Raw genomic sequence first — 222034 nt, 5'->3', positions numbered from 1 at the left:
CAAAAGCATACGCGGTCCCAAAATCGCCAAGCCCAAGGAATGGTTGGAGGGAAAGGCTGCGAATGCTCATGTGTCGACCGATCGGGTGCTGAAGGCCCATAAAGGGAAAACACCTTGAAAGGGCTGGCTGTTAGAGCGAAAAGTTGGACAAGTAACACCAGAGCGCCAATCAGAAACAGGTTTAAAGAACTGTAAAAGTTACTATGGCGCGCTCGCCAGACTGGCTAACTCATCGTATTTGCCTCAATACAACTGAACTGCGCTGATCGCCTCCAGCTGAGCTATCATCGCGGTTTTTCGTTGGAGTTCTGATGGCCAAGGCAAAGCGCATGTACGGCTGCACCGAGTGCGGCGCAACTTTTCCCAAGTGGGGTGGCCAATGCGGCGAGTGCGGCGCCTGGAACACGCTGACCGAAACCATGGTGGAAAGCGGTGGTGCAGCGGCCCCTAGCGGTCGTACCGGCTGGACCGGCCAGCAGGCTCAGATCAAGACGCTGGCCGAAGTCAGCGTTGAAGAAATTCCGCGCTTTTCCACAGCGTCCGGTGAACTGGACCGAGTGCTCGGCGGCGGTCTGGTAGACGGATCGGTGGTGCTGATCGGTGGTGACCCGGGCATCGGCAAGTCGACGATCCTCTTGCAGACCTTGTGCAGCCTCGCGGCACGCATGCCGGCGCTGTATGTCACGGGTGAGGAATCCCAGCAGCAAGTGGCCATGCGCGCCCGTCGCCTGGGGTTGCCTCAGGACAAACTGCGGGTGATGACCGAAACCTGCATCGAAACCATCATTGCTACGGCTCGGGTAGAAAAGCCGAAAGTCATGGTGATCGACTCCATTCAGACGATTTTTACCGAGCAACTGCAATCCGCACCGGGTGGTGTGTCCCAGGTGCGCGAAAGTGCGGCGCTGCTGGTGCGTTATGCGAAACAGAGCGGTACTGCGATTTTTCTGGTTGGCCACGTCACTAAAGAGGGCGCACTGGCCGGACCGCGGGTGCTGGAGCACATGGTCGATACCGTGCTGTATTTCGAAGGCGAGTCGGACGGTCGTCTGCGTCTGCTGCGCGCGGTGAAAAACCGCTTCGGCGCAGTCAACGAACTGGGCGTGTTCGGCATGACCGACAAAGGCCTGAAAGAAGTCTCCAACCCTTCGGCGATTTTCCTGACACGTGCTCAGGAAGAAGTGCCGGGCAGTGTGGTGATGGCAACCTGGGAAGGCACGCGGCCAATGCTCGTGGAAGTCCAGGCATTGGTGGACGACAGTCACCTGGCCAACCCGCGTCGGGTGACCCTGGGCCTGGATCAGAATCGGCTGGCTATGCTGTTGGCAGTCCTGCATCGGCACGGCGGCATTCCGACCCATGATCAGGATGTGTTCCTTAACGTGGTGGGCGGGGTCAAAGTGTTGGAAACCGCTTCCGATCTCGCCTTGATGGCGGCGGTGATGTCCAGTCTGCGCAACCGCCCCTTGCCTCATGACCTGCTGGTGTTTGGCGAAGTGGGTTTGTCCGGCGAGGTACGGCCGGTGCCCAGCGGTCAGGAGCGTCTCAAAGAAGCCGCCAAACACGGCTTTAAGCGGGCCATCGTACCCAAGGGCAATGCGCCGAAAGAGGCGCCGCCAGGGTTACAGATTATTGCCGTGACACGTCTTGAGCAGGCATTGGACGCGTTGTTCGAATAAACACGACCGTAGGAGGGGAGCGCGAAGTCACCACGGGGCTCGCGGTCACCATGATCAAACGTCGATCAGCGCTCCCAGCTCCCGCTCCAACTCGTTTTCATCCCCCAGATTCAGCTCGATCAGCCGTCGCAGGTGTTCGATCGATTCCAGGTCGATATCCAGGCAGACGAAGCCAAGCTGGCCGTAATCCTTGTGGCTCAACTTCACGTCCATTCTGACGTCGATATCGTCGCTCAAATGAATGTCGACTGCGAAAGGCTGTGTCTCGTCACCCTGCCAGGGCTCGGGGCGCTGAATCAGCAGACCTTTGAGTGATAGATCAATCAACTGCACCGGCCAACGATTTTGCCCCTGGCTGATTTCGGTTTTGGCGTCGAAGGCAATACGTTTGAAGCGGCGGCGATCTGCAGGGTGGTCGCTCATGGCGCAGTCCTCTTGATGTTCGCTGACTATAGACCCGCATCTGTGAGAACCGCCACCGGTGCTGCGTACCCTCGACCAATGTCGGGGTATGGCCTTTGGTGTAATCGGGGCTAAACTCGGGGTGGCTTTATCTCAAGTCCACTGGCTGGAATAAAAAAGATGAAAAACAATAATAGCCTGCTACGCCACTTACCCTGGCTACTGCTGGCAATCGTAGGAGCGTGCGCCCTGGGCGTAGTGGCCTTGCGCCGCGGCGAGGCGATCAACGCCTTGTGGATTGTGGTCGCTGCAGTGGCCATTTACCTGGTTGCTTATCGTTACTACAGCCTGTTCATCGCCAACAATGTGATGCAACTCGATCCACTTCGGGCCACCCCCGCAGTGCTCAACAACGACGGTCTGGACTATGTGCCGACCAACAAACATGTGCTTTTCGGTCACCACTTCGCGGCCATCGCTGGCGCGGGGCCACTGGTCGGTCCGGTGCTGGCCGCGCAGATGGGCTACCTGCCCGGCACGCTCTGGCTGATTGCAGGCGTAGTGCTGGCCGGCGCCGTGCAGGACTTCATGGTCCTGTTCATGTCGACCCGCCGCAACGGCCGTTCCCTGGGTGACATGGTCCGTGAAGAAATGGGCCGTATCCCCGGCACCATCGCGCTGTTTGGCTGCTTCCTGATCATGATCATCATCCTCGCGGTGCTGGCGCTGATCGTGGTCAAGGCCTTGGCCGAGAGCCCGTGGGGCATTTTCACGGTGATGGCGACCATCCCGATCGCGATGTTCATGGGCATTTACATGCGCTACATCCGCCCGGGCCGCATCGGTGAAATCTCCGTGGTCGGGGTACTCCTGCTGCTGGGTTCGATCTGGTTGGGCGGGCAGATTGCCGCTGATCCGGTCTGGGCCAAGGCCTTCACCTTCACTGGACTCCAGATCACCTGGATGCTGATCGGTTACGGTTTCGTGGCCGCGGTACTGCCGGTGTGGCTGATTCTGGCACCGCGCGACTACCTCTCGACCTTCCTCAAGATCGGCACCATCATCGCCTTGGCGATCGGCATCCTGATCACCATGCCCGAGCTGAAAATGCCGGCGCTGACCCAGTTCACCGACGGTACCGGTCCGGTGTGGAAGGGCGGGTTGTTCCCGTTCCTGTTCATCACTATTGCCTGCGGGGCGGTGTCCGGTTTCCACGCGCTGATTGCCTCCGGGACTACCCCCAAGCTGCTGGCCAGCGAAGGCCATGCCCGTTACATCGGTTACGGCGGCATGTTGATGGAGTCCTTCGTGGCCATCATGGCGATGGTGGCGGCCTCGGTGATCGAACCGGGTGTCTACTTCGCGATGAACAGCCCGGCGGCCATCGTCGGCGGCGACGTGGCTTCGGTTGCTCAGATGGTCAGCAGCTGGGGCTTCGCGATTACCCCAGAAGCCCTGCAAGCCGTGGCCAGGGACATTGGTGAAACCACCGTTCTGGCCCGCGCTGGCGGTGCGCCGACCCTGGCGGTCGGTATTGCGCAGATCCTGCACCATGTCCTGCCGGGTGAAAACACCATGGCATTCTGGTACCACTTCGCGATTCTGTTCGAGGCGCTGTTCATCCTGACCGCCGTCGACGCCGGTACCCGTGCCGGGCGTTTCATGCTGCAGGACTTGCTCGGTTCCTTCGTTCCGGCGCTAAGGCGTACTGAATCCTGGACCGCCAACCTGATTGCAACTGCCGGTTGCGTGGCAATGTGGGGTTACCTGCTGTACCAAGGCGTGATCGATCCATTGGGCGGCATCAACACCTTGTGGCCGCTGTTCGGTATCTCCAACCAGATGCTGGCCGGTATTGCGCTGATGCTGGCGACCGTCGTACTGATCAAAATGAAACGCCAGCGCTACGTCTGGGTCACCATGCTGCCTGCCGTGTGGCTGCTGATCTGCACCACCACGGCCGGCTTCATCAAACTGTTCGACGCCAACCCGGCGATCGGTTTCCTGTCCCTGGCCAGGAAGTACAGTGATGCGCTGGCCAACGGTCAGATCCTGGCGCCGGCCAAGGACATCACCCAGATGCAGCACGTGATTTACAACGCCTACACCAACGCGACCCTGACAGCGCTGTTCCTGTTCGTGGTGTTCAGCATCCTGTTCTATGCGCTCAAGGTCGGTATCGCCGCCTGGGGCACCAAAGAACGCACGGATAAAGAATCGCCCTTCCAGGCTCTGCCGGACGCGTAATCGAGGATTGCAGACATGTTCAATGACCTGAGTCGCCTCGGTAAATACCTCGGTCAGGCCGCACGCCTGATGGTCGGCATGCCCGACTACGACAACTACGTCGAGCATATGCACACCAAACACCCGGACAAGCCGGTGATGACCTACGAGGCGTTCTTTCGCGAACGCCAGGAGGCTCGTTACGGCGGCAAGGGTGGTCCCAAGTGCTGTTGATCCGCTAGCGGCGGGTTGTCAGATGTAATGTGGAGCGGGCTTTTGTGGGAGCGAGCAAGCTCGCTCCCACAGAACCGCTCCTATTTTTTTTGTGTATTAAAAGGAGATCCAGTTTGTCCTCTCCCATCCCCGTCACGGTCCTCAGCGGCTTTCTCGGCGCCGGTAAAACCACGCTGTTGCGCCATCTGCTCAAGGCCGAACACGGCTTGAAAATCGCAGTGATTGAAAACGAATTCAGCGACGCCGGTATCGATACTCAGCTGTTGGGTGATGAGCCGGTGCAAGTCATGACGCTGTCCAACGGCTGCGTCTGCTGCACCATCCACACCGACCTGACCAAGGCGCTGTACCTGCTACTGGAGCGCCTGGACAGCGGCGAAATCGCCTTCGACCGGCTGGTGATCGAATGCACCGGGCTGGCCGATCCCGCACCCGTGGCACAGACGTTTTTTATCGATGAAGAACTGCGTGAGCGTTACATCCTCGACGGCATCATCACCCTGGTCGACGCCGCTCATGCCGAGCACCATCTGACCCAGACCATCGCCCAGGCGCAGATCGGCTTTGCCGACCGTTTGCTGGTGAGCAAGCGGGACTTGGTGGATGAGCAAACCTTTACTGCACTCAGCGAACGGCTGACGCGTATCAATCGCCGAGCACCGATCCGCGTGGTCGAACACGGCAAGATCGATCTGGCCGAGTTGCTCGACGTGCGTGGTTTCAATCTCAATGCCGACCTGGGCGGTGGCTTGAACCTGCGACCGGTGAGTAAGGCACCGACCATCGACCGCATCTCCAGCCTGGTGTTGCGCACCGACAAGCCGCTGGATATCGACAAACTCAGCGAGTTCATGAACGAGCTGCTGGAAGATCACGGCAAGCAATTGCTGCGCTACAAAGGCGTGCTGAACATCGTCGACGAGCCACGGCGGATGGTGTTTCAGGGCGTGCTGAAACTCTATGGTTTCGACTGGGATACCGAGTGGGCGAGAGGCGAGGCGCGTGAAAGCGTGATCGTGTTTATTGCCGACGATTTGCCGGAAGAGAAAATTCGCGCGGGGTTTGCGCGGGTTGCGGCTGAATAAGGTCAGGAGTTTTCAGCGTGTTCAAGGCCGTCATCGCGAGCAATCGAGCGTCGACCGGCAATGCGATCGCGGCCAGATCCTAATCCTGAGTTCAGCAGTTTCTCTTCCAGATGATCCAAATGCTCGGTCATCAGGCGAACGGCTGTCACGACGTCGCCGCTCTCCACTGCATCGACAATCGCCGCATGTTCCTGCCAGGCGCAATAGCTGCAGGCCTGCTCTTCATATTGGGCGATCGCCAATGAGGTCAGCGGCACCAGGCTGCCGAGGAACTGCGCCAGCGGCGCATTGCCAGCCATTTCGGCCAATTGCAGGTGGAACTCTCCGGAGAGGCGAATGGCCGTTCCGCGCTGGTCGCGTTCTATGCATTCGCGTTCTGCGGCGATTAACTCGCGCAGGCGTTTGAGTTGCTCAGGGGTGGAATTCTGGCTGGCCAGTTTGACCAACGTGGTTTCGGTGAGACGTCGGGCATGCAGTATCTGTTGGGTGTGTTCTGCATCAGGAGCGGCCACCTGAGGGCGGTGATTGGGGCGCAGGATAATCACCTGTTGATGGGACAAGCGCGCCAGCACATGACGAATGATACTGCGGCTGACGCCGAACACTTGTCCGAGGCTTTCCTCAGTGAAACGGCTGGCCGGGGCGATACGTTGTTCGAGGATGGCATCGAAAATCTGTGGGTAGATATCGTCGACCGAAAGCCTTTTTTTGCCTGGGCGGCACACGGGCAGGGCATAAGGAACTTGTTTCTGTGAGGCGCAGGTAGTCATGGCCTGTCTCCAGTCCGGTTGCCGATACGAAATTTTCTACAGCGTTTAACTGCCCAGATTGTCTTCTGGAATATTCAGCTCTATGCCCATGCGCTGTCCTTCCTGAAGAATGTGCCGCCGCATTTCGGCGCTGGCCAAGGCGCTGTTTTTACTGCGGATGGCGCGTACCACCGCTTCGTTTTCCTGCAGGCGCTCGGCCAGGTGTTCGGGGGAATTGCGCAGCACCTCGGCACTTTGCTTGAGGGCGTTGCTGGTCTGTTGCACCACGCTCTGGAAAATCGGGTTCGAGGTCAGGGTGAACAACTCTTCGTGGAAGGCGATATAGGCATTCACGCCAGCTTCACTGTCGTTGGCCTCCAGGGCTTCACGCATGTCCATCAGGGTCAGGCGCAATTGCCCGACTTCCTTGCTGCTGATGGACTGCGCGACCAGGCCGACGATGAAGGGTTCAAGGGTGTAGCGCAGTTGCAGCACGTCTTCCAGGCTCGCCCCGGCCACCGCTCTGTCGTGGCTTTGGCGGTCGCTGAGATGGGCGTCCAGCACCACCACTCCTTTGCCCGGCATGGAGCGCACCAGCCCGAGAGTTTCCAGAACGATCACCGCTTCGCGCAGGCTTGGGCGACTGATGCCCAGTTGTTCAGCCAGTTCGCGCTGTCCTGGCAACATCTCGCCGCTACGCCACTGGCCGCGAGCGAGTGCGGCGCGCAGCTTTTCTACCACTGAATTTACAACCGTCGACGAGCTGATCACTGTTCGCTCCGTGAGTTTCGGTAAAAGCGCCATTTGCAGGCGCTGATTGTTGTGCCTGAAACGAGCAGGCACAAGGTGCGGTCAAAATTCCTGCTGATGGGCCTGGGGGACAGGTTTTCTAGGCTGGAAGGTATAACCCTGCTGGCCGGAGAGAACTTTGTTTGCCCGTTGAATATCAATGTCCTTTTCCCAGCGGGCGATGGCCACGGTGGCGACGCAGTTACCTATCAGATTGGTCAGCGCCCGGCCGATGCCCATGAACCAGTCCACTGCCAGCACCAATACCAGGCCAACCACCGGAATCGCCGGGATCGCGGTCAAGGTCGCCGCCAGAATCACCAGCGCCGACCCCGGAATCCCGTGAGCGCCTTTGGAGGTGATCAGCGAGACCAGCAAAATGGTCAGCAGGTCCGACATGGCCAACGGCGTGCCGGTGGCATTGGCGATGAACACGATGGCCAGGGTCAGGTAGATCGAGAAACCGTCCAGGTTGAACGAGTAACCGGTGGGGATCACCAGCCCGACGGTTGAACTGCCGATGCCTAGATGTTCAAGCTTGCGCATGATTTGCGGTAGCACGGCATCTGAAGAGGCGGTGCCCAACACAATCAGCAGCTCTTCGCGCAGGTACTTGAGAAACGGCAGCATGCGCAAGCCAGAAAGGCGCATCACCAGGCCGAGGATCAGCATCACGAACGCTGTGCAGGTCAGGTAAAACAGCCCCACCAGACTGCCCAGGTGTTGCAGCGAATCCAGGCCGTATTTGCTGGTGGTGAAGGCGATCGCGCCGAATACGCCGATTGGTGCCAGGCGCACGATCATGCCCATGATGCGGAAGATCACGTGGCTGAGTTCGTTGATCAGTCGCGAGATGCCGGATGCCGCTTCGCCCACCAGGTTCAAGGCGCTGCCGAACAACACCGAAAACACCAGCACTTGCAGGATGTTGTTGTCAGCAAACGCACCGATCACCGACGTCGGGATCAGGTCCATCAAGAATTGAGTGGTGGTGTGCATGTGTTGGCCGCGCTGGGCAATGTCGCCCATGTCTGCGGTGGAGAGCTGATCCAGATGAATATTAGCGCCGCTGCCGATCCCGGTACTGAAGGCGAAAACCAGGCCGATCAACAGCGCGATGGTGGTCAGCACTTCGAAGTAGATCACCGACTTGAGACCGATGCGTCCGACTTTTTTCAGGTCGCCGGCGCCGGAAATGCCGCTGACGACCACGCAGAACACGATCAGGCCGATCAGCATTTTGATCAGCTTGATAAAGCCGTCGCCGAGGGGTTTGAGCTGGGAGGAGTATTCGGGGAGTGTGAGCCCGCAGACGATGCCGAGCACCAATCCGAGGACAACCTGAAGGAAAATCGAACGCGAGCACCATCTGAGCATGGGGAGGATCCTGTTCGGTGTCCTGTCTTACGTGCGCTGTGCGCATCAGATACAGGACTTAATTATTGTGGTCTTACCGGTATGTCCAGTGCGAGTGCAGTTTAGGCTCGATTTTCTGAAGGAATCAAGGGGAAATTGATGTGTTGGCTTTACCGGTCTTACCAGTTGAGCGTAAAGCTGCGACCTTGAACGGTTTCATCAGACGAAAAAAAGCCCGACCATCACTGGCCGGGCTTTTCTTTGCTGCGGTTTACGGGCTGATTAAGCGCCGTATACCGGCAGCTTGGCGCAGATGGCCTTGACCTTCTCGCGAACGGCGTCAATGACGGCGTCGTTGTTCAGGTCCGCCAGGATGTCGCAGATCCAGCCGGCCAGCTCTTTGCACTCAGCCTCTTTGAAGCCACGAGTGGTGACTGCCGGAGTACCGAAGCGCAGGCCAGAGGTGACAAACGGGGAGCGTGGATCGTTCGGTACCGAGTTCTTGTTCACGGTGATGAACGCCTTGCCCAGAGCGGCGTCAGCATCTTTACCGGAGATTTCCTGCTTGATCAGGGACAGCAGGAACAGGTGGTTTTCAGTACCGCCGGAAACCACGTCGAAACCGCGCTCGATGAACACACCGGCCATGGCCTGGGCGTTCTTGACCACTTGTTGCTGGTAGATCTTGAACTCAGGCTGCAGCGCCTCTTTGAAGCAGATGGCCTTGGCCGCGATCACGTGTTCCAGTGGGCCGCCCTGGGCGCCAGGGAAGACTGCGGAGTTCAGCTTCTTCTCGATGTCGGCGTTGGCGCGAGCCAGGATCAGGCCGCCACGTGGACCGCGCAGGGTCTTGTGAGTGGTGGTGGTCACGACGTCAGCGAATGGCACCGGGTTCGGGTAGACGCCAGCGGCGACCAGACCGGCTACGTGAGCCATGTCGACGAACAGGTAGGCACCGACCTTGTCAGCGATCTCGCGAAAGCGCGGGAAGTCGAGGATTTGCGAGTAAGCGGAGAAGCCCGCAACGATCATTTTTGGCTTGTGTTCTACCGCCAAGCGCTCGACTTCGTCGTAGTCGATAAGGCCGTTGCTGTCGATGCCGTACTGTACGGCGTTGTACAGCTTGCCGGAGGAGGAGACGCTGGCACCGTGAGTCAGGTGACCGCCGTGGGCCAGGCTCATGCCCAGAATGGTGTCGCCGGCTTGCAGCAGCGCCAGGTAAACCGCGCTGTTGGCTTGGGAGCCGGCGTGCGGTTGAACGTTGGCGTAATCAGCGCCGAACAGCTCTTTGGCGCGATCGATGGCCAGTTGCTCGACCACGTCGACGAACTCGCAACCACCGTAGTAGCGCTTGCCTGGGTAGCCTTCGGCGTACTTGTTGGTCAGTACCGAGCCTTGAGCTTCCATCACCGCTGGGCTGGTGTAGTTTTCCGAAGCGATCAGCTCGATGTGTTCTTCCTGGCGCTGAGCTTCTTGCTCCATGGCGGCAAAAAGGTCGGCGTCGTACTTGGCAATAGTCAAATCACGGCTGAACATGGCGGTCCTCAAGGATCGGGGGCGGAAAAGGAGGGCATTCTAACTCAATGGGTTTTGTCTGGCATATGAAAGGACATCATGTCGCAGACAAGTGGTGTTCATGAGGGGATTTGCGGTGTCCGGGCGGGCCTCATCGCGAGCAAGCCCGCTCCCACACTGGACCCGGCTCAACCGACAGATTTTCCAACAACACAAATCAAATGTGGGAGCGGCGGTGCGGCGATCCGACTTGCTCGCGATGGCGCCCGCCCGCATCACCACAAAACCTCAATCAAACATAAACAACGCATCATTGCTGAACTGCGCTTCGAAGCGATTAGCCGGCATCGGGCGGCCGAACAGGTAGCCTTGCACCTCGTCACAGCCATGCTCGCGCAGGAAGTCCAGTTGCTCCTGGGTTTCCACGCCTTCGGCGATCACCGCCAGGTTCAGGCTGTGGGCCATGGCAATGATTGCCCGGGCAATCTGCGCGTCCTGTTCGCCGGACGGCAAACCATCAACGAAAGTGCGGTCGATTTTCAGCACATCGATCGGGAACTGCTTGAGGTAGTTCAGCGATGAATAACCGGTGCCAAAGTCATCGACCGCTATGCTCAGGCCGAGGTTTTTCAAGCCGGCGAGTATCTGCATTGCCTCACTGACTTCACGCATCAGAATACTTTCGGTCAGTTCCAGTTCCAGGCAGGCCGGCGGCAAGCCGGTTTCCTTGAGGATGGTCGCGATCCGCGTGCCGAGCTGGCCGTCGGAGAACTGCCGGGCCGAGATGTTCACCGAGACTTTTGGCACCCGCACCTTGGCTTGATGCCAGATCTTGAGCTGACGGCAGGCCTCGCTGATCACCCAGTCGCCAACATCCACCACCAACCCCAGTTCTTCGAGCACCGGAATGAAGTCTCCCGGCGGCACCAGTCCGCGACGCGGGTGACGCCAGCGCAGCAGGGCTTCGGCACCGGTCAGGCGTTTGCCGTCGCCGCTGAATTGCGGTTGGTAGTAGAGAACGAATTCATTTTGCTCAAGGGCATGGCGCAGGTCGCTTTCCAGCTCCAGACGCTCTAGAGCGCTGGCGTTCATATCGGCTTGGTAGAACTGGAAATTGTTCTTGCCGCGTTCTTTGGCGTGGTACATCGCGGTGTCGGCGTTTTTCATCAATTGGCTCAGTTCGTTGCCATCCTGCGGACTCAAGGCAATACCGATACTGGCGGTGACAAAGAACTCCCGGCCTTCGAGCACGAACGGCTTGACCAGGCTGGCGAGGATTTGTTCGGCGACATGAATGGCCCGATTCAGCGCCATTTCACGGCTGGCCCGCGGTTGCAGGAGCAGGGTGAATTCGTCACCGCCCATACGTGCCACGGTGTCGTCATCGTCGACGCAGCCGAGCAGACGTATGGCCATTTCCTTGAGCATGCGATCGCCGGCGGCATGACCGAGGGAGTCGTTGATGGGTTTGAAGCGGTCGAGGTCTAGGAACATCAGCACCACCCAGGACTTCTGCCGCTCGGCCGATTGCAGCGCGGTATGCAGGCGATCCTGGAACAGCGTGCGATTGGGCAGATGGGTCAGGGCGTCGTAATACGCCAGACGGTGGATGCGTTGCTCACTGGCCTTGCGCTCGCTGATGTCGCTAAAGAAGCAGACGTAGCTGGCAAGATCGCCTTCGTCGTCGAGCACCGCAGTGATCCCGACCCAGGCCGGGTAATGTTCACCGTTGCGCCGCTTGAGCCAGACTTCGCCTTCCCAGGTGCTGTGCTGATGAAGCTGTTTGAGCACATAACGCAGATGGGCTTCTTGCTGATCATCGACCGTCAGCATGTTCGGCAACTGATCGAGGACCTGTGCCACCGCATAACCGCTGACACGACTGAAGGCTTCGTTGGCCTGAACGATGTAGCCGGCCGGGTCGGTGATCAGAATCGCCGAGGTCGAGTGCTCGAATACGGTGGCCGCCATGCGCAGGTCTTTTTCCGCGCGGCGTTGTTGGCTGATGTCACGACCGACACCGAGCACGCCCTCGAAGGCACCGTGTTCGTCCCACACCAGGACCAGCCGCAGTTCGATCGGAATCTTGCGTCCGTCGGCCCGCAGGCAGTCGAACAGGAACAGTTGGGTCTGCACCTGGCTGCGCAATTGAGCCAGATGTTCGGGTTTGTCCAGGGCTTTGCTGACCCGTTCCATCAGCGTGTAGATGCCGGTCAGCTGTTGCGGGTTGGCGATGATCGATTGCCAGCCGTTCTGGAAGATCCAGTCGGCGTCATAGCCGAGCACCGCCTGCACCGAAGGGCTGACGTAGTTGAGCGCCAGCTTGCTGTCAGTGGAGAAAATGACATCGCTGATGCTTTCGGCGAGCATGCGGTAGCGCTGCTCACTGTCACGCAGGGATTCGCTGGCTTCGATCTGGTCGGTGATGTCCTTGGCCACGCCGATGATGCGCGTGACTTGATCGTGCCTGTCGCGGGCCAGCGCTTGTTCGCGGATATCGAAACGGCGCCATTGATTGTTGCGATGGCGGAAGCGCAGTTGGCATTGCATGAGCTGCGCGTAGCCGGATTGACGCTGTTCCTGACGCAAGCGGTGATAGTGATCGGCGTCTTCAGGGTGCAGCAGGATTTCCCAAAAATACTCGCCCATCTGATGCAGTTCGGTCTTGTTGTAGCCCAGTGTCTGGCCCAGGTGATGGTTGCTGTAAATCATCCGTTGGCTGATCACATCCTGCACATACAGATGATCAGGCACGGTGCGCACCACATCCGACCAGAAACCTTCACGCTCCAGCAGGGACAATTCGACGAGCTTGCGACTGGTGATATCGCTGATGCTGAGAATTACCGCCTGATAGTCGTGCTGTTCTTCCGGCAGCCGCAGTACCAGCCACAAATGCTGGTCATGGCCTTGGGCGTCCTTGTGCTTGATTTCCAGTTCCAGCTGTTTTTGTTGGTTGATCACGGCCTCGAGCAACTGGTTGCCGATGGCTGTGTTTTCCCGCGGGCTGCCGTCGATCAAGGTTTTCCAGGCCTGCTCGCAGGAGTCGACGTTAAGCAGGCGCAAGGCGACCTGGTTGACTTCGGTGATGCGCAGCTCTTGCAGCAGTTGCTGGCGTTGCTCCGGGTTGTTTTCCAGCCAAAGCCGCAGTTGTTCACTGGTGTGCAGTTCAGCCTTGTGGAAGAACGCCTGGAGACCGGAAAGATCGAGCACACACAAGGCAACGCCTGTGCCTTCGAAAATATCTTGATAACGGCGACGCCCTTCATGCAATTGCCGCTGTCGGCGCCGCATGTTCAGTAGTGCGATCACCGGCACAAGGGAGAAAACCAGCCCCAGCAGGCATTTGCCGATAAAAGCCGGCAACAGATCTTCGATTGCGGCTTGTTCATCAAACAAGCCACGCAGTTGCCAGTCGCTTTTGCTCAGGGGCGCGACCAGGACGCTATTGCTCAAGTCGTCCGGGGTCAATGCATCGGTTTTGGTTGTCGGTAGGCCTACGTCGCGACTGATGATGTGATGACTGAGCTGGTTTTCCACGACCCACATCGGCGGTAACGGTTGAGAGGCCGGCCTGGTCAGGGACTGGAAAAACGTCGGGGCCAGTCGCAACGCCCAATAGCCTTTGATCGCGCCGCTGGATTGGTGCAGCAATAGATGCACTACCGAACCATCGGCGGCGTTGCTATAGAAGTAGCGTTGGGAACGGCTACGTTTGACCAGTTCAGCAAGCCAGGCGTCGTCCTGGCTGTCCGTGGCGCTGTCACTCAGCACTTCACCGGTCGGGCCCAACAATGCCACGCTGCGCAGATCCGGGAGTGACAGTTGTAGTTTTTTCAGCAACGCCTGCTGTTGGTCGGTATTTTGCGGTTGTTCGACGATCGGTAGCAGGTTAAGGGCGATTTGCGCATTCAACGCCATGTTCAGGCTGACGTGATCGGCCAGATCAGCGGTGTAATCGATGGTGTACTGGAGCTGATGCTTTTGGGTTTGCTTGAGCTGATCAAGCAATTGCCAGAATAGTAGGGCGAGCAGCAGCAAGACCAGCGTCGCCAACCCGCCTTTGAGCGTGCCGCGCAGGGGCGAGCCGGGCGCAGGGCTCGCTACGCGCACGGAAAATGGCAGAGTGACATTCGACAAGCTGTGATCCTGCGGTTTGGCTGGATTGACGCGACGTGCACTATAAGCCGGACGCCCGGAGGGCGGATAGCATGCCTTGAGTTGTGGCAAAGTGCCAGCCCCTGCTGGCTGGACTGACAACTCTCATTAAGGTAGCTTTGCCGGTTACGCGGGGCGTTCCAGCTCCTAAACTCAGGTCTTTTCCGCGCGCAGGTATTGATCGCGATCAATCGCTGGCGCTGCGCATGGCCTGGCCCGAGCTCCGCTCGCGCTTTATTCATCAGTCACTGACCCTAGGTTCTCCATGGCTCAATACGTCTTCACCATGCATCGGCTGAGCAAAGTTGTTCCGCCGAAGCGGGAAATCCTGAAAAACATTTCTCTGTCGTTCTTCCCCGGCGCCAAGATCGGCGTGCTCGGCCTCAACGGTTCGGGTAAGTCCACGCTGTTGAAAATCATGGCAGGCGTCGACACCGAGTTCGACGGCGAAGCCCGGCCAATGCCCGAGCTGAACGTCGGCTATCTGCCGCAAGAACCCCTGCTGGATCCGACCAAGACCGTTCGTGAAGTGGTCGAGGAAGCGGTTAGCGTGATCAAGGACGCCCAAGCGCGTCTGGATCAGGTCTACGCCGAATACGCCGACCCGGATGCCGACTTCGACAAGCTGGCCGCCGAACAAGCCAAGCTCGAGGCCATCCTGCAAGCAGGCGACGGTCATAACCTTGATCGTCAACTGGAAGTCGCCGCCGATGCGCTGCGTCTACCGGCCTGGGACGCGAAGATAGAATTCCTGTCCGGTGGCGAAAAGCGTCGTGTGGCCCTGTGCCGTCTGCTGCTGTCTGCTCCAGACATGCTGCTGCTCGACGAACCGACGAACCACCTGGACGCCGATTCCGTGGCCTGGCTGGAGCATTTCCTCCACGACTTCCCGGGCACCGTGGTTGCGATCACGCACGACCGGTACTTCCTGGACAACGTCGCCGGCTGGATTCTCGAACTCGACCGCGGTGCCGGTATTCCTTACGAGGGCAACTATTCGGGTTGGCTGGAAGCCAAGTCCAATCGTCTGGCCCAGGAATCCAAGCAGCAGTCGGCCCACGAAAAGGCCATGAAGGACGAGCTGGAATGGGTGCGCCAAGGCGCCAAGGCCCGTCAGTCGAAATCCAAGGCTCGTCTGCAACGCTTCGAAGAAATGCAATCGCAGGAATTCCAGAAGCGCAGCGAAACCAACGAGATCTACATCCCGGCCGGTCCGCGTCTGGGCGACAAGGTCATCGAATTCAAGAACGTTTCCAAGGGTTATGGCGATCGTGTGCTGATCGACAACCTGTCGTTCTCCATGCCTAAAGGCGCGATCGTCGGCGTGATCGGCGGTAACGGTGCCGGTAAGTCGACGCTGTTCCGCATGCTGATGGGCAAGGAACAACCGGACTCCGGCACTATTGAAGTCGGTGAAACCGTGCAACTGGCTTGCGTGGATCAGAGCCGCGAAGACTTGGACGGCAGCAAATCGGTGTTCCAGGCGGTTTCCGATGGTTCCGATGTGATCCGTATTGGCAACTATGAAATCCCGTCGCGCACCTACGTCGGTCGTTTCAACTTCAAGGGCGGCGATCAGCAGAAGTTCGTCAAGGACCTGTCCGGTGGTGAGCGTGGTCGCTTGCACCTGGCGCTGACCCTGAAAGAGGGCGCCAACGTCCTGCTGCTCGACGAACCGTCCAACGACCTCGACGTCGAAACCTTGCGTTCACTGGAAGAAGCCTTGCTCGACTTCCCGGGCGCCGCCATTGTGATCTCTCACGATCGGTGGTTCCTTGACCGTGTGGCCACCCACATCCTGGCGTACGAAGACGACTCGCAAGCAGTGTTCTTCGAAGGCAACTACACCGAGTACGAAGCCGACCGCAAAAAACGCCTCGGCGAAGCCGCCGCCCAGCCACATCGGGTACGGCACAAAAAGCTGGCCTGATCAGCCATAAAAAATGCCCCGACGAGTCGGGGCATTTTTTTTGCCTTGGCAAACCGGGGTTCACCCGGTCTGCTTTCAGCAGCTGCTGCGGATAACCCTTAATCCGGCAGCTTGTACGCCAGAACATAGTCGCCCTGTTTGGTACCCAACGAGCCGTGACCGCCAGCCACGACCAGCACGTATTGCTTGCCGTCCTTGCCGGTGTAGGTCATCGGTGTGGTTTGGGCGCCTGCTGGCAGACGACCTTCCCACAGCTGCTTGCCGTTTTTTACGTCGTAGGCGCGCAGGTACTGGTCGAGGGTGCCGCTGAGGAAGGCGACGCCACCGGCAGTGGTGAAGGTCCCGCCCAGGCTTGGCACGCCCATGCTCAGAGGGATCGGAACCGGCGCGCTGTCACGCACGGTGCCGTTCTTGTGTTTCCAGATGGTTTTTTGCGTGGTCAAGTCCACTGCGGCCACATAACCCCATGACGGAGCCTGGCAAGGCAAGCCCATCGGCGACAGAAGCGCTTCTAGGATCACGCCATAAGGCGCGCCTTTGTTTGGCTGCACGCCTTGGGTTTCGCTTTTGCGTGGGCCTTGGGCGGCGATTTCCGCAGCCGGGATCAGCTTCGACTTGAACGCCATATAGCTTGGGTTCACGAAGGCGATCTGACGAACCGGGTCGACAGACATACCACCCCAGTCGAACACGCCGAAGTTGCCGGGATAGATGATCGAACCTTGCAGCGATGGCGGAGTGAACGGACCGTCATAGCGCATGGATTTGAAGTCGATCCGGCAGAGCATCTGATCGAATGGCGTCACGCCCCACATGTCGCGCTCTCTGAGGGGCGGCGGCATGAAGTTGAGGGCAGACTTGGGCTGGGTCGGCGACGTGTGATCGCCAGCAACCGCGCCCTGCGGAACCGGTACTTCACTGATCGGAACGATCGGTTTGCCGGTGCTGCGGTCCAGCACGTAAATGCTGCCCTGCTTGGTTGACGCCAGGACTGCCGGTTTCACACCGTCATCGGTTTTCAAGTCCATGAGCGTCGGCTGACCACCGACGTCCATGTCCCACAGGTCATGGTGAGTGAACTGGAAATACCAGCGTACGCGACCGGTGTCGATGTCCAGTGCGGTGAGGCCGGCGCTGTATTTCTCTGATTCAGGGGTACGGTCGCCGCCGAACTGGTCAGGTGTCTGGTTACCCATCGGCAGGTAAAGCATGCCGAGTTTTTCGTCGACGCTGAACATAGACCACATGTTTGGCGAATTGCGGGTGTACGTCTGACCTTCAATAATCGGGGTGGTGTTCTCCGGATTGCCACTGTCCCAGTTCCACACCAGGCGACCGGTGTGCACGTCGAACGCGCGGATCACGCCACTCGGTTCGTCGGTGGAGACGTTGTCGGTCACGTGACCGCCGATGACCACCAGATTCCGGGTCACGGCAGGGGGTGAGGTGGAGTAGTAGCCGCCTGGAGCGAAGGTGCCGATATTGGCGCGCAGGTCGACCTGACCCTTGTCGCCGAAGTCCTCGCACATCTTGCCGGTGTCGGCGTTCAGGGCGATCAGACGAGTGTCGGCGGTTGGCAGGAATATACGACGCGGGCACACGTTGCTGGCAGTCGCAACGGCCGGGGTGGCAGCTGGCGTAGCAGCCGGCTTGGCAACTGGTTTGGTCGTTGGTTTGGCAGCAGGCTTGGCCGGGATTTGCGCGGTGGCAGTGGGAGTGGCAGCGGCGGCGTAAGCGGCGTCATCGTGATACGACACGCCACGGCAGGTCATGTGCGCCCAACCCTTGAAGTTCGCCGCATTCTGCGTGCTCAGCTTCGGATCGAAACGCCAGATTTCCTTGCCAGTGTCCGGGTCCAGCGCAATCACCTGGCTGTGCGGCGTGCAGACGTAGAGCATGCCGTTGGCTTTGAGCGGGGTGTTTTCGGCGGTGGTTTCACCAGGATCGCCAGGGCCCGGGAGGTCACCGGTGCGATAAGTCCAGGCCGGCACCAGTTTGCTGACGTTTTGCGGGGTGATCTGCGCCAGTGGCGAGTACCGGTCACCGTGAGCGCTGCGGCCATAGGAATTCCAGTCACCGTCGGGCATGGCCGGGGCGGTGTTGGTCATGCCGGGAACGGCGTCGCGATCCAGCTGGCCTTTGATTTCACCCGGGTTGGTGAACTGGCTGGCCAGCGCGGCAACACCGGCGATGAACACGGCAGCGCTCAGCGTGCCAGTGCCAATCGGGTTGAACTGACCGCGATGTAACGGGCGGCGAATCCACGGCAGCAGCAGGACGATGCCGATGGCAAAGAACAGCGCCAGACGCGGCACCAATTGCCACCAGTCCAGGCCGACTTCCCACAGTGCCCATACCGTACTGGCGAACAGCACCAATGCGTACAGGCCCAGTGCGGCGCGGCGTGCAGCTATCAGTAACACCCCGGTCACGACCAGGCCGATACCGACCAGCAGGTAATACAGCGAGCCGCCGAGCATGCTCAGCTTGATCCCCCCGGCCAACAAGGCCAGGCCCATTAGCAGAAGCACGATACCGAGCAGGCTCGGCAACCGGCGGCTTCGACTCAAAGCACCATCAGTGCTCATAGTGTGGTTCTCCGTGACGTTAAAGGTATACCCACGCATGTTCACTGTAGATGATGATCAGGCGCGGGCTTGTTTCAGGTAAAACAGGTGGGTTCCGATTGATCAGGGACAAGGCCGTTAGAACGAGCTTTGCACCTTGATCCCGCCAATCAGCGCGTCATCGACCCTATCCACGCCACCGGGGTGACGGATGTACTGCAGGTTCGGGCGTACGGTCAGCCAGTTGGTCAGGTGCACGCCGTAATAGAGTTCGGCGCTGTATTCGGTGTCTTGTGGCGGCAGGTAGGCCGGGTCGTCAAAGTCGAAAACGGCATGGGCCTGATTGATCGCTTGGGCATTCTTGCGGTAGGCCGGGTTGACGTGGACCCGAGCCATGGCGAAACCAATATCGTCTTTGGTCCGCGCATCAAACAGACCCTTGTAGACGACGCCGGCCTGGACGTAGTTGTCGATCGCGTTGGTTTTCTTGTCGTGCATCGTGGCATTGGCGAACACACTCAACCCCCGGGAGTTGTCACTGGCCCGGCTGGTCAGCTGCTGCTGCGCTCCCAGCCAGACGCCGTGCTTGCTCGAACTGCTGCGATAGGCCTCACCGCTCAAGGCGGCGGGCTGGCCGTTGTGGTCTTTGTAAACGTCAGTGGCGTTGGCACTACTGTAGTAGTAACCGGCGCGATATTCCCCTGGCAGGCCGTTGATCTTCGGTGTCCAGACCAGCTCTACCGGCAGGATTGCGCCCTGGGTGCCGCTGCCGCTGAGTTTGAAACCATTGCCGCGATCAAGGTTTGACGGGTTTTGTTCATAAGCACCGACCTGCGCGTAGAGTTCAGGTGTCAGGTGATATTTGACCCGCAGCGCCCATTGGCTGACCGGCCAGTTGTACCAAATGCCGCCGACCCAGTTGCCGACTTGCGAGCCGCAGAACGCCAGGTTCTGGAAGTCGCAGGGGAAGCTGTTGAAGTCTTCGCCTTCACCGAAACGGCCGGCCTTGATGTCGAGTTTCTGGTCGAAGAATTTCTGCTGATACCACATCTGCGTCAGCCGCCAGGTCTGGCCGCGACCCCAGACTTCCTGAGCCGAGGTGAAGCCACCGACCCGTGGATCATTGATCCGGTCGTTGCTGATGTTGTTGCCGTTGCGCTCGGTGACGGTCAGCTGAAACTCGGCATCGTCCCAGCCGAGGATCTTCTGCAGGTCCAGATGGGTGCCGAGGGCGAACTGGTCGCTGTAGCGCGCGGTGCGGTCGTGGTCATAGCCGCCATGCAGATTGGAGCCCATTTCGCCGGTGTAATCGACTTTGAAGTCGTAGCCTTTTTCGGCCAGCTCGGTTCGCGTGCCGTTCCAGTCACCGAGCATCCAGGGGGAATCGCTATCGAAAGCTGGCGCTGCCTGAGTGCAGGTGGCAAGACCAAACGCGGTCAAGCCGCCAATCAGGGTCAGGGCTTTTGGGCCGGTAACAGGGCGTGAGACAGCGCTGTCTTTTGGTTTTTGGACGTCGGGCATGGAGGCAGTCTTGGGTCTTTTTCTGGGAATGGGCAGAAACAGAGGCCGCTCGCGCTCGATTCAACAGTCGTCAAGAACGGCGTGCCGCAAATGTTAAGGGAAGATGAAGCGATTCAGCTTTTAATGCTGAAAGGATAAAGCTCTGCCTTCAAGAGAGAAAGCGCTTTTATTGACATGGATCATTTCGGATTTGGTAATAGTCTGGATGCAGCACGCGATTGTTCTGAACCTGCGCCACAGGGATAAATGTCTGCCTCAGGTTTGTGCTGATCTCTCCTACAGTTAATCAGTACCCGCGCATCCGGTGCTTCCACCCGACGAAGCCCTCGGCTAAGGTGCGCGGCTTCCTTTTCTTTCTTCGCTCAAAGGCCTGGCATGACCGCACCCAATAACAACCCGCTGCACGGCGTGACCCTGGAACAGATCCTCACCGCGCTGGTTGAACACTACGAATGGTCGGGGCTGGCCGAGCGCATTGATATTCGCTGCTTCAAGAGCGATCCGAGCATCAAATCGAGCCTGACCTTCCTGCGCAAAACCCCTTGGGCCCGCGAGAAAGTAGAAGGTTTGTATGTGAAGTTGCAGCGCACCAAACGACCGATCTAAGGAAGCCCGATGCACGCCGAACAGGCTCCTTACTCAGACCGGATGCGCGCTTTTATCGCCGTGGCCGCGCTGCTGGGTTGGTCGGGATTGACCATTCAGATGTACCTGATTCTGGGCATGCGCTGGGCTGTCGAAGCGAGTTTGCTGGGCGGGTTGGTGAGTTTCTTCAGCTTCTTTACCGTGCTTACCAACACGCTGGTGGCAGTGGTGCTGACCTATGAGCTGAACACGCGAGCATCGAAGGGCCGGGATTTCTTTCTGCAGCCATGGGTCAGCAGTGGGATCGCGGTGAGCATTACGGTGGTCTGCCTGGCGTACAGTTTATTGCTGCGACACTTGTGGCAACCGCAAGGTTGGCAGTTTCTGGCAGACGAGTTGTTGCACGACGTCATGCCGGTGCTGTTTCTGCTCTATTGGTGGTTGTGTGTGCCGAAAGGGATGTTGCGCCTGAAGCACATTGGGTTGTGGGTGATCTACCCGCTGGTGTATTTCGCTTACGCCCTGCTGCGCGGGCATTCGCTGGGGCAGTACCAGTACCCATTTATCGATGTAGCCCGGTTGGGTTATCCACAGGTGTTTATCAATGCCAGCGGGATATTGATGGGGTTTGTGCTGGTTTCGCTGGTGTTGGTTGGGTTGGATCGGTGGCTGGGAAGGGCGGACGGGTTTTGAGATGTGTGTCGACCGTGCGACAGCCTTCGCGGGCAAGCCCGCTCCCACAGGTACAGTGGCGTTTCTGTGGGAGCGGGCTTGCCCGCGAAAGCGAAGTTAGAGTTTCGGGGATTCTCAGGCTGGTGTGAAAGTCGCAGTCACTCCTCCTCACCGCCCTCCAACCGCCAATACCCAACCGCTTTCACCGACGCTTCATTGAGTCGATGTTCATCGAGCAGCACCCGGCGAATCTGTCGGGACAGCTTGGTTTCAGTTGCCACCCACGCATACAACTCGCCGGTCGGTATGTGCAGTTGCTGCACGGTGCTCAACACATCCTGCTGACCACCCTCGCGCAGGACCCAAATCACCTCGATCTGCGCAGCGCTTTCCAGCGTTTGCTGTTCGGCAGCGTTTTCCACTTCTACCACCACCAGCGCGCGGCGATTGGCAGCCAGCCCTTCAAGGCGACGGGCGATGGCGGGTAGGGCGGTTTCGTCGCCGATTAGCAGGTAGCTGTCGAAGATGTCCGGCACGACCATCGAACCGCGCGGTCCACCAATGTGCAGGTATTGCCCCGGTTTGGCCTGTTCGGCCCAGGTCGACGCAGGTCCGTCGCCGTGCAGGACGAAGTCGATGTCCAGCTCAAGGGATTCCAGGTCATAGCGCCGTGGCGTGTAGTCGCGCATGGCGGGCATTGGGCCGCCGTCTTTGCCAGCACCGAGCACCAGGGTTTCCAGCGCGGCGTGTTCTTCAGCCGTCTGCGGGAATAGCAACTTCACATGGTCATCGGTGCCCAGGCTGACGAACCCTGTCAGCTCCGGTCCACCGAGCGTGATTCGACGCATGCGCGGGGTCAGGTCAACCACCCGCAGCACTTCCAGACGACGACGTTTGATCTCATGGCTGACACGGTGAATCGTTTGCACGTTGACTGCAGTCATTCGGCTTTCTCCGGTGCAGGTTGAACAGCAGGGCCGTCGACGATGGATTTGGCGGTATTGTTCAGCAGATCACGAACCCGCAGGATTTCTTCCGGACTCCAGCGTCCGTGATGCAGTTGCAGCGCATGACGCAGGTTGTGCACGGCTTCGTGGATCTCTGCCGGGCGGTCATGCCCACACAACGAGCGTTTGCTGACGTCGATACGCATGCGCACCCCGTCCAGTGCAATCGCTTGCTCGCTAAGTGAAAGACGACCGGCGTCGGTCACGCTGTAACGTTTTTTTCCGCCTTCGGCGTCGCCAAGAATCAGCTCGCTTTCTTCAAGGAAGGTCAACGTCGGGTAAATCACGCCCGGGCTGGGGCTGTAGGCACCGTCGAACATGCCTTCGATCTGGCGGATAAGGTCATAGCCGTGGCACGGCTGTTCGGCGATTAGGGCCAACAGCAGCAATTTCAAATCGCCAGGGGCGAACACCCGCGGTCCACGGCTGCCGCGTAAACGTCCCGGGCGATTTTCGAAGCCGTCGTGGCCGTCACCGTGCTCGCGATGAGGGTGATGCTCTCTCATTTTCTCGTTCTCCTTTCGGGTTTAGATATAACTTAAGATATATCTTATAAAGAAAGCAAGAGGGGTAAGACCAGCGGTGCAGGGCGAGGGCAACCCCCCCCCGGTGGATGGATTGAGCTGATAAATCGAATTCGATTTTTGTCGGATTGTTAAACAATTTTAAAGTAACAATACTGCGAGCTTTCGTTTCTATTTATAACCGAAATTTAGTATTAGTGCTCTAATAGTCTGTTGTTAGCCTTTGTTTATTGGGTGGGTGGTACTAGTCTTACAGGCGTTACAGAGCGCTAAGGCTGTATGGGGTTTTTAGTTAATCTGTTTGTAGTTAAATGCTTACATCCAGCAATGTCATTTGTTGATTTAACTTGTTTTTTCGCGATGCTTGTACTTCGATCGAGCTACAGGTGCTAGTGAAATGTCCTACTTACTTTTGTTGGGGATTGGTTGAATATGCCTCGGCGTTGAAAGTTCAAGAAAATAGCCATTTTGGTTCTAATAATATGTATTGGCTTTTCAGCGCCTTTCGTTAAATGAAAGGAAGTCCTCGGCTTTTCGAGATTTTAATTGTCCGACTCTTTGACATGACAGGTATTTAACAATGTTCAAAAAAATCGTAATCGCTGCTCCAATGGCTGTTCTGGCGTTGAGCTCTTCCATTGCTTTTGCTGCTGAAAACATGAGCAGCATTATTAATATCAAAGCAACCATCCCAACCAGCGTCTTCCACGCTCAGCCTCGAGATCCGAACTTCGGTAAAGATGAAACGCTGAACTACAATGTCGTCAGCGGTGAACTGAGTTCTCTGCGCGCGGTTTATGATCTTAAGCACAGTGATGCAAAGGGTTCGATCAATGCGTTTATTGAAGGCGGCGCGACGAAAGCGGCTCTGTACAACGGTTCGAATGCAATCCCGCTGACCGTTGCCATGGGTAGCACTGTGTTGGACGGGACGTCTAAAGAAATCGTGAACGCAGCTGATGCTACACCGGGTACGCAGCTGGATATGATCATCACTGCGGCGAAACCTACCGCCACTCAAGTCGGTGACTACACCGGTGACTTTACCGTGGTTTTCGAGCCTAAGCTCGCTATTTGATCTGCTTGTTATTAAATAGGCTCGCCTTATTTAATAACACTAACCGGTCGACTGACCGTTTTTGACAGTCGGCCGGGCTTTAATGTGTTCACGTAATTAGAGTATTTCGTTCATGTTCCCGATGACCCCCATCGCGGCTGCGCTCGCACTTTTTATCTGCACAAGTGCACTGGCAGTCCCCTCTGCTATCGGCACCACTCCACGAAGTTTGCTCGCTCAAGCCAAAGGTTTACCGGCGGAGTTCGAAGAGCATTTTTTCGATGTGCCATTGGCGGTTCGGGTGGAACTTGATCAACAATTTCTCGGTGAGGCGATGATCGTATTATCCCGCGATGATCGCATCACTCTGCTTGAGTTTGCTGATGTCGGCGACAGCAACATCCCCGCCAGCGAGCGTGAAACCTGGACCTCTTACTTACAAAAAAGCGTGGCCCTTGGCGCCTGCGAAGGCAGTTGTCCGGAGCAGATGCTTGCTATTCATTACAACCTCGAAAATTCATTAGTGTCGATCCTCACTGAACATGCTGAGCGCGACACTGAAACCAAGCGCTATTACGAGCTGCCCGAGGGCGGCAGCAGCGGTTTGATCGTGCGCAACCAGCTAAACCTCAACGGTGGGCAGGATCAGGATCTGGGCGGGCGTTATGGTCTGGAGGCCAGCAGCAGTCTGGGCAACTGGACCCAGAGCCTGAATATGCAACTGGCCCGTTTGGGCGGTCCGGATGACAAGCTCTATCACGCGATACACGAGCTCTACAGCCAGCGTGAGTTGGAAGGCCGCTTTCTGCGCCTGGGCTATTTCACCCCCAACTCCGAAGGCCTGAGCCGTCAGCCGCGCTCGTTCGGTGCCAGCCCCGACACGGCGGTGGGCCTCATGTACGGCAGCTCCGACAGCCTGGCGATCAACAGCCCCAAGCCCAGCGTCTACCCGATCTATGTCACCGCCAACCGTCAGGCCTCGGTGGAGATCTTTCGCAATGGCTTGCTGATAAACACCCAACCGGTCGATGCCGGCTTGCACACCCTGGATACCCGGCCCTTGCCCGGCGGGATCTACGAAGTGGAAGTGCGCTTGATCGAAGACGGTCAAATCACCTCCACTACTCAAGAGCTGGTGTACAAACCGAACAACTGGCGCAATCACGATGAACGCTGGCGCTACAACCTGTTCGCCGGGCAGGAAAGCAAGTTGTTGAGCAACTGGAATGAGCAGGCATACGGCGACATGACGGCCGGCGCTGCCTTCAACTACCTGTTGCATCCACGGATCATTCTCGGGGTCTCGGGTCGCCAGGTTCGGGACACGCTGCAATATGGCTCGTCGGTCGACTGGACACTGGCCGACAACACCAGCCTTTACGCCAACCTTTTTCAGACCCAGGACCATGGCACCGGTCTCGATCTGCAAGCGATGTACAACTATGGCTCCGGAAGCGTGTTCGCCACCCATAACCGCAGTTGGCTGGACACCACCAATACCTACCAAACCCTACCCGACGGCACACGCGTGCGGCAGCGCAATGTGTTTATCGGCCAGACCAGCAACTCGTCGTTGTCGGTGAATCATCGGGTCAGCAGCAAAAGCTCATTCAATGCACGGGTGTCCCACAGTGATGGCAATACCGAAGGCGTGGGCCTCGATCTGGGCTGGACTCAACGCGATATCCTGTTCGGCAGTGACGCCAACTGGCGCTTCTCGGTTTTTGATCGGCCCGGCTCCTTCAGCAGCGGCGACGCACGCAATCGCGGTGTCGATCTGACCGTCAGCCTGGCCCTCGGCGGGCCGGGTGAACAGTGGTCCGGCAGTATCGGTACACGAACCTCCCGTGACGGCGGGCGCGACAACAATGCATCGCTCACCTATCGCAAAGACCTTCAAGGTCATGTCTTGCAGAGCGTTTCGGCCACCGCGATTACTGACACTTACGGCATCGGCCTTTCCGGAACGACGAGCTTCAATAACGAGACAATCAATGGCGATGCCTTTGTCCAGCGCTCTTCCTTCAACGGCAACTTCACTGGTGGCTTGAACCTGGACAGCACGATTGCCGTGGGCGGTCAGCAAATCGTCATGACCAGCCAGCATCAGGGCAGTGGTGCCGGGATGATCATCGACGTCGAATCCGACCTCGATGAAATCGCCCTGCGCGCCGACGACTTGAGCGGTGGCAGCGCCAGCTTGCGACCGGGGCGCAATTTTATCCCGATCACCGCCTATAAAAGCAGTTCGGTGAGCTTTGACTTCGAAGGCAACCACCCTCCGGCGGCGACCATTCAACCGGCGCGCACCAGCTATCACCTGAACAAGGGCGGCGTGGACTACCGCAAGATCACCGTCAGCAAAACCCTTACCGTGCTCGGCCGCCTGGTCGACTCCCAGGGCAAGCCGCTCAAGGGCCATCACATCATCAACCATGCCAGCCGCGGGGTCAGTGAAGTCGACGGCTTCTTCTCCATGGAAATGAAAGCCGGCTCGCCGACCCTGGAAGTGCGTCATGGCGATCAGTTGCTGTGCCAGTTCCGCCTCGATCCGGGAAGTGCGCGCAATGAGAACGATGTGTTGATGATCGGGGACTTGCGTTGTACGCCGGATACCTTGGCGGATGCGAACTATAAAGCTGAGAGTGCGGGTTAAGGCATTAGCGTCCTGAATGGGATTAAAGAAGACGTGGAGCAAATGTTGAAGTTTGCCGGCCACACTTTTCGGGTGAGATCCCAATTAATTGGGACTCGCAAATTTGATTGGCGTACTTGCAGCGGAGGCGCGTCCGACTGCTCTTGAGATATGAGGTACAGAAATATGAAACGCCTGTTGGCATTGTTTGGCTTTTGTTTATTCACCCAGACCGCTCATGCGGGACCGAGTATCAATGTCGGGACGGTGTATGACTATCTGGATGGCGATAAAAGTACCTACCTCAAACGCGTCTTCAATGGCGGCGACAGCACCGCCTTCGTCAAGGTCAATATCCTTGAAATCGTCTATGACGCCGATGGCACATCGCGGGAAATCCCGCTGATGTCTCAGGCCGACGCCAGCGCCCGTGATGGCCTGATGGCCAGCCCCGCCCGGCTGATCGTGCCGGCCAATGGCATGCAGGGTACGCGTTTGTTGTACATGGGCGAGCGTGAGAAAGAACGCTACTTCCGAGTGCGTTTCGTGCCGGTAGTGCCAGAGAAAGAGGATGAGTTCACCGTCACGGCCGAAGAACGCGAAGACTACAAAAAAGGCCTGTCGGCCGGGGTTAACGTGTTGGCTGGCTACGGCACAGTGTTTTTCGTGCGGCCCAAGGAGACACGCTTCGACAGCGTGATCGATAACGGCACGGGTCAATATCAGATCCGCAACAACGGCAACACCGTGGTGGTGATCGATGAGTTCAAGGATTGTTCAGTGAAAAACGAACAAGAGTGCCAACCCACCACCAAACATCACATTCTGGCCGGTCGGACTTTCCAGTTCGAGAAGCAGGCCGGTCGTGAATACCGTTTCACCCTGGTCGAAGGTGAGAAAAGCAAAAAACTGGAAGTGAAGGGATAACCACGCAACCGCTTTCTGGCAACTGGCCTTGAAGTAACAGGTGATGAAAATGTTCAAGAAACTGACCATCGTGCTTTCACTGGCAGGTGTAATGCTGGGAAGCACTGTGGCTTTTGCAGCCATAGAGAGACACACGTTCGAGGTGTCGGTGAGCATTCCAACCTCGGCGTTTTATGTGCTTCCGGCAGACCCCGGCTGGATTCATCGCGAGCAGATACTGCCCTGGAATCTGGTGACGTCCACGCTGGGCAGTTTGCGCAAGTCGTTCGATGTCAAGAATGAAGCGGGTTCGATCGAAGCACGGCTTGAAGGCCGGCCTTATCTGTCGAATGGCACCAATGCCCATGATATTGCTCTGCGGGTTATGTTTAACGGCAGGTTGTTGAGTGAACTGGAGTCCAGTGAAGTTGTTTCTTTAGGTGACGCGGCTTTGGGTAAGCGTGTGTTACTGGAAATCGTGCCAGTTCCGCCCTCCGACGGTGTTTATAAGTCGGGCGATTATTTTGGTAACGTCAATATGATTTTCAATGCAGTGCTGCCGGGGTCTTGATGTTATGAATGTTGCAGTTATTGTTTTGACGCTATGTGTTGTCGGGTTCTCTGTAACTTCAGTTCATGCGATAGAAGAAGAAGTTACAGCGGTATTCAAGCCGGATCCAGCAAACCCGCAGGTTAACAAGTTTGAAAATACGACGCCAGTAAGTAGCATCTGTGAGGTGCATATCCCCACGCAATGCCAAGCACTGAATATTTTCAGTCTGCGAAACACGGGGTTCCGTGCTTACTCCAATTCACCGATCCCGGCGAATCATGCGTTGATGGTGGGGGAGCGGAACCCTCGGCAAGGCGCAATGTTCAAGGTGCCGTCGCAATGGCGCGCTTTTCAAGTGACACACGAAAAGAGCGGAGAAGTCGAGACGGTGGAAATGCGAATGGCGGGTATCGGAAGCCACTGGCGTACTCCTCGGCCCCCGGGCGTCAGTGCCTGGGCTTTGCCGGGAAGGAGCTGGAGCGAGCAGTGGCGGTATCCATCAAGCCCATGTGTAGCGACTGGTTTTTTCACGGCCGATTCGGCTAACGCGAATTTTTTCTGGATCGTGTCTGAGGACGCCGGGGCTTGCGTCGCATTCCCTGGTATCGAACTTTCATCGCTTGAATATCGCACGCTTGAATATGCCTACGAGCTCAGAACTCCCAAACCATTGGAGATGTCCACGGGTCAATACCGTGGCAGCCTTACCTATTCGATGGGGCCAGGGGGTGATTTCGATTTTGGCGACATTATGATTCCCACTGACACTCAAATGACCTTCAACTTCACCCTGGATGTGCAGCACACCCTCAAGGTTGAAGTTCCGCCGGGTGGCAACAATATCCAACTGGTTCCACAGGGAGGCTGGCAGGCCTGGCTGAATCAGGGGCGTAAACCGACGCGGCTGTTTCGTGATCAGACTTTCAATATTTCTGCTTCTTCGCGGTTCAAGATGGGGCTTGAATGTCAATACTGGGCGGGCGGCAACACGTGCAATGTCTACGACTCCGTTTCGGGCCATTCGGTACCTGTGAATGTCAGCGTGAGTTTACCCAGTGGTCTGGTTGATGAGACCGGGAGTTCCGTTAGCCGTCGACCGTTACGTCGTGACGGCGTCGGAACTGAGTTATTCCAGCCAGTTTTTTATGTGGATCGCAAGCCAGGGATCTTGCACTTCGAGATTCCCGCGGGTGAAGTGGCCGAGATGATCCACCCGGGAACGGCCCGGCAGTACTCCGGCAATGTGACCGTTATTTGGGATTCGGAGGTGGGGTGAACTCGGTTGCAGGTTTCAGGGACGCTTCGCACCCAGCGGGAGCAAGCTCCCTTGCCAAAAATATCCTCCAGAGGACCAGGCTCTGAGTTATCAGAGCCTCGATAGTGCTACCGGCAGGCACTGGGTATTACTCCCCGGCTTTAAGTAAGGCGTGAGAATCGGCGCCATGCCCTTGAGCACTTGCACCGGCAACGCCGAGGTGAATTTGTAGGTTTGCGCCGAGGCACCGGGAACGAACGCGGTGAGGGTGCCAAAGTGATGCTCGCCGATGTAGAACACAAAGGTTGCGGTGCGGTTGATCGATTTGGAGCTGAGAATCCGTCCGCCGGACCCGATGGCTTCGATGCGGTTGTCACCGGTACCGGTCTTGCCGCCCATGGCCAGTGGGGTGCCGTCAGGCAGTTTGAAACTACCGGCGACCCGCTTGGCGGTGCCCGCATCCACCACTTGCGACAACACTTCGCGCATCGCCGTCGCCACCTCGGAAGGCATCACTCGTTTGCCTTTGTCCGGGTCGTTGATCAGCCTGGTTTCATAGGGCGTGTTGGCGGCGAAGTGCAGGCTGTCGATGCGCAGGGTTGGCATACGCACGCCATCGTTGAGGATGGTGCCGATCAGTTCCGCCAGAGCCGCCGGGCGATCGCCGGAGCTGCCGATGGCGGTGGCCAGTGACGGAACCAGGTGGTCGAACGGGTAGCCGACTTTCTGCCAGCGCTGGTGAATGTCGAGGAACGCCTCGATCTCCAGCATGGTGCGGATCCTGCTGTCGCGAGCGCTCTTGTGTTTGCTCTTGAACAGCCAGCTATAGACTTCCTGACGCTCGAACTCACTGGCCTTCACGATCTGGCTGAACTTGGCGTCGGGGTTGTTCAGCAAATATCCCATCAGCCACAAATCTAAAGGGTGAACTTTGGCAATGAAGCCCTGATCCGGTAGGTCAAAGGCACCGGGGCCGTAGCTTTTATAGAGCCTTTCCAGACGCTCATCGGTGAGCTTCTCGGTGACTTTTCCGGTGGTTTTTTCGGTGGTCTTGGCGGTTTTCAGATGCGAGCGTACGAAGCGGTTGAAGCTCTCCTGACTGGCTTCCGGCAACAGGTAGCGGTGCACTGCGGCGAGACGGATGGCTGTCGGGTGCATACCGTCGAGGAAGGTTTCGAGGCGGGCCTGAGTATCCTTTTTCTGGTACTTCTTCCAGAAGCGCAGCAGGAACGAAGTGCCCTCACGGTCGGCGAATTGGGCCAGATACTCCTGACGCCGTGGGTCACCGTCGTCCTTGAGTAATAGGGCGCTGTTATTGGGCCCTGAGTAAGTGCTGTAGCGCACCAGGTCGCGCATCAACCGAATGAACGGCAGGTTGATCGACTCGCGTATGGCATCGCGCAAGGTCGGGCTGCGGCCGTTGTCTTCGCTGCGGAAGTTGTGGAACGTGTGTAGCCCGCCGCCGGTGAAAAAGGATTCGCCGGGGCTCGCCGAGTATTTGCGATCGAGGGCTTCACCGAGCATTTTTGGCAGGCTGCGGTCGGTGTTCTGGATCAGGTAATCGACCGCCCAACGGGTGATTCGATCCTGGTCGGCGACCTCGGTTTTTTTCAGCTCTGCCGGGGTTTTTGCCCCATAGCGATCATGCAGTTCGGAGATGATTTGCAGGTAAGTGGTCAGCACCCGCATCTTGGCGGTGGAGCCCAGCTCCAGCTTGCTGCCTTCGTTGATGTCAAACGGCTGATCGGTGCTGTCGGTCTGTACCCGAACCCGCGAACCGTCGGGGGCGCGTTCGAACAGGGTGAAGCTGTAGCGCACTTGTGTGGTGCTGGTGGGCGTCAGCAGGTGCTCGCCAAACAGACCCATTTGCGCGGCGAACGCCGGGTCGGCCAGATGCTTGAGGTACTCGGTGGCCTTGGTTTGCAGCTCGCTCTGCAGCGTACTGGTGGCCGACAGGTCAAGGCGATCGAGGTCATACAGCGGGCGGTTGAGCAGGGCCGCCAGGCGGCTACGGGCAACGCTGATGCCTTTGGTGGTTTCGATGGGCTGGATGGTCGGTTGCTGCTGCCAGTCACGGTAAGTCACCTTGCTGGCCAAGGCTGCGTCCGACAGCGGCGCATCGATCACACCGTTTTGCGCGAGCAGGCGGATATGGCTGTCGGTGAGGTCCGTCAATTCATTGCGGCCCTTGGACAAGTAATGCGAAGGCCGGCGCTGGGCAATCATCAACGACAACACCTGACGTAAGGCCAGACCTTTTTTCGCCAGACTCTGTGGATCCTTGGCGTTGCTGGCCAGGTCCTTGTTGACCTGATTGAAATCCGCGCCATACCAGACCCTCAGGCCCTCAGCCATGCCATGCACTTCACCATGCCCGGGCACCGCTGACAGTGGCACGCTGTTGAGATAGTCGCGGACGATGTTTTTCCGCGCATCCACGGTTTGCGGGCCATCTTGATAGGCGCGCACGCTGGCAGAGATCATCTGGCGGATTTTTTCGCCGCCGGACACCGTCAGACCGTCCGGAGAGTGCCGATATTTTTCGAGCTGTGTGGCCAGGGTGCTACCGCCAGCCGTCTGGCCGGGCAAATGAAGCAGTTTCGCCACTTGCGACCAAGCGGCAATACCGAAACGTGGCCAGTCCACGGCAGGGTTGGCCAAGGGCTGTTGAGGATCGAGCAGATCGCGGTTTTCGATAAACAGCAGGCTGTTTATCACCAACGGTGGAATCGCTGCAAAGCTTGAATAGAGTTGCTGCGGATAGTTGTACTGGTACAGCGGCGTAGCGCGGCAATCAGTGATCGACAGCCCTGCCTGAATTTTTTCCGTATAGGGAACGAAGAAGCCTTTTTCGCTGTAATTGAACAATGCCGGGGAAAAGCGGGTCTGCGACTGGATCATATAGTCGCGCTTGAGCAGTCGCGGCAGGAATTCACCCAGGGAGCTGTAGCCCAGGCGTTTGTCGAACGGGCCGGCGCCCGGATAGAAAATCGAATCGCTGGCGCCAGGCTCCACGGAGTAGCTCAACGAGGCTGCGAATTTGCTGAACTCGTGAGCCTGCACTTTCGATGTGCGCATCTCCTTGGCGGCGGCGAAGCCCAGAACAATCAGGGCAATCAGCAGCAGCAACCAGAACAGCCGCCACCAGTACCGGCTACGCCGAGGTTTTTTGGGTAAAGGCGCTTCATCCACGCTATCAGTTGGCTCCATAGCTTTACTCGAATCGGATTGCCACAAAGCGCCCATAGTCGACTGATCCATTCACGCAGATTGATCTGACTTGTTTGAAGCTTAGACCGTGGTTGGAACCGGTGAAAAATTTGTGAAGGGAAGTCTGCGGTCTTTTTATGACGGCTGCGGGTTGGCACGAATTCTGGGGGGATGGTCATTTGTGGCGAGGGAGCTTGCTCCCGCCGGCCGGTCCGCGCTCGGGCGCAGCAGTCGTAAATCCAGCACCTGGGTTTCACCTGAAGATACCCGGTGGCTGAATTCAGGGCCGCTGCGCGCCCCAGCGGGAGCAGGCTCCCTCGCCACAAGGATTAGCGTGTCTTTCATATGAAAGCATTGATATAGAGCCATCGAACAAGAAAATGCGCCGTAGGCAGGGGCATGACGATGCACCATTGCTGTGCAATACTCCGCGCCGTTTGCAGGCGGGATGACGCACAAAATCCAGGTAATGCCCCTCCGTCCAAGGCGATTTTGCCGCGACTTCTCGCTGAATCTAGTCGTTTATATAGTGAAAAGCCCTGTTAAGAGCTTTTTATACTGCACGTCCGCTGATCTCGTAGGTTTTGTCCTACAAGACAGGCCTGTCCACAAGGTGGGCCCGGTTGAGCAAGTACAGGCTACCCGCCCGTATTTCGAATACTCGGTGGTTCATATCCAATAACAAGACGAGGTTGTACCCCTATGCCAGTTGGCAATCATCTGCCCCATGGCGAGACCGCTCAGGGCGGCCCGCTGAAACGCGAACTCGGCGAACGGCATATTCGCTTGATGGCGCTCGGCGCCTGTATCGGTGTCGGGCTGTTCCTCGGCTCGGCCAAAGCCATCGAAATGGCCGGCCCGGCAATCATGCTGTCCTACATCATTGGCGGCCTGGCGATTCTGGTGATCATGCGCGCCCTCGGCGAAATGGCCGTGCATAACCCGGTAGCCGGTTCCTTCAGCCGCTACGCACAAGACTACCTGGGCCCATTGGCGGGTTTTCTCACTGGCTGGAACTATTGGTTTCTGTGGCTGGTGACCTGCGTCGCGGAAATCACCGCGGTGGCGGTGTACATGGGCGTCTGGTTCCCCGATGTGCCGCGCTGGATCTGGGCGCTGGCGGCGTTGATAAGCATGGGGTCGATCAACCTGATCGCGGTCAAGGCGTTCGGTGAGTTCGAGTTCTGGTTCGCGCTGATCAAGATCGTCACCATCATCGCGATGGTCGTCGGCGGCATCGGCGTGATTGCGTTCGGCTTTGGCAACGACGGTGTTGCGCTGGGGATTTCCAACCTGTGGAGCCATGGCGGTTTCATGCCGAATGGCATCCAGGGTGTGTTGATGTCTCTGCAAATGGTGATGTTCGCCTACCTGGGCGTCGAGATGATCGGCCTGACTGCCGGTGAAGCGAAGAACCCGCAGAAGACCATTCCGAATGCAATTGGCTCGGTGTTCTGGCGCATCCTGCTGTTCTACGTCGGCGCGCTGTTCGTGATTCTGTCGATCTACCCGTGGAACGAAATCGGTACTCAAGGCAGTCCGTTTGTGATGACCTTCGAGCGTCTGGGCATCAAGACCGCTGCCGGCATCATCAACTTCGTGGTGGTCACCGCGGCGCTGTCGTCCTGCAACGGCGGCATCTTCAGTACCGGTCGCATGCTCTACAGTCTGGCGCAAAACGGCCAGGCCCCGGCGGGTTTTGCCAAGACCTCGAGCAACGGCGTGCCGCGTCGTGCATTGTTGCTGTCGATCGGTGCTTTGCTGTTGGGCGTGTTGCTCAACTATCTGGTGCCGGAAAAAGTCTTCGTTTGGGTCACCGCTATCGCCACCTTCGGCGCGATCTGGACCTGGGTGATGATCCTGCTGGCCCAGCTCAAGTTCCGCAAAGGCCTGAGCCCGGCTGAACGTGCGGGGCTCAAGTACCGCATGTGGCTGTACCCGGTGAGCTCGTATCTGGCGCTGGCATTCCTGGTGCTGGTAGTCGGACTGATGGCTTACTTCCCGGACACTCGTATCGCCCTGTATGTCGGCCCGGCGTTCCTGGTGCTGCTGACGGTGGTGTTCTACGTGTTCAAGCTGCAACCGACCAATGCCGTGCAAGGCGCGGTGCGTTCAGCTTCGTAATTAGCAGCGCTGAAAAAGCAAAAGCCCCGGTCGGATGATCGGGGCTTTTTAGTGTGTGAATTCAAATCGCCGCCACAGGCACCGGCCGATTCAACCGCTTGTTGAAGTCCAGCCACGCACCCAGCAATGCCATCAATCCCACCCCCAGCACGGCGCTGAAGATCTGGATCGCCAAAGCATCCCCGGCCAGCGAATTGAGCATGTCCGCCAACGGCGCCAACAGCACACCGAAGCAAAACACCTCCAGCGAATAACGACCCATGCGGCAGCTTTGCTGTGCCAGCCAGTTTTGCGTCCAGTCGCTGCTTGGCAACAGCTTTGCGGTGACGTAGGCGAGGGCGAGGAAGTGCAGCAAACGTGTCGGCGAGAGGTTGGTCTTGCTGATCGGGTAGAGCCATTCGCCGAGCATTTTTGGCATGAAAGCGTCATGTACTGCCGGCCATTTCCACGAGAGGGCAATCAGCCCGGTGATCAGCAAATAGACCGTCGCTGCGACAAACATCGGCTGGCGCGTCAGCTGGCGAGATTCCGGCACGCGTGGCAGTTGCCCATGAATCGCCGCTGCACCGCCGAGAATAAACAGCAGTTGCCAGGCCATCGGATTGAAGAACCACACACCGCCATCTGTAGCCGCCAGGTTCCATTGAAACCACGGCGCCAGTAAGTACAGCACCACCGACAGCCCTACCACGTACTCGGCCTTGCGCAACAGCATCGGCAAGACCAGCGGCAAACCGAGCAACAACAGGATGTACAGCGGCAGCGGGTCCATCAGGTTCGGTTTGAAGCGCAACAACAACTGGTCGACCAAGGCTTGCTGCGGGTTGCTCAGAAAATACTGCAGACCCATCTCCTGCACCAAGTCGCGGGTTTCCACATGGCTGTTGGCGAAAAATACGATGCCCATCAGCAGCGCCAACAGGAAGATATGCACCACATACAACACCCAGGCGCGCCGCAAGATTTTCACACAGGCGATCAGGTAACCGTCGCGCTGGGCGATCTTGCCGTAGGCCAGCACCGCCGCATACCCGGCCAGAAACACGAAGATCTCCGCCGCGTCGCTGAAACCGACATTGCGCACGGTGAAATGGGCGAGTGGATTTTGCGGCACGTGATCCCAGAAGATGAAGATCAGCGCAAGACCGCGAAAGAAATCGATACGAGGGTCGCGTCCGTTAAGCATGACAGCGGGCTCTTGAGCGAGGGTTCAATAATGAGTGGCGGGCGCAGCAAAAGGTTGCGCGCCGCACATCGGCGGCGCGCAGGGTGGCGGGATTTTCCGGTAATTGCAAAAGCTGGGTATTACTGGATGTCTCCGCGCAGGATGCAAAGGACGGGGCACGTACCCGCGAATTAAAGCGAGTCGTGCCCACTGGTCTGTTCGCAGAGCTGAAAGTAGACAAGTGGGCCAAGGGTGCCAAGCTTCATATGTACCCGCCCCGGTCTGAAAGCCGCAGTGTTCGCAAAGAACGGTGCGTCAGTAATGTCTTCTTCGAACAGGAAAGTGACGTTCGCAGAGTCATGGATGGATAACGGTATTCAATTGAATAGCTGCTAGCAACCAGGCCGGAAGTAAGCACCATGGATATAAAGCCAACGTTTCACGGTTTTCCCCGATTCGTATCCGTCGGCTTTCTTAATACGTTGATTCACTGGACGACGTTTTTTGTTCTGCACGCGGTCATGGGCATTCGTCAGTCGCCCAGTAACGTCGCGGCCTTTTGTCTGGCGGTTTCATTTTCCTTTTATGCCAATGCGCGATACACCTTCAAACGTAAAGCTACAGCGTCGCGTTATCTGCTGTTTGTCGGGTTCATGGGCATGATGAGCCTTGGTGTGGGTTATGCGGGGGACCGATTACAACTGCCAGGGCTGATCACCCTGGTTGTTTTCTCAGCCATCAGTCTGGTCTGTGGTTTCTTCTATTCAAAGGGCTTCATTTTTCGGGAGCGTGAGACGTGAAAGTCTCGCTGATCGTTCCGGTGTTCAATGAGGATCAGGCCATTAACCTGTTTTATCAGGCTGTCCGCCAAGAATTGTCGCTCTGTGAGTTCGAGGTCGAGATTGTTTTCGTTAATGACGGTAGTTCAGACCAGACCGCTGAGCAGGCTAAAGCCCTCGCATTGGCCGATGACGAGGTGCTGGTGGTCAATTTCTCGCGCAACTTTGGCAAGGAGCCAGCATTATTTGCCGGGCTAGAGTACGCCAGCGGTGACGTTGTGATTCCGATGGATGTTGATCTGCAGGACCCGATCAGCGTGATTCCTCTGTTGGTCCAGGAGTGGATGAACGGGGCTGATGTGGTTCTCGCCAAACGCCGTGCTCGCGCCGCCGACGGTTACCTGAAGCGGCATAGCGCGGCACTGTTCTACCACTTGATAAACAGGATCGCCTACACCAGGATCGAAGAAAATGTGGGTGATTTCCGGTTGATGGACCGCAAGGTCGTGAATGTCATCCGGGCGCTTCCGGAGCATCAGTTATTTATGAAGGGCGTCCTGTCGTGGGCGGGCTTCAATACGGTGGTCATCGAATACGAACGGGGCGAGCGAGTGGCGGGAACCACCAAATTCAACGGCTGGAAGCTATGGAACCTGGCACTGGAAGGTATTACGTCTTTCAGTACCGTGCCGTTGCGGTTGTGGACTTATATAGGCAGCGGGATTTCCTTGTTTGCAGTCTTTTACGCTGTGTATATGGTGTTCGACAAAATATTCTTTGGCAACTCTGTGCCGGGTTACCCGTCGTTGATGACGGCCATTCTCTTTTTGGGCGGTGTTCAGCTTATTGGCATTGGCATACTAGGGGAGTATATCGGTCGAATTTATATCGAATCAAAACACCGGCCGAGGTACGTGGTGAAAGATGTTATAGGTGGCAAAAGCAGGCTTGGAGTATAAAAAGTTTTGTGAGGTTCAGGGCTGAGAAAAGGGGCGCTGAAATGAGGGTGACCAGTTTTTTGGATAAGAAACTGTTGGGTCGTGAAGTATTGATGTTTTTTTTGATTGCTGCTTTTGTTTATATATTCCCTCTGATGTTGGCGGACTACTATTATATTGACGATAACTGGCGGTCATTGGCTGCCGGAACAGCCTGGGCGGGCCAGGGGCGGTTATTCACCGAGCTGTTTTACAATGCCCTGACGTTTTCATCGGGTGCCCCGAATATTTTCCCACTGCCTCTTTTAATTGCCACGTTCGCCATGGCCCACGCCTTGACGAGCCTGACGATGCATTACTACAAAGCACCCACTGTTTCATGTTGCTTTGTGCTGTTGCCCCTCTGGTATACCCCGTTTTTTCTGCAAAATCTGTCCTATCAATACGATGGACCTGCCACGACGTTAAGCCTGGTGGCCGTTATTTATGCAATCACCTTCCATGCGAAGTCTGCGCTGCTGCAAATCGTGGTGCCTGGCCTGTTAATAGCAATGGGGGTGGGACTTTATCAATTGAGCATTAATGTTTTTTTGGGGCTTTGCTGTGTCGAACTGGTCAGGGTAGTCAATGAACAGGCGTCATGGGAGGCGTTACGTTCGCTGGTTAAGTGGAAACTTGCACAGCTGATAGTCGGCGGCGTTATTTATTATTTAGCGGCTTATCCACTCATTATTCAGGAACGCTTACCTCTGCTGGAGTGGAGTGTGAATGGGCTGATCCAGGTTGAAACCAATATCGGCGTCCTGAAAAGCAAAATTGCGCTGCTTTTTCAGGGAGGGAATTTTTGGTTGCTGTGGGCTGTGTTGCTGTGCGCCGGGGCTGGGGCCGTGCGGATCGGGCTCAATTTATTTAAACGAAAAGAGAGTGCGCTGAAAAAAATAACGCTGAGTTTGATGTGTCTTCTGACCCTGCCCGCGCTGTTGCTGCTCGTTTCGGGCGCTGCTCTGATTTTCAGGGATTTCAATGAAGGCGCAAGAACCTTGATGGGGTTTTCGGTGTTGTTGGTGTTTTTGTTTTATTTGAGTCATCTGTTGCTGGAGGCCATTCATCCGCGACTGGGTGTTCTGCTGGCGGTACCTCTGCTGAGCATGCTTTCCCTGTCCTATGCCTATGGGCGCGTTCTGAATGTGCAGAAAGAATTCGCAACCAGTGCGCTGTTTTCGCTTGAACACGACATCGCCTCCCATCAGCAACTACGAGAAGCCAAGCGAATATATATGTCGGTTACTTATTCCGATCACTGGCTGTCGGGCGCTGCAGGCTCTTTCGAGTTGATGCCGGTACTGGCTTATATTTTGAATGTGGACTTTTTCATGTTGTCCGAAAATTTGCCCCGGGTGGGTATCACGAATGTGGTCACCGAAAAAGAGCGGCGAAATGCGACGCGGGTAGGGTATAGAGGCTATCCACCGGTGGTGGATAGCAAGTTCTATAACATCTACCTGGTGGGTGACTATGGTTTTATTGTCATGAAAGAGCCGCCACGAGTGCGATGACGGTCTTTCAATTGAGTATTACTTCCCGTCCAGAAAACTCAGCACCGAAGCATTGAAAAGCGCCGGGTCCTGGATAAAGGCGAAGTGGCTGGCATTGGGCAGGATCAACAGACCGGCACCGGGGATGGCCGCCGCGATGTATTCGGTGTGTTCGCGTTTGATCGCTTCGTCATGGTCACCGTCGACAATCAATACCGGAGTTTTGATTTTCGCCAGATCTTCCGGAGTCCAGTTTGGCTGGCTCGCCCACATATGGCCGATTTGCTCGACGAAGGCATCGTATTCCTTGGGCGTTGGCGACAGCTTCACGTATTCCTTGCCAGCGCGTTCGATGTAGGCGGCGAAGGTTGGGTTCTTCTCGATTCCTTCCTTGACGCCCGAGGTTTGGGTATTGGCGGCGTAGGCGAAAACCTTGCCGACACGCTGTGGATAACGCATTGCCATATCAAGCCCCAAAATCGCCCCGTCACTCCAGCCAACGAAGTCGGCGCGGTCGATTTTCAGCTTGTCGAGCACTGCAATGACGTCGTCCGCCATCAGGTCATAACCGTAAGGTCGCGCATCCCGTGAGCTGCGGCCGTGGCCACGGCTGTCGAGGGTGATGACAGTGTGCTTCGCTGCCAGGGCTTTAACCTGATTCCCCCAGTAATCGGAATTGGCCAGACCTCCGTGAAGGAGCACGACCGGCGACCCGTGGCCGATTTTCGAGTAGTAAATTTTGATGCCGTCGACATCGGCATAACCGGTTTTTGCACCGGCTATCGGAACGGGTGTAGCGGGCAGTGTTTCCCAACGCTCTGTGGCATGAGCAACGTTGAATGACATCAGCAAACAGAGAGCAGCAAGCAAGCGACGAGGCATAGGTATCTCCGGTGGAAAGACCAGATCAAAGCGACCCGGAATTCTTGTTTTAGAGCAGAACCAAGCCGTCAGGCGATCGGGCTTCAGATCAAAACCGGACGTTTAAGCACACGATTACTCCAGCGAGATGCTGGGTGCGAGAAGCTGGCAGGGATGTTTTTGCTGAGGACTGTGGTCAAGGAGTGAGAAGTTGGACGGCCCATAAGGTGAGCTCTCGTATTATTTTGTTGCCCATATATTCCTACCGTTCGTCGCGTGTCAATACGCCGCCTTCATTATCAGGCCGGATTCCCACAATGGTTTGTCTCACCACAATGCTTGGAAGTGTCAGGCACTTTGCGCCTGGAGAAATATCGAGAACAGTTCGGACTGGGACTTGATTCCCAGCTTGCTGTACATGTGTTTTTTATGGACTTTCACGGTTTCGACGGAAATTTCCAGCTTGCGGGCGATTTCCTTGCTTGAGCAACCGCTGAGCATCAAACGCCCGACATCCAGCTCGCGGGCGGTCAATTGCGCGCCCTTGAGCTGTTGCACGGAAGCTTCCAGCTGAATACGCCAGTCGCCGTGTGCGGTGGCCTGCGGTGCCGCCAGCACTTCGTTGATTTCATAGGGCAAGCGCTGGCGCAACAGGCCGAGCACCCAAGGCTGGATCAGTGACAGCAGGGCAATCTGCTCGCGGCTGAAGCGTTGTCGGGAACCCAGCGACAGGCACAACGTCCGGTCGCCATCGAGCTGGCAATTGAACTGGATTTCATCGGCCACCACATTCAGACGAAAGTAACGCTGGTAATACTCGGTGAGCTCAAAGTGCTCCGGCGCGACTTCGGCCAGGCGATAGAGACCGGTATGGGGCTGCTCGCGGCTGGCAATGTAGAACGGGTCGAACAGGTACAAACCCTTGAGGTAATCCTGAAACAATTGATCGGGGCTGCCGTCTTCAGCTGGAGATTCAGCGAACACTTGCGGGCGCTGATCGCTGCTGAAAAGCAGCACGACCCAGCTGTCGAAGGCCACGTACTGATCCAGCAGGCGCACCAGTTGCGTCCAGAAATTGGGCCTGTCGAGGGCGTCGATCATTTGCCCGACCGAGCGGTGCCAGGCGATGTCTTCTAACGAGAGTGTCATACGTCTACCCCTATCGAGTTACCCCAGTCGCGTAATTCCCCAGGCTGTTCGCAGCTGCGCATACTGAGCGCAGATCCAGTGGCCGGGCAATCCCGGCGTAAAGAACAAGGAAAACCCATGAAGGTCGAATTAGCCCAATTGGCGGGCCGCGATAACGGCACAGCTTACAACCTTGAGCGGACCTTGGCGGCGATTGCTGCCTGCGCTGCCGATACGCAGTTGATCGTGTTTCCGGAAACTCACTTGATGGGCTTTCCGTCTGCCGAAACCGTAGCCCAGGTTGCTGAACCACTGGACGGCCCGACCGTCACCGCCGTGCTGAACGCTGTCCGTGAACGCAACATTGCCGTGGTGGTCGGCGTCGCCGAGAACGATCACGGACATTTCTATAACACCACGCTGCTGATCACCCCTGAGGGCATCGCCCTGAAGTATCGCAAGACGCACCTGTGGGCCTCGGATCGCGGGGTGTTCAGCGCCGGTGATCGTTATGCGACCTGTGAGTGGAACGGTGTGCGGGTCGGTTTGCTGATCTGCTACGACATCGAGTTTCCGGAGACTGCCCGTGCGTTAGCGCAACTGGGCGCCGAATTGCTGATCGTCACCAACGGCAACATGGACCCTTACGGTCCGACTCATCGCACCGCGATCATGGCCCGTGCGCAGGAAAACCAGGCGTTTGCGCTGATGGTCAACCGGGTGGAGGACGGTGATGGCGAGTTGTTGTTTGCCGGAGGCAGTGCGCTGGTGGATCCGTTCGGCAGCCTGGTGTTCGAGGCTGGACGGGATGAAGGGACCTTCAGTGTTGAGCTGGATTTGAATCAGCTAACGGCCGCGCGGCGCGATTATCGGTATCTGGACGATCAGCGACTGCGGTTGCCGGGTGAGGTGATTGAGCATGCTGATGGGCTAAGGGAGTTGATGATTCCTGCAACATAGATCGTTCCCACGCTCCGCGTGGGAATGCCTCACTGGACGCTCCGCGTCCGCTTCGGCAGTGACGCGGAGCGTCACGGGCTGCATTCCCACGCGGAGCGTGGGAACGATCAACGGTTCCTTTGCTGCGCGTGGGAGCGATCACAACCAATAACAACAACGCAACACCTGCTATTTCCGCCGAACTCGGCTCTGCCATAAATCTAATAAATTCGGAGTAGTCGCTCATGGCTCGTTTACAACGCACCTTGTCGTTAGGGTCGGTGGTGCTGTTTGGCATCGCTTATATGACGCCGATCATCGTTCTCGGCACCTTTGGCATCCTCGCGCAATCCACCTCCGGCATGGTCCCAGCGGCGTATCTGGCGGCGCTGGTGGCAATGTTCTTTACCGCCATGAGCTACGGACGAATGGCCGCGGCGTTCCCGGTCGCGGGTTCCGCTTACAGCTATGTGCGCAAAGCCATCAGCCCGAAACTGGGGTTCATCGCCGGCTGGGCGGTGTTGCTCGATTACCTGTTTCTGCCAATGGCGATCTGGCTGATCGGCGCGGCGTATCTGCATTCGGCATTCCCGGCTGTGCCGCAGTGGATTTGGGTCCTGGCGTTTATCGGCGTCACCAGTGCGATCAACATCATTGGCCTGAAACTGGCCAACGGCATCAACGCTTTGCTGATGCTGGTGCAGTTTCTGGTGTTGGTGGCGTTCGTCGCGCTGTGCATCCATTACATCGGCGGCGACGCCAGCAAACCGTTGTGGACGGTTGCACCGTTCTTGCGCGGCGACATGCAGATGCCGCTGATCATGAGTGGGGCGGCCATCGCCTGCTATTCGTTCCTCGGCTTCGATGCGGTCAGCACGCTCACTGAAGAAACTCGCGACCCGCGTCGCACTATCCCACGGGCGATCATGTTGATCACCCTGATCGGCGGGCTGATTTTTGTCGGCGTGTCGTACTTCGTGCAGGTGGCGCATCCGTCGTTCCAGTTCGACAACGTCGACTCGGCGGCCTATGAAATTGCCCGCAACGTGGGCGGTGACCTGTTCGTCTCGATCTTTATGATCGGCCTGATCGTCGGTCAATTCGCCTCGGGTCTGGCGGCGCAGGCCAGTGGTTCGCGGCTGCTGTACGCCATGGGGCGTGACGGTGTGTTGCCAAAATCTTTCTTCGGTGCCTTGCATGAACGCTTCGGCACACCGGTCAACAGCATCTTGCTCTGTGCAGTGGTGGCCTTGCTGGCGCTGGAACTGGACGTGACCACCTCCACCTCATTCATCAACTTCGGTGCGTTCCTGGCGTTCAGTCTGGTGAATCTGTCGGTGATCTTTCACTACTGGATCGGCGGCGACAAACGCGGTCCGCGGGAGCTGCTGCTGTTTCTGATTTTCCCGTTGATCGGGCTGGTGGCGGACTTGTGGCTGATGATCAGCCTCGATCATCTGGCGATTTATCTGGGCTTGAGTTGGTTGGCGATTGGCAGCGTGTACCTGGGCGTGTTGACCGGCGGTTTCCGTCGCCAGCCACCGGAGATGGATTTTCAGGAAGCGGGTTGATTTAGCGGGGCGGTGAGGGCTTTTGTGGCGAGGGAGCTTGCGCCCTCGCCACAGAGGAGCGCGTTTTACTTCCTGGCGACAATCACCGCGCGCATTGGCGCTGGCAAGCCTTCAATGGTCTTGCTGTGATCGTCCGGATCAAGGAAATCGCTCAGCGACTGGAACTTCATCCACTCAGTCCCGCGCTGTTCCTCGACACTGGTCACGCTGACATCCACACAGCGCACATCGCTGAACCCGGCACGGCGCAGCCATAGCATCAGTGCCGGCACCGACGGCAGGAACCAGACGTTGCGCATTTGCGCATAGCGGTCTTCCGGCACCAGCACTTGATGCACATCGCCTTCCACCACCAGCGTTTCCAGTACCAGTTCGCCGCCCTTGACCAGGCAATCTTTGAGCGCCAGCAAATGCTCGATCGGCGAGCGACGGTGGTAGAACACGCCCATGGAGAACACGGTGTCGAAGCCTTCCAGGTTCGGCGGCAAGTCTTCGAAAGGGAATGGCAGATGCCACGCGGACGGTTCCGACAGATAACGCTGTACGGCCTGGAACTGGCAGAAGAACAGCCAGTTCGGATCGACGCCGATCACGCTGTCGGCCCCGGCGCCGAGCATGCGCCACATGTAGTAGCCGTTGCCGCAACCGACATCCAGCACTCGCTTGCCCTTGAGGTCCAGATGCGGGGCGACCCGTGACCACTTCCAATCCGAGCGCCATTCGGTGTCGACGTGCACCCCGAACAGATCGAACGGCCCTTTGCGCCACGGCGACAGGCCCATCAGCGCGGTGCGCATCTGTGCTCGGGTTTCATCGTCGCAGTCGGTGTCCAGGGTCAAGCCGTCCAGTAGATCAATGCGGCTCGGCATGATCTTCGGCAGGGCATCCAGCGCACTCTGCCAGCGCTCCAGGTCGCCGTGACCCTTTTCCATTTTGGTATCGAGTTGCGCTTGCAGGCCGTTGGCCCATTCAGCCAACGGTGTGCCGGCCAGACGACGGGCGAGGGGTGACAGATCAATCATGGCAAGGCAATCAACGAGGCAAAGTTAAGACACTGGAACCACGGCACGACTTTCGAGAACCCGGCCGCCAGCAGGCGTTCGCGGTGTTCTTCAAGGCTGTCGGGTTTCATTACGTTTTCGATGGCGCTGCGCTTCTGGGCAATTTCCAGTTCGCTATAGCCGTTGGCGCGTTTGAAGGCGATGTGCAGGTCGGTGAGGAGCGCGTGCTCCTCAGCGTCAACGAAGCGCAACTTCTCCGAGAGAATCAGCGCGCCGCCCGGCAACAGGGACTGATGAATGCGGCTCAGCAGCGTCAGGCGCTGGTCCGGGGCGATGAATTGCAGGGTGAAGTTCAGCGCCACCACTGAGGCTGGCTGGAAGTCGAGGGCGAGAATGTCACCTTCGATCACTTCCACCGGCAACAACTCCTGGAACATCGAGTCCTGACCGTTGAGGTATTCGCGGCAACGCTCGACCATCGCTGCCGAGTTATCCACAGCGATCACCCGGCAACCGTCGGTGCGCACGTGGCGGCGCAAGGCCTGAGTCACGGCACCGAGGGAAGAGCCCAGGTCGTACAGCACACTGCCCCGTTGGGCGAACTGCGCTGCGAGTACACCCAGGTTCTCGACAATGGTCGGATAGCCCGGCACTGAGCGCTTGATCATGTCCGGGAACACCCGCACCACGTCCTCATTAAAGGCGAAGTCTGGCACCTGAGGCAGGGGCTGGGCGAAAAGGCGATCGGGTTCTTTGCTCACGGCGGTTCCAGCGGCGTAGGTGGAAAAGGTCGGCATTTTAGCCAACTTGGCGGGGGGATGCGCGGTCTGTCTGATAAAGCGCTGGGTTCACACGATGATCGTTCCCACGCTCTGCGTGGGAATGCCGCCATGGACGCTCCGCGTCCGCCGTTGATGTGACGCGGAGCGTCACGGGATGCATTCCTTTGCTGCGCGTGGGAACGATCTATCGGCGGGTTTTTTGTGCAAACGCCGACGCTGCAATCCCCCATTGCCCCAACCAGTAACTGAGGATGATCACGTACGGCGCAGCCTCAAACGCCACCACAAAGCGACTGATGCCAATCACGCTGTCGGAAAATACAAACGCCACGGCACCGCCTGCCGCCAGCAAAGCCGAACGCTCGGGCACATCGCTGCCCAACCGGGCCAACGCACGCCAGAGCATGGCGCTGATGGCCAGGCCGTAAACAATCACTGGAATCAGCAACGGGCCAAGGCCATGGGCGATCAGGATTCCCAGCAATACCGCGCCGACACCGAGCGCCAGTAACAGCGGAAACAGCGCCAGCCGACGGCAATCACTCACATACGCTTTCAGATAGGCCAGGTGCGCGATCAAAAACGCTCCGAGACCAAACACAAACAAATCCCCTGGCCACGCCAGCAGCACATCACCGAGCAGGGAAAACAGCAGACCCAGGCTGATCCAGCGCCGATAGTCGCTGGGTGGCGCATCGTGCAACCAGCCAAGCAACGCCAGAACCGGCAACGGCTTGACCAGCAGGCACAACAGTTCGGCATGAACACTCAGCCCATAGAGAAAGGTCACCGCGCCCATCAGCGCGAGGATTAGCCAACCCATATCAGTTGACCGAAATCACACAGTCGAAGGTTTCTACCGCCGGCACTTCTGGCGCCCATGGTTGTGAATACGTCAGACGCAAGCGCCCCTTACCGGCCGCGAAGGTCTGAAAGCGCCAGGTCGATTGGCCGGCACTGCCCACCAGCCCGGCGTCTTCCGGGTTGCTGTAAACCTCAGGGCTGAGTCTGCGCAGCACGCCCCCGGCCGAATCCTGAATCGCCCAGCGATAACCCGTGGTCGGGTTGCTTGGCAGCGTCAGGATCAGGTTCTGCCCGGTCTTCAGCTGCATCGGGCAGTCGCTCTGTTTATCCACAGTGACATTCTGCCTGGGTTGGCTGGCGCAGGCGGCGAGCAGGGTGAGAGCGAGGGGGGCAAACAGGCGGGTGGGGGACATAGGCTCAGCGGCTCCGGCGTTCACGACGAACGGCGAGCATAACTGAAGTCAGGCGGAATGCTAAATGAGTTTACGGATTCAAAAGACACTTGTGCCCGACCAAGTGCCTTTGAAAATACAGCACGCAGGGACGTCAGCTCGCCTTGCTATTCAATGGTTATGTAAATATCAAAGTCGGCCTTTATACTCAGGGTTTTGCCACTGTTCGTGTTGACAACTATATCGAACCGCTTTGACTTGATGTGTTGTCCGTCTGGTGATACTTCAAGTTCAAGCGTGGCTTCGGTGGCAGTCTTAGGAATCAGGTTGTAGTTGTCTCCAGTTTTGGCGTACTCACCGTAACTCAGGTTTTTGATTTCCTCCGTTGATGAAGGGAATGTATAAGTGCCGGATTTGATGCCGTCCTTTAAAAGGAAACTGAGTGTTCGATGGTCGCTAGTGATTAATGGAGAGTTAGTGCTACTGCCGGAAGACGTATTGACTTCAGTGTACCCCAAGGCGACAAAGCCCCCCGTGCTTCGGATTCGCTCACTCTGATACGGAGCCCTTGAGAAAGGGTTGACGCCTGGAGAAGGACTGTTAGGGAAGGTCGCACTAAGCTGCCCCGTGATGTTTTGGAATTCTCCGGCCAGCGTTTCAAATGTGTTGGATATTTTCATGATGTGCCCTCATTGAATGAACGTCTAGTGAATAGTATTGATCAACAGGTTTTTAAGTCGAGAGGACTCCTTCCATCCCTTTGAATTTCAGTACGTCGTCGTGAATTTTGTTAAATGAGTGGGTGCCGGATTGAGTATTCAGGTCGAGGCCGATACTTATGAAGGTTTTGAATGCCTCAAGTAAAATTCTGTGCTGCTCCTTATATTATGTCCACTGTCAGAACTGACAGTTTTTTAGTGTTAATTTGAATAGCGATTAGAAATTATTGGGGCTTTGGTTATGAGTAACACTGCCCCCAGGATCTGATAGGTGTGCGAATAACAGGTGAATACGCGTGGCCTGTGTGTTTTTTGGACTGACATCATCACAGCCTGCGCCTACAGGGATTGTCATAGACCTGTAAGCGCAAGTTCGTCGTGATAAGGGAGAGGAAAGTGCTAGCGCATATTCAGAACAATACCTTCGCCACATCTGCAAAGCGCTTGGCAAAATGCACGGTAATCCCTTCCTTAAGGTAGTCCGGCAGTTCCTCAAAGTTGCCGCGGTTAGGCTCCGGCAGGATCAATTCGTAGATCTTCTGCCGACGGGCCGCGATGACTTTCTCGCGCACGCCGCCAATGGGCAGCACATGGCCGGTCAGGGTCAGTTCGCCGGTCATGGCCACGCCTTTTTTCGGTGGCTGGTTGCGCGCCAGAGAGAGCAGCGCGCTGGCCATGGTCACCCCGGCGCTCGGACCGTCTTTCGGTGTGGCACCTTCAGGCACATGCAGGTGTACGAACGCCTCGTCGAAGAACTTCGCATCACCGCCAAACTGCTTGAGATGAGAGCTGACATAGCTGTAGGCGATTTCGGCGGATTCCTTCATCACGTCACCCAATTGTCCGGTGAGTTTAAAGCCGCGATTGAGCGTGTGAATCCGCGTTGCTTCGATCGGCAGGGTGGCGCCGCCCATGCTGGTCCAGGCCAGCCCGGTGATTACTCCGGTGCCGGACAGCACTTGTTCATTGCGGAACACCGGCATACCGAGGGAGGCTTCCAGGTCCTTGTTGCCGATCTTGATCACCGCGTTCGGCTCGTCGATCAGCTTCATCACTGATTTGCGCACCAGTTTGCCCAGTTGCTTTTCCAGTTGCCGCACTCCGGCCTCGCGGGCATACCCGTCGATCACTGCGCGCAGAGCGCCGTCGCTGATGGACAGGCTGCCTTTGGAAACGCCAGCCTTCTCCAGCTGTTTGGGCCACAAGTGACGCTTGGCGATGGCTATTTTTTCTTCAGTGATATAACCGGACAGGCGAATCACTTCCATCCGGTCCAGCAGCGGGCCGGGGATTGAGTCCAGGGTATTGGCGGTGCAGACGAACAGCACTTTCGACAGGTCCAGACGCAAGTCCAGGTAATGGTCGAGGAATTCGACGTTCTGTTCCGGATCGAGGGTTTCCAGCAGCGCCGAGGCCGGATCGCCCTGGTAGCTCTGGCCCATTTTGTCGATCTCGTCGAGCATGATCACCGGGTTCATCACTTCGACGTCTTTAAGAGCCTGCACCAGTTTGCCCGGTTGGGCGCCGATGTAGGTCCGGCGGTGGCCCTTGATCTCTGCTTCATCACGCATGCCGCCGACGCTGAAACGATAGAACGGCCGCCCGAGGGATTCGGCGATGGACCTGCCGACGCTGGTCTTGCCCACGCCCGGCGGGCCCACCAGCAGCACGATGGAACCGCTGATCTCGCCTTTATAGGCACCCACTGCGAGGAATTCGAGAATCCGGGTCTTGATGTCACCAAGCCCGGCGTGGTGCTGATCGAGCACTTTGCGCGCGTGTTTGAGGTCGAGATTGTCCTTGCCATACACGCCCCACGGTACTGCCGTTGCCCACTCCAGGTAATTGCGGGTCACTGCGTATTCCGGCGAGCCGGTTTCAAGGATCGACAGCTTGTTCATTTCCTCTTCGACGCGCTTTTGCGCCTGAGGCGGCAGGACTTTGCCCACCAGACGCTGTTCGAACTGTTCGATGTCGGCGCTGCGGTCGTCCTTCGTAAGACCCAGCTCCTGCTGGATAACCTTGAGCTGTTCCTTGAGGAAGAACTCACGTTGATGCTCGCCGATCTTGCGGTTCACTTCAGCGGAGATTTCTTTCTGCAAGCGCGCGACTTCGACTTCCTTGCGCAGCATCGGCAGAACTTTTTCCATGCGCTTGAGCATTGGCACGCAATCGAGCACTTCTTGCAGCTCACCGCCTGTCGCCGAAGTGAGGGCGGCGGCGAAGTCGGTCAGGGGCGACGGGTCGTTGGGGCTGAAGCGGTTGAGGTAATTCTTCAGCTCTTCGCTGTACAGCGGGTTGAGCGGCAGCAATTCCTTGATCGCGTTGATCAGCGCCATGCCGTAAGCCTTGACCTCGTCGGTCGGATCGCTCGGCTGGTGCGGGTATTCGACTTCCACCAGGTACGGCGGGCGATGGTGCTTGAGCCAGGTGCGAATGCGCACGCGGGTCAGGCCCTGGGCGACGAATTGCAGTTTGCCGCCTTCGCGGCTGGCGTGGTGGACCTTCACCAGCGTGCCGTAGAGCGGCAGGCTCGAGGTGTCGAAATGTCGAGGGTCTTCCTGCGGCGTGTCCATGTAGAACAGCGCCAGGGAGTGATGATCGGATTTGCTGACCAGCTCCAGGGTTTCGGCCCAGGGCTCTTCGTTGACGATGACCGGCAATACTTGCGCCGGAAAGAACGGCCGATTGTGGATCGGAATGATGTAGACCTTGTCCGGCAGATTCTGCCCGGGAAGGGCCAGGCCAGTGCTCTCGGTGTGGTGTTCGGCGTTTTCTGGGTCGGCGTAGTCGTTGGGGTCTTCCGGGAATTCTTGCTGGTCGCTCATGGGGCACCTGCGCATAGGGTATGGAGGTTAGATGGGGCAGGTCGGCGGCGGTTTCAATGGTGAGAAGTTGTTAACGGTTATTTCATGAGCAGCATTCAGGGTGCAGACAGGTCAGCCGGTTCGCCTCACATTGATTCGCCCGGAATTTTAATCGTTTGACTGTACGCCTTCGCGGGCAAGTCGGATCGCCGCACCGCCGCTCCCACAGGGGATGTGATCTAAGGTGGGAGCGTGGCTTGCCCGCGATCGACTGCGCAGCGGTCGTAAAACCTGAGAGCACATTCGGTTTGACACACCGCATGCACCGATTTTACGACTGCTCCGCAGCCGAACGTAGCCTTCGGCAACTGCTACGAAAACGCATTCCAATCGAAGCTGACTATATTGATCGCAAGCCTTGCGCGGTCACCGTAGGGGCTGGCGGAGCCTGCGATCTTTTGATCTTCTGCCCGCTTACAGCGCCTGCTTCTGCAACCGCCGCCCGATCACATCCAGCAAATCACACCCATCGCGCAGCGGAATGGCACAGAGCCGCGCAAAGTCGTGCAGGATCACTGGCGTACCTCTGCGCCTACAAGCCGTTGCTGCGCAATGGTGCAGACCAGCGAATGCCACTCCCAGAACCAGAGCGCAAAAATCGTCCTGCTCCATCGAAGTGATATTGAATTAATCGATTTTAAGTTTGGGATTACGCACCTCACTAGCAACTTGGGCTACGGATGAAGTGGGTGTCGAGTTTGGAGCGTCCGCCCTGACTATTTGGCCAGGATTGAACTGATTGGGTACAACGACCACTTCGGTCAGTAGGATTTCAGAAGGTGGTTTGTTGCCGGAAAAATAGGAAATTCTGTTTCTGAAGGATTTTAAAAGGTCACCATTTTTGATCACTTTAGACACTTTGTGCGTCGTTTTGAGGACTGCGCTCATGGTCAAAGCAGTTTTGCCTATATTCAGTAAAGTGTCCGCTAATGGCAGGTCTGCGACTTTCATCGAATGTCCCACAATCGTGCCTGCAGAACCAATTTGGGCGAATACTGTGGCGGCCCCGAGTAGACCAGGCGGGCGTGGGCGCAGACCCAAGACATATGTCTTCCACGTGCCCTTCAAGACTGTTTTAGTGAGCTTGAGAGCTGTACCCAACATCTCGACGAACTGCCCCGTCGGATCCCCAAAGTTAACCGGGTCTCCATGGCAATACGCATACGGATTGATCCCGCCCTTTCCAAACGGACTCAGACGGTCCGGGCTGTTAAACCGCATCAACACTGGATTGAACGCTCGATGGCCATTGCCCAACAAATAATGTCCGGTCACCGAATCCGGGCGTTCGCCATTGAAACCCAACACACTCAGCAATCCACTGTCGGCGGGGCGATAACCGTAGGGCAAATAAGCGATGGCGTGGGGCTGAACACCACGCGTGAGTAACACTGAACGTTGCTGATCAGTCGCCAGTAAAGTCGTTTCGACCGCGTCACCCTGTCGCTGCCGTTGTGCCAAAAGCTGATCACCTTGTTGAAATATCGAGCACTCCACCTGTCCCTGAATCTCGGTAGTCAGCCGGCTTTTGCAGTAAAAGCGCTGGAGGGCGACCTGTTCCAGCAGCGAAATACTGACGAGGTGGTCCAGCGGGTTGTAGTGGTAGCGGCAGAGTACGGTCTCTTCTTGGGAAGGCATGGAACGAACTCCTGCTGGTCTGCTATGCAGGGAGTTAGATTCGATGTTTGTACGCAGACCGTCTACTAGCAGAACTGCTAGGTAGACGCTGTTTGATAAGCGTGAATACGTCAGGGTGGTTGTCGGCCAGAAAGCAGTACTTAGGGGGAAGGGAAGGATGGGAATTAACAGCCTCCTCCTGATTCGATCCTGCGAAATAAGTCTCGTGACTGATAAGCTGTCGCAGAACCGCCCTACGCTTTTCCAGTCTTATGGATAGGCCCTGAACCGCAGTGAGGAATAGCATGAAGTCGCGCATCTGGCGTTTGGCAGGTGTTGGTTTGTTGTGCATGAGTGTCAGCGCGCAATTGCTGGCTGGGGAAGGGGATGATCAGCAGCATCCTCATGGTCAAAATGGCGGGGGACAGCGTGAGCATGGTTCCGAAGGGCGCTCGGGAAATAATCAACAGCGTCCGGAGAACAATCAGCCGCGCCCGCAAAACAATCAAGCGCGTCCAGAGAACAATCAGCCACGTCCAGAGAACAATCAGCCGCGCCCGCAAAACAATCAAGCGCGTCCAGAGAACAATCAGCCACGTCCAGAGAGCAATCAACAACGTCCGCAAAATAATCAGCCTCGCCCGCAGAACGAGATTATTCGCGGCGAGAACAGCCGACAGTTTGAACACAACGGCCAGAATCAGGGCGGCCAGTGGCAAAACCGTCCACAGCATGATCCCAACGAGCAGGGCCGGCCGATGCAGCAGCAACCGAGCAACAACCGGCCGGTGCAACAGCAACCGAGCAACAACCTGCCGGTGCAGCAGCAACCGAGCAACAACCGGCCGGTGCAACAGCAACCGAGCAACAGCCTGCCAATGCAGCAGCAACCCAGTAACAACCGGCCGGTGCAGCAGCAACCAAGCAACAACCTGCCGATTCAAAGCCGGCCGGATACCGTCCGCCAGACCCAGGAGCCACAGCGTGGCACCTATCAGGACGTGCCTCGGCGCAATGACCACGATCAGCACTGGCAGGCCGGTGGCGCCGGTTCGCGTCAGGGCGATGACGGTCGCCGCAATGACGATCATCGCTGGCCGGGTCGACCGGAGGGGCATGGCAATGGCTGGGGCCCTGGGCCGCAATACCGGCCGGGTTATGTGATCGATCGGTTCCCGGATCGCAATTACCGCGTACCGTATCGCGGTCAGGATTACTTCTACTCCGGCGGTTACTGGTATCGCCCGCATGGCCCGCGTTATGTGGTGGTCAGGCCGCCTCGTGGCATCCGCGTGAGTTACCTGCCCGATTACTCACAGGAAGTCTGGATCGGCGGCGCACTGCTCTTCCTCGCCGCTGGCGCTTATTACATGTATGAAGAGAGCACCCAGGAGTATGTGGTTGTCGATCCACCGGTTGCCAGCCCACAACCGGTCAGCAACGGCTATGACGTGATCTCTTACCCGGCCAATGGGCAAACACCTGAGCAGGTCAATCAGGATCGCTATGACTGCTATCGCTGGGCAGTCGAGCAAAGCGGCTTCGATCCGGCTGCCGTCACCTATCAACCGGCGCCTGCGATAGTGCAGGCCTACCATCAAGCGCAGGGCAACTGCCTGAGCAATCGCGGTTATCAGGTGGCCTACTGAGTTAAACCTTCTCGGCGGTCACTACTTCTTGCGGGTCGGCGTGCACCAGCACCTCGGCCCGCGGGTAAGCGGCGTTGATCGCCTCGGCGGCACGATCACTGATGCCGTGAGCGACGGATAACGTCAGCTCACCCGGTAACTCCAGATGCAATTGTACGAACCAGTGGCTGCCGGAGATCCGTGTGCGCAGGTCATGGGCGCCGAGTACGCCGGGTACGCTGCAGGCCAGCTCAAGCATGTGCTGGCTGACGTCCGGCGGCAGTTCTTCATCCATCAATACTGAAACGCTTTCCCGCGCGATTTGCACGGCGCTCCAGAGGATGTACACCGCAATCGCCAGACCAAACCAGGCATCCAGTTGCTGCCAGCCAAAACTGGCCAGCACCAGTGCCACCAGAATGCTGGCGTTGAGCAGCAAATCGGAACGGTAATGCAGCGAGTCAGCGCGAACCGCAGTCGAGCCGGTTTCGCGGATCACCCGATGTTGCACCATTAATAGCGCGACCGTCAGCGCCAGCGATAACAGCATCACGCCAATACCGATCCACGGAGCGCCCAGCGGTTCCGGGTGTTTCAGACGCTCGATCGCTTGCACGGCAATCAACACCGCACTCACCGCGATAAACAACGCCTGGGCAATGCCCGACAGAGACTCGGCTTTGCCGTGCCCGTAACGATGGTCATCGTCCGCAGGACGCAATGCGTAATGCACCGCCAGCAGGTTGAGAAACGAGGCGGCGCCGTCGAGCAGAGAGTCGGTGAGACCGGCCAGCAGACTGACCGAGCCGCTTAACCACCAGGCGATGGCCTTGGCTACGATCAGAATGCTCGCGACCGCCAGCGAGGCGCGTGTCGCCAGACGTAACAGGCGAACGTGTTCCGGGCTACTGGTCATGGGTGTTTGCGTTCCTTCGAGTACGCGATATCACGCGGCGGGTTGCAGACCGTACAGGGCCAGTTGCTGAACACTGCCTTTGTGCTGGATCAGACGCGGATCATCCAGCGGAAAGCTGCGGCCCAGTTCGCGTTCGAGAATAGCCTGCAACTTGCTGTTATCAACCTTGCCGTCAGCATCGATGGCCTGCTGGAGTTTTTCCGGCGCAACTTGTGCGGTCTTGCCAGGTTCCAGGTAAATGGCACCGGTGGCGAAGTCCACGCCGAAAGCGATCAGTCCCGGAATGATGTAGAACAACAGACCCACTGCGTCGAGGGCCGCCACCACCGGGTCGATTTTGCCTTCGATCTGGCCGCGGCGGTCCGGGAAGAAGATCGAACCGCAAGCGGTCATTTGGGTCAGCAGGGTAGCGAGCAGAACGCCGCCAATAACACGTGAAGGAATACGCATGTGGATCTCCTGAGCAAACTCGAAACGAAACGGTGAAAGAGCGTTGTCGCTATCAGTTCAGACCATGATTAATGCTTGGCAGTTCGCCGTTATACTCGCGCTCGGCAGGGCGTGCTCACAGTAAATTGAGGTCGCGCCATCACCCCGGAAGACGCAAGAGTACATGAGGAGTGAGGTTTGGTTTTCCCCAATCAAAGACGAGTAACGGCGGATACCGCTTTCCGGGGTTCTGCCCTTCGGGTTGAAACTGTGAACGCGCCATGCGGCGTTGCGGGACTTGGTAAGGAAACGACCCTTACCAGCGTCCCGCGCCTTGCCTGGCACGCTCACAGTTCCAACGCGATCCGCAATTTACTGTGAACACGCCCTGTGGAGCCAGCATGATTTCTCTGCCGATTGATGAAGTTTTACCCGCGCTGCGTGAAGCCTTGGCGACACGCCACGAAGCCGTGCTCGAAGCACCGCCCGGCGCCGGTAAAACCACCCGCGTGCCGTTGGCATTATTGAATGAGCCATGGCTGGCGGGGCAAACCATTCTGATGCTCGAACCGCGTCGCCTCGCCGCTCGCGCGGCCGCCGAACGGCTGGCCAGTGAGTTGGGAGAAAAAGTCGGCGAAACCGTGGGCTATCGGATTCGCCTCGACAGCAAAGTAGGGCCGAATACTCGCATCGAAGTGGTTACCGAGGGGATTCTCACCCGCCGTCTGCAAGATGATCCGGCGCTGGAAGGCGTCGGTTTGCTGATCTTCGATGAATTCCACGAGCGTAGTCTCGATGCTGATCTAGCGCTGGCATTGAGTCTCAATGGCCGCGATTTGTTTCGTGACGATCAACCGCTGAAGATTCTCTTGATGTCGGCGACCCTCGAAGGCGAGCGCCTCGCAGGCTTGCTCGATGACGCGCCGATATTGCGCAGCGAAGGACGCATGTACCCGGTAGAGATGCGCTGGGGCCGGGCGTTTCAGCCGGGGGAATTCATCGAACCGCGGCTGGTGCAGACCATCCTCGAAGCCTTGAACGACGAAAGCGGCAGCCTGCTGGTGTTTCTGCCGGGGCAAGCGGAGATCCGCCGGGTCCATCAACAACTGGCCGACGCGCTGGGCGAACGCAGTGAAGTGCTGCTCTGCCCGCTACATGGTGAGCTGGATCTGGCCGCACAACGCGCCGCCATCGACCCGGCACCGCCCGGCCAGCGCAAAGTCGTGTTGGCCACCAACATCGCTGAAACCAGCCTGACCATCGACGGTGTGCGGGTGGTGATCGATGCCGGGTTGGCGCGGGTGCCGCGTTTCGACCCGGGCAGTGGCATGACGCGTCTCGATACACAACGGATCTCTCGCGCCAGTGCCACCCAACGTGCCGGGCGAGCGGGGCGTCTGGAACCGGGCGTGTGTTATCGCCTGTGGTCACAGGACCAGCACGAGCAATTGGCGGCTTATGCCAGTGCGGAAATTCTTTCGGCCGACCTTGCCGGCCTGGCCTTGCAACTGGGACGTTGGGGCGTGACGCCCGGGCAATTGATCTGGCTCGATGTGCCACCGGCGGCGGCTTATGCACAGGCTCAGGATTTGCTCGAGCGTTTGGGCGCATTGGAAGGCAAGACCGCTGAGGACTGGAAACTGACCCGTCACGGTCAGGCAATGGCCGAACTGCCGGCCCATCCGCGCATCGCGCATCTGTTGTTGCGTGGGCAGGCGCTGGGGCTGGCGGACATGGCCTGCGACGTGGCCGCATTGCTCGGTGAACGGGACATTCTGCGTGGCGCCGGTGCGGATCTGCACAGCCGGCTGGTGCTGTTGTCCGGCGAAGAGCGAGCGGCTCGCGGTGCTCAAGGTGGCGTTCAGCGGGCTCGGCAATTGGCGCGGCAATACCGGGGTTATCTGCGAGGTAAAGCTTCGGAGTCGGTCAGCGATCCTGATCATCCGCGCTGGCTGGGCGCACTGCTGGCCTTGGCCTACCCGGATCGTGTCGCACAGCAGCGGCGTGCCGGTGGCGCCGAGTATCGCTTGGCCAACGGTCGCGCCGCGCTGTTCGCCGAGGCCGATAGTTTGATGAAACAACCCTGGCTGGTGATCGCCGATTTGGGCAGCCGTCAGGGGCAGCGTGAAGAACGGATTTATCTGGCGGCGGATTTTGATCCGGCGCTGTTTGACTCGGTGCTGGCTGAACAGGTGCGCAATGTCGATCAACTGGACTGGGACGAGCGCGAAGGCGTGCTGCGGGCCGAGCGTCAGCGCAAGGTTGGCGAACTGGTACTCAGCCGCGAGCCGCTGACTGGTCTGGATGAAGCGGCACGCAGCCAGGCACTGGTGAGTCTGGTACGGCGCAAAGGGTTGGAATTGCTGCCGTGGACGCCGGAGTTGCGCCAGTGGCAGGCGCGGGTGGCTTTGTTGCGTCAGCTGGATATGGAGGGGAAAGGGCAGAGCGAATGGCCGGATGTCAGCGATGCAGCGCTGCTGGCTAATCTGGAAAACTGGTTGCAACCCTATCTGAGCAAGGTCTCGCGGCTTAGCCATTTCGCCAATCTGGAACTGGCCAGCATTGTCCATAACCTGCTGCCGTGGCCCTTGCCGCAACGCCTGGATGAACTGGCTCCGCATCATCTGAGCGTACCTTCCGGGTCGTCAATTCGTCTGGACTACAGCGAGCAGCCGCCGATTCTGGCGGTGCGTTTGCAAGAATTGTTCGGTTTGGCCGAAACCCCACGCATTGCCGGTGGCCGGCAAGTGGTCAAGCTGCACCTGCTGTCACCGGCGCGCCGGCCGGTGCAGGTGACGCAGGATCTGGCGAACTTTTGGCGCAGCACTTATGCCGAAGTGAAGAAGGATCTGAAGGGCCGTTACCCGAAACACTACTGGCCGGATGACCCATTGGTGGCTGAAGCGACAGCGCGGATCAAACCAAGGAAGTAATGGTTAGGATGTTCGTTCCCACACTCCCGCGTGGGAATGCCTCACTGGACGCACTTCGATAGAGCCCGGTGGCAATAAATTATTGGATGTCTTTTATGGGAAGTATTTGCAAATACGCCTAAAACTTTAGTCAAATTATTGACTAACATACGCACCGCCTAGCGCAACCTGCCACCCAAACGCTTTCGGCGCATTCGTAACTGCTTTCCTTGCAGCCTTCACATAGCCCATCAGGATCACCGGCGCCTGCGCCCTTGTCACAGCGGTGTAGATGAAGGCATGAGCCAGCGCCTGTGATTTGCGCAATGGCACGATCACTCGCCTAACGCTGGTTGCTCAGGGCACCGTCCAGTGGCCTCAGTTCAAGGCCTGGAGGTGTCTACCGTTCAGGGGGTAGTCCAACCTGCCTTCAAAGGTGTCTACGAAACTAGAGGCGATTCATTTCGCCTTGAATGAATCGCTTCATTAAGACAGGCCTTGCGATGAACTCGATGGGATCATCGCAAGGCAAATGGCCGCGTTCTGTACAGGTACTGGGTCGGCCTGAGCCACTCATTGCCGCGATGACAGCCGCTGATGCAACACACCCTGTGGACTGAACAATGTCAGCTGATCGTCATCCACAGCCAGCAGCGCAGAAAGGTTCAAGCGGTCTTCACGAATCGCGGTACTGAAATGCTTTAGGTCAGCATCCGAGACGCTCACCAGCCCACCATTACCAACCACCACCACGCGGCCATCGGCCAACTGGGTCACGGCGGTGATCGCCTCCTGGCTGCCGCTGTCCAGCTCGCGCCAGGAATCGCCGCGGTCTTCGCTGAGCAGCACCCGCCCGCTCATGCCAGCCAGTAGTACGCGGCCGTCGCGCAATGTGATGCCGCTCCATAACGAGCCACTGACGCCGGTATCCAACGCCTCCCATGTCACACCGTTGTCGCGCGAGCGGTAGGCGTTGCCGCCCTCCGCGGCGATGAACAGGCTGCCATCCGGTGCGCAGAAGATGTGATTGAGGTGATAGTCATCATCGTTCGCGCCCAGGCTCAGGCGTTGCCAGCTCTGGCCACCATCCTGGGTCTCGCTTGCGTAGCCATAGGCGCCGGTGACTATGCCGTGGCGGGTGTTCTCGAACCAGACGGAAAGCAGTACGGGTTTGTCTTCCAGGTGCTGCTGCAGAGTCCAGTTCTCGCCAGCATCGCTGGTGTGCAACAGCACGCCGCCATGACCGACCGCCCAACCATTTTGCGCGTCGGCGAAACTAACCGCGGTCAGCAGCGTATCGACAGGAACCGCCCTGGCTTGCCGCCAGCCCTGCCCCCCCTCGGAGAGCGCCACGACGCCATAATCGCCCACCGCGACCAGGCGCTCACCGGCCTGGCTCACCGCCACCAGCGGGGCGTGTTGTGCTTGGGTCTGGCGCATGGCGGGAGTCAGTTCAGCGGCACGGCTGTGGAGGACCATGTTGGCGCCTGCCAGCAAGGCGCAAACCAGCAGCAAACGCACGGGAGTGAAGTCTCTCTTGGGCATTTCGTGTCCTCCAATCAGTGCGCAACCAGAGGCGCGCAAACCGGCCCCCGACGCGGAATCAGCACATCCAGCATCACTGCGATGGCCGGTAACAGGGTGATCGCCATCAGCATGTTGACCATGAACATGAAGGTCAGCAGTAGCCCCATGTCAGCCTGGAACTTCAGCGCCGAGAACGACCAGGTGGCCACACCGATGGACAGGGTGATGGCCGTGAAGATGGTCGCCACGCCGACCTCGCGCAGCGCGAGCTTGAAGGCGCTGGCGATGTCCAGCCCCTCGGCCAGGTGCAACTGCAGGCGGTTATAGATGTAGAAGGCGTAATCCACGCCGATGCCGACCGCGAGCACCATCACCGGCAAAGTGGCGACAGTCAGGCCGATATCCAGCGCCTTCATGAAGCAGTAACCGAGAAAGGTGGCCAAGGTCAGCGGCAGGCAGCAGGCGACCATCGCTCGCCAGTCGCGGTAAACCAGAAAGACCAGCAGCACGATGGTCAGGTAGATGTAGAGCATCATCGGCAGCTCGGAGCTTTCGACGATCTCGTTGGTGGCCGCCTGCACCCCGGCATTGCCACTGGCGAGGCGCACGTTCACCCCCACCATTGGGTGCTCGGCGCGGTATTGCTGCACGGCCGCCACCAGGGTTTTCAGGGTGCTGGCCTTGTGGTCGGCCAGATACAGGTTGACCGGCAGCAAGCTGCAGTCTGCGTTGTACAGCCGCAGCCCCTCGGGTACCTGGCGCACCGCTTCACCGAGTGACAACTTATCCGCCGGTAGCGCCGCCCATTTCGGATTGCCCTCGTTGACTCCGGAGGCCGAGAGCTTGGTCAGTACAGGCAACGACTGCGCCGAGAGCACACCCGGCACATTGGCCAGGTACCAGGTCAGGCGGTCGATGTAGGCCATCACCTCGTGCTGATAGCAGCTGTTCTGCGGCGTTTCCACCGCGACTGTGAATAGATCCAGGCCGAGACCGAAATGGCTGACCACGCTTTCCACGTCTTTGTTATAGCGCGAGTCGATATGCAGCTCCGGCGCGCCCGGCAGGACATGGCCAACATGCCGACCCTGGCTCTGCCACACGGCGGCGACCAGCAGCACCAGACACAGCACCGCCCCGATTGCCGCATTACGCGTCTCGGCGATGCGCCCGAGCTTGAGCATGGCGCCGTCACGCCCGCGGCGAAGTCGATCGACGCGTGTCACATAGGCCTGATCGAAGCGGAAATAGCTGGCCAGCACCGGCAGCATGATCAAGTTGGTGACTATCTTGTAGGCCACCCCAACCGAGGCGGTGATCGCCAGTTCGCGAATCATTGGGATTGGCACCAGCACCAGCGTAGCGAAGCCGACGAAGGCGGTGATCAGCGCCAGCGTGCCGGGAATCAGCAAGCCGGAGAAGCTGCGGCGCGCGGCGGTCATGCCATCGGCGCCGGCGCAGATCTCCTTGGAGATGAAGTTGACCTGCTGCACGCCATGGGACACGCCGATGGCGAACACCAGGAAAGGCACCAGGATCGCCAGCGGGTCAAGGCCGAAGCCGAGCAGCGTGATGGTGCCGAACTGCCAGACCACCGACACCAGCGAACAGCACAGCGGCAGGAAGGTCAACGCCCAAGAGCGGGTGTACCAATAGACCGCCAGCACGGTGAGCAGGAACGCCAGGGCGAAGAAACCCATCACCGACGTGGCGCCAGCGCTGATGTCGCCCATCTGCTTGGCGAAACCGATGATCTGCACCTCGTACTTGTCGTCGCCGTACTTGGCCCGCACTTCGTCCTCCAGGCGCTGGCTGAACTCCAGGTAGTTCAGGCGTTGACCGGTCTGTGGGTCAGGATCGGCCAGCTCGGCCAGCACCATGGCCCCGGAGTAGTCGTTGGCCACCAGGCTACCGACGAAGCCGCCGACCAGGGTGCGCTCACGAATGCCGACTATGGCCTGGTCGCTCAGAGTGGCAACGGTGACGTCGCCCCCCACCACATCCTCGGCCTTCATGCCCTCTTCGGTAATCTGTACCGCGCGGGTGTTCGGGGTCCACAGCGAGGTCACCGTGCGGCGGTCGATGCCGGGCATGAAGAACAGGCTCTGGGTCAGGTCGTTGAGCTTGGTCAGCGCCTCCTTGTTCCAGATATCGCCGTCCTTGGCGTGCAGCACCACGATGATGCGATTGGCGCCGAACAGCACGTCGCGGTACTGGTTGAAGGTCTTGATGAACTCGTGCTGTTGCGGCAGTTGCTTATCGAAGCCGGCAGACATGCGCAGCTGCGCGGCGAAGCCGCCCATCACCAGGGTCACCAGGGCCAGCACGCCGAGGGTGGCAAGACGATTACGGAAGAAAAAGCGCTCGAGGCCGAGCACCAGGGAAGTCAGCATAGTTATGCCTTCCTGAAATTACCAAGCGAACGGAGCAGGGCGGGACTGGCCCACCTTACGCCGGCGGTCAGAACGAGTAGGAAATGTTGCCGCTGATGAAATCGCGGTCAGTCATCAGGTTGTTGCCGCCACCGCCCCAGTACTGCACCCACTGCAGGCCACCCTTCCAACGGTCGCGGTAGTTGAACAGCAGGGAGCTGGTCAGCGACTTGCGGCCCTCGACGAAAGGCAGCGCGTTCGGCGTGGTGCCGTTGACGTCGTGGTAGAAGTCCAGCTGCGGAGTGAGGGTGATACCGCTACCGAACGCATTCGGGTAGTTGATGCCCATCTCGGCGACGTAGCCCCAGGAGGTTTTGTCCGGCAGCGAATAGTCCGGGAGGAGGTACGGCGTCTCGCCCGAGGTATCCAGATCCGGATAGTGGGTGACGACCGCCTCGGCCAGCAGGAAGCCATCGGAGGCACCCAGGCTGCTGGGAATGAAGCCCAGCGGGTCGCTGGCCGAGAAGCTGTAGACGGCATTCACATGCGCCTGCCATTTCTTCTCTTCGACATAGCCCTTGCTGACGCCGTTGTCGTACACGCTGAATTCATTGAACTGGCCGGTGAAGGCCGCGCCAAAGGGGACCAGGGGGTCGATGCCGACGCTGTCGTTGGGCCGGTAGGACAGCTCCGCGCCGACCGCCACCGGTCCCACCATGGTGTTCATCGACAGGCCGAACAGATTCTTGTCTTCGCCGTAGTTGATGAAGTAGTTGTCGACCAACAGGGTATCGGGGGCGCTGGTAGCTGTGTAGCCGACGAAGGGCAACTTGTCATGGTAGCGCTGGTAGAACAAGCCGAACTCGGTCTTGATCTCCTCCACCGTCCAGCGCAGGGCGATGCCGTACTGGCCACTGTTTTTCGCTTTATGCTCGCCGGCGTAGGGAATCGCCAGCCCCATGGCGAACATCTCCTCGTCGCTCAGGCCGCTGATGCTTGGCGCGCCGCAGCGTCCCGTGGGCGTCAGGCCAGCGCAGGTCAGGCCGAGCAAGGGGCTAAAGATATTGTTGACGAAGCTGGTCGAGAGGTAGATCGGCAGATTGCCCGCACCCACCACATCGGTCCCCGAGTAGTAGGTGCCTACTGGGTCGATGCCGTAGGCGTTCCACTTGAACTGGTAGTAGACCTCGAGGCTGAGGGTCTCGGTCAGCCCGAGGTTGAACGAAGCCATAGGTGCCGGGATGAACACCTCCTTCAGTTGGGTGCCGGGGGTGTGGTAGTTCGGAAGGTTGATGGCGTTGATCTGGTTGATGCCACCGGTCACGAAGATTTCCTCGCCCCAGCTGATCACCTGGTTGCCGACCTTGACCTTGGCCGGCATCTCGCCCAGGTCGAAACTCTTCGCCACCCAGAGGTCGAGCAACTGCAGGCGCTCGGTGGCTTCCCGCTTGGCGTCGTCATCCAGTTCGGTGTCTCGGGTGTTATCCATCTTGAAGTCTTTCGCCCAGGCGACCCGGCCGAGTGCGCTCCAACCCTCACCGAGTTTCAGGCTCAACTCATGGTTGCCCTTGACCACTTGCGAGAAGACATCGTGCTTGTTGTAGTTGAGGTTGCCATCGTCAGCATTGCTGTAGCTGATATCGGCGTTGGCGTAGCCATTACCTTTGCTCAGATTGTAGAAACGCCCGGTCTCGGTGTGGGTGCCGTTGTTACAGCCACCGCTGTCACCGCCGAGGCTATGGCAGTTCTGCGACTCCAGGCGCTGAGCGAAGCCATAGGACAGACTCGAATCCAGGCTGCCGGATATCCCCGCTTCGGAGCCGAAGCGAAACGCATGGCTCGGCGCCATCCAGACCAGGCCGCAGGCCGCCATCATCACCAGGGTCAGGCTGTTTTTCACACGCGGGAAGCCCGGCGCGGCAAGGGCCGCGCCTTTGTTTTTGTTATGCATGAGCTTTTCCTCTGAGCGGACTTAACGTTCGCCGCGGCGACGCAGTTCGTCGGAGTTGAACATCTTGTCGTTGACCCGACCCTCGAGGCCTGCGGTCAGATCGAGCACCTTGCCTTCCTGGGTAAAGCCGTCGGCAATGTAACGACGGGCGATCAGGTCATAGCTGACGTACTCGATGGAGGTGCATGCCTGGATCTGTGGATTAGCCCAGACGCTGCCTTCCTGGGCACGCCAAAGGTTGCCCTTGGCGTCGAACATATCGATGTGCAGCAATGCCCAGCTGTCCTCGTCGAAGTAGAACACCCGCTTGGCTAAGGAGTGGCGCTTGTCAGCTTTCACGCTTGCCTCCACCACCCAGACCCGGTGCTGCTCGTAACGCTGCACGTCACGATTGAGGTAGTCCTGACCGATCAACTGCTCATAGCTGTTCGACTTATCGACCAATTTGTAAGAGTTGTACGCAACAATCATTTCCTTTTTGCCGACCAGCTTGTAGTCGTAGCGATCCAGCGCACCGGTGTACATGTTGATCTGGTCAACGTAGTAGAGGCTGTCGGAGCCAGCAATCGGGTTGTCGTAGGCAAAGGATGGCGCACGCCGAACGCGGCGTTGGCCAGGGAAGTAGATCCAGGCATCCTGCGGCTTATCCAATTGCGCATGCACCAGGTACATCTCGCCCGCCCGGGACGAGGGTGTAAGCAGGTCATACATCAGCTTGGCTTCGACATTGCCGGTATCTGTCGGCGCTTTTACGGCCGGGTCGTTATAAGGGTAGAACTCATAGGATTTTTGCTCGATTCGCGTCAGCGCCCCGCCCTTTTCCCGCATCAGAAACGCGGCATCGAATTGCCGACCCTTGGCTATATAGCGCAATTTGTAGTTCCACATCGCCTCGACACCGCTGGCCGGTAGCGGAAACGGAATCGCCTCGCCGGCCGCGGCTTCCAACTGCCAACCGTCAGCGCCAACCCTGCTCTGTGCGGCGAATTTTTTGGTGCGCTGCGCCACGGCGTCTGGAAAGGTGCAGCTACGATGGGTCGGATAAACGTCCACACGGTAGCCGGGATAGGCCTTGATCAGTTCAATCTGGCCGGCGGGCAACTTTGACTGATGTTGACCGAGATTCTTTGCATCGATGCTGAAAAGCACCTTGTCAGCCCCATAGGGGTCACCATGGCCTGGCTCCCAGCCAGCCGGGGCATGGGTCAGGCCACCCTCCCAGGCCGGAATGCTGCCATCAACATTGCCAGCCTGTTCCGCGCCGAAGGGGGTGAGTTGTTTGCCGAGTTGCTCCAGTTCAGCTGAAGTGGCCGCCTGTGCCGTGCTCATGCCCCAGCATGCAAGCATGGCGCTAAAAAGCAAAGTCCGTTTGAACATGCTATTCACGAGGTGTCTCCTATTATTTTTAGAGGTCGGAGTGCAGGGCTGGGCGGCGTTCGCACAGCCTTCTAGCGGCGCCAGTGAACTAGATAAACAGGGTTCGATTGGCTATCAGATAGTCGCGCAGGGCCAGGGGAGGGCGGCCAGTCAACTGCGCAAAGCTGTCGGTCACAGGAATGTCGACGTAATCGCGGGTTTCATGACGGAAGTAGGTCATGAGCAAATCGAAGGCCTCTCCGGTGGCGGTGCGCAGGGGCTGGTCATCGTTCACCAGCGCAACCGGCTCACCGATAACTTCACCCAGTAGCTCGGCGAGCTGGATAAAGTCGATGCGTTCAGTGCCGGTGACCAGATACTCGTGACCCACGTGGGTTGCGGCATCGCTTGCCAGGATCTTGGCTGCTGCTGCGGCAACGTCGCACTCAGACAACCACAGGCGCGATGCATGGGTGGCCTGCGGCATGGCCAAGCGCCGGTGTTGTTTAATCTCGGCAGCCAGGAACCAAGACACATTGAACATCAGCCAACTTGCAACATTGAGGTAGGTCATGGGTAAGCCACTGGCATCAAGCAGTGGCTTCGCGACAACCGAGAGGCTGGCCCCACATCGGGTGGCCAGGATGTCCGGCTCCAATTGATCAGCCGTCAGCCCTGGCGGGAGTGAGATCAAGCGCAGTACCTGGGCAGCACAGCCGGCTTCCTGGATGGCGTTAATCAGGTTGGGGGTGACGATGCTTTCGTCGGTGTAAAAATCCGGCGAGACAATAAACACCTTGTCTACGCCGGCAAAAGCGGCAGGCAGACTGCCAGGGTCGTACCAGTCGGCCTTAAGTACTTCAGCCTGTGGATGCAGGGCACGCAGTACATCGCAGCCAGAGTCACGGCTGCTAGTCAGACGTAAATTTATACCTGGGTATTTCACCGCCAGTGCTTGAGCGGTAAGTCCACCAATATTTCCTGTGGCACCCATAATTAGCACTCTGCTTATATTGTTCACAGTCAATAGGTCCTGTTGATTGATTAAATATTTCGCCTTGCTGGTAAAGATAGAGTCACCACTTACGCCCGCGCAAGTTGTAGTTTATGCATCAATTCTCAGCGCGAATTGCAACTGCGGCTGTGCCGTTTTATGTGTTAATAAATGGCGTGAGTCGATCCTGTATGGCGGTCATTAGATACCTGTTTTTAATAGGCGCAGCGCATAGCGTTGGGTCGATTATTTGCGCAGGTAGGGTGCAGGCGTTAGCCAAAATCCGCAGTGTTTGTGGTATTTAAATTTTTGCCGGGCGCGGTTAATCCGTGTTTCGGCGAAATGTGTTGCGCGCGTGCAGAATTAGCGCTGGCTAGTTAGTGCTCTGGCGCTATTTTTCACTTAATAAATAGCTATACATTTGATAGGGACGTTACTTGGCATGGCAAAGACACTTGCGGTCTTTACTGGGCGAAACGTTACTGTGCAGGGATAGCTGGCTGGTTATGTAGGGGACGACATCACGTTAACTGGCATAACGTCGGCGCGTCTCGGATGGCAGATCGCCGAACAGGCGCTTGTAATCTGCGCTGAAATGCGACGGATGCCAAAAACCCCAGCGCGCAGCAATATCCAGCACGGAAGTCTGTGGCCCGCCAGACTTGATGTCCTGCCGCACATAGTTGAGTCGCAAGGCGCGTAAGTAGGCCACTGCGGTCATGCCCAAGACGTCCTGAAAGGCATATTCCAAGGTGCGTGAGCTAACCCCCAGATAGTGACAAAGCCTGGCAATGGTGAAGCTCTCACTATGGGGGTCGTGAAACAGGTATTCGCGCGCCCGTGCAACCAGGGTATAGCGTTGTTTGGGCATGGCGAATGCGGACAGGTTGTCGCCGTTGCCAAGCAGCTTGAGCACCTGTGTGTAAATGGATTCGGTCAGTGAGTCCTGTGCATGCTGGTGTTGCAAGGCGGCCGGATTGTTGAGCAGAACGGTCAGTACGGTTTGCAGAAATGTTTGCAGCTCAGCGGCCTGATCTGGCATGACCTTTAGAAAGGCCGTTTTGTTAAGGCTGCGAGCGACATCGGCATCTTTGATTTGATCGGCATAGGCAGTGAAGACGTCAGTATCGAAGCTCAGGGTCAGCAAGTCGCTTGAGTGTGCTGTGTAGTAGGTAAAGGTTTCATCCTCGGCAAAGCAGACGATTTCCCGGTGATTGACTTCGGTGCCGCTGAACAGGGCAGGTTGGGACAACGCCAGCGGCAAGGCAATAGAGCGCGAATTAGCTTTGGTGGCGAATTTAACGCACATGCGCTGGGACGTGATTTCGCGAAACAGTTGCATGCCGGCAAAACTCACCAAGCTGGAGCGCCCGGCAAAGGCGCCGTTGCTCAACTGCTGGACCTCGCTGGACCAGCCAGGCAGGGTCGCGCCATAGTCATCAACGTCATGCAGTTCTGCAACGCTGACTGCGACGGGATCAGTCGCGATCAATGGAGTAGGGGAGTTAAAGTCGCCGCTGGTGTTCACTGGCAATCTCCTCAGACAACATAGGGTTCTTGGCGGTCGCTCCGCCGAGCACTAGGCGCCTTATCCCATGCGGCGCGCACCACCACTACTCCTGTTATCGCCCATCGTGCTGAAGGTTCACTCACGATTGGCCTCACGCAGCTTAAGCCATTGGAGCTGCCGCCGTTAGCCAATAAACGCAATTTGCACAATGCGGATATTGGGTAACACCTGGCTGGGCGTTGATCTGACAATACGGCCATCAGGTTATACCCGTTTGCCGAGGAAGCCGATGACCTGCGCTGGCGCTGCCCCAGTACTGGTTAAGCCAGCCCATAGGGTGCAGTACCGGTGGGTAATCAAAAAACTCCCAGTAAAGACTGAAAGGATAGCGGCAATGTCTAGCAGAGATATGATGATTTATGCGGCTGTTTCGTCCTTGGTCTGGGTTGGGTTTTATTACGGTTACCTCTTTCTCAAGTTGAAAAACGACATGTTGGGCTACGAGTGGTTCTTTCTGGCTGTGTCTGCAACCAACGTGATTTTAGATAAAGCCGGTGTATTTGGATTTTCCGCGTATGTCTGGCATTACCTGGATACGTTTTCAAAATTGTTTGGTGTCACCGTTATTGGTGCCATCGGTTTAATGAAAGTGACGCATAACTTTGAATTGTCCAACGGTAAGGAGATTCTGGTTTTTGTAGTCGCGCTTGTTCTCAGTTATGGTTTTGAAACGCTGGACTTTATGCGGGCGGCATTGCCGGTCGCCTCGATGTTGGCGGCCGTACTCTTTTTGATCTTCTGCGGTTATATCGTGCAGCAAGCATTTAAATACAAACTGATCTTGCACGGCTGGTTGATGATTGTGCTTATTGTCCTGAATCTGTTTGTCGCAGCTATTCAAGATTTCATGGTTCTGCCCAACGAAGACACTGCAATTTTTTTCAATAAGTGGGTTATTGAAACCCTGGCATGGTCGTTAATTTTTGCTGAGATTTTCTACGTGTATCGCGACTTGGTGCGCAAGAAAGGTATTGCTTAGGCAGGCGGCCATGAATAGTGAGAAAGCCCCAATCGCAGCCAACTTGAATAGATTATGGATAGTATCGATATGTTCAAACGTTTAGCGCGCTATTTCATGCTGGGCACTGCGCTGCAGCTGCCCTTGGCACTGGCTGAAATCCCAGTGGAGCAGGCCAAGGTCGAAACCCTGGCAGCCCATGAAGGCCAGCATTGGTTCTGGGTATGGGGCAATCGAGCGCCGACGCAGATTGATGGTCGAGCCTTTTTGTTTGATGACAGCGGCAAGATGCTGGGCCAGCTCGATACCGGCTTCTGGTTCAACAGCCTGCTGCCTGCGCAGTCACGCAATGAATTGTTTTCCGTAGAAACCTATTTCAGCCGGAGCACTCGGGGCAGCCGTACTGACATGGTGACGGTGTATGACCCGTTGACCCTCGCGCCCAAACGGGAAATCCCGATTCCGCCCAAGCGCATCAACGCCCTGGGCAATACCGGCTTGAGTGTGTTGTCGGACGACGAGCGTTTTCTCTTGGTGCTCAATTTCACCCCGGCGCAGTCCATCAGCATCGTCGATCTGGATGCCGACCGCTTTGTGAGCGAGGTGGAAACACCCGGCTGCGCTTCGATCTACCCGGCCGGCAAGCGTGACTTCTATGCCATTTGTGGCGACGGCGGTTTTCTTCACCTGCGCCTGGGTGAACAAGGTCAGGTACTGCTCAAGCAGCGCAGCAAGCCGTTGTTCGAGCCGCTTAAGGACTTGCTGTCCACTGAAGCCTCACGAATAGGGGATACCTGGTACTTCGTTTCTCGGCAAAGTCAGGTGTATGCCATTCAGATGGGCCCCGATCAGTTGCGCGTATCCCAGCAGTGGTCGTTGCTTAGCGCGGATGAACGTAAGGACGACTGGCGCATGAGCGGCATTCAGCACACCGCCGTACATGCAGCGAGTGGCCGATTGTTTGTGTTGATGCATCAAGGCGGGCCAGACACCTTTCAGGAGCCGGGCACCGAAGTCTGGGTCTTCGATGCGAACAAGGGCGAAAAAATTCAGACCATCGAACTTGCTGAGCTGAGCATCGCTATCGGGGTCAGTCCCGGCGTCCAACCGCGTCTTTACAGTGTGGACTGGGTGCTGCCGATGCCCTTGCTGGCCAGTGCCTGGATTTATTTCACCGAGGGCCAGGATGGTGTGCTACGTCGTCTGCAGCAGGACATCAATCTTTACGATGTCGAGAGCGGCGCACATCTGCGCAGCATAACTGGACTGCCTTATGGATATCTGAACATGGTGCGGCCATGGTGATCAGCCTGCTTAGCGAACCGGTCTGGTTGACCGCCATAAGTTTTGGCCTGGCCCTGCTGCTGGGGGCTGCAGGGTGGCACAAATTACGCGACAAGCTTGGGTTCACGGCGGTGTTGCAGAGCTATGACGTGCTTGCGCAAGGGCTGATTCGTCCAGTCACCTTGCTGTTGCCATGGCTTGAGATAGTCGCCGCAGCCGGCTTGTTGTTGGCTTTCCGGCAGCCCTTTGTTGTGTTGCTCGCGGCGGCGTTGTTGCTGACCTATGCGACTGCAATGGCGCAGAGCCTATTCCAGGGCCGGCGCATTGCCGACTGCGGTTGCCAAGCGGGCGCCCAGCGCCAGGCAGTCAGCTGGCCATTGGTTTGGCGCAACCTGATTCTCATGCTGCTCACCCTGAATCTGCTGCTGTCGCCGAGCGGCCGAATCTTGGTTTTCTACGATTGGCTGGTGATTGGCTGCGTGCTGCTCAGCGGCAGTGCCTTCTACCTTCTGGCAAACACCCTGATTGCCAACCAAAACTCTGCCCGAGAACTATCCCTATGATCGAAGCACTGATTGTTTCCAATAGCCTTGCCTGGTTGGCCATCATCGGTTTGTTGGTGACGGTGCTGGCCCTGACCCGGCAAATTGGTCTGCTGCACGAGCGCATCCGACCGGTTGGGGCGCTGTCGCTGGGCAAGGTGATCAAGGTCGGGGATGAGGCGCCAGTCTTCAATCTACCGAGCCTGACCGGCGGTGCGCTGAGCCTGGTTGGAGTCAATGCTGACGGACTTTCAACGCTGCTGTTCTTCCTTTCGCCGACCTGCCCGGTGTGCAAGACCTTGCTGCCGGTGCTCAAGTCGGCCCAGGCAAAGGAGCGTGCCTGGCTGCGTGTGATCCTGGCTAGTGATGGTGACGAAGGCGAACAGTTGGCCTTCATTCGGCGTGAAGGGCTAGATGAGTTCCCATATTTGCTCTCTCCCGAGGTTGGCATGGCTTACCAGATTGGCAAGCTGCCCTATGGGGTGTTGATTGATGCCCAGGGCAAGGTGACCGCACACGGCCTGATCAATACCCGCGAACATCTGGAAAGCCTGTTCGAGGCGAAAAGCCTTGGCTACGCCACGGTTCAACAATTTCATGCGGCACATGGCTGAGTTGCCAGGCACACGCATCGAGGGCAATGACGATGGAAAACAATTGGCTTGATCAAGTGACCGAAAACTTGACCCGACAGACCGCTCGCAGCACTTCGCGTCGTGGTTTTCTCGGCAGCTTGGGCACTCTGCTAATCGGTGCGGGCGCCTTTACCCTGCTGCCGGTCTATCGCAACAGTGCCTTTGCTTCCACCGGCATTGCTGAAGAAGGCAATCCCAATAGCTGCGACTACTGGAGACATTGTGCGATCGACGGTTTTCTCTGTGGATGTTGCGGTGGCACGGCCAGCAGCTGTCCGCCGGGCACCGTGAAGTCGGACATCACCTGGATCGGCACCTGCCGAAACCCTACGGACGGCAAGGACTACGTCATTTCCTACAACGACTGTTGTGGCAAAAGTAATTGTGGGCGCTGCATCTGCCAGCGAGATCAGGGCGACACGCCGATCTATCGGCCGCAGAGCTCGAATGATCTCAATTGGTGTACCGGCAGTCAGGCGAATGTGCCTTATCACTGCTCGCTGTCGGTGGTGATCGGGGTGAAGGAACAATGATCCGGGCAGCTGCTCTGGGATTTCTCCTGACCAGCAGCTGCAGTTGGGCGACCGAGCCGGCTCAGGTCGACTACATGCTCAATTGTCAGGGTTGCCATTTGCCAGATGGGAGCGGCTTTCCCGCGCGTCAGGTGCCGGATTTGCGTAATCAGATGGGTCGCTTTCTCAGTGTGCCGGGCGGTCGCGAGTATCTGGTGCAGGTGCCGGGCTCTGCCCAGACTGCGCTGCCCGATGCAGATCTGGCACGCTTACTGAACTGGATGCTCAGCAGCTTCAGTGCGGCGCAGATACCGGCAGATTTTCAACCCTATACCGCTGCTGAAGTAGGCACCTTGCGTCAGCATCCTCTGGCCAGCCCATCAGTCGTTCAAGCGCATCTGCTTGAACAGATAGTTCAGCGCGAGCAACAGCAGCACAGTGGAGCATTAGCAGATGAATAAGATGAACAGCTTTGCCTTACTGATTCTGGCTCCACTAGCCACCCAGGCGGCGGAAGCTCCCGCTGCAGCACTTAGTGCAACCTGTGCGGTGTGCCACGGAGTAGAAGGTCAGGGTAATCAGACTTTGGGCGCACCGCGCCTGGCGGGGCAGAGCGAACAGTATCTGGCTCGTCAGCTGATGAATTTCAAAGCCGGCCGGCGCGGCTATACCCAACAGGATCAGGCGGGGCAGAGCATGCGTGCGATTACCATGAGCCTCAGCGAAGAGCAGCTTTCCAGTCTGGCCGCGCACTACGCCGGTCTGCAACTGGCCAAGGCGCCACAGCCTAACAGCGCCACTGCCAAGGCTGGCGCACCACGCTATCAGGATACCTGTGCGGCTTGCCACGGCCAGTTTGCCCAAGGTTATTCACACCTGCAGGCACCTAATTTACGAATCCTTGACGGCTGGTATATCGATCAGCAGCTGAACAGTTACGCTCAAGGTTGGCGGGGGGCAGATGAGTATTCCGATATCCAAGGTAAGTGGATGCGAGCCATTGCTACCCAGATCAATAACGAAGAACGGCAAGCCGTGGTCGACTTCATAGAAACGCTTGGTGTTGATCAAAAGTAAGGTAACCCAGTGCCACACCTTTACTGGCCAGGATCTTTCAGGCCAGCAGATCAAGTGCCTGGATAGCGGTCGTACCTCGTACATGGTCGTAATCCGAGCATCCCGGAGGTTCTGCTCCATCCCCCACTCTCGGATGTAGCCATGGCCGCCGTATACCTGCATGTCCAGACTGGCACACTCAGCGGAGATCTCAGTCATGAAGCCTTTGGCAATCGGCGTGAAGAACGCCAGCAGCGAAGCGGCTGCAGAACCCTCATGGGGTACCCCGCACAAGTCCTTATCTACCAACTGTGCCAGGTAATACAGGAGGGTCCGCCCGCCTTCAGTCAACGCCTCGAGGCGTCAGAATGATTCGGCGAATATCTGGGTGTACCAACAACAGACCGGCTGGCCGCTAGGGGAACTTCACGCCGTTCAGTGAGCGCCCTGCCTCACGGCTTCGAGCATAGGGCAGCGCGTTCTGAGAGGCTCGCTCGCAATGACTCAGCCCGCAAAGGCAACGCCAAGACGGGCCGAGTTCATGAAAGTAAACATGCAGCGCGTGCCCCTCATTGGCACTATCAATAGGAAGCCGTTGCGCCATCGAAATTCATCACCCAGCTGGCATTGCCTTGAATGCCCATTTTGGGTTTCCGCGAGCCACAGCTGACGGCGTTATCCATAAGCCCTCCGCTGCCAGCGGAGGGCCCTTCTATCGCGGCTTGGCACAGAATAGTTACTCATGGGTATTCCAAAAATTAATTTGATCAACCGGCTGCTGCGACCAGACCACCGTCCAGCGCCAGCGTATGTCCGGTAATCCAAGAAGAGGCTCTGGATGCCAGGAAGATGGCAGCGCCAGCAATATCGTCCTGATTGCCAAGACGCCCCCTCGGGACCATGGCCATGATTGAGCCTTCATCTTGCTCAACCGCGTAAGCCGTCATTTTCGTGTGAAAAAAGCCGGGCGCGATAGCGTTGACATTGATATGAACGGGAGCAAGATCAACCGAAAGATGCCGGGTCAGATGAATCAGGCCAGCCTTGCTGGCGGAGTACGCATAGTTATCGACTCCGGGATTTACCAGGCCGTTTACCGAGGCAATATTGATCACCCGGGACGGAGTATCTGCTGTAGCAACAGTTTTGAGCAGCCCGAGCAGACGCTGCGTCAAAAAGAAGGGTGACTTCAGATTCAGATCCAGAACCTTGTCCCAACCAGCCTCTGGATACACAGAAAACTCCGCGCCCCAGGTGGCGCCGGCATTGTTAACCAAGATGTCTAAGCCGGACTCACGCTTGCGGATCTCATCAACCAAAAACTCTATCCCCTGCAGGCTAGAGAGGTCAGCAGGGATCGCAATGCACTCCCCCAGGCTTGCAACAGCGCTGGTAAAATTTGCAAGCTCATCCTGATTTCGCGATGAAATGTACACCTTAACCCCGCATTGCAGGTACGCCCGTGCGATCATCGCGCCAATCCCACGCGCCCCACCGGTGACCAGCGCCACCCGGCCTTGCAAACTGAATAGATCCTGCATACTGCCCCCGAGAAAAATGCGCTCGTCCGTCAAACAGACAGGCGCAGAATTTGAATTAGATGCGCCGCTCAGGCACGACCTCAAAGCGCTACTTCGAACACACCGCCATTCACATTCAGCCGATCATCCGGAATCCGGCACGCGCGATCGCCGCTTCAACGGCAAATGCAGACAGACTCGGTGCCTCAATGTCGTTGAAGGAACCTTTGTAGGCACGGTCAATCGGTGTACGGGCGACTGAAACAATAACGGCTTGCGACATGCTCGATTTACCCGCTCTCATTGATTGCTAAAGCTGGCAGCAGCCTTAGACAGGAACTTCTCTGTTTGCTTGAAACCCGCCTCCAGGGCGCATTGATCTGCGGTGTCACAAATAGCGTCCCAGGTGGCCAACACACCCTCAGGGGTCTGCAAGGCAGGTGGGAGAAACACGCCATTGGTCTCGAAAATCCGGGTAGTGGCATAGCCACCTGCACCGGCGCAGAGGATCGTGCGCTGCGGAGCACCCTCGTGGCACAGCAGCAGCGCGCCTGCGGTAACCGACTCAGGGGTCAACAGTTCAAATACGGCCTTGTCCAACAGATCTTCGGTCATTCGGGTGGCGGCAGTGGGGGCCAGCGAATTGACCCGGATATCGTGCTTCTGCCCTTCCAGCGCCAGGGTATTCATGAGCCCTACAACAGCCATCTTGGCCGCACCGTAATTCGACTGACCGAAACTACCGTAGAGACCGGAAGAGGAGGTGGTCATGACAATTCGCCCATAGTTCTGCGCCCGCATGATTTCCCAGACGGCCTTGGTGCAGTTGACCGAGCCCATTAGGTGCACGTCCATCACCAGCCTGAAGTCGGCAAGTTCCATCTTGGAAAAGCTTTTATCGCGAAGAATTCCCGCGTTATTGACCAGAATATCGACCCGCCCCCAACACTCAATGACCTGCGCGACCATCGCCTCAACTTCAGTAAAGTTGGCAACGTTGGCGCCATTGGCAAGGGCTTCGCCGCCCATTGCCTGAATTTGCGCAACCACCTCGTCTGCAGCCTGCAACGAGTTACCCACGCCGTCACGAGCGCCACCCAGATCATTCACCACCACCTTGGCACCGCGCTTGGCCAATGCCAGCGCATGCGAGCGTCCGAGTCCGTTTCCGGCTCCGGTGACGATGGCGACGCGCCCGGTGAAATCGATACTTTGCTTATTCATATGAAACCTCTGCGACTGATAAGGTTAATCAATTTACAAACTGCATGCCGAGCCACTCGGCAGTGAGTGCCGGTTTTTCTTGCCCTTCAATCTCGACAACAACGTTCATCCTTGAAAAGAACTTGCCCCGGGCTTTTTTCAACGATTTCGATAAATTACCTGCAGGCACGAATCCGCTGCCCCACCTTGACCGAGGCAAAGAATCTGATTTTGTCAAAGCCATAATTGACGGCCATTACCGCGCCTTCGACTTCAACGCCGAACTGTTCCGCAAAGTGCGAAAGCATCGACAGCGTCAGAAATCCGTGGGCAATGGTTCCGCCGACTCCCCTCGTGCTTGACTTGTGTGCGCCGCAGCCATCAAAACCACTCTTCTCGGGCCATGTAGAAGGCATCTTCGAAGTCGCAGAGAATCTTCTTCCAGACCTGTATCTCTGGCAGTTCGTAGGCGTAGAAGTATTTGAGGGCCTGCAACTTGCCTAGGTAGAAGTTCCGGTCATCCTCATGCGGTTCCTTGGCCAGGCCAGCACAAGCGGATGTGCCTTGCTTCAGCCACATCCAAGCCACAACAACGTTGCCAAACAGCTCCAGATACTTGACCGAGTTGGCCAGCGCCAAGTCGAAGTGCAGTTTCTGCATGCCGCCAAGAACAGCATGGGTGGTTTCCTCAAGCACCTGAATGGCGGCCAGAAGCGCAACCGCAGGCTCTTGCAACACCGGGTGCTGTGTGGCCGCATCAATGTCATCACGCATCCTGCTAATACAGATCGTGTATCCGGCCATATTGTCGGCGGGCACCTTCCGTGCCAGCAGGTCAAGCGACTGCACGCCATAGGTGCCCTCATGGATCGAGTTAAGGCGGTTGTCGCGGTAGAACATCTCGACCGGATGCTCATTGGTATAGCCATGTCCACCCAACACCTGAATCGCAAGGCTATTGGCGCGCGGACCATATTCGGATGGCCAGGACTTGATGACGGGCGTAAGGAAATCCAGCAGTACCTTGGCGCTCTTACGCTCGGCCTCGTCAGGAGCAGTACGCAAGTCGTCAGCCAGTTGTGCACCAAACAGACAAAGGCTATAGGCACCTTCGGCATAGGCCTTCTGTGCCAGCAGCATGCGCCGCACATCCGGATGCTCAATGATCCGCACTGGCGCAGAGAGCGGATCTTTGGACGAAGGTAAACGCCCCTGCCGGCGCTCCTTCGCGTAGTCGAGGGAGTACTGATAACCGCTCAAAGCTGTGAGTGCGGCGCTGGTTCCGACCATGATGCGTGCCTCATTCATCATGTGGAACATGTAGCGAATGCCCTGATTCTCCTCACCAACCAGGTAGCCTGTCGAGCCGCCCTGTTCACCGAAGTTGATAGCACAGGAGGTTTGCCCGCGCCCACCCATCTTGTGGAACAAGCCGGCCAGACTCACATCGTTGCGACTGCCGGTAGCACCTGTTTCATCGACCAGATACTTGGGAACAATAAACAGAGATACACCCTTGATGCCCTTGGGAGCGCCTTTGATCCTTGCTAATACGAGGTGAACAATATTTTCGGTAAGGTTGTGATCACCACCAGAAATGAAGATCTTGTTGCCAGAGATCAGGTAACGACCATCTTCAGTCTTAGTCGCGCTGGTCGTCAGGTCTGCCAACCCCGAGCCCGCCGACGGCTCGGTCATGGCCATGGTTCCGGCGAACCGGCCCTGACGCATCGGCACGACCCACTTCTCGATCTGTTCGGGCGTGCCGTGGGCCTCGATAAGATTGCAGTTGGCATTGGTCAAACTGGTATAACCCAGCGTGGTACTGCCTGCAGCTGACAAGAAAGAAGTGGCCACACTTGCAACAATGGCCGGCAATTGCATGCCACCCAATTCATAATCGGCTTCCGGGCAAGCGAGCCCAGATTCGATAACTGCATCGATTGCAGGCTTGATCTCAGGAATCATGTGCACATGCTTGCCGTCGAACGTAGGCTGTTGCACATCCACCTTCTGCCGGATTGGCAGGAAATAGCGTTCCGCGATCTTGCGCCCGGTTTCGATTGCCGCCAGATAAGTTTCCTTGCTGTGCTCGGCATAACGCGTGCGGGCGGTCATGGCTTCTGCATTGAACAACTCGAACAGATAGAAATGCAGATCTCTGACGTTTAGTATGGAGGCCGCCATGGTACTTCTCCGCTAAGAATGGACGAGACCCGCCCATTTTGCCGAGGCCTGCCCCAGTCACCACGACATGCGATGTCTGATCGAAAGGATTTTGCGCAACAATGGACATGGCCGAGACACAACACTTACAGCGCTTTGCTGATTTTCTTAAGTTTTGGCGCGGAGTCTTCGGGCTCAGCCAAGAGCAACTGGCCGAAATGGTCGGCACCTCGACCCGACATGTCAGTCGCCTGGAAAACGGGATAAGCAAGCCAAGTGAGGTGCTGACCGACCATATCGCCGATGCGCTAAAGCTTGGCCGGAGGGATCGCAGCCATCTGCGCATTGCTGCGGGCTACGCGACCAACGAAATAGCGCAGGATTTTCACAGCCCAGATCTCAAATGGTTAAGATCGGCAATGCTCAGAACATTGCAGGCGCTGGACCCATATCCATCCACCCTGACTGATGGAGCGGGCAATATCCTGATGGTCAACAAGGCCTGGGTTGGCTTCTATCAGGACAAAGTCGATACCGAGCGGCTTAGGCAAACCGTCAACTTGTATGACTTTCTGTTCAACGACGGCAGCGATGGCGCGCTAAGCGAGGAATGGCAAGACGCATTGTCGCTGGTGATCATGGTGTTCAAGCAGCATGTCATGCTCAACGGCAACGATCAGGAAAATCAGACCCTGAAGCGCATTCTTGACTACCCCAACGTTCCAACTGACTGGAAAATACGCGCCTCCAGGCTCGAGCCCAGAGCCAGCTTCAAAGTCAAAATTCAGCATCAGGGAATGGTCAGGGGCTTCTATAGCGTCAGCCAGATGGTTGGCGCACTTGGCCCGGCGGCCTACATGACCGAACCTAGGCTCAGCATCAACACCCTCTATCCCGAAGATGCCGCACTGAGCCTTGAAAAGCTGCTGCTTACCCCCCTAGAACATCCCCTGCTGTTCTACTGAGTGGCCGCCGCTCAACCGCATGGTTAATGCCATTGGAACAATCAGCACGTTGGTAGCGACAGCCTTAGCCTTCGCAACAGGCATGCTTCTTTGGTATTCGGTACCCAGGCTGATGGCTACCCAAAGCATCATTTGGGGTATGACACTGGCTGGTTCCGCGCCCATCATTCGACGCCTGCGAATTTCGGTGAACGTGACCGCTCATTTCGCTAACTCGTGACCGGTGTTTCCACCCCGGTTGCGCGGGTTTTGGATTGTAGTCGCATCGGTGCGTGTCGAGGAATTTCTTACGCTCCAGCACCGCCTGCTTGGTCGATTCCAGCACGGCATCAAGCCGCCGCAGCACGGTGAAGGGGAGGATGACGTCACGGTACTTGCCGCGCACGTACACGTCACGCAGGCGGTCGTCAGCGATATTCCAGATGAAGTCAGCAACCCACTTCAGGTTGCTTTGATCTTGTTGTTTTACGGGTTTCATCAAGTCTGCCCATGCGTAGCTGTTGTTGTGTCAGGCGCTTTGCTGACTGATTCGGTTGGCGGCACCGTAAGCTCCCAGTGCTTTTCGAGCACGCCGACGAGAAGCCATCTAGGTATGTCGGGCGCTCAGGGACGCAGCTCACACTCTGTTTTTAGTGCATTCCGAATGCGGGGTGTCAAACATTGTGCGCGGTTAGAGCTGACTCGCATTGATACGGCTGTCAAACCTGCTCTTGATGGACATCAGTTTGTGTCAATCAAAGGGCTTGGGTTTGACTGCCAATGGTCAATTGCAAAAATAGCCGTCATGCATAGAAATTACAGGCACTTAAGCAGTGTCAATGTGGGGAGTGTAAGGTGATACGGGCGACTACTGGCCGGATGACCCATTGGTGGCTGAAGCGACAGCGCGGATCAAACCAAGGAAGTAATGGTTAGGATGTTCGTTCCCACACTCCCGCGTGGGAATGCCTCACTGGACGCTCCGCGTCCGCTTCGGCAGTGACGCAGAGCGTCACGGGCTGCATTCCCACGCAGAGCGTGGGAATGATCATCAAACGATCAAACGCGTTTGATCTACGGTGCCGCAGGCAACAGGAATCGCGCAATCACCGGCAAGTGATCGGAGATCCGCAGCGTATCGTCCTGCCTTACCTGGGCCTCGACCCGTTTGATTCTCGGGCTGTAAAACAGGTAGTCAACGGTGCGGTCCGGGCTGCTGAGGGTCGGGTCATTGGGGTAGTGGGTCAGCCACTGCGTGCGGTCGATACCACTGGCTTCGTTGTTTGTGGGAATCATCGGATACTTGTCCCACAGCACATGCAGCGCGCTGTCGGCGGAATAGGGGGTTCGCTGCTCTGGGGCGAGCCGCTGATACTGGCCCAGCGGCAACAGGTTGAAATCGCCGCCGATCAACCATGGCGTACCGCGACTTTCGAACGTGTCGAGCACCTTGGCGGTCGCCGTCACTTGCTGTTGCAGCGTGTCGTCAGGCTGAGTCGCTCTGTCCAGATGGGTGTTCACTACCGCCATTTGCCCACCGTCGCTCAATGGCAGATAACTCACCAGCAGCGCGTTTTTAGGTTGGAATTGACGGCTGATAAGATTGGCTGGCGCCTCCGGTAATTGCAGGCGTTCGGCGTGTTCGATCTGATAGCGGCTCAATGTCGCCAGCTGTCGACCGACGCTGCCAAAAATATGCGGATCAGGAACGAAGTCAGCTTTCCAGTCGAAGGCATGGGTGCTGCACGGGTAAAGGTCGGTCAGCCGCTCTCGTAGAAGTTTCAGCTGGTTTTGATAGTCGCTGGCCTTGGCGCCATCATCCAGCTCTTGCAGCAAGACGATATCCGGTTGCTCATCGCGAATCACCCGTGCCACCTCATCGAGGCTGAAGGCCATGTCTTCAGGGGTGGGGTGATCGTCGTCGCCTTTGGCCAGATCATTCCAAAATACGTAGCGTTTGCCCGCCAGGTACTGAACGTTCCAGGTCATCACCTTCAGCGCCTGACCGGGCACTAGCGTCGGTGCCTGGGCGCTGCAACTGACCGGCAGTCGCTCTTTGGTTTCCGGGCGCCAGGTCAGGCTGTAGATCACGGCTGACAACAGACCGACAATTATCAGCAGGCCCAGCAAGGTGTGGCGCAGTAGACGGGTCATCGGCTCGGCTTATGGCGTTGCAGGATTGAGCCCGAGCATACCCGAGAGCAGGGTTGGATCCCAAGACCAGCCCTGTCACACAGCGCTATTAATTTTTGTCGGGCGCTTCGCTGATCAGCATGAACAGGCGAAACAGCACCACGCTGGTAAAGAGCTGCAGAAAGCTGTGAGCGCTTTCGATCAGCAATGACAGCACAGGGTTCTGAGGCTCGGGGTACACCGCATAGCTCGCGCCCTTGAGTATCCACAGTGGCCCCATCACACACAAAATGCAGACCAATATGCGCAGGAAGTGCCCACGGCTCAGGCGAAAGCTTTCCTTGATGGCCGTTAGCGGTTGCAGGCCGCGCAGGACCAACAGGTACTCGGCAAAGGCCAGCGTCACCATCAGCCAAATACCCGGCAGGAAATACAGCGACAGGCCCACCAGAATCAGCAGGGTATTGATGGCCGTCAGCAGCGCGAACCTGGGCCACAGGCTGACAGACATCGCCAGCAGATCACGGGTTCGCGGCGATTCGCCGCGACTGCGGGCATCCAGAAAAAGAATCAGTGCGCCGGTGTACAGCGGATAGATCAACAGTCCGACGATCACGCTAAAACCGGGAAAAGCATCCGGGCCCTGGGAGTGATCGACCAGTTGCTGCAGCAGGGCTTCGAGCACCACCAACGGCAGACACAGCAGTACAATCTGGCGCAGATTGCGCTTGAAGAAATACAAAGAGTCGCGGAGCACGTCTAACGGATTCATGGGTCGGTATCGCAGGTCAAAAGCAGTTCGACACTTTAACCGATGCAGTGCCTGGGCAAGCAAACGTAAACGTTAGGTAAAGACCATTGAAACGTCCCGTAACATCCCCATAAAGGGTAGGCGCCTTTTCACTAGGAAAGGTTCCAGGATTTTTATCGGCAATCTAACGAGGTCGCCATGAACAGCGAAGAACAAACCCTGATCGATGGACTGTTTTCACGGCTGCAGCAAGCCGAAACGGATTCAGCCCCGCGCGATGCCTTGGCCGAGGCGCGGATCAAGGAGCACCTGGCTCGCCAGCCTGCGGCGGGGTATTTCATGACCCAGGCGATTCTGGTGCAAGAGGCGGCGATCAAAAGCCTCGACGAGCAGAACAAACAGCTCGTTCAACAAAACCAGCAACTGGCCCAGCAAAACCAGCAACTGCAAGCCGAACTGCAGCAAGCCAAGGCCCAAGTAGCGGCACCGGCGCCAGCAGCGAGCAGCGGTGGCGGTGGTTTCCTGTCGAGTATCTTTGGCGGTGGCTCCCGTGACCCGCAACCGGCTCCGGCCCCGAGCGCTCCGGCCTCGACCGGCGGCTGGCGTGAACCCGCACGGCCTTCGTTCAATGCCCAGCCGGGTGTAGCGCCTCAGCAAAACTTTGGTGCCCCGCAACAGAATTATGCTGCACCACAGCAACAAGCTCCTGCAGCAGCGGGCAGCAGCTTCCTCGGTGGCGCTTTGAAAACCGCGGCTGGCGTGGCCGGTGGCGTGATGCTGGCGCAAGGCATCAGCAGCCTGTTCCACAGTAATCAGCAACCGCAGGAAGTGGTCGAAGTCATCAAGGAAGAACCGGCACAGGTCAATGACAGCGGTCATGACAAAGGCTGGGGCAATGACGACCAGCGTATGGTCAGTAACGATTCCTACAGCAATGACCAAGGCGGGTTTGCCGACGCCGACGACAGCGATGACAGCTCATCGTTCTTCGGCGACGACGATTCCTTCGTCTGATGCACCACTCGTCCGGAGCGCCCTGGCGCTCCGGATCGATTGTTCGCGGAAATTTCCTTCTGACTGGCATACTGGGTGACTTTTTGGGCCGTGCGCCTGATCAATTGCCTGCGCGTGTCTGCGCCATGAGGATTTGCGGTGAAAAAAATTGCTGTGTTCGCCGATGTCCAGAACCTCTACTACACCGTGCGCCAGGCCTATGGCTGTCATTTCAACTATGCGGCCCTGTGGGCTGACATCAGCCAGCGCGGGCAGATCGTCGAGGCTTACGCCTACGCCATCGATCGTGGTGACAGCAAGCAGCAGCAATTCCAGCAGATCCTGCGCAACCTCGGCTTCATCGTAAAACTCAAACCCTACATCCAACGCAGCGACGGCTCGGCCAAGGGCGACTGGGACGTGGGCATCACCATCGATATCATGGACGCCGCCGCCAACGTCGATGAAGTGGTGCTGGCCTCCGGCGACGGTGATTTCGACATGCTGTTGGAACGCATCATCAACAAGCATGGGGTTGAAGCAGTCGCCTACGGCGTGCCAGGTCTGACCGCCAACTCGTTGATACGCGCCGCCAGCCGCTACGTGCCAATCGAAGGCGTGTTGCTGCTTAAAAACTGAAACTTTTTGACGGAATGGGAACAGGTTTGGAACGGATAGCGGTCATCGACTTTGAAACCACCGGGATCTCCCCGAGCAGCTCTTGCCGGGCCACGGAAATTGCCGTGGTGATTCTTGAACAGGGGCGCATCGTCGAGCGTTACCAGAGCCTGATGAATGCGGGCGTGCGCGTCCCGGCCTTCATCGAAGGCCTGACCGGTATCAGCAACGCTATGTTGCGCACCGCACCGTCTGCCGAACAGGTGATGAACGAAGTCAACGAATTCGTCGGCACCACGCCGCTTTTGGCCCACAACGCCGCGTTCGACCAGAAGTTCTGGGACTACGAACTGGGGCGGATTAAACGTACACGGTTGCAGAACTTCGCCTGCTCCCTATTACTCGCCCGGCGCCTGATGCCGGCCGCGCCGAACCACAAACTCGGCACCCTGACCACTTTCGCCAAACTGCCCCACACCGGCCAGGCTCACCGGGCCATGGCCGACGCCGAAATGGCCGCCAACCTCACTGCACACCTGGCCCAGGAACTGCGCCAGCGGCATGGTCTGCGGGAGTTGTCCCATGATTTGCTGTGCTCGCTGCAGAAGGTACCGGCGGCGAAGATCAATGAGCATCTCAAGCGCCATCGCGGGTTTTAAGCACCCCATCGTTCCCATGCTCTGCGTGGGAATGCCTCACTGGACGCGCAGCAATCGCTTTGGCAGTGACGCAGAGCGTCACGGGATGCATTCCCACGCAGAGCGTGGGAACGATCATCACCCACCATTCTTGCCATTCCCTCCAACTGCCCCAGCGGCACACGCTTTTCTATGGCACTGGACAGCACGATCGAAGTCTTGCTGAAGCCGAACTGGGCGATGCGGTTGATCAGTTCCTCCAGCTCCGGCATTGAGCCGACGGCGGCTTGCATGATGACGCAGGGGTCGCCGGTTACCCGGTGGCATTCGGTCAGTTGCGGGATTTTGATCAGTTCGTCGTAGGATTTCTGGCTGCCGTGGTGGCTCAGACGCAGTTCGATGACGCACTGGATCGGCAGGCCAACCTTGGTCAAGTCGACCTTGGCCTGGTAACCGGTAATCACCCCGCTGGTTTCCAGTTTGGCCACGCGCTCGGCCACGGCCGGGGCGGACAGGTTGACCTTGCGTGCCAGTTCCGCATAGGTCGCCCGGCCGTTTTCCAACAGTGCACTGAGGAGCATGCGGTCGTATTTGTCCATGATTCGGCTCCTGAAATGCTCTACTTTCGAAAACACGATTTATAGCCGTGATCTCCATGCTTTGAAAAGTGTATGGGCGCTATAAACAGGTTTTGTAACTTAAATTCCGCCCAGGAGCTTTCTAAAATAGCGTTCCCCTTATCCTGTCATCGAGCTTTTCATGTCTGCCATCGAGCTTTCCGTGCCCGGCCCACGCCGCTTTCCGTTGCAGCTGATAGGTGCCTTTTTTGCGTTGTATGTGATTTGGGGTTCCACCTATCTGGTCATTCGAATCGGTGTGCAATATTGGCCACCGCTGATGCTGGGCGGGATTCGCTTCATCATCGCCGGGACCTTGATGTACGGCTTCCTGCGCTGGCGCGGGGTGCCTGCGCCGACTTGGCCGCAATGGCGGGCGGCGGGGATGATCGGCATCTTGCTGCTGAGCGTTGGTAACGGCGCGGTCAGTGTCGCCGAACACACCGGCGTCGCTTCAGGCGTCGCGGCGCTGGCGGTGGCGACGGTACCGCTGTTCACCTTGCTCTGCGGCTATTTTTGGGGGGCGCGTAATACGCGTCTGGAGTGGGCCGGGATCGTGCTCGGGCTGATGGGTATTGCCATGCTCAACCTCGGCTCCAATTTACAGTCAAGCCCGTTGGGCGCGGTATTGCTGGTGTCGGCGGCAGCGGCCTGGGCGTTCGGATCGGTCTGGAGCAAGCACTTGCCGTTGCCTCAGGGGGCGATGGCCAGTGCAGCGGAAATGTTGGTGGGCGGGGTGGTGCTGTTGATCGGCAGCGCGCTGAGCGGTGAGCATCTGGACAGCTTGCCGCCGGTAGAGGGCTGGGTTGCTTTGGCCTATTTGATCGGCTTCGGCTCGATCATCGCTTTCAACGCCTATATGTACCTGCTGAAAAACGTCCGCCCGGCAGCCGCGACCAGCTATGCCTACGTCAACCCGGCGGTGGCGGTGCTGCTCGGGATCGTCTTTGCCGGCGAAAGTATTGGCATCGAGGAGGCTCTGGCGATGGCGGTGATCATCAGCGCCGTGGTGTTGATCAGCTTGCCGCAGTGGCGCAGGCAGAAACCGGCTTGATTTAGGGTAAACTGCGGCGCATTGCACACATGCGCTGACATTTCCCTACGGTACCCCCATGACTTTCGCCACTCTTGGCCTGATCGAACCCTTGCTGCGCGCCCTTGAGACGCTCGGTTACCAGACCCCGACGCCGGTGCAGACGCAAGCCATCCCTGCGGTGCTGGCCGGTCGCGACTTGATGGCTGCGGCCCAGACCGGCACCGGCAAGACCGCGGGCTTCGCCGTGCCGCTGCTGCAGTTGCTGACCATGGAAGGGCCGAAGGTCGCCAGTAACTCGGTGCGCGCGCTAATCCTGGTGCCGACCCGCGAGCTGGCCGAGCAGGTTCACGAAAGCGTTCGCCAATACGCCGAGCACCTGCCACTGAGCACCTACGCGGTCTACGGTGGCGTCAGCATCAACCCGCAGATGATGAAGCTGCGTAAGGGCGTTGATGTGCTGGTGGCGACCCCGGGCCGCTTGCTCGACCTGTATCGGCAGAAAGCGTTGAAGTTCAACCAGCTGCAAACCCTGATCCTCGACGAAGCCGACCGTATGCTCGACCTCGGATTTTCCGAAGAGCTGGGGAACATTTACCGGGTTCTGCCCAAGCAACGTCAGACGCTGTTGTTCTCTGCGACCTTCTCCGATGCGATCCGCCTGCTGGCCGGACAAATGCTCAATGATCCGCTGAGCATCGAAGTCAGCCCGCGCAATGTCGCTGCCAACACCGTCAAGCAATGGGTGGTGACGGTGGACAAGAAGCGTAAGCCGGAACTGTTCAGCCACTTGATGCGCAAAAATCGCTGGAAACAGGTCTTGGTATTCGCCAAGACCCGTAATGGCGTCGATCAGTTGGTGGAAAAACTTCAGGGCCTGGGGGTGAATGCCGACGGTATCCATGGCGACAAACCTCAAGCGACCCGCCAGCGTGCGCTGGATCGGTTCAAGGCCAGCGAAATTCAAATTCTGGTCGCTACCGACGTCGCGGCTCGTGGTCTGGATATCGAGGACTTGCCATTGGTGGTGAACTTCGACCTGCCGATCGTGGCTGAGGACTACATCCACCGTATCGGCCGTACCGGTCGTGCCGGTGCTACCGGCGAGGCGATTTCGCTGGTCTGTGCCGATGAAGTGAATTTGCTGTCGGCCATCGAGACCTTGACCCGTCAGACACTGACCCGTCATGAAGAGCAGGATTTCGAACCTGAGCACCGTGTGCCGGATACCGATGCCAGCGGTCAGGTGATCAAAAAGCCGAAAAAGCCGAAGAAGCCAAAAGTTTCGGGTGGCGGCAAAAAAAACCTGGGCAAGTGGGTGGACAGTGGTGAAGTGGCGGCTGAAGCGCCAGCGATCAAGCCTGTGCGTAAGGTGCCGGTGTTTAACACTGGGCCGCGTAAGCGCAAGCCTTAAGCTTTATTGGCCTTGGTTTAGCGATCGGCTTGAGAAACACCCCTCACCCTAGCCCTCCCGGAACGCCGGACCGCCCCAAAGGGGCGAGGGGACTGATTTTGGTGTTCTTGCGAAGTGCTGCGACCTGAGGAAGCGAATCGAACTCAGGTGCAGAAAACGACACAGATCTGCTCCCTTTCCCCCTCGCCCCTCTGGGGAGAGGGTTGGGGTGAGGGGTGGATTTTGAATGTGAAAGAAATCTTCAGTTAACAGTGCATTGAGCCTTTCGCTTCAACCACTCCACCATCCCCAACCCCGCTGCTCGGCCACTGGCAAAGCACGCGGTGAGCAGATAGCCGCCAGTCGGCGCTTCCCAGTCGAGCATCTCGCCGGCGCAAAACACACCGGGCAGTTGCTTGAGCATCAAGTTTTCATTCATCACTTCGAACGGCACACCGCCAGCGCTGCTGATGGCTTCATCCAGAGGGCGGGTTTTCACCAGAGTCAGGGGCAACGCCTTTATGGCTTTGGCCAACAATGACGGATCTGCAAAACACTCAGCCGGAGTCAGTTCACGCAGCAACGCCGCTTTCACCCCATCGATGCCGAGCTGGCTGTGCAGGTGTTTGGCCATCGAGCGTGAGCCACGAGGTTTGGCCAGTGCTGCCTGAATCTTGTCCAGGGTTTTGCCCGGAAGCAGGTCAAGGTGGATCGTTGCTGAACCGTTTTGGTTAATGGCTTCGCGGATCGGCGCAGACAGCGCATAAATCAGGCTGCCTTCGATCCCGGTCGCGGTGATGACGCATTCGCCCAGTCGCGGGACATCGTCATTCAGGCCGATGGCGATGTTTTTCAGCGGCGCGCCGGCGAACTTGCCGATCAACAGATCACTCCAGGCCATCACTTCGAAACCGCAGTTGCTCGGTTGCAGGGGCGCCAGTGAGATTCCGCGCTGTTCCAGTGGCAGCATCCAGGCGCCATCCGAGCCCAGACGTGACCAGCTGCCGCCGCCAAGCGCCAGCAACAGGGCATCGGTTTTCAGAGCCTTTTCGCCTTCCGGGCTGTCAATTCGCAGACTGGCGTCGGTGTTCCAGCCGAGCCAGCGATGGCGGGTGTGGATAACTACACCCGCATCGCGCAGGCGTTTTAACCAGGCACGCAGTAGGGGCGCTGCTTTCATGTCGGTAGGAAACACTCGGCCGGAGCTGCCGACAAAGGTTTCAATCCCCAATCCGTGAATCCATTCACACAGCGCCTCGGCGCCGAACTCATGCAGTAGCGGGGCGATTTGCGGTGCTCGATCGGCATAGCGCGAGAGAAACGCCGGATAGGCTTCGGAATGGGTGATGTTCATGCCGCCAACGCCTGCCAGCAGGAATTTTCGCCCTACCGACGGCATGCCGTCGTACAGCTCGACCTTGATCCCCGCCTGGCTCAGGACCTCGGCCGCCATCAAACCGGCGGGGCCGCCCCCGATGATGGTGACGTGGTGGGGAAGGGCGGGGCTGGATTGAGTCATGGCGAGCTGCGGATTTGGCGAAATAAGTGCGGCATTCTACTGTAGGAGCTGCCGCAGGCTGCGATCTTTTGATTTTTCAATCACGGCCGAATTTCGATCATCGTGCCGTCTGGAACCAGGCCCCAGACTTCGCGCATGTCAATGTTGCGCATGGCTATACAGCCGTCGGTCCAGTCCAGGGAGTGGAAAAGCTGCTCTGGGTAATCCAGGGTATCCGGGGTGCCGTGGATCATGATCATGCCGCCGGGCTCTACCCCTTCACGACGCGAGCGTACCGAATCGGCGACATTCGGGTAGGAGATGTGCATGGCCAGGTTGAAGCGGTCACTGACCTTGCGCCAGTCCACCCAATAAATACCTTCCGGCGTGCGTTTGTCGCCTTCCATGAGCTTCGCGCCTTTGGGGTGTTTGCCCAAGGAGATGCGATAGGTCCTGAGCGGCTTACCGTCGTTGACCAATTGCAGTTGATGGGCGGATTTGAGCACCAGCACTTTTTCGATGACTTTGCCGTCCAGGGTGACCACCGTGGAGGCGGTGGCCTGGGAGACAGTAACGAACGACAGGCAGAAGAGGGCAAGCAACCAGCGCATTGAAACGATCCCTAAGAGTACGGCGTACTTTCTATTGTTTAAGTGTAATCGCAGGTTGCGCGAGTGGTGGAATCGATTCGGACCGGACCGGGAAAATCTGTGTCTGCCGGTCAGCGAAGAAGCATTCTAAAGTACGCCCGACGGTGCGGAAAGCCAGCTCGGACCAAGGGATGTCGGCTTCTTCGAAAAGCCGGACTTCCAGGCTCTCTTCGCCCGCGGCAAAGTCGAGGTCAGCCAGCTCCGCGCGAAAGAACACATGCACCTGGTTGATATGCGGCACGTCGATCAAGGTGTAGATGCTCAGGTTGCGCACCCGCGCGCAGGCCTCTTCAGCGGTCTCGCGCATCGCCGCCTGTTCCACCGTTTCGCCGTTCTCCATGAAGCCCGCCGGCAACGTCCAGTAACCGCGTCGAGGTTCGATGGCGCGGCGACAGAGCAGCACTTGAGTGCCCCAGGTCGGCAAGCAGCCGGCGACGATATTCGGGTTCTGGTAATGAATAGTCTGGCAGTGATCGCAGACAAAACGCAGGCGACAATCGCCTTCGGGAATGCGCTGGATGACTGGGTTGCCGCAGTTGCTGCAGAATTTCATGCTGGGTTTCCGTAAATGCTGCGCCTATCTTGGCGTGGGAGGCCCGTTGTCGGCAAGTTGTCGTTAAGCGACATGCCGTGAGTCGGGGGGTTGGGCGGGGGATTTCTTTGGTGCATGATGCAAAGTAGCCAACAGATCGAGATGACTCATGCTGGACGAGCTACTTCATCGCGTAAGCAACCATACCCCGCGTACGCTGGAGACAGACCGACGTTTCCCCGAAGCCGCAGTGCTGGTGCCTATCACCCGCAGTGACGAACCGGAGCTGGTCCTGACCCTACGCGCCAGCGGGCTCTCGACCCATGGTGGCGAAGTGGCTTTCCCGGGTGGGCGGCGTGACCCGGAAGACCCCGACCTGATCTTTACCGCATTGCGCGAAGCCGAAGAGGAAATCGGCTTGCCACCCGGTCTGGTAGAAGTGATCGGGCCGCTCAGTCCGCTGATCTCATTGCACGGCATCAAGGTCACTCCTTATGTCGGGGTGATTCCGGATTTCGTCGAGTACCGCGCCAACGATGCCGAGATTGCCGCGGTGTTCAGCGTGCCGCTGGAGTTCTTCCGCGAGGACCCGCGCGAACACACACATCGCATCGACTACCAGGGCCGCAGTTGGTATGTGCCCAGCTATCGCTTCGGTGAGTACAAGATTTGGGGGCTCACGGCGATTATGATCGTCGAGTTGATCAACCTGCTCTATGACGCGAAAATCAGCCTGCATCATCCGCCCAATAGTTTTATCAATATTTGAAGCCGTCGTCAGGGTCTGTTGACGTTTGGTGACGCGGCTCGCCGCCAAACGTCAACAGACCCTGGATATGGCGGGAACCCGCGGCTGCCTGAGCCTGGAGATAACTCGATGAAATACCGCCTGGGCGACGCCCGAGTCGAAACCCATCCGCAGAGCTGGGTCGCACCCAACGCTACGCTGGTGGGCAAGGTCAAACTGGAAGAGGGCGCCAACGTCTGGTTCAACACGGTATTGCGCGGTGACAACGAGCTGATCCTGATCGGCAAGAACAGCAACGTGCAGGATGGCACCGTCATGCACACCGACATGGGCTACCCGCTGACCATCGGCATTGGCGTGACCATCGGCCACAACGCCATGCTGCATGGCTGCACCGTCGGCGATTACAGTCTGATCGGCATCAATGCGGTGATCCTCAACGGGGCGAAAATCGGCAAAAACTGCATCATCGGCGCCAACTCACTGATAGGCGAAGGCAAGGAAATTCCCGATGGTTCGCTGGTCATGGGCTCGCCGGGCAAGGTGGTGCGCGAGTTGACCGAGCCGCAGAAAAAGATGCTCGAAGCCAGCGCCGCGCACTATGTACACAACTCCCAGCGTTACGCCCGGGATCTGGCAGAGCAAGAAGAATGAATACGACCGAAAGACCTGTCGCCTCGCCCTGCGTGAACATTTGCGCCCTTGATGAGGACGACATCTGCACCGGCTGCCAACGCACAGTCGATGAAATCACCCGCTGGAGTCGGATGGATAACGACGAGCGCCGTCAGGTGTTGGGGTTGTGTCATGAGCGGGCGAAGTCGAGTGGCTTGGTGTGGATGATTGGGGCCAAACCGGGCCATTGAGCTGAAGCCAAACCACCCGGTTCATGTAAAATGCCGCGCTTTCTCCCCATGGGAAGCCCGCTTAGCGCGCGACCCTCGATGATCCGCTCCTTTGAGGACCTGAGATGACCCGTATCGGAACTCCATTGTCGCCAACCGCGACCCGCGTTTTGCTGTGTGGCTGCGGTGAGCTGGGCAAGGAAGTGGTAATCGAGCTGCAACGCCTGGGCGTTGAAGTGATTGCCGTGGATCGCTACGCCAACGCGCCGGCCATGCAAGTGGCCCATCGTAGCCATGTGATCAACATGCTCGACGGCGCCGCGCTGCGTGCGGTGATCGAAGCGGAGAAGCCGCACTTCATCGTGCCGGAAATCGAAGCTATCGCCACCGCCACTCTGGTGGAGCTGGAGTCCGAAGGCTTCACCGTGATCCCGACTGCTCGTGCCGCTCAGTTGACCATGAACCGCGAAGGTATCCGTCGTCTGGCCGCCGAAGAGCTGGACCTGCCGACCTCGCCGTATCACTTCGCCGACACCGTTGAAGACTACCGCAAGGCAGTCGAAGACCTGGGCTTCCCGTGTGTGGTCAAGCCGGTGATGAGCTCGTCGGGCAAGGGCCAGAGCCTGCTGCGCAGTGTCGATGACGTGCAGAAAGCCTGGGATTACGCGCAAGAAGGTGGTCGTGCCGGCAAAGGTCGGGTGATCATCGAAGGCTTTATCGACTTCGATTACGAAATTACTCTGCTGACCGTACGTCATATCGGTGGCACAACCTTCTGCGCGCCGGTCGGTCATCGTCAGGAGAAGGGTGATTACCAGGAATCCTGGCAGCCGCAGGCCATGAGCCCGATCGCCTTGGCGGAATCCGAGCGTGTTGCCAAAGCGGTGACCGAGGCGCTGGGTGGTCGTGGTCTGTTCGGCGTTGAGCTGTTCATCAAGGGCGATCAGGTGTGGTTCAGCGAAGTCTCGCCGCGTCCGCACGACACTGGTCTGGTGACCCTGATTTCCCAGGACTTGTCGCAGTTCGCCCTGCATGCGCGGGCGATTCTTGGGTTGCCGATTCCGTTGATCCGTCAGTTCGGCCCATCGGCTTCGGCGGTGATTCTGGTGGAAGGGCAGTCGACCCAGACCGCTTTCGCCAATCTGGGCGCTGCGTTGAGCGAGCCGGACACCGCGTTGCGTCTGTTCGGAAAGCCAGAAGTGAATGGCCAGCGCCGCATGGGCGTTGCCCTGGCCCGTGACGAGTCGATCGAAGCGGCTCGCGCCAAAGCGACCCGTGCCTCGCAAGCTGTGACCGTTCAGTTGTAATTGCGTCGCTGCATTCGCGGGCAAGCCCGCTCCCACAAGGACAATGCATTTCCCTGTGGGAGCGGGCTTGCCCGCGAAGCTTTTTCTTCTAGGCGACCTGGTCCAGGTCGTTATTCCTCGTCTCTTTCAAGCACAGCACAGCGATCAAGCTGAGCACCGCTGCACCCGACACATACCCGCCAACCCAGCTCAAACCGCCCATTGCCACCAACTTCTGCGCAAAGAACGGCGCGGCGGATGCGCCGACAATGCCGCCCAGGTTGTAGGCCGCTGACGCACCGGTATAGCGCACGTGTGTCGGAAACAGCTCCGGCAACAAGGCGCCCATCGGTGCGAAGGTAATGCCCATCAAAAACAGCTCAATGCACAGGAACAGCGCGACGCCCCAGGTCGAGCCCTGAGTCAGTAACGGCTCCATAGTGAAACCGGAAAGAATCGCCAGCACCGCGCCGATAATCAACACCGGTTTGCGTCCGTAACGATCACTGGCCCAGGCCGCTAACGGCGTGGCCGCGGCCATGAACAACACGGCGAAACACAGCAGACCGAGGAAGGTTTCGCGGCTGTAGCCGAGGGTTGAGACGCCGTAACTCAGTGAGAACACCGTGGAGATGTAAAACAGCGCGTAGCAGACCACCATCGCCGCAGCGCCCAACAGCATCGGTGCCCAGTATTGGCTCAAGAGCTCGACCAGCGGGATCTTCACTCGCTCCTGGCGAGCAATGGCGTTGGCGAAGACGGGTGTTTCATGGAGTTTCAACCGCACATAGAGGCCGACCATCACCAGTGCCGCACTGAGCAGAAACGGAATTCGCCATCCCCACGAGCGGAACTGTTCGTCGTTCAAGGTCATGGCCAGGGTCAAAAACAGCCCGTTGGCGGCGAGAAAACCAATCGAAGGGCCGAGCTGCGGGAACATGCCAAACCAGGCGCGCTTGCCCTTGGGTGCATTCTCGGTGGCAAGTAGCGCCGCGCCACCCCATTCGCCGCCCAGCCCCAGCCCCTGACCGAATCGCAGCACGCACAGCAGGATTGGAGCCCAAGCGCCAATGCTGTCGTAGCCCGGCAGCACACCGATCAGCGTGGTGCAGATGCCCATCAACAGCAAGGACGCGACCAGTGTTGATTTACGCCCGATGCGATCACCGAAATGGCCAAACAGCGCCGAACCCAGAGGTCGGGCCAGAAAGGCGATGCCGAACGTGAGGAAGGCCGAAAGCATCTGCGCAGTGCCAGAGGTCTGCGGGAAGAATACCGGGCCAATGACCAGCGCCGCAGCCGTGGCGTAGACGTAGAAGTCGTAGAACTCGATGGCGGTGCCGATGAAACTGGCAGTGGCCACGCGGGTAGCGGAGTTTGTCGGTTGGGCAGGCGCAGCGTCGTTGTACGTAGTGCTGGTAGTCATGCGGTTATCCCTGACAGTCATGAGCTCCGTTGGAGCGAATTATTATGGTCGAACACCCAGGGATGTGGGCTTTGCGCAGGTGCGACTCAAGGTGGGAGTCGGCACCGGACAGATGCAGGCAATGCGGGGCCGGAACTCGCTGAGTGCGGGTAGCACAGGGTCCGGCGGGGCTTGGGTAAGCGACTCGATTATAGGAAGCGGCTTATCGATCAAACAAGGGGATTGGTAAATTCGATCAATCGCGGGCTGACGCTGTCCTTGTGGCGAGGGGGCAAGCCCCTCTGTCGTTCGGTAAATGCGATTTATCTGATACAGCGCTTTTACGACTGCTTCGCCTTTACGACTGCTTCGCCGCCGAACGCAGGCTCGCGGGCTCGCCAGCGGCTACATGCCAGATCAGCACGCGGCTAACCCGGTTGTCTTCGGTTTTGAGGATTTCCAGACGATAGCGGCCGATCTTCAGGCATACGGCACTGTCTGGAATGGTTTCCAGTGCTTCGGTGACCAGTCCGTTAAGGGTTTTTGGACCGTCGCTGGGCAGATGCCAGCCGAGACTCTTGTTCAGCTCGCGGATCGACGCGGCGCCGTCGATCACCAGTCGGCCGTCGGGCTGAGGATGAATATGCGGATTGTCGAGGCTTTGCTCGCTTTCGAATTCGCCGACGATTTCTTCGAGAATGTCTTCCAGGGTGACAATGCCGAGCACTTCACCGTACTCATCCACCACCATGCCCAGGCGCCGCTGCTGTTTGTGAAAGTTCAGCAATTGGAGCTGCAGCGGAGTGCTTTCCGGAACGAAATACGGTTCGTGGCATGCCGCCAGCAAGGCCTCTTTGGTCAAGCTCGCGTCGGGCAGCAAGTGCAGGATCTGACGGGTATTGAGCACTGCCTCGACCTGGTTGATATCGCTGTAGAAGACCGGCAGCCGGGTGCGTTTGGAGATTCGCAGCTGTTCGATGATTTCCTCGATCGGATCGTCCAGATTGATCCCGTCGACTTCGCTGCGCGGTACCAGGATGTCATTGACCGTGATGTTGTCCAGCGCATGAATGCCTTGCAGCAGGTGCGGACGGCAGGCAGCGTGCTCGTGATCAGGCTCATTGTCCTGAGTGGGACGGTGATCCTCATCACTCTGTTTGACGGCGCCGGGTCTTCTGCTGAACGGGCGCAGCAATAGCAGGGAAATGCTGTTGAGCAGCCAGGCAGCGGGATAAAGGATCTTTAGCGGCACGCCAAGTAGGGCATTGCCGAAACCCAGAATGGCTTCGGGGTAACGTGTGGCGAGGATTCGCGGCAGGTAGTCGGCGAACACCAGCAGAGCGCAGGTGGTGCTCAGAAAGGCCAGTAACGGTCCGTTTTCCTGCCAGTAACTCAAGGCCAGCAAGGTGCCGATGATCACCGTCAGCACCCGGCTCAGCGTATTGCACAGGATCAGGCTTTCACGGGGGAAGCTCAGTCTGGCGAGTGGTTTGTCGCCCGAACGCGAAGCCTGACGCTGGGCGAGCAGATGCTGTTGAGCGATTTCGATGGCGGTAAACAGCGCTGACCATAAAATCAGCAGGACCAATACCGCGAGCATCGGCCCTGTGGGCAAGTTGTCCATGTTCACTGCCTGTCAGATATGCAGGATGTATTCGCGGACCAGCTTGCTGCCGAAGTACGCCAGCATCAGCAGGCAGAAACCGGCAAGGGTCCAGCGAATGGCCTTGTGTCCGCGCCAGCCGAGGCGGTTGCGGCCCCACAGCAGCACGCTGAAGACGATCCAGGCGAGGCACGCCAACAGGGTCTTGTGTACCAGGTGTTGGGCAAACAGGTTCTCGACGAACAGCCAGCCGGAGATCAACGATAGTGACAACAGCGTCCAGCCGGCCCAGAGGAAGCCAAACAGCAAGCTTTCCATGGTTTGCAGCGGCGGGAAGTTTTTGATCAGTCCGGACGGGTGTTTGTGCTTGAGTTGGTGATCCTGCACCAATAGCAGCAAGGCCTGGAACACCGCGATGGTGAACATGCCATAGGCCAGGATCGACAGCAGAATGTGCGCAAGAATCCCCGGCTCCTCATCGATCACTTGCACGGTGCCCGACGGTGCGAACTGCGCGAGCAACACCGTGGCGAGCCCTAGCGGGAATAGCAATAACAGAAGGTTTTCCACCGGGATTCGCGAGCAGGCCAGCAGGGTCAGGGCAATTACTGCCGCGGCAATCAAACTGGCGGCGCTGAAGAAGTCCAGGCCCAGCCCGGCGGGGGTCATCAGGTGAGTGAAGAGGCTGGCACTGTGGGTCAGTACGGCGAGGATGCCGAGCGTAACCAGCAGGCGCTTGTTCGCCTTGGCGCCCTTGGCCAGGAGAGTGCCTTGATAGAGAGTCGCAGCGGCATATAAGCAGGCGGCGGCGAGAGTGGTTAGCAAGCTGGGTGACAAGGGGAGCATAAATCCTGTTAGGCAAGCCCGAAAGGCACTGAGTTTGGCATAGAACCCACATGGCACGAAAGACCACAGAACCAGACAGCGAGGTGTCCGCCAGGCTCAGTCTTCGCTATAATCTGCCACCTGCCCACGCCGCAGGCTCGCCGAGCGACGCTTTTTTAACTAAGCCATCACGGGCTGGGCCGCAATTACCTCGGTCTACATAGGGCCTGAAAGGATCGCGCATGTTTGAAAACCTAACCGACCGTCTCTCGCAGACGCTGCGCCATGTCACCGGCAAGGCCAAGCTGACCGAGGACAACATCAAAGACACCCTGCGTGAAGTGCGCATGGCGTTGCTCGAGGCTGACGTCGCCTTGCCGGTGGTCAAAGACTTCGTCCATGCGGTCAAAGAGCGCGCTGTCGGCACCGAAGTGTCGCGCAGCCTGACGCCGGGCCAGGCCTTTGTGAAGATCGTACAGGCCGAGCTCGAAAGCCTGATGGGCGCGGCCAACGAAGACCTGAATCTGAACGCAGTACCGCCGGCCGTGGTGCTGATGGCTGGTCTGCAAGGTGCGGGTAAAACCACTACCGCCGGTAAACTTGCGCGCTTCCTGAAAGAGCGCAAGAAGAAAAGCGTCATGGTGGTGTCGGCGGACGTTTACCGTCCGGCGGCGATCAAGCAGCTGGAAATGCTTGCCGGTGAAGTCGGCGTCACCTTCTTCCCGTCCGATCTCAGCCAGAAGCCTGTGGCGATCGCTGAAGCAGCTATTAAAGAAGCCAGGCTCAAATTCATCGACGTGGTCATCGTCGATACCGCCGGTCGTCTGCACATCGACGAAGAGATGATGGGTGAGATCAAGGCCCTGCACGCGGCGATCAAACCGGTTGAAACGCTGTTCGTGGTCGACGCCATGACCGGCCAGGACGCCGCCAACACCGCCAAGGCTTTTGGCGACGCGCTGCCGCTGACCGGTGTGATCCTGACCAAGGTCGACGGTGATGCCCGTGGTGGTGCTGCTCTGTCGGTGCGTGCGATTACCGGCAAGCCAATCAAGTTCATTGGTATGGGCGAGAAGAGCGACGCGCTCGAACCGTTCCACCCTGAGCGGATCGCTTCGCGTATCCTCGGCATGGGCGACGTGCTCAGCCTTATCGAGCAGGCCGAACAGACCCTCGATAAAGACAAAGCCGACAAACTGGCGAAAAAGCTCAAGAAAGGTAAAGGCTTCGATCTCGAAGACTTCCGCGATCAGCTACAACAGATGAAAAACATGGGCGGTCTCGGCGGTCTCATGGACAAACTGCCGAATATCGGTGGTGTGAATCTGGCGCAGATGGGCAATGCCCAGGGCGCGGCAGAGAAGCAGTTCAAGCAAATGGAAGCCATTATCAACTCCATGACCCCGGCCGAGCGCCGCGACCCTGACTTGATCAGCGGTTCGCGCAAACGTCGGATCTCTCTGGGTTCCGGTACTCAGGTGCAGGACATCGGTCGCTTGATCAAGCAGCACAAGCAGATGCAGAAGATGATGAAAAAATTCTCCGCCAAAGGCGGAATGGCGAAAATGATGCGCGGCATGGGCGGAATGTTGCCCGGCGGCGGTATGCCGAAGATGTAAAAGTTTCGCGTCGACAGTCATGTCGGCGCCTCCCACATGGACGTGGGATCTCCAGCAAACCCGCGCTTGGCGGGAGCTGACCTGCCGTCGTTCGCGACGGCTCTATAGCAAATCTTGATGGCATGCCGATAGGCGCCGGAAAAAGACATTTGCAAAAGTCCGGATATTCCTTAGAATATGCGGCCTTTCGGGCACCTATGCCCGCTGTGCATTTAGATTTGCAGCACCGACTACAGGAACGATGTTCACATGCTAACAATCCGTCTTGCCCTTGGCGGCTCCAAAAAGCGCCCGTTTTACCACTTGACCGTGACCGACAGCCGCAACCCACGCGACGGTTCGCACAAAGAACAAGTTGGTTTCTTCAACCCGATCGCTCGTGGTCAAGAAGTCCGCCTGTCCGTGAACCAAGAGCGCGTAGCCTACTGGCTGAGCGTTGGTGCACAACCTTCTGAGCGTGTTGCTCAGTTGCTCAAGGATGCTGCTAAGGCTGCGGCCTGAGCAATATGAACGCGACGCCAGCAATCGCTGATGATTTGATCGTTATTGGCAAGATTTATTCGATCCATGGCGTTCGCGGCGAAGTGAAGGTCTTTTCCTTTACTGATCCGATTGGAAACCTGTTGGATTACAAAACCTGGACGCTCAAGCGCGAAGGTGTTGTGCGACAGGTAGAGCTGGTCAGTGGCCGTGTACATAACGGCAAGTTTCTGGTCACAAAGCTCAAAGGTCTCGATGATCGTGAAGAAGCTCGTCTTCTGGCCGGTTTTGAAATCTGCGTGCCGCGTAACCTGTTTCCTGATCTGACCGACGGCGAGTACTACTGGTACCAGCTGGAAGGCCTCAAGGTCATCGACCAACTTGGGCAATTGCTCGGGAAAATCGATCACCTGCTAGAGACCGGCTCGAACGATGTAATGGTGGTCAAGCCTTGCGCTGGCAGCCTGGATGATCGCGAACGCTTGTTGCCCTATACAGAGCAATGTGTGTTGGCCGTCGACCTGGCAGCGGGCGAGATGAAGGTGGATTGGGATGCGGACTTCTAAGCGACATGCCTAGCCTGCGCGTAGAAGTGATCAGTTTGTTTCCCGAGATGTTTTCCGCCATCAGCGATTACGGCATAACCAGCCGCGCGGTGAAACAGGGGCTCTTGCAGCTTACCTGTTGGAATCCGCGAGACTACACAACGGATCGACATCACACTGTGGATGATCGCCCATTTGGCGGTGGTCCGGGCATGGTGATGAAGATCAAGCCCCTGGAAGATGCTCTGGTTCAGGCCAGGCAGGCAGCCGGGGAGGCGGCGAAGGTAATTTACCTGTCGCCCCAAGGCCGACGACTGACTCAGTCGGCGGTACGCGAGTTGGCGAATGAGGAAGCATTAATCCTGATTGCCGGCCGCTATGAAGGCATTGACGAGCGATTTATTGAAGCTCATGTCGATGAAGAGTGGTCGATTGGCGACTATGTGCTTTCCGGTGGCGAGCTGCCGGCGATGGTCCTGATAGATGCGGTTACACGACTGCTGCCTGGAGCTTTAGGGCATGCGGACTCCGCTGAGGAAGATTCCTTTACGGATGGTTTGCTGGATTGCCCACATTACACCCGACCGGAGGTGTATGTGGATCAGCGTGTTCCCGACGTGTTGCTAAGTGGCAACCACGCACATATCCGGCGTTGGCGTTTACAGCAGTCCCTCGGGCGGACCTATGAACGACGCGCCGATCTTCTGGAAAGCCGCTCGCTTTCTGGAGAAGAGAAGAAGCTGCTCGAGGAATACATCCGCGAGCGGGACGATAGTTAACAACGTATCGATGGTAAGTCAGACGATTTACCTTAGGAGCACAGCATGACTAACAAAATCATCCTTGCACTCGAAGCAGAGCAGATGACCAAAGAGATCCCTACCTTTGCCCCGGGCGACACTGTTGTCGTTCAGGTGAAAGTGAAGGAAGGCGACCGTTCGCGTCTGCAAGCGTTCGAAGGCGTAGTAATTGCCAAGCGTAACCGTGGTGTGAACAGTGCATTCACCGTTCGTAAAATCTCCAACGGTGTCGGCGTAGAGCGTACTTTCCAGACCTACAGCCCGCAAATCGACAGCATGGCAGTTAAACGTCGCGGTGACGTGCGTAAAGCCAAGCTGTACTACCTGCGTGACCTGTCCGGTAAAGCAGCTCGTATCAAAGAAAAACTGGTTTAAGTCCAGCTTCTGCGATGCAAAAAAAGCAGCCTTCGGGCTGCTTTTTTGTTGTCCATTATTTACCCCCGATCCCTGTGGACCAGATGCTGTCCTGTTCCTTGAAATAGCGAGCTATGAAAGACTAGTGACCGTCATCCCGGTTCACTATTTATTTAAGCGCAGCCTTGAGCTTGCGAATCCTGAGTGCTCATGCCTGCCATCGATCATCCCCTGATAGACCAGTTTCTCGATGCCCTGTGGCTGGAAAAAGGCCTTGCCGAAAATACCCGTGACGCTTATCGCAGCGATCTGGCGCTGTTCAACGGCTGGCTGCAAGAGCAACGCCTGGACCTGATCAATGCCGGTCGCGAGCTGATTCTCGATCACCTGGCCTGGCGTCTTGAACAGGCCTATAAGCCGCGTTCCACTGCGCGTTTTCTCTCAGGTGTACGTGGTTTTTATCGTTACTTGCTGCGGGAAAAACTGATTGCGGTCGACCCGACGTTACAGATCGATATGCCGCAGCTGGGCAGGCCATTACCCAAGTCCTTGTCGGAAGCTGATGTCGAAGCCTTGCTGACGGCACCGGACTTGAGTGAAGCCATCGGTCAGCGCGACCGCGCCATGCTTGAAGTGCTGTATGCCTGTGGCTTGCGCGTGACTGAACTGATCAGCCTGACCCTGGAGCAAGTCAATTTACGGCAGGGCGTGTTGCGAGTGATGGGCAAGGGCAGCAAAGAGCGGTTGGTACCGATGGGCGAGGAGGCGATCGTCTGGGTCGAGCGCTACATGCGCGATGCTCGTGGCGAGCTGCTGGGAGGGCGTCCCAGCGATGTGCTGTTCCCCAGTTTGCGTGGCGAACAGATGACCCGACAAACGTTTTGGCACCGAATCAAACACCAGGCAAAAGTTGCCGGGATCGGCAAATCCCTGTCCCCTCATACCTTGCGCCATGCCTTTGCCACCCATTTGCTCAATCACGGTGCCGATCTGCGGGTGGTGCAGATGCTGCTCGGTCACAGCGACCTGTCGACCACGCAGATCTACACTCATGTTGCACGAGCGCGTTTGCAAGATCTGCACGCCAAACACCATCCGCGCGGTTGAGCGATAAACGACCTCTTGCAAAGGTCTTGCGTCAGCCGCTGTCGGCCCCGCAAGGCTTATGTGGTAGGCTTTGCCGGTTTGCACAGTGGGCGGCTAAAACCCGATGTTTCAGTACCGGCGTTCTACCCGTTCCATTTGTCCGCCTTCAGGAGTTCCCATGCGCGTGACCCAGATTTTCGCCGCCGCAGCCATTGCGTTGGTCAGCACCTTTGCCGTAGCCGATGACGCTGCCGAGCAGGCGATTCGCAAGAGCCTCGCTAACCTGCAACTCGAAGTGCCGGTCGAAACCATCAGCGCCAGTCCATTGCCCGGCCTGTATGAAGTCAAGCTCAAAGGCAGCCGCGTGCTGTATGCCAGCGCCGACGGTCAGTTCGTCATGCAGGGTTACCTGTTCCAGCTCAAGGACGGTAAACCGGTCAACCTGACCGAAAAAGCCGAGCGTCTGGGCATTTCCAAGTTGATCAATGGCATCCCGGTCGCTGAAACTGTGGTTTATCCGGCTATCGGCGAAACCAAATCGCACATCACTGTATTCACCGACACCACGTGCCCGTACTGCCACAAGCTGCACGCCGAAGTGCCTGAGCTGAACAAAATGGGCATTGAGGTACGTTACGTTGCTTTCCCGCGCCAGGGCCTCGGTTCGCCGGGTGACGAGCAACTACAAGCGGTCTGGTGCTCCAAAGATAAGAAAGCAGCCATGGACAAAATGGTCGACGGCAAGGAAATCAAGGCCGCCAAGTGCGCCAACCCGGTTTCCAAGCAGTTCGCCCTCGGTCAGTCGATTGGTGTGAACGGTACACCGGCCATCGTTTTGGCCGACGGCCAAGTGATTCCGGGCTATCAGCCTGCGCCACAAGTCGCCAAACTGGCGCTGGGCGCGAAATAATCCTGCGTCGTCACGGTAAGCCTTTGACGATCATGGTGCGGCGACAGCGGTCGTCGTGTCATTAATAGAGAGCCGCGCGCTTTGCGGCTGTTTTTCACGGCCGACCTTGAGTCGGCCGTTTTATGGGGAGTTCAGAGTGAATCCGGTCAAAGTAGGCATCTGTGGGTTAGGTACCGTCGGTGGCGGCACCTTCAACGTACTTCAGCGTAACGCCGAGGAGATTGCCCGCCGTGCCGGGCGTGGAATCGAAGTGGCACAAATTGCCATGCGTACGCCAAACCCCCTGTGCGAGATTACCGGTACCCCCATTACCAACGATGTTTTCGCTGTTGCGACCAACCCTGAAATCGATATCGTTATCGAGCTGATCGGTGGTTACACCGTGGCCCGTGAGCTGGTGCTCAAGGCCATCGAGAACGGCAAGCACGTGGTCACCGCAAACAAGGCGCTGATCGCCGTTCACGGCAACGAAATCTTCGCCAAGGCTCGTGAGAAGGGCGTGATCGTCGCCTTCGAAGCCGCCGTGGCGGGTGGCATTCCAGTGATCAAGGCGATTCGTGAAGGGCTGTCGGCCAACCGCATCAACTGGGTCGCCGGGATCATCAACGGCACCGGCAACTTCATCCTCACCGAGATGCGTGAAAAAGGCCGGACCTTCGAAGACGTACTGGCCGAGGCGCAAGCCTTGGGTTATGCCGAAGCCGATCCGACCTTCGACGTTGAAGGTATCGACGCCGCGCACAAGCTGACGATCCTGGCGTCCATCGCCTTTGGCATCCCGCTGCAATTCGACAAGGCCTACACCGAAGGCATCACCAAGCTGACCACCGCTGACGTGAACTATGCCGAAGCCCTGGGCTATCGCATCAAGCACCTGGGTGTAGCACGTAGCACGCCAAGCGGTATTGAGTTGCGCGTACACCCGACGCTGATCCCGGCTGATCGTCTGATCGCCAACGTCAATGGCGTGATGAACGCGGTCATGGTCAACGGCGACGCCGCAGGCTCGACGCTGTTCTACGGCGCCGGTGCCGGCATGGAGCCGACCGCATCGTCAGTGATCGCGGACCTGGTGGACGTGGTTCGCGCCATGACCTCGGACCCGGAAAACCGAGTACCACACCTGGCCTTCCAGCCAGACTCGCTGTCGGCCCATCCGATCCTGCCGATCGAAGCCTGTGAAAGTGCCTACTACCTGCGCATCCAGGCCAAAGACCATCCAGGCGTGCTGGCTCAGGTCGCGAGTATCCTGTCGGAGCGTGGTATCAACATCGAATCGATCATGCAGAAAGAAGTCGAGGAACACGACGGTCTGGTGCCAATGATCCTGCTGACCCACCGTGTGCTGGAACAGCGCATGAATGACGCCATCACTGCTCTGGAAGCGTTGCAGGGTGTGGTGGGTCCTGTGGTGCGGATCCGTGTCGAGCACTTGAACTAAGCCCGTTATTGTTCCGAGGGCTTTTTGCCAAAGCCCTCGTTTGAGAACTCTTTTTAGAGGAGCCAGTCATGCGTTATATCAGTACCCGCGGCCAGGCACCGGCCCTGAATTTCGAAGATGTGCTGTTGACCGGTCTGGCCAGCGATGGCGGCCTGTACGTGCCAGAAAACCTGCCGCGCTTCACTCAGGAAGAAATCGCTTCCTGGGCCGGCCTGCCGTATCACGAGCTGGCCTTCCGGGTGATGCGTCCGTTTGTCACCGGCAGTATTCCGGATGCCGATTTCAAGAAGATCCTTGAAGAAACCTACGGTGTGTTCTCCCACAGCGCTGTTGCGCCGTTGCGTCAGCTGGACGGTAACGAATGGGTGCTCGAGCTGTTCCACGGCCCGACCCTGGCGTTCAAGGACTTTGCCCTGCAACTGCTCGGTCGCTTGCTCGATTACGTGCTGGAAAAGCGTGGCGAGCGCGTGGTGATCCTCGGTGCCACTTCGGGTGATACCGGTTCTGCGGCGATCGAAGGCTGCAAGCACTGCGACAACGTCGACATCTTCATTCTGCATCCGCACAACCGTGTTTCCGAAGTTCAGCGTCGACAGATGACGACGATCTTCGGCGAGAACATCCACAACATCGCCGTTGAAGGCAACTTCGACGATTGCCAGGAAATGGTCAAGGCCAGCTTCGCCGACCAGAGCTTCCTCAAGGGTACTCGCCTGGTGGCGGTGAACTCGATCAACTGGGCGCGGATCATGGCCCAGATCGTTTACTACTTCCACGCGTCCCTGCAGCTGGGCGGCCCGGCCCGTTCGGTATCGTTCTCGGTGCCAACCGGCAACTTCGGTGATATCTTCGCCGGCTACCTGGCGCGCAACATGGGTCTGCCGATCAATCAGCTGATCGTCGCCACCAACCGCAATGACATCCTGCACCGGTTCATGAGCGGCAATCAGTACGTCAAGGAAACCCTGCACGCGACCCTGTCGCCATCGATGGACATCATGGTCTCGTCGAACTTCGAACGTCTGCTGTTCGATATGCACGGTCGCAATGGTACGGCGTTGGCCGGTTTGATGGATACCTTCAAACAGGGCGGTGGTTTCAGCGTCGATCAGGATCGCTGGACCGAAACGCGCAAGCTGTTCGATTCGCTGGCGGTCGACGATGAGCAAACCTGCGAAACCATCGCTGAAGTCTTCGCACAATGCGGCGAGTTGCTGGATCCACATACGGCTATTGGCGTCAAAGCCGCACGTGAGTGCCGTCGCAGCCTGGATATTCCAATGGTGATTCTGGGGACGGCCCATCCGGTCAAATTCCCTGAAGCCGTGGAAAAAGCTGGCGTAGGAAAAGCGCTTGAACTGCCGGCTCATCTTTCTGATTTGTTTGAGCGAGATGAACGCTGCACCGTTTTGGCGAATGACTTGAAAGCCGTGCAGGCCTTTGTCAGTCAGCATGGTAACCGCGGCAAGCCACTTTGATTGACTAGATCTGTCACACATTGAAGCCCGTCTCCTGACGGGCTTTCTCGTTTCTGCGTGCCACACTTGTCTAAGTTTCGCCCTTGAAGGACGGGCGAGTGACAGTGAAGGGATGTAGGAATGCAGTTTTTTATGTGGTTTAAGCCAGCCCTGCGCTGGTTGTTTTTATTTGGGGTGGTGGGTTTCGGTCTTCCTGCTTTGGCTGCTCACAGCTTGCCTTTGGCCCCTGATGTTTCTATCGCCGGTCAAGCACTTCAGCTTGACGCCGCAGAGCGGAAATGGATTCGTGAGCACCCTCAAGTCATCGTAGCTTCCTTGCAATACCCCTTGCACTTGTTCAAGGACGAACACGGGCAGTGGGCCGGTTTGAATAACGATATTCTCAACCGCATTTCATGGATGACGGGTTTGCAGTTTGTCCACGAGGAGTCTTTTTCTACCGCGCAAATGCTTGAGTTATTGGAAAGTGGCAAGGTGGACATGAGTACGACCCTTGCGATAAACGACGAGCGTAAGGCTTTTCTGGACTTCAGCCACGCCTACGGAGGCTCAGGCTGGGTTTTTGTGGTTCGGGCAAGTGATCCCCCATTGGTTTCCCTGGATCAACTCTCAGGAAAGGTTCTGGCACTACCGGCCAGGCATGCTCTGGAAAGCAGCATCAAACGCGACTACCCGAATATCCATCTGCGTTCGGTCAAGACCTATGGAGAGGCGCAAGCGTTGGTGGAAAGTGGCGAGGCAGATGCAACCATCGAAAACGAAACGAGTGCGCACCTCTATCCGGCAGGGCAACTCAAGGTGGGGTATAGCGTCGATGGCAGATGGGAGTCCGATCACCTGGCGATGCGTAAAGACCAGCCCCAGTTGTTAAGTATCATCAACAAGGCTCTTGGGGCTTTCACGGCGGCTGAGTTGCGTGCCATCCGCCTGAAGTGGGTGGGCGGCATTGTGCCGGCGGCCCCAGTCTCGGTATGGCAGCGTGTCTCGCACTGGGTGTGCTGGGGCGCAGTTATCGCGGTGATATTTGGATTGATCTCCCTGCTCTGGAATCGTCGGCTAAAGGTACACGTTCAGCGGCGACTCAAAGCCGAGCAGGGGCTCAATGATCAACTTGCTTTTCAGCATGCGTTGCTGAATGCCATTCCCAATCCGGTTTTTGTACGCGACCTGAAAGCGCGCTTGATCATGTGCAACATAAGCTATGAGGAACAATTGTCGACCCGATTTGATCAGGTTCGGGGGCGCCAGCTTACAGAGGTTGACGTTTTGCCCAAAGAAATGGCCGAGCAGCTACATACTGAGTTCATGGAACAGTTGAGCACGCAAAAAGCCAGGTTCTTCAATAGGCAGTTGACGTTTAAAACCGGTGTTTTGAACGTCTATTACTGGACAGTCCCGTTCTACAGCGCCGAGGGGCAGTTGCGTGGACTACTGGGGGGCTGGATCGATGTAACTGACCGTAAACCGTTTGAATGCTGATTAACGCAGATCTGTCGGCAGGGATGGCTATGCGCAGCAGCTGTTTTTTCTCTGTCATCTTTTCCATGCATGCTCCATGTACTCAGCTTGACGAGGTTCGCCTTCAGTTGATGTGGAGAGCTTTCTTCTCCGGCCGATGGTCATTTACTGTAGACACGCCCTTAGGCACTTTGTTTTCGGACTATTGAGTGGTGATCGAGATGGAAAGTATCAGCCTATTGTTGGGTGAGGCTTTGAGCCCGTATCAGGTCGCTCTGACCCCATCGGGTGCCCATGGCGAATGCCTGGTGACGTTGAAGAGTTCGACCGGGGCCGTTGTGGTTGAACGGGAGTTCAATCAGGCCCAGCTGACCGATAAGCGTTTGCTGACGGACGTCGTCGACGGCCTGCACCGGGATTTACTGATTGCTGAAGGCCGTCTTGAACCCTGCGTAATCGCTGCCCTGCGCAATGCCGCGCAAGACAGAGCCTTCGCCCGCGGGAATTGATTTTTATTTCTGGGGAACCTTACTGGTATAGGCCAGTCAGATTTTGTACAACAGGATCAAGCATTGTGCTCCGGTGCTTGTAGCTTGTTGTACTGGTCTCTGTAGGCCACGTTTAACCCCGAGTCGTCTCCCCACTTCTCGGGGTTTCTTTTTGCCTGGCGTTTGTCATTGCTGCTGCAGGTTCTGAAAAAATGCCTTGGTGTCTTCCAGATAATGGCGACGCATCTGCGGATCAAGCCAATCGGCATAAAATTCGATCAGTGTGTTCTGACGCAGGCCGCGCAAGGCTTTGTTGATGCTGGCAATGGCCTGACGGCCTTGTGCCGTGTTCGAGCAACCGACATGGATCGACTGGTATTTTTCCGCGTCCTTGATCGGGTAGAACTCCAGGTCCTCGGGCGACATGCCTTGCTGTTGTGCCTGGTACTGGATTTCGGGCCAGTAACCCAACAAAGCGGTCAAACGCCCCAGACGCTGCATTTGCAGCAGGCTGCCAAGCGCATCATTGCCATAGTGCGCGGTCAATGCATCGACCGGTGCGTGTCGTAGAAGTCCGTCGATCTGTTGACCATAACTGCGCTCGGCAACCACCCCGAGCTTCTTGTTGTTGCCGCTGGCCAGTAGTGCAGGCAGATCGACCTTGTCCTCGGTGATGAATGGCTCCAGGGCTGCGTGGACGTCATGGCGCACCACCAGGCCGTTACTGATGATCCTCAAGACGGGAATCGAAAACTCGATCCACTGCGTGCGCTCTTTGTTCCAGATCAGCGAGGGATCGCAGGTGAATGAGAGTTCGTGGAGCATTTGCATACCGCGCGCGCGGTTGATCCGCATGATGTTGTGCTGGTATTCCGGCATGCTGGCGATCAACAGCGGCATCAGTTGATCGATGGCGCCTTGACCTTTTTGTGGTCCTTCGAAAATCGTCAACGGCGGTAAGTCGCGTAGCAGCCAGGTCAGCGTCTCCTTGGCCTGAGCCGCCCTTGGCGTGGCCAACAGGCACATCAACACCGGCAAAGTGCCCAGCATGCAAAGGTATCGCCGCCAGTAGAGAGGGCGCACCGGGTTGTTTGCCATCACTGACATCAGACGAATCAACGACAGGCGTTTCAGCTTAGATAGCCCCAACTTCACGCAGGCGTGTGATCTGCACGGCGTCATAGCCAAGATCGTTCAGCACCTGCACGTTATGTTCACCGAGTGCTGGCCCGACCCATTCGGATGTGCCCGGCGTATCAGAGAGTTTCGGTACGATCCCCGGCATCTTGAAGTTTTTGCCATCGGGCAGCTTGGCCTGCAGGAACATTTCCCGGGCGAGAAACTGCGGATCGCTGAACATGTCTTCGGCGCTGAAGATCCGGCTGGCGGGTACTTCGGCCAGGTTCAATCGTTCGATCACGGCATCCAGAGGCAATGAGCTGACCCATCGATCGATTACGCCATATATTTCATCGCGCCGGCCATCGCGACCATCGTTGCTGCTCAAGCTCGGATCATCAGCCATATCGCCGCGACCGATCGCCTGCATGAAACGTTTGAAGATCGCATCGCCGTTGGCGCCGATCTGCACATGTTTGCCGTCGGCGCTGGTGTGGATAGAGGAGGGCGTGATACCGGGCATGATGTTGCCGGTGCGCTCACGGATAAAACCGAAGACGTCGAACTCAGGCACCATGCTTTCCATCATGGCGAAGATCGCCTCATACAGCGCGACGTCCACGACTTGCCCCTGACCGCCATTGACCTCGCGGTGACGCAAGGCCATCAATGCGCCGATCACGCCCCAGAGCGCGGCAATCGAGTCACCGATGGAAATACCTGTGCGCACTGGCGGTCGGTCTTCGAAGCCAGTGATGTAGCGCAAGCCGCCCATGGACTCGCCGACCGCACCAAAGCCCGGTTGATCCTTCATCGGCCCGGTCTGGCCGAAACCGGAAAGACGCACCATCACCAGTTTCGGGTTCAGTGCGTGCAAAACCTCCCAGCCCAGGCCGAGTTTTTCCAGCACGCCTGGGCGGAAGTTTTCGATCAGGATGTCCGCTTCACTGAGCAACTGTTTGAGAATCGCCAGACCGTCCGGGTGTTTCAGGTTCAAAGTCAGGGATTTCTTGTTGCGCGCCTGGACGAACCACCACAGCGACGTCCCTTCATAGAGCTTGCGCCATTTGCGTAGCGGATCACCGCCATCCGGGGATTCGACTTTGATCACGTCGGCACCGAATTCACCGCAGATGCGCGATGCGAACGGCCCGGCGATCAAAGTGCCGAGTTCGATGACTTTTACCCCGGCAAGAGGTTTGGCGGTGAGCGGCATGGGAAATCCTGTAGGACAAGCGGTTGAGCGGAGAGAGCGTTTTAACATAGCCCGACTATCTCGCTAAAGGATGATGAGTCTCGGGATTCGTTGATTACCCTGTGCATCGGTTAGACTTGCCGCCTTTCCTCGTATCAAGAAGCCCGTTCATGGCCCAGCCGTCCACGACCTACAAGTTTGAACTGAACCTTACTGACCTCGATCGTGGGGTGTATGAAAGCGTCAAACAGACCATCGCCCGCCATCCTTCGGAAACCGAAGAACGGATGACCGTGCGACTGTTGGCCTACGCCTTTTGGTACAACGAGCAGCTGTCCTTCGGGCGTGGTCTGTCAGAAGTAGACGAACCAGCCTTGTGGGAAAAAAGCCTGGATGACCGTGTCCTGCACTGGATCGAAGTCGGCCAGCCAGACGCCGATCGCCTGACCTGGTGCTCGCGTCGCACTGAGCGCACCAGTTTGCTGGCCTATGGCAGCCTGCGTGTCTGGGAAACCAAAGTGATCCCAGCGGTGAAAAACCTGAAAAACGTCAACATCGCTGCCGTGCCGCAAGAAATTCTGGAAGTACTGGCCAAAGACATGCCGCGCGTTATCAAGTGGGATGTGATGATCAGCGAAGGCACGATTTTCGTGACCGATGATCGCGGTCAGCACGAAGTCCAGCTGCAGTGGCTGACAGGCGAGCGCGGCTGATTCTTCGCCGCTCGTCTGCGTCACCTGTGTCTCATTCCTTTTTTGAATGGAAGCATCCGTCGCCCCATGCGTATCGAACCCCGCCAGCTGCCCGCTACCCTGCCGTTTCTCGGTGATCTGCCACCGCTACTGACCCGTCTTTACGCGGCCCGTGGCGTGCAGTCCGAGGCTGAACTGGACAAGAGCCTGGCGCGCTTGATCCCGTACCAGCAACTCAAAGGGATAGATGCGGCAGTGGATCTGCTGGTAGTGGCGCTTAAGCTGCGTCAGCGCATCCTCATCGTCGGTGATTTCGACGCCGATGGCGCGACCGCCAGCACGGTTGGCCTGCTGGGTTTGCGCCTGCTGGGTGCCGCCCACGTCGACTACCTGGTGCCCAATCGTTTCGAATACGGTTACGGCCTGACCCCGGAAATTGTCGCGGTGGCCTTGCAGCGCGAACCGCAGCTGCTGATCACGGTCGACAACGGCATTTCCAGCGTCGAAGGCGTGGCGGCGGCGAAGGCGGCGGGGCTGACCGTACTGGTCACCGACCACCACTTGCCGGGCCACGAGTTGCCAGCGGCTGACGCCATCGTCAATCCGAATCAACCGGGTTGTGAGTTCCCGAGCAAGGCGTTGGCCGGCGTCGGGGTGATCTTCTACGTATTGATGGCGTTGCGTGCGCGTCTACGAAGCATGGGCTGGTACGAGAGTAAACCGCAGCCGAACATTGGTGAATTGCTGGATCTAGTGGCGCTGGGCAGTGTTGCCGACGTGGTGCCGCTGGACGCCAACAATCGCATTCTTGTTCATCAAGGGCTTGAGCGGATTCGCGCCGGGCGTGCACGGCCGGGCCTTAAAGCGATCCTTGAAGTCGCCAAACGCGATCACTCGCGAATCACTTCCACGGACCTGGGTTTTATTATTGGCCCACGTCTGAATGCCGCAGGGCGACTGGATGACATGAGCCTGGGCATTGAATGCCTGCTCAGCGAAGACATCGCCTCAGCGCGGGAAATGGCGACTCAACTCGATGAGCTGAACCAGGATCGCAAATCTATCGAACAAGGCATGCAGCGCGAGGCCCTGGCCCAGCTCAAGGATTTGCCGCTGGAATCGATGCCGTTCGGCTTGTGCCTGTTCGAAGCCGATTGGCACCAGGGCGTTATCGGTATCCTCGCTTCGCGTATGAAAGAGCGCTACCACCGTCCAACCATCGCGTTTGCCGATGCGGGTGAAGGCATGCTCAAAGGCTCGGCGCGTTCGGTACCGGGGTTTCATATCCGCGACGCACTGGATGCGGTGGCGGCGAAGCACCCTGAGTTGATCAGCAAGTTTGGTGGCCACGCCATGGCGGCGGGGCTGTCGCTGCCGGAGCAGAATTTCCCGGCGTTTGCAGAGGCGTTCGACACGGAAGTCCGCCGTCAGTTACGTGAGGAGGACCTGACCGGGCGCCTGTTGTCTGACGGAACGTTGGCGGTCGAGGAGTTCCACCTGGAACTGGCTCGCGCCCTGCGCCATGCAGGTCCCTGGGGACAGCATTTCCCAGAGCCGCTGTTCCACGGCGTGTTTCAGTTGGTCGAGCAGCGCATTGTCGGTGAGCGGCACCTCAAAGTGGTGCTCAAAAGTGAATGCGGTTCGCTGAAACTCGACGGCATCGCTTTTGGTATCGATCGTGAAATATGGCCGAACCCGACCATTCGTTGGGTTGAATTGGCGTACAAACTCGATCTCAACGAGTTCCGCGGCCAGGAAACCGTTCAGCTGATGATTGCCCATATTGAACCGCGGTAGTCAGATCACAGATCGTTCCACTCCCGCGTGGGAACGATCATCAACCTGAATCTTTCCTGAACCCTCCCTCATCCCCCGTTGTCGACTAGGCTCTAAGCACTGCTTGATTGGCCTTGTGACGTCTCGTCCATTTTTGCCCGCGGGGGCGGGTGCTGCATCCTTCTAGTCACTCGTCGACTTTTCAAACAGAACCCTGGAGCCTGACCACTGATTGAGAGGTGCCCCATGAGTCTGCTGCTTGAACCCTACACCATTCGTCAATTGACACTGCTCAACCGCATCGCGGTCTCGCCGATGTGCCAATACTCCAGCGTCGATGGGCTGGCCAATGACTGGCATCTTGTTCACCTTGGCTGTCGTGCCGTGGGCGGTGCCGGCCTGGTTTTTACCGAAGCCACGGCGGTGACTGCCGACGGGCGGATTACCGCTCAGGACCTTGGCCTCTGGAACGATGAACAGATCGAATCTTTGCAACGCATTACCCGCTTCATCACCGCCCAAGGCGCCGTCGCCGGTATTCAGTTGGCTCACGCTGGGCGCAAGGCCAGTACTCATCGGCCATGGTTGGGCAAGCATGGAAGCGTCAAGCCGGCCGACGGCGGATGGTCCCCGGTAGGCCCATCGCCGATTGCCTTCGACCCTGAGCACACTGCGCCGATACAACTGGATGAAGAGCAGATCGCCGAGGTCATCCAAGCTTTCGTCGATGCCGCCAAACGTGCCCTGGTCGCCGGTTTCAAAGTGGTCGAAGTGCATGCCGCCCATGGTTATCTGTTGCATCAGTTTCTGTCGCCGTTGAGCAACCAACGCCGCGATCAATACGGTGGGTCTTTCGAAAACCGCATTCGATTGGTACTGCAAGTGACTGAAGCGGTGCGGGCGGTCTGGCCTGAAGAATTGCCGCTGTTCGTGCGGGTGTCGGCGACCGATTGGGTCGAAGACGGCTGGAATCCGGATGAAACCGTGGAGCTGGCGCGACGGCTGAAAGCCTTGGGGGTAGACCTGATCGATGTATCCTCGGGCGGCACTGCGGCAAATGCCGAGATTCCTACCGGGCCCGGATATCAGACACGCTTTGCCGAGCGCGTGCGCAAGGAGTCGGGCATCGCCACCGGCACCGTCGGGTTGATCACCGAGCCGGCTCAAGCGGAGCACATTCTGCGTACCTGTCAGGCCGACATCATTTTTCTGGCTCGTGAGCTGCTGCGTGATCCGTACTGGCCGCTGCATGCCGATGACGATCTGGGCGGACACAAAGCCATTTGGCCGGCGCAATACCAACGGGCGACTCACCGCGATCAACCGATCCATGAGTCGGATTTGCGTGAGTAAACTCATCTGAAAAAACAAAAAAGCCCCGGTCGTGAGACAGGGGCTTTTTGTTTTTTGGTCGAGGTCTCTGTTGGCTGTGCGGTCGTCATCGCGAGCAAGCCCGCTCCCACATTAATATTGTTGAATGACACAGATCCAGTGTGGGAGCGGGCTTGCTCGCGATGGGGCCAGTTCAGGCACCGATCCTCTCAAGCCTGAGTATGTCAGGTGTATTTGCGCTTATCCGGCGCTGGCGGGAAATACTGATACAGCCACGTTTCGCTCAACGTCCGGTCGTTCGTGCGAATGAACAGCCGTAACTCGACCGGGGCAACGCTGTCATCGGTGGGGTACCAGTCGAAGGTCACGCGATAGCCTTTGATGTCCTCAAGCAGCAGGATGTTGAAGTCTTTCACCTGGCCGTTCGATGCCGTGACGATAGGTTCGATGGCGGTTCCTTCGGGCAGGCGATCGAGGCCTCCACCCGTAAAATCGACAGCAAAACGTCGAGCCCAAACCTCTGGATAATGCTCGCCCGGTGCCCAGCCTTCGATAAAACCACCCATGCCCGAGCGTGTCGCGTTGACCCGCGCCAGCGGTGTGCCGACCGGTGGCAGGGCGCTCCAATAGAGTTTATAGCCGTAGTTCAGCGAGTCACCTGCCGCCACCGGTTGCTTGGGTGTCCAGAAGGCCACGATGTTGTCGAGGGTTTCGCCTGTGGTCGGGATTTCCAGTAGATCGATAGAGCCTTCGCCCCATGCGGTGGTCGGCTCGACCCATAAACTTGGGCGGCGGCTGTACCAGTCCACGGTGTCCTGATAGCTGGCGAACTCATGATCGGTCTGGACCAGACCGAAACCTTTCGGATCTTTATCGGCGAAGGCGTTGAACTGCAAGGTCGCCGGATTGTTCAACGGTCGGCAAATCCACTCGCCGTTGCCGCGCCACATGGCCAGACGGTCGGAGTCATGGATTTGCGGATGAATGGTGTCGCACATGCGCCGTTCATGAGTGCCGCAACTGAACATGCTGGTCATCGCCGCAATGCCCAATTGCTCAATGGCGGTGCGCGCATTGATATGCGCGTCGATGGCCATCACCACCTGATTGGCCTGGCAGTCGATATCGAAGCGATAGGCGCCGGTGGCGCTGGGTGAGTCGAGCAGGGCGTACACAACAAAGCGTGTGCTGTCCTTGTCCGGGGTCTCGAACCAGAACTTGGTGAAGTCAGGAAACTCTTCTTTGCGCTTGGCGTAGGTATCGATCGCCAGCCCGCGCGCAGACAAACCGTACTGGCCGCTGGCATCCACCGCGCGGAAATAGCTGGCGCCAAGAAAGGACAGCACATCGTGCTTGTCCAGTTCCGGAGCCTTGAACAGCTTGAACCCGGCGAAGCCCAGGTCGCCCTTGAGCTGTGCAGTGTCGACCGTGGTTTTTTGGTAATTGAACAGCGATGGCCGAAAGTGCACTTCCCGCGACTGGCGGGTCTTGGGGTCGACGCTGTACATGCGCACCGGTTGCTTGAAACCCATGCCAACATGGAAAAACTGCACGTCCAGTTGACCGTTCAGTTCGTTCCACAGCGAATGATTACCGTCGTACTGGATCGCGTTGAATTGCTGCGGGGCCATATTGGCGAGGGTCGGCGGCAATACTTGCTTGGTATCCAGATAGCGGCTGCCTGCCAGTTGCTTGGCTTGAGTCTTCAAGGCTTCGAAGTCAAATGTCTGGGCCTCGCCGTCGGCGGTGCCGGCCCAGGCGTGGGCGGCTAGCAGCCCGCTGGCCGACAGACCGGTATAGGCGGCGATGGCCATGGAGGCTTTCAGGAGATTCCTTCGGTGCATAAATAAAACCTGTCTTGGATGATCCCGCGCCGTTCCTGGCTGCGTGATGAATCAGAAATTGAGGTTCGGACATGCCTTCGGCCAAACGCAATGGACTCTAAACAGATGCCAAATAGCTTAAACCGTTCGGTTGTAGATAAAAATGAATGGTGGCACAGCGGTGGCATCGCAATGAAACAAGAAATGTCGGTTAAGTTTTCCGACAGTACTTTCTGTTTTAAAGGGCATTCCAGTGTTTTTTGACTAATTACTCTAAAAACGTCTGTGCAGCGTGCAGATACTTTCTATTCTTGTACCCATGACCGGTTTTGGCCCTTCAGGTCGGTGGGTTTCAGCAGAGGATTTGCGTTGCGCCGCTGCTGAAAAAAAACGTTAGGGCGATGAGGTTCTGGGGTTTTCTTTGACGTGCGGAGGACATCGTCCATGTCGAAAGTACAGGGTATTGCCGGTTTTTTTGGTCTTGTTTGTGGTTTGAGCATCTTGCGAAAGGCGCGTCGACTCAGTTCGGAGGAGGTGAAGCTGGTCGAACAATATCGAGCGCTGTCAGAGGACGATCGAATCGCCATGCGCTATTTGGTGGATGCGATGCGCAGTGTTTCGCGGTTTTAGGGGCGTACTTGATCAGGAAACCGTGACGCCGGACGTCACGGTTGAGTCAGGCGTGGTTCAATTGGTCGTTTGCAGAGAGTGAGGCGGCCCCTCGATTTCCAGCGCTTGGCGGACCGCAGGATGTGTACCGATTTTTGCGAAATACTGGCTCAGATGACTCCATGGCTGCAAGTCGATGGCCAACCGCCGTGCCCATGTCAGCAGCGTGTAAAGATAGGCGTCGACGGCTGAAAATCTGTCGCCCAGTAAATATTCCCGGTTGACCAATTGCTGATTGATGTAGGCCAGGCGAGGGCTCACCCGTTGCCGGGTCGCGTTCTGGCCTGCCTGGGTTTTAGCCAGAAAGTTGGCACTGACTCCTCCGTGACGCTCGGGAGTGATGAAGTTCTTCTGAACTTCCATTGCCAGGAAACTCAGCCATTGCAATGCGTCATATCGTTCGGGGGTTCCAGGTGGCGGCAGCAAAGCTTTTTCTGGCACGCCATCGGCGATGAACTGCAGGATCACGCTGCACTCGGTTAAAAGCTGGCCACTGCTGACCTGCAGGGCTGGCACGTAGGATTTGGGGTTGATCAGGTTGAAATCACCGCCCGACCAACGCTTGGTCATGAGGTCGACTTTCTCCAACGAGAATGGCCGTCCGGCGGCGTGAAGCAAGATGTGCGGGGCGAGCGAACTGGCCCCGGGTGCGTAGAACAAAATCATGAGTTTTCCCCTTTCCAAATATCGCGCGCCGATTGGCCAGCGATATTGACGACGATAAGGTGATTGTCTTCATGAAAAAACGCGTGCTTGCGCACGCCAAGGTTGCGAATATGCAGCCATGACTGACTGGCAAGATATTCACCACTTCATCGTCGTTGCGCGGCTTGGCTCCCTTACCGCAGCAGCCAAAGCCTTGTGTGTCGATCACGCAACGGTAGGGCGACGCGTCTCCAGCCTTGAGGCGAGTCTGGGGCTAAAGTTGCTCGAACGTCTGCCGCGCTCCTCGCGACTGACCGAAGCGGGCGTTGCGTTGGCCTCCATAGCGCAGCCCATGGAGCGCATCGTCGAAGAAGTTGATCGTTATGGCCGCGGCGCCATAGGTATGTCTGGCACTGTCAGCATCAGCACGCTTGCGGCGTTGGCCAGTGCTTTGATTGTGCCAACCCTGCCGACGCTACGCAGCGAACATCCAGATCTGAAGATTGTGTTGAACACGACGTCCAGCGTGGTTTCACTCGAGCGCGGTGATGCAGATATCGCCATTGGTTTTGTGCGGCCCGACGAAGCAGGACGCATCGTGCGAAAGGTGGGTCTGGTTCACTTGGGGTTTTATGCAAGCTCATCTTATGCCGCTGTCGCGTCGACGGATTGGGCGTTCATTGGTTTTGAACAAACGCTGGAACATATTCCTCAGCATCGCTGGTTGCTGGAGTTCGCCGACCGACGCGCTGTCGTCATGCGAAGCAATGATGTCAATACTCAGCAAGCCGCTGCCCGTGCAGGCGTTGGTGTGGCATTGCTGCCGTGTTTTGTGGCGAGCAGGGATCCGGGGCTGGTAAGGGTCGACTCATTGCGCACACCTTATACCCGGGAGCTGTGGCTTTCCGTGCACGCCGATGTACGTCGATCGGCTGCAGTGCGCCGGGTGATGGATCATTTGATCGCCGTGCTGGCGCTCGAATTGGGGTAGTTCATCACGAGCGCCACAAACGGGTTTCTGGTCGAGTTTGGCGTAGTCGAACGAGATGAGGACAATGTCTTCCATGTTGTGTCCTTGCTTATGATTCTGAGTCGCCCCAGCACCGCAAACGATGCCGGGGCGAAGGGTGTTACCGGCTGATTTTCCAGGCATCGCCAGCGGGAGCTTTGCCATGGTCGTACGGCTTGCCGAGCCACATATAGAGCAGGCCCAGGCCGATGACGATGGCGGTGCTTAGCACCATGGCGTAGTTGATGTACCACGCAGCGTCTGGCGTGCGCGGCCAGGCCATGTTGATGATGGCCCCGACACCGTAGACCAGCGCACCGATGTTCACCGGCATGCCCCAGGCGCCGAGGGTGAATTTGCCGCTGGGTTTCCAGCCGCGAGCACGGGCGTAGAGGGCTGCGAGCACGATCATCTGGAACGCCAGGTAGATACCGATGGCGGCGAAGCTGACGATGGTTGCTACCGCGTCTTGCAGGAAAAAGCCGAGAGCGATGATCAGCGCCGGCAGGATACCGGACACAAACAACGCAGCAACCGGTACCTGAGTGGTCGGAGAAATCCGTTTCAGCAGGCTGCTGCCGATGACCATTTCGTCTCGTGCGTAGGAATACAGCAGACGACTGGCCGCCGCTTGCAGGCTGATGACGCAAGAGATGAAGGAAATCATCACCACACCCATCACCACTTTCGAGCCAACAGGGCCGAAGGCGTTGTTGAGGATGGTGGTGACGGGGTCTTTGTCGGTGCCATTGATCACCGCTTGCATGTCCGGCACGGCGAGGATCAGTGCCAGACAAGCGAACATCGCTGCGATGCCGCCGATGTAGATGGTCATGCGCATGGCCACCGGAATTTGCTTGCTCGGGTTTGGGGTTTCTTCGGCCACATCGCCGCAGGCTTCGAAGCCGTAGTAGAGGAACATCCCCGCCAACGACGCAGTGAGGAAGGCCGGCAGGTAGGAGCCGTCAATGCGGATATCAAAGGTGTTGAACAACACGCTGAGTGGCTGATGACGCTCGAATACCAGCAGGTACACGCCGACGATTACCGCACCCACCAGTTCGCAGAGGAAGCCGAACATGGCAATGCGTGCCAGCACTTTGGTGCCGCTGAGGTTGACCAGTGTGGCAAACAGCGTAAGCACCAGCGCAATAATAATGTTGGTGTTGTTGCTCGGTTCGAAGCCCATCATTGCCGCCAGATAAGGGCCGGCACCGACCGCAACGGCAGCGATGGTTACGCACAGGGCGATGGAGTAAATCCAGCCGACCATCCACGCCCAACGCTTGCCCACCAAGCGACGGGCCCAAGGGTAAACCCCACCGGAAATCGGGAACTGTGAAACCACTTCACCGAAGATCAGGCACACCAGCAATTGCCCGCAGCCGACCAGCAAGTAAGCCCAGAACATCGGTGGCCCACCGGCAGCCAGACACAGGCCGAACAGGGTGTAGACGCCGACTACCGGCGACAGGTAAGTGAAGCCCAGGGCGAAGTTTTCCCACAGGCTCATGCTGCGATTGAAGTTTGAGGTGTAGCCCAGTTTGCGTAGCTGCTCGGCATCGCTGTCGGCGGCTATTACAGAGAGATCGGGTGATGCACTCATACAGTATTTCTCCGGAAAATCGGCAGATTTCGGATGTCCGAAACCGTGGCGGGGCCATGACGGCCCAACCCGGATCGGTGGTTATTGTTTTTTGAATTGCGGTGAATCCTGTGTGCTGCTGAAACGCTGACTTCGTCCTTGGGTTCGTGGTGAGGCCGTCGCGAGCAGGCTCGCTCCCACAGGGGAATGCGATCGAAAGTGGGAGCGAGCCTGCTCGCGATGCTTTTTTAATGCTTAAACATCACATGCCTTACGGTGGTGTAATCCTCCAGCCCGTACGCGGACATGTCCTTGCCATAACCGGACAGTTTCTGACCGCCGTGAGGCATTTCGCTGACCAGCATGAAATGGGTATTGACCCAGGTGCAGCCGTACTGCAAACGTGCTGCGAAACGATGGGCGCGGCCGACGTCGGAGGTCCAGACCGACGAGGCCAGGCCGTAGTCCGAATCGTTGGCCCAGGTCAGAACCTGCGCTTCGTCGGTGAATTTGGTCACTGACACCACTGGCCCAAACACTTCGCGACGGACGATCTCATCGTCCTGTTGTGCATCGGCCAACACCGTTGGTTCGAAGAAGAAACCATCGCCTTCCACTGGCTTGCCGCCGGTGATCAAGCGAATGTGCGGTTGTGCCACCGCACGCTCGACAAACCCGGCCACGCGGTCGCGGTGCTGAGCGGTGATCAACGGGCCAAGCTCGGTGGCCGGATCATCCTGCAAGCCGTACTTGATGGTGCTGACCGCTGCGCCGAGTTTCTCGACGAATGTGTCGTAGATGCCTTTCTGCGCATAGATGCGGCAGGCAGCGGTGCAGTCCTGGCCGGCGTTGTAGAAACCGAAGGTACGAATGCCTTCCACGGCGGCGTCGATGTCCGCGTCGTCGAAGATGATCACCGGGGCTTTACCGCCCAGCTCCATGTGCATGCGTTTGACGCTGTCGGCGGTGCTGGAAATGATGTTCGCGCCGGTGGCAATCGAGCCGGTCAGCGACACCATGCGCACTTTCGGATGGGTAACCAGCGGGCTGCCGACACTTGGACCACGGCCGAACACCAGGTTGAGTACACCGGCCGGGAAAATATCCGACGCCAGTTCAGCCAGACGCAATGCGGTCAGCGGCGTTTGTTCTGACGGCTTGAGTACCACGGTATTACCGGCGGCAAGGGCCGGGGCGATTTTCCAGGCGACCATCATCAGCGGGTAGTTCCACGGCGCGATGGAAGCCACCACGCCCACCGGATCTCGGCGGATCATCGACGTGTGACCGGGCAGGTATTCGCCACCGGCCATACCGCTCATGCAACGGCTGGCGCCGGCAAAGAAGCGGAACACATCGGCAATCGCCGGGATCTCGTCGTTCAGCGCAGCGCTGTAGGGTTTGCCACAGTTATCCGACTCCAGCTTGGCCAGCTCTTCACCGTGGGCCTGGATAGCATCGGCGAGTTTGAGCAACAGCAGCGAGCGCTCTTTGGGCGGGGTCTGCGACCAACCCTCGAACGCGGCATCGGCGGCGCGCACGGCGGCGTCGACCTGAGATTCGCTGGCTTCATTGATTTCCACCAACACACGGCCCAACGCCGGGTTGAACACGGGCTGGCTGGCGCCTTCACCGTCGACCAGTTGGCCATTGATCAGCAGTTTGGTTTGCATGGTCTTGTCCTCTCTTGCAGCGAATTCGTTGTTGGATTTGTAAGGCTGATCATTTACCGCCACTTCCGGCCACGCTTTCACCACCGCGGGTCAGGTAGTAGGCGCCAAGGATCGGGAACATGGTCACGAGCATCACCAGCATCGCCACCACGTTGGTCACCGGTACATCGCGCGGTCGGCTGAGTTGGTTAAGCAGCCACAGCGGCAGGGTGCGTTCATGGCCGGCGGTAAAAGTGGTGACAATGATTTCGTCGAACGACAGGGCGAACGCCAGCATGCCGCCGGCCAGCAACGCCGAGCCCAGGTTCGGCAGGACGATGTAGCGGAAGGTCTGCCAGCCGTCGGCGCCCAGATCCATCGAGGCTTCGATCAGACTGTAGGAAGTGCGACGCAAGCGGGCGATGACGTTGTTGTAGACGATCACCACACAGAAGGTCGCGTGGCCGACGATGATGGTGAACATGCCCGGTTCGATGCCCAGCGTCTTGAAGGTCGCGAGCAGGGCGATACCGGTGATGATCCCTGGCAACGCGATCGGCAGGATCAGCATCAGCGAGATGCCTTGTTTGCCGAAGAAATCACGTCGGTACAACGCGGCCGACGCCAGGGTGCCGAGGACCATGGCGATCAGCGTGGCCACCGCGGCGATCTGCAGCGACAGCTTGATCGCCTCCAGCACGTCCGGCCGCGAGAAGGCCACGCTGAGCCACTTCAGGGTGAAACCCTGGGGCGGAAAGCTGAAGGCCGCGTCTTCGGTGTTGAAGGCGTACATGAAGATGATCAGGATCGGGAAGTGCAGGAACACCAACCCGCCCCAGGCGGCGATGCGCAGGCCCAGAGACGCTTTTTCTCCCTGCGTTGATGACTCATGTTTTTCTGAATCAGAGCGCATCGAAGGCCCCCAGACGTTTGACGACGGAGAGGTAAATGGCGATCAGCACGATCGGCACCAGGGTGAAGGCCGCGGCCATCGGCATGTTGCCGATTGCACCCTGCTGGGCGTAAACCATGCTGCCGACGAAGTAGCCCGGCGGCCCGACCAGTTGCGGCACGATGAAGTCACCGAGGGTCAGCGAGAAGGTGAAGATCGACCCCGCAGCAATGCCCGGGATCGACAGCGGCAGCGTCACTTGCATGAAGGTCTGACGCGGCTTGGCCCCGAGGTCGGCGGAGGCTTGCAGCAGCGATGGCGGCAGACGTTCCAGCGAGGCCTGGATCGGCAGGATCATGAATGGCAACCAGATGTAGACGAACACCATGAAGCGCCCCAGATGCGAGGTGGACAAGGTGCTGCCGCCGACACCGGGAATCCCCAATATGAACTGCAACACCGGCTCCAGCCCAGCGTGTTGAACGAACCACTGCGCGACACCGCCCTTGGCCAGCAGCAAGGTCCAGGCGTAGGCCTTGACGATATAGCTGGCCCACATCGGCATCATCACCGCGATGTAGAAAAACGCCTTGGTCTTGCCGGTGGTGTAGCGCGCCATGTAGTAGGCGATCGGGAAGGCGACGATAGCGCTGGCGATCGACACGACGATGGCCATGCTCAGGGTGCGGACAATGATGTCGAAGTTCGACGGCTGGAACAGCGCCGCGAAGTTCGCCAGGGTCAGCTCGGGAGTGACCGCCATGGTGAAGTCATCGAAGGTGTAGAAACCTTGCCACAACAGGATCAATAACGAGCCGAGGTAGATCGCGCCGAACCAGAGCAGCGGCGGCACCAGCAGCATCGCCAGGTACAGATTGGGCCGGCGATACAGCAGGTCGGAAAACCGCCGCAACGGCGAGCCGCCGGGAGCGGTTTGGGTCATGGCCTGGCTCACGTCACACCTCGCCCGCAACGGTGTCGGTCAGGCGGATCATGGCTTCGCGGGCCCAGCGTGCGCTGATCCGTTGTCCGGTCTGGTGCTGGGCGCTGCTGTCCAGCCACTGATTATTGGCCTGACTGATGTTCAGGGTCTGGCCGTTTTCCAGTTTGAGTTCGTAACGGGTGGCGCTGCCCTGGTACTGAATGTCGTGGATCAAGCCGCTGACTTCGATCTCGTGGCTGGACACCGGGCCGTCGGCGAAGCGCACGTGTTCCGGGCGAATCGAGAACGGCTGATCGCTGCCGTTCAATCGTCTGGCCAAATCGCCACGAATCACGTTGGAGGTACCGACGAACTCGGCGACAAAGGTGGTAGCCGGTTTCATGTAAAGGTTGCGCGGGGTGTCGACTTGTTCGATGCGGCCCTTGTTGAATACCGCCACACGGTCGGACATCGACAGCGCTTCAGTCTGGTCGTGGGTGACGAAGATAAAAGTGATGCCGAGCTGGCGTTGCAGCTTTTTCAGCTCGCCCTGCATTTGTTCGCGCAACTTCAAGTCGAGGGCGCCCAAGGGTTCGTCCAGCAGCAATACTCGGGGGCGATTGACCAGTGCGCGGGCCAGGGCTACACGTTGGCGCTGACCGCCGGAGAGTTGCACCGGTTTGCGCTCGCCGTAACCGCCGAGGGCGACCATGTTGAGGGCTTCTTCGGCACGGTTCAGGCGTTCGGTTTTGCCGATGCCTTTGACCTTCAAGCCATAGGCCACGTTGTCCCGTACGTTCATGTGCGGGAACAGTGCGTAATCCTGAAACACGGTATTCACGTCGCGCTGATACGGCGGTAACCCGGCGGCTTCTTCGCCATGAATACGGATCGAGCCGGTGCTCGGTTGTTCGAAACCGGCGATCAGGCGCAGGCAGGTGGTTTTGCCCGAGCCAGAAGGGCCAAGCATGGAAAAGAACTCGCCGTCCTGAATATCGATGGAGACCCGGTCAACGGCTTTCACATCGCCGAACTGACGGGAAACGTTGGTGAACTGGACTGCAAGCGTCATGGTGCGGTGCTCCAAAAAGGCGAGGGCCGTCGCAGCGGCCCTTGCCTGGACTTCTGAAAAAACAGTGATTCGAATATCAGCGTTGCTTTTTAGAAAGCATCGATTGCGTAAAGTCGTTTCGGGAGCGTAGCGAGCGGCGATTAGCCGTGTCCGGCCAGCGCACAGCCCCCGGAGCGTACGTCAGTACGTGAGGAGGCGAGCACTGCCCGGGCGCGGCTGGTCGACGCGCAGTAGCTACCGGAATGACTTTTATCGACCGCCCATGATCGCGATGTAATCCTGGGTCCAACGGCTGTACGGCACGAATTTGCCGCCCTCGGCCTGCGGGGTTTTCCAGAAAGCGATCTTGTCGAACTGGTCGAAACCGTTGGTTTTGCAGCCTTCAGCACCGAGCAATTCGCTCTCTTTGCAGGCCGCCGGAACCGCTGGCAGCGAGCCAAACCAGGCGGCTACATCACCCTGGACCTTGGGTTGCAGCGACCAGTCCAACCACTTGTAGGCGCAGTTGGGGTGCTTGGCCTCGGCGTGCATCATGGTGGTGTCGGCCCAGCCAGTGGCGCCTTCTTTGGGGATGGTCGAAGCGATCGGCTGTTTCTCGTTCATCAGGCCGTTGACCTGATACGGCCAGGAGCTGGAGGCCACCACACCTTCGTTTTTAAAGTCACTCATTTGCACGGTGGTGTCATGCCAGTAGCGGTGGATCAACGGTTGCTGGGCACGCAACAGATCAAGCACGGCTTTGTACTGGGTTTCAGTCAGTTCATAAGGGTTCTTGATGCCCAGTTCCGGTTTGCTCGACTTGAGGTACAGCGCCGCGTCGGCGATGTAGATCGGGCCGTCATAGGCCTGCACGCGACCCTTGTTGGACTTGCCGTCCGGCAGGTTCTGCGCATTGAACACTACGCCCCAGCTGTCAGGCGCCTGCTTGAAAACGTTGGTGTTGTACATCAGCACGTTCGGGCCCCACTGATAGGGCGCGCCGTAAGCCTGCTTGTTGACCACGTACCAAGGTCCGTCCTTGAGACGTGGATCGATGTTCTTCCAGTTCGGGATCAGCGAGGTGTTGATCGGCTGTACACGCTTGCCGGCAATCAAGCGCAAGGAGGCGTCGCCGGAAGCGGTGACCAGGTCGTAACCACCCTTGGCCATGAGGCTGACCATCTCATCGGAGGTGCCGGCGGTTTTGACGTTGACCTTGCAGCCGGTCTCTTTCTCGAAACCGGTCACCCAGTCGTAGTTCTTGTCGCTTTCGCCACGTTCGATGTAACCCGGCCAGGCGACGATATCCAGTTGACCCTCGCCGGCACCAACGGCTTTCAGCGGTTCGGCGGCCTGGATGCTGGCACTGGCCAGTAGTGCGGTAGTGATTGCACTGAGCAGTGCGGTCTTGTGCACGAACATGGGGTTTCCCTCTTCTTTAATTATGGTCGGGGCAGTTTTGAACGTACTGAACGTGGTGAAGCTATGCCTGTTGAGGCTATTTATTAGAGTAGTGCGTTATTTAAGGTCATTGCCGTGGCGGGCCATGATGTGCCGTACCACGCTGTAATCCTGTAGCGAATCGCTGGACAGATCCTTGCCATAACCCGAGCGTTTCAAGCCGCCGTGGGGCATTTCGCTGACCAGCATGAAATGGCTGTTGATCCAGGTGCAGCCGTACTGCAACCGCGCCGCGACCTGCATTGCCTTGTCCAGATTCTGGGTCCAGACGGACGAGGCGAGGCCGTATTCAGAGTCGTTGGCCCAGTCCACTGCTTGCTCCAGTTCCTCGAAGCGGGTCACGGTGACCACCGGGCCGAAGACTTCGCGCTGGACGATCTCATCGCTCTGCTTGCAACCGGCGAGCAGGGTGGGCTGGTAGTAGAAGCCCGCCCCGGAATGCACGGCGGCACCGGTGACGCGCTCGATGTGTGGCTGGCCGAGAGCACGTTCAACGAAGCTGGCGACGCGGTCGCGCTGGCGGGTGCTGATCAGCGGGCCGATCTCGTTGTCGGCGTCGCGTTTGCCGGCAAAGCGCAGGCTGCTGACGGCGGCGCCGAGGTCGGCCACCAGGCGATCATGAATCCCGGCCTGAGCATAGATCCGGCACGCTGCGGTGCAGTCCTGCCCTGCGTTGTAGTAACCGTAGCTGCGCACGCCTTCGACCACAGCCTGAAGGTCGGCGTCGTTGCAGACGATCACCGGTGCTTTGCCGCCGAGTTCAAGGTGGGTGCGTTTCAGGGTTTTCGCCGCGGCCTGAAGGATTTTCTGCCCGGTGACGATATCGCCGGTCAGCGAGACCATGCGCACTTTCGGGTGGCTGACCAAATGGCTGCCAACACCTTCACCACCACCGCAGATGATGTTGATCACCCCGCGTGGCAGCAACTCGGCCAGCGCCGGGGCCAGGGCCAGAATCGACAGCGGCGTGTGTTCGGACGGCTTGAACACCAAGGTGTTGCCCGCCGCCAGGGCCGGGGCGATTTTCCAGGCGGCCATCATGATCGGGTAGTTCCACGGAGCGATGGAGGCCACCACGCCAATCGGATCGCGGCGGACCATGCTGGTGTAGCCCGGCAGGTATTCGCCACTGAGCTGGCCAGTCTGGCAACGCACCGCGCCGGCGAAGAAGCGGAACACGTCGACCGTAGCGCTCAAATCGTCCTGACGTGCCAGGTGCAGCGGTTTTCCGCAGTTCAGCGATTCGAGGCGGGCGAGGTGGTCGGCTTGTTTTTCCACTGCGTTGGCAATGGCCAAGAGAATGTTCGAGCGTTGCTGCGGCGTGGTCCGCGACCAGCCGGCAAACGCGCGGTGGGCAGCCAGAACGGCGCTTTCGACCTGTTCGGTACTGGCTTCGGCGATGCGCGTCAGCACTTCACCCGTGGCCGGGTTGAGGATAGGTTCGACAAAACCCTGACCTGCGACTAATTCACCATCGATCAATAAAGCGGTGAACAACGGAGTCTGCGCGCCAGCCATTTTTCGGGTTCTCTTTTCTTGTGTGGCCATGGTGCTCCCTTGCGACTGGAGCCCGACCTTTTATAGATGCATAAAGACTAGTGGTCGGGCGTGAGGTCGACAAATACTAAATACTGAAGGCTGCGTTCGATTAAATAGATGGCTTGCGTCCGGCGTGAGGTTGCTCGCGGGCCACGGTCAAAAATGGGTCCACCAACGCCGGTCTTGCAGTGCCGCGGCGCCAAGCCAGGCCGACGTCGAGGGTCTGGCTGAGGTCGGCCAGCGGGCGGGCTTCGATGATGTCGCCTTCCAGTGACCAGGGGCGATATGTCATGTCAGGCTGGATCGACACCCCCAACCCGGCTGCCACCAGGCTTCGTACCGCTTCGGTCGAGGCCGTGCGCAAGGTGATGCGCGGCTGCAATCCCGCGCCGGACCACATGCGCTGGGCGTTGCGGTCCATTTCGTCGACGTTGAGCTGAATCAGCGGTTCGCGTGCGACATCGGCGAGGTTGATGCTGTCGTGTTCCAGCAGTGGGTGCTGAGCCGGCAGCCACAGGCGATGGGGCGAGTGGGTGAGCACTTCGGTTTGCAGGGCGTGGCGGTCTTCAAGATTGGACAGAATCAGCACGCCGACATCGATTTCACCGCTGACCAGCAAGTGTTCGATATACGGCCGCTCATCCTCCATCACGCGAATTTCCACGTTCGGGTAGGCACGCTGGAAACGAGTCAGTAAATCGGCGAGGTAGTAACCGGCCACCAGGCTGGTCACGCCGACAATCAACTGCCCGGCGACCTGATCGGTGCTTTGCTGCAGGCTGCGCTTGGCATTGTCGACAGTGGCCAGGATCAAGTGCGCCTGGCGCAGAAACTGGTGGCCCTGGTGGGTCAGGGTCATGCCCTTGGCGTGGCGATTGAAGAGGCTGACGCCGATTTCCTGCTCCAGTTGCTGGATTGCCAGGGTCAATGTCGATTGGGAAATGTACACCGCCTGGGCGGCGGCCGAGATCGAACCCGTCTCGGCCACGGCGATGAAGTGACGGATCTGACGCAGGGTCATCATGGGGGGAAATACCGGTTGGGCGGTTTTATAGATTTGCTTGAGTGTATATCTTTTTAATCGATGGCTTAGTTCACAACCGGGACTTCGGCAAGGGCCAGGCAACATCTGGAAGCACTCTCGAAAACTGGAGGCGAGCACTTCGATCTACGCTGCTGGCCTTGATGATCCGGTTAAGCTCAATGGGTGGAGGCGGCAAATGAATACACGTGGATTGCTCGATCAGTTACTCAAGTCCGGTCAGGATATGTTTCAAAACAAGGCCAGCGGTACTCAGAACACATCGGCAGGCTCGGATAAGGGCGCACTGGGCAGCTTGCTCGGCGGCGGCTCCGGTGGGCTCGGCAGTCTGCTTTCAGGGGCTGGCGGCGGTGCTTTGGCGGCAGGCGCCATGGGCCTGTTGCTGGGAAACAAAAAAGCCCGGAAGTTTGGCGGCAAGGCGTTGACCTACGGCGGTCTCGCCGCGTTGGGTGTGTTGGCCTACAAGGCTTATGGCAATTGGCAGGCGCAACAGGCTGGCGCGCCGCAGGCAGAGCCGCGAACCATCGACCGCTTGCCCGCAGCGCAAGTTGAATTGCACAGCCAGGCGATCCTCAAGGCGCTGGTCGCCGCCGCCAAGGCTGACGGCCATGTCGATGACCGCGAGCGTGCGCTGATCGAGGGCGAATTCACCAAACTGGATAGCGATCAGGATCTGCAACGCTGGCTGCACGCTGAACTTAACAAGCCATTGGACCCGGCCGACGTCGCTCGCGCCGCCAGCACCCCGGAAATAGCCGCAGAGATGTACATCGCCAGCGTGATGTTGGTGGACGAGGAAAGCTTCATGGAGAAGTCCTACCTGGATGAACTGGCCCGTCAGCTCAACCTTGAGCCAGGCTTGAAAGCCGAACTTGAAAAGCAGGTTCGCCAGGCTTCGATGTAAGCCGTGCGGCCCTCTTCGCTTGCCCGCGCATTCATTGATGATCGTTCCCACGCTCTGCGTGGGAATGCCGCCCTGGACGCTCTGCGTCCGCTCCAAATGTGACGCGGAGCGTCACGAGATGCATTCCCACGCAGCGTGGGAACGATCTGACCTTTTGGGCACCACACCATTTTCAGCCCCTGCAATGACCAAACCACGGTCTTTTTCTTCCGAATCGTCACTAGCAGCGTTCGCCGCATCTGTCCCAGAGTAGCCATCCAGAGCGGATGCTGGCTTTTCTCTCCTCTGAGTGAGACGTGGTGCGCAACCCGCTGATAAAGGATGGCGCGCCCTCGGCTATACTCCGCCTCATTTGAATGGCCTCGAGGACTGACTGTGAAGAACTGGACGTTGCGCCAACGCATTTTGGCGAGCTTTGCGGTAATTATCGCCATCATGTTGCTGATGGTCCTGGTCTCGTACTCCAGTCTGCTGAAGATTGAATCCAGCGAGAAAACGGTGCAGACGGATGCCGTTCCGGGGCTGTACTACAGTTCGATGATTCGCAGCGCTTGGGTCGACGGTTATGTCCTGACCCAGCAGGTGGTTGACCTCTCCGGGCATCGTGACATAACTGCCGCCGACAAGGCGCTGTACAAGAGCTTCGAAGAGCGCCTGAAAGCGGAAATGAACAACTATCGAACAACCATCTTTGATCCCGAGGATCAGGCCTCTTTCGATGAGTTCGAAGTGCGTCATCAAGCGTTCAATCAGGCACTGACGAAAGTCATCGATCTCTATCAGCGCAAAGAATACGAACAGGCCCGCGTCTCGCTGGAGAATGAACTGACGCCGGCGTGGGTTGCTGGTCGCCAGCATTTGAACAGCGTGATCGATCGCAATCGTGATCAGGCCGGCAACGCTACCGAGGCGATCGCCCAGGCGGTCACTGCGGCAAAAATCAGCATGGGCGTCTCTTTACTGGTCGCGGTGTTTGCTGCCGGTCTGTGCGGTCTGCTGTTGATGCGCGCGATCATGGCGCCGATGAACCGGATTGTGCAGATCCTCGACATCATGCGTACAGGTGACTTGAGCAAGCGCTTGAATCTGGAACGCAAGGACGAATTCGGTGCGGTAGAAACGGGCTTCAACGACATGATGACCGAGCTCACCTCGCTGGTGTCCCAGGCCCAGCGCTCTTCGGTGCAGGTCACCACGTCGGTCACGGAAATCGCGGCCACCTCCAAGCAGCAGCAGGCGACCGCGACGGAAACCGCCGCCACTACGACGGAAATCGGCGCCACTTCGCGGGAAATCGCAGCGACCTCCCGGGATCTGGTGCGCACCATGACCGAAGTCTCCACAGCCGCCGATCAGGCTTCGGTGCTGGCCGGCTCCGGTCAGCAAGGACTGGCCCGTATGGAGGAGACCATGCACTCGGTGATGGGGGCGGCCGATCTGGTCAACGCCAAGCTGGCGATCCTCAACGAGAAGGCCGGCAACATCAATCAGGTGGTGGTGACCATCGTCAAGGTTGCCGACCAGACCAACCTGTTGTCCCTCAACGCCGCGATCGAAGCCGAGAAGGCCGGTGAATATGGCCGTGGTTTCGCTGTGGTCGCTACCGAAGTACGGCGCCTGGCGGATCAGACGGCTGTCGCTACCTACGACATCGAGCAGATGGTCCGTGAGATCCAGTCTGCTGTGTCGGCGGGTGTGATGGGCATGGACAAATTCTCCGAAGAAGTACGCCGCGGAATGTCCGAGGTGCAGCAGGTCGGCGAGCAGTTGTCGCAGATTATTCATCAGGTTCAGGCGCTGGCGCCGCGCGTGCTGATGGTCAATGAAGGCATGCAGGCTCAGGCCACCGGCGCCGAGCAGATTAACCACGCGTTGGTGCAGTTGGGTGATGCCAGCAGCCAGACGGTGGAGTCCCTGCGTCAGGCCAGCTTCGCCATCGACGAGTTGAGTCAGGTGGCGGTGGGGCTGCGTGGCGGCGTCTCGCGTTTCAAAGTCTGATGAGCGAGCTCGCGGCGAAACGCGGCGCAGGAATGCCGCCAAAACAGTCGTTGTTTTTGCTGTTCCGCATTGGCAACGAACGCTATGCCCTGCAAGCCATTGAGGTGGCTGAAGTGCTGCCGCGCCTGCCACTCAAACCGATCGCGAAGGCACCTTTTTGGGTCGCCGGGGTGTTTGCCTACCGTGGCGCGGTGGTGCCGGTGATCGACCTCAGCGCGCTGACTTTTGGCCAGCCTGCGCAGGTGCGCACCAGCACGCGCCTGGTGCTGGTGCACTATCAGCCGCAAGCGTCCGGGCCCGGGCAATTGCTCGGGCTGATCCTGGAACAGGCCACCGATACCCTTCGCTGCAACCCCGCGGACTTTCAGCCCTATGGCCTGGACAATCGCCAAGCGCCTTATCTGGGACCGGTACGCGAAGATCAGCAGGGCTTGCTGCAATGGATTCGGGTCGCTGATTTGCTCAATGCCGAGGTTCGTGCATTGCTGTTCCCGTCGCCGCCACTGAATCTCGCTCTGATTGAGGAGCGTCCATGAGTAGCGATCAACGCTTTTTCGACTTTCTCAAGGAGCGCATCGGCCTGGACGTGGCGTCCGTGGGGGAGGCGCTCATTGAGCGGGCTGTCCGTCAGCGCACCACGGCTCAGCAGGCGCTGACTGCCGACGAGTACTGGCACACGTTGCAAGGATCGCGGGATGAACAGCAGGCGCTGATCGAAGCCGTCATCGTTCCGGAAACCTGGTTTTTCCGTTATCCGGAATCCTTCGCAACCCTGGCTAAACTGGCGGTAGCGCGTTTGGCCGAGATCAAGGGCATGCGCGCCTTGCGGATTCTCAGTCTGCCGTGCTCGACCGGCGAAGAGCCGTATTCGATTGCCATGGCCTTGTTCGATGCCGGGTTTGCGCCCCATCAGTTCAAGGTCGAAGGGCTGGATGTCAGCCCCCTGTCGGTCGAGCGCGCCAAGTGTGCGGTGTATGGCAAGAACTCCTTTCGTGGGCAACTGACCGATTTTCGCGAGCGCCACTTCACTGTTAAAGACGAGCGTTATCACCTCAACGAGCGGGTGCGCGAACAGGTGCACTTGCAGGTGGGCAATCTGCTTGATCCGGCGTTACTGGCTAATGAACCGCCGTATGATTTTGTGTTCTGCCGCAACCTGCTGATTTACTTCGATCAGGCAACTCAACGCCAGGTGTTTGAAGTGCTCAAGCGCCTCACCCATGTTGACGGCGTGCTGTTTATCGGCCCGGCAGAAGGCGGCCTGTTGGGGCGATTGGGTATGCGCTCGATCGGCATTCCACAGTCCTTCGCCTTTAGTCGTCATAGCGAGCCTGAGCCCGTACCGCTGCCGGCCTTTATCCCGACGCCGTTGCCCATGCGTCAATCGATCCACAGCGTGGCGCCGCCGCGTCGCAGCGAACCCTTTACCCGCGTTGCGCCAGTGATCAGTCCTGACAAGCCTTCTGCTGCGACGAGTGACTCCGCAACCTTGCTCGCCAGCATCGCCGCCCTGGCCAATGAAGGAAAAAGCACCGAGGCACGCGCCGCCTGCGAGCAGTACCTGCGCAACCATGAGCCGGTGGCTCAAGTGTTTTATTGGTTGGGATTGCTCAGTGATGTCGTCGGCGATGCGCTGCAAGCTCAAGGTTTCTATCGCAAGGCGCTTTATCTGGAGCCGCAGCACCCCGAAGCGCTGATGCACCTGGCCGCTTTATTGGCTTCCCAGGGAGATGCGGCGGGTGCCCGTCGATTGCAGGAACGCGCCGCCCGTAGCGAGCGCGCCGCTGACAGTGAGCGTAAACGATGACTGGATCTGTTTCGTTAAGCGTGACCCACGAAGATGCGCAGGCCATCGATGACTGCTGGAACCGGATCGGTATCCACGGTGACAAGTCCTGCCCGCTGTTGGCCGAGCATATTCACTGTCGTAACTGTGCCGTGTATTCCGCGGCAGCGACCCGCTTGCTCGATCGTTATGCGCTGCAACAGGAAGATCATCGGCAGTCGATCGCGGTCGAGAGCGATGTCGTCACCCGCTCGCTGTTGATGTTCCGTCTGGGCGAAGAGTGGTTGGGCCTGGTGACTCGCTGTCTGGTGGAGGTCGCGCCGTTGCAGCCGATACATTCCTTGCCGCACCAGCGTTCGCGGGCATTGTTGGGCGTGGCCAATGTGCGCGGCGCCTTGGTCGCCTGCCTGTCACTGGTGGAATTGCTGGGGTTGGACGCCACTACTGGTGTTGTCTCGGGGGCGCGGGTCATGCCACGCATGTTGATCATCGCGGCCCACGGCGGCCCGGTGGTGGTGCCGGTGGATGAAGTGGACGGGATTCACGCTATTGATGAGCGCATCTTGAGCGCCGCCTCCAGCTCCGGCTCACACGCCAGCGGCAAATACACCCGTGGCGTATTGCCGTTCAGAGATCGCAGTTTGCGCTGGCTGGATGAAGAACAGCTGCTGTCAGCCGTGACCCGGAGCCTCACATGACCCCTGATCAAATGCGCGACGCATCGCTGCTGGAGCTCTTCAGCCTGGAGGCCGAAGCGCAGACCCAAGTGCTCAGCACCGGCCTGCTGGCACTGGAGCGCAATCCGACCCAGGCCGATCAACTGGAAGCCTGCATGCGGGCGGCGCACTCGCTCAAGGGTGCCGCACGCATTGTTGGCGTGGATGCCGGGGTCAGCGTGGCGCATGTCATGGAGGATTGCCTGGTCAGCGCCCAGGAAGGTCGTTTGTACCTGCAACCCGAACATATCGATGCGCTTTTGCAAGGCACTGACCTGCTGATGCGCATCGCCACGCCAGGCAGCGACAACATCGGTTCGAGCACTATCGAGGCCTATGTTGCCTTGATGGGCCTGTTGCTTGATTCCGCGGCGTTGACCGCCAAAATTGCACCGCCTGCCGCGTCAGCCATTGAGCTGGCTACACCGCCGATGGCTGAGCTGCAACTTGAGCCGCCCCGTGCCGAGCCTGAGCCCGAGACGCCACTGCTGGAGCCCGAAGCGCTGCTTGCTGCAGCCACTGCAACATCGCGTCAACCCGCGCGGGTTACCGAGGGCGGTGAACGGGTGCTGCGGGTCACCGCCGAACGCCTGAACAGTTTGCTCGATCTGTCGAGCAAGTCCTTGGTGGAAACCCAGCGCCTCAAGCCTTGGCTGGCGACGATGCAGCGCCTCAAACGCATGCAGAACAACAGTCTGCGCGCCCTGGAAAACCTTAACGTTCACCTCAAAGAGCACGCGCTGAGCCTGGAAGCCCAGGAAGTACTGGCCGATGCCCGGCGCATGCTCGCCGAATCCCAGCAACTGCTGGCCGAGAAAACCGCCGAGCTGGATGAGTTCGCTTGGCACGCCAGTCAGCGTGCTCAAGTGTTGTATGACACGGCGCTGGCCTGTCGCATGCGGCCGTTCGCTGATGTGCTGGCCGGGCAGGTGCGGATGGTGCGTGATCTGGGCCGCAGCTTGGGTAAACAGGTGCGGTTAGAGATCGAGGGTGACAAGACTCAGGTCGACCGTGATGTGTTGGAAAAGCTCGAAGCCCCACTGACTCATTTATTGCGTAACGCGGTGGATCACGGCATCGAAATGCCTGAGCAGCGTTTGTTGGCCGGTAAGCCCGCTGAAGGCTTGATCCGGCTACGAGCCTCCCATCAGGCCGGGTTGTTGGTGATGGAACTGAGCGATGACGGTAATGGCGTAGACCTCGAATACCTGCGTCGCAGTATCGTCGAGCGTCAATTGTCGCCGGCTGAAACCGCAGCCCAGTTGAGTGAAGAAGAGCTGCTGACCTTCCTGTTTCTGCCGGGCTTCAGCCTGCGGGACAAGGTCACCGAAGTCTCCGGGCGCGGTGTGGGCCTGGACGCGGTTCAGCATATGGTCCGTCAGCTGCGCGGCGCGGTGGTGCTGGAGCAGACTGCGGGCGAGGGCAGCCGCTTCCATCTTGAGGTGCCGCTGACCCTGTCGGTGGTGCGCAGTCTGGTGGTGGAAGTTGGAGAGGAGGCTTACGCCTTCCCGCTGGCGCACATTGAGCGCATGTGCGATCTGGAGCCCGATGACATCGTGCAAGTTGAAGGCCGTCAGCACTTCTGGCACGAGGGCCAGCATGTCGGTCTGGTCGCGGCGAGCCAGCTGCTCCAGCGCCCGGCAGCTCAGAACAACGAGCAAACCCTCAAAGTCGTGGTGATTCGCGAGCGCGATGCGGTGTATGGCGTGGCCGTCGAGCGCTTTATCGGCGAGCGCACGCTGGTGGTGCTGCCGCTGGATGATCGACTGGGCAAGGTCCAGGACATTTCCGCCGGAGCGCTGCTGGACGACGGCTCCGTGGTGCTGATTGTCGATGTTGAGGACATGCTGCGTTCGGTGGATAAATTGCTCAACACCGGCCGCCTGGAGCGCATCGCCCGGCACAACCATCAAGTCGCGGAAGTTGCGCGCAAGCGTATTCTAGTGGTCGACGATTCTCTGACGGTCCGCGAACTGCAGCGCAAACTGTTGCTCAATCGCGGTTACGACGTCGCCGTGGCCGTAGACGGGATGGACGGCTGGAACGCTTTGCGCGCTGAAGACTTCGACCTGCTGATCACCGACATCGATATGCCCCGAATGGATGGTATTGAGTTGGTCACCCTGTTGCGGCGTGACAACCGCTTGCAGTCGCTGCCGGTCATGGTGGTTTCCTACAAGGACCGCGAAGAAGACCGACGCCGTGGACTGGACGCTGGAGCCGACTATTATCTAGCCAAAGCCAGTTTTCATGACGACGCTTTGCTTGATGCAGTCGTGGAACTCATTGGAGGAGCCCGGACATGAAGATCGCTATCGTCAATGACATGCCCATGGCGGTAGAGGCCTTGCGCCGGGCCCTGGCGTTCGAGCCGGCCCACGAAGTGGTTTGGGTCGCGAGCAATGGCGCGGAGGCTGTGAAGTACTGCGCCGAACAGACGCCGGACCTGATCCTGATGGACTTGATCATGCCCGTGATGGATGGCGTGGAAGCGACCCGGCGGATCATGGCCCAGAGCCCCTGTGCCATTGTGATTGTTACCGTCGACCGTGAGCAGAATGTCCACCGGGTGTTCGAGGCCATGGGTTATGGTGCGCTGGATGTGGTCGACACCCCGGCCGTCGGCGCCGGTAATGCCAAAGAAGCCGCAGCGCCGTTGCTGCGCAAGATCCTCAATATCAGCTGGCTGATCGGCCAGAGCGGTAGCCGGGAGCCTTCAGCACCGACGCCGCCGCGCACGATGGTGCAACGTCAAAGCCTGGTAGCCATCGGCTCTTCTGCTGGCGGGCCGGCGGCGCTGGAGGTCTTGCTCAAAGGCCTGCCAGTCAATTTTCCGGCGGCCGTTGTGCTGGTTCAGCACGTCGACCAGGTGTTCGCCTCCGGTATGGCCGAATGGCTGAGCAGTGCCTCCGGTTTGACGGTGCGCCTGGCGCAAGAGGGTGAGCGACCGCAACGCGGCACGGTGCTGCTGGCGGGCACCAACCACCATATCCGGCTGCTGAAGAACGGCACGCTGTCCTACACCGCCGAGCCGGTCAACGAGATCTATCGACCGTCGATCGACGTGTTTTTCGAGAGTGTGGCCAGCTACTGGAACGGCGATGCTGTCGGCGTATTGCTGACCGGCATGGGCCGTGATGGCGCTCAGGGGCTCAAATTGATGCGCGAGCAAGGCTTCATGACCATCGCTCAGGACCAGCACAGCAGTGCGGTGTACGGAATGCCGAAAGCGGCCGCTGCCATCGACGCCGCCGTGGAAATTCGCCCACTGGACAAAATTGCGCCACGACTGCTGGAGATATTTGCCAAATGACTGACAAAACAGCTGTCCTGGCGAGCCTAGAAACTCAGGTGACCGTACATGAATGATTTACAGCTCGACGATTTCAAAACCGATGAAAATGCCGCGATGGTGCTATTGGTCGATGACCAGGCAATGATCGGTGAAGCTGTGCGGCGCGGGCTGGCCAACGAAGAGAATATCGACTTCCACTTCTGCGCCGATCCGCATCAGGCCGTCGCCCAGGCGATCCGTATCAAGCCGACGGTGATCCTTCAGGACCTGGTCATGCCCGGTCTGGACGGGCTGACGCTGGTACGCGAATACCGCAACCATCCGGCGACCAGGGACATTCCGATCATCGTGCTGTCGACCAAGGAAGATCCCTTGATCAAAAGCGCGGCGTTTGCCGCAGGCGCCAACGATTACCTGGTCAAGTTGCCGGACAACATCGAACTGGTTGCACGCATCCGCTATCACTCGCGGTCTTACATGACCTTGCTACAGCGCGATGAGGCGTATCGCGCGTTACGGGTCAGTCAGCAGCAGTTGCTTGATACCAATCTGGTGCTGCAGCGCTTGATGAACTCTGACGGCCTGACGGGCCTTTCCAATCGCCGACACTTCGATGAATACCTCGAGCTTGAGTGGAGGAAGGCCCAGCGCGACCAGACGCAACTGTCGCTGTTGATGATCGATGTGGATTACTTCAAGTCCTACAACGACAGCTTCGGCCACCTGGACGGTGATGAAGCCCTGCGCAAAGTCGCCACGGCCATTCGCGACGCCAGCAGCCGACCGTCGGACCTGCCGGCCCGCTACGGCGGCGAGGAATTCGTGCTGGTACTGCCGAACACTTCGCCGGGCGGCGCGCGGATGGTGGCCGAGAAACTGCGACAGACGGTGGCGGCATTGCAGATTCCGCATATCTTTCCGGCCGAGGGCGCGAGCCTGACCATCAGCATCGGCCTGTCGACCATGACGCCACAGTCCGGCAGTAATTGCCGGCAACTGATCTCGGCAGCTGACAAAGGTTTGTATTTGGCGAAAAACAATGGGCGCAATCAGGTGGGGATTGAATGAAATAGGGCGGCAACGGCCAAGCGGGCTGCCGTGACAGCCTGATTACGGTATACTCGCCGGCTTTCAAAAGATCGCCAACGAGTGCTGCCCGCCATGGAAATCAACCCGATCCTTAACAGTATCAAGGACCTGTCCGAGCGCTCCGAAACTATTCGGGGGTATCTTTGACTACGATCAAAAGCATGAGCGTCTGACCGAAGTCAATCGCGAGCTTGAAGATCCGAGTGTCTGGAACAACCCTGAATACGCCCAGAATCTAGGCCGCGAGCGTTCCTTGCTGGCCCAGATCGTCGATACCCTCGATGAAATGTCCAGCGGTCTGGCCGATGCCAAAGACCTGCTGCTGATGTCTGCCGAGGAAGAAGACCAGGCCGCTGTAGACGACGTCGCCGCTGAAGTCGAGCGTCTGCGCGAGTCCCTCGAGAAGCTTGAATTCCGCCGGATGTTCAGCGGCGAGATGGACCCCAACAACGCTTACCTGGACATCCAGTCCGGTTCCGGCGGCACCGAAGCCCAGGACTGGGCCAATATCCTGCTGCGCATGTACCTGCGCTGGGCGGATAAACGCGGTTTCGACGCAACCATCATGGAATTGTCTGCCGGTGAAGTCGCCGGGATCAAAGGCGCGACCGTGCACATCAAGGGTGAATACGCCTTTGGCTGGCTGCGTACTGAGATTGGCGTGCACCGTCTGGTGCGCAAGAGCCCGTACGACTCCGGCAACCGTCGCCACACCTCGTTCTCGGCCGTTTTTGTCTCGCCGGAAATCGATGACAACATCGAAATCGACATCAACCCGTCGGACTTGCGGATCGATACCTATCGCTCCTCCGGTGCCGGTGGTCAGCACGTAAACACCACCGACTCGGCCGTACGTATCACCCACGTACCGACCAACACCGTGGTCTGCTGCCAGAACGAACGCTCCCAGCACGCGAACAAAGACACCGCGATGAAAATGTTGCGGGCGCGCTTGTATGAGCAGGAAGTGCAGAAACGCAACGCCGCTTCTCAAGCGCTGGAAGACACCAAGTCGGATATCGGCTGGGGTCATCAGATCCGTTCGTATGTACTCGACCAGTCGCGGATCAAGGATCTGCGTACCAGTATCGAGCGCAGCGACTGCACCAACGTGCTTGACGGCGATATTGATGAGTACCTGGTGGCCAGCCTCAAGCAGGGTCTGTAGCCCCAAGCCTTGACAGCGCTGTTCCCGAATCAAGTCCCTTGCGCGAGCGAGGGCAACGAACCTGTGATGGAAAATTTAAAGACATGAGCGACCTACAACTCGACCCGCAAGCCCTGCAACAGGAAGAAAACACCCTGATCGCCCTGCGCAAGGAAAAGCTTGCTGCCGAGCGCGCCAAGGGTCAGGCCTTCCCCAACGACTTCCGCCGCGACAGCTACTGCGAAGATTTGCAGAAGCAGTATGTGGACAAGACCAAGGAAGAGCTGGCAGAGGCGGCGATCCCGGTCAAGGTTGCCGGTCGTCTCATGCTCAACCGTGGTTCCTTCATGGTGATCCAGGACATGTCCGGGCGCATCCAGGTTTACGTCAACCGTAAAACCCTGTCGGAAGAAACCCTGGCTGCGGTCAAAACCTGGGACCTGGGCGACATCATCGCCGCCGAAGGCACCCTGGCCCGTTCCGGCAAAGGTGACCTGTACGTTGAAATGACCAACGTGCGTCTGCTGACCAAGTCCCTGCGCCCGCTGCCGGACAAGCACCATGGCCTGACCGATACCGAAACCCGCTATCGCCAGCGCTACGTCGACCTGATCGTCAACGAAGAAGTTCGTCAGACCTTCCGCATTCGTTCGCAAGTGATCGCGCACATCCGCAGCTTCCTGATGAAGCGCGACTTCCTTGAAGTCGAAACGCCAATGCTGCAAACCATCCCTGGCGGCGCCGCGGCCAAGCCGTTCGAGACTCACCACAACGCTCTGGACCTGGACATGTTCCTGCGCATCGCGCCGGAGCTGTACCTCAAGCGTCTGGTGGTCGGTGGTTTCGAGCGCGTGTTCGAGATCAACCGTAACTTCCGTAACGAAGGCGTTTCGACCCGGCATAACCCCGAGTTCACCATGCTCGAGTTCTACCAGGCCTACGCTGACTACGAAGACAACATGGACCTGACCGAGGAACTGTTCCGCGAACTCGCGCAACTGGTTCTGGGTTCCACCGATGTGCCGTATCAGGGCAAGGTGTTCCACTTCGGTCAGCCGTTCCAGCGCATCTCGGTGTTCGCGTCGATCCTCAAGTACAACCCTGAGATCACCGAAGCCGATCTGCAAGACATCGACAAGGCCCGCGCTATCGCCAAGAAAGCCGGTGCCGACGTTAAAGGTTTCGAAGGTCTGGGCAAGCTGCAAACCATGATTTTCGAAGAGCTGGTCGAGCACAAACTGGAGCAGCCGACCTTCATCACCGAATACCCGTTCGAAGTGTCTCCGCTGGCACGTCGCAACAACACCAACCCGAATGTCACTGACCGCTTCGAGCTGTTCATTGGCGGCCGTGAAATCGCCAACGCCTACTCCGAGTTGAACGACGCGGAAGACCAGGCCGAGCGCTTCCAGGCTCAGGTGCGTGACAAGGATTCCGGTGACGATGAAGCCATGCATTACGATGCTGACTTTGTCCGCGCCCTGGAATACGGCATGCCGCCGACGGCAGGTGAAGGTATCGGTATCGACCGTCTGGTGATGCTGCTCACCGACGCTCCATCGATCCGTGACGTGATCTTGTTCCCGCACATGCGGCCGCAAGCGTAAGTGTTATGAATAAAAAGCCGCCTACATCAGGCGGCTTTTTATTGTCTGTGTGGAACTGACGTACTGCTTTTTTCATTTTTGATGTGAGAGGAATACCTGTCGTGAACCGTGCAATTGCTCTAGAAGGTGCCGCTGGAATCGCCACTGCGGTTTCTGAAAGCGTTCAGTACCAGGGTCGCAAGGCCAGCCGACAGGGCAGTGAGCAGCGCCGACAGGTCATTCTCGATGCCGCCATGCGCATCGTCGTGCGCGATGGTGTGCGGGCGGTGCGTCACCGTGCAGTGGCCGCCGAGGCCGGTGTGCCGCTGTCGGCGACCACTTACTATTTCAAGGATATCGATGACTTGCTCACCGATACCTTCGCTCAATACGTGGAACGCAGCGCGGCCTTCATGGCCAAATTCTGGGCGAACAACGAAGGCTTGCTGCGCGAGATGGTTGCCTATGGTGATGGCAGCCGGGAGTCCCGTTCGCAACTGGCTGACGATATTGCCCGGTTGACCGCCGACTATGTTCAGCGCCAATTGCACAACCGTCGTGAGCACTTGATGGCCGAGCAGGCGTTCCGCCAGGAAGCGCTGCTCAACCCGCGTCTGGCGCTGTTGGTGCGCTCGCACCAGCAAATTCTCCTACAAGGTACTTGCCAGTTTTTCCAGGTATTGGGTTCCCGTGAGCCACAACAAGATGCCAAAGTTTTGACGGCTATTATCAGACGGATGGAATATCAAGGCCTGCTCAATGATGCGGAGCCTGAGGCCGAGGAAGAAATGCTCGGTATTCTCAAGCGTTACATGCATTTGGTGTTGGCCTCGGTGTAACCCTGTGGGAGCGGTCGGCGTTGTGTTCATAGGGAGTATTGAATGAAGTCCTGGCGTGCCGTGATCGCCTTGTCGTTTCTGCTGCTCAGTGGCTGCCTGGTGAGTTTCAAGGAGCCGCTGCCGGCTGATCAGGCTGCGCCTGCCGCGCTGCTCGGCAAATGGACCAGCAAGAACGCCTGGGGCGAGGCGCTCAATCTTGAGCTGACCCGCGTCGCAGCCAATCGCTACAGGGCCGTCAGCTATCCTAAAAGCAGGCCTAAAGAGCGCGAAGCCTACGACTTTACCGTCTCGCGCCACGGTAGCCGCTGGTACCTGTCAGCGCCGGTGCCGAATAAGTTCGGTGGTCATTTCACTATTGCTGGTTTCGAATTGACCGATAAGCACGAACTGGTGGTCTATAACCTCGACCTTGAGCAGATCCATCAGGCGCAAGGGCAAGAGGCTCTGAGTGGCGAACCTTTTGACACCAAAGAGGGCGAGGGTGTGCTGATCAGCAATCCGCTGGAGCAGGTGTTTGCCTGGCTGGACGATCCTGCCAATTCTGACGTGTTCGTCGAAGCGGCGCGCTTCCAGCGTTCGGCCAAGTAAACGCGGTACAAAACGTTATCAATAGGAGTTACGGGTGGACGATTACCAGCAGACGATACGCATCTTGTCCGATCGCATAGTGCTGGCGCAAACGCCGATCCGCGTACTGGACGCGGTCAAGTGGGACGACAACGTCCGCAAAGGTTTCCTCAAGGCCAACGGCAAGGAAATGCCCGCCGTCGACCGCGACTACTACCTCAACCGCCCGCTCGCGTTCGACTCCAGTGCAGTGAAGCTGGAATTCCAGAACATTGAGCGTGATATCACCCGTCAACTGGGCCAGTTCAACCCGGTCGGGCAGATCATGCGGCGTATGTGCAAGGAATATCGAATGGTGGTGCGCATGCTCGAAGCGCGTGGCACCGAAGATTTCGGTCTGATCTCCCAGGAGCTTTACGGCGCGGCCTCCGATGCGTTCCATGCCGGCGACCCGACCCTGGCTGATCTGGGCCTGATGCTCTCCGATTACCTGAACAACATCGACGGCCGTGGCGACCTCAAGGACGAACCCAAGACCTTGACCGCCAAGGACGCCGTCCACCTGCTGCAAACCCGCTTGAACAAGGTCTTCGGCGAGGCCGAGGAAACCATTCGGGTGTTCGAGTCCGACGGGATTGTCGCTGATGCGGCGGCCGGTGCCGACTACATCAAGATCCGCGCCGATGCAATGTTCAACGACCGTGACGTGCGTGCCCTGGAAGTCCATGAAGGGCTGGTGCATGTGGGTACCACTCTCAACGGTCTGAACCAGCCGATCTGCACCTTCCTGTCCAAGGGCCCGCCGTCCTCGACTGTGACCCAGGAAGGACTGGCGATCCTGATGGAAATCATCACCTTTGCGTCCTACCCAAGCCGCCTGCGCAAACTGACCAACCGCACCCGCGCCATTCATATGGTGGAAGAGGGCGCGGATTTCTTGCAGATCTTCGAATTCTTCCGCGAACAAGGCTTCGAGATGGAGCAATGCTATAGCAACGCCAGCCGGGTGTTCCGTGGCTCGGTGCCTAACGGTCTGCCGTTTACCAAAGACTTGTCCTACCTCAAGGGCTTTATCATGGTTTACAACTACATTCAGTTGGCCGTGCGTAAGGGCAAGCTTGAGCAGATACCCTTGCTGTTTTGTGGCAAGACGACGTTGGAAGACATGCGCACGTTGCGCCAGTTGGTGGATGAAGGCCTGATCGTGCCGCCCAAGTATTTGCCGGATCAATTCCGCGACATGAACGCACTGTCGGCCTGGATGTGCTTCTCCAACTTCCTCAATCACTTGAGCCTGGACCGGATCGAAGCGGATTACTCGAATATCCTGTAGGGACGGCGAGATCCAGTGTGGGAGCGAGCTTGCTCGCGATAGCGGTGTCACAGTCAACATCAATGCTGAATGTTAGAACGCCATCGCGAGCAAGCTCGCTCCCACAGGATCGTATTCCAACCCGTACTGTGAGGTTTCAAACGGATGAGAATCCTCGGTATTTTTTGCCTGTTACTGGCCTTGAGCGGTTGCAGCTCCTTGCTGTTCTACCCCGAACCCGGCCTGCCGTTCACCCCGGAAAAAGCGCACCTGCAATACAGCGACGTCACCCTGACCACTGCCGACGGCCTCAAGCTGCGCGGTTGGTGGCTGCCGGCCAAGGCTGGAGTGGCCGTCAAAGGCACTGTGCTGCATCTGCACGGCAATGGCGGCAATCTGGCAGGACACTTGGGCGGCAGTTGGTGGCTACCGGAGCAGGGCTATCAGGTGCTGCTAATGGACTATCGCGGCTATGGCTTGTCAGAGGGTGAACCACGGCTGCCGGAGATCTATCAGGATATCGACGCGGCGTTCCAATGGCTGGACAAGGCCCCCGAGGTTCAAGGCAAACCGCTGGTGGTTCTTGGCCAAAGCCTCGGCGGTGCGCTGGCGGTGCATTACCTGGTTGAACATCCCGAGCGCCAACGTCAGCTCAAGGCGATCGTTCTCGACAGTGTGCCGGCCAGCTACCGTGATGTAGGACGCTTCGCCTTGAGCAGCTCCTGGATGACCTGGCCGTTCCAGGTGCCGCTGTCCTGGCTGGTTCCGGATGCTGACAGCGCAATCAACGCCATGCCGCACCTCAATGGCGTGCCGAAACTGATCTACCACAGCATCGACGATCCGTTGGTGCCTCTTTCCAATGGTATCCGTCTGTATCAAGCTGCGCCGCCGCCCAAGGTGTTGCAGCTGACTCGCGGTGGTCATGTGCAGACGTTTGCCGACCCGATCTGGCGAAAAGTCATGCTGCGCTATCTTGATGATCCCCAGCATTTCAACGGCCTGCGCCGACTGGGCGAAATCCCGAATTATCCCGTACCCCCGAATTCAGAAGTTGAACCTCCAGAGAGTCCGCAATGAGTGAAGAACGTAACGCCATTCCCCTGATCATCACCGGTATCTGCAGCATCCTCGGCACCGTCGGGGCCCTGTGGTTCTACGGCTACCTGCACTTCGCCAAACCTGAAGATGCGCTGCTGTTGAGCGACTTCACCATGCTCAAGACCGTACCGGGCGAAGACTACAAAGTCTCCCTGGAACCAGCCCCGCAAGTCGCCCAGTGCATCGATGGCGTGCTGGTGCTGTTCGACACCGAGCAGAAGGGTTTGACCGGTGTGCTGGTCAACAGCAAGAAGCAGGCTGTGCGCTGCATGGGCCAAGAGACACCGCAATTGGAGGAGTGAGAGATACCCCTGTAGCAGCTGCCGAAGGCTGCGTTCGGCTGCGAAGCGGTCGCAAATAGAGAGAATGCGGTCTTCCTGAAAGTACGAGGTCTGCCATTTTACGACCGCTTCGTCCGAATGCGGCCCAGATCGAACGCAGCCTTCGGCAGCTGCTACGGTCAGCCATAAAAAATCCGGAATTCTTGGCAGATTCCGGATTTTTTTTGGCAATGAATTACGCCGTATGCCAGGTGATCTCTTCTTCGCCATCAACGCTGATGCGAATCCAGCGATCAGCCGTTTCCTCACCTTCATCCTCAACCCAGGTGCCCGGCGCGCAACGCACTTCTACGTTCAACGCGGCGAACGCGGCGCGAGCGCAGGCGATGTCGTCGTCCCATGGGGTCTGGTCGCTGTCCAGATGCAGGCTGTTCCACTTGCCCACAGCCTTGGGTAACCAGGTCACTGGCACATTGCCGGCTTTGCATTTGTAGGTCTGGCCTTTCTGCACCCAGTCGGTGCAAGGGCCCAGAGCCGTGCCGAGCCAGGCTGCGATGGTCTTGTAGTCGACGTCGGCGTCTTTCAGGTAAATCTCGATATCGGGTTGGCGCATGGATGTCCTCACTGCGTGTCTGAAAAATCCATTCGCGGATTTAGTCGGCCTCAAGCGACTGCTCAAGGCCATGAATTAATGGGTTATTGAAGCACGAAGTAATCGTAGCGCATCGACACGCTGACCTCGAACGGCTCGGGCTGTTCGATGACGTTGGCCCGGCGTTCGGCACTGGCGCGCCAGCCGTGGGGCGTCATGGCCAACAGGTTGGCGCGGTCCTGGGCCGCGACCAGACTGAGCTTGAAGTCCAGGGTTTCGCTGTGTTGCAACTGCATGCCTTCTGGCACCAGGGCCAGGTGCTTGTCGTCAGCATAATCGCGGACTTCGTCATATAGACGCTCGCGCAATTCCATCAAATGACCGCTGGTCGGTCCGACGCGCATCAAACCGCCACCGGGGCTGAGCAGGCGTTTGGCTTCCTGCCAGTCCAACGGGCTGAAAACGCTGGCGAGGAACTGGCAGCTGGCATCGGCCAAGGGTACGCGGGCCATGCTGGCGATCAACCAGGTCAGCTGCGGATTGCGCCGGCAGGCACGTTTCACTGCTTCGCGGGAGATGTCCAGCGCATAGCCATCGGCGTTCGGCAGGGCTTCGGCGATTTGCGCGGTGTAGTAACCCTCGCCACAACCGATATCCAGCCAGCGCTGTGGCGCACGTTCGGCGGCCAGTTCGGCAAGGCGCCTGGCCACTGGCGCGTAATGGCCGGCGTTGAGGAAATCACGCCGGGCTTCGACCATCGCCTGGTTGTCGCCGGGATCACGGCTGTTCTTGTGCTGCACCGGCAGCAGGTTCAGATAGCCCTGGCGCGCGCGGTCGAAGCGGTGCCCGACAGGGCAGGCCACTCCATTGTCGACCGCGCTCAGAGGCGCGGCGCAGATAGGGCAGGTGAGCATCAGGCGAGCAACTTGATCAGAGTCTGGTAGTAGATTTCGGTCAGTACATCGAGGTCGCTGGCAAGCACGCGCTCGTTGACCTGGTGAATCGTCGCGTTGACCGGGCCCAACTCAACCACTTGGGTGCCCATGGTCGCGATGAAGCGTCCGTCGGATGTGCCACCGCTGGTGGACGCCTTGGTTTCACGGCCGGTAATGGCCTTGATGCTGTCCGAGACGGCATCGAGCAACGCACCCGGTTCGGTGAGGAACGGCAGGCCGGACAGCGCCCACTCCACATGCCAGTCCAGGCCATGTTTGTCGAGGATATCGGCGACCCGCTGTTGCAGGCCTTCGACGGTCGACTCGGTGGAGAAGCGGAAGTTGAATACGGCAACCAGATCACCCGGGATCACGTTGGTCGCGCCAGTGCCGGAATTCAGATTGGAGATTTGGAAACTGGTCGGCGGGAAGAAGCTGTTGCCGTGGTCCCAATGCTCGGCGGCCAGTTCGGCTAGCGCGGGGGTCGCGAGATGGATCGGGTTCTTCGCCAGATGCGGGTAAGCCACGTGGCCTTGCACACCGCGGACGGTGAGTTTGGCACCGAGGGAGCCGCGACGACCGTTTTTCACCACGTCACCGACCAGAGTAGTACTCGACGGCTCACCGACGATGCACCAGTCCAGGCGTTCTTTACGGGCGACAAGACGTTCGATGACCGCTTTAGTGCCGTGATGGGCCGGACCTTCTTCGTCACTGGTGATCAGGAAAGCCACCGAGCCTTTGTGGTCCGGGTAGTCAGCGACAAAGCGCTCGGCTGCCACCAGCATCGCCGCGAGGCTGCCTTTCATGTCTGCGGCGCCACGGCCACAGAGCATGCCGTGTTCGTCGATCAGTGCGTCGAATGGATCGGTCTGCCAGGCTTGCACCGGGCCGGTCGGGACCACGTCGGTGTGACCGGCGAAGCACAGCACAGGGCCTTCGTGTTTGCCGTGGGTCGCCCAGAAGTTATCCACATCCTCAATGCGCATTGGCTCCAGCTTGAAGCCGGCATCGCCCAGGCGCTGCATCATCAGCTTCTGGCAATCGGCGTCGACTGGCGTCACAGACGGACGGCGAATCAGATCACAGGCGAGTTGGAGGGTCGGCGAAAGGTCGGCGTGGGCCGTCATGGGGGAACTCCGGTGCAAAGGCAAGGCGCGCAAAATGGCGGATATCTTAAAGCAAAACGGCGGCCACTGGCCGCCGTTTAGTGCTTCCCGTCGATTTATGCAGCAGGTGCTGGCTCTGTCTCAGGTGCCGGTTTAGGCAGCGAAGACAGGAACGCCATGATCAGCGCCGCCAGATACGGCAGCGACTGCACGAGCAACATGGTTACCCAGAAGCGTATGTCGTTGCTCGGCAGGCCCTGCACCAGGCAGATGCCTAGTGCCGCGCCCCACAACAGCAGCATGATGAACATCTCTTCCCGGGCTTCCGAGATCGCTACCCAAAAGCCGTGATTGTCGGCATTTTTCGGCGTACGGAAGAACGGAATGCTGCTGGTGAAGAAGCCGTACAACACCGCTTTGGCGATGGTGTGAGACAACGCCAGACCCGCCAGTGCCGCCGCGAACGCATCCTTCATGTTGACCCCGACCGCACGACGGTAGAGGAAGATGATCTTGCCGACCTTGAACACGAACAACGCCAATGGCGGGATCGCGAAGATCAACAGCGGCGGATCGACCCGCTGCGGCACGATGATCATCGCCGACGACCACAGCAGGGCGCCGACGGTGAAGAAGATGTTCATACCGTCTGCAACCCACGGCAACCAGCCCGCGAGGAAGTGATAGCGCTGGCCACGGGTCAGCTCGGTGTCTTTGCCGCGCAACAGGCTTGCGGTGTGACGCTTGATGATCTGAATCGCACCGTAGGCCCAGCGGAAGCGCTGTTTCTTGAAGTCGATAAAGGTATCGGGCATCAGGCCTTTGCCATAGCTGGTGTGGTAATACGCAGCCGACAAGCCTTTTTCGAAGATCCGCAGACCCAATTCGGCGTCTTCACAAATGCACCAGTCCGCCCAGCCCAGCTCTTCGAGCACCGAACGGCGAGTCATGGTCATGGTGCCGTGCTGGATGATCGCGTCACGGTCGTTGCGGGTGACCATGCCGATGTGGAAGAAGCCCTTGTATTCCGAGTAGCAGAGCTTCTTGAAGGTGCTTTCGTTCTGGTCGCGATAGTCCTGAGGTGACTGCACCACGGCGATTTTCGGGTCGGCGAAGTGCGGCACCATGTGCTTGAGCCAGTTCGGCTCGACGCAGTAATCGGAGTCGATCACCGCGATGACTTCGGCGTCTGGAGCGGTGTGCGGAATCAGGTAATTCAGTGCACCACCCTTGAAGCCGGCCAGTGGCGCGACGTGGAAGAACTTGAAGCGCGGGCCGAGGGTTTCGCAGTAGGCCTGCACCGGTTCCCAGACCGCCGGGTCTTTGGTGTTGTTATCGATGATCAGGACTTCGAAGTCCGGATAGTCGAGATTGGCCAGCGCATTGAGGGTCTGTTTGACCATCTCGGGTGGCTCGTTGTAGCAGGGCACGTGGATCGAGACTTTCGGACGGTAGTCGGAATCACCCACCACTGGCAGGAATTCGCGCCGGCGTTTGTGGGTCCAGACCGCCTCGGCCAGTTCATGGGCTTCGGTCAGCAACACAATAAACACCCCGAGCGCACCGAGGGCGAGCAAGAAGCCCACTGTCAGGCTGAACCAGGTGCTGTATTGCTGGCTGTAGTCGTAGCCGATCCACACCAGCACCGAACCGCAGAGGAACGCGATAAAGGTCAGGAAGGTGCGGCCGCGCTGACGCAGGGCCGAGCCGTCGATCAACAGCAGGGCCAGCGAGAGCATCGCCAGAACAGCCGAGCCGATGGCCAGCACACGCCACTGCGGGATCGCAACCACGGGGCCTTCGAAGTTGAATTTCTGCTGGCGTGCGGCATTGAAAACGCCCCAGTAGGCGCCTACAGAACCTTCGTCACTGGCCTTCCACGGTTGGTCGAAAGCTTCGATCACGAAGTAGTTGAAGCCTTGGCGGTTGAGCTTGTTGACCAGCGTGCGCAGGTAGATTGCCTGATCGGCCGGGCTGGCATCGGTACCGCCACGCATGCGGCCGTTACTCGGCCAGCCCACCTCGGACAGCAGCAGTGGTTTTTTCGGGAACATCTTTTTCAGGTCCCGTGCACGGTCGAGAACGAACTGACCGGCTTTGTCCACCGGGATGAACTCCCAGTAGGGCAGGACGTGGGCCGCGATCAGGTCGACGTGCTTGGCCAGTTCAGGATGTTCTTCCCAGACGTGCCACTGCTCGGACGTAGTGACCGGAACCTTGACGGCCGCACGTACGCGATCAAGCAGAACGCTCAGTTCCTTGGCGGTGATTTCCTTACGGAAGATCGCCTCGTTGCCGACGACGACCCGCACAACACTGCGCGAGCTGTTGGCGAGTGCGATGGCGCGGGTGATCTCGCGCTCGTTACGTTCTTGATCCGGGCTGATCCAGATCCCCAGGGTTACCCGCAGGCCGAACTCTTCAGCCAGCTTGGGGATGTCCTCAAGGGTGCCGTCGACCGAGTAGGTACGGATGTTGTCGGTCAGCTTGCTCATGATCTCCAGATCACGACGCATTTCATCGTCGGATGGGTACTGGTCTTTCTGTGGGTACTGCCCTTGCTGGAAAGGCGAGTAAGAAAAACCGGAGATCTGTTCAGGCCAGTCGGGGGCCGAGACCGGGCGGTTGATCAGCGCCCAGAAACCGGTGAACAGCGCGGCGATTGCCAGAACCACCACCAGGTTGAGTCCAAATTTACGCGATGACATAGCTATTTCGGGTTCCAAAAGGTGTGGAACGAGGGAGCGATTGGCGTGCGCCAAGCGGCGCGCATCCTACACTGGCTTTCAACTGGCCGTACAGCGGACAGCGCAATGGCCGGACATTGGGCAATCCAAGTTCACTTAAGTTCTTTGCTCGCGGCGTTGTAGCTCAAATTATTGTGCCACGTAGACTATTTAATCAGGCTTGGCCGCCGTTCATACCACAAAGATGCTCTTCGTCAGCGCCCGCCCTATAATGCGCGCCGGTTTTTAGGGTAATGGTCATGAGTACAGAAGATCCGCGGTTTGCTGGCGTCGCCCGTTTGTATGGCATCGAAGGTCTGGCGCGCTTGCGTGCGGCCCATGTGGCGATCGTCGGGGTCGGCGGAGTCGGCTCCTGGGCGGCGGAAGCCATCGCCCGTTGCGGAGTGGGCGAGATCTCGCTGTTCGACCTGGACGATGTCTGCGTCAGCAATAGCAATCGTCAGTTGCATGCATTGGACAGCACCGTTGGTCAGGCCAAAGTCGAGGTGATGGCCGAGCGCCTGCGTGGGATCAACCCGGACTGCACGGTGCATGCGGTGGCCGATTTCGTCACGCGCGAGACCATGGCCGAGTACATCACGCCGGACATCGATTGTGTGATCGACTGCATCGACAGTGTCAACGCCAAGGCCGCGCTGATCGCCTGGTGCAAACGCCGCAAGATCCAGATCATCACCACCGGCGGTGCTGGCGGGCAGATCGACCCGACGCTGATTCAGGTTTGTGATCTGAACCGTACCTTCAATGATCCGCTGGCGTCCAAGGTCCGCTCGACCTTGCGCCGTGATTATGGCTTCTCGCGCACCGTGACCCGTCATTACAGCGTGCCGTGCGTATTTTCCACCGAACAACTGCGCTATCCGAAACCGGACGGCAGCATTTGCCTGCAGAAGAGTTTTGTCGGCGACGGCGTGAAGCTCGACTGCGCCGGCGGTTTTGGCGCAGTGATGATGGTGACGGCGACCTTCGGCATGGTCGCGGCGACCAAGGCTGTGGACAAGATCGTTGCCGGAGTGCGGCGGCCGGCGGATCGGGTCAAACCTGCCTGATAGATCAGTTATTGAGCCAGCTCACGCATTCGCTGCAACACGGCATTCAAGCCATTGCTGCGCGACGGCGAAAGCTGTCGCGATAAGCCCAACTGATTGAACCAGTCCGGCAAGTCGACCTGCTGCAAATCCTCAGCAGACAAACCATTGACCCGCACCAGCAGCAACGCGACCAATCCGCGAATCAGCCGCGCATCGCTGCTGGCGGCGAATTGCCAGTGGCCGTCCTGCAAACTACCGATCAACCAGACCTGACTTTCACAGCCATGCACCCGGTTGGCGTCGGTCCTTTCCTCGTCGCTCAAGGCCTGCAGTCGATCACCCCACTGCATCAGCAGCCGTGCTCGCTGCTCCCAGCTGGCGGCGCTCTGGAAGGCTTCCAGTGCCGTCAGGGCTTCGGCAGGCAAGCTCATCGCAACAGCACCAGGGCTTGATCGAGGGCTTCAAAGAAGCGCTCGAGGTCCTCGGAGTCGTTGTAAAGCGCCAGGGACACCCGAATCGCTCCCGGCAGGGCGAAGCTTTTCAGCAATGGCATTGCACAGTGATGGCCAGCACGCACGGCAATGCCCTGCTCGGTCAGCAAGTGCGCAAGGTCCGAGTTGTGTACGCCCTCGACGACAAAACTGGCCAGCGCCACCTGCGGTGTGCCCAGCAGACGAATGCCCTTGCGCGCGAGCAGGCCGTGCAGCAGATAGGCATGCAAGGCGGCCTCATGGGCGTTTACCGCGTGCTGATCGAGCCCATTGAGGTAGTCCAGGGTCGCGCCAAGGCCGATTACGCTGGCAATCGGCGGCGTTCCGGCTTCGAAACCCAGCGGGGCGGGGCGGAAGGAGGCGTGCTGATAATCCGCGTTCTGTACCATTTCACCGCCGAACTGCCAATGACGCAGTTGGTGCAGCGCCTCATTACGGCCGTAGAGCACGCCGAGGCCGTCCGGACCGTAGAGTTTGTGGCTGGAAAACACGTAGAAGTCACAGCCCAACGCCTGCACATCGTGTCGCCCATGAACGACGCCTTGAGCACCATCGACCACGGTCATCGCGTCATGGGTCTTGGCCATTGCCAACAGCGCCGGCAACGGCTGCCAGGCACCGAGTACGTTGGACAGCTGACTGACCGCCAGTAGGCGAGTACGCGGGCCGATCAGGTTTGCCGCGGCGTCGAGATCGATCAGGCCATCGGCGTCCAGTGGCAGGACGATCAGCTCAAGGCCGCGACGCAGGGCCAGCTGTTGCCAGGGCAGCAGGTTGGCATGGTGTTCCAGGGCGCTGATGACAATCTCATCGCCCGGATTGAATTGGTGTTCCAGGCCATAGGCCAAGAGGTTCAGCGCGGAGGTCGCGCCGTGGGTAAAAATGATTTGCCCGCGATTGCCGGCATTCAGCCACTGGGCAACCTTGCCGCGACCGTCCTCAAACGCCTGGGTGGCGTGAGCGCCGGGAAGGTGTTGGGCTCGATGCACATTGGCTGCGCCGTTGGCGTAGTAGTGCGCCAGAGCGTCCAGCAGGGCTTGGGGTTTCTGAGTGGTGGCGGCGTTGTCCAGATAGGTCTGGTCTTGCCGTTGCAGAGCGGCGATGGCCGGGAAATCGGCGCGCCAAGGAGAGGGCACAAGCATAGTAGTCAAGACTCGTTTGAGCAGGCCGGGCGCTGATGATACGCGCCCAACTGCTGTGGCATCGAGTCGCTGCTTAGGCTCTGGACGAAAAGTGCCTGCGCTCGGTTATGCTGCGTTAAAAACAGGCTCGGAATGCTCATTTACAGCCGTAAAGTCGGGTGCGACCCCAGCCGTTCCTCGCCTGTTTTTGCCTTGCCTAACCTTCGCTCGGCGACTTTTCGTGCAGACCCTAGTTGTGAGCGTGCAGCGCTTCGTTCAGTTCGATGGCCGATTTGTGGGTTTTGCACTCCACGGCACCGGTCTCCGAATTGCGGCGGAACAGCAGGTCGGATTGACCGGCCAATTCGCGGGCCTTCACCACTTTAACGAGTTGATTCTTCTCGTCGAGCAGCGCCACTTTGGTCCCGGCGGTCACGTACAGGCCGGACTCAACGGTGTTGCGGTCACCCAACGGAATGCCGATACCGGCGTTGGCGCCGATCAGGCAGCCTTCGCCAACCTTGATGATGATGTTACCGCCACCGGACAGGGTGCCCATGGTCGAGCAACCGCCGCCCAGGTCCGAACCCTTGCCGACGAAGACGCCCGCCGAGACGCGGCCTTCGATCATGCCCGGGCCTTCGGTGCCGGCGTTGAAGTTGACGAAACCTTCGTGCATCACGGTGGTGCCTTCGCCCACGTAGGCGCCCAGGCGGATACGTGCCGCGTCAGCGATACGCACGCCGGCCGGAACCACGTAGTCGGTCATTTTCGGGAACTTGTCCACCGAGAACACTTCCAGCAGCTCGCCGCGCAGACGGGCTTCGAGTTGATGCTCGGCCAGTTCGCTCAAGTCGATCGCACCCTGACTGGTCCAGGCCACGTTCGGCAGCAACGGGAAAATGCCGGCCAGGTTCAGGCCGTGAGGCTTGACCAGGCGATGAGACAGCAGGTGCAGCTTGAGGTAGGCCTCAGGGGTGGAACTCAGCGGAGCGTCTTCTGCCAGCAAGGTGGCGACCAGTGGCTTGTGGCTTTCAGCCAGACGGGTCAGCAATGCGGCTTGAGCGGCATCGACGCTTTTCAGGGCTTCGGCCAGTTGCGCCGCTTGAGCGGTGCTGAACGCGATGGCCTGATTGCCCTCGGTGTAACCCAAAACAGGAGCAATGGCAGCCACCAGTTCGGCCGAAGGGTTGAGCAACGGCTGGGCGTAAAACACTTCCAGCCACGTGCCTTGACGATTTTGGGTACCGACACCGAATGCCAGGCTGAATAGAGTAGTGGACATGCAGTTACCTCTTACAAAAATGAATGGGCAGGCTTACTGGAAGGCCGCCGCATAGATATCTGGCTTGAAGCCAATCAGGGTTCTGCTACCGAGATCGAGCACTGGGCGCTTGATCATCGAGGGTTGCGCGAGCATCAGTTCAATCGCTTTCGCTTGGTCGAGATCGGCTTTGCGTTCGTCGTCGAGTTTGCGAAAAGTCGTGCCAGCACGGTTCAACACCACTTGCCAGCCGTGCTCGTTGCACCACTGGGTCAGATGTTCACGGTCGATTCCGACCGCTTTGTAATCATGGAAATCATAGCGGACAGCGTTTTCATCGAGCCAGGTGCGCGCCTTTTTCATGGTGTCGCAGGCTTTGATGCCGAAAAGGTGCAACGTTTTGCTTGAAGCGGTCAAGGAATTGCCCCCTTTGCAGGTGCTGGAAACGAAAGGTGACGGATTATGCCATGACCGGGTGGGCTCGGCGTCGACTGTGGCCGACCTTTGTCGCGTTGTGCTACAGGTTTCCCGGCCAGCCGCGACTTGTGGGAGCGTGGCTTGCCCGCGAAGAACGATGACGCGGTTGGCCTGATGGACCGCAGCGTCTGCTTCGCGGGCAAGTCGGATCGCCGCACCGCCGCTCCCACAAGGGTGAGGTTACCGGCGGGCCTGAATGAAATCGCGAATCCGCGTTGCTGCTTCAACACATTCCGCTAACGGCGCAACCAGTGCCATCCGTACACGTCCGGCACCCGGATTAAAACCGTCGACTTCGCGCGACAAGTACGAGCCCGGAACCACAGTCACATGTTCTTGCGCGAACAGCTCACGGCAGAATTCCGCGTCATCACCCTCAACATTCGGCCAAAGATAGAAACCGCCATCCGGGCGCTGCACGTCGAGTACTGGGCTCAAAATTTCCAGCACGGCGTCGAATTTTTCCCGATACAGCGTGCGATTGGCGCGCACGTGCTCTTCGTCGTTCCAGGCCGCAACGCTTGCCAGTTGAGTCTGAACCGGCATGGCGCAGCCGTGGTAGGTGCGGTAGAGCAGAAACGCTTTGAGGATCTCGGCGTCACCGGCGACAAAACCAGAGCGTAGACCGGGCAGGTTGGAGCGTTTGGACAGGCTGTGGAATACCACGCAGCGTTTGAAGTCCTGGCGACCCAATGCGACGCAGGCGCTGAGCAGGCCAGACGGTGGTGTTTGTTCGTCGAAGTACAACTCGCTGTAGCACTCGTCGGCAGCGATCACGAAGTCGTATTCGTCGGCCAGAGCGATCAGCTTTTTCAGGGTTTCCAGTGGGATCAGCGCGCCGGTCGGGTTGCCCGGCGAGCATAGGAACAGGATCTGGCAGCGTTTCCAGATGTCGGCCGACACCGCGTCGAAATCCGGATTGAAGCCGTTTTCGTCCAGGCAAGGCAGGTAATGCGGCTTGGCCCCGGCGAGGAAGGCTGCGCCTTCGTAGATTTGATAGAACGGGTTCGGGCTGACGACCAGCGCGTCATCGCTGCGGTTGACCACGGTCTGGGTGAAAGCGAACAGCGCCTCGCGCGTACCGTTGACCGGCAGCACGTTGCGCGCCGGGTCGAGCCAGCCGTTGGGAACGCTGAAACGGCGTTCGCACCAATGAGCAATCGCTTCGCGCAGAGCCGGGATGCCCAAGGTGGTCGGATAAACCGCCATCTGATCCAGGTTGCTGGCCAGGGCTTGCGCAACAAAGTCTGGCGAGCGGTGTTTTGGTTCGCCGATGGACAGGGCGATCGCGCGCTTATCAGCCGCGGGTTGCACGCTGCCGAGCAGGGCGCGAAGTTTCTCGAACGGGTAGGGCTGCAACTGATTCAAAGCGTTGTTCATCGGTGACGGATCTCACTCAATACGGTTAGTCATGGCGCGCTGCTAAATGCTCAGGCGCGACAGTTCGATATTCGGTTCGTAGCTGACGCTCAGTTGCTCAACGATGGCGTCCTGCAAGCGGCTACACAGCTGCGGGTCGGACAGCGGCTGGTTGGTTGCGTCGGTAATGAAAAACACGTCTTCCACGCGCTCGCCGAGGGTGGCGATCTTGGCGTTCTGCAGCGACAGGTCAAACTCGAGGAAGATCGTTCCGATTCGCGCCAGCAGGCCGGGCCGGTCCGGGGCGCTCAGTTCGAGTACGGTCACCGGACGCTGGGCGTCGTTGTGGATGGTGACCTGTGGCGGGAACGCGAAGTGCTTGAGCTGGCGTGGCACCCGTCGCTGGATGATAGTCGGGTAGTCAGCCGGATTGCGCAGGGCTTCGGTCAGACCGTCGCGGATCTGCTTGACGCGCAAAGGGTTGTCGCCGATCGAGTCGCCATCGGTGTCGAGCACAATGTAGGTGTCGAGGGTGAACTGACTGCTGGAGGTGATAACCCGGGCGTCGTGAATGTTCAGATTGAGCTGATCCATCGCCGCCACGGTCACGGCGAAGAAATCGTGCTGGTCCGGCGCGTAAATGAAGATCTGCGTGCCGCCCTCGAATTCCCGTTGGGTAGTTTCCTTGATCAGCACCAAGGGGCCGCCGTCGGCAGGCTGTTGCAGGATCGCATCGCTGTGCCAGGCTACGTCGCCAGCGGTATGGCGCAGGAAATAGTCATCGCCCAATTGCGCCCATAGCTGTTCGACGTCGTCCGGATCGGTGCCGCTGCGCACCAGGATGTCCAAGGCTGCGCTCTGGGTCTGGCGGATCTGCTGTTCACGGTCTACCGGGTTCTCCAGGCCGCGGCGCAACGCACGCTTGGTCTCGGTGTAGAGCTGACGCAACAGGCTGGCCCGCCAGGAGTTCCACAAAGTCGGATTGGTCGCATTGATGTCGGCGACGGTCAGCACGTACAGGTAGTCGAGCCGGGTCTGATCGACGACGATTTGCGCGAAATCGTGAATGACCTGTGGATCGGAAAGATCCTTGCGTTGGGCGGTGGTCGACATCACCAAGTGATTTTGCACCAGCCAGACAATCAGTCGAGTGTCCCACTGCGGCAGTTGATGGCGCGCGCAAAACGCCTCGGCATCTACTGCGCCAATGTCCGAGTGATCGCCATGTCGACCCTTGCCGATGTCGTGATACAGGCCAGCCAGGTAGATCAGCTCGGGTTTGGGCAACTTGCCCATGAGTTTGCTGGCCAACGGGAATTTCTCGGAAACCTGGGTGTACTGCAGTTTGCGCAGGTGTTTGATCAGGTTCAGGGTGTGGGCGTCGACGGTGTAGATGTGGAACAGGTCGTGCTGCATCTGGCCGACGATAAAGCCGAACTCCGGCAGATAACGCCCGAGAATGCCATACCTGTTCATCCGTCGCAGGTTGCGGTGGATGCCTATCTCGCACTTGAACAATTCGATGAACAGGCTGGTATTGCGGATGTCATTGCGGAAATCGTCGTCGATCAAGTGACGGTTTTCCCGCAGTAAACGGACGGTATCGGCGCGAACCCCTTTGATCTCCGGGTGCTGAGCCATCAGCAGGAAGATCTCCAGCATGGCGAACGGTGTGCGCTTGAAGACGTTGACGTGGGTGACTTCGATGTAGCCGTCATGCAGTTGGAAACGCGAGTTGAGCGGTTGCGCAGGCGCTTCATTTTCCGGCGCGAGAATGATTTCCTCGAAGTGCTGGATGATCAAGTCGCTGAGCTGAGCAATGCTCATGACCACTCGGTAGTACTGCTGCATGAAGCTTTCGATGGCCTGCTTGGCGTCTTCACCGTCAAAGCCCAACAACCCGGCAATCGAGCGCTGGTGATCGAACAGCAGGCGGTCTTCAGAGCGGCCGGCCAGCATGTGCAAGGCGTAACGAACCTTCCACAAAAACTCCTGGGAGGACGCCAGCAGCGCGTTCTCACTCTCCACCAGGAAGCCTTCGCCAGCCAGTGCGCGCAGGTTCAGTGTGCCGTATTGGCGGCGGGCTACCCAGAGAAGGGTTTGAATATCCCGCAGGCCACCGGGCGAACCTTTGACGTTGGGTTCCAGGTTGTATTCGGTGTCGTTGTACTTGTGGTGGCGGGCCTTTTGCTCGGCGCGCTTGGCCAGGAAGAAGTCCTTGCTCGGCCACATATCAGCGGTGCTGGTGACCTCCAGCATGCGCTGGCGCAGCCGCTCGGGGCCGGCAATGGTGCGGCTTTCCATCAGGTTGGTGATGACCGTCAGGTCGGCGCGGGCTTCTTCGGCGCATTCGTCCACCGAACGCACGCTTTGCCCGACTTCCAGGCCGATGTCCCACAGCAACGTCAGAAAGCGTTCGATGGAATCGCGGAAAATCTCGTGATCGGCACTGTCGAGCAGGATCAGCAGATCGATGTCGGAGTAAGGGTGCAGTTCGCCACGGCCGTAGCCGCCGACCGCGACCAGCGCGATGTCGGCATCTTCGCTCCAGTTGAACTGTTCCCAGGCTTTCTGGAGGATGTTATCGACGAACCAGGCGCGATCCTCGATCAGCCGGCGGATATCCCTCCCGCTACGAAAGCGTGCGTCAAGCACCTCGCGGGCCTGGCGGATCGCTTTCTTGAAGGCAGCAATCGGGCTTGCCTTCAAGGCCAGTTCAGCCTGGAACTGGCCGCGGTCGAAGAGTTCGGGATCCACCTGTGGCATCGATTGGCTTTCCTTTCTTTCTATAGGCTGAAAACTGCCTGCGCGTCGATCATGCTGCGTTAAAAACAGGCTCGGAATGCTCATTTAGATGCCTAAACTCCGCTTCCTCGCCTGTTTTTGCCTTGCCTGATCGCCGCTCGGCGAGTTTTCGTAGAGACCCCAACACAGCAGTCAGCAAGGATCAGGCCGAAACGCGAGGGATGGTGTCATCGCTGCGCAGGGTGAAGATCTCGTAGCCGGTAGCGGTCACTGCCAGGGTGTGTTCCCACTGGGCGGAGAGCTTGCGGTCCTTGGTGATCGCGGTCCAGCCGTCGCCCAATACTTTGGTGTCGGCTTTGCCCTGGTTAATCATCGGCTCGATGGTGAAGGTCATGCCTTCTTTCAGCTCCATCCCGGTGCCGGCACGACCGTAGTGCAGGATTTGCGGCTCTTCGTGGAATACCTTGCCAATGCCGTGGCCACAGAACTCGCGAACCACCGAGAAACCGTTTTTCTCGGCGTGTTTCTGGATGACTTCACCAATGTCGCCGAGGCGGCAGCCAGGTTTGACCAGTTCAATGGCTTTGTACATGCATTCCTGGGTGACTTGCGACAGACGCTCGGCCCAGACAGGGACGGTGCCGACATGGAACATCCGGCTGGTATCGCCGTGGTAGCCGTCTTTAATAACGGTGACATCGATGTTCAGGGTGTCGCCATCCTTGAGCGGCTTCTCGTTAGGGATGCCGTGGCAGACCACGTGGTTGATCGAGGTGCAGATCGACTTGGGGAAGCCTTTGTAATTCAGAGGAGCAGGGATAGCCTTCTGTTCATTGACGATATAGTCGTGGCAGATGCGGTCCAGCTCTTCAGTGGTGACGCCGGGTTTGACGTATTCGGCGATCATTTCCAGCACATCGGCGGCCAGTTTGCCGGCGACACGCATTTTTGCGATGTCCTCTGGGGTTTTGAGGGTGACGGTCATACAGGCTCTCTAGGCGCTCAATGGCGCTATAAACACGGGAGATGGATTGCGTGACTAAATGTTGCGTCTTCGCAGCCCTAAAAACGCGATTCTAACAGACGGTCGGTGCAAATCATGAACGTCTTGCCATCGCTTCTCTCTATAGTAATGGAGCATTCTGATCTGATTCCAAGGTCAGGGCAAAAGCCTATGCCAGGAAGCGTGAATCCTGGTTTCGTTTTTCCCTTTCTTATGGTATAAAATGCGCCGCTTTCCGGGGATACCCTTGGAAGCTTAAACCCACACACGCGTCGACACGATGACCTGGGTGCCTTCAGCTTGCAGCTGCTGGTTGGTCATTGGGATGCGTGGAGGCCTAACCCGACTTATTAAGGAACTATCATGTCCCAAGTCAACATGCGCGATATGCTGAAAGCCGGTGTCCACTTCGGTCACCAAACCCGTTACTGGAACCCGAAAATGGGTAAATACATTTTCGGCGCACGTAACAAGATCCACATCATCAACCTTGAAAAAACCCTGCCAATGTTCAACGAAGCTCTGACTTTCGTAGAGCGTCTGGCCCAGGGCAAAAACAAGATTCTGTTCGTCGGCACCAAGCGTTCCGCTGGCAAGATCGTTGCTGAAGAAGCAGCACGTTGCGGTTCGCCGTACGTCGATCACCGCTGGTTGGGCGGCATGCTGACCAACTTCAAAACCATCCGTGCTTCCATCAAGCGTCTGCGTGACCTTGAAATCCAGGCCGAAGACGGTACTTTCGCCAAGCTGACCAAGAAAGAAGCGCTGATGCGCACTCGCGATCTTGAGAAGCTGGATCGTAGCCTGGGTGGTATCAAGGACATGGGCGGTCTGCCTGACGCACTGTTTGTTATCGACGTTGACCACGAGCGCATCGCGATCACCGAAGCCAACAAGCTGGGCATCCCGGTTATCGGCGTTGTCGATACCAACAGCAGCCCGGAAGGCGTTGACTACATCATCCCAGGCAACGATGACGCAATCCGCGCTATCCAGTTGTACATGGGTGCGATGGCTGATGCTGTGATCAAAGGTCGCAACCACGTTGCTGGCGGCACCGAAGTGTTCGTCGAAGACGCTCCAGCAGCAGTAGTTGAAGGCTGAGTAACTAGCGCTTAGCGTTTACTCAGTACGCAAAAAGGGGGCTTGGCCCCCTTTTTGCCACCTCGAAAACCATTTGCTGGACATGCCCTCTGCAGTTTTTTGTCATGAGCGGCAGTTGCGGAATGTTTTCGGGGGCAGAGCGCAAGAATTGAACGCCCGTTCGATCGGGTGGAATGGTTGAAAACCTATCCAAGAGGAATTTTGAAATGGCAGAGATTACTGCGGCGTTGGTCAAAGAACTGCGTGAGCGTACCGGCGAAGGCATGATGGATTGCAAGAAGGCCTTGACCAAGGCTGACGGCGACATCGAAAAAGCCATTGATGATATGCGTGCTTCCGGCGCGATCAAGGCTGCCAAGAAAGCAGGCAACGTTGCTGCTGAAGGTGCTATCAGCGTTAAAGTTGCTGAAGATGGCAAGTCTGCTGTGATCCTCGAAGTCAACTCGCAAACTGACTTCCTGGCTCTGCAGGACGATTTCAAGAACTTCGTCACCAGCAGCATCGAAAAAGCTTTCGCTGACAAACTGACCGACGTAGCTCCGCTGATCGCCGCTCAGGAATCTGCTCGTGAAGCGCTGGTGGCTAAAGTTGGCGAAAACGTCAACATTCGTCGTCTGGCTCGCGTTGAAGGCGACGTCGTCAATGCTTACCTGCACGGTAACAAAATCGGTGTTGTTGTTGTCCTTAAAGGCGGCGACGCTGAGCTGGCCAAAGACATCGCCATGCACGTAGCGGCAAGCAACCCTGAGTTCCTGCTGCCTTCGCAAGTCTCCGCTGAAGCTGTTGAACGCGAAAAAGGCGTTTTCCTGAGCCTCAACGAAGACAAGATCAAAGGCAAGCCAGCTGAAATCGTCGAGAAGATGGTTGCTGGTCGTATCAGCAAGTTCCTGGCTGAAGCCAGCCTGGTTAACCAGCAGTTCGTCAAGAACCCTGAAGTGACTGTTGGCGACCTGGCCAAGAAAGGCGGCGCTGAAATCGTTTCCTTCACCCGCTTCCAGGTGGGCGAAGGCATCGAGAAGCCAGTCGACAACTTCGCTGAAGAAGTTGCTGCACAAGTGGCTGCAAGCAAGCAATAAGACAGTTTTTAACTGTCGCCCTGAAGAGGCTGCCCGCTTACGCGCGCAGCCTCTTTTCAAATGGGGTGATCAATTTATTTGGTTTCCCTTCGGAACTGGCTTACAAAGCCGTGTTCTGATGGCGCTGTGATAGCGTCAAGCTAGAGTGAACGCAGGCTGTAAACAGCGTGCAAAGAATTTTTAAAATACGCCGCAGGAGAGATTCGCAATGGCTCAGCAGGGCAGTGGTTATCAAGCTCGCTATAAACGCATTCTACTCAAGCTTAGCGGCGAGGCCCTCATGGGCTCGGAAGAGTTCGGGATCGACCCTAAGGTTCTCGATCGCATGGCGTTGGAAGTCGGCCAACTGGTCGGTATCGGCGTTCAGGTCGGTCTGGTAATTGGCGGTGGCAACCTCTTCCGTGGCGCAGCGCTGAGCGCCGCCGGGATGGATCGGGTTACTGGCGATCACATGGGCATGCTGGCCACTGTGATGAATGCCCTGGCCATGCGTGACGCACTGGAACGTGCGAATATCTCGGCCATTGTGATGTCGGCTATTTCCATGGTTGGCGTGACCGATCACTATGATCGCCGCAAAGCCATGCGTCACCTGAATGCCAAGGAAGTCGTCATTTTTGCTGCCGGTACCGGCAACCCGTTCTTCACCACGGATTCGGCAGCCTGCCTGCGAGCGATCGAGATCGATGCTGACGTCGTGCTGAAAGCGACCAAGGTTGATGGTGTCTACACTGCTGACCCATTCAAAGACCCGCATGCTGAGAAGTTCGATCATCTGACTTACGATGAAGTGCTGGATCGCAAGCTGGGCGTAATGGATCTGACGGCCATCTGCCTGTGCCGTGACCACAAAATGCCGTTGCGCGTATTTAACATGAACAAGCCCGGCGCCCTGCTGAACATCGTACATGGCGGCGCTGAAGGGACCCTGATCGAGGAAGGCCAACAATGATCAACGAAATCAAGAAAGACGCTCAAGAGCGCATGCAGAAGTCCCTGGAATCGCTGCATCACGCGTTCAGCCGAATCCGTACCGGCCAGGCTCACCCAAGCATTCTGGGTGGCGTGATGGTGCCTTACTACGGCGCCGACACCCCGCTGAACCAGGTTGCGAACGTGACCGTGAAGGACTCCCGCACCCTGCAGGTCGTGGCTTTCGAGCGCAACATGCTGCAAGCGGTCGACAAAGCGATCCAGAGCTCCGGTTTGGGCTTCAATCCGACCAACCTGGGCGAGCTGCTGCTGATCTCCATGCCTGCGCTGACCGAAGAAACCCGCAAGGGCTTCACCAAGCAGGCGCGTGAAGCGGCAGAAGACGGCCGTGTGGCCGTACGCAACATCCGTCGCGATGCCCTGAGTCAGCTCAAAGACCTGGTCAAGGAGAAAGAAATCAGTGAGGACGAAGAGCGTCGCGCCGCTGACGATATCCAGAAGCTGACTGACAAGTTCGTGGCTGATATCGAAGCCGCTGTGAAGCAAAAAGAAGCGGACCTGATGGCCGTATAAGGGTCGCGTTTTCATGGAAAAGACCAAGCAGGCTGTTCCGTTTTCGGTGCCGCGCCACGTCGCGATCATCATGGATGGTAATAATCGCTGGGCAAAGAAACGCTTTTTGCCGGGTGTTGCCGGGCATAAAGCGGGTGTCGATGCTGTTCGTGCGGTCATCGAGGTATGTGCTGAGGCCAAGGTCGAAGTATTGACCTTGTTTGCCTTCTCCAGCGAGAACTGGCAGCGCCCGGCTGACGAAGTCAGTGCCTTGATGGATCTATTCTTCAAGGCATTGCGTCGTGAGGCCAAGCGCCTCAACGACAACAACATCAGCCTGCGCATCATAGGTGACCGTTCGCGCTTCCATCCGGAGCTGCAAGCAGCCATGCGTGAGGCTGAAGCAATGACGGCCGGCAGCAATCGCTTAATCCTGCAAATCGCTGCCAATTATGGTGGTCAGTGGGACATTGCCCAAGCTGCCCAGCGTCTGGCGCGTGAGGTTCAGGCCGGGCATCTGCGGCCTGAAGACATTACGCCAGAACTGTTGCAAACCTGTCTGGCGACGGGGGATCAGCCCTTGCCGGATTTGTGCATTCGTACTGGCGGTGAGCACCGCATCAGCAACTTCCTGTTGTGGCAGTTGGCGTACGCTGAGCTGTATTTCTCCGACCTGTTCTGGCCGGACTTCAAACACGATGCCATGCGTACTGCGCTGGCCGATTACGCTTCTCGCCAGCGCCGCTTCGGTAAAACGAGCGAGCAGGTCGAGGCTGGAGCCCGGTTTTAATGCTTAAACAACGAATCATTACTGCGCTGATTCTGCTGCCGATCGCTTTATGCGGGTTTTTCTTGCTTGAAGGTACCGGCTTTGCCTTGTTCATCGGCTTGGTGGTGACTCTGGCTGCCTGGGAATGGGCTCGGTTGGCAGGTTTCACTGCCCAGTCTGCGCGGGTGGCTTACGGGGCTCTGGTCGCATTGCTGCTGTTTTTCATGCATGTGCTTCCCGGTCTCGCTCCCTGGGTGCTGGGCGCTGCAGTGCTCTGGTGGTTGCTGGCAACCTTCCTGGTGCTGACTTATCCGCGCACTAGTGAACATTGGGCCAGCGCGGCATGTAAGTTGGTGATTGGTTTGTTGATCCTGTTGCCTGCCTGGCAAGGGTTGATCCTGATCAAGCAAGAGCCCTTGGGTAATTGGCTGATCATGGCGGTGATGCTGCTGGTCTGGGGGGCTGATGTTGGCGCTTACTTTTCCGGCAGGGCTTTTGGCAAGCGTAAACTGGCTCCGCAAGTCAGTCCGGGCAAGAGCTGGGAAGGGGTCTACGGTGGGCTGCTGCTTAGCTTGCTGATCACAGCTGTTGTTGGCCTTGTCCGTGGCTGGAGTGGGGCGCAGATGATGCTGGGGTTGATCGGCGCATCGATTGTCGTGTTGATCTCGGTGGTCGGTGATTTGACCGAAAGCATGTTCAAGCGTCAGTCAGGGATCAAGGACAGCAGCAATCTGCTGCCGGGCCATGGCGGCGTGCTGGACCGAATCGACAGCCTGACGGCGGCCATTCCGGTATTTGCTGTCCTGTTGTGGATGGCTGCGCCATGAATCGTCCACAACAGATCACCGTTTTGGGAGCGACAGGCTCGATTGGCCTGAGCACTCTGGATGTCATTGCTCGTCATCCCAAACGCTACCAGGTATTCGCCCTGAGTGGCTTCAGTCGTCTGAACGAATTGCTCGCACTGTGCGTTCGCCACACGCCTCGCTTTGCCGTCGTCCCCGAGGCCGGTGTCGCCCGTAGTCTTCAGGACGATTTGCGCGCTGCAGGTTTGCAAACTCGCGTCCTGGTGGGGGAGGAGGGGTTGTGTCAGATCGCAGCCGATCCTGAAGTCGATGCGGTGATGGCTGCGATCGTCGGGGCTGCGGGGCTGCGTCCGACCCTGGCGGCGGTAGAGGCCGGCAAAAAAATCCTCTTGGCTAATAAAGAAGCGTTGGTGATGTCTGGCGCCTTGTTTATGCAGGCTGTGCGCAAGAGTGGCTCGGTTCTGCTACCGATAGACAGCGAGCACAATGCAATTTTTCAGTGCATGCCTAGCGACTTTTCCCGTGGACTTGGCGCTGTTGGCGTTCGGCGGATTCTGCTGACCGCATCCGGTGGCCCGTTCCGGCAAACGCCGTTGTCCGAGCTTGCGCATGTTTCACCCGAGCAGGCCTGCGCGCATCCCAATTGGTCGATGGGTCGCAAGATCTCGGTTGATTCGGCAAGCATGATGAATAAGGGCCTCGAACTGATCGAGGCGTGCTGGTTGTTCGATGCCAAGCCTGCTCAGGTCGAAGTGGTGATTCATCCGCAAAGCGTGATTCATTCGCTGGTTGACTACGTTGATGGCTCGGTATTGGCGCAATTGGGTAACCCCGATATGCGTACACCCATTGCCAGCGCCCTGGCCTGGCCTGAGCGAATCGACTCCGGTGTTGCGCCTCTTGACCTGTTTTCAATTGCGCGTCTGGACTTCCAGGCGCCAGATGAACAGCGCTTCCCCTGCTTGCGACTTGCGCGTCAGGCAGCAGAGGCGGGTAACAGTGCGCCAGCCATGTTGAACGCAGCAAATGAAGTGGCTGTGTCGGCCTTTCTTGATCGACGCATCCGCTACCCGGAGATCGCGAGTATCATCGAGGAAGTCTTGAACCTCGAGCCTGTAGTTGCCCTCGACGACCTTGATGCGGTGTTCTCGGCGGACGCCAAAGCCCGTACCCTGACCGAGCAATGGTTGAGTCGCCACGGGCGATAGATGTTGCGGCGGGTTTGAGCGTATCGGTACTGGATAGGAATGCGGAGAAAGTAGATGAGCGCGCTCTATATGATTGTCGGCACCCTGGTTGCTCTGGGCGTGCTGGTCACCTTCCATGAATTTGGTCACTTTTGGGTGGCGCGCCGCTGCGGCGTCAAGGTTCTGCGTTTCTCTGTGGGCTTCGGTATGCCCCTGCTGCGCTGGCATGATCGTCGGGGTACGGAGTTCGTGATCGCTGCCATCCCGTTGGGTGGCTACGTGAAGATGCTCGATGAGCGCGAAGGCGAAGTGCCAGCTGATCAGCTCGATCAAACCTTCAATCGCAAGACTGTTCGCCAGCGTATCGCTATTGTTGTGGCCGGTCCGATTGCCAACTTTCTGCTGGCTCTGGTGTTTTTCTGGGTCTTGGCGATGCTCGGCAGCGAGCAGGTGCGTCCGGTCATCGGTGCCGTTGAGATCGGTAGCCTTGCCGCCAGGGCCGGTTTGAGCCCGGGTCAGGAAATCGTTGCGATCGATGGTGAGCCGACTTCTGGTTGGGCTGCCGTGAATCTGCAATTGGTGCGCCGGTTGGGTGAAAGTGGCTCCTTGCAGTTACTGACGCGCGAAGAGGGCTCGACTGTCGACTCTCCTCGTGAGCTGACTCTGGATCATTGGCTTAAAGGTGCTAATGAGCCCGATCCGATTCGCTCGCTGGGGATTCGTCCTTGGCGTCCAGCGTTGCCACCGGTTTTGGCTGAGCTTGATCCAAAAGGGCCTGCGCAGGCTGCCGGTCTGAAAACAGGTGACCGTCTGCTGGCGCTGGATGGTCAGGCCTTGAGCGATTGGCAGCAAGTCGTTGACTGGGTCCGTGTGCGCCCTGATACCAAAATTGTGCTGCATGTCGAACGTGATAGTGCTCAAATCGACGTCCCGGTTACCTTGGCTACCCGCGGCAAGGACAAAGTCGCGAGTGGTTATCTGGGTGCCGGGGTAAAAGCTGTCGATTGGCCACCAAGCATGATTCGTGAGGTCAGCTTCGGGCCACTGGCGGCGATCGGCGAGGGTGCTCGACGCACCTGGACCATGAGTGTGCTGACCCTTGATTCACTAAAGAAAATGTTGTTCGGTGAGCTCTCGGTAAAAAACTTGAGTGGACCGATAACCATTGCTAAAGTGGCGGGCGCTTCTGCCCAGTCGGGTGTTGCTGATTTCCTGAATTTCCTTGCTTATCTGAGTATTAGCCTGGGAGTTCTCAATTTGTTGCCCATTCCTGTACTGGATGGGGGGCATTTGTTGTTTTATCTGATCGAGTGGGCGCGTGGTCGTCCCTTGTCGGATCGGGTGCAGGGTTGGGGGATACAGATCGGTATCAGTTTGGTGGTTGGGGTGATGTTGCTTGCTCTGGTCAACGATCTGGGTCGACTGTAACGCTTTCGCTGAATTGCGAATCTGCCGCATTTTGCGGCAGTTTGTTTATTGCCAGTTGGAATAAGAAAGGACTTCATGAAACGTCTGCTGCTAACTGCGGTTCTCACCGTATTGATGATCGCCGAAGTTCACGCCGAGTCCTTCACTATCTCCGATATTCGCGTCAATGGCCTCCAGCGGGTCTCCGCGGGTAGTGTCTTTGGTGCCTTGCCGTTGAACGTCGGTGAGCAGGCGGACGATCGTCGCCTGGTGGAATCCACTCGTGCGTTGTTCAAAACCGGTTTCTTTCAAGATATCCAGCTGGGCCGCGATGGCAATGTCCTGGTCATCACGGTAGTCGAGCGTCCATCTGTCGCCAGTATCGAGATCGACGGGAACAAGGCGATTTCCACTGAAGATCTGATGAAAGGCCTCAAACAATCCGGCCTGTCCGAAGGCGAGATCTTCCAGCGTGCGACCCTTGAGGGCGTGCGTAACGAACTGCAGCGTCAATATGTTGCTCAGGGCCGCTACTCGGCGACTGTCGACACCGAAGTGGTGCCACAGCCTCGTAACCGCGTTGCCTTGAAGGTCAACATCAACGAAGGCACTGTGGCGGCTATCCAGCACATCAACGTGGTGGGTAACACGGTTTTCCCTGATGAAGATCTCATCGACCTGTTCGAACTGAAAACTACTAACTGGCTGTCGTTCTTCAAGAACGATGACAAGTACGCTCGTGAAAAACTCTCCGGTGACCTGGAGCGCCTGCGTTCCTACTACCTGGACCGTGGCTATATCAACATGGATATCGCTTCGACCCAGGTGTCGATCACCCCGGACAAGAAACACGTCTACATCACTGTTAACGTCAATGAAGGCGAAAAGTACAGCGTTCGTGACGTCAAACTGAGCGGTGACTTGAAAGTGCCTGAAGACCAGGTCAAGTCGTTGCTGCTGGTTCAGAAGGGGCAGGTTTTCTCGCGCAAGCTGATGACCACCACTTCCGAGTTGATCACTCGTCGTCTGGGTAACGAGGGTTATACCTTCGCAAACGTCAACGGCGTGCCACAGCCCCACGATGAAGATCACACGGTTGATATCACGTTTGTGGTTGACCCTGGCAAGCGTGCTTACGTGAACCGTATCAATTTCCGTGGCAACACCAAGTCGGAAGACGAAGTGCTGCGCCGGGAAATGCGTCAGATGGAAGGTGGCTGGGCTTCGACCTACCTGATCGACCAGTCGAAAACTCGACTGGAGCGTTTGGGCTTCTTCAAAGAAGTCAACGTCGAGACTCCGGCAGTGCCAGGCACTGACGACCAGGTCGACGTCAACTACAGCGTCGAAGAACAAGCGTCCGGTTCGATCACCGCCAGCGTCGGTTTCGCACAGAGCGCCGGTTTGATTCTCGGTGGCTCGATCACTCAGAACAACTTCCTGGGTACCGGTAACAAGGTCAGCATCGGCTTGACCCGCAGCCAATACCAGAGCCGCTATAACTTCGGTTATGTCGACCCCTACTGGACTGCTGATGGCGTCAGCCTGGGCTACAACGCTTTCTATCGCACCACGGACTACAAAAACCTTGATGTCAACGTAGCAAGCTACGCGGTAGACAGTCTGGGTGCGGGTGTCAGCGTCGGTTACCCGATCAGCGAAACCTCGCGGCTGACCTTCGGCCTGAATGCGCAAAAAGACACGATCAAGACTGGCCAGTTCACCGTTGACGAAATTTTCGGCTTCGTTAATAAAGAAGGCGATAACTACCTGAACTTCAAGGCTTCGGCTGGCTGGTCCGAATCGACCCTGAACAAGGGCGTGCTGGCAACCCGCGGTCATTCTCAGAGCGTGGTTCTGGAAGCCACGACTCCAGGCAGCGATCTCTCGTTCTTCAAGCTTGACTACCGTGGCCAGCTGTTCCAGCCATTGACTGATACCTACACCATGCGTTTGCACACTGAGTTGGGCTATGGTGATGGTTATGGTTCGACCGACGGGCTGCCGTTCTACGAGAACTACTACGCGGGTGGTTTCAATTCGGTTCGCGGCTTTAAAGACAGCTCCTTGGGGCCACGTAGTACCCCGAGTCGTGGCGTCGGTGCTACTGGCAACGCAGGTACTGCTCTTGATCCGGACCAGAGTGCACTCCCGTTCGGCGGTAATGTGCTGATTCAAGGTGGTGTAGAAGTTCTGTTCCCTATGCCTTTCATCAAAGATCAGCGGTCGCTGCGCACCTCGGTATTCTGGGATGTGGGCAACGTGTTCGACTCCAAGTGCACGCAGGTTACGAATAGCGACGGTACGACGAAATCCAACACGCAATGCAACGATATCAGTCTTGGCAACCTGGCCAGTTCCGTTGGCGTTGGCGTGACCTGGGTTACCGCGCTGGGTCCATTGAGCTTCAGCCTGGCGATGCCAGTCAAAGAACCGGATAACGCTGACACCCAGGTGTTCCAATTCTCCCTCGGCCAGACCTTCTAATAGTCTGACCTAAGATAACGACAATGGATTTTGTAGGAGTGCATCGTGCGTAAGTTGACTCAATTGGTTCTCCTGGCGACTGTCCTGGTAGCGACCCCGGCATTTGCCGAAATGAAAATTGCGGTACTGAACTATCAAATGGCTCTGCTGGAGTCCGACGCGGCGAAGAAATACGCCGTGGATGCCGAGAAGAAGTTCGGCCCACAACTGACCAAGCTGAAGTCTCTGGAAAGCAGTGCCAAAGGCATCCAGGACCGTCTGGTCAGTGGCGGCGACAAAATGCAGCAAGGCGAGCGTGAGCGCCTTGAGCTCGAGTTCAAGCAAAAGGCTCGTGACTTCCAGTTCCAGTCCAAGGAACTGAACGAAGCCAAAGCCGTTGCCGACCGTGAAATGCTGAAACAGCTCAAGCCGAAATTGGATAGCGCTGTGGAAGAAGTCATCAAGAAAGGTGCTTTTGACCTGGTCTTCGAGCGTGGCGCAGTGATTGATGTCAAGCCTCAGTACGACATCACTCGTCAGGTTATCGAGCGCATGAATCAGCTGAAGTAATCCATGACAGTGACTATAAAACTCGGCCAGCTGGCCGAGTTCCTAGGCGCCACCCTACGTGGTTCCGCGGAGAAAGAAATTACTGGGCTAGCCACTTTGCAGGAGGCTGGCCCAGCTCAGTTGAGCTTTCTGGCAAATCCCCAATACCGTAAATATCTGGCAGACAGCAAGGCCGCAGCCGTATTGCTGAAGGTCGCTGACGCCGAAGGTTTTGCGGGTGACGCGCTGGTAGTGGCCGACCCATATCTTGCGTACGCGCGGGTTTCTCATCTATTCGATCCCAAGCCCAAAGCCAGCGTCGGTATTCATCCGACTGCGGTTGTGGCTGAAGATGCGGTGGTCGATCCGGCTGCGAGCATCGGTGCATTTGCTGTGATCGAAAGCGCCGCACGCATTGCCGCTGGCGTTACGGTCGGCGCTCACTGCTTTGTTGGGGCTCGTAGCGAGATCGGTGAAGACGGCTGGTTGGCTCCGCGGGTGACGCTGTACCACGACGTGCGGATCGGCAAGCGTGTGGTGATTCAGTCCGGCGCTGTCATTGGCGGTGAAGGCTTTGGCTTCGCCAATGAAAAAGGTGTCTGGCAGAAGATTGCCCAGATCGGTGGCGTGTTGGTCGGTGACGATGTGGAGATTGGCGTGAACACTGCCATCGACCGCGGCGCGTTGGCCGATACCGTGATCGGTAATGGCGTGAAGCTGGATAACCAGATTCAGATCGCTCACAACGTGCAGGTGGGTGATCACACCGCCATGGCCGCATGCGTGGGGATTTCCGGTAGCACCAAAATCGGCAAGCATTGCATGCTCGCCGGTGGCGTCGGGCTGGTTGGGCACATCGATATTTGCGACAACGTTTTCCTGACCGGGATGACCATGGTGACCCACTCGATTACAGAAGCGGGCTCCTATTCTTCCGGTACGGCGATGCAGCCTGCTGCCGAGTGGCGCAAAAGCGCGGCACGCATTCGTCAGCTCGACGACATCGCGCGACGCCTGCGGCAATTGGAAAAGCGTGTAGGGGACGTGACCCCTGGCGGTAATGCTTCATCAGATGGCTGATACCATTTCCATATCAAGTGTGCACAGCCGCTAGACTGCCTCCTTGATTTGCTAGAGGGGTGCGCGTCAGTCGCGCGCTCCCAATCTTTACTACAGGCTTCCCCCCGAAATGATGGACATCAACGAGATTCGCGAATACCTGCCTCACCGTTACCCGTTCCTGCTGGTGGATCGGGTAGCGGAGCTGAATGTTGAGGGCAAGTACATTCGTGCCTACAAGAATGTCAGCATCAACGAACCTTTCTTCAATGGTCACTTCCCGGCGCATCCGATCATGCCGGGCGTGCTGATCATCGAGGCGATGGCTCAGGCTGCCGGTATCCTTGGTTTCAAAATGCTCGACGTGAAGCCTGCCGATGGCACTCTTTACTACTTCGTCGGTTCCGACAAGCTGCGCTTTCGCCAGCCCGTCACCCCTGGCGATCAGTTGATCCTGGAAGCGCGCTTCATCAGCTGCAAGCGTCAGATCTGGAAATTCGAATGCCAGGCTTCGGTCGATGGCAAGCCAGTCTGCTCCGCTGAAATTATCTGCGCGGAACGCAAACTATGAGTTTGATTGACCCTCGCGCAATCATCGATCCGACGGCCATTCTGGCCGACGACGTCGAGGTCGGCCCTTGGTCGATCGTCGGCGCTGGTGTGGAAATCGGCGAGGGTACAGTGATCGGGCCGCACGTGATTCTCAAAGGCCCGACTCGAATCGGTAAGCACAACCGCATCTACCAGTTTTCATCGGTAGGTGAGGACACGCCCGATCTCAAATACAAAGGTGAAGAAACACGTCTGGTAATTGGTGACCACAACATCATCCGTGAAGGCGTTACCATTCACCGTGGGACCATTCAGGACCGTGCCGAAACGACCCTGGGCGATCACAACCTGATCATGGCCTATGCGCACATTGGCCACGACAGCGTCATCGGCAACCATTGCATCCTGGTCAACAACACCGCGTTGGCGGGCCACGTACACGTTGAAGACTGGGCGATCCTCTCCGGTTTTACCCTGGTTCACCAGTACTGCCATATTGGCGCCCACAGCTTTTCCGGCATGGGTACTGCTATCGGCAAGGATGTTCCGGCCTACGTCACGGTATTCGGCAACCCTGCCGAGGCGCGCAGCATGAACTTCGAAGGCATGCGCCGTCGTGGTTTCAGCGAAGATGCGATCCACGCGCTGCGTCGTGCCTATAAGGTGGTTTACCGTCAGGGGCTGACTGTCGATCAGGCACTCGCCGAACTGACCGAACCGTCTGCGCAGTTTCCGGAAGTCGCGGTATTCCGTGATTCGATTCAGTCTTCGACTCGCGGCATTACTCGTTAATCATGGCTACTTTGCGTATTGCACTGGTGGCAGGCGAGGCCTCCGGCGATATCCTGGGCGCTGGCTTGATGCGCGCCCTCAAGGCACAACATCCTGCGGTTGAGTTCATCGGTGTCGGCGGTCCGCTGATGCAGGCCGAAGGTTTGACGTCCTATTTCCCGATGGAGCGTCTGGCAGTCATGGGGCTGGTTGAGGTGCTGGGGCGTTTGCGTGAGCTGCTGGCTCGGCGCAAAAAGCTTATCCAGACGTTGATCGCGGAGAAACCGGATGTATTCATCGGGATCGATGCACCGGATTTCACGTTGAATATCGAACTCAAACTGCGACAGGCCGGGATCAAGACCGTGCACTACGTCAGCCCATCGGTCTGGGCCTGGCGTCAGAAGCGCGTACTGAAGATTCGTGAAGGCTGCGATCTGATGCTGACGCTGTTTCCGTTCGAAGCGAAATTCTACGAAGAGAAGGACGTGCCAGTGCGTTTTGTCGGTCATTCCCTGGCCGACGCAATCCCCCTTAATGCAGATCGCGCCGCTGCTCGCGCGGAGCTGGGATTGCCCAATGGGCCGCTGGTTGCCTTGATGCCGGGCAGTCGTGGCGGTGAAGTCGGTCGCCTGGGCGGTCTGTTCCTCGACGCAGCAGAACGTCTGCGTGCCTTGCGTCCAGGTGTGCGTTTTGTAATGCCGTGCGCGAGCCCTGAGCGTCGAATACAGCTCGAAGAGTTACTGGCAGGCCGGGACTTGCCGCTGACGCTGCTCAACGGTCGTTCCCATCAAGCACTTGCCGCCTGTGACGCCGTGTTGATTGCCTCGGGTACCGCGACTCTGGAAGCTCTGCTGTACAAGCGGCCGATGGTGGTTGCTTATCGCCTGGCGCCACTGACGTTCTGGATTCTCAAGCGCATGGTAAAAAGCCCCTACATCTCCTTGCCCAACTTGCTGGCGCAGCGTTTGCTGGTGCCCGAGTTGTTGCAGGACGATGCAACGGCTGAAGCCTTGGCGCAGACATTGTCACCCTTGATCGAAGGCGGCGAAGAGCAGACCAGAGGCTTCGATGAGATTCATCGAACATTGCGCCGCGATGCCTCGAATCAGGCCGCTGAAGCGGTACTGAACCTGATCGGCACACCACGATGAGTAATATAAAGATGCAGATGGGACTGGATTTTACCTTGGTCGCCGACGCCGAAGACCTGGTTGCCGGCGTCGATGAAGTCGGTCGCGGCCCGTTGTGCGGTGCGGTGGTGACGGCGGCGGTGATCCTTGATCCGAAACGGCCGATTCTCGGTCTCAACGACTCGAAGAAGCTCACCGAGGCCCGTCGCGAAAAGCTCTACGACGAGATTTGCGAAAAGGCTCTGAGCTGGTGTGTTGCCCGCGCTGAAGTCGAAGAAATCGACGAGCTGAATATCCTGCACGCCACCATGTTGGCCATGCAGCGCGCGGTGGAAGGGCTGAGCATTACACCGAAACTGGCAATGATCGATGGCAATCGCTGCCCGAAACTGTCGATGCCTGCCGAAGCGGTCATCAAGGGTGACGGCAAGGTTCCGGCGATCGCCGCTGCCTCGATTCTGGCCAAGGTCAGCCGTGATCGTGAAATGGCTGCTTTCGAATTGATTTACCCGGGTTATGGCATTGGTGGGCACAAAGGCTACCCGACGCCTGTACACCTGGAGGCTCTGGCCCGCCTGGGGCCGACGCCGATTCACCGACGTTCATTCGCGCCTGTGCGTCTGGCTTACGAAGCGCGGGAAGGTTTGACTGAGGTTTAGTCAACAGGCTGATGTTTTGCTCAGGGCCCGGTACAATCCGGGCCTTGTCGTTTTCGAGTTCTACACAGGATCACTATGCCGGCTTCATTCGTTCACCTGCGCCTGCACACTGAATACTCCCTGGTCGACGGTCTGGTGCGGATCAAGCCGCTGGTCAAGACCCTGGTCGGCATGAACATGCCAGCCGTGGCGGTCACTGACCAGAACAACATGTGTTCCCTGGTCAAGTTCTACAAGGCTGCCATGGGCGCCGGGATCAAGCCGATCTGTGGCGCGGACCTGTGGTTATCGAACAAGGATCCTGAGAACTCGCTGAGCCGAATCAGTCTGCTGGCAATGAACGGTGTCGGCTATCGCAACCTCACCGAGTTGATCTCCCGCGGCTTTATCGATGGTCAGCGCAATGGCTCGATCATCATCGAGCGCGAGTGGGTGGCCGAGGCCAGCGAAGGCTTGATCATGCTGTCGGCGGCGAAGGAGGGTGAAATCGGTATCGCCCTGCTCAGCGGCAATCCGGATGAAGCCGAGACGTTGGCCCGTGAGTGGATGGCCGTATTCCCGGATCGTTTCTATCTGGAAGTACAGCGCACCAATCGTCCGAATGACGAAGAGCAACTGCACGGTGCCGTGGCCCTGGCCGAGAAAATCGGCGCGCCATTGGTGGCGACCAACGATGTACGCTTCATCAAGCGGGAAGATTTCGAAGCCCACGAAACCCGCGTCTGCATCGGCGAGGGCCGCGCTCTCGACGATCCGCGCCGTTCAAAGAACTACAGCGATCAACAGTACCTCAAAAGTGCCGAGGAAATGGCCGAGCTGTTCAGCGACTTGCCAGAAGCGCTGGAAAACTCAGTCGAGATCGCCAAGCGCTGCAACATCGAAGTGAAGCTCGGCAAGCACTTCTTGCCCAACTTCCCGATTCCCGATGGCATGACCATCGATGAATATTTCCGCAAAGTGTCTTTCGATGGTTTGGAGGAGCGACTGAGTGTCCTGCTGCCCAAAGACACCACCGAAGACTACGAAGCCAAGCGCCAGGTTTACGTCGACCGGTTGAATTTCGAGCTGGATATCATCATCCAGATGGGGTTCCCTGGTTACTTTCTGATCGTTATGGACTTTATCCAGTGGGCCAAGAGCAACGGCGTGCCGGTCGGCCCTGGCCGTGGGTCGGGTGCCGGGTCGCTGGTGGCCTACGTACAAAAGATCACCGACCTTGACCCGCTGGAATATGACCTGCTGTTCGAACGTTTCCTTAACCCGGAACGGGTATCCATGCCCGACTTCGACGTCGACTTCTGCATGGACGGTCGAGATCGGGTGATCGAGTACGTGGCCGAGAAGTACGGTCGCAATGCGGTAAGCCAGATCATTACCTTCGGTTCCATGGCGGCGAAAGCTGTAATTCGGGACGTGGCGCGGGTGCAGGGCAAGTCTTACGGCTTGGCGGATCGACTGTCGAAGATGATTCCCTTCGAAGTCGGCATGACCCTGGAAAAAGCCTATGAGCAAGAAGAAATCCTCCGGGACTTCATCAAGATCGATGAAGAAGCCGCTGAAATCTGGGAGATGGCGCGCAAGCTCGAAGGTGTGGTGCGTAACGTGGGTAAGCACGCTGGTGGCGTGGTTATCGCACCGACCAAGCTCACTGATTTCTCGCCGATCTATTGCGATGAGGCCGGCGACGGTCTGGTGACCCAGTTCGATAAGGATGACGTCGAGGCCGCCGGTCTGGTGAAGTTCGACTTCCTCGGTCTGCGGACCCTGACGATTATCGATTGGGCGCTCAAGACCATCAACCGCGAGCGCGCCAAGGTTGATCAGCCTCCGCTGGACATCGCGTTCATTCCGCTGGACGACAAACCGACTTACCAGTTGCTGCAAAAGGCCGAAACCACAGCGGTGTTCCAGCTTGAGTCGCGTGGCATGAAAGAGCTGATCAAAAAGCTCAAGCCCGACTGCCTGGAAGACTTGATCGCACTGGTGGCGTTGTTCCGTCCGGGTCCTTTGCAATCGGGCATGGTGGACGACTTCATCAACCGTAAGCACGGTCGCGCTGAACTCGCCTACCCGCACTCCGATTATCAGTACGAAGGTTTGAAGCCAGTCCTGGCGCCGACCTACGGCATCATCCTGTATCAGGAACAGGTGATGCAGATTGCCCAGGTCATGGCCGGCTACACCCTTGGTGGTGCGGACATGCTGCGTCGGGCCATGGGTAAGAAAAAGCCCGAAGAAATGGCCAAGCAACGCGGCGGTTTCATTGAGGGTTGTGCGACCAATAATATCGATGCCGACCTTGCCGGTAACATTTTCGACCTGGTAGAGAAATTCGCTGGTTACGGCTTCAACAAATCTCACTCCGCCGCCTATGGCCTGGTCTCGTACCAGACAGCATGGCTGAAGACTCACTACCCGGCGCCGTTCATGGCCGCGGTACTTTCAGCGGATATGCACAACACCGACAAGGTCGTGACCTTGATCGAAGAAGTGCGCACGATGAAGCTGCGCCTCGACGCGCCGGACGTGAATACCTCCGAGTTCAAGTTCACGGTGAACGACGAAGGCCGCATTATTTACGGGCTGGGCGCGATCAAGGGTGTGGGCGAAGGTCCAGTGGAAGCGATCACCGAGGCGCGTCAGGACGGTCCGTTCACGGACCTGTTCGATTTCTGCGCCCGTGTCGATCTCAAGCGTATCAACAAACGCACCCTGGACGGTTTGATCCGCAGCGGCGCGCTGGATCGTCTAGGCCCTTACTTCCATGATGAGCCGAAAGCCTATCAGGCCAATATCGACCGCAACCGGGCGGTCTTGTTGACCGCGATGGAAGGGGCGATCAAGGCGGCCGAACAAACTGCACGCACACATGACAGTGGTCACGCGGACCTGTTTGGCGGGCTGTTTGTCGAGGAAGACGCCGATGTCTACGCCAATCACCGAAATGCAAAGGAGCTGACCCTCAAGGAACGCCTGAAAGGGGAGAAAGATACCCTGGGCCTGTACCTGACCGGTCACCCGATCGACGAATACGAAGGCGAGATCCGCCGCTTCGCCCGTCAGCGCATCATCGACCTGAAACCGGCTCGGGATACCCAGACGGTCGCGGGCATGATCATCGCTCTGCGGGTCATGAAGAATAAAAAGGGCGACAAGATGGGTTTCATCACCCTCGACGATCGCTCGGCGCGGATCGAAGCGTCGCTGTTTGCCGAGGCGTTCCACACGGCGCAATCCTTGTTGCAGACCGATGCGATGGTGGTGGTCGAAGGCGAAGTCAGCAACGACGACTTCTCCGGAGGCCTGCGCCTGCGGGTCAAGCGCGTGATGAGCATGGAAGATGCTCGTACCAATCTGGCCGAAAGTCTGCGCTTGAAGGTACACACCGATGCCCTGAAAGGCGATCGGCTAAGCTGGCTGGGCGAGTTGTTCAAGCGTCACCGGGGCGCGTGCCCGATTACCGTGGAATACACCGGTCCCGACGCCAAGGCTTTGCTGCAGTTTGGCGAGACCTGGCGAATCGACCCGGCAGACAGCTTGATTCAAGCCCTGCGTGACCAGTTCGGGAGAGACAACGTCTTCCTCCAATACCGTTGACGGTCAGGTGCTATCAATATGCCCTGATCTCGACCTTGATTTTTAATCTCGACCTGAACGCGCCTGTCCCTTAAGGTAGGGCGCGAATAGACAACCGGCCGGCCCAAGCTCTCTTGGACGTCGACCCAAGACGGACGCCTATGAACCCGAATTTTCTTGATTTCGAACAGCCGATCGCCGACCTGCAAGCCAAGATCGAAGAGTTGCGCTTGGTCGGTAATGACAATTCGCTGAATATCGGCGATGAAATCTCTCGTCTGCAAGACAAGAGCAGCACGCTCACTGAAGATATCTTCGGCAAGTTGACCAGCTGGCAGATCGCTCGCCTGGCGCGTCACCCGCGTCGCCCGTACACCCTCGACTACATCGAACACATCTTCACCGAGTTCGATGAGCTGCATGGCGATCGGCACTTCTCCGACGATGCCGCCATTGTCGGTGGTGTTGCCCGCCTGGAAGACCAGCCGGTGATGATCATCGGTCACCAGAAAGGCCGCGAAGTACGCGAAAAAGTTCGCCGCAACTTCGGTATGCCGCGTCCGGAAGGCTATCGCAAGGCCTGCCGTCTGATGGAGATGGCCGAGCGCTTCAAGATGCCGATCCTGACCTTCATCGACACCCCGGGCGCATACCCGGGTATCGACGCTGAAGAGCGTAACCAGAGCGAAGCGATTGCCTGGAACCTGCGCGTCATGGCACGCCTGAAAACCCCAATCATCGCTACCGTGATCGGTGAGGGTGGTTCCGGTGGTGCACTGGCGATTGGTGTCTGCGATCAGCTGAACATGCTGCAATACTCGACGTACGCGGTTATCTCTCCGGAAGGTTGCGCCTCGATTCTCTGGAAAACTTCCGAGAAAGCGCCGGATGCTGCCGAGGCTATGGGCATCACCGCCGATCGTTTGAAAGGCTTGGGTATTGTCGACAAGGTCATCGGCGAACCCTTGGGTGGCGCGCACCGTGATCCGGCAGCCGCGGCAGCGTCGATCCGTGCGGAACTCAGCTCGCAACTGGCGATGCTGAAGAAGTTCGATAACGACGCGCTGCTGGCTCGTCGCTACGAGCGTCTGATGAGCTACGGTCTCTGACAGATCGCTCCTTGTAGGAGCAGGGGGGACGCCCAGTTCTTGCCCGCGATAGGGGCGCCTCGGTCAATCTGACTGACCGCGTTATCGTTCATCGCGAGCAAGCTCGGCTCCTACAGGTTTCGGTGCCTTCATGATTCAGCACAAAAACCAACTGTCCGCCAGATTGCTTCATGCTCTGGCGCCCTGGCGTGACGCCTCAACCTGGCGCATCGCGTTCTCCGGTGGTCTGGATTCCACTGTCCTGCTGCACCTGCTTGCCGATCTCGCGCAACACCATCCTCTGCCGGCGTTAACCGCCATCCATATCCATCATGGCCTTCAGGCTGCGGCAGATGCGTGGCCTACTCATTGTCAGGCCGTGTGTGACGCCTTGTGCGTGCCCTTGCAGGTGGTTCGCGTCCGGGTACAGTCTGGCGCCAGCCTTGAGCGCGCCGCTCGCGATGCGCGGTATGCCGCGTTTGCCGAGGTAACCCAGGCCAATGAGTTGCTGCTGACTGCCCAGCACCGGGACGATCAAGCGGAAACGCTGCTTTTCCGTTTGCTGCGCGGGGCAGGGGTGAGGGGGTTGTCGGCGATTCCTGAGCAGCGTCCGCTGGGGCTCGGTCATCTGCTACGGCCATTGCTCGATGTGTCGCGAGCCGAGTTGGAGGCCTATGCCAGTGAGCATCAGTTGAGCTGGATCGAAGATCCTTCGAATGATGATCGGCAGTTTTCCCGCAACTACTTGCGCCATCGGGTATTCCCGGTACTGACCGAGCGTTGGCCGCAGGCGGTGACGACCATCGCCCGTAGCGCCGCGCACCTGAGTGAGGCCCAAGGCCTGCTCGATGAGCTGGCCGAAATGGATCTCGCCAATGCCTGCACGACCAGCGAGTTCGATTGGCTAGGACTACCTTCGCTGGCGTTGGCACCCCTGGAAACACTGTCGATGGCTCGCCAGCGCAATGCTTTGAGTCACTGGCTGTGCGCACGGACTCTTTTGCCTGATAGCGACCACTGGTCGGGTTGGCAAACCTTGCGGGATGCGTCGGGTGATGCACGGCCTATCTGGCGTCTGGGCAACGGTGAACTGCATCGGGCCGGCGGGCGAGTCTGGTGGTTGTCCGGCAGTTGGTTGCGAGCCGCAGAACCGGTCCCGATCTGGACGGATCCGGCCTCGGTGTTGCTGTTGCCCGATAACGGCCAGTTGAGACTCAGTGGTCAAGTTCCTGAAGGGCCATTGCACGTGCGCTACCGTCAGGGCGGCGAAGTCATGCATCTGCCGGGGCGTGGTCATCGGGATCTGAAGCGGTTGCTTAACGAAAACGGTTTGCCGCTGTTCGCCCGTGGCAGATTGCCGCTGGTGTACCGCGACGAGCAATTACTGGCGGTTGCGAACCTCCCCGGACTGGACGCAAGTGCCCATGAATGCTGGCAATTGCATTGGCAGCCACCTTGGAGCGATCAAGGTTTGAGCTGAAAGGGGCTTTCCGGTAGACTACGCTCCCTTCTTGATACAACTTCTGTGGATTCCCAAGAATTGCAGGAGTTGCCGATTACCAAGCAGTCTTTGCTGGGCGATTCTCAAAAAATGTGTAGCGCGTACCGTATCGGTGTTCTGTGCCGATCTGTTCCAACGCAGCAATTTTTCGAAAGATGCACTGTAATTAATGCAGGTGATCGGGGGCTTCGGCCTTCCTTCGCTTTCCCCGGCGGCTTCGACCGCTTTAACGCAGACTTCTAGGGTTTTTCATGACGCGCTACATCTTCGTCACGGGCGGTGTTGTTTCTTCATTGGGGAAAGGCATTGCCTCGGCTTCATTGGCGGCCATCCTGGAGGCGCGGGGACTTAAGGTCACCATGCTCAAGCTGGACCCCTATATCAACGTTGATCCGGGCACCATGAGCCCGTTCCAGCACGGTGAAGTGTTCGTCACTCACGACGGCGCCGAAACCGACCTGGACCTGGGCCACTACGAGCGGTTCATCCGCACGACCATGACCCAGAACAACAACTTCACCACTGGCCGTGTCTACGAACACGTCCTGCGCAAGGAGCGCCGTGGTGATTATCTGGGCGCAACGATCCAGGTGATTCCGCACATCACTGACGAGATCAAACGCCGGATCATCAAAGGTGCTGGCGATGCCGACGTGGCCATGGTCGAGATTGGTGGCACCGTGGGTGACATCGAGTCCCAACCATTCCTCGAGGCAATCCGTCAGCTGCGCTTCGAAGTCGGCGCTAAACGCGCGATGCTGATGCATCTGACTCTGGTGCCATACATCGCCACTGCCGGCGAAACCAAGACCAAGCCCACCCAGCACTCGGTCAAGGAACTGCGTTCCATCGGCCTGCAGCCGGACGTGCTGGTGTGCCGCTCCGACCACCCGATCGACATCGCGTCGCGTCGCAAGATCGCCCAGTTCACCAACGTTGAAGAACGTGCGGTGATTGCCCTCGAAGACGCCGATACCATCTACAAGATTCCGGGCATTCTGCATTCCCAGGGCCTGGATGATTTCGTCGTCGAGCGTTTCGGCCTGGAATGCAACGGCGCCGATCTGTCCGAGTGGGAAGCTGTGGTCGACGCCAAGCTCAACCCTGAGCACGAAGTCACCATCGCCATGGTCGGCAAATACATGGAGCTGTTGGACGCGTACAAGTCGCTGATCGAAGCGATGAGTCACGCCGGCATCACCAACCGCACCAAGGTCAACCTGCGCTATATCGATTCCGAAGACATCGAGAACCAGGGCACCGCGCTGCTGGAAGGCGTCGATGCCATCCTGGTGCCGGGCGGCTTCGGTCTGCGTGGCGTGGAAGGCAAGATCACCACCGTGCAATACGCTCGCGAAAACAAGGTTCCTTATCTGGGTATCTGCCTGGGTATGCAAGTCGCCGTGATCGAGTTCGCCCGTAACGTGCTGGGCTGGAAAGACGCCAACTCCACCGAGTTCGATCGCGCCAGCGGTCATCCTGTGGTCGGCTTGATCACCGAGTGGGAAGACGCCACCGGTGCAGTCGAAACCCGTACCGAAACTTCCGATCTAGGCGGCACCATGCGTCTGGGCGCTCAGGACTGTCTGCTGGAAGCGGGTTCCCTGGTTCATGATTGCTACGCCAAAGACGTCATCGTCGAGCGTCATCGTCATCGTTATGAAGTGAACAACAATCTGCTGCCGAGCCTGATCGAAGCCGGTCTGAAAATCTCCGGTCGTTCCGGCGATGGCGCGTTGGTTGAAGTGGTTGAAGCACCGGATCATCCATGGTTCGTCGCTTGCCAGTTCCACCCTGAGTTCACCTCGACACCGCGCGACGGTCACCCGTTGTTCAGTGGCTTCGTCAAGGCTGCTTTGACTCAACATCAGAAGAAGGCTTGATTCCATGGCACAGAAAATCATCCGCGTCGGCAACATCGAGATCGCCAACGATAAACCGATGGTGCTGTTCGGTGGCATGAATGTGCTGGAAAGTCGCGACATGGCCATGCAGGTCTGTGAAGAGTACGTAAAGGTTACCGAGAAACTCGGTATTCCTTACGTGTTCAAGGCCAGCTTCGACAAGGCCAACCGCTCGTCCGTGACCTCTTACCGTGGCCCAGGCCTGGAAGAAGGTATGCGGATTTTCCAGGACATCAAAGAAGCGTTCGGCGTGCCGATCATTACTGATGTCCATGAGCCTGAGCAGGCTGCTGTGGTCGCCGAGGTCTGCGACATCATCCAGTTGCCGGCCTTCCTGTCGCGTCAGACCGATCTGGTGGTGGCCATGGCCAAGACCGGCGCGGTAATCAACATCAAGAAAGCCCAATTCCTCGCCCCTCATGAAATGAAACATATCCTGAGCAAGTGCGTAGAAGCGGGTAACGATCAGTTGATCCTCTGCGAGCGCGGTTCGAGTTTCGGCTACAACAACCTGGTTGTGGACATGCTCGGCTTCGGCATCATGAAGCAGTTCGAATACCCGGTGTTTTTCGACGTGACCCATGCGCTGCAAATGCCTGGTGGTCGCTCCGATTCCGCTGGCGGTCGTCGCGCCCAGGTCACTGACCTGGCCAAGGCGGGCATTAGCCAGTCGCTGGCTGGTTTGTTCCTCGAAGCGCATCCGGACCCGGACAACGCCAAATGCGACGGCCCTTGTGCCTTGCGTCTGGACAAGCTGGAGCCATTCCTGGCTCAACTCAAGGCTTTGGATGAACTGGTGAAGAGTTTTCCGACAGTAGAAACCGCGTAAACCTGATTTCTCCGGTAAAGTACCGCTCGATTTATCGCTCTGGCCTGCGGGCCGCACTGCTCTGGTAGGAGCGCGGCTTGTCGGCAATGGCGTCCTTGTGGGCTCCATCGCTGGCAAGCCATGCTCCTGCAGCGTTCTAGTCAACTTTGGAGTGTTTACAACAATGGCAAAAATCGTCGACATCAAAGGTCGTGAAGTTCTCGACTCCCGTGGCAATCCCACCGTCGAAGCGGACGTGCTTCTCGATAACGGCATCATCGGCAGTGCATGCGCGCCGTCCGGTGCTTCCACTGGCTCGCGTGAAGCACTCGAGCTGCGTGATGGCGACAAGAGCCGTTACCTGGGCAAGGGAGTGCTCAAAGCTGTAGCCAACATCAACGGTCCGATCCGTGACCTGTTGCTGGGTAAAGACCCGGTTGACCAGCAGGCATTGGACCGCGCGATGATTGCGCTGGACGGTACCGAAAACAAAGCAACCCTGGGCGCCAACGCGATCCTTGCCGTTTCCCTGGCTGCGGCCAAGGCAGCAGCACATGATCAAGACCTGCCGCTGTACGCTCACATCGCCAACCTCAACGGTACTCCGGGTGTTTACTCGATGCCGGTTCCGATGATGAACATCATCAACGGTGGCGAGCACGCCGATAACAACGTCGACATCCAGGAATTCATGGTTCAGCCGGTTGGCGCCAAGACTTTCTCGGAAGGTCTGCGCATGGGCACCGAGATTTTCCATCACCTCAAAGCTGTGCTGAAAGCCCGTGGCCTGAGCACTGCCGTCGGTGACGAAGGTGGTTTCGCGCCGAACCTGGCTTCCAACGAAGACGCTTTGAAAGTGATCTCTGAAGCCGTGGCCAATGCCGGTTACAAGCTGGGCACCGACGTGACCCTGGCTCTTGACTGCGCCGCCAGCGAATTCTACGAAGACGGCAAGTACAACCTGTCCGGCGAAGGCCAGGTGTTCACCGCTGAAGGTTTTGCCGATTACCTCAAAGGCCTGACCGAGCGTTACCCGATCATCTCCATCGAAGATGGCCTGGACGAGTCCGACTGGGCTGGCTGGAAAATCCTCACCGACAAGATCGGCGAGAAGACCCAACTGGTAGGCGACGACCTGTTCGTGACCAACACCAAGATCCTGAAAGAAGGCATCGATAAAAAGATCGCCAACTCGATCCTGATCAAGTTCAACCAGATCGGCACCCTGACTGAAACCCTGGAAGCCATCCAGATGGCCAAGGCCGCTGGTTATACCGCTGTGATCTCGCACCGCTCCGGCGAAACCGAGGATTCGACCATTGCCGACCTGGCCGTGGGCACTGCAGCGGGCCAGATCAAAACCGGTTCGCTGTGCCGTTCCGACCGCGTTTCCAAGTACAACCAACTGCTGCGTATCGAAGAGCAGTTGAATGGCAAAGCCAAGTACAACGGTCGCAGCGAGTTCCGCGGCTGATTGGTAAATGGTAAAAAGACACCGGATTGTGTCGGAAAAATCGCTACAGCGATGAATTTGCCACTAATCTGATGCCTTATAAGCACAAGCCTGGTTCTTCCAGGCTTCGTGCTATTAGTCGTTTCAAAGTTGTTGGCATGGCTGTCTTTTTTCACTGGAAACCCGATATTCGATGCGCAGTCCCAATTGGTTGTTCCTCGTCTTGCTCTTGCTGCTGGCTGGCCTGCAGTACCGCCTGTGGGTGGGGAATGGCAGTCTGGCGCAGGTAGCCGAACTGACTCAGCAGATTGCTGACCAGCACGCCGAAAACGCAACGCTGCTGGAGCGCAACCGGGTCATGGATGCGGAAGTCCTCGAGTTGAAAAAAGGTATGGAGACCGTTGAAGAGCGGGCTCGCCATGAGTTGGGTATGGTCAAGGAGGGTGAAACCCTCTACCAGTTGGCCCAATGATTCAGACGTTACCGGCCTTCTGGGCCGTGATTCCTGCCGCGGGCGTCGGTGCCCGTATGGCCGCGGACCGTCCCAAGCAATATCTGCAACTGGGCGCACGCACAATTCTTGAACACAGCCTCGGCTGTTTCCTCGATCATCCGGCCTTGAAGGGGCTGGTGGTCAGTCTTGCTATGGATGATCCCTATTGGCCAACCCTGGCTTGCGCCTGTGACCCGCGAATTCAGCGGGTGGATGGTGGCCAGGAGCGCTCGGGCTCGGTACTCAACGCGTTGCTTCATTTGCATGCGCAAGGTGCTGCCGACGAGGACTGGGTGTTGGTCCACGATGCCGCGCGGCCAAACCTTTCCCGCGATGATTTGGACAAGCTGCTGATTGAACTGGCGGACGATCCTGTCGGCGGGCTATTGGCTGTGCCAGCACGCGACACCCTGAAACGCGTCGACAAGCAGGGGCGAGTGGTCGAAACCGTTGATCGCAGTTTGATCTGGCAAGCCTATACACCGCAGATGTTTCGTCTCGGCGCGTTGCATCGAGCCTTGGCTGACAGTCTGGTGGCGGATGTGACAATCACCGATGAGGCCTCGGCCATGGAGTGGGCAGGTTTGGCTCCACGCTTGATCGAAGGTCGCGCGGACAACATCAAAGTCACCCGCCCCGAAGACCTTGAATGGCTACGCCAACGCTGGGCAAAGAGCTTTGCGTAGCAGTCGCAGCTACTCCAGATACTCCGGTCTCTTGGCCAATCCTTCCTTCAGATAATCCACCAGCTTGCGCACCTTGGGCGACAGATGCCGTTGCTGCGGATAAAGCGCCCAAACGGCTGTATTCGGCGGTTGATGGGCTTCGAGCAGAGAAATCAACCTGCCGTTATTGAGATGCTCCAGCACGTAATAGTCCGGCAACTGACACAGCCCCACGCCTTGTAACGCGGCATCCAGCACTGCCTGCCCACTGTTGCAGCGCCAGTTTCCTTGCACACGTTGCGAAAACTCCCGCCCGTTCTGTTCCAGCTGCCAGATATCCGAACTGCCGATCAGGCAGTTATGCCGACTCAGTTCGGACAAGCTGTGCGGCCGGCCATAACGTTCGAGATATGACGGTGAGGCGCACAGATACATGCGCCGTGGTGCCAGGCGAGTGGCGACCAGTCGCGAGTCCTGCAGGCGGCCCAAGCGGATCGCCAGATCCAGACCTTCATGCACCAGATCGAGCGGGCGGTTGCTCAGCTCGATATCCACTCGCAGTTGTGGATAGAGCCCCATGAAACGGGTCACCAACGGCACTATAAAGCGCTCTCCGTAAGCCACGGCACAGGTCATGCGCAGCATGCCTTTGGGTTCGCTGGTCAGGTCACCGACTGCGCGCAAAGCCTCTTCGCGACCATCCTGCAAACGCTGGCAATGCTGCAAGAAGGTCTGTCCGGCCTCGGTCAGCGTCACCCGGCGGGTGCTTCGGTAGAGCAGTCGGGTTTGCAGACGCTCCTCGAGTCGGACGATCTGCCGACTGATGTGCGACGACGAAACACCAAGGCGTTCAGCGGCTGCGGTGAATTGGCTGCACTCGGCGACGGCGACAAACTCGTCGATGCCTTCCCAGCCCCAGCTATTCTCATTCATAAAGAGATTTGCATGCAGATTATCCCTGTACGGCAATAATGTTTTGCTTTTGATCGGATTATTCATCGTCAGGCAATGTTTTACACTCCTTGTCTCGTTTTTATTCACTGGAGAAGCTGGATGATCAAGTCGCGCGCTGCCGTTGCCTTCGAGGCCAAGAAACCCCTTGAGATCGTTGAAGTCGATGTCGCCATGCCCAAGGCTGGTGAAGTCCTGCTACGAGTCGTCGCTTCCGGTGTCTGCCATACCGATGCCTACACCCTGTCGGGCGCGGATCCGGAAGGCATCTTTCCATCGATCCTTGGCCACGAAGGTGGCGCGGTGGTCGAGGCGATCGGCGAGGGCGTGACCTCGGTAGCGGTCGGCGATCACGTGATCCCGCTCTACACGCCCGAGTGCGGCAAATGCAAATTCTGCCTGTCGGGTAAAACCAATCTTTGCCAGGCCATTCGCGCGACCCAGGGCAAAGGCTTGATGCCCGACGGCACCTCGCGTTTTTCCTACAAAGGTCAGCCGATTTTCCACTACATGGGTACTTCTACCTTCTCCGAATACACCGTACTGCCAGAAATTTCGGTGGCGAAGATTCCTAAAGAAGCACCGCTGGAAAAGGTCTGCCTGCTGGGTTGCGGCGTCACCACCGGGATCGGTGCAGTGATCAATACCGCCAAGGTCAAGCCGGGCGATACCGTGGCGATCTTCGGTCTGGGCGGTATTGGTTTGTCGGCGGTGATCGGTGCGGTCAAAGCCAAGGCTGGGCGCATCATTGCCATCGACATCAACCCGGCCAAATTCGAAATTGCCAAGCAACTGGGCGCGACCGATTGTGTGAATCCAAAAGACTTCGATCGTCCGATTCAGGACGTCATCGTCGACATGACTGACGGCGGTGTGGACTTCTCCTTTGAGTGCATCGGCAACGTACAACTGATGCGCGCCGCACTTGAGTGCTGCCACAAAGGTTGGGGCGAGTCGGTGATCATCGGTGTGGCCGGTGCAGGTCAGGAAATCTCTACCCGTCCGTTCCAGTTGGTGACTGGCCGGGTCTGGCGCGGTTCTGCCTTTGGTGGCGTGCGTGGTCGTACCGAGTTGCCGAGCTACGTTGAAATGGCGCAGACCGGTGAGATTCCGCTGGATACATTCATTACTCACACCATGGGCCTGGAAGACATCAACAAGGCTTTCGATCTGATGCATGAAGGTAAAAGCATCCGTACCGTTATCCATTTCTGAGGTCGGCCATGAGTCTGGAAAACCTGTCCTGCCAGAAAAGCTTCGGCGGCTGGCACAAACGCTACAAGCACCATTCCGAAGTCCTCGGCTGCGACATGGTGTTTGCCGTATACCTGCCGCCGCAAGCGGAGCAGGGTGGCAAGTTGCCGGTGCTGTATTGGTTGTCCGGTTTGACCTGCACCGACGAGAACTTCATGCACAAGGCCGGCGCTATGCGGATGGCGGCCGAACTCGGACTGATCATCGTCGCGCCGGACACCAGCCCGCGCGGCGCCGATGTACCGGATGATCCGGAGGGTGCCTGGGATTTTGGACTGGGAGCGGGTTTTTACCTGAATGCCACGCAAGAACCCTGGGCCAAACACTATCGGATGCATGACTACGTGGTGCAGGAATTACCGGCACTGGTCGAAGCGCATTTCCCGGCGTCCGACAAGCGTGGGATCAGTGGTCACTCCATGGGTGGCCACGGCGCGCTGGTGTGTGCATTGCGTAACCCTGGACGTTATCAGTCGGTGTCGGCTTTTTCGCCGATCAATAATCCGATGGATTGCCCTTGGGGTCAGAAGGCTTTCTCGCGCTATCTCGGTGAAGAGCGCGCGCGTTGGCGCGAGTGGGATGCCTGTGCGTTGATCGCCGAAGCGAGCGAGAAGTTGCCGTTGCTGGTGGACCAAGGCGATCGCGATGATTTTCTGGCGACTCAGCTCAAGCCCGAAGCGTTGCAACAAGCGGCCAAACTCGCAGATCATCCACTGACCTTGCGACTGCAGCCTGGCTACGACCATAGCTATTTCTTTATCGCCAGCTTCATCGATGATCACTTGCAGCATCATGGGCGCGCTCTAAACGCCTAATGTCCGACAAAGCAGGTAGAATCACGCCCTGACTAAATCGGGGCGTTTTTTTATGCGTATTGGCCACGGCTATGATGTGCACCGTTTCGCTGAAGGCGATTTCATCACTCTGGGCGGCGTGCGGATTGCACACAGCTTCGGGCTGCTCGCCCACTCCGACGGTGACGTCTTGCTGCATGCCCTGAGCGATGCGTTGCTCGGTGCTGCCGCGTTGGGGGATATCGGTAAACACTTTCCGGACACCGACCCGCAATTCAAGGGTGCTGACAGTCGCGCCCTGTTGCGGCACGTCGTCGCATTGGTTCAGGCCAAAGGCTGGAAAGTCGCCAACGTCGATAACACCATCGTTGCCCAGGCGCCAAAAATGGCTCCGCATATCGAATCGATGCGCGCGCTGATTGCCGCGGATCTTCAAGTTGAGTTGGATCAAGTGAACGTAAAAGCTACCACCACCGAAAAGCTCGGCTTTGTCGGTCGCGAAGAAGGCATTGCCGTGCACTCCGTTGCCTTGTTGCTGCGCGCATGAATGAACTGCAATTGCTCGGCCCGCGTGCCTATGGCGAACCTCTGGGAACGGCGGTCCTGAAAGCGACGGCTGAAGATTTTCAGGTCGATGAAGTCCTTGATATTCCACTGAGCGGCGACGGTGAACACCTGTGGTTGTGGGTGGAAAAACGCGGCCTGAATACCGAAGACGCGGCCCGGCGCATTGCCAAGGCCGCGGGTGTGCCTCTACGTACTGTGAGTTACGCGGGTTTGAAGGATCGTCAGGCACTGACCCGGCAATGGTTCAGCCTGCAGCTGCCTGGCAAGGCCGACCCCGATTTGTCGGCGGCGGAAAACGACACGCTGAAAATCCTGAAAAGCGCTCGGCATAAACGTAAATTGCAACGCGGTGCCCACGCGGCCAACGGGTTTACTTTGCGTTTGACTCAACTGGCGGGGGACAAGGCGGCTATAGAAGAACGCCTGCAACTGATCGCCAGGCAGGGCATTCCGAACTATTTCGGCGCCCAACGCTTTGGTCATAACGGCGGCAATCTGGTCGATGCCCGTGACTGGGCCGCTCGCAAGGCGCTGCCGGAGCAGCGCAATGTGCGTTCCCGTCTGCTTTCTACTGCCCGCAGTTATCTGTTCAATCAGGTGCTGGCTGCGCGTGTCGCCGATGGCAGTTGGCAGCAAGCTCAGGTTGGTGATTTGCTCGCGTTCACCGATAGCCGCAGCTTTTTCCCGGCAGGCGAAGCGGAATGCAGCGACCCGCGTCTGGCCATTCTTGATCTGCACCCGACCGGGCCGCAGTGGGGCGAGGGTGAGTCACCGGCGACCGGCGCAACGCATGTGCTTGAGCAGGAAGTCGCTGCCCACGAAGCTGATTTGCGCGATTGGTTGATTAAAGCGGGAATGAGCCACGAACGTCGCATCCTGCGGCTGCCCATTGGCGGGTTGACGTGGCATTATCCCTCGCTGGACATTCTGCAACTGGAATTCGTCCTGCCGGCCGGATGCTTCGCCACTGTATTGGTGCGCGAACTCGTCGATCTGGTGCCGGTGGGGCAGACGGACAGCTCATGCGTATTCTGATTTCTAACGACGATGGGGTAACAGCACCCGGTCTCGCCGCGCTTTATGCTGCGCTGGCGGATTACACCGAGTGCGTGGTTATCGCCCCGGATCAAGACAAAAGCGGCGCCAGCAGCTCGCTGACGCTCGACCGTCCGTTGCACCCGCAAACCTTGGCAAACGGCTTTATCAGCATCAACGGAACACCCACCGATTGTGTTCACCTGGGCCTCAATGGTCTGTTGGAGCGCGAGCCGGACATGGTGGTTTCGGGGATTAACCTCGGCGCCAATCTGGGTGACGATGTGCTGTATTCCGGTACTGTCGCGGCGGCACTCGAGGGGCGTTTTCTCAAGCGTCCATCCTTTGCCTTTTCGCTGGTGTCGCGTCAGGTCGAGAACCTGTCGACCGCCGCATACTTCGCGCGCAAACTGGTAGAGGCTCAAGCCCTGCTGGATTTGCCGCCGCGTACCGTGCTGAACGTGAATATCCCCAATCTGCCGCTTGATCACATTCGTGGCATCCAGCTGACTCGTCTGGGCCATCGCGCCCGTGCTGCGGCGCCGATGAAAGTGGTTGATCCACGAGGCAAGGCCGGTTACTGGATCGCAGCGGCAGGTGATGCCGAAGATGGAGGCCCGGGCACTGACTTTCATGCGGTGATGCAAGGTTATGTTTCGATCACCCCGTTGCAGCTCGATCGCACCTTCAATGATGCCTTCAGTAGCCTCGATGGCTGGCTGGAGGGGCTGCGCTGATGGGGCGTGAACAAGACGACCTGTTGCGTCGAGGTATCGGTATGACGTCTCAACGAACTCGCGAGCGCTTGATTCAGCGGTTGTACGAAGAGGGACTGACCAACGCCCAGGTACTGGAAGTGATCCGTCGTACTCCGCGTCATCTCTTCGTCGATGAGGCGCTGGCACACCGCGCCTATGAAGACACCGCGTTACCGATCGGCCATAACCAGACGATCTCTCAGCCTTATATGGTGGCTCGCATGAGCGAGCTGTTGTTGGCAGCTGGCCCGCTGGACAAAGTTCTGGAGATTGGTACCGGGTCTGGCTATCAGACGGCGGTCCTCTCGCAACTGGTTGAGCGGGTGTTCTCGGTTGAGCGGATAAAGGTTTTGCAGGACCGCGCCAAGGAACGCCTGGTCGAGTTGAACCTGCGTAACGTGGTGTTTCGTTGGGGGGATGGTTGGGAAGGCTGGCCGGCGCTGGCGCCGTACAACGGCATCATTGTTACCGCGGTTGCCACCGACGTTCCTCAGGCCTTGCTCGATCAACTGGCCCCTGGCGGGCGCTTGGTGATTCCAGTTGGCGCTGGCGAAGTGCAACAATTGATGTTGATCATCCGTGAAGAACAGGGCTTCTCTCGGCAGGTTTTGGGCGCTGTGCGCTTTGTGCCTTTGCTCAATGGGCCATTGGCCTGATCTTTTATTTAAACGCGATGAATTCTGCTCGATGGCGTTTGTCTTACAGCGCGATTGTTCAGATAAACGTGATTGAGCGTCGGTCAGCAATCGTTTGCATTTCTCTATTTGGCTTTGACGGCGGTAAAGGATGAGCGTGCGGTTATACTGGCGACATTCCAGGCCTGAACAGGCAAAATTTATTATCAGCCACCACATAGGGAGCGGCGGGTGAGTCTCACAGTCATTGCGCAGCGTATGGGTATAACAAGCTTTCAGCGACTGGTGATTGGCCTTGTCTTGAGTTCCATGTTGGTTGCGTGTTCCAGCAACCCTTCGGGCAGCAGTGCGCGGGTGGTTGACCGCAATAACGCGGCGCCCCAGAAACCGGTCGTAACCACTGGCCAATATGTTGTTCGCCGCGGCGATACATTGTTCTCGATCGCCTTTCGTTATGGTTGGGACTACAAAGCCCTGGCGGCACGCAACAATATTCCTGTGCCTTATACGATTCACCCGGGTCAGACGATTCGCTTTGACGGCCGTTCAGGTTCAACACCGACAACACCGACAACCGTCGTTTCAACATCGGATTTAACACCTTCCTCTTCCAGTAAATTCACGATAACTCGTCGTCCGGTCGGCACTGCAATCGACACCACGGCAGGAGCTACAGCTGGCGCTACAGCCAGTGTCGCAAGCAAGCCGGCGCCTGCTCCGCTTCCGCCTGCAGGGCCTGCACCGACCGGGTGGGGGTGGCCTTCCAACGGCATTTTGATCGGGAAATTCTCTTCAAACGGCAGTTTGAATAAAGGCATTGATATCGCCGGAGATTTGGGACAGCCTGTTTTAGCTGCATCTGATGGGACGGTTGTTTACGCCGGGAGTGGCTTGCGGGGCTACGGCGAATTGGTCATTATCAAACACAGCGATACCTACGTAAGTGCTTACGGCCACAACCGTAGGCTATTGGTTCGGGAGGGGCAGCAGGTCAAAGTCGGACAGGCAATTGCCGAAATGGGGTCAACTGGTACAGACCGGGTGAAACTGCACTTTGAGATTCGCCGTCAGGGTAAACCTGTAGATCCGCTGCAATTCCTGCCACGTCGTTGATCCGTTACCAGCCTGTTCCTTCACGTACTTAGGAACAGGCTCCAGCGTTGCCAAGGATAAAGGCGCCGCTTGAGCTTGAGGTCGAACTCACCAAAGGACTATAACAATGGCTCTCAGTAAAGAAGTGCCGGAGTTTGACATCGACGATGAGGTTCTCCTTATGGAGGCCGGCGTCGCTACGGATTCGATGTCGAATGAGGGATCTGCTGCACCTTCGGTTCGCGCAAAATCCAAACACTCCGCTTCACTAAAACAGCATAAGTACATCGATTACACCCGAGCGCTCGATGCGACTCAGTTGTATCTCAATGAAATCGGCTTTTCTCCATTGCTCTCTCCGGAAGAAGAAGTTCATTTTGCGCGTTTGTCGCAGAGTGGTGATCCGGCCGGGCGCAAGCGCATGATTGAAAGCAACCTGCGACTGGTGGTGAAAATCGCCCGACGCTACGTCAATCGTGGGCTATCGCTGCTCGATCTGATCGAAGAGGGCAACCTCGGCTTGATCCGTGCGGTGGAGAAATTTGATCCGGAACGCGGCTTCCGCTTTTCGACCTACGCAACGTGGTGGATTCGTCAGACCATCGAGCGCGCAATCATGAATCAGACCCGGACCATCCGGTTGCCGATCCATGTGGTCAAAGAGCTCAACGTCTACCTGCGGGCAGCACGTGAACTGACTCAAAAGCTCGATCACGAACCTTCCCCTGAAGAAATCGCTAACCTGCTGGAAAAACCGGTAGGCGAGGTCAAGCGCATGCTGGGCCTCAATGAGCGGGTTTCTTCGGTCGACGTCTCACTGGGTCCGGATTCGGATAAAACCCTGCTGGACACCCTGACAGATGACCGTCCAACCGACCCTTGCGAGTTGCTCCAGGACGATGATCTGTCGCAAAGCATCGATCAGTGGCTCTCGGAGCTGACTGACAAGCAGCGAGAGGTGGTGATACGCCGCTTCGGGCTGCGTGGCCACGAGAGCAGTACGCTGGAAGATGTAGGCCTGGAGATTGGCCTGACCCGCGAGCGGGTCAGACAGATTCAGGTTGAAGGCCTCAAACGCCTTCGAGAAATCCTTGAGAAAAACGGTCTGTCGAGTGAGTCGCTGTTCCAGTAACTGGAACGCATTAGCTTGGCAATGAAAAGCCCCGACTGCCTCGGGGTTTTTTATTGTGCTTAATAAAGCTGACGGGCCAGCAGGGCTCTGTCGTCGTTTCAGGTTTAGTCTTTTGCTCGTGTAAGCCTTGGCCTACTCTTTCGTAAGTGTTCGGTTTTTTTGCCTAAGGGTAGACGTCCATTGGCGTCGCTGACTTTTCTTAATAGGTTGATTTAAAAGATCTTTTTTTAAGGCGCGGCAGCAGATTACTCACTGTTTCGCTGGGTCTGTGCGATTGCTCTTGGCGGGGAACTCTCTACTATCAGTGCTGTGTCAACGGATAGACACAGCCATCAAGGACGATGGTCAAGGACATCGCAGGAAGCGATTCATCAGGACGATGAAAAGGAACACAGGGACTAAGGAAAAAATGTGGGCGGGTCATACCGCCCCTTTTTTTGCCTGCCTACAAAGCAAAAAGGCCCACAAGGGGCCTTTTCGGGGACGCGGTGGTTATTAGCGTTCGAGGTCTTTGATCTTGCCCTTCACGCCATCCCACTCTTCTGCATCCGGCAGCGATTCTTTCTTCTCAGTGATGTTGGGCCAGATTTCGGCCAGCTCAACGTTCAACTGAATGAATTCTTGCATCTCTTCCGGGACTTCATCTTCGGAGAAAATGGCCACAGCAGGGCATTCTGGCTCACAAAGCGCGCAGTCAATGCACTCATCCGGGTGAATCACCAGGAAGTTCGGGCCTTCGTAAAAGCAGTCCACCGGACAGACTTCTACGCAGTCGGTGTACTTGCACTTGATGCAGTTGTCGGTGACGACGAAGGTCATTTCTAATTCTCTCCTCAGGCGGCGGCAGCGGAGCCCCTACAGGACGGGGTCGCCAGGTTCGGGAGCGATAGTCTGCAGACCAGGCTAATAGCCTGCAGCATCCCAAACCGCGCGAGATTCTAACAGCTTGCACACATATGCGTTAGATCCGTGTCTTCAATGTATAGAGCATTTCTAGCGCTCTGCGCGGGGTCAAGTCATCCAGATCAAGTTTGGCCAGCTCATCCAGCACCGGATGGGGCAGAGAGGCGAACATATCGCTCTGTTGTGGGGTGGACGGCTTACCCTTCACAGGACGTGGCACTTCATGGGGCAGACTGGTGGTTTCCAGGCGGCTCAGATGCTCGCGAGCCCGAACGATCACCTCCGTCGGCACTCCGGCCAGTTGTGCAACCGCCAAACCGTAGCTCTGACTGGCTGGGCCCGGCAGGACGTGGTGCAGGAAGACGATGCGTTCGTTGTGCTCGGTAGCATTGAGATGAACGTTGGCCACTAGCGGCTCGTTTTCCGGCAGTACCGTCAATTCAAAGTAGTGGGTGGCAAACAGCGTATAGGCCCGCAGGTGGGCCAGGCGTTCGGCCGCAGCCCAAGCCAGGGACAGACCGTCAAAGGTGCTGGTGCCGCGACCGACTTCGTCCATCAACACCAGGCTGCGTTCGGTGGCGTTGTGCAGGATGTTCGCGGTTTCGCTCATTTCGACCATGAAGGTCGAACGGCCTCCGGCCAGGTCATCACTGGAGCCGATACGGGTGAAGATGCGGTCTACCAGAGACAACTCGCAACTGGCGGCCGGTACGAAACTGCCGATATGCGCCAGCAACACGATCAACGCGGTTTGTCGCATGTAAGTGGATTTACCGCCCATGTTCGGACCGGTGATCACCAGCATCCGGGTGCTGTCATCCAGGTTGAGGTCGTTGGCCACGAACGGCGTGCTCAGCACTTGTTCGACCACCGGGTGACGACCCTGGGTGATGCGCATGCACGGCTCGCTGACGAAGCTCGGGCAGTTCAGGTCCAGGTTCAGTGCACGCTCCGCCAGATTGCTCAGCACATCCAGTTCGGCCAATGCTGCAGCGGTGTCTTGCAGCGGCGGCAGGTGGCCGATCAGGTTCTCGAGCAGGGCTTCGTAGAGCATCTTCTCGCGAGCCAGTGCGCGACTCTTGGCGGACAAGGCTTTATCTTCGAAGGCTTTGAGCTCCGGGGTGATAAAGCGCTCGGCACCTTTGAGGGTCTGACGGCGAATGTAGTCAGCCGGTGCCTGTTCTGCCTGCTTACTTGGCAACTCAATGAAATAGCCGTGAATCCGGTTGTAGCCGACTTTCAGGTTGGCAAGGCCGGTACGGGCTTTTTCCCGGGCTTCGAGGTCGATCAGGAACTGCCCGGCGTTTTCGCTCAACGATTGCAGTTCATCCAGCTCGGCGTCGTAACCGGTTTTCAACACGCCGCCATCACGGATCACCGCCGGCGGGTTGTCGATAATGGCTTTTGCCAGCAGGGCCGCAAGCTCAGGATAGGTGCTGGTGGTCACGGCCAGTTGGTTGAGGTGGGGGGCCTCAAGTTCGGTCATGGCCACTTGCAGTTCCGGCAAGGCCGCCAGCGCATCGCGTAGACGCGCCAGGTCCCGTGGGCGGGCGTTACGCAGGCCGATCCGAGCGAGGATCCGTTCGATATCGCCGATTTCTTTGAGCTGCGGTTGTAGCTTTTCGAAGCGATAGCCATCGAGCAGGCAGGTGATCGAGGTCTGTCGCGCCTGCAATATCTGCAAGTCACGCAGCGGACGGTTCAACCAGCGAGTCAACAGGCGGCTGCCCATGGCGGTCTGGCAACGGTCGACCACCGACTGCAGGGTATTTTCGCGTCCGCCGGCGAGGTTGGTGTCCAGCTCCAGATTGCGACGGCTCGCACCGTCCAGTACCACGGTGTCGTCGAGGCGTTCGTGGCGCAGGCTGCGCAAGTGCGGCAGGGCGGTGCGCTGGGTTTCTTTGGCGTAGCTGAGCAGGCAGCCCGCGGCGCCGATGGCCAGGGTCAGGTTCTCGCAGCCAAAGCCTTTCAGGTCCTGGGTAGAGAATTGTTGGCAAAGGCTTTTGAGCGCCGAGTCTCGCTCGAAATCCCACGGCGCACGGCGACGTACACCACGGCGTTTTTCGGCCGGCAGATCCTTTGGCCAATCATCCGGGATCATCAGTTCGACCGGGTTGACGCGCTCCAGCTCCGCCAACAGGTTTTCCCAGCCTTTAATTTCTACAACGGTAAAGTTACCGCTGGTGATGTCCAGCACGGCCAGACCGAACAGGCGCTCGTCGCCCAGTACCGCCGCAATCAGGTTGTCCCGGCGCTCGTCGAGCAGCGCTTCATCACTGACCGTCCCCGGGGTGATGATGCGCACCACCTGCCGGTCCACGGGGCCTTTGCTGGTCGCCGGATCACCGACTTGCTCACAGATCACCACCGACTCGCCGAGCTTCACCAGTTTCGCCAGGTAGCCTTCGGCTGCGTGGTAAGGAATCCCACACATCGGAATTGCCTGTCCGGCCGACTGCCCGCGCGCGGTCAGGGTGATGTCCAGCAACTTGGCAGCCTTCTTCGCGTCTTCGTAGAAGATCTCGTAGAAGTCACCCATGCGGTAAAACATCAGCTGGTCAGGGTGCTGGTTCTTCAGGCGCCAGTACTGCTGCATCATCGGTGTGTGGCTGGATAAGTCTGAAAGTGCTTTATTCATCAGTGGTTTAGAGCGATTCGTTAAAAATGAGGGGCAAAATTTGGACCCGGCGGTCCGGCTTTTTCGCGATGGGCGCAAGGTTACCACGGGCAGTCCGCCCTTCGCAGGCATGAAGGGTCAGGTCATTAGACAGAGGGCTATGCATAAATTATGCAAATCAGCATTTGTCATCGACACAAAGAACCTTCAATATGCGCGTTATGCAAAAACGCAACGTTTCTACTGTCTTAAGAGAGCTGCTCGATCGCAACGGGATCTCCCCCACGGAGCTTCACCGTCGAACCGGCGTGCCTCAATCCACCCTCTCGCGCATTCTCAGCGGCAAGATCGTCGATCCTTCGGATAAGCACATCTCGCGAATCGCCGAGTACTTCCGTATGAGCACCGATCAATTGCGCGGGCGCGCGGATGTTGTGCCGGCCAAAGGGGCGGTGCGCGACGAGTTGCATTCGGAACTCAAGGACATAAGCCTGTGGGATGACGATACCCCTGTCGATGATGACGAGGTGTCGATCCCCTTTCTTCGTGAGGTTGAATTGGCTGCTGGATCAGGAAGATTCGTCATCGAAGAAAGCGAGAAGGCAAGCTTGCGCTTCGGCAAGCGCAGCCTGCGGCACAACGGTGTGCAGTTTGACCAGGCCAAATGCGTGACCGTTCGCGGTAACAGCATGCTGCCGGTGCTGCGTGACGGCGCCACGGTCGGGGTCAATGCCGGCAAGTGCGCGATCGGCGATATCGTCGACGGCGACCTTTATGCGATCAACCATAACGGCCAGCTTCGGGTGAAGCAGCTCTACCGTCTGCCTTCCGGAATTCGTCTGCGCAGCTTCAATCGTGATGAGCATCCGGATGAGGACTACACCTTCCAGGAAGTCCAGGAAGAGCAGATCGCCATCCTTGGTCACGTCTTCTGGTGGGGCATGTACGCCCGCTAGCCTCACCGCTGTCAGATAAAGCCTTGCCACTGAGCGGGGCTTTTTTTCGTCTGTAGAAAGCCGCCTGAGCCTTTGCCTATACGGTCTTGATGTGCTGATGCATTTTTAGCGCATAAATAATTGCATTTATGCATTGACTGTACATGCATCCATGCATAATCTTTGTCCCGAGCCACCCAGCAACGGCTCGTAACGAAGATCTTTAGTTCCACGGTAAAGGCAGCGATGAACTGGCCTCAACAGTTCAGAGGGTTGGCAACTGACCCGGGTGTGCAACGTAAAGCACCGTAAACAGTTATCCGGCGGACAGGGGCGCGGTCTTACATGGGTTGCACAGAGATATGCACGACTTGATGCACAAGCAAAACCGATTCATTACCGGCCAACTCGTTGGCTTTTCAATTTCCGGAGGCGTGAGATGACAAACGAGCAACAAGCGTTGCTGGACATGCCGGTCTGGCTGGTCATCGTCCTGGCGCTGGTCGGCGGGGTGTCTGGCGAAATGTGGCGTGCCGACAAGGAGGGCGCCCGCGGCTGGTCGCTGATCCGGCGTCTGGCCCTGCGCTCTGGGGCCAGCATGGTCTGCGGGGTCTCGGCGATCATGCTGTTGTACGCCGCCGGTGTGTCGATCTGGACTGCTTGCGCCTTCGGTTGTCTGACCTCTATGGCTGGGGCTGATATGGCCATCGGACTGTATGAGCGGTGGGCGGCCAGGAAGCTGGGTATTTGCGAAGTGCCGCCGCGTGATGCCAGTCAGGATCACTAGATAGCTTTCAGCAATCAGGACCAAAGGCTTGTCAGCCTTACATTAGAGCCATCGTCCATTAACATTTTGACCGACCAAGCGTCTTGCAAGCGCGATACGCTCGTGTACGGTAGGCCTCACGCCAGCCAGATCAGGAGAGGACCATGGACGAAATCACCCAGCTTGCCGCCGAACTTGGCAGGCGTTTGCAGGTTCTGAATGCCCACGTCAGCACCGCCGAGTCTTGCACCGGTGGCGGGATCGCCGAAGCCATTACCCGGATTGCGGGCAGTTCGGCCTGGTTCGAGGCTGGTTATGTCACCTATTCCAATCGTCAGAAAACCCTGCAATTGAATGTTCCCACTGAGTTGTTCGATCAGGTGGGTGCGGTCAGTCGTGAAGTGGTCGAGGCCATGGTCCGTGGCGCGCAAGACAAAAGTCGTGCGCGTTTTACCGTCGCCGTCAGCGGCGTGGCCGGGCCGGACGGTGGTTCGCCACAGAAGCCGGTGGGCACTGTTTGGCTGGCCTGGGGGGTGGGCGAGGCAATCAATAGCGAGTGCCGGTACTTCCCCGGTAACCGCGATGACGTCCGCCGACAAACGGTGAAGGCCGCGCTAGAGGGGCTGCTGCAGCATGCTGCGGGAGAAATCTCAAATCAGGGGTAGGCGATCCTCAAACGCTGTGGAATAATACTGGCTACTTATACAGGTGTTGGCCGTCAGGCCTTATTGATTACGTGAGGACTTTAATGGACGACAACAAGAAGAAAGCCTTGGCTGCGGCCCTGGGTCAGATCGAACGTCAATTCGGCAAGGGTGCCGTAATGCGTATGGGCGATCACGACCGTCAGGCGATCCCGGCTATCTCTACTGGCTCTCTGGGTCTGGACATCGCACTCGGTATTGGCGGTCTGCCAAAAGGCCGTATCGTTGAAATCTACGGTCCAGAGTCTTCGGGTAAAACCACGCTGACCCTCTCCGTGATTGCTCAGGCACAGAAGATGGGCGCCACTTGCGCCTTCGTCGACGCCGAGCACGCACTGGATCCGGAATACGCTGGCAAACTGGGCGTCAACGTCGACGACCTGCTGGTTTCCCAGCCAGATACCGGTGAGCAAGCGCTGGAAATCACCGACATGCTGGTGCGCTCCAACGCCATCGACGTGATCGTCATCGACTCCGTGGCAGCTCTGGTGCCAAAAGCCGAGATCGAAGGCGAAATGGGCGACATGCACGTGGGCCTGCAAGCCCGTCTGATGTCCCAGGCGCTGCGTAAAATCACCGGTAACATCAAAAACGCCAACTGCCTGGTTATCTTCATCAACCAGATCCGTATGAAAATCGGCGTGATGTTCGGCAGCCCGGAAACCACCACCGGTGGTAACGCGCTGAAGTTCTACGCTTCGGTTCGTCTGGACATCCGTCGTACTGGCGCGGTGAAAGAAGGTGACGAAGTCGTTGGTAGTGAAACCCGCGTCAAAGTCGTCAAGAACAAAGTGGCTCCGCCGTTCCGTCAGGCCGAGTTCCAGATTCTTTACGGCAAGGGTATCTACCTGAACGGCGAGATGATCGACCTCGGTGTGCTGCATGGCTTCGTGGAAAAATCCGGAGCCTGGTATGCCTACAATGGCAGCAAGATCGGTCAGGGCAAGGCCAACTCGGCCAAGTTCCTGCAGGACAACCCGGATATTGCCGCGGCCCTTGAGAAGCAAATCCGCGACAAGCTGCTGACCCCTACGCCGGACGTCAAAGCCAATGCGACCCGCGAGACGGTTGACGATCTGGCCGACGCTGATATCTGATTGATCCGATGACTGCCGTACTCGATACACTCGTCGCAGTGCGGCGAACCGCAATGGACCTGCTCGCGCGACGCGAGCACGGTCGAGTCGAGCTGACGCGTAAACTGCGTCAGCGCGGCGCCTCTCCTGACATGATCGACACTGCACTTGACCGTCTGACGGAAGAGGGCCTGCTGTCTGAATCCCGCTACCTCGAAAGCTTCGTCTCCTACCGTGCCCGTTCCGGCTATGGCCCTTTGCGCATTCGCGAAGAGTTGAGCCAGCGCGGCCTTCAGCGTGCCGATATCGAACTGGCCTTGCGCGAGTGTGGCATCAGTTGGCAAGAGCAACTGGAAGACACCTGGCGCCGCAAGTTTGCCGGGCATTTGCCGATAGACGCCCGCGAGCGGGCCAAACAAGGCCGCTTTCTGAGTTATCGAGGTTATTCAATGGAAATGATCGGCCGCTTGTTGAGCGGCCGCGGGATGGATGACTGACTGTTGTGGCTCGCCCCGCTGTGTATTTTATTTGGAGGGCTTAGAGGGCGCGAACCACTGAGTTGCTTGTCAATCAAGTGACCTTGATCGGTTCACGTGCGCGCTGCTGAGGCATGGGTTGGGCTTTGGCCCAGTTTTCCGGCAGGTTGATGAAATCGACCAGCTCGCGCAGACGGCCGTGATCACGTGCATTGAAGGTAAACGCCAGTCGCGCCAAGTGGCTGAACTGCGCTTCGTCGTGCTCCTCGCCACTGTAAGCATGTTGATGAAAGTGATCGCTCAGGCACAGGTCGGCAAAGGCCCCTTGCATATGCTCGAGCGCCCGCTCGCTCAACGGGTGATTCATGCGAATAACAAACTGATGCTTCAGCCAGCGGCTGGAGTGGAAGTTGCTGTAGAACTGGTTGATCTGATCCACGGCCTCTTCGGCGCTGTACACCAGACAGATCAGCTTCATGTCGCTGGGCAGAATGTAGCGATTGGCCTCCAGTTGATTGTGGATAAAGTCCAGGGCGCTTTGCCAAAAACTTCCGCCTGGCGCATCCAGCAGCACCACCGGTACCAGCGGGCTTTTGCCGGTCTGGATCAGTGTCAGTACTTCCAGCGCTTCGTCCAGCGTGCCGAAGCCGCCTGGGCAGAGCACCAGAGCATCAGCCTCTTTGACGAAAAACAATTTGCGGGTAAAGAAAAAGTGGAAAGGCAGCAGGTTTTCTGTGCCTTCGACGGTTGGATTCGCATGCTGCTCGAACGGCAGGGTGATATTGAATCCAAGGCTGTGTTCGAGACCCGCGCCTTCGTGGGCGGCAGCCATGATGCCTCCGCCGGCACCCGTGATGACCATCAGGTTCGAGCGAGCCAGCGCCGCACCGAGTTCTCGGGCCAGGCCGTAGAGGGGGTGTTCGATCGGCGTACGTGCCGACCCAAAGACAGTGACCTTGCGCCGACCTTTGAATTTTTCCAGCACACGGAAGGCGTGCTCAAGTTCGCGCAGAGCTTGTAGGGTGATCTTGGCGTTCCAGCGATTGTGGTCTTCTTGGGCCATGCGCAGGATAGTCAACATCATGTCGCGGTAAATCGGGATATTCGGACTATTGGGTGCAACCAGGTTGAGTTGCTCTTCGACCTTACTGGTGAGGTCGCTGCCGTTGCTTTGAAAATGACGGCTTAGGAGGTCATTCGGTTGATAAGGCATTCAACTTCTCCTTCTGCACAGAACCCTTGGCACGGGCGAGATATTCGCCAGCGCCACGACACTGCATGTGTCGCTGTCAGCCCGGGCTAACGCCTGAGCACTACTGCCTGACTCGACAGGATCGTGAAGCACTGATGTGGCGATCGAGCCATCCATACAGGTTCTGTTTTTTCCTTGGATTAGAGAAACATTCGAACTGCAATACACAGTTGGGCAACCCCCTTTTCTGCCCCGGAAAATTAATAGGAATACTCTGAATCTAGACCCTCTTGGCGATTTGTGCTGACTTGATCATGGGCCTGGAAAGTCTTGGCTGGCAATAGGTTATTGCCGACTCACAACGGAGTTTCACCGCTCGTCAGAACCTGAGCTGGAACGCTCTGGCTCTGATTTACTAAGTTACAGCCACAGTAAGACATCTTTGCGTCGAGGGTAGCGCGCAAGGTATTAACGCTGAGGGTTTGATCCCGCAATTATTGGCGAGTCAGCGTAGGCAGGGAGGCAAGGAGGCTTGAAATGACCAGAGTGATTCTGGAGATCGATACGCAGCTGTATCGGTTGTTGCAGTCGGCGGCTGAGACCAACCATCTGAGCTTTGATGATGAGTGCCGTCGACGTCTAGAAGGTGCTGAACGGCGCTCGCGTTATCTGCAAGCGCTGGTGGCAGAACTGCGCGCCGATGATGAGCAGCGACGCGCAGATTCGAGGTGATTACTTTTTCTTCTGCGGTAGGCAGTCAGATTCTTTGAAGCGCTCGGTGGTTACCGGGCGATTGGTTTTATATTCAGTGAATTCGTAGCGCATGATCGCGCCCTTGGCCATCAACTTTCGATAGCTCTCGTTACGGCAGACGGTAGCACCTAGCTGGAAATACACTGCTTGCGGATTCGCGCGCATTTTTTCTGCATGGCTTGCCTGCACGCTGAGGTGGTTGATCAGCTCTTTGCCTTCAACGGTATAGCCCTGATCGAGAATGTCTTCGTTGATCGCCCGTGGAGTGCCAACGCTGCTTTCTGTGGCAACCTTTTGCAGCATTTTGCTCAGTTCGAGGTCTTTCAGGGACGCAGCCTGGGCACTGAAGGGCAAAGCCAGCAGAAGGGCGACGGTTGGAACGATAAGGCGCAGCATGAAACTCTCCTGGTTCAGTGACTGGTGCTTCGACCAGCCATAGGACTGTGCGTTCAGTGGCGGCGAATTATAGGGGAGCAGGTGTGGACGGTACAGGCTTGCGCAGACCGGTCTGGTAAACTGCCGACACTTTCTGCCCTGCCGAGTGTTTTTTCGTGTCGATTTTCCTCCCCCGCCGGCGTTGCCTGCGATGAGCCATGCCCCCGCGCCTTTTGCGTTGAACGCTGTAGCCCGCCTGCGTGACGAGCGCGAAGAAGAGGGCATCAAGCCGATTCAAGCCCGTGGCTGGAGGGCGCCGCGTTGCCGTGCCTGCCGTGTGATCGAGAGCCACTGCCTGTGCGCCTGGCGCCCACAGGTCGAGACCCGCTCCGGGGTGTGCCTGATCATGACCAACAAAGAAGTGTTCAAACCCAGCAATACTGGTTGGCTCATCGCTGATGTAGTGACCGACAATTTTGCGTTTATCTGGTCGCGTACAGAAGTGGATCAGCAACTGTTAAAGCTGTTATCCGACCCGCAATGGCAGCCTTACCTGGTATTTCCGGGCGAGTACGTTGAGCCTGAGCGGGTGACCCACACGGTCGAAGTAGACTGCAAGAAGCGACCGCTATTCATCCTGCTGGACGCAACCTGGACTGAAGCCAGAAAGATTTTTCGCAAAAGCCCCTATTTCGACGACTTTCCCATCCTCAGCCTGCTCCCTGAGAAACTCTCACGTTACCGTTTGCGAAGGTCTACCCGTAGCGAACACCTGTGCACGGCAGAAGTGGCGGCGCTGTGTCTCGATCTGGCGGGAGATCTGGAGGCTGCATCGGCACTGGATGCTTATTTTGACGTGTTCAGCCAGCACTACCTCGATGCAAAAAATCAGCTGCAATTGAATGTTTTAACACCTGCCCATGCAGAACTGATGCCCTTCGTTCAGTACCCGGCACCTGTCATGTGCAATGAGTCGCCCATACTGGAAAAGAACGGGGCCTCGGGCCGCGCATGCAACTTGACCACCCCGGCTTCGCTGGGCATGCTTGGCGCCGATTAGGGCGCGGCCAAAGTTTGAAACGCCGTTTTATCCAGATTATTGGCGTTGAACGTGCCCTGTTGGTTGCAGCACTCTGGCTGCAATCTTGAGTTGCTTTGGTGAGGGCTGATCGCATCAGACCTCCCATAAAAAACAGGATCATTTGAAAAATGGCCACATACGAAATCCTGATTGCCGATGACCACCCTTTATTCCGTAGCGCACTGCATCAGGCGGTGACCCTGGGCCTTGGCCCTGAGGTTCGTCTGGTGGAGGTTGCGAGTATTGCTGAGCTGGAAACCCGTTTGACCGAAAAGGCTGACTGGGATCTGGTGCTGTTGGATCTGAATATGCCGGGTGCTTACGGTTTTTCCGGGCTGGTGTTGTTGCGCGGCCAATACCCGCAGATCCCCGTGGTGATGGTTTCGGCACAGGAAGAGGCATCGATTATGGTACGTTCCCGTGAATTCGGCGCGAGCGGTTTCATTCCCAAGTCAAGTTCGCTGGAAGTCATTCAGAAAGCGGTGCGTAGTGTTCTGGACGGCGACGTCTGGTGGCCACCACAAGCGTTCGAAGCGGTAAGCGTCTCGGACGAAGCCAAAGCGGCCAGCGCTGGGCTGGCCAGTCTGACTCCCCAGCAGTTCCGCGTACTGACCATGGTCTGTGAAGGTTTGCTGAACAAACAGATTGCTTACGAGTTGAGCGTTTCGGAAGCGACGATCAAGGCCCATGTCACGGCGATTTTCCGGAAATTGGGCGTGCGCACCCGGACTCAGGCGGCTTTGCTCTTGCAACAACTTGAGTCAATTTCCAGTAACTAATGGTTTGTTTCTTCACGCTTTTTTGACTTTCGTTAAACTAGTTCCCCCACCCTTTTTTTCAGTTGCCTATTTATATGTCGCCTTTCAAAGGTCAAACCGGTCTTAAACGCATCCTCAACGCCTCCGGCTACTCTCTCGACGGCTTGCGCGCGGCCTTCACGGGGGAGGCGGCCTTCCGGCAATTGGTGTTGCTCAACGTCATCCTGATTCCGTTGAGTTTCCTGTTCAGTGTCAGCCGCGTTGAGCGTGCTGTGCTGATCGCCGTGTGTTTGCTGGCATTGATTGTCGAACTGCTCAATTCGGCAGTGGAAGCGGCGATCGACCGGATTTCCCTCGACCTGCACCCCTTGTCGAAAAATGCCAAGGACATGGGCAGCGCCGCTCAGCTCGTCGCCTTGAGCATGATCGCCGTGGTCTGGGCGGTGATTCTGATTTAACGAGTGCTCAAGCGATCGTCGGCAGGACTATTTCGTCACTGCGCTGCACCCCGGCAGTGAAAGCGCGGCACAGTTCGAGAAACTCGCGCATGGCCGAGGTCTGGTACTTCTGTTTGTGCCAGATGAAATAGAACTGCCGCGCCAGGTCCAGATCTGGTGTTTCTACCGCCACCAGACTGCCTCGACGGAACGCATCACGCAGTGCCAGGCGCGAAATGCAGCCAATCCCCAGTCCCGACTCCACTGCGCGTTTGATCGCCTCGGTGTGTTCGAGTTCGAGGCGGATATTTAACGTGCTGCGGTGATGACGCATGGCCTGGTCGAAGGTCAGCCGGGTGCCTGAGCCCTGTTCACGCAGAATCCAGGCTTCGTGAGTCAGCTCCTCCATGCTCGCCTGGCCCCGCTTGGCCAAGTGGTGCTGGGGGGCGCAAAACACCACCAACTCATCTTCGACCCAGCTTTGCACCTCGATATCCGGGTGACTGCAATCGCCTTCGATTAGACCCAGATCAATTTCATAGTGGGCAACCTGTTGCACGATATTCACAGTGTTTTGCACATGGAGTTTCACCTGGCTTTCGGGATGGCGCTGCATGAAACTTCCGATCAGCAAGGTTGCCAGGTAATTGCCGATGGTCAGCGTGGCACCGACCGCCAGTGAGCCGAAGCCAGACTTGCCATTGAGCAGGTCCTCGATTTCCTTGGCCTGATCCAGCAGGGCCACGGCCTGCGGCAGCAATTGTCGACCAAGGGCGTTGAGGCTCAGGCGTTTGCCGGCGCGATCAAATAGCTGGCAGCTGGATTGGCGCTCAAGCTCCGTGATTGAGGTGCTGGCGGCCGATTGAGAAAGCGCCAGCAAACCCGCAGCACGGGACACGCTTTCCTGCTGAGCGACGGCGACGAATACTTGAAGTTGACGGAGAGTAAATCGCATATCTATATAACCGATAACCCTTATCTTAATAATCCATTTAACAGATATTGTCGCCGCCATTAGAATGCTATGCAATTGCGCTCAGCAGCTCCTTTTTCGCAGAGCAGGCGCAGAGCATGCGCAGACCAATTCCCAGGAGTCCCCGTACATGAGCAACATGAACCACGAGCGTGTCCTCAGTGTTCATCACTGGAACGACACTCTGTTCAGCTTCAAGTGCACCCGCGATCCGGGCCTGCGCTTCGAGAACGGTCAGTTCGTGATGATCGGCCTGCAACAGCCCAACGGCCGCCCGCTTATGCGCGCTTACTCGATTGCCAGCCCGAACTGGGAAGAGCATCTCGAGTTCTTCAGCATCAAGGTTCCCGATGGTCCGCTGACTTCCCAACTGCAGCATTTGAAGGAAGGCGACGAGATCATCATCAGCAAAAAACCGACAGGCACCCTGGTGCTGGACGATTTGAAGCCTGGTAAGCATTTGTACCTGCTCAGCACCGGTACCGGGCTGGCGCCGTTCATGAGCGTCATCCAGGATCCGGAAACCTACGAGCGTTTCGAGAAAGTGATCCTGTGCCACGGCGTGCGTTACGTCAACGAAGTCGCTTACCGCGAGTTCATCACCGAGCACCTGCCGCAGAACGAGTTTTTCGGCGAAGCGCTGCGTGACAAGTTGATCTACTACCCAACCGTGACCCGCGAGCCGTTCGAGAACGAAGGTCGTCTGACCGACCTGATGCGTAGCGGCAAGCTGTTCAGCGATATTGGCCTGCCTCCAATCAACCCGCAGGACGACCGCGCCATGCTGTGCGGCAGCCCGAGCATGCTCGATGAAACCAGCGAAGTGCTCAACAGCTTCGGTCTGAAGGTTTCTCCGCGTATGCGTGAGCCGGGTGACTACCTGATCGAGCGCGCCTTCGTCGAGAAGTAAGCCTTTAGCTCTTGTGACGCAGAGCGTCACCGGAGGCATTCCCACGCAGAGCGTGGGAACGATCAGCCCGCGTTGTCTGAGAAGGCAGCGCGGGCTTTTTCGTTTCTGGCGATTTACTCGGCGGGGATGACTTCCAGCACGCAGATCAGGCCGGGCTCGGGGTAATGCCAGCGTACGTCCAGATCCCAAAATTGCGCGCCGTATTCGCGTTCTGCTGTAGGAATCTGGTAAGCCGGACGTGGGTCTTGGGCCAGGCACTGCTCGATAAGCTCAACCAAGGGCTCTTGCAGGCGCTGAGCGTGCTCGTGGGCCTGTTGCAGCGCAAAGTCCGTCCACTGCACCGGAATCAGATCTGGCGCAGCGCTGGCGATGCTATTGGACGCTGTATCGACGATGTCCGCATAAGGCACGTAGGGTTTGATGTCCAGGATGGGTGTGCCATCCAGCAAATCGATACCGGAGATCCACAGGCGATTGGCTTCGACTTTGTCAAGCTTGACCACTGATTGGCCGATGCCGTTCGGGCGATGGGTGGCACGGGTGGCAAATACCCCCATGGATTTATTACCGCCCAAGCGAGGCGGGCGGACTTTGAGCCGTGGTTTGTCTTCAAGGGCTTGATGAAACAGGAACAGCAGCCAGACATGACTGACCTGCTCAAGCCCCTGCACGGCATCACCCTGATCAAACGGCGCGACCAGCTCCAGAACGCCGCGGGCGGCAGGCGCCAGTTGCGGTTGGCGCGGAATGGCGAATTTCTCCTTGAAGCAGGAGCGCACGAAACCGATGGGGGAAACGCTGTAGGTCATGGTCTGGGTCGAAGCGATAAGGAGGCGGCATGATACCCCGAGCGACCGCTGGAGCGGTGACGACTGACAGATCCCTATCGCGAGCAAGCTCGGCTCCCACATTTGATCTGTGGTGGTCACAAATAGTGTGACCACAGAAGATCCAGTGTGGGAGCCGAGCTTGCTCGCGATAGGGCGCACCGCCAATCTCAGAGACTAAACCCACCATCCAGCGGGATGATATTCCCGGTCATGTAAGCCCCGGCGGTGCTCGCCAGGCTGATGGCCAGCGCGGCCATTTCTTCCTCGCGACCCCAGCGCTTCATTGGGATCAGCGCGGTGTCTTCGGCCAGTGCCAGTTCGTCGTTACCGATGTGTTGGGTCATTTTGCTCGGGAAGCGTCCGGGGGCGATGACGTTGACATTGATATGCTGGCTGACCAGCTCGCGGGCAAGAATCCGCGACAGTTGATGCAGGGCCGCTTTGCTCGGACCGTAGGCGTACGCCTGTTCGCCAAACGAGGAGATCCCGGCCACCGAGCCGATATTGATGATGCGCGCCGGGTTCGCGGCTGAGCCGGCCTTGCGCAACAGTGGCAAGAATTGCTGGATACAGTTGAACACCGAGGTCACGTTGAGTTGCATGACCTTTTCCCAGCCCTTGACCGGATAACTTTCCAGTGGCGCGCCCCACGTAGTGCCGGCATTGTTCACCAGAATATCCAGGTGACTGATCTGTTCGCCCAGGCGTGTGGCCAATTGCTGCACATCTTCTTCGTTGGCGAGATTGGCGGCGAGGGCGTGACAGCGGCCCAAGGCACACAATTCTTCAGCGGTCTGCTGACAGGCCTTGGCGTCGCGGGCGCAGACATACACCGTCGCCCCGGCCTCTACGAAAGCCTTGGCGATCATTTTGCCGATACCACGGGTGCCGCCGGTCACCAGAGCGGTGCGGCCTTGCAGGGAAAAGTAAGGGTGCATGGCGAGTCCTGAGGGCTGAGGGTCAGTGCATACCCTAGTCTTCAGGCGCGAAAAACGGAGCCATTATTGTGTAGCGCAATGAGCAAGCATAAGGATTCAGATGGCTGACCACCTGAATCCAGAGCAATCAGCTGCGAACGCGCAGGGTCAGGCCCTTGAGGAAATTGCGCAGCAGTTGATCACCGCAGGTGCGGTAGTTGGTGTGGCCGAACTTGCGAAACAGCGCGCTCAACTCAGGCTTGGACACCGGGAACTCGGCGGCCTTGAGAATCGCGTGCATGTCGTCTTCCTTTAGTTCGAAGGCAACCCGCAGTTTCTTCAGGATGATGTTGTTGGTTACCGGCGTTTCGATCGGCAGCGGTGGACGGCTTTTGTCCTTGCCGCGCTTGAAGATCACCAGGCCGTCGAGGAAATGCGCCATGACTTCGTCCGGGCAGAACACGAAGCCTTCTTCCTCGTCTTTTTTCAGGTAAGTGAGGACGTCTTCCTTGGTCACTTCCAAACCGCCGAGCTTGATGAGCTCGACAACTTTGTTGTCACTGATGTCGAGCATATAGCGCACGCTGCGCAGTACATCGTTATGAATCATGTTTGCAGTCCTGATCAATCAGCTGTGATCGCCGCAGAGAAGCGTGCGGCGTCGAAATGTGTGGCAGCGCAGAGCGTTAGAACTTCTCTTTGCTGGACAGGTAGCGCCATTGGCCAACCGGTACTTTGCCGATGGAGACCCCGCCGATACGGATGCGACGAATGGCAACGACCTTGAGGCCGACGGCGTCGCAGAACAGGGCGATCACGCCCGGTTGTGGGTTTTTCATCGCAAAACGTAGGCGGTTTTCGTTCTGCCAGCTGGCTTTGACTGCCGGCAGTTCCTTGCCTTTGTAGGTCAGGCCGTGGTTCAGGCGGTTGAGGCCGTGGGCGACCATGTCTCCAGAGACCTCGACCACATACTCTTGCTCGATCTTGTTGGAGTCGGCAGTCAGTTTGCGGAGGATCTTCCAGTCCTGGGTAAACACCAGCAGACCACTGGCGTTGGCTTGCAGATCTGAACTGGCGGTCAGGCGCAGGAAGTGTCCCTTGAGCGGGCGCTTGCTGTAACGGTGTTCTTCGCTCAGTGTTTCAGGGCCGATCAGCTGCATGGCGCTTTCGGCATTCATACCCGCCGGCGCGTGCAGCAGGATGGTCACAGGCTCCGGCGCAGTGGCCTTGGCTTCGGGGTCCAGCTCGACTTTTTGCGTGTCGACCTTGAACTGCGGCTCATCGATGACTTCGCCATCCACCGTGACCCAGCCACCCTCAATGAACAGCTCAGCCTCCCGACGGGAACAGCCGACGAGTTCGATGAGGCGTTTGGAGAGACGAATCGGGTCAGTCATGACAGGGGCCGTAACAAAAGAGGGCGCCCATTGTACCTGCCTGGCGCCGGTTAATCGCGGGTCCATTTTAAGAGTGTGGCTTTTAATGTGGGAGCGGGCTTGCTCGCGATAGCGATCTATCAGTCGATATCATCGTTGAATGTCAGTCCGCTATCGCGAGCAAGCCCGCTCCCACACTCGATCTTTGTTATGTTCAGCTATGCGTTTTTAGCTGCGTTGAGCCCTTTGCTGCGTCTGTTTGAAGCGCATATGCAGCAACGGATAGGGCTGCCCCATGCCGTCATGCTCCGAGCGGCCGATCACTTCGAAGCCCTGCTTGAAATAGAAGCCCAGGGCTTGCGGGTTCTGTTCATTGACGTCCAGTTCATCGGCATTCAAGTGTTCGATGGCGTACCTGAGCAATTGTTTGCCCAGACCCTGACCTCGGTGGTCGGGGTCGATGAAGAGCATTTCGATCTTGCCTGCTGCGACACCGGCAAAACCGGTGATGCGTTGGCGATGATCCCTGGTGCAGATCAGCATGACCGCATCGAGATAACGGGTCAGCACCAGATTCTTCAGTAGTTCGATGTAGCTGTCCGGCAGAAAGTCGTGGGTGGCGCGCACCGAATCTTCCCAGATCCGGGTGAGATCCTGATAGTCACTGTGTTTCGGTGTGTGGATGACCGAGTGATGGCGCATGCCACCTGCTCCTTATACGGGGTTGGGCGTAAATGCCTTGGGTACTGAATCCTTTTATTGACTGAACGATAGCCGTAAAAAAGCCCCGCATCTCGTCAAGAGAGCGGGGCTTTTCAATTTTTACGCCTTAGCTTTTATGCCTTAGCGCTTTTCAGCCCACAGGTCGTACTCGTCGGCGTCGGTCACCCGGCACCAGACCTTGTCGCCTGGCTTGAGGTCGCTGGCATCGTCGATGAAGACGTTCCCGTCGATTTCCGGGGCATCGAAGAAGCAGCGGCCAACGGCGCCTTGCTCGTCGACTTCGTCGATCAGCACTTCGATTTCCTTGCCGATGCGCAGTTGCAGGCGAGCAGAACTGATGGCCTGTTGATGGGCCATGAAGCGATCCCAACGGTCTTGTTTGACGTCGTCTGGCACAACGTCCAGATCCAGGTCATTGGCCGGTGCGCCTTCGACTGGCGAGTACTGGAAGCAGCCGACGCGGTCGAGCTGGGCTTCGGTCAGCCAGTCGAGCAGGTACTGGAAGTCTTCTTCGGTTTCGCCGGGGAAGCCGACGATGAAGGTCGAACGGATGATCAGATCCGGGCAGATGACGCGCCAGTTCTTGATCCGTGCCAGGGTCTTGTCTTCGAAGGCCGGGCGTTTCATGGCTTTGAGGACTTTAGGGCTGGCGTGCTGGAACGGGATGTCCAGGTACGGCAGGATTTTCCCGGCGGCCATCAGCGGGATCAGCTCATCGACGTGCGGATATGGGTAGACGTAGTGCAGGCGAACCCAGACGCCGAGGCTGCTCAGCGCTTCGCAGAGTTCGGTCATGCGGGTTTTCACCGGCGCGCCGTTCCAGAAGCCGGTGCGGTATTTGACGTCGACGCCGTAGGCGCTGGTGTCCTGGGAAATCACCAGAAGCTCTTTGACGCCGGATTTGACCAGACGCTGGGCTTCGTCGAGCACATCACCAACTGGACGGCTGACCAGTTTGCCGCGCATCGAGGGGATGATGCAGAAGCTGCAACTGTGGTTGCAGCCTTCGGAAATCTTCAGGTAGGCATAGTGACGCGGGGTCAGCTTGATGCCTTGCGGCGGCACCAGGTCGATCAGCGGGTTGTGATTGAGGTTTGGCGGTACGACCTCGTGTACGGCGTTGACTACTTGCTCGTACTGCTGCGGGCCGGTTACCGCGAGCACGCTCGGGTGAACCTTGCGGATGGCGCCTTCTTCGACGCCCATGCAGCCGGTAACGATGACCTTGCCGTTTTCCTTGATGGCTTCACCGATCACTTCCAGGGACTCTGCCTTGGCGCTGTCGATAAAGCCGCAGGTGTTGACCACCACGACATCGGCGTCCTGATAGGTGGACACGACTTCGTAGCCTTCCATACGCAGTTGCGTAAGGATGCGCTCGGAGTCGACCAGTGCTTTCGGGCAACCCAGAGATACAAAGCCGACCTTTGGGGCGGCCGGCGTGGTGACGATGGACATAACTAACCTCGGTATTTTGTGACGCCTCAAGCCGCGAGTGGCAAGGCGACGGATGGGCGCTTTGCGCGCCTCTGATCAAAAAGTGCGCAATTCTAGCGATGGGCAGTGCACTTGACCAGCTTTATGCAGGGAAATACGACGAGTGCTGCGCTATGCTTCGCCGCGTTGCGCGATAGAGAATTTTTACGGTCGACAAATCGCCTGTAACGATAAGAAAAACAGCGCATGCTGCACGGCAAAGCATAGTGCTTCTTTTAAAGAAGTCCGGGTCTGGGTAGTAGGAGTGGTTGATGGGTCAGGCAAGTAGTCAGGCTGCGGGCGCCGAGCATTCTGTGGCGAAACCGCTGAGTATGCTGGTCGCAGCGGTCGGGGTGGTTTATGGCGATATCGGCACAAGCCCGTTGTACACCCTCAAAGAAGTGTTTTCCGGTGGCTATGGGGTGCCGGTCAATCATGATGGTGTATTTGGAATTCTGGCGCTTATTTTCTGGTCGCTGATCTGGGTGGTCTCGATCAAGTACGTGCTGTTCATTCTGCGGGCTGACAACCAGGGCGAAGGCGGGATTATGGCTCTGACCGCGCTGGCTCGGAGCTCGGCGGCATCCTATCCGCGATTGCGGGTCGTGCTGGTGATTCTCGGTTTGATCGGCGCCTCGCTGTTCTACGGCGACAGCATGATCACTCCGGCGATTTCTGTGTTATCGGCGGTGGAAGGCCTGGAATTGGCGTTCGATGGGCTTGAGCGCTGGGTCGTGCCGCTGTCACTGATCGTGCTGGTTGCATTGTTCCTGATCCAGAAACACGGCACGGATCGTATCGGCAAGCTGTTTGGTCCAGTAATGGTTTTGTGGTTCCTGGTGCTTGGGGGGTTAGGTGTTCATGGCATCGCCCAGCATCCTGAAGTACTCAGTGCGCTGAATCCGGCGTGGGGCGTGCGCTTCTTCATTGTCCACCCAGGTATGGGCGTGGCGATTCTGGGGGCGGTGGTACTGGCCTTGACCGGCGCCGAAGCCCTTTATGCGGACATGGGTCACTTCGGCCGCAAACCGATCGCGCGTGCCTGGTTCGCTCTGGTGCTGCCGGCGCTGGTCCTGAACTACTTTGGTCAGGGCGCATTGCTGCTGGAAAGTCCGGAAGCGGCGCGTAACCCGTTCTACCTGCTGGCGCCGAGCTGGGCGTTGATTCCGTTGGTGGTCCTTTCGACCTTGGCCACGGTGATCGCTTCCCAGGCGGTTATTTCCGGCGCGTTCTCCCTGACCCTTCAGGCTATCCAGCTGGGTTATATACCGCGCATGCACATCCAGCACACCTCCAGTGCTGAAAAAGGCCAGATCTATATCGGTGCTGTGAACTGGGCGCTGATGGTCGGGGTGATCCTGTTGGTGCTCGGCTTCGAGTCTTCCAATGCGCTGGCTTCGGCCTACGGCGTGGCGGTGACCGGGACCATGTTGATCACCAGTATCCTGGTCGCAGCGGTGATGCTGTTGCTGTGGAAATGGCCACCGATTCTGACGGTACCGATCCTGATCGGCTTCCTGCTGGTGGACGGGCTGTTCTTCGCCGCCAACGTGCCGAAAATCGTTCAGGGCGGTGCCTTTCCGGTGTTGGCGGGGATTGTGCTGTTCATCCTGATGACCACCTGGAAGCGCGGTAAGGAATTGCTGGTGGATCGTCTGGATGAAGGCGGACTGCCACTGCCGATTTTTATCAGCAGTATCAGTGTGCAGCCGCCACATAGGGTCCAGGGCACGGCGGTATTCCTCACTGCGCGACCAGATGCTGTGCCTCATGCCTTATTGCACAACCTGCTGCATAACCAGGTGCTGCACGAGCAAGTGGTACTGCTGACGGTGATCTACGAGGATATCCCGCGAGTTCCGGCGCAGCGCCGTTTTGAAGTGGAGTCCTATGGGGAAGGGTTCTTCCGGGTGATCCTGCACTTCGGCTTTACCGATGAACCGGATGTGCCGCAAGCACTGAAGCTCTGCCATCTCGATGAGTTGGACTTCAGCCCGATGCGCACCACCTACTTCCTCAGTCGCGAAACAGTCATCGCCTCCAAGCTGGAGGGCATGGCGCGCTGGCGTGAGGCGCTGTTCGCCTTCATGCTGAAGAATGCCAACGGCAACCTGCGGTTCTTCAAGCTGCCGGTCAACCGGGTGATCGAATTGGGTACTCAGGTAGAGATGTAAGCACCATGAAAAAGCCCCCGTTGCCATGCGGCAGCGGGGGCTTTTTTTGGGCGACGATCAGATCACTCTTCAGCGACCTTAGTCTTGCCCTGGCGCTTCTCTATCGCGTCGACCAAGCGTTGAGCCAGGGCCGGGTAGTTCTCGTCGAAGTGGTGGCCACCAGGCAGCTTCATGGCCTCACCGACCGCGGTCTTCTCGGTGCAACCGCTTTCGTCGACTTCTTCTGCGCCATAGATGCACACCACTTTGTCTGCTGGCAGCTTGGCCATTTCCGGGCCGGTGGCGGCTTCTTTGCCGGCGTTGCCTAGCCAGCCTTCGACCTGGATTTCGAAGCTGCCGGTGCGGGCGAAGGCCAGCAGGATAATGGCGTCGACCCGTTGTTGTTCGGCTTCTGGCAGGCGATTGTAGATGGCCGGCAATACATCGGCGCCAAAGGAGTAGCCGGTCAGCACGAAGCGTTTGGTGCCCCATTTCTGCCGGTAGTGCTGCATCAGTTCGGCGAGGTCAGTGGCGCTTTGTTCCGGGCTTTTGTGCTGCCAGTAGTAGCGCAAGGTATCGATGCCGACTACCGGGTAGCCGATCTTGGCCATTTCTCCGGCCACATCGCGGTCCAGGTCGCGCCAGCCGCCGTCACCCGACAGGAACAGGGTCACTGTGTCTTTGGCCTGGCCGGCGGGTACTTCAACCACAGGGATGTTCAGGCCGCCATTGCCCTTGTCTGAACCGACGAGGATTTTGCGCAGCTCATTATTCAGGACTTGCGGCAAGTTGATGTCGTAGTCGCTGATGCTGGTTTCGGCGTTGGGTTGATCCCGAACGAAGCCTGCACTGGTGTCGTCGGGGTTGTCGTTCCAGGCCACCAACCAGTGACCGTGAGCAGCGGTTTTGGGCAGCAGATGGGTACAGCCGGGTTTTTCCAGTGCCAGATCCACAGAGATAGCCTGGGCCTTGTCATTGGTTTGCTCGGCTAACCAACGCCAGGCCAGAACTGCTCCGGGGCCGATACCGCTGACCAGGGTGGCTGGACCGTTGAGTTGTTTCAGGGCCGATTGCAATGCACGGCTCTGCAGCATGCAATCCTTGGGCAGGATCACTTGAACGATCTGCGCAGCACCGCCACGGCTCAGGGTCAGCAGTTGTTTGTCGTTGAGCTTTTGCTCATCGGTAACGGCCACCACCACTTGGGCGTGCGGCGTGGCGCCGGGAATGACCCGAGTGGTTGTCGAGCCGTCGGCCTGTGCCAGGTGTTCAAGTGTCGGTTCTGGCGCTGGGCGGTTCCAGAACCAATAGCCGCCACCGAGGATCAGAGCAAGCACCACCAGAGTGGCCAGTAAATACCGCCAGGAGCGTTGAATCATCAGCGTTTCACCAATCCAGTCAAGCCGCCCGCAATCAGGGCGGCGGTATCGGCCAGTGCCACCAGCGGATCGAGTCCGGCGGGCACGGCCATGTAACGGGGTTCCCAGTCAGGCTGGAACTTGTCTTTGAAACGGCGCAACCCCTGGAAATTGTAGAGTTGCTCGCCACGGCGAAACACCATCGAGCCGAGGCGCTGGGTCAATGGTGCGCCGCGACGGGGTTGTAGACCCGACAACGGCACCATGCCCAGGCTGAAACGTGCATATCCATGATTTTTATAATGCTGAATCAGACCGACCATCATGAACTCCATGGTCAGCTTGGGTGCTTCAGGATGGGCGCGCATCAGGTCGAGGCTGGCCAGTTCATGGCCATAGGTCTCGAGCAGGTTGGCAAACGCCACCGGACGCCCTTCAAAACGGATGATCGCAACGCGAAAGTGCTTGAGGTAGTCCTCGTCGAAACGGCCAAGGGAGAAGCCTTTCTCGCGCACATTCTTGCCGGTCAGCCAGGCATCGGAGATGACTCTCAGTTCATCCATCGGCGCTTGGCCCGGCTCGTGGACCTCCAGCGACAGGCCGTCCCGAGTGCCACGGTTCCAGGTGTAACGCAGGTCTTTCATCTCTTTGCCTTTGGCCTCGAGATCAAAGCGCTGCAGATCGACCCGGGCTTCTTCACCGAGTTTGATCGCGGTCAAGCCGATGTCCATGTAGTACGGCAGGTTTTCGGCGCGTACCTGGTAGAACACCGGGCGAGCGTGATGGATATCGCAGAGGTCGCGGAATTGCCAGATCATCTCGGCCCGTTGCTGGGTCGGGCCGATCGGGTCATAGAGTGCAACCAGGCTGCGTCCACGGCGGGCGTACATCAGGAACGCATCGTCGTTGGGATGAAACAGCAGCGCCTTGTCACCGGTCAGGGCCAGGCCACCGTCCGGTTGGGCCGAGGCCATGAGAATCTTTATCGCCCTGTCCAGCTCATCGTTGGTCGGCAGGTGGATCACCGGGCGCGCGGTGCGTAGCAACCAGGTCAGCGACACCACCACCAGCAGCACCGCGGCACCGAGTAACGAGCGCAAGCCTCGTGGAGCATCAGCGTCGAGGGTGAACTGCCACCAGAGTTGATGGCTGTAGGGCACGTCCTGATAAGCGAACAGCAGCAGCCAGATCGAAGCGCCCAGCACGCAAACACTGGATACCAGATACAGCGGCGAGAACGGCACTTCGGTCAGCCGGCTCGGGCGATAGAACGAACGACGGAATACCGCCAACAGGGTGGCAGTCAGGGTCATCAGGCTGGCTTCTTCCCAGTCGAACCCTTTGAGCAAAGAGAGCAGGGCGCCCACCAGAAGCAAAATGGTGGTAAGCATCCAGGCTGCCGAGAGTCGGCGACGCAAGCCTTGAGCGAGCAACAGGCAGAGCACACCGATCAGGCTGGCACCGAAGTGCGAGGCGTCGACCAGACGGTGGGGGATCAGAAAACCGATGTGTTCCAGCCGGGTATCGATTTCCGGTGTGGCGCCGGAAAACAGCAGCACCACGCCGGACAGGAACACCAGTACTGCGAGGATCGGCGCAGCAAGGCCCGAGGCTACCCGTAGCGATTGACGAGACTGAAACAGCCGTTGCCCTTCGCTGATCAGCAGCAGCAGGCAAGCCACCAGCAACGGCATAACCACGTAGATCAGGCGATACAGCAGCAAGGCCGCCGCCAATGGTGCGGCACCGAGTTTGTCGGCGAAGGCCGCCAACAGAATCGCTTCGAATACCCCGACGCCGCCGGGCACATGACTGAGCACGCCGGCGGCCAGAGCCAGCAGGTAAACCAGCATGAAAGCACCGAACGGAGGTGCTTCAGGCAGTAATAGGTAGAGCACGGTGGCGGCAGCGGCCACGTCCAGCGCGGTAATCACAAGTTGCAGGAAGGTCAGGCGGCGGCCTGGCAGGCGCAAGGTGCGGCGTCCGACTTTGACCAGCAAGTTGTCCGGGAACGGTTGTTCTGGCAGGCGGCGGCGGTAGATGCCAATTGCCAACACTGCGGCGAGGAGCAGAACGGCGCTGGCAATTGCCCCCAGCAGGGGCTCGGACAGGTGCAGGGCGGCAGAGGCGGCTGGCAGGTTGCTGAGGGTTGCCAGGGCTGCGAGCGGCGGTAGGGCGCAGCCCAGCGACAGGCTGGCAAACAGCGTCATGCGCGCGACCTCAGACGCCCCCAGGCCGAAGCGTGCATACAAACGGTAACGTACCGAACCGCCGGACAGCAGCGAAAGGCCAATGGCATTGCCGATGGCGAACGCGGTGAATCCCCCTAGAGCCAATGTGCGCGGTGGCAACTTCACGCCGGCATAACGGCTGGCTGACCACTCGTAGCCCAGCAGAATGATGAAACCAACGATGGTGGCTGCGACTGCACCGAGTAAGGCCGGCTTTGGCACTTCCAGGATTGAGTCGTGCAGAGCGTACAGATCGAGTTCGCTCAACAGGTGGCGACAGGCAACCAGCGCGATAGCGAACAGCAGCAGAGTGACGCCCAAGCCGATGGGTTGACGGTATTTGCTCAACAGGTCCAGCCAGCGCAGGCGAGTGGCTGTAATCGGTTGGTTCGCTGTGACGGTGTCTTGTGAATCAGACGAGTTGGCGCGCATCAATCACCTCTTGGATTGTGCGCGACAGGATGGGGGTATCCAGCCAAGTTACCAATCCCTATGGGAAAAATAATTTCAAATATTAACGCGTCTCATCGTAACTCGACGACTACGCGCAATCAGTAATAGAGGGTGTTGCTTGCAACTCAGCATAGCCTGCACTGAGAAGGCGCCGATTGACGGTGGACAGTTCGGCGCACATTGCCAGATCATTGTTGCGAAAGGAATTTTCGGCAGATACAAAAAAGGCCACTCTTTCGAGTAGCCTTCTTTGGTGTTTGGTTGCGGGAGCCGGATTTGAACCGACGACCTTCGGGTTATGAGCCCGACGAGCTACCAGACTGCTCCATCCCGCGTCTGTGTGTCGGCATCCTACAGGCGAACGCCAGAGTGTCAACCATTAACGCTCTATTGGGTCAAATAAGCACAAATAGTGGGCTCGCGGAGGGTTGCGCGAGTTAACTATCAGAAGCATAAAGGATTTTCCCTTTGTGCTGCTTCGACAGTTGATGTGGCAGGTGCTATCAGGGGGAGTGGCTGTAAAAATCGACACGCACAAAAAAGGCCACTCTTTCGAGTAGCCTTTTTTGATGTTTGGTTGCGGGAGCCGGATTTGAACCGACGACCTTCGGGTTATGAGCCCGACGAGCTACCAGACTGCTCCATCCCGCGTCTGTGTGTCGGCATTCTACAGAGGATCGCTGGGCTGTCAACTTGTAATTTAAAAAACCTCTTCTTGTTCAATCGCTTAGCTTGACAGGAGGAGAGGCGGATTGCCCTTGAAGGCAGGCTACACAAGGCTCTCGGCTCTATTGAGGTGTCTGTTCTGATTGAAAAAATAAATTCATCGAGGGTTTTTCCTACGTATGCAGGCGAAGATTCAAAGTACTGGTGCTATATACAGGTGTCGGTGAGATACTGCCTATCGGATCTGCTGTTACCTCTTTTGTCCTTAACGAACACTGCCTTTATATGACGCAGCGCAAAATCATCCACGTCGACTGTGATTGTTTCTATGCCGCTATTGAGATGCGTGACGACCCGCGTCTGGCCAGTAAGCCTCTGGCTGTCGGTGGTTCGGCGCAGCAGCGTGGGGTCATTGCTACCTGTAACTATGAGGCGCGGGCCTATGGGGTGCGCTCGGCCATGTCTTCCCGGCATGCCCTGAAACTCTGCCCGGACCTGGTGATCGTCAAGCCGCGCATGGATGCCTATAAAGAAGCGTCGAAAGAGATTCAGACGATTTTTCGTGATTACACTGACCTGATCGAGCCGTTATCGCTGGATGAGGCTTATCTCGATGTTTCCGATAGCCCGCATTTTGCCGGCAGCGCCACGCGCATCGCGCAAGATATCCGTCGGCGTGTCTCGAATCAGTTGCACATCACGGTCTCGGCCGGTGTGGCGCCAAACAAGTTTCTGGCCAAGATCGCCAGTGACTGGAAAAAGCCCAACGGCTTGTTCGTGATTACTCCAGACCAGGTCGAGGATTTTGTTTCTGCACTACCGGTCAGCAAGCTGCACGGGGTGGGGAAGGTCACAGCGGATAAGCTGGGAAGGCTCGGTATCGTCAATTGCCTGGAGCTGCGGGACTGGAGCAAGTTGGCGCTGGTGCGCGAATTCGGCAGTTTTGGCGAGCGCCTCTGGGGGCTGGCCCGTGGGATCGATGATCGGCTGGTGCAAAACGATAGCCGGCGTCAGTCCGTCAGTGTCGAAAATACCTACGATGTGGACTTGCCCGATCTGGCTAGCTGCCTGGAGAAATTACCGGAGTTGCTGGAAACCCTGACCGGCCGTATGGCGAGGATCGACAGCAGTTATCGGCCAGGCAAGCCTTTCGTCAAAGTGAAGTTCCATGACTTTACCCAGACAACGCTGGAGCAGGCAGGAGCAGGGCGGGATCTGGAGGGGTATCAGCAATTACTGACCCAGGCTTTCAAACGGGGCGGCAAGCCGGTGCGGCTGCTGGGGATTGGCGTGCGTTTGCAGGACCTGCGCGGCGGACATGAGCAGTTGGAGTTGTTTGGCCGTTAGGCCTTTGTAGCAGCTGGCGAAGCCTGCGTTCGGCCGCTGCTACAGGGGGCGCTTCACCGTCAGTCAGACCCCGGGATCTGCCACCAGTCGCCCGGCATCCTTGGTCAGCGACTTGAGGAATTCACGCTGCAACTCGGGATCGTTGCGGGTCAATTCGATCAGGCTCTGTTCCAGCTCGCTGGCTTCTTCCTCCAGACCCAGCTCCGACAGACGTTTTACCCGATGCACCCATTGGCTGACTTCGTCATCTTCGAGGTCGTCGTAGATCAGCCCGTGAGCTTCCAGCATCTTGCCACGCAAGGTGCTGCTGATCGCCAGGGATGAGTCGGTATGCACGTCATCCTGAGCATCTTCGACGCTGATCTGCAGCTTGTTGATGTGGTTCAGGTCCGTTTCGGAAAACGGACTGTCCAGCAGGTTCAAGCGCAGAACACCGTTGCGATCGGTGCTCAGTTCAAAGGTTTGCTTGCCTGCCTTGACCTCAACCGGACGCTCGCTCCACGGCAGGCTCGAATATTCCAGACGTTTGTCGCGCTGGGTTTCTTCGATTCCAGCCAGGTTTTGCTGGGCGCGACCATGGGACTGCACGTTCATGAACGGGTTGAGCCCGGCAACACCGTAGCTGATCCAGTCCTTGGTCACGCTGTCCGGCAAGTTACCCAAGGCGAACACATTGACAATGTTCGCGGCGACGCCTGCGATCACCGCCACCGCGCCCAGCGGGATCTCGTAGACCTCCCGCCAGGGTTGGTAAGGCGTATAGCGATCATAGTTACGGGTGACTTCGAACTCAGTGACTTCAAAAGTCTTCTGCTCGTGGATTCGCACTCGGCGTTGCGGCAGCTCAAGCACCTTAGGCTCGCCGACATCGATCTGAAGGCTGTGATCGAGCAATTTGCGCTCGATACGTTCCTCGTGCTCGCTGCGTTGTGACATCTGATTGGCACAGCCACTGAGCAGCAGGGTGCCGCACAGGGCGGCACCACCGAGGCTTAAGGTGTTTCGCTTGAACATGACTTCTCTTGATCTGGTTTCAGCGACGGATACGGGCTTGGAGGAAGGACAGCACGTCAGCGACCGGCAGCGCTTGCGCCTCGGACTCGGTGCGGCTCTTGTATTCCAGGTTGCCTTCGGCGAGGCCGCGGTCACTGACCACGATCCGGTGTGGAATGCCGATCAGCTCCATGTCCGCGAACTTGATGCCCGGGCTGGTTTTCTTGTCACGGTCGTCCAGCAGCACTTCGAAACCGGCGGCCGTCAGTTCGGCATACAGCTTGTCGGTGGCTTCGCGAACCAGTTCGGTTTCGTAGCGCAGCGGTACCAGAGCGATCTGGAACGGCGCCAGGCTGTCGCCCCAGATGATCCCGCGTTCGTCGTTGTT

Annotated in this window: 194 protein-coding genes, 2 tRNA genes and 3 pseudogenes (1 of these 199 cut by a window edge); 112 read left to right on the top strand and 87 right to left on the bottom strand. The window is 58.0% G+C overall.

Features of this window, described 5'->3' with window-relative positions:
- The first annotated feature begins 311 nt into the window (after nt 1–311).
- Nucleotides 312–1679 carry a DNA repair protein RadA gene (gene radA / locus ACN1C3_RS13625; protein ID WP_419116331.1) on the top strand — a complete coding sequence of 456 codons (1368 nt, stop codon included), beginning with the start codon at nt 312–314 and terminating at the stop codon, nt 1677–1679.
- 54 nt (nt 1680–1733) lie between these two features.
- Here the strand turns inward: radA and ACN1C3_RS13620 are convergent, their stop codons facing one another.
- A complete protein-coding gene (locus ACN1C3_RS13620) occupies nt 1734–2102 on the bottom strand; it encodes a PilZ domain-containing protein (RefSeq protein WP_419116330.1) in 369 nt (122 codons plus the stop codon).
- A 159-nt stretch (nt 2103–2261) separates the two neighbouring features.
- Between ACN1C3_RS13620 and ACN1C3_RS13615 the strand changes: the two genes are divergently transcribed.
- The 3 genes from ACN1C3_RS13615 to yjiA all read left to right on the top strand — a co-directional run bounded on the left by ACN1C3_RS13615 (nt 2262) and on the right by yjiA (nt 5626).
- The gene (locus ACN1C3_RS13615) at nt 2262–4328 is read left to right on the top strand and encodes a carbon starvation CstA family protein (RefSeq protein ID WP_419116329.1); all 2067 of its coding nucleotides are present in this window, start codon (nt 2262–2264) and stop codon (nt 4326–4328) included.
- A gap of 15 nt (nt 4329–4343) precedes the next feature.
- Complete coding sequence (locus tag ACN1C3_RS13610; protein WP_419116328.1) at nt 4344–4541, top strand: YbdD/YjiX family protein; 198 nt, start codon at nt 4344–4346, stop codon at nt 4539–4541.
- Nucleotides 4542–4654: 113 nt separating this feature from the next.
- The gene (gene yjiA / locus ACN1C3_RS13605) at nt 4655–5626 is read left to right on the top strand and encodes a GTPase (protein WP_419116327.1); all 972 of its coding nucleotides are present in this window, start codon (nt 4655–4657) and stop codon (nt 5624–5626) included.
- A gap of 2 nt (nt 5627–5628) precedes the next feature.
- Here yjiA and ACN1C3_RS13600 read toward each other — a convergent pair whose 3' ends face one another.
- From ACN1C3_RS13600 to ACN1C3_RS13580, 5 genes are all read right to left on the bottom strand, one after another.
- Nucleotides 5629–6396 (bottom strand): GntR family transcriptional regulator, encoded by a 768-nt coding sequence (locus tag ACN1C3_RS13600; protein WP_419116326.1) that lies wholly within the window; start codon nt 6394–6396, stop codon nt 5629–5631.
- A gap of 45 nt (nt 6397–6441) precedes the next feature.
- A complete protein-coding gene (locus ACN1C3_RS13595; RefSeq protein ID WP_419116325.1) occupies nt 6442–7146 on the bottom strand; it encodes a FadR/GntR family transcriptional regulator in 705 nt (234 codons plus the stop codon).
- An 81-nt stretch (nt 7147–7227) separates the two neighbouring features.
- The gene (locus ACN1C3_RS13590) at nt 7228–8541 is read right to left on the bottom strand and encodes a C4-dicarboxylate transporter DctA (RefSeq protein WP_419116324.1); all 1314 of its coding nucleotides are present in this window, start codon (nt 8539–8541) and stop codon (nt 7228–7230) included.
- A 261-nt stretch (nt 8542–8802) separates the two neighbouring features.
- On the bottom strand, nt 8803–10056 hold the full coding sequence (gene glyA / locus ACN1C3_RS13585; protein ID WP_419116323.1) for a serine hydroxymethyltransferase: 1254 nt from the start codon (nt 10054–10056) through the stop codon (nt 8803–8805).
- Between the two features lie 267 nt (nt 10057–10323).
- Nucleotides 10324–14175 carry an EAL and GGDEF domain-containing protein gene (locus ACN1C3_RS13580; RefSeq protein ID WP_419116322.1) on the bottom strand — a complete coding sequence of 1284 codons (3852 nt, stop codon included), beginning with the start codon at nt 14173–14175 and terminating at the stop codon, nt 10324–10326.
- Between the two features lie 283 nt (nt 14176–14458).
- Between ACN1C3_RS13580 and ettA the strand changes: the two genes are divergently transcribed.
- Nucleotides 14459–16123, top strand: coding sequence for an energy-dependent translational throttle protein EttA (gene ettA, locus ACN1C3_RS13575; protein ID WP_419116321.1), 1665 nt, complete (start codon nt 14459–14461; stop codon nt 16121–16123).
- A 98-nt stretch (nt 16124–16221) separates the two neighbouring features.
- Here the strand turns inward: ettA and ACN1C3_RS13570 are convergent, their stop codons facing one another.
- Nucleotides 16222–18711 (bottom strand): glucose/quinate/shikimate family membrane-bound PQQ-dependent dehydrogenase, encoded by a 2490-nt coding sequence (locus ACN1C3_RS13570; protein ID WP_419116320.1) that lies wholly within the window; start codon nt 18709–18711, stop codon nt 16222–16224.
- A 117-nt stretch (nt 18712–18828) separates the two neighbouring features.
- Entirely contained in the window at nt 18829–20211 is a 1383-nt protein-coding gene (locus ACN1C3_RS13565; RefSeq protein ID WP_419116319.1) for a carbohydrate porin, read from the bottom strand.
- 375 nt (nt 20212–20586) lie between these two features.
- Between ACN1C3_RS13565 and ACN1C3_RS13560 the strand changes: the two genes are divergently transcribed.
- Nucleotides 20587–20817: a VF530 family DNA-binding protein gene (locus tag ACN1C3_RS13560; protein ID WP_419116318.1), complete on the top strand. Its 231-nt coding sequence runs from the start codon at nt 20587–20589 to the stop codon at nt 20815–20817.
- 9 nt (nt 20818–20826) lie between these two features.
- Nucleotides 20827–21489, top strand: a complete 663-nt coding sequence (locus tag ACN1C3_RS13555) for a Pr6Pr family membrane protein (RefSeq protein ID WP_419116317.1) — start codon at nt 20827–20829, stop codon at nt 21487–21489.
- Nucleotides 21490–21626: 137 nt separating this feature from the next.
- Here ACN1C3_RS13555 and ACN1C3_RS13550 read toward each other — a convergent pair whose 3' ends face one another.
- Together ACN1C3_RS13550 and ACN1C3_RS13545 are read right to left on the bottom strand one after the other, a co-directional pair.
- Nucleotides 21627–22412 (bottom strand): siderophore-interacting protein, encoded by a 786-nt coding sequence (locus ACN1C3_RS13550; protein ID WP_419116316.1) that lies wholly within the window; start codon nt 22410–22412, stop codon nt 21627–21629.
- Nucleotides 22409–22981, bottom strand: coding sequence for a PadR family transcriptional regulator (locus ACN1C3_RS13545; protein ID WP_419116315.1), 573 nt, complete (start codon nt 22979–22981; stop codon nt 22409–22411). The genes ACN1C3_RS13550 and ACN1C3_RS13545 overlap by 4 nt, the downstream gene beginning before the upstream one ends.
- Before the next feature lie 598 nt (nt 22982–23579).
- Between ACN1C3_RS13545 and ACN1C3_RS13540 the strand changes: the two genes are divergently transcribed.
- The 5 genes from ACN1C3_RS13540 to ACN1C3_RS13520 all read left to right on the top strand — a co-directional run bounded on the left by ACN1C3_RS13540 (nt 23580) and on the right by ACN1C3_RS13520 (nt 29426).
- A complete protein-coding gene (locus ACN1C3_RS13540) occupies nt 23580–24077 on the top strand; it encodes a CS1 type fimbrial major subunit (RefSeq protein ID WP_419116314.1) in 498 nt (165 codons plus the stop codon).
- Between the two features lie 112 nt (nt 24078–24189).
- Nucleotides 24190–26712: a CS1-pili formation C-terminal domain-containing protein gene (locus ACN1C3_RS13535; RefSeq protein ID WP_419116313.1), complete on the top strand. Its 2523-nt coding sequence runs from the start codon at nt 24190–24192 to the stop codon at nt 26710–26712.
- 165 nt (nt 26713–26877) lie between these two features.
- On the top strand, nt 26878–27618 hold the full coding sequence (locus ACN1C3_RS13530; protein WP_419116312.1) for a molecular chaperone: 741 nt from the start codon (nt 26878–26880) through the stop codon (nt 27616–27618).
- 49 nt (nt 27619–27667) lie between these two features.
- Nucleotides 27668–28168, top strand: coding sequence for a CS1 type fimbrial major subunit (locus ACN1C3_RS13525; RefSeq protein WP_419116311.1), 501 nt, complete (start codon nt 27668–27670; stop codon nt 28166–28168).
- A 4-nt stretch (nt 28169–28172) separates the two neighbouring features.
- Nucleotides 28173–29426 carry a hypothetical protein gene (locus tag ACN1C3_RS13520; RefSeq protein WP_419116310.1) on the top strand — a complete coding sequence of 418 codons (1254 nt, stop codon included), beginning with the start codon at nt 28173–28175 and terminating at the stop codon, nt 29424–29426.
- Between the two features lie 90 nt (nt 29427–29516).
- Here ACN1C3_RS13520 and ACN1C3_RS13515 read toward each other — a convergent pair whose 3' ends face one another.
- A complete protein-coding gene (locus ACN1C3_RS13515) occupies nt 29517–32651 on the bottom strand; it encodes a transglycosylase domain-containing protein (RefSeq protein WP_419116309.1) in 3135 nt (1044 codons plus the stop codon).
- A gap of 666 nt (nt 32652–33317) precedes the next feature.
- Between ACN1C3_RS13515 and ACN1C3_RS13510 the strand changes: the two genes are divergently transcribed.
- Complete coding sequence (locus tag ACN1C3_RS13510; RefSeq protein WP_419116308.1) at nt 33318–34739, top strand: amino acid permease; 1422 nt, start codon at nt 33318–33320, stop codon at nt 34737–34739.
- Between the two features lie 61 nt (nt 34740–34800).
- Here ACN1C3_RS13510 and ACN1C3_RS13505 read toward each other — a convergent pair whose 3' ends face one another.
- Entirely contained in the window at nt 34801–35925 is a 1125-nt protein-coding gene (locus tag ACN1C3_RS13505) for an OpgC family protein (protein WP_419116307.1), read from the bottom strand.
- 398 nt (nt 35926–36323) lie between these two features.
- Between ACN1C3_RS13505 and ACN1C3_RS13500 the strand changes: the two genes are divergently transcribed.
- Genes ACN1C3_RS13500 through ACN1C3_RS13490 form a run of 3 tightly spaced genes read left to right on the top strand, consistent with a single transcriptional unit; the run spans nt 36324 to nt 39177 of the window.
- A complete protein-coding gene (locus ACN1C3_RS13500; RefSeq protein WP_419116306.1) occupies nt 36324–36704 on the top strand; it encodes a GtrA family protein in 381 nt (126 codons plus the stop codon).
- Nucleotides 36701–37642, top strand: a complete 942-nt coding sequence (locus tag ACN1C3_RS13495; protein WP_419116305.1) for a glycosyltransferase family 2 protein — start codon at nt 36701–36703, stop codon at nt 37640–37642. The genes ACN1C3_RS13500 and ACN1C3_RS13495 overlap by 4 nt, the downstream gene beginning before the upstream one ends.
- Nucleotides 37643–37683: 41 nt before the next feature.
- Entirely contained in the window at nt 37684–39177 is a 1494-nt protein-coding gene (locus tag ACN1C3_RS13490; protein ID WP_419116304.1) for a glucosyltransferase domain-containing protein, read from the top strand.
- Nucleotides 39178–39195: 18 nt separating this feature from the next.
- On the opposite strand, the gene ACN1C3_RS13485 is transcribed toward ACN1C3_RS13490, so the two are convergent.
- Together ACN1C3_RS13485 and ACN1C3_RS13480 are read right to left on the bottom strand one after the other, a co-directional pair.
- Nucleotides 39196–40038 carry an alpha/beta fold hydrolase gene (locus tag ACN1C3_RS13485; protein ID WP_419116303.1) on the bottom strand — a complete coding sequence of 281 codons (843 nt, stop codon included), beginning with the start codon at nt 40036–40038 and terminating at the stop codon, nt 39196–39198.
- A gap of 327 nt (nt 40039–40365) precedes the next feature.
- Complete coding sequence (locus ACN1C3_RS13480) at nt 40366–41166, bottom strand: response regulator transcription factor (RefSeq protein ID WP_419116302.1); 801 nt, start codon at nt 41164–41166, stop codon at nt 40366–40368.
- 117 nt (nt 41167–41283) lie between these two features.
- Here ACN1C3_RS13480 and ACN1C3_RS13475 point away from each other — a divergent pair, with 117 nt between their 5' ends.
- Together ACN1C3_RS13475 and ACN1C3_RS13470 are read left to right on the top strand one after the other, a co-directional pair.
- Entirely contained in the window at nt 41284–42105 is an 822-nt protein-coding gene (locus ACN1C3_RS13475) for a carbon-nitrogen hydrolase family protein (RefSeq protein ID WP_419116301.1), read from the top strand.
- Nucleotides 42106–42329: 224 nt separating this feature from the next.
- The gene (locus ACN1C3_RS13470; protein ID WP_419116300.1) at nt 42330–43655 is read left to right on the top strand and encodes an APC family permease; all 1326 of its coding nucleotides are present in this window, start codon (nt 42330–42332) and stop codon (nt 43653–43655) included.
- Nucleotides 43656–43720: 65 nt separating this feature from the next.
- On the opposite strand, the gene cmoB is transcribed toward ACN1C3_RS13470, so the two are convergent.
- From cmoB to ACN1C3_RS13430, 8 genes are all read right to left on the bottom strand, one after another.
- Nucleotides 43721–44677 carry a tRNA 5-methoxyuridine(34)/uridine 5-oxyacetic acid(34) synthase CmoB gene (gene cmoB, locus ACN1C3_RS13465; RefSeq protein ID WP_419116299.1) on the bottom strand — a complete coding sequence of 319 codons (957 nt, stop codon included), beginning with the start codon at nt 44675–44677 and terminating at the stop codon, nt 43721–43723.
- A complete protein-coding gene (cmoA, locus tag ACN1C3_RS13460) occupies nt 44674–45453 on the bottom strand; it encodes a carboxy-S-adenosyl-L-methionine synthase CmoA (protein ID WP_419116298.1) in 780 nt (259 codons plus the stop codon). The genes cmoB and cmoA overlap by 4 nt, the downstream gene beginning before the upstream one ends.
- A 169-nt stretch (nt 45454–45622) precedes the next feature.
- Entirely contained in the window at nt 45623–46261 is a 639-nt protein-coding gene (locus ACN1C3_RS13455) for a lysoplasmalogenase (RefSeq protein ID WP_419116297.1), read from the bottom strand.
- A 1-nt stretch (nt 46262) separates the two neighbouring features.
- The gene (locus tag ACN1C3_RS13450) at nt 46263–46655 is read right to left on the bottom strand and encodes a protease inhibitor I42 family protein (protein WP_419116296.1); all 393 of its coding nucleotides are present in this window, start codon (nt 46653–46655) and stop codon (nt 46263–46265) included.
- Between the two features lie 146 nt (nt 46656–46801).
- Nucleotides 46802–47314 carry a hypothetical protein gene (locus ACN1C3_RS13445; RefSeq protein WP_419116295.1) on the bottom strand — a complete coding sequence of 171 codons (513 nt, stop codon included), beginning with the start codon at nt 47312–47314 and terminating at the stop codon, nt 46802–46804.
- 449 nt (nt 47315–47763) lie between these two features.
- Nucleotides 47764–50181, bottom strand: coding sequence for an endopeptidase La (gene lon, locus ACN1C3_RS13440; protein ID WP_419116294.1), 2418 nt, complete (start codon nt 50179–50181; stop codon nt 47764–47766).
- Nucleotides 50182–50847: 666 nt separating this feature from the next.
- A complete protein-coding gene (locus ACN1C3_RS13435) occupies nt 50848–51858 on the bottom strand; it encodes an RHS repeat-associated core domain-containing protein (RefSeq protein WP_419116293.1) in 1011 nt (336 codons plus the stop codon).
- A 233-nt stretch (nt 51859–52091) separates the two neighbouring features.
- Nucleotides 52092–52571: a hypothetical protein gene (locus tag ACN1C3_RS13430; protein WP_419116342.1), complete on the bottom strand. Its 480-nt coding sequence runs from the start codon at nt 52569–52571 to the stop codon at nt 52092–52094.
- Between ACN1C3_RS13430 and ACN1C3_RS13425 the strand changes: the two genes are divergently transcribed.
- Nucleotides 52494–53486 (top strand): DUF6515 family protein, encoded by a 993-nt coding sequence (locus tag ACN1C3_RS13425; protein WP_419116341.1) that lies wholly within the window; start codon nt 52494–52496, stop codon nt 53484–53486. The two genes, ACN1C3_RS13430 and ACN1C3_RS13425, sit on opposite strands and share 78 nt — an antisense overlap.
- Before the next feature lies 1 nt (nt 53487).
- Here ACN1C3_RS13425 and ACN1C3_RS13420 read toward each other — a convergent pair whose 3' ends face one another.
- Complete coding sequence (locus ACN1C3_RS13420; RefSeq protein WP_419116292.1) at nt 53488–54381, bottom strand: cation diffusion facilitator family transporter; 894 nt, start codon at nt 54379–54381, stop codon at nt 53488–53490.
- Nucleotides 54382–54411: 30 nt separating this feature from the next.
- Nucleotides 54412–54831, bottom strand: a complete 420-nt coding sequence (locus ACN1C3_RS13415) for a polyribonucleotide nucleotidyltransferase (RefSeq protein WP_419116291.1) — start codon at nt 54829–54831, stop codon at nt 54412–54414.
- A 380-nt stretch (nt 54832–55211) separates the two neighbouring features.
- Between ACN1C3_RS13415 and hrpB the strand changes: the two genes are divergently transcribed.
- The gene (gene hrpB / locus ACN1C3_RS13410) at nt 55212–57743 is read left to right on the top strand and encodes an ATP-dependent helicase HrpB (RefSeq protein ID WP_419116290.1); all 2532 of its coding nucleotides are present in this window, start codon (nt 55212–55214) and stop codon (nt 57741–57743) included.
- A 552-nt stretch (nt 57744–58295) separates the two neighbouring features.
- Here the strand turns inward: hrpB and ACN1C3_RS13405 are convergent.
- The 6 genes from ACN1C3_RS13405 to ACN1C3_RS13380 all read right to left on the bottom strand — a co-directional run bounded on the left by ACN1C3_RS13405 (nt 58296) and on the right by ACN1C3_RS13380 (nt 67450).
- On the bottom strand, nt 58296–59267 hold the full coding sequence (locus ACN1C3_RS13405; protein ID WP_419116289.1) for a YCF48-related protein: 972 nt from the start codon (nt 59265–59267) through the stop codon (nt 58296–58298).
- A 14-nt stretch (nt 59268–59281) separates the two neighbouring features.
- On the bottom strand, nt 59282–61642 hold the full coding sequence (locus ACN1C3_RS13400; protein ID WP_419116288.1) for an efflux RND transporter permease subunit: 2361 nt from the start codon (nt 61640–61642) through the stop codon (nt 59282–59284).
- 67 nt (nt 61643–61709) lie between these two features.
- Entirely contained in the window at nt 61710–63572 is a 1863-nt protein-coding gene (locus ACN1C3_RS13395; protein ID WP_419116287.1) for a DUF1302 domain-containing protein, read from the bottom strand.
- A gap of 21 nt (nt 63573–63593) precedes the next feature.
- On the bottom strand, nt 63594–64949 hold the full coding sequence (locus ACN1C3_RS13390; RefSeq protein ID WP_419116340.1) for a DUF1329 domain-containing protein: 1356 nt from the start codon (nt 64947–64949) through the stop codon (nt 63594–63596).
- Between the two features lie 88 nt (nt 64950–65037).
- Nucleotides 65038–65922 carry an NmrA family NAD(P)-binding protein gene (locus tag ACN1C3_RS13385; RefSeq protein WP_419116286.1) on the bottom strand — a complete coding sequence of 295 codons (885 nt, stop codon included), beginning with the start codon at nt 65920–65922 and terminating at the stop codon, nt 65038–65040.
- A gap of 526 nt (nt 65923–66448) precedes the next feature.
- Nucleotides 66449–67450 carry a helix-turn-helix domain-containing protein gene (locus ACN1C3_RS13380; RefSeq protein WP_419116285.1) on the bottom strand — a complete coding sequence of 334 codons (1002 nt, stop codon included), beginning with the start codon at nt 67448–67450 and terminating at the stop codon, nt 66449–66451.
- A 376-nt stretch (nt 67451–67826) separates the two neighbouring features.
- On the opposite strand from ACN1C3_RS13380, the gene ACN1C3_RS13375 reads away from it, so the two are divergent.
- The 7 genes from ACN1C3_RS13375 to ACN1C3_RS13345 all read left to right on the top strand — a co-directional run bounded on the left by ACN1C3_RS13375 (nt 67827) and on the right by ACN1C3_RS13345 (nt 72500).
- Nucleotides 67827–68471, top strand: a complete 645-nt coding sequence (locus ACN1C3_RS13375; RefSeq protein WP_419116284.1) for a hypothetical protein — start codon at nt 67827–67829, stop codon at nt 68469–68471.
- Nucleotides 68472–68540: 69 nt separating this feature from the next.
- The gene (locus ACN1C3_RS13370; protein ID WP_419116283.1) at nt 68541–69755 is read left to right on the top strand and encodes an amine dehydrogenase large subunit; all 1215 of its coding nucleotides are present in this window, start codon (nt 68541–68543) and stop codon (nt 69753–69755) included.
- Nucleotides 69749–70297, top strand: a complete 549-nt coding sequence (locus ACN1C3_RS13365; protein WP_419116282.1) for a MauE/DoxX family redox-associated membrane protein — start codon at nt 69749–69751, stop codon at nt 70295–70297. Before ACN1C3_RS13370 ends, ACN1C3_RS13365 begins: the two co-directional genes overlap by 7 nt.
- Nucleotides 70294–70890 (top strand): methylamine dehydrogenase accessory protein MauD, encoded by a 597-nt coding sequence (gene mauD / locus ACN1C3_RS13360; protein ID WP_419116281.1) that lies wholly within the window; start codon nt 70294–70296, stop codon nt 70888–70890. The genes ACN1C3_RS13365 and mauD overlap by 4 nt, the downstream gene beginning before the upstream one ends.
- 32 nt (nt 70891–70922) lie before the next feature.
- Nucleotides 70923–71444: a methylamine dehydrogenase light chain gene (locus ACN1C3_RS13355; protein WP_419116280.1), complete on the top strand. Its 522-nt coding sequence runs from the start codon at nt 70923–70925 to the stop codon at nt 71442–71444.
- Entirely contained in the window at nt 71441–71884 is a 444-nt protein-coding gene (locus ACN1C3_RS13350) for a c-type cytochrome (protein WP_419116279.1), read from the top strand. Before ACN1C3_RS13355 ends, ACN1C3_RS13350 begins: the two co-directional genes overlap by 4 nt.
- The gene (locus ACN1C3_RS13345) at nt 71877–72500 is read left to right on the top strand and encodes a c-type cytochrome (RefSeq protein WP_419116278.1); all 624 of its coding nucleotides are present in this window, start codon (nt 71877–71879) and stop codon (nt 72498–72500) included. Before ACN1C3_RS13350 ends, ACN1C3_RS13345 begins: the two co-directional genes overlap by 8 nt.
- An 87-nt stretch (nt 72501–72587) precedes the next feature.
- Here the strand turns inward: ACN1C3_RS13345 and ACN1C3_RS13340 are convergent.
- From ACN1C3_RS13340 to ACN1C3_RS13315, 6 genes and pseudogenes are all read right to left on the bottom strand, one after another.
- A pseudogene (locus ACN1C3_RS13340) lies at nt 72588–72830 on the bottom strand (acyl-CoA dehydrogenase family protein); the annotation flags it as partial.
- A 416-nt stretch (nt 72831–73246) separates the two neighbouring features.
- Nucleotides 73247–74020 (bottom strand): SDR family oxidoreductase, encoded by a 774-nt coding sequence (locus ACN1C3_RS13335; RefSeq protein WP_419116277.1) that lies wholly within the window; start codon nt 74018–74020, stop codon nt 73247–73249.
- Nucleotides 74021–74135: 115 nt separating this feature from the next.
- Nucleotides 74136–74282 (bottom strand): hypothetical protein, encoded by a 147-nt coding sequence (locus ACN1C3_RS13330; protein ID WP_419116276.1) that lies wholly within the window; start codon nt 74280–74282, stop codon nt 74136–74138.
- Nucleotides 74283–74299: 17 nt separating this feature from the next.
- Nucleotides 74300–75223, bottom strand: coding sequence for an SDR family NAD(P)-dependent oxidoreductase (locus ACN1C3_RS13325; protein WP_419116275.1), 924 nt, complete (start codon nt 75221–75223; stop codon nt 74300–74302).
- A 155-nt stretch (nt 75224–75378) separates the two neighbouring features.
- Nucleotides 75379–75510: a hypothetical protein gene (locus ACN1C3_RS13320; protein WP_419116339.1), complete on the bottom strand. Its 132-nt coding sequence runs from the start codon at nt 75508–75510 to the stop codon at nt 75379–75381.
- Nucleotides 75511–75583: 73 nt separating this feature from the next.
- Complete coding sequence (locus ACN1C3_RS13315) at nt 75584–77389, bottom strand: acyl-CoA dehydrogenase (RefSeq protein ID WP_419116274.1); 1806 nt, start codon at nt 77387–77389, stop codon at nt 75584–75586.
- Nucleotides 77390–77490: 101 nt separating this feature from the next.
- On the opposite strand from ACN1C3_RS13315, the gene ACN1C3_RS13310 reads away from it, so the two are divergent.
- Nucleotides 77491–78333, top strand: coding sequence for a helix-turn-helix domain-containing protein (locus ACN1C3_RS13310; RefSeq protein ID WP_419116273.1), 843 nt, complete (start codon nt 77491–77493; stop codon nt 78331–78333).
- Between the two features lie 271 nt (nt 78334–78604).
- On the opposite strand, the pseudogene ACN1C3_RS13305 reads toward ACN1C3_RS13310, so the two are convergent.
- The 3 genes and pseudogenes from ACN1C3_RS13305 to ACN1C3_RS13295 form a co-directional block, all read right to left on the bottom strand.
- Nucleotides 78605–78811: pseudogene (locus ACN1C3_RS13305) on the bottom strand (type I restriction-modification system subunit M N-terminal domain-containing protein); the annotation flags it as partial.
- Nucleotides 78812–79386: 575 nt separating this feature from the next.
- Complete coding sequence (locus ACN1C3_RS13300) at nt 79387–80466, bottom strand: endonuclease/exonuclease/phosphatase family protein (RefSeq protein ID WP_419116272.1); 1080 nt, start codon at nt 80464–80466, stop codon at nt 79387–79389.
- A gap of 88 nt (nt 80467–80554) precedes the next feature.
- Nucleotides 80555–81217: a YciC family protein gene (locus tag ACN1C3_RS13295; RefSeq protein ID WP_419116271.1), complete on the bottom strand. Its 663-nt coding sequence runs from the start codon at nt 81215–81217 to the stop codon at nt 80555–80557.
- Nucleotides 81218–81394: 177 nt separating this feature from the next.
- Between ACN1C3_RS13295 and ACN1C3_RS13290 the strand changes: the two genes are divergently transcribed.
- From ACN1C3_RS13290 to ACN1C3_RS13280, 3 genes are all read left to right on the top strand, one after another.
- Nucleotides 81395–82210 carry a DUF2076 domain-containing protein gene (locus ACN1C3_RS13290; RefSeq protein WP_419116270.1) on the top strand — a complete coding sequence of 272 codons (816 nt, stop codon included), beginning with the start codon at nt 81395–81397 and terminating at the stop codon, nt 82208–82210.
- A gap of 138 nt (nt 82211–82348) precedes the next feature.
- Nucleotides 82349–82828 (top strand): NYN domain-containing protein, encoded by a 480-nt coding sequence (locus ACN1C3_RS13285; RefSeq protein WP_419116269.1) that lies wholly within the window; start codon nt 82349–82351, stop codon nt 82826–82828.
- Between the two features lie 26 nt (nt 82829–82854).
- On the top strand, nt 82855–83466 hold the full coding sequence (locus ACN1C3_RS13280; protein WP_419116268.1) for a PolC-type DNA polymerase III: 612 nt from the start codon (nt 82855–82857) through the stop codon (nt 83464–83466).
- A 137-nt stretch (nt 83467–83603) separates the two neighbouring features.
- Here ACN1C3_RS13280 and ACN1C3_RS13275 read toward each other — a convergent pair.
- Nucleotides 83604–84044, bottom strand: a pseudogene (locus ACN1C3_RS13275) (Lrp/AsnC family transcriptional regulator); the annotation flags it as partial.
- Between the two features lie 181 nt (nt 84045–84225).
- On the opposite strand from ACN1C3_RS13275, the gene yedA reads away from it, so the two are divergent.
- Together yedA and ACN1C3_RS13265 are read left to right on the top strand one after the other, a co-directional pair.
- Nucleotides 84226–85116, top strand: a complete 891-nt coding sequence (yedA, locus tag ACN1C3_RS13270) for a drug/metabolite exporter YedA (RefSeq protein ID WP_419116338.1) — start codon at nt 84226–84228, stop codon at nt 85114–85116.
- A gap of 58 nt (nt 85117–85174) precedes the next feature.
- Nucleotides 85175–86509: a DEAD/DEAH box helicase gene (locus ACN1C3_RS13265; RefSeq protein ID WP_419116267.1), complete on the top strand. Its 1335-nt coding sequence runs from the start codon at nt 85175–85177 to the stop codon at nt 86507–86509.
- A gap of 241 nt (nt 86510–86750) precedes the next feature.
- Here ACN1C3_RS13265 and ACN1C3_RS13260 read toward each other — a convergent pair whose 3' ends face one another.
- The 3 genes from ACN1C3_RS13260 to ACN1C3_RS13250 all read right to left on the bottom strand — a co-directional run bounded on the left by ACN1C3_RS13260 (nt 86751) and on the right by ACN1C3_RS13250 (nt 89189).
- Nucleotides 86751–88007 carry a TIGR03862 family flavoprotein gene (locus tag ACN1C3_RS13260; RefSeq protein WP_419116266.1) on the bottom strand — a complete coding sequence of 419 codons (1257 nt, stop codon included), beginning with the start codon at nt 88005–88007 and terminating at the stop codon, nt 86751–86753.
- An 80-nt stretch (nt 88008–88087) separates the two neighbouring features.
- Nucleotides 88088–88597, bottom strand: a complete 510-nt coding sequence (locus ACN1C3_RS13255) for a L,D-transpeptidase family protein (protein WP_419116265.1) — start codon at nt 88595–88597, stop codon at nt 88088–88090.
- A gap of 31 nt (nt 88598–88628) precedes the next feature.
- Nucleotides 88629–89189 carry an NUDIX hydrolase gene (locus ACN1C3_RS13250; RefSeq protein ID WP_419116264.1) on the bottom strand — a complete coding sequence of 187 codons (561 nt, stop codon included), beginning with the start codon at nt 89187–89189 and terminating at the stop codon, nt 88629–88631.
- A gap of 148 nt (nt 89190–89337) precedes the next feature.
- Between ACN1C3_RS13250 and ACN1C3_RS13245 the strand changes: the two genes are divergently transcribed.
- The 4 genes from ACN1C3_RS13245 (at nt 89338) to purT (ending at nt 92068) form a co-directional block, all read left to right on the top strand.
- Nucleotides 89338–89937, top strand: a complete 600-nt coding sequence (locus ACN1C3_RS13245; RefSeq protein ID WP_419116263.1) for a CoA pyrophosphatase — start codon at nt 89338–89340, stop codon at nt 89935–89937.
- A 108-nt stretch (nt 89938–90045) separates the two neighbouring features.
- The gene (locus ACN1C3_RS13240; protein ID WP_419116262.1) at nt 90046–90570 is read left to right on the top strand and encodes a gamma carbonic anhydrase family protein; all 525 of its coding nucleotides are present in this window, start codon (nt 90046–90048) and stop codon (nt 90568–90570) included.
- Nucleotides 90567–90782 (top strand): DUF1289 domain-containing protein, encoded by a 216-nt coding sequence (locus ACN1C3_RS13235; protein WP_419116261.1) that lies wholly within the window; start codon nt 90567–90569, stop codon nt 90780–90782. The genes ACN1C3_RS13240 and ACN1C3_RS13235 overlap by 4 nt, the downstream gene beginning before the upstream one ends.
- Nucleotides 90783–90886: 104 nt before the next feature.
- Entirely contained in the window at nt 90887–92068 is a 1182-nt protein-coding gene (purT, locus tag ACN1C3_RS13230; RefSeq protein WP_419116260.1) for a formate-dependent phosphoribosylglycinamide formyltransferase, read from the top strand.
- Nucleotides 92069–92156: 88 nt separating this feature from the next.
- On the opposite strand, the gene ACN1C3_RS13225 is transcribed toward purT, so the two are convergent.
- The 3 genes from ACN1C3_RS13225 to ACN1C3_RS13215 all read right to left on the bottom strand — a co-directional run bounded on the left by ACN1C3_RS13225 (nt 92157) and on the right by ACN1C3_RS13215 (nt 95901).
- Nucleotides 92157–93473 carry an MFS transporter gene (locus ACN1C3_RS13225; RefSeq protein ID WP_419116259.1) on the bottom strand — a complete coding sequence of 439 codons (1317 nt, stop codon included), beginning with the start codon at nt 93471–93473 and terminating at the stop codon, nt 92157–92159.
- A gap of 337 nt (nt 93474–93810) precedes the next feature.
- Entirely contained in the window at nt 93811–95076 is a 1266-nt protein-coding gene (locus tag ACN1C3_RS13220) for a transporter associated domain-containing protein (RefSeq protein WP_419116258.1), read from the bottom strand.
- A 12-nt stretch (nt 95077–95088) separates the two neighbouring features.
- Complete coding sequence (locus tag ACN1C3_RS13215) at nt 95089–95901, bottom strand: cytochrome C assembly family protein (protein ID WP_419116257.1); 813 nt, start codon at nt 95899–95901, stop codon at nt 95089–95091.
- Between the two features lie 221 nt (nt 95902–96122).
- On the opposite strand from ACN1C3_RS13215, the gene ffh reads away from it, so the two are divergent.
- The 11 genes from ffh to ACN1C3_RS13160 all read left to right on the top strand — a co-directional run bounded on the left by ffh (nt 96123) and on the right by ACN1C3_RS13160 (nt 106560).
- Nucleotides 96123–97499, top strand: a complete 1377-nt coding sequence (ffh, locus tag ACN1C3_RS13210) for a signal recognition particle protein (RefSeq protein ID WP_419116256.1) — start codon at nt 96123–96125, stop codon at nt 97497–97499.
- A 249-nt stretch (nt 97500–97748) separates the two neighbouring features.
- Entirely contained in the window at nt 97749–98000 is a 252-nt protein-coding gene (rpsP, locus tag ACN1C3_RS13205) for a 30S ribosomal protein S16 (RefSeq protein ID WP_262114813.1), read from the top strand.
- 5 nt (nt 98001–98005) lie between these two features.
- A complete protein-coding gene (rimM, locus tag ACN1C3_RS13200) occupies nt 98006–98545 on the top strand; it encodes a ribosome maturation factor RimM (protein WP_419116255.1) in 540 nt (179 codons plus the stop codon).
- A 5-nt stretch (nt 98546–98550) separates the two neighbouring features.
- Nucleotides 98551–99303 (top strand): tRNA (guanosine(37)-N1)-methyltransferase TrmD, encoded by a 753-nt coding sequence (trmD, locus tag ACN1C3_RS13195; protein WP_419116254.1) that lies wholly within the window; start codon nt 98551–98553, stop codon nt 99301–99303.
- Nucleotides 99304–99348: 45 nt separating this feature from the next.
- Nucleotides 99349–99699, top strand: coding sequence for a 50S ribosomal protein L19 (gene rplS, locus ACN1C3_RS13190; RefSeq protein ID WP_419116253.1), 351 nt, complete (start codon nt 99349–99351; stop codon nt 99697–99699).
- 189 nt (nt 99700–99888) lie between these two features.
- Nucleotides 99889–100785 carry a site-specific tyrosine recombinase XerD gene (xerD, locus tag ACN1C3_RS13185; RefSeq protein ID WP_419116252.1) on the top strand — a complete coding sequence of 299 codons (897 nt, stop codon included), beginning with the start codon at nt 99889–99891 and terminating at the stop codon, nt 100783–100785.
- A gap of 157 nt (nt 100786–100942) precedes the next feature.
- Entirely contained in the window at nt 100943–101674 is a 732-nt protein-coding gene (locus tag ACN1C3_RS13180) for a thioredoxin fold domain-containing protein (protein ID WP_419116251.1), read from the top strand.
- Between the two features lie 136 nt (nt 101675–101810).
- Nucleotides 101811–103115 (top strand): homoserine dehydrogenase, encoded by a 1305-nt coding sequence (locus ACN1C3_RS13175; RefSeq protein WP_419116250.1) that lies wholly within the window; start codon nt 101811–101813, stop codon nt 103113–103115.
- A 68-nt stretch (nt 103116–103183) separates the two neighbouring features.
- The gene (gene thrC, locus ACN1C3_RS13170) at nt 103184–104593 is read left to right on the top strand and encodes a threonine synthase (protein WP_419116249.1); all 1410 of its coding nucleotides are present in this window, start codon (nt 103184–103186) and stop codon (nt 104591–104593) included.
- 120 nt (nt 104594–104713) lie between these two features.
- Nucleotides 104714–106072 (top strand): transporter substrate-binding domain-containing protein, encoded by a 1359-nt coding sequence (locus ACN1C3_RS13165; protein ID WP_419116248.1) that lies wholly within the window; start codon nt 104714–104716, stop codon nt 106070–106072.
- Nucleotides 106073–106272: 200 nt separating this feature from the next.
- Nucleotides 106273–106560: a DUF3509 domain-containing protein gene (locus tag ACN1C3_RS13160; protein ID WP_419116247.1), complete on the top strand. Its 288-nt coding sequence runs from the start codon at nt 106273–106275 to the stop codon at nt 106558–106560.
- A gap of 165 nt (nt 106561–106725) precedes the next feature.
- On the opposite strand, the gene ACN1C3_RS13155 is transcribed toward ACN1C3_RS13160, so the two are convergent.
- Entirely contained in the window at nt 106726–107721 is a 996-nt protein-coding gene (locus tag ACN1C3_RS13155; RefSeq protein WP_419116246.1) for a TIGR02285 family protein, read from the bottom strand.
- Complete coding sequence (locus ACN1C3_RS13150) at nt 107675–108874, bottom strand: CaiB/BaiF CoA transferase family protein (protein WP_419116245.1); 1200 nt, start codon at nt 108872–108874, stop codon at nt 107675–107677. Before ACN1C3_RS13150 ends, ACN1C3_RS13155 begins: the two co-directional genes overlap by 47 nt.
- A gap of 149 nt (nt 108875–109023) precedes the next feature.
- Between ACN1C3_RS13150 and ACN1C3_RS13145 the strand changes: the two genes are divergently transcribed.
- From ACN1C3_RS13145 to ACN1C3_RS13135, 3 genes are all read left to right on the top strand, one after another.
- Nucleotides 109024–109566, top strand: coding sequence for a YaeQ family protein (locus ACN1C3_RS13145; protein WP_419116244.1), 543 nt, complete (start codon nt 109024–109026; stop codon nt 109564–109566).
- 66 nt (nt 109567–109632) lie between these two features.
- Nucleotides 109633–111342: a single-stranded-DNA-specific exonuclease RecJ gene (gene recJ, locus ACN1C3_RS13140; protein WP_419116243.1), complete on the top strand. Its 1710-nt coding sequence runs from the start codon at nt 109633–109635 to the stop codon at nt 111340–111342.
- A gap of 225 nt (nt 111343–111567) precedes the next feature.
- On the top strand, nt 111568–112674 hold the full coding sequence (locus ACN1C3_RS13135) for an NADH:flavin oxidoreductase/NADH oxidase (protein WP_419116242.1): 1107 nt from the start codon (nt 111568–111570) through the stop codon (nt 112672–112674).
- Between the two features lie 203 nt (nt 112675–112877).
- Here ACN1C3_RS13135 and ACN1C3_RS13130 read toward each other — a convergent pair whose 3' ends face one another.
- Nucleotides 112878–114497 carry a glucan biosynthesis protein D gene (locus ACN1C3_RS13130; protein ID WP_419116241.1) on the bottom strand — a complete coding sequence of 540 codons (1620 nt, stop codon included), beginning with the start codon at nt 114495–114497 and terminating at the stop codon, nt 112878–112880.
- Between the two features lie 423 nt (nt 114498–114920).
- On the opposite strand from ACN1C3_RS13130, the gene ACN1C3_RS13125 reads away from it, so the two are divergent.
- Nucleotides 114921–115106: a hypothetical protein gene (locus ACN1C3_RS13125; protein ID WP_419116240.1), complete on the top strand. Its 186-nt coding sequence runs from the start codon at nt 114921–114923 to the stop codon at nt 115104–115106.
- 57 nt (nt 115107–115163) lie between these two features.
- On the opposite strand, the gene ACN1C3_RS13120 is transcribed toward ACN1C3_RS13125, so the two are convergent.
- Nucleotides 115164–115811 carry a glutathione binding-like protein gene (locus ACN1C3_RS13120; RefSeq protein ID WP_419116239.1) on the bottom strand — a complete coding sequence of 216 codons (648 nt, stop codon included), beginning with the start codon at nt 115809–115811 and terminating at the stop codon, nt 115164–115166.
- Between the two features lie 118 nt (nt 115812–115929).
- On the opposite strand from ACN1C3_RS13120, the gene ACN1C3_RS13115 reads away from it, so the two are divergent.
- Entirely contained in the window at nt 115930–116781 is an 852-nt protein-coding gene (locus tag ACN1C3_RS13115) for a LysR family transcriptional regulator (protein WP_419116238.1), read from the top strand.
- Nucleotides 116782–116920: 139 nt separating this feature from the next.
- Here ACN1C3_RS13115 and ACN1C3_RS13110 read toward each other — a convergent pair whose 3' ends face one another.
- The 8 genes from ACN1C3_RS13110 to ACN1C3_RS13075 form a co-directional block, all read right to left on the bottom strand.
- Nucleotides 116921–118405 (bottom strand): APC family permease, encoded by a 1485-nt coding sequence (locus ACN1C3_RS13110; protein ID WP_419116237.1) that lies wholly within the window; start codon nt 118403–118405, stop codon nt 116921–116923.
- A gap of 227 nt (nt 118406–118632) precedes the next feature.
- On the bottom strand, nt 118633–120057 hold the full coding sequence (locus tag ACN1C3_RS13105) for a gamma-aminobutyraldehyde dehydrogenase (RefSeq protein ID WP_419116236.1): 1425 nt from the start codon (nt 120055–120057) through the stop codon (nt 118633–118635).
- Between the two features lie 49 nt (nt 120058–120106).
- Entirely contained in the window at nt 120107–120949 is an 843-nt protein-coding gene (locus ACN1C3_RS13100; protein WP_419116235.1) for an ABC transporter permease, read from the bottom strand.
- Entirely contained in the window at nt 120939–121871 is a 933-nt protein-coding gene (locus tag ACN1C3_RS13095; protein WP_419116234.1) for an ABC transporter permease, read from the bottom strand. The genes ACN1C3_RS13100 and ACN1C3_RS13095 overlap by 11 nt, the downstream gene beginning before the upstream one ends.
- Before the next feature lie 13 nt (nt 121872–121884).
- Nucleotides 121885–122922, bottom strand: coding sequence for an ABC transporter ATP-binding protein (locus ACN1C3_RS13090; RefSeq protein ID WP_419116233.1), 1038 nt, complete (start codon nt 122920–122922; stop codon nt 121885–121887).
- A 249-nt stretch (nt 122923–123171) separates the two neighbouring features.
- A complete protein-coding gene (ydcS, locus tag ACN1C3_RS13085; protein ID WP_419116232.1) occupies nt 123172–124323 on the bottom strand; it encodes a putative ABC transporter substrate-binding protein YdcS in 1152 nt (383 codons plus the stop codon).
- 96 nt (nt 124324–124419) lie between these two features.
- Complete coding sequence (locus tag ACN1C3_RS13080; RefSeq protein WP_419116231.1) at nt 124420–125910, bottom strand: gamma-aminobutyraldehyde dehydrogenase; 1491 nt, start codon at nt 125908–125910, stop codon at nt 124420–124422.
- A 100-nt stretch (nt 125911–126010) separates the two neighbouring features.
- A complete protein-coding gene (locus tag ACN1C3_RS13075) occupies nt 126011–126925 on the bottom strand; it encodes a LysR family transcriptional regulator (protein WP_419116230.1) in 915 nt (304 codons plus the stop codon).
- A 196-nt stretch (nt 126926–127121) separates the two neighbouring features.
- Here ACN1C3_RS13075 and ACN1C3_RS13070 point away from each other — a divergent pair, with 196 nt between their 5' ends.
- The 15 genes from ACN1C3_RS13070 to ACN1C3_RS13000 all read left to right on the top strand — a co-directional run bounded on the left by ACN1C3_RS13070 (nt 127122) and on the right by ACN1C3_RS13000 (nt 143585).
- Nucleotides 127122–127847, top strand: a complete 726-nt coding sequence (locus ACN1C3_RS13070) for a tellurite resistance TerB family protein (RefSeq protein ID WP_419116229.1) — start codon at nt 127122–127124, stop codon at nt 127845–127847.
- A gap of 375 nt (nt 127848–128222) precedes the next feature.
- Complete coding sequence (locus ACN1C3_RS13065; protein WP_419116228.1) at nt 128223–129845, top strand: methyl-accepting chemotaxis protein; 1623 nt, start codon at nt 128223–128225, stop codon at nt 129843–129845.
- Nucleotides 129845–130381, top strand: coding sequence for a chemotaxis protein CheW (locus ACN1C3_RS13060; RefSeq protein WP_419116227.1), 537 nt, complete (start codon nt 129845–129847; stop codon nt 130379–130381). Before ACN1C3_RS13065 ends, ACN1C3_RS13060 begins: the two co-directional genes overlap by 1 nt.
- On the top strand, nt 130378–131652 hold the full coding sequence (locus ACN1C3_RS13055; RefSeq protein ID WP_419116226.1) for a CheR family methyltransferase: 1275 nt from the start codon (nt 130378–130380) through the stop codon (nt 131650–131652). The genes ACN1C3_RS13060 and ACN1C3_RS13055 overlap by 4 nt, the downstream gene beginning before the upstream one ends.
- Nucleotides 131649–132329: a chemotaxis protein CheW gene (locus tag ACN1C3_RS13050; RefSeq protein WP_419116225.1), complete on the top strand. Its 681-nt coding sequence runs from the start codon at nt 131649–131651 to the stop codon at nt 132327–132329. Before ACN1C3_RS13055 ends, ACN1C3_RS13050 begins: the two co-directional genes overlap by 4 nt.
- Nucleotides 132326–134653 (top strand): hybrid sensor histidine kinase/response regulator, encoded by a 2328-nt coding sequence (locus tag ACN1C3_RS13045; RefSeq protein ID WP_419116224.1) that lies wholly within the window; start codon nt 132326–132328, stop codon nt 134651–134653. Before ACN1C3_RS13050 ends, ACN1C3_RS13045 begins: the two co-directional genes overlap by 4 nt.
- Nucleotides 134650–135660, top strand: coding sequence for a chemotaxis response regulator protein-glutamate methylesterase (locus ACN1C3_RS13040; protein ID WP_419116223.1), 1011 nt, complete (start codon nt 134650–134652; stop codon nt 135658–135660). Before ACN1C3_RS13045 ends, ACN1C3_RS13040 begins: the two co-directional genes overlap by 4 nt.
- A gap of 48 nt (nt 135661–135708) precedes the next feature.
- The gene (locus ACN1C3_RS13035) at nt 135709–136710 is read left to right on the top strand and encodes a diguanylate cyclase domain-containing protein (protein ID WP_419116222.1); all 1002 of its coding nucleotides are present in this window, start codon (nt 135709–135711) and stop codon (nt 136708–136710) included.
- A gap of 93 nt (nt 136711–136803) precedes the next feature.
- A protein-coding gene (gene prfB, locus ACN1C3_RS13030; RefSeq protein ID WP_419116221.1) for a peptide chain release factor 2 occupies nt 136804–137899 on the top strand; the annotation gives its coding sequence in 2 pieces (ribosomal slippage) (nt 136804–136875 and nt 136877–137899; 1095 coding nt in all).
- Nucleotides 137900–137982: 83 nt separating this feature from the next.
- Nucleotides 137983–139485 (top strand): lysine--tRNA ligase, encoded by a 1503-nt coding sequence (gene lysS, locus ACN1C3_RS13025; protein WP_419116220.1) that lies wholly within the window; start codon nt 137983–137985, stop codon nt 139483–139485.
- Nucleotides 139486–139586: 101 nt separating this feature from the next.
- On the top strand, nt 139587–140303 hold the full coding sequence (locus tag ACN1C3_RS13020; RefSeq protein ID WP_419116219.1) for a TetR/AcrR family transcriptional regulator: 717 nt from the start codon (nt 139587–139589) through the stop codon (nt 140301–140303).
- Between the two features lie 42 nt (nt 140304–140345).
- Nucleotides 140346–140891, top strand: a complete 546-nt coding sequence (locus tag ACN1C3_RS13015) for a hypothetical protein (RefSeq protein ID WP_419116218.1) — start codon at nt 140346–140348, stop codon at nt 140889–140891.
- A gap of 34 nt (nt 140892–140925) precedes the next feature.
- Nucleotides 140926–142203: a flavohemoglobin expression-modulating QEGLA motif protein gene (locus ACN1C3_RS13010; RefSeq protein WP_419116217.1), complete on the top strand. Its 1278-nt coding sequence runs from the start codon at nt 140926–140928 to the stop codon at nt 142201–142203.
- 144 nt (nt 142204–142347) lie between these two features.
- Nucleotides 142348–143262 carry an alpha/beta hydrolase gene (locus ACN1C3_RS13005; RefSeq protein ID WP_419116216.1) on the top strand — a complete coding sequence of 305 codons (915 nt, stop codon included), beginning with the start codon at nt 142348–142350 and terminating at the stop codon, nt 143260–143262.
- Nucleotides 143259–143585, top strand: a complete 327-nt coding sequence (locus tag ACN1C3_RS13000) for a hypothetical protein (RefSeq protein ID WP_419116215.1) — start codon at nt 143259–143261, stop codon at nt 143583–143585. The genes ACN1C3_RS13005 and ACN1C3_RS13000 overlap by 4 nt, the downstream gene beginning before the upstream one ends.
- 214 nt (nt 143586–143799) lie before the next feature.
- On the opposite strand, the gene ACN1C3_RS12995 is transcribed toward ACN1C3_RS13000, so the two are convergent.
- From ACN1C3_RS12995 to ACN1C3_RS12980, 4 genes are all read right to left on the bottom strand, one after another.
- Nucleotides 143800–144177, bottom strand: a complete 378-nt coding sequence (locus tag ACN1C3_RS12995) for a hypothetical protein (RefSeq protein WP_419116214.1) — start codon at nt 144175–144177, stop codon at nt 143800–143802.
- A gap of 83 nt (nt 144178–144260) precedes the next feature.
- Nucleotides 144261–145070 carry a putative RNA methyltransferase gene (locus ACN1C3_RS12990; protein ID WP_419116213.1) on the bottom strand — a complete coding sequence of 270 codons (810 nt, stop codon included), beginning with the start codon at nt 145068–145070 and terminating at the stop codon, nt 144261–144263.
- Nucleotides 145070–146221 (bottom strand): succinyl-diaminopimelate desuccinylase, encoded by a 1152-nt coding sequence (gene dapE / locus ACN1C3_RS12985; protein WP_419116212.1) that lies wholly within the window; start codon nt 146219–146221, stop codon nt 145070–145072. Before dapE ends, ACN1C3_RS12990 begins: the two co-directional genes overlap by 1 nt.
- Nucleotides 146222–146316: 95 nt before the next feature.
- Complete coding sequence (locus ACN1C3_RS12980; protein ID WP_419116211.1) at nt 146317–148908, bottom strand: glycosyltransferase; 2592 nt, start codon at nt 148906–148908, stop codon at nt 146317–146319.
- A 278-nt stretch (nt 148909–149186) separates the two neighbouring features.
- Here ACN1C3_RS12980 and tcdA point away from each other — a divergent pair, with 278 nt between their 5' ends.
- A complete protein-coding gene (gene tcdA, locus ACN1C3_RS12975) occupies nt 149187–149996 on the top strand; it encodes a tRNA cyclic N6-threonylcarbamoyladenosine(37) synthase TcdA (RefSeq protein WP_419116210.1) in 810 nt (269 codons plus the stop codon).
- A gap of 8 nt (nt 149997–150004) precedes the next feature.
- On the opposite strand, the gene ACN1C3_RS12970 is transcribed toward tcdA, so the two are convergent.
- From ACN1C3_RS12970 to map, 7 genes are all read right to left on the bottom strand, one after another.
- Nucleotides 150005–150409 carry a SufE family protein gene (locus tag ACN1C3_RS12970; RefSeq protein WP_419116209.1) on the bottom strand — a complete coding sequence of 135 codons (405 nt, stop codon included), beginning with the start codon at nt 150407–150409 and terminating at the stop codon, nt 150005–150007.
- The gene (locus ACN1C3_RS12965; protein ID WP_419116208.1) at nt 150406–151611 is read right to left on the bottom strand and encodes an aminotransferase class V-fold PLP-dependent enzyme; all 1206 of its coding nucleotides are present in this window, start codon (nt 151609–151611) and stop codon (nt 150406–150408) included. Before ACN1C3_RS12965 ends, ACN1C3_RS12970 begins: the two co-directional genes overlap by 4 nt.
- A 229-nt stretch (nt 151612–151840) precedes the next feature.
- Entirely contained in the window at nt 151841–152875 is a 1035-nt protein-coding gene (gene dapD / locus ACN1C3_RS12960; RefSeq protein ID WP_419116207.1) for a 2,3,4,5-tetrahydropyridine-2,6-dicarboxylate N-succinyltransferase, read from the bottom strand.
- 33 nt (nt 152876–152908) lie between these two features.
- Complete coding sequence (locus tag ACN1C3_RS12955; protein ID WP_419116206.1) at nt 152909–153271, bottom strand: ArsC family reductase; 363 nt, start codon at nt 153269–153271, stop codon at nt 152909–152911.
- A gap of 240 nt (nt 153272–153511) precedes the next feature.
- Nucleotides 153512–154711, bottom strand: coding sequence for a succinyldiaminopimelate transaminase (gene dapC / locus ACN1C3_RS12950; protein WP_419116205.1), 1200 nt, complete (start codon nt 154709–154711; stop codon nt 153512–153514).
- 42 nt (nt 154712–154753) lie between these two features.
- Nucleotides 154754–157456, bottom strand: coding sequence for a [protein-PII] uridylyltransferase (locus ACN1C3_RS12945; protein ID WP_419116204.1), 2703 nt, complete (start codon nt 157454–157456; stop codon nt 154754–154756).
- A 181-nt stretch (nt 157457–157637) separates the two neighbouring features.
- Nucleotides 157638–158420, bottom strand: coding sequence for a type I methionyl aminopeptidase (map, locus tag ACN1C3_RS12940; RefSeq protein WP_419116203.1), 783 nt, complete (start codon nt 158418–158420; stop codon nt 157638–157640).
- 381 nt (nt 158421–158801) lie between these two features.
- Here map and rpsB point away from each other — a divergent pair, with 381 nt between their 5' ends.
- From rpsB to ispD, 23 genes are all read left to right on the top strand, one after another.
- Nucleotides 158802–159542, top strand: a complete 741-nt coding sequence (rpsB, locus tag ACN1C3_RS12935) for a 30S ribosomal protein S2 (protein ID WP_419116202.1) — start codon at nt 158802–158804, stop codon at nt 159540–159542.
- A gap of 206 nt (nt 159543–159748) precedes the next feature.
- A complete protein-coding gene (gene tsf / locus ACN1C3_RS12930) occupies nt 159749–160618 on the top strand; it encodes a translation elongation factor Ts (RefSeq protein ID WP_419116201.1) in 870 nt (289 codons plus the stop codon).
- Nucleotides 160619–160826: 208 nt separating this feature from the next.
- The gene (pyrH, locus tag ACN1C3_RS12925; RefSeq protein ID WP_003172271.1) at nt 160827–161570 is read left to right on the top strand and encodes a UMP kinase; all 744 of its coding nucleotides are present in this window, start codon (nt 160827–160829) and stop codon (nt 161568–161570) included.
- Nucleotides 161567–162124, top strand: coding sequence for a ribosome recycling factor (gene frr, locus ACN1C3_RS12920; protein ID WP_419116200.1), 558 nt, complete (start codon nt 161567–161569; stop codon nt 162122–162124). The genes pyrH and frr overlap by 4 nt, the downstream gene beginning before the upstream one ends.
- A gap of 13 nt (nt 162125–162137) precedes the next feature.
- The gene (uppS, locus tag ACN1C3_RS12915) at nt 162138–162893 is read left to right on the top strand and encodes a polyprenyl diphosphate synthase (RefSeq protein WP_419116199.1); all 756 of its coding nucleotides are present in this window, start codon (nt 162138–162140) and stop codon (nt 162891–162893) included.
- Nucleotides 162893–163699 carry a phosphatidate cytidylyltransferase gene (locus ACN1C3_RS12910; protein WP_419116198.1) on the top strand — a complete coding sequence of 269 codons (807 nt, stop codon included), beginning with the start codon at nt 162893–162895 and terminating at the stop codon, nt 163697–163699. The genes uppS and ACN1C3_RS12910 overlap by 1 nt, the downstream gene beginning before the upstream one ends.
- Nucleotides 163696–164886, top strand: coding sequence for a 1-deoxy-D-xylulose-5-phosphate reductoisomerase (gene ispC, locus ACN1C3_RS12905; protein WP_419116197.1), 1191 nt, complete (start codon nt 163696–163698; stop codon nt 164884–164886). The genes ACN1C3_RS12910 and ispC overlap by 4 nt, the downstream gene beginning before the upstream one ends.
- A 54-nt stretch (nt 164887–164940) precedes the next feature.
- Nucleotides 164941–166293, top strand: a complete 1353-nt coding sequence (gene rseP / locus ACN1C3_RS12900) for an RIP metalloprotease RseP (RefSeq protein ID WP_419116196.1) — start codon at nt 164941–164943, stop codon at nt 166291–166293.
- Between the two features lie 75 nt (nt 166294–166368).
- Nucleotides 166369–168759: an outer membrane protein assembly factor BamA gene (bamA, locus tag ACN1C3_RS12895; RefSeq protein ID WP_419116195.1), complete on the top strand. Its 2391-nt coding sequence runs from the start codon at nt 166369–166371 to the stop codon at nt 168757–168759.
- 45 nt (nt 168760–168804) lie between these two features.
- On the top strand, nt 168805–169308 hold the full coding sequence (locus ACN1C3_RS12890; RefSeq protein ID WP_419116194.1) for an OmpH family outer membrane protein: 504 nt from the start codon (nt 168805–168807) through the stop codon (nt 169306–169308).
- Nucleotides 169309–169311: 3 nt separating this feature from the next.
- Nucleotides 169312–170367, top strand: a complete 1056-nt coding sequence (gene lpxD / locus ACN1C3_RS12885) for a UDP-3-O-(3-hydroxymyristoyl)glucosamine N-acyltransferase (RefSeq protein WP_419116193.1) — start codon at nt 169312–169314, stop codon at nt 170365–170367.
- A gap of 109 nt (nt 170368–170476) precedes the next feature.
- Nucleotides 170477–170917: a 3-hydroxyacyl-ACP dehydratase FabZ gene (gene fabZ / locus ACN1C3_RS12880; protein WP_419116192.1), complete on the top strand. Its 441-nt coding sequence runs from the start codon at nt 170477–170479 to the stop codon at nt 170915–170917.
- A complete protein-coding gene (gene lpxA / locus ACN1C3_RS12875; protein WP_419116191.1) occupies nt 170914–171690 on the top strand; it encodes an acyl-ACP--UDP-N-acetylglucosamine O-acyltransferase in 777 nt (258 codons plus the stop codon). The genes fabZ and lpxA overlap by 4 nt, the downstream gene beginning before the upstream one ends.
- A 2-nt stretch (nt 171691–171692) precedes the next feature.
- The gene (gene lpxB, locus ACN1C3_RS12870) at nt 171693–172823 is read left to right on the top strand and encodes a lipid-A-disaccharide synthase (RefSeq protein ID WP_419116190.1); all 1131 of its coding nucleotides are present in this window, start codon (nt 171693–171695) and stop codon (nt 172821–172823) included.
- A gap of 11 nt (nt 172824–172834) precedes the next feature.
- Nucleotides 172835–173461, top strand: coding sequence for a ribonuclease HII (gene rnhB, locus ACN1C3_RS12865; protein WP_419116337.1), 627 nt, complete (start codon nt 172835–172837; stop codon nt 173459–173461).
- 75 nt (nt 173462–173536) lie between these two features.
- Nucleotides 173537–177058, top strand: coding sequence for a DNA polymerase III subunit alpha (dnaE, locus tag ACN1C3_RS12860; RefSeq protein WP_419116189.1), 3522 nt, complete (start codon nt 173537–173539; stop codon nt 177056–177058).
- 140 nt (nt 177059–177198) lie between these two features.
- Nucleotides 177199–178146 carry an acetyl-CoA carboxylase carboxyltransferase subunit alpha gene (locus ACN1C3_RS12855; protein WP_419116188.1) on the top strand — a complete coding sequence of 316 codons (948 nt, stop codon included), beginning with the start codon at nt 177199–177201 and terminating at the stop codon, nt 178144–178146.
- A 130-nt stretch (nt 178147–178276) separates the two neighbouring features.
- Nucleotides 178277–179605 (top strand): tRNA lysidine(34) synthetase TilS, encoded by a 1329-nt coding sequence (tilS, locus tag ACN1C3_RS12850; protein ID WP_419116187.1) that lies wholly within the window; start codon nt 178277–178279, stop codon nt 179603–179605.
- Nucleotides 179606–179877: 272 nt separating this feature from the next.
- A complete protein-coding gene (locus ACN1C3_RS12845; RefSeq protein ID WP_419116186.1) occupies nt 179878–181509 on the top strand; it encodes a CTP synthase in 1632 nt (543 codons plus the stop codon).
- 4 nt (nt 181510–181513) lie between these two features.
- Nucleotides 181514–182359, top strand: a complete 846-nt coding sequence (kdsA, locus tag ACN1C3_RS12840; RefSeq protein WP_419116185.1) for a 3-deoxy-8-phosphooctulonate synthase — start codon at nt 181514–181516, stop codon at nt 182357–182359.
- Nucleotides 182360–182522: 163 nt separating this feature from the next.
- Complete coding sequence (gene eno / locus ACN1C3_RS12835) at nt 182523–183812, top strand: phosphopyruvate hydratase (protein WP_419116184.1); 1290 nt, start codon at nt 182523–182525, stop codon at nt 183810–183812.
- A gap of 172 nt (nt 183813–183984) precedes the next feature.
- Nucleotides 183985–184263 carry a cell division protein FtsB gene (ftsB, locus tag ACN1C3_RS12830; protein ID WP_419116183.1) on the top strand — a complete coding sequence of 93 codons (279 nt, stop codon included), beginning with the start codon at nt 183985–183987 and terminating at the stop codon, nt 184261–184263.
- Nucleotides 184260–184970: a 2-C-methyl-D-erythritol 4-phosphate cytidylyltransferase gene (gene ispD, locus ACN1C3_RS12825; protein ID WP_419116182.1), complete on the top strand. Its 711-nt coding sequence runs from the start codon at nt 184260–184262 to the stop codon at nt 184968–184970. Before ftsB ends, ispD begins: the two co-directional genes overlap by 4 nt.
- A 9-nt stretch (nt 184971–184979) precedes the next feature.
- Here ispD and ACN1C3_RS12820 read toward each other — a convergent pair whose 3' ends face one another.
- Nucleotides 184980–185882, bottom strand: coding sequence for a LysR substrate-binding domain-containing protein (locus ACN1C3_RS12820; RefSeq protein WP_419116181.1), 903 nt, complete (start codon nt 185880–185882; stop codon nt 184980–184982).
- A 120-nt stretch (nt 185883–186002) separates the two neighbouring features.
- On the opposite strand from ACN1C3_RS12820, the gene ACN1C3_RS12815 reads away from it, so the two are divergent.
- From ACN1C3_RS12815 to rpoS, 8 genes are all read left to right on the top strand, one after another.
- Entirely contained in the window at nt 186003–187115 is a 1113-nt protein-coding gene (locus ACN1C3_RS12815; RefSeq protein WP_419116180.1) for an S-(hydroxymethyl)glutathione dehydrogenase/class III alcohol dehydrogenase, read from the top strand.
- Between the two features lie 8 nt (nt 187116–187123).
- Nucleotides 187124–187969: an S-formylglutathione hydrolase gene (fghA, locus tag ACN1C3_RS12810; RefSeq protein ID WP_419116179.1), complete on the top strand. Its 846-nt coding sequence runs from the start codon at nt 187124–187126 to the stop codon at nt 187967–187969.
- Nucleotides 187970–188021: 52 nt separating this feature from the next.
- Nucleotides 188022–188495 carry a 2-C-methyl-D-erythritol 2,4-cyclodiphosphate synthase gene (gene ispF / locus ACN1C3_RS12805; protein ID WP_419116178.1) on the top strand — a complete coding sequence of 158 codons (474 nt, stop codon included), beginning with the start codon at nt 188022–188024 and terminating at the stop codon, nt 188493–188495.
- Entirely contained in the window at nt 188492–189550 is a 1059-nt protein-coding gene (truD, locus tag ACN1C3_RS12800) for a tRNA pseudouridine(13) synthase TruD (protein ID WP_419116177.1), read from the top strand. Before ispF ends, truD begins: the two co-directional genes overlap by 4 nt.
- The gene (surE, locus tag ACN1C3_RS12795) at nt 189538–190287 is read left to right on the top strand and encodes a 5'/3'-nucleotidase SurE (protein ID WP_419116176.1); all 750 of its coding nucleotides are present in this window, start codon (nt 189538–189540) and stop codon (nt 190285–190287) included. The genes truD and surE overlap by 13 nt, the downstream gene beginning before the upstream one ends.
- Before the next feature lie 41 nt (nt 190288–190328).
- On the top strand, nt 190329–190964 hold the full coding sequence (locus tag ACN1C3_RS12790) for a protein-L-isoaspartate(D-aspartate) O-methyltransferase (RefSeq protein ID WP_419116336.1): 636 nt from the start codon (nt 190329–190331) through the stop codon (nt 190962–190964).
- A gap of 210 nt (nt 190965–191174) precedes the next feature.
- Complete coding sequence (locus ACN1C3_RS12785; RefSeq protein ID WP_419116175.1) at nt 191175–192056, top strand: peptidoglycan DD-metalloendopeptidase family protein; 882 nt, start codon at nt 191175–191177, stop codon at nt 192054–192056.
- 106 nt (nt 192057–192162) lie between these two features.
- Complete coding sequence (rpoS, locus tag ACN1C3_RS12780; protein WP_419116174.1) at nt 192163–193167, top strand: RNA polymerase sigma factor RpoS; 1005 nt, start codon at nt 192163–192165, stop codon at nt 193165–193167.
- A gap of 495 nt (nt 193168–193662) precedes the next feature.
- On the opposite strand, the gene fdxA is transcribed toward rpoS, so the two are convergent.
- Both fdxA and mutS read right to left on the bottom strand, forming a co-directional pair.
- Nucleotides 193663–193986: a ferredoxin FdxA gene (gene fdxA / locus ACN1C3_RS12775; RefSeq protein WP_007908827.1), complete on the bottom strand. Its 324-nt coding sequence runs from the start codon at nt 193984–193986 to the stop codon at nt 193663–193665.
- A 142-nt stretch (nt 193987–194128) separates the two neighbouring features.
- Entirely contained in the window at nt 194129–196708 is a 2580-nt protein-coding gene (gene mutS / locus ACN1C3_RS12770) for a DNA mismatch repair protein MutS (protein ID WP_419116173.1), read from the bottom strand.
- A 200-nt stretch (nt 196709–196908) separates the two neighbouring features.
- Between mutS and ACN1C3_RS12765 the strand changes: the two genes are divergently transcribed.
- The 5 genes from ACN1C3_RS12765 to recX all read left to right on the top strand — a co-directional run bounded on the left by ACN1C3_RS12765 (nt 196909) and on the right by recX (nt 200665).
- Nucleotides 196909–197643 (top strand): XRE family transcriptional regulator, encoded by a 735-nt coding sequence (locus ACN1C3_RS12765; protein WP_419116335.1) that lies wholly within the window; start codon nt 196909–196911, stop codon nt 197641–197643.
- A 418-nt stretch (nt 197644–198061) separates the two neighbouring features.
- Nucleotides 198062–198409, top strand: coding sequence for a phage holin family protein (locus ACN1C3_RS12760; protein WP_419116172.1), 348 nt, complete (start codon nt 198062–198064; stop codon nt 198407–198409).
- A gap of 143 nt (nt 198410–198552) precedes the next feature.
- On the top strand, nt 198553–199053 hold the full coding sequence (locus ACN1C3_RS12755; RefSeq protein WP_419116171.1) for a CinA family protein: 501 nt from the start codon (nt 198553–198555) through the stop codon (nt 199051–199053).
- 83 nt (nt 199054–199136) lie between these two features.
- Nucleotides 199137–200189, top strand: coding sequence for a recombinase RecA (recA, locus tag ACN1C3_RS12750; RefSeq protein WP_419116170.1), 1053 nt, complete (start codon nt 199137–199139; stop codon nt 200187–200189).
- An 8-nt stretch (nt 200190–200197) separates the two neighbouring features.
- Nucleotides 200198–200665: a recombination regulator RecX gene (gene recX / locus ACN1C3_RS12745; protein WP_419116169.1), complete on the top strand. Its 468-nt coding sequence runs from the start codon at nt 200198–200200 to the stop codon at nt 200663–200665.
- Nucleotides 200666–200738: 73 nt separating this feature from the next.
- On the opposite strand, the gene ACN1C3_RS12740 is transcribed toward recX, so the two are convergent.
- A complete protein-coding gene (locus tag ACN1C3_RS12740; protein ID WP_419116168.1) occupies nt 200739–201857 on the bottom strand; it encodes an LOG family protein in 1119 nt (372 codons plus the stop codon).
- 516 nt (nt 201858–202373) lie between these two features.
- On the opposite strand from ACN1C3_RS12740, the gene ACN1C3_RS12735 reads away from it, so the two are divergent.
- Nucleotides 202374–202568, top strand: coding sequence for a hypothetical protein (locus tag ACN1C3_RS12735; protein WP_419116167.1), 195 nt, complete (start codon nt 202374–202376; stop codon nt 202566–202568).
- Here ACN1C3_RS12735 and ACN1C3_RS12730 read toward each other — a convergent pair whose 3' ends face one another.
- Complete coding sequence (locus ACN1C3_RS12730) at nt 202569–202985, bottom strand: quorum-sensing-regulated virulence factor family protein (protein WP_419116166.1); 417 nt, start codon at nt 202983–202985, stop codon at nt 202569–202571. It lies immediately after the preceding gene.
- 190 nt (nt 202986–203175) lie between these two features.
- Between ACN1C3_RS12730 and ACN1C3_RS12725 the strand changes: the two genes are divergently transcribed.
- From ACN1C3_RS12725 to ACN1C3_RS12715, 3 genes are all read left to right on the top strand, one after another.
- A complete protein-coding gene (locus tag ACN1C3_RS12725; protein WP_419116165.1) occupies nt 203176–204024 on the top strand; it encodes a tRNA-uridine aminocarboxypropyltransferase in 849 nt (282 codons plus the stop codon).
- A gap of 149 nt (nt 204025–204173) precedes the next feature.
- On the top strand, nt 204174–204824 hold the full coding sequence (erdR, locus tag ACN1C3_RS12720; protein WP_419116164.1) for a response regulator transcription factor ErdR: 651 nt from the start codon (nt 204174–204176) through the stop codon (nt 204822–204824).
- A gap of 68 nt (nt 204825–204892) precedes the next feature.
- The gene (locus ACN1C3_RS12715; protein ID WP_419116334.1) at nt 204893–205261 is read left to right on the top strand and encodes a diacylglycerol kinase; all 369 of its coding nucleotides are present in this window, start codon (nt 204893–204895) and stop codon (nt 205259–205261) included.
- Nucleotides 205262–205268: 7 nt separating this feature from the next.
- Here the strand turns inward: ACN1C3_RS12715 and ACN1C3_RS12710 are convergent, their stop codons facing one another.
- On the bottom strand, nt 205269–206195 hold the full coding sequence (locus ACN1C3_RS12710) for a LysR family transcriptional regulator (protein ID WP_419116163.1): 927 nt from the start codon (nt 206193–206195) through the stop codon (nt 205269–205271).
- A gap of 148 nt (nt 206196–206343) precedes the next feature.
- Between ACN1C3_RS12710 and fpr the strand changes: the two genes are divergently transcribed.
- Nucleotides 206344–207123, top strand: coding sequence for a ferredoxin-NADP reductase (gene fpr, locus ACN1C3_RS12705; RefSeq protein WP_003443014.1), 780 nt, complete (start codon nt 206344–206346; stop codon nt 207121–207123).
- A 113-nt stretch (nt 207124–207236) separates the two neighbouring features.
- On the opposite strand, the gene tsaA is transcribed toward fpr, so the two are convergent.
- The 6 genes from tsaA to rimO all read right to left on the bottom strand — a co-directional run bounded on the left by tsaA (nt 207237) and on the right by rimO (nt 212427).
- Nucleotides 207237–207932, bottom strand: coding sequence for a tRNA (N6-threonylcarbamoyladenosine(37)-N6)-methyltransferase TrmO (tsaA, locus tag ACN1C3_RS12700; protein WP_419116162.1), 696 nt, complete (start codon nt 207930–207932; stop codon nt 207237–207239).
- Between the two features lie 188 nt (nt 207933–208120).
- Complete coding sequence (locus ACN1C3_RS12695; protein ID WP_419116161.1) at nt 208121–208891, bottom strand: SDR family oxidoreductase; 771 nt, start codon at nt 208889–208891, stop codon at nt 208121–208123.
- 127 nt (nt 208892–209018) lie between these two features.
- A complete protein-coding gene (locus tag ACN1C3_RS12690; RefSeq protein ID WP_419116160.1) occupies nt 209019–209480 on the bottom strand; it encodes a DUF1456 family protein in 462 nt (153 codons plus the stop codon).
- Between the two features lie 76 nt (nt 209481–209556).
- Nucleotides 209557–210267 (bottom strand): rRNA pseudouridine synthase, encoded by a 711-nt coding sequence (locus tag ACN1C3_RS12685; protein WP_419116159.1) that lies wholly within the window; start codon nt 210265–210267, stop codon nt 209557–209559.
- Between the two features lie 207 nt (nt 210268–210474).
- A complete protein-coding gene (locus tag ACN1C3_RS12680) occupies nt 210475–210948 on the bottom strand; it encodes an acetyltransferase (RefSeq protein ID WP_419116158.1) in 474 nt (157 codons plus the stop codon).
- 141 nt (nt 210949–211089) lie between these two features.
- The gene (gene rimO, locus ACN1C3_RS12675) at nt 211090–212427 is read right to left on the bottom strand and encodes a 30S ribosomal protein S12 methylthiotransferase RimO (protein WP_419116157.1); all 1338 of its coding nucleotides are present in this window, start codon (nt 212425–212427) and stop codon (nt 211090–211092) included.
- A 350-nt stretch (nt 212428–212777) separates the two neighbouring features.
- Between rimO and ACN1C3_RS12670 the strand changes: the two genes are divergently transcribed.
- Nucleotides 212778–214619 carry a potassium transporter Kup gene (locus ACN1C3_RS12670; protein ID WP_419116333.1) on the top strand — a complete coding sequence of 614 codons (1842 nt, stop codon included), beginning with the start codon at nt 212778–212780 and terminating at the stop codon, nt 214617–214619.
- Nucleotides 214620–214681: 62 nt separating this feature from the next.
- Here ACN1C3_RS12670 and ACN1C3_RS12665 read toward each other — a convergent pair whose 3' ends face one another.
- From ACN1C3_RS12665 to ACN1C3_RS12650, 4 genes are all read right to left on the bottom strand, one after another.
- Nucleotides 214682–215977 (bottom strand): virulence factor family protein, encoded by a 1296-nt coding sequence (locus ACN1C3_RS12665; RefSeq protein WP_419116156.1) that lies wholly within the window; start codon nt 215975–215977, stop codon nt 214682–214684.
- The gene (gene mprF / locus ACN1C3_RS12660) at nt 215977–218619 is read right to left on the bottom strand and encodes a bifunctional lysylphosphatidylglycerol flippase/synthetase MprF (protein ID WP_419116155.1); all 2643 of its coding nucleotides are present in this window, start codon (nt 218617–218619) and stop codon (nt 215977–215979) included. The genes ACN1C3_RS12665 and mprF overlap by 1 nt, the downstream gene beginning before the upstream one ends.
- Nucleotides 218620–218898: 279 nt before the next feature.
- A tRNA-Met gene (locus ACN1C3_RS12655) sits at nt 218899–218975 on the bottom strand.
- A gap of 239 nt (nt 218976–219214) precedes the next feature.
- Nucleotides 219215–219291 (bottom strand) — tRNA-Met (locus tag ACN1C3_RS12650).
- A 300-nt stretch (nt 219292–219591) separates the two neighbouring features.
- Here ACN1C3_RS12650 and dinB point away from each other — a divergent pair.
- Nucleotides 219592–220653 carry a DNA polymerase IV gene (gene dinB, locus ACN1C3_RS12645; protein ID WP_419116154.1) on the top strand — a complete coding sequence of 354 codons (1062 nt, stop codon included), beginning with the start codon at nt 219592–219594 and terminating at the stop codon, nt 220651–220653.
- A gap of 63 nt (nt 220654–220716) precedes the next feature.
- Here the strand turns inward: dinB and ACN1C3_RS12640 are convergent, their stop codons facing one another.
- Nucleotides 220717–221667, bottom strand: coding sequence for a hypothetical protein (locus ACN1C3_RS12640; protein ID WP_419116153.1), 951 nt, complete (start codon nt 221665–221667; stop codon nt 220717–220719).
- Nucleotides 221668–221686: 19 nt separating this feature from the next.
- Nucleotides 221687–222034: the end of a proline--tRNA ligase gene (locus ACN1C3_RS12635; protein WP_419116152.1), read on the bottom strand. It continues 1368 nt past the right edge of the window; only the last 348 of its 1716 coding nucleotides appear in the window; its start codon lies beyond the right edge, outside the window; it ends in the stop codon at nt 221687–221689.

It is taken from the genome of Pseudomonas sp. H11T01 (assembly GCF_048515765.1).
In the GTDB taxonomy this organism is placed as follows: Bacteria; Pseudomonadota; Gammaproteobacteria; order Pseudomonadales; family Pseudomonadaceae; genus Aquipseudomonas.
The sequence above is the reverse complement of the archived record's forward strand: the minus strand, read 5'-3'. Positions and strand labels throughout refer to the sequence as shown.

Coding starts and splice junctions, on each gene's coding strand:
- rpoS (WP_419116174.1), top strand. CDS start 192,163: ATGGCTCTCAGTAAAGAAGTGCCGGAGTTTGACATCGACGATGAGGTT.
- ACN1C3_RS13545 (WP_419116315.1), bottom strand. CDS start 22,981: ATGAGAGAGCATCACCCTCATCGCGAGCACGGTGACGGCCACGACGGC.
- ACN1C3_RS13220 (WP_419116258.1), bottom strand. CDS start 95,076: ATGGACAACTTGCCCACAGGGCCGATGCTCGCGGTATTGGTCCTGCTG.
- ACN1C3_RS12710 (WP_419116163.1), bottom strand. CDS start 206,195: ATGCGATTTACTCTCCGTCAACTTCAAGTATTCGTCGCCGTCGCTCAG.
- ACN1C3_RS13510 (WP_419116308.1), top strand. CDS start 33,318: ATGCCAGTTGGCAATCATCTGCCCCATGGCGAGACCGCTCAGGGCGGC.
- ydcS (WP_419116232.1), bottom strand. CDS start 124,323: ATGTTCGTGCACAAGACCGCACTGCTCAGTGCAATCACTACCGCACTA.
- ACN1C3_RS12910 (WP_419116198.1), top strand. CDS start 162,893: ATGCTTAAACAACGAATCATTACTGCGCTGATTCTGCTGCCGATCGCT.
- ACN1C3_RS13300 (WP_419116272.1), bottom strand. CDS start 80,466: ATGACCCGTCTACTGCGCCACACCTTGCTGGGCCTGCTGATAATTGTC.
- ACN1C3_RS13455 (WP_419116297.1), bottom strand. CDS start 46,261: ATGGGTTGGCTAATCCTCGCGCTGATGGGCGCGGTGACCTTTCTCTAT.
- ACN1C3_RS13555 (WP_419116317.1), top strand. CDS start 20,827: ATGCACGCCGAACAGGCTCCTTACTCAGACCGGATGCGCGCTTTTATC.
- ACN1C3_RS13150 (WP_419116245.1), bottom strand. CDS start 108,874: ATGCCGCTCACCGCCAAACCTCTTGCCGGGGTAAAAGTCATCGAACTC.
- eno (WP_419116184.1), top strand. CDS start 182,523: ATGGCAAAAATCGTCGACATCAAAGGTCGTGAAGTTCTCGACTCCCGT.
- lon (WP_419116294.1), bottom strand. CDS start 50,181: ATGAGCGACCAGCAAGAATTCCCGGAAGACCCCAACGACTACGCCGAC.
- dapE (WP_419116212.1), bottom strand. CDS start 146,221: ATGACGGCCCACGCCGACCTTTCGCCGACCCTCCAACTCGCCTGTGAT.
- ACN1C3_RS13075 (WP_419116230.1), bottom strand. CDS start 126,925: ATGATGACCCTGCGTCAGATCCGTCACTTCATCGCCGTGGCCGAGACG.
- cmoA (WP_419116298.1), bottom strand. CDS start 45,453: ATGCCGACCTTTTCCACCTACGCCGCTGGAACCGCCGTGAGCAAAGAA.
- recA (WP_419116170.1), top strand. CDS start 199,137: ATGGACGACAACAAGAAGAAAGCCTTGGCTGCGGCCCTGGGTCAGATC.
- ACN1C3_RS13105 (WP_419116236.1), bottom strand. CDS start 120,057: ATGCAAACCAAACTGCTGATCAATGGCCAACTGGTCGACGGTGAAGGC.
- ispC (WP_419116197.1), top strand. CDS start 163,696: ATGAATCGTCCACAACAGATCACCGTTTTGGGAGCGACAGGCTCGATT.
- ACN1C3_RS13400 (WP_419116288.1), bottom strand. CDS start 61,642: ATGCTGACTTCCCTGGTGCTCGGCCTCGAGCGCTTTTTCTTCCGTAAT.
- rpsB (WP_419116202.1), top strand. CDS start 158,802: ATGTCCCAAGTCAACATGCGCGATATGCTGAAAGCCGGTGTCCACTTC.
- dapC (WP_419116205.1), bottom strand. CDS start 154,711: ATGAACAACGCTTTGAATCAGTTGCAGCCCTACCCGTTCGAGAAACTT.
- ACN1C3_RS13100 (WP_419116235.1), bottom strand. CDS start 120,949: ATGCGCTCTGATTCAGAAAAACATGAGTCATCAACGCAGGGAGAAAAA.
- ACN1C3_RS13000 (WP_419116215.1), top strand. CDS start 143,259: ATGAGTGAAGAACGTAACGCCATTCCCCTGATCATCACCGGTATCTGC.
- ACN1C3_RS13090 (WP_419116233.1), bottom strand. CDS start 122,922: ATGACGCTTGCAGTCCAGTTCACCAACGTTTCCCGTCAGTTCGGCGAT.
- tsaA (WP_419116162.1), bottom strand. CDS start 207,932: ATGACCTACAGCGTTTCCCCCATCGGTTTCGTGCGCTCCTGCTTCAAG.
- ACN1C3_RS13600 (WP_419116326.1), bottom strand. CDS start 6,396: ATGACTACCTGCGCCTCACAGAAACAAGTTCCTTATGCCCTGCCCGTG.
- ACN1C3_RS13620 (WP_419116330.1), bottom strand. CDS start 2,102: ATGAGCGACCACCCTGCAGATCGCCGCCGCTTCAAACGTATTGCCTTC.
- ACN1C3_RS12945 (WP_419116204.1), bottom strand. CDS start 157,456: ATGCCACAGGTGGATCCCGAACTCTTCGACCGCGGCCAGTTCCAGGCT.
- fpr (WP_003443014.1), top strand. CDS start 206,344: ATGAGCAACATGAACCACGAGCGTGTCCTCAGTGTTCATCACTGGAAC.
- ACN1C3_RS13520 (WP_419116310.1), top strand. CDS start 28,173: ATGAATGTTGCAGTTATTGTTTTGACGCTATGTGTTGTCGGGTTCTCT.
- ACN1C3_RS12725 (WP_419116165.1), top strand. CDS start 203,176: ATGAGCCATGCCCCCGCGCCTTTTGCGTTGAACGCTGTAGCCCGCCTG.
- tsf (WP_419116201.1), top strand. CDS start 159,749: ATGGCAGAGATTACTGCGGCGTTGGTCAAAGAACTGCGTGAGCGTACC.
- dnaE (WP_419116189.1), top strand. CDS start 173,537: ATGCCGGCTTCATTCGTTCACCTGCGCCTGCACACTGAATACTCCCTG.
- ACN1C3_RS13415 (WP_419116291.1), bottom strand. CDS start 54,831: ATGCGTATTCCTTCACGTGTTATTGGCGGCGTTCTGCTCGCTACCCTG.
- ACN1C3_RS13375 (WP_419116284.1), top strand. CDS start 67,827: ATGTCTAGCAGAGATATGATGATTTATGCGGCTGTTTCGTCCTTGGTC.
- ACN1C3_RS13345 (WP_419116278.1), top strand. CDS start 71,877: ATGAATAAGATGAACAGCTTTGCCTTACTGATTCTGGCTCCACTAGCC.
- ftsB (WP_419116183.1), top strand. CDS start 183,985: ATGCGCAGTCCCAATTGGTTGTTCCTCGTCTTGCTCTTGCTGCTGGCT.
- tilS (WP_419116187.1), top strand. CDS start 178,277: ATGATTCAGCACAAAAACCAACTGTCCGCCAGATTGCTTCATGCTCTG.
- ACN1C3_RS12845 (WP_419116186.1), top strand. CDS start 179,878: ATGACGCGCTACATCTTCGTCACGGGCGGTGTTGTTTCTTCATTGGGG.
- tcdA (WP_419116210.1), top strand. CDS start 149,187: ATGAGTACAGAAGATCCGCGGTTTGCTGGCGTCGCCCGTTTGTATGGC.
- ACN1C3_RS13610 (WP_419116328.1), top strand. CDS start 4,344: ATGTTCAATGACCTGAGTCGCCTCGGTAAATACCTCGGTCAGGCCGCA.
- ACN1C3_RS13255 (WP_419116265.1), bottom strand. CDS start 88,597: ATGCGCTGGTTGCTTGCCCTCTTCTGCCTGTCGTTCGTTACTGTCTCC.
- lpxD (WP_419116193.1), top strand. CDS start 169,312: ATGACAGTGACTATAAAACTCGGCCAGCTGGCCGAGTTCCTAGGCGCC.
- ACN1C3_RS13035 (WP_419116222.1), top strand. CDS start 135,709: ATGAATGATTTACAGCTCGACGATTTCAAAACCGATGAAAATGCCGCG.
- lpxA (WP_419116191.1), top strand. CDS start 170,914: ATGAGTTTGATTGACCCTCGCGCAATCATCGATCCGACGGCCATTCTG.
- ACN1C3_RS13325 (WP_419116275.1), bottom strand. CDS start 75,223: ATGAATAAGCAAAGTATCGATTTCACCGGGCGCGTCGCCATCGTCACC.
- ACN1C3_RS12765 (WP_419116335.1), top strand. CDS start 196,909: ATGCAAAAACGCAACGTTTCTACTGTCTTAAGAGAGCTGCTCGATCGC.
- pyrH (WP_003172271.1), top strand. CDS start 160,827: ATGGCTCAGCAGGGCAGTGGTTATCAAGCTCGCTATAAACGCATTCTA.
- ACN1C3_RS13250 (WP_419116264.1), bottom strand. CDS start 89,189: ATGAAATTCTGCAGCAACTGCGGCAACCCAGTCATCCAGCGCATTCCC.
- ffh (WP_419116256.1), top strand. CDS start 96,123: ATGTTTGAAAACCTAACCGACCGTCTCTCGCAGACGCTGCGCCATGTC.
- rimM (WP_419116255.1), top strand. CDS start 98,006: ATGAACGCGACGCCAGCAATCGCTGATGATTTGATCGTTATTGGCAAG.
- mutS (WP_419116173.1), bottom strand. CDS start 196,708: ATGAATAAAGCACTTTCAGACTTATCCAGCCACACACCGATGATGCAG.
- rpsP (WP_262114813.1), top strand. CDS start 97,749: ATGCTAACAATCCGTCTTGCCCTTGGCGGCTCCAAAAAGCGCCCGTTT.
- ACN1C3_RS13420 (WP_419116292.1), bottom strand. CDS start 54,381: ATGACCAGTAGCCCGGAACACGTTCGCCTGTTACGTCTGGCGACACGC.
- ACN1C3_RS13120 (WP_419116239.1), bottom strand. CDS start 115,811: ATGATTTTGTTCTACGCACCCGGGGCCAGTTCGCTCGCCCCGCACATC.
- thrC (WP_419116249.1), top strand. CDS start 103,184: ATGCGTTATATCAGTACCCGCGGCCAGGCACCGGCCCTGAATTTCGAA.
- ACN1C3_RS12990 (WP_419116213.1), bottom strand. CDS start 145,070: ATGCTCACCTGCCCTATCTGCGCCGCGCCTCTGAGCGCGGTCGACAAT.
- rseP (WP_419116196.1), top strand. CDS start 164,941: ATGAGCGCGCTCTATATGATTGTCGGCACCCTGGTTGCTCTGGGCGTG.
- glyA (WP_419116323.1), bottom strand. CDS start 10,056: ATGTTCAGCCGTGATTTGACTATTGCCAAGTACGACGCCGACCTTTTT.
- ACN1C3_RS13260 (WP_419116266.1), bottom strand. CDS start 88,007: ATGACTCAATCCAGCCCCGCCCTTCCCCACCACGTCACCATCATCGGG.
- ACN1C3_RS12980 (WP_419116211.1), bottom strand. CDS start 148,908: ATGTCATCGCGTAAATTTGGACTCAACCTGGTGGTGGTTCTGGCAATC.
- ACN1C3_RS13130 (WP_419116241.1), bottom strand. CDS start 114,497: ATGCACCGAAGGAATCTCCTGAAAGCCTCCATGGCCATCGCCGCCTAT.
- ACN1C3_RS13335 (WP_419116277.1), bottom strand. CDS start 74,020: ATGCAGGATCTATTCAGTTTGCAAGGCCGGGTGGCGCTGGTCACCGGT.
- ACN1C3_RS13530 (WP_419116312.1), top strand. CDS start 26,878: ATGAAACGCCTGTTGGCATTGTTTGGCTTTTGTTTATTCACCCAGACC.
- radA (WP_419116331.1), top strand. CDS start 312: ATGGCCAAGGCAAAGCGCATGTACGGCTGCACCGAGTGCGGCGCAACT.
- ACN1C3_RS12995 (WP_419116214.1), bottom strand. CDS start 144,177: ATGCGCCAACCCGATATCGAGATTTACCTGAAAGACGCCGACGTCGAC.
- ACN1C3_RS13160 (WP_419116247.1), top strand. CDS start 106,273: ATGGAAAGTATCAGCCTATTGTTGGGTGAGGCTTTGAGCCCGTATCAG.
- ACN1C3_RS13515 (WP_419116309.1), bottom strand. CDS start 32,651: ATGGGCGCTTTGTGGCAATCCGATTCGAGTAAAGCTATGGAGCCAACT.
- surE (WP_419116176.1), top strand. CDS start 189,538: ATGCGTATTCTGATTTCTAACGACGATGGGGTAACAGCACCCGGTCTC.
- purT (WP_419116260.1), top strand. CDS start 90,887: ATGACCCGTATCGGAACTCCATTGTCGCCAACCGCGACCCGCGTTTTG.
- ACN1C3_RS13405 (WP_419116289.1), bottom strand. CDS start 59,267: ATGCCCAAGAGAGACTTCACTCCCGTGCGTTTGCTGCTGGTTTGCGCC.
- ACN1C3_RS12820 (WP_419116181.1), bottom strand. CDS start 185,882: ATGAATGAGAATAGCTGGGGCTGGGAAGGCATCGACGAGTTTGTCGCC.
- map (WP_419116203.1), bottom strand. CDS start 158,420: ATGACCGTCACCCTCAAAACCCCAGAGGACATCGCAAAAATGCGTGTC.
- ACN1C3_RS13505 (WP_419116307.1), bottom strand. CDS start 35,925: ATGCTTAACGGACGCGACCCTCGTATCGATTTCTTTCGCGGTCTTGCG.
- ACN1C3_RS13385 (WP_419116286.1), bottom strand. CDS start 65,922: ATGGGTGCCACAGGAAATATTGGTGGACTTACCGCTCAAGCACTGGCG.
- ACN1C3_RS12690 (WP_419116160.1), bottom strand. CDS start 209,480: ATGATTCATAACGATGTACTGCGCAGCGTGCGCTATATGCTCGACATC.
- ACN1C3_RS12760 (WP_419116172.1), top strand. CDS start 198,062: ATGACAAACGAGCAACAAGCGTTGCTGGACATGCCGGTCTGGCTGGTC.
- ACN1C3_RS13310 (WP_419116273.1), top strand. CDS start 77,491: ATGGACATGGCCGAGACACAACACTTACAGCGCTTTGCTGATTTTCTT.
- ACN1C3_RS13540 (WP_419116314.1), top strand. CDS start 23,580: ATGTTCAAAAAAATCGTAATCGCTGCTCCAATGGCTGTTCTGGCGTTG.
- ACN1C3_RS13390 (WP_419116340.1), bottom strand. CDS start 64,949: ATGTTCAAACGGACTTTGCTTTTTAGCGCCATGCTTGCATGCTGGGGC.
- ACN1C3_RS13450 (WP_419116296.1), bottom strand. CDS start 46,655: ATGTCCCCCACCCGCCTGTTTGCCCCCCTCGCTCTCACCCTGCTCGCC.
- ACN1C3_RS12790 (WP_419116336.1), top strand. CDS start 190,329: ATGACGTCTCAACGAACTCGCGAGCGCTTGATTCAGCGGTTGTACGAA.
- ACN1C3_RS12680 (WP_419116158.1), bottom strand. CDS start 210,948: ATGCGCCATCACTCGGTCATCCACACACCGAAACACAGTGACTATCAG.
- mprF (WP_419116155.1), bottom strand. CDS start 218,619: ATGCGCGCCAACTCGTCTGATTCACAAGACACCGTCACAGCGAACCAA.
- ispD (WP_419116182.1), top strand. CDS start 184,260: ATGATTCAGACGTTACCGGCCTTCTGGGCCGTGATTCCTGCCGCGGGC.
- ACN1C3_RS13395 (WP_419116287.1), bottom strand. CDS start 63,572: ATGCATAACAAAAACAAAGGCGCGGCCCTTGCCGCGCCGGGCTTCCCG.
- fdxA (WP_007908827.1), bottom strand. CDS start 193,986: ATGACCTTCGTCGTCACCGACAACTGCATCAAGTGCAAGTACACCGAC.
- cmoB (WP_419116299.1), bottom strand. CDS start 44,677: ATGATTGATCTGTCACCCCTCGCCCGTCGTCTGGCCGGCACACCGTTG.
- ACN1C3_RS13115 (WP_419116238.1), top strand. CDS start 115,930: ATGACTGACTGGCAAGATATTCACCACTTCATCGTCGTTGCGCGGCTT.
- ACN1C3_RS12970 (WP_419116209.1), bottom strand. CDS start 150,409: ATGAGCTTGCCTGCCGAAGCCCTGACGGCACTGGAAGCCTTCCAGAGC.
- ACN1C3_RS13470 (WP_419116300.1), top strand. CDS start 42,330: ATGGCTCGTTTACAACGCACCTTGTCGTTAGGGTCGGTGGTGCTGTTT.
- ACN1C3_RS13180 (WP_419116251.1), top strand. CDS start 100,943: ATGCGCGTGACCCAGATTTTCGCCGCCGCAGCCATTGCGTTGGTCAGC.
- ACN1C3_RS13225 (WP_419116259.1), bottom strand. CDS start 93,473: ATGACTACCAGCACTACGTACAACGACGCTGCGCCTGCCCAACCGACA.
- ACN1C3_RS13355 (WP_419116280.1), top strand. CDS start 70,923: ATGGAAAACAATTGGCTTGATCAAGTGACCGAAAACTTGACCCGACAG.
- ACN1C3_RS13550 (WP_419116316.1), bottom strand. CDS start 22,412: ATGACTGCAGTCAACGTGCAAACGATTCACCGTGTCAGCCATGAGATC.
- ACN1C3_RS12665 (WP_419116156.1), bottom strand. CDS start 215,977: ATGATTCAACGCTCCTGGCGGTATTTACTGGCCACTCTGGTGGTGCTT.
- ACN1C3_RS13155 (WP_419116246.1), bottom strand. CDS start 107,721: ATGACGCCGTGCAGATCACACGCCTGCGTGAAGTTGGGGCTATCTAAG.
- ACN1C3_RS13560 (WP_419116318.1), top strand. CDS start 20,587: ATGACCGCACCCAATAACAACCCGCTGCACGGCGTGACCCTGGAACAG.
- ACN1C3_RS13435 (WP_419116293.1), bottom strand. CDS start 51,858: ATGCCTTCCCAAGAAGAGACCGTACTCTGCCGCTACCACTACAACCCG.
- rplS (WP_419116253.1), top strand. CDS start 99,349: ATGACTAACAAAATCATCCTTGCACTCGAAGCAGAGCAGATGACCAAA.
- recJ (WP_419116243.1), top strand. CDS start 109,633: ATGCGTATCGAACCCCGCCAGCTGCCCGCTACCCTGCCGTTTCTCGGT.
- rimO (WP_419116157.1), bottom strand. CDS start 212,427: ATGTCCATCGTCACCACGCCGGCCGCCCCAAAGGTCGGCTTTGTATCT.
- ACN1C3_RS13290 (WP_419116270.1), top strand. CDS start 81,395: ATGAACAGCGAAGAACAAACCCTGATCGATGGACTGTTTTCACGGCTG.
- ACN1C3_RS13525 (WP_419116311.1), top strand. CDS start 27,668: ATGTTCAAGAAACTGACCATCGTGCTTTCACTGGCAGGTGTAATGCTG.
- ACN1C3_RS13245 (WP_419116263.1), top strand. CDS start 89,338: ATGCTGGACGAGCTACTTCATCGCGTAAGCAACCATACCCCGCGTACG.
- ACN1C3_RS13215 (WP_419116257.1), bottom strand. CDS start 95,901: ATGCTCCCCTTGTCACCCAGCTTGCTAACCACTCTCGCCGCCGCCTGC.
- truD (WP_419116177.1), top strand. CDS start 188,492: ATGAATGAACTGCAATTGCTCGGCCCGCGTGCCTATGGCGAACCTCTG.
- ACN1C3_RS12670 (WP_419116333.1), top strand. CDS start 212,778: ATGCTGGTCGCAGCGGTCGGGGTGGTTTATGGCGATATCGGCACAAGC.
- ACN1C3_RS13485 (WP_419116303.1), bottom strand. CDS start 40,038: ATGCCTCGTCGCTTGCTTGCTGCTCTCTGTTTGCTGATGTCATTCAAC.
- ACN1C3_RS13430 (WP_419116342.1), bottom strand. CDS start 52,571: ATGCTGTGGACGGTTTTGCCACTGGCCGCCCTGATTCTGGCCGTTGTG.
- ispF (WP_419116178.1), top strand. CDS start 188,022: ATGCGTATTGGCCACGGCTATGATGTGCACCGTTTCGCTGAAGGCGAT.
- ACN1C3_RS13490 (WP_419116304.1), top strand. CDS start 37,684: ATGAGGGTGACCAGTTTTTTGGATAAGAAACTGTTGGGTCGTGAAGTA.
- ACN1C3_RS13050 (WP_419116225.1), top strand. CDS start 131,649: ATGACTGGATCTGTTTCGTTAAGCGTGACCCACGAAGATGCGCAGGCC.
- ACN1C3_RS13095 (WP_419116234.1), bottom strand. CDS start 121,871: ATGACCCAAACCGCTCCCGGCGGCTCGCCGTTGCGGCGGTTTTCCGAC.
- frr (WP_419116200.1), top strand. CDS start 161,567: ATGATCAACGAAATCAAGAAAGACGCTCAAGAGCGCATGCAGAAGTCC.
- ACN1C3_RS13320 (WP_419116339.1), bottom strand. CDS start 75,510: ATGCTTTCGCACTTTGCGGAACAGTTCGGCGTTGAAGTCGAAGGCGCG.
- ACN1C3_RS13080 (WP_419116231.1), bottom strand. CDS start 125,910: ATGGCCACACAAGAAAAGAGAACCCGAAAAATGGCTGGCGCGCAGACT.
- ACN1C3_RS13005 (WP_419116216.1), top strand. CDS start 142,348: ATGAGAATCCTCGGTATTTTTTGCCTGTTACTGGCCTTGAGCGGTTGC.
- ACN1C3_RS12640 (WP_419116153.1), bottom strand. CDS start 221,667: ATGTTCAAGCGAAACACCTTAAGCCTCGGTGGTGCCGCCCTGTGCGGC.
- ACN1C3_RS13500 (WP_419116306.1), top strand. CDS start 36,324: ATGGATATAAAGCCAACGTTTCACGGTTTTCCCCGATTCGTATCCGTC.
- ACN1C3_RS13235 (WP_419116261.1), top strand. CDS start 90,567: ATGAATACGACCGAAAGACCTGTCGCCTCGCCCTGCGTGAACATTTGC.
- bamA (WP_419116195.1), top strand. CDS start 166,369: ATGAAACGTCTGCTGCTAACTGCGGTTCTCACCGTATTGATGATCGCC.
- ACN1C3_RS13475 (WP_419116301.1), top strand. CDS start 41,284: ATGAAGGTCGAATTAGCCCAATTGGCGGGCCGCGATAACGGCACAGCT.
- recX (WP_419116169.1), top strand. CDS start 200,198: ATGACTGCCGTACTCGATACACTCGTCGCAGTGCGGCGAACCGCAATG.
- ACN1C3_RS13365 (WP_419116282.1), top strand. CDS start 69,749: ATGGTGATCAGCCTGCTTAGCGAACCGGTCTGGTTGACCGCCATAAGT.
- ACN1C3_RS12735 (WP_419116167.1), top strand. CDS start 202,374: ATGACCAGAGTGATTCTGGAGATCGATACGCAGCTGTATCGGTTGTTG.
- ACN1C3_RS13370 (WP_419116283.1), top strand. CDS start 68,541: ATGTTCAAACGTTTAGCGCGCTATTTCATGCTGGGCACTGCGCTGCAG.
- ACN1C3_RS13055 (WP_419116226.1), top strand. CDS start 130,378: ATGAGTAGCGATCAACGCTTTTTCGACTTTCTCAAGGAGCGCATCGGC.
- ACN1C3_RS13015 (WP_419116218.1), top strand. CDS start 140,346: ATGAAGTCCTGGCGTGCCGTGATCGCCTTGTCGTTTCTGCTGCTCAGT.
- ACN1C3_RS13040 (WP_419116223.1), top strand. CDS start 134,650: ATGAAGATCGCTATCGTCAATGACATGCCCATGGCGGTAGAGGCCTTG.
- lysS (WP_419116220.1), top strand. CDS start 137,983: ATGAGCGACCTACAACTCGACCCGCAAGCCCTGCAACAGGAAGAAAAC.
- ACN1C3_RS12740 (WP_419116168.1), bottom strand. CDS start 201,857: ATGCCTTATCAACCGAATGACCTCCTAAGCCGTCATTTTCAAAGCAAC.
- ACN1C3_RS13265 (WP_419116267.1), top strand. CDS start 85,175: ATGACTTTCGCCACTCTTGGCCTGATCGAACCCTTGCTGCGCGCCCTT.
- ACN1C3_RS13145 (WP_419116244.1), top strand. CDS start 109,024: ATGGCCCAGCCGTCCACGACCTACAAGTTTGAACTGAACCTTACTGAC.
- ACN1C3_RS13135 (WP_419116242.1), top strand. CDS start 111,568: ATGAGTCTGCTGCTTGAACCCTACACCATTCGTCAATTGACACTGCTC.
- ACN1C3_RS12965 (WP_419116208.1), bottom strand. CDS start 151,611: ATGCTTGTGCCCTCTCCTTGGCGCGCCGATTTCCCGGCCATCGCCGCT.
- ACN1C3_RS13110 (WP_419116237.1), bottom strand. CDS start 118,405: ATGAGTGCATCACCCGATCTCTCTGTAATAGCCGCCGACAGCGATGCC.
- mauD (WP_419116281.1), top strand. CDS start 70,294: ATGATCGAAGCACTGATTGTTTCCAATAGCCTTGCCTGGTTGGCCATC.
- fabZ (WP_419116192.1), top strand. CDS start 170,477: ATGATGGACATCAACGAGATTCGCGAATACCTGCCTCACCGTTACCCG.
- dinB (WP_419116154.1), top strand. CDS start 219,592: ATGACGCAGCGCAAAATCATCCACGTCGACTGTGATTGTTTCTATGCC.
- ACN1C3_RS12815 (WP_419116180.1), top strand. CDS start 186,003: ATGATCAAGTCGCGCGCTGCCGTTGCCTTCGAGGCCAAGAAACCCCTT.
- ACN1C3_RS13045 (WP_419116224.1), top strand. CDS start 132,326: ATGACCCCTGATCAAATGCGCGACGCATCGCTGCTGGAGCTCTTCAGC.
- ACN1C3_RS13615 (WP_419116329.1), top strand. CDS start 2,262: ATGAAAAACAATAATAGCCTGCTACGCCACTTACCCTGGCTACTGCTG.
- ACN1C3_RS13060 (WP_419116227.1), top strand. CDS start 129,845: ATGAGCGAGCTCGCGGCGAAACGCGGCGCAGGAATGCCGCCAAAACAG.
- ACN1C3_RS13295 (WP_419116271.1), bottom strand. CDS start 81,217: ATGAATCCGTTAGACGTGCTCCGCGACTCTTTGTATTTCTTCAAGCGC.
- ACN1C3_RS13240 (WP_419116262.1), top strand. CDS start 90,046: ATGAAATACCGCCTGGGCGACGCCCGAGTCGAAACCCATCCGCAGAGC.
- uppS (WP_419116199.1), top strand. CDS start 162,138: ATGGAAAAGACCAAGCAGGCTGTTCCGTTTTCGGTGCCGCGCCACGTC.
- hrpB (WP_419116290.1), top strand. CDS start 55,212: ATGATTTCTCTGCCGATTGATGAAGTTTTACCCGCGCTGCGTGAAGCC.
- ACN1C3_RS12855 (WP_419116188.1), top strand. CDS start 177,199: ATGAACCCGAATTTTCTTGATTTCGAACAGCCGATCGCCGACCTGCAA.
- dapD (WP_419116207.1), bottom strand. CDS start 152,875: ATGTCCACTACTCTATTCAGCCTGGCATTCGGTGTCGGTACCCAAAAT.
- erdR (WP_419116164.1), top strand. CDS start 204,174: ATGGCCACATACGAAATCCTGATTGCCGATGACCACCCTTTATTCCGT.
- trmD (WP_419116254.1), top strand. CDS start 98,551: ATGCCTAGCCTGCGCGTAGAAGTGATCAGTTTGTTTCCCGAGATGTTT.
- ACN1C3_RS13565 (WP_419116319.1), bottom strand. CDS start 20,211: ATGCCCGACGTCCAAAAACCAAAAGACAGCGCTGTCTCACGCCCTGTT.
- ACN1C3_RS12755 (WP_419116171.1), top strand. CDS start 198,553: ATGGACGAAATCACCCAGCTTGCCGCCGAACTTGGCAGGCGTTTGCAG.
- lpxB (WP_419116190.1), top strand. CDS start 171,693: ATGGCTACTTTGCGTATTGCACTGGTGGCAGGCGAGGCCTCCGGCGAT.
- ACN1C3_RS13350 (WP_419116279.1), top strand. CDS start 71,441: ATGATCCGGGCAGCTGCTCTGGGATTTCTCCTGACCAGCAGCTGCAGT.
- ACN1C3_RS13165 (WP_419116248.1), top strand. CDS start 104,714: ATGCAGTTTTTTATGTGGTTTAAGCCAGCCCTGCGCTGGTTGTTTTTA.
- ACN1C3_RS13480 (WP_419116302.1), bottom strand. CDS start 41,166: ATGACACTCTCGTTAGAAGACATCGCCTGGCACCGCTCGGTCGGGCAA.
- kdsA (WP_419116185.1), top strand. CDS start 181,514: ATGGCACAGAAAATCATCCGCGTCGGCAACATCGAGATCGCCAACGAT.
- ACN1C3_RS13330 (WP_419116276.1), bottom strand. CDS start 74,282: ATGTCGCAAGCCGTTATTGTTTCAGTCGCCCGTACACCGATTGACCGT.
- fghA (WP_419116179.1), top strand. CDS start 187,124: ATGAGTCTGGAAAACCTGTCCTGCCAGAAAAGCTTCGGCGGCTGGCAC.
- ACN1C3_RS13315 (WP_419116274.1), bottom strand. CDS start 77,389: ATGGCGGCCTCCATACTAAACGTCAGAGATCTGCATTTCTATCTGTTC.
- ACN1C3_RS13570 (WP_419116320.1), bottom strand. CDS start 18,711: ATGAGCACTGATGGTGCTTTGAGTCGAAGCCGCCGGTTGCCGAGCCTG.
- ACN1C3_RS13070 (WP_419116229.1), top strand. CDS start 127,122: ATGAATACACGTGGATTGCTCGATCAGTTACTCAAGTCCGGTCAGGAT.
- ettA (WP_419116321.1), top strand. CDS start 14,459: ATGGCTCAATACGTCTTCACCATGCATCGGCTGAGCAAAGTTGTTCCG.
- ACN1C3_RS12695 (WP_419116161.1), bottom strand. CDS start 208,891: ATGCACCCTTACTTTTCCCTGCAAGGCCGCACCGCTCTGGTGACCGGC.
- ACN1C3_RS13535 (WP_419116313.1), top strand. CDS start 24,190: ATGTTCCCGATGACCCCCATCGCGGCTGCGCTCGCACTTTTTATCTGC.
- xerD (WP_419116252.1), top strand. CDS start 99,889: ATGCCTGCCATCGATCATCCCCTGATAGACCAGTTTCTCGATGCCCTG.
- ACN1C3_RS12685 (WP_419116159.1), bottom strand. CDS start 210,267: ATGACTGACCCGATTCGTCTCTCCAAACGCCTCATCGAACTCGTCGGC.
- ACN1C3_RS12730 (WP_419116166.1), bottom strand. CDS start 202,985: ATGCTGCGCCTTATCGTTCCAACCGTCGCCCTTCTGCTGGCTTTGCCC.
- ACN1C3_RS13445 (WP_419116295.1), bottom strand. CDS start 47,314: ATGAAAATATCCAACACATTTGAAACGCTGGCCGGAGAATTCCAAAAC.
- rnhB (WP_419116337.1), top strand. CDS start 172,835: ATGCAGATGGGACTGGATTTTACCTTGGTCGCCGACGCCGAAGACCTG.
- ACN1C3_RS13125 (WP_419116240.1), top strand. CDS start 114,921: ATGTCGAAAGTACAGGGTATTGCCGGTTTTTTTGGTCTTGTTTGTGGT.
- ACN1C3_RS13590 (WP_419116324.1), bottom strand. CDS start 8,541: ATGCTCAGATGGTGCTCGCGTTCGATTTTCCTTCAGGTTGTCCTCGGA.